189 protein-coding genes, 2 tRNA genes and 1 other RNA gene (2 of these 192 cut by a window edge) are annotated in these 230,686 nt (G+C 50.2%); 89 read left to right on the top strand and 103 right to left on the bottom strand.

The annotated features are described in order from the left end of the window. The 13 genes from IE117_RS06030 to IE117_RS05970 all read left to right on the top strand — a co-directional run. A protein-coding gene (locus IE117_RS06030) for a hypothetical protein (protein ID WP_189563406.1) crosses the window boundary here: on the top strand, positions 1 to 105 show its final stretch. Its footprint begins 348 nt before the window's first position; only the last 105 of its 453 coding nucleotides appear in the window; its start codon lies off the left edge, out of view; its stop codon occupies positions 103 to 105. Positions 106 to 130: 25 nt separating this feature from the next. After that, entirely contained in the window at positions 131 to 1,186 is a 1,056-nt protein-coding gene (locus IE117_RS06025) for a serine hydrolase domain-containing protein (RefSeq protein ID WP_189563405.1), read from the top strand. A 153-nt stretch (positions 1,187 to 1,339) separates the two neighbouring features. Continuing rightward, a complete protein-coding gene (locus tag IE117_RS06020) occupies positions 1,340 to 1,555 on the top strand; it encodes a DUF6364 family protein (RefSeq protein ID WP_189563404.1) in 216 nt (71 codons plus the stop codon). Between the two features lie 5 nt (positions 1,556 to 1,560). Then, complete coding sequence (locus IE117_RS26525) at positions 1,561 to 1,992, top strand: putative toxin-antitoxin system toxin component, PIN family (RefSeq protein ID WP_374757951.1); 432 nt, start codon at positions 1,561 to 1,563, stop codon at positions 1,990 to 1,992. 186 nt (positions 1,993 to 2,178) lie between these two features. Continuing rightward, positions 2,179 to 4,197 carry a M13 family metallopeptidase gene (locus IE117_RS06010; RefSeq protein WP_189563402.1) on the top strand — a complete coding sequence of 673 codons (2,019 nt, stop codon included), beginning with the start codon at positions 2,179 to 2,181 and terminating at the stop codon, positions 4,195 to 4,197. A 25-nt stretch (positions 4,198 to 4,222) separates the two neighbouring features. Continuing rightward, complete coding sequence (locus IE117_RS06005) at positions 4,223 to 4,615, top strand: hypothetical protein (protein WP_189563401.1); 393 nt, start codon at positions 4,223 to 4,225, stop codon at positions 4,613 to 4,615. A gap of 134 nt (positions 4,616 to 4,749) precedes the next feature. After that, entirely contained in the window at positions 4,750 to 7,314 is a 2,565-nt protein-coding gene (locus IE117_RS06000) for a TonB-dependent receptor (RefSeq protein ID WP_189563400.1), read from the top strand. A 187-nt stretch (positions 7,315 to 7,501) separates the two neighbouring features. Further along, entirely contained in the window at positions 7,502 to 8,500 is a 999-nt protein-coding gene (locus tag IE117_RS05995; protein ID WP_229580395.1) for a glycoside hydrolase family 43 protein, read from the top strand. Between the two features lie 46 nt (positions 8,501 to 8,546). Continuing rightward, complete coding sequence (locus IE117_RS05990) at positions 8,547 to 9,953, top strand: BNR-4 repeat-containing protein (protein ID WP_189563399.1); 1,407 nt, start codon at positions 8,547 to 8,549, stop codon at positions 9,951 to 9,953. Positions 9,954 to 10,181: 228 nt separating this feature from the next. Next, on the top strand, positions 10,182 to 11,165 hold the full coding sequence (locus IE117_RS05985) for a toll/interleukin-1 receptor domain-containing protein (RefSeq protein WP_189563398.1): 984 nt from the start codon (positions 10,182 to 10,184) through the stop codon (positions 11,163 to 11,165). 168 nt (positions 11,166 to 11,333) lie between these two features. Beyond that, on the top strand, positions 11,334 to 11,576 hold the full coding sequence (locus tag IE117_RS05980) for a UPF0175 family protein (RefSeq protein ID WP_189563397.1): 243 nt from the start codon (positions 11,334 to 11,336) through the stop codon (positions 11,574 to 11,576). Beyond that, the gene (locus IE117_RS05975; RefSeq protein WP_189563396.1) at positions 11,554 to 12,009 is read left to right on the top strand and encodes a PIN domain-containing protein; all 456 of its coding nucleotides are present in this window, start codon (positions 11,554 to 11,556) and stop codon (positions 12,007 to 12,009) included. Before IE117_RS05980 ends, IE117_RS05975 begins: the two co-directional genes overlap by 23 nt. 160 nt (positions 12,010 to 12,169) lie before the next feature. Beyond that, positions 12,170 to 13,012 carry an endonuclease/exonuclease/phosphatase family protein gene (locus IE117_RS05970; protein WP_189563395.1) on the top strand — a complete coding sequence of 281 codons (843 nt, stop codon included), beginning with the start codon at positions 12,170 to 12,172 and terminating at the stop codon, positions 13,010 to 13,012. A gap of 139 nt (positions 13,013 to 13,151) precedes the next feature. On the opposite strand, the gene IE117_RS05965 is transcribed toward IE117_RS05970, so the two are convergent. Then, complete coding sequence (locus IE117_RS05965) at positions 13,152 to 14,327, bottom strand: PepSY-associated TM helix domain-containing protein (RefSeq protein WP_189563394.1); 1,176 nt, start codon at positions 14,325 to 14,327, stop codon at positions 13,152 to 13,154. A 6-nt stretch (positions 14,328 to 14,333) separates the two neighbouring features. After that, positions 14,334 to 16,697 carry a TonB-dependent receptor gene (locus IE117_RS05960; protein WP_229580392.1) on the bottom strand — a complete coding sequence of 788 codons (2,364 nt, stop codon included), beginning with the start codon at positions 16,695 to 16,697 and terminating at the stop codon, positions 14,334 to 14,336. 617 nt (positions 16,698 to 17,314) lie between these two features. Here IE117_RS05960 and IE117_RS05955 point away from each other — a divergent pair. Continuing rightward, positions 17,315 to 17,500 carry a hypothetical protein gene (locus IE117_RS05955; RefSeq protein ID WP_189563393.1) on the top strand — a complete coding sequence of 62 codons (186 nt, stop codon included), beginning with the start codon at positions 17,315 to 17,317 and terminating at the stop codon, positions 17,498 to 17,500. 35 nt (positions 17,501 to 17,535) lie between these two features. Here IE117_RS05955 and IE117_RS05950 read toward each other — a convergent pair whose 3' ends face one another. From IE117_RS05950 to IE117_RS05925, 6 genes are all read right to left on the bottom strand, one after another. Beyond that, on the bottom strand, positions 17,536 to 18,324 hold the full coding sequence (locus IE117_RS05950; protein ID WP_189563392.1) for a PhzF family protein: 789 nt from the start codon (positions 18,322 to 18,324) through the stop codon (positions 17,536 to 17,538). Positions 18,325 to 18,330: 6 nt separating this feature from the next. After that, a complete protein-coding gene (hxpB, locus tag IE117_RS05945) occupies positions 18,331 to 18,999 on the bottom strand; it encodes a hexitol phosphatase HxpB (protein ID WP_189563391.1) in 669 nt (222 codons plus the stop codon). Between the two features lie 132 nt (positions 19,000 to 19,131). Beyond that, positions 19,132 to 19,419 (bottom strand): YciI family protein, encoded by a 288-nt coding sequence (locus IE117_RS05940; protein WP_189563390.1) that lies wholly within the window; start codon positions 19,417 to 19,419, stop codon positions 19,132 to 19,134. 56 nt (positions 19,420 to 19,475) lie between these two features. Next, positions 19,476 to 21,017 carry an alpha,alpha-trehalase TreF gene (treF, locus tag IE117_RS05935; RefSeq protein WP_189563389.1) on the bottom strand — a complete coding sequence of 514 codons (1,542 nt, stop codon included), beginning with the start codon at positions 21,015 to 21,017 and terminating at the stop codon, positions 19,476 to 19,478. Positions 21,018 to 21,104: 87 nt separating this feature from the next. Beyond that, a complete protein-coding gene (locus IE117_RS05930; RefSeq protein ID WP_189563388.1) occupies positions 21,105 to 22,430 on the bottom strand; it encodes an amidohydrolase in 1,326 nt (441 codons plus the stop codon). 61 nt (positions 22,431 to 22,491) lie between these two features. Next, positions 22,492 to 22,851, bottom strand: coding sequence for a cupin domain-containing protein (locus IE117_RS05925; RefSeq protein ID WP_189563387.1), 360 nt, complete (start codon positions 22,849 to 22,851; stop codon positions 22,492 to 22,494). Between the two features lie 58 nt (positions 22,852 to 22,909). On the opposite strand from IE117_RS05925, the gene IE117_RS05920 reads away from it, so the two are divergent. Continuing rightward, positions 22,910 to 23,365, top strand: a complete 456-nt coding sequence (locus IE117_RS05920) for a DUF6934 family protein (protein ID WP_189563386.1) — start codon at positions 22,910 to 22,912, stop codon at positions 23,363 to 23,365. A 5-nt stretch (positions 23,366 to 23,370) separates the two neighbouring features. Next, positions 23,371 to 23,544 (top strand): hypothetical protein, encoded by a 174-nt coding sequence (locus tag IE117_RS05915; protein ID WP_189563385.1) that lies wholly within the window; start codon positions 23,371 to 23,373, stop codon positions 23,542 to 23,544. Between the two features lie 74 nt (positions 23,545 to 23,618). Here IE117_RS05915 and IE117_RS05910 read toward each other — a convergent pair whose 3' ends face one another. The 4 genes from IE117_RS05910 to IE117_RS05895 all read right to left on the bottom strand — a co-directional run bounded on the left by IE117_RS05910 (position 23,619) and on the right by IE117_RS05895 (position 28,182). After that, positions 23,619 to 25,268: a DUF8832 domain-containing protein gene (locus IE117_RS05910; protein WP_189563384.1), complete on the bottom strand. Its 1,650-nt coding sequence runs from the start codon at positions 25,266 to 25,268 to the stop codon at positions 23,619 to 23,621. Then, complete coding sequence (locus tag IE117_RS05905; protein ID WP_189563383.1) at positions 25,265 to 26,491, bottom strand: hypothetical protein; 1,227 nt, start codon at positions 26,489 to 26,491, stop codon at positions 25,265 to 25,267. Before IE117_RS05905 ends, IE117_RS05910 begins: the two co-directional genes overlap by 4 nt. Positions 26,492 to 26,610: 119 nt before the next feature. Next, entirely contained in the window at positions 26,611 to 27,231 is a 621-nt protein-coding gene (locus tag IE117_RS05900) for a C40 family peptidase (RefSeq protein WP_189563382.1), read from the bottom strand. A 123-nt stretch (positions 27,232 to 27,354) separates the two neighbouring features. Further along, complete coding sequence (locus IE117_RS05895; protein ID WP_189563381.1) at positions 27,355 to 28,182, bottom strand: M48 family metallopeptidase; 828 nt, start codon at positions 28,180 to 28,182, stop codon at positions 27,355 to 27,357. Between the two features lie 194 nt (positions 28,183 to 28,376). Here IE117_RS05895 and IE117_RS05890 point away from each other — a divergent pair, with 194 nt between their 5' ends. The 8 genes from IE117_RS05890 to IE117_RS05855 all read left to right on the top strand — a co-directional run bounded on the left by IE117_RS05890 (position 28,377) and on the right by IE117_RS05855 (position 35,093). Next, a complete protein-coding gene (locus IE117_RS05890; protein WP_189563380.1) occupies positions 28,377 to 28,988 on the top strand; it encodes a fumarylacetoacetate hydrolase family protein in 612 nt (203 codons plus the stop codon). A 94-nt stretch (positions 28,989 to 29,082) separates the two neighbouring features. Beyond that, the gene (locus IE117_RS05885; protein ID WP_229580389.1) at positions 29,083 to 31,020 is read left to right on the top strand and encodes a M23 family metallopeptidase; all 1,938 of its coding nucleotides are present in this window, start codon (positions 29,083 to 29,085) and stop codon (positions 31,018 to 31,020) included. After that, positions 31,017 to 31,466 (top strand): thioredoxin-dependent thiol peroxidase, encoded by a 450-nt coding sequence (gene bcp, locus IE117_RS05880; RefSeq protein WP_189563379.1) that lies wholly within the window; start codon positions 31,017 to 31,019, stop codon positions 31,464 to 31,466. The genes IE117_RS05885 and bcp overlap by 4 nt, the downstream gene beginning before the upstream one ends. Before the next feature lie 98 nt (positions 31,467 to 31,564). Continuing rightward, positions 31,565 to 32,422, top strand: coding sequence for a transketolase (locus IE117_RS05875; RefSeq protein ID WP_189563378.1), 858 nt, complete (start codon positions 31,565 to 31,567; stop codon positions 32,420 to 32,422). A gap of 133 nt (positions 32,423 to 32,555) precedes the next feature. Beyond that, a complete protein-coding gene (locus IE117_RS05870) occupies positions 32,556 to 33,512 on the top strand; it encodes a transketolase family protein (protein ID WP_189563377.1) in 957 nt (318 codons plus the stop codon). A 74-nt stretch (positions 33,513 to 33,586) separates the two neighbouring features. Beyond that, positions 33,587 to 34,129, top strand: coding sequence for an RNA polymerase sigma factor (locus IE117_RS05865; protein ID WP_189563376.1), 543 nt, complete (start codon positions 33,587 to 33,589; stop codon positions 34,127 to 34,129). Positions 34,130 to 34,183: 54 nt separating this feature from the next. Beyond that, complete coding sequence (locus IE117_RS05860; protein ID WP_189563375.1) at positions 34,184 to 34,624, top strand: hypothetical protein; 441 nt, start codon at positions 34,184 to 34,186, stop codon at positions 34,622 to 34,624. Between the two features lie 22 nt (positions 34,625 to 34,646). After that, complete coding sequence (locus tag IE117_RS05855; RefSeq protein ID WP_229580380.1) at positions 34,647 to 35,093, top strand: hypothetical protein; 447 nt, start codon at positions 34,647 to 34,649, stop codon at positions 35,091 to 35,093. Positions 35,094 to 35,111: 18 nt separating this feature from the next. On the opposite strand, the gene IE117_RS05850 is transcribed toward IE117_RS05855, so the two are convergent. Together IE117_RS05850 and pgeF are read right to left on the bottom strand one after the other, a co-directional pair. Then, on the bottom strand, positions 35,112 to 35,777 hold the full coding sequence (locus IE117_RS05850; RefSeq protein ID WP_189563374.1) for a hypothetical protein: 666 nt from the start codon (positions 35,775 to 35,777) through the stop codon (positions 35,112 to 35,114). Between the two features lie 47 nt (positions 35,778 to 35,824). After that, positions 35,825 to 36,601 carry a peptidoglycan editing factor PgeF gene (gene pgeF, locus IE117_RS05845; RefSeq protein WP_189563373.1) on the bottom strand — a complete coding sequence of 259 codons (777 nt, stop codon included), beginning with the start codon at positions 36,599 to 36,601 and terminating at the stop codon, positions 35,825 to 35,827. Between the two features lie 150 nt (positions 36,602 to 36,751). On the opposite strand from pgeF, the gene IE117_RS05840 reads away from it, so the two are divergent. Further along, positions 36,752 to 38,407 carry a lectin-like domain-containing protein gene (locus IE117_RS05840; RefSeq protein ID WP_189563372.1) on the top strand — a complete coding sequence of 552 codons (1,656 nt, stop codon included), beginning with the start codon at positions 36,752 to 36,754 and terminating at the stop codon, positions 38,405 to 38,407. A gap of 32 nt (positions 38,408 to 38,439) precedes the next feature. On the opposite strand, the gene IE117_RS05835 is transcribed toward IE117_RS05840, so the two are convergent. Further along, entirely contained in the window at positions 38,440 to 39,492 is a 1,053-nt protein-coding gene (locus tag IE117_RS05835) for an endonuclease/exonuclease/phosphatase family protein (protein WP_189563371.1), read from the bottom strand. A 124-nt stretch (positions 39,493 to 39,616) separates the two neighbouring features. Here IE117_RS05835 and IE117_RS05830 point away from each other — a divergent pair, with 124 nt between their 5' ends. Beyond that, positions 39,617 to 40,867, top strand: a complete 1,251-nt coding sequence (locus IE117_RS05830) for a metallophosphoesterase family protein (protein WP_189563370.1) — start codon at positions 39,617 to 39,619, stop codon at positions 40,865 to 40,867. A 136-nt stretch (positions 40,868 to 41,003) separates the two neighbouring features. Further along, positions 41,004 to 42,164, top strand: coding sequence for a sigma-54-dependent transcriptional regulator (locus tag IE117_RS05825; protein WP_189563369.1), 1,161 nt, complete (start codon positions 41,004 to 41,006; stop codon positions 42,162 to 42,164). 90 nt (positions 42,165 to 42,254) lie between these two features. On the opposite strand, the gene IE117_RS05820 is transcribed toward IE117_RS05825, so the two are convergent. Continuing rightward, positions 42,255 to 43,322: a LuxE/PaaK family acyltransferase gene (locus IE117_RS05820; RefSeq protein ID WP_189563368.1), complete on the bottom strand. Its 1,068-nt coding sequence runs from the start codon at positions 43,320 to 43,322 to the stop codon at positions 42,255 to 42,257. A 38-nt stretch (positions 43,323 to 43,360) separates the two neighbouring features. On the opposite strand from IE117_RS05820, the gene IE117_RS05815 reads away from it, so the two are divergent. Beyond that, a complete protein-coding gene (locus IE117_RS05815; RefSeq protein ID WP_189563367.1) occupies positions 43,361 to 43,900 on the top strand; it encodes a hypothetical protein in 540 nt (179 codons plus the stop codon). Positions 43,901 to 43,977: 77 nt separating this feature from the next. Here the strand turns inward: IE117_RS05815 and IE117_RS05810 are convergent, their stop codons facing one another. Further along, entirely contained in the window at positions 43,978 to 45,252 is a 1,275-nt protein-coding gene (locus IE117_RS05810) for a sensor histidine kinase (protein WP_229580378.1), read from the bottom strand. A gap of 193 nt (positions 45,253 to 45,445) precedes the next feature. Here IE117_RS05810 and hemA point away from each other — a divergent pair, with 193 nt between their 5' ends. After that, positions 45,446 to 46,699: a glutamyl-tRNA reductase gene (hemA, locus tag IE117_RS05805; protein WP_189563366.1), complete on the top strand. Its 1,254-nt coding sequence runs from the start codon at positions 45,446 to 45,448 to the stop codon at positions 46,697 to 46,699. A 102-nt stretch (positions 46,700 to 46,801) separates the two neighbouring features. Here the strand turns inward: hemA and IE117_RS05800 are convergent, their stop codons facing one another. From IE117_RS05800 to bshA, 3 genes are all read right to left on the bottom strand, one after another. Further along, positions 46,802 to 47,716 carry a DMT family transporter gene (locus IE117_RS05800; RefSeq protein WP_189563365.1) on the bottom strand — a complete coding sequence of 305 codons (915 nt, stop codon included), beginning with the start codon at positions 47,714 to 47,716 and terminating at the stop codon, positions 46,802 to 46,804. 3 nt (positions 47,717 to 47,719) lie between these two features. Beyond that, positions 47,720 to 49,048 (bottom strand): NAD(P)/FAD-dependent oxidoreductase, encoded by a 1,329-nt coding sequence (locus IE117_RS05795; protein WP_189563364.1) that lies wholly within the window; start codon positions 49,046 to 49,048, stop codon positions 47,720 to 47,722. Between the two features lie 96 nt (positions 49,049 to 49,144). Beyond that, entirely contained in the window at positions 49,145 to 50,293 is a 1,149-nt protein-coding gene (gene bshA, locus IE117_RS05790; protein WP_189563363.1) for an N-acetyl-alpha-D-glucosaminyl L-malate synthase BshA, read from the bottom strand. 195 nt (positions 50,294 to 50,488) lie between these two features. Between bshA and IE117_RS05785 the strand changes: the two genes are divergently transcribed. After that, entirely contained in the window at positions 50,489 to 51,370 is an 882-nt protein-coding gene (locus IE117_RS05785) for a geranylgeranylglycerol-phosphate geranylgeranyltransferase (protein ID WP_374757962.1), read from the top strand. 253 nt (positions 51,371 to 51,623) lie between these two features. Continuing rightward, positions 51,624 to 52,319 carry a TapB family protein gene (locus IE117_RS05780; protein WP_189563361.1) on the top strand — a complete coding sequence of 232 codons (696 nt, stop codon included), beginning with the start codon at positions 51,624 to 51,626 and terminating at the stop codon, positions 52,317 to 52,319. Positions 52,320 to 52,383: 64 nt separating this feature from the next. On the opposite strand, the gene IE117_RS05775 is transcribed toward IE117_RS05780, so the two are convergent. The 3 genes from IE117_RS05775 to IE117_RS05765 all read right to left on the bottom strand — a co-directional run bounded on the left by IE117_RS05775 (position 52,384) and on the right by IE117_RS05765 (position 53,614). Continuing rightward, positions 52,384 to 52,472 (bottom strand) — tRNA-Leu (locus tag IE117_RS05775). Between the two features lie 77 nt (positions 52,473 to 52,549). After that, positions 52,550 to 52,622 (bottom strand) — tRNA-Gly (locus IE117_RS05770). 113 nt (positions 52,623 to 52,735) lie between these two features. Then, positions 52,736 to 53,614: a UbiA family prenyltransferase gene (locus IE117_RS05765; RefSeq protein WP_189563360.1), complete on the bottom strand. Its 879-nt coding sequence runs from the start codon at positions 53,612 to 53,614 to the stop codon at positions 52,736 to 52,738. Positions 53,615 to 53,778: 164 nt separating this feature from the next. Here IE117_RS05765 and IE117_RS05760 point away from each other — a divergent pair, with 164 nt between their 5' ends. From IE117_RS05760 to IE117_RS05745, 4 genes are all read left to right on the top strand, one after another. Further along, positions 53,779 to 54,897, top strand: a complete 1,119-nt coding sequence (locus tag IE117_RS05760) for a type III polyketide synthase (protein WP_229580375.1) — start codon at positions 53,779 to 53,781, stop codon at positions 54,895 to 54,897. Positions 54,898 to 55,035: 138 nt separating this feature from the next. Then, positions 55,036 to 59,061: an AAA domain-containing protein gene (locus IE117_RS05755; RefSeq protein ID WP_189563359.1), complete on the top strand. Its 4,026-nt coding sequence runs from the start codon at positions 55,036 to 55,038 to the stop codon at positions 59,059 to 59,061. 154 nt (positions 59,062 to 59,215) lie between these two features. Further along, positions 59,216 to 59,656 carry a YHS domain-containing (seleno)protein gene (locus IE117_RS05750; RefSeq protein WP_189563358.1) on the top strand — a complete coding sequence of 147 codons (441 nt, stop codon included), beginning with the start codon at positions 59,216 to 59,218 and terminating at the stop codon, positions 59,654 to 59,656. A 46-nt stretch (positions 59,657 to 59,702) separates the two neighbouring features. After that, positions 59,703 to 60,779 (top strand): ATP-grasp domain-containing protein, encoded by a 1,077-nt coding sequence (locus IE117_RS05745; RefSeq protein WP_189563357.1) that lies wholly within the window; start codon positions 59,703 to 59,705, stop codon positions 60,777 to 60,779. Positions 60,780 to 60,821: 42 nt separating this feature from the next. Here IE117_RS05745 and IE117_RS05740 read toward each other — a convergent pair whose 3' ends face one another. From IE117_RS05740 to IE117_RS05720, 5 genes are all read right to left on the bottom strand, one after another. Beyond that, on the bottom strand, positions 60,822 to 61,694 hold the full coding sequence (locus IE117_RS05740) for a hydroxypyruvate isomerase family protein (protein WP_189563356.1): 873 nt from the start codon (positions 61,692 to 61,694) through the stop codon (positions 60,822 to 60,824). Between the two features lie 164 nt (positions 61,695 to 61,858). Continuing rightward, entirely contained in the window at positions 61,859 to 62,557 is a 699-nt protein-coding gene (locus IE117_RS05735) for a 3-keto-disaccharide hydrolase (RefSeq protein WP_189563355.1), read from the bottom strand. 133 nt (positions 62,558 to 62,690) lie between these two features. Continuing rightward, positions 62,691 to 63,404, bottom strand: coding sequence for an NRDE family protein (locus tag IE117_RS05730; RefSeq protein ID WP_189563354.1), 714 nt, complete (start codon positions 63,402 to 63,404; stop codon positions 62,691 to 62,693). Continuing rightward, the gene (locus IE117_RS05725; protein ID WP_189563353.1) at positions 63,392 to 63,901 is read right to left on the bottom strand and encodes a DinB family protein; all 510 of its coding nucleotides are present in this window, start codon (positions 63,899 to 63,901) and stop codon (positions 63,392 to 63,394) included. Before IE117_RS05725 ends, IE117_RS05730 begins: the two co-directional genes overlap by 13 nt. Before the next feature lie 110 nt (positions 63,902 to 64,011). Next, entirely contained in the window at positions 64,012 to 64,728 is a 717-nt protein-coding gene (locus IE117_RS05720; RefSeq protein ID WP_189563352.1) for a hypothetical protein, read from the bottom strand. Positions 64,729 to 64,847: 119 nt separating this feature from the next. Here IE117_RS05720 and IE117_RS05715 point away from each other — a divergent pair, with 119 nt between their 5' ends. Both IE117_RS05715 and IE117_RS05710 read left to right on the top strand, forming a co-directional pair. Continuing rightward, entirely contained in the window at positions 64,848 to 65,495 is a 648-nt protein-coding gene (locus tag IE117_RS05715; RefSeq protein WP_189563351.1) for a LysE family translocator, read from the top strand. 46 nt (positions 65,496 to 65,541) lie between these two features. Continuing rightward, positions 65,542 to 65,940: an HIT family protein gene (locus tag IE117_RS05710; protein ID WP_189563350.1), complete on the top strand. Its 399-nt coding sequence runs from the start codon at positions 65,542 to 65,544 to the stop codon at positions 65,938 to 65,940. Positions 65,941 to 65,968: 28 nt separating this feature from the next. Here the strand turns inward: IE117_RS05710 and IE117_RS05705 are convergent, their stop codons facing one another. The 20 genes from IE117_RS05705 to aspS form a co-directional block, all read right to left on the bottom strand. Next, the gene (locus IE117_RS05705; protein WP_189563349.1) at positions 65,969 to 67,483 is read right to left on the bottom strand and encodes a capsule assembly Wzi family protein; all 1,515 of its coding nucleotides are present in this window, start codon (positions 67,481 to 67,483) and stop codon (positions 65,969 to 65,971) included. 115 nt (positions 67,484 to 67,598) lie between these two features. Next, positions 67,599 to 69,017 (bottom strand): capsule assembly Wzi family protein, encoded by a 1,419-nt coding sequence (locus tag IE117_RS05700; RefSeq protein WP_189563348.1) that lies wholly within the window; start codon positions 69,015 to 69,017, stop codon positions 67,599 to 67,601. A gap of 59 nt (positions 69,018 to 69,076) precedes the next feature. Further along, positions 69,077 to 70,096 (bottom strand): sugar transferase, encoded by a 1,020-nt coding sequence (locus tag IE117_RS05695; protein ID WP_189563347.1) that lies wholly within the window; start codon positions 70,094 to 70,096, stop codon positions 69,077 to 69,079. A gap of 116 nt (positions 70,097 to 70,212) precedes the next feature. Then, a complete protein-coding gene (locus tag IE117_RS05690) occupies positions 70,213 to 71,790 on the bottom strand; it encodes a capsule assembly Wzi family protein (RefSeq protein ID WP_189563346.1) in 1,578 nt (525 codons plus the stop codon). Between the two features lie 27 nt (positions 71,791 to 71,817). Next, positions 71,818 to 72,591: a glycosyltransferase gene (locus tag IE117_RS05685; RefSeq protein ID WP_229580372.1), complete on the bottom strand. Its 774-nt coding sequence runs from the start codon at positions 72,589 to 72,591 to the stop codon at positions 71,818 to 71,820. Between the two features lies 1 nt (position 72,592). Further along, positions 72,593 to 73,726 (bottom strand): glycosyltransferase, encoded by a 1,134-nt coding sequence (locus tag IE117_RS05680; RefSeq protein WP_189563345.1) that lies wholly within the window; start codon positions 73,724 to 73,726, stop codon positions 72,593 to 72,595. A gap of 42 nt (positions 73,727 to 73,768) precedes the next feature. Further along, positions 73,769 to 74,782 (bottom strand): hypothetical protein, encoded by a 1,014-nt coding sequence (locus IE117_RS05675; RefSeq protein WP_189563344.1) that lies wholly within the window; start codon positions 74,780 to 74,782, stop codon positions 73,769 to 73,771. A 381-nt stretch (positions 74,783 to 75,163) separates the two neighbouring features. Then, positions 75,164 to 75,985 carry a glycosyltransferase family 2 protein gene (locus IE117_RS05670; protein WP_189563343.1) on the bottom strand — a complete coding sequence of 274 codons (822 nt, stop codon included), beginning with the start codon at positions 75,983 to 75,985 and terminating at the stop codon, positions 75,164 to 75,166. Next, positions 75,955 to 76,935, bottom strand: a complete 981-nt coding sequence (locus IE117_RS05665; protein WP_189563342.1) for a glycosyltransferase — start codon at positions 76,933 to 76,935, stop codon at positions 75,955 to 75,957. Before IE117_RS05665 ends, IE117_RS05670 begins: the two co-directional genes overlap by 31 nt. Before the next feature lie 542 nt (positions 76,936 to 77,477). Next, the gene (locus IE117_RS05660) at positions 77,478 to 78,557 is read right to left on the bottom strand and encodes a glycosyltransferase (RefSeq protein ID WP_189563341.1); all 1,080 of its coding nucleotides are present in this window, start codon (positions 78,555 to 78,557) and stop codon (positions 77,478 to 77,480) included. A gap of 83 nt (positions 78,558 to 78,640) precedes the next feature. Continuing rightward, a complete protein-coding gene (locus IE117_RS05655) occupies positions 78,641 to 79,732 on the bottom strand; it encodes a glycosyltransferase family 4 protein (protein ID WP_189563340.1) in 1,092 nt (363 codons plus the stop codon). Positions 79,733 to 79,750: 18 nt separating this feature from the next. Next, the gene (locus tag IE117_RS05650) at positions 79,751 to 81,043 is read right to left on the bottom strand and encodes an O-antigen ligase family protein (protein WP_189563339.1); all 1,293 of its coding nucleotides are present in this window, start codon (positions 81,041 to 81,043) and stop codon (positions 79,751 to 79,753) included. Positions 81,044 to 81,046: 3 nt separating this feature from the next. After that, entirely contained in the window at positions 81,047 to 81,817 is a 771-nt protein-coding gene (locus IE117_RS05645) for a glycosyltransferase family 2 protein (protein WP_189563338.1), read from the bottom strand. Positions 81,818 to 81,849: 32 nt separating this feature from the next. Then, on the bottom strand, positions 81,850 to 82,563 hold the full coding sequence (locus IE117_RS05640) for an FkbM family methyltransferase (RefSeq protein ID WP_189563337.1): 714 nt from the start codon (positions 82,561 to 82,563) through the stop codon (positions 81,850 to 81,852). Between the two features lie 4 nt (positions 82,564 to 82,567). Beyond that, positions 82,568 to 83,989 carry a lipopolysaccharide biosynthesis protein gene (locus IE117_RS05635; RefSeq protein WP_189563336.1) on the bottom strand — a complete coding sequence of 474 codons (1,422 nt, stop codon included), beginning with the start codon at positions 83,987 to 83,989 and terminating at the stop codon, positions 82,568 to 82,570. Next, the gene (locus IE117_RS05630; RefSeq protein WP_189563335.1) at positions 83,989 to 84,834 is read right to left on the bottom strand and encodes an FkbM family methyltransferase; all 846 of its coding nucleotides are present in this window, start codon (positions 84,832 to 84,834) and stop codon (positions 83,989 to 83,991) included. The genes IE117_RS05635 and IE117_RS05630 overlap by 1 nt, the downstream gene beginning before the upstream one ends. Positions 84,835 to 84,979: 145 nt before the next feature. Next, entirely contained in the window at positions 84,980 to 86,656 is a 1,677-nt protein-coding gene (locus tag IE117_RS05625) for an autotransporter outer membrane beta-barrel domain-containing protein (RefSeq protein ID WP_189563334.1), read from the bottom strand. 154 nt (positions 86,657 to 86,810) lie between these two features. Beyond that, positions 86,811 to 87,824, bottom strand: a complete 1,014-nt coding sequence (locus IE117_RS05620) for a GumC domain-containing protein (RefSeq protein WP_189563333.1) — start codon at positions 87,822 to 87,824, stop codon at positions 86,811 to 86,813. 11 nt (positions 87,825 to 87,835) lie between these two features. Continuing rightward, positions 87,836 to 90,403 (bottom strand): SLBB domain-containing protein, encoded by a 2,568-nt coding sequence (locus IE117_RS05615; RefSeq protein ID WP_189563332.1) that lies wholly within the window; start codon positions 90,401 to 90,403, stop codon positions 87,836 to 87,838. Between the two features lie 33 nt (positions 90,404 to 90,436). After that, a complete protein-coding gene (gene aspS / locus IE117_RS05610; protein WP_189564248.1) occupies positions 90,437 to 92,215 on the bottom strand; it encodes an aspartate--tRNA ligase in 1,779 nt (592 codons plus the stop codon). 92 nt (positions 92,216 to 92,307) lie between these two features. Between aspS and IE117_RS05605 the strand changes: the two genes are divergently transcribed. After that, a complete protein-coding gene (locus tag IE117_RS05605; protein WP_189563331.1) occupies positions 92,308 to 93,216 on the top strand; it encodes a YjiK family protein in 909 nt (302 codons plus the stop codon). 28 nt (positions 93,217 to 93,244) lie between these two features. Here IE117_RS05605 and IE117_RS05600 read toward each other — a convergent pair whose 3' ends face one another. Then, positions 93,245 to 93,685 carry a redoxin domain-containing protein gene (locus IE117_RS05600; RefSeq protein WP_189563330.1) on the bottom strand — a complete coding sequence of 147 codons (441 nt, stop codon included), beginning with the start codon at positions 93,683 to 93,685 and terminating at the stop codon, positions 93,245 to 93,247. A gap of 286 nt (positions 93,686 to 93,971) precedes the next feature. Between IE117_RS05600 and IE117_RS05595 the strand changes: the two genes are divergently transcribed. From IE117_RS05595 to IE117_RS05565, 7 genes are all read left to right on the top strand, one after another. After that, positions 93,972 to 97,019, top strand: coding sequence for a SusC/RagA family TonB-linked outer membrane protein (locus tag IE117_RS05595; RefSeq protein ID WP_189563329.1), 3,048 nt, complete (start codon positions 93,972 to 93,974; stop codon positions 97,017 to 97,019). Positions 97,020 to 97,124: 105 nt separating this feature from the next. Then, on the top strand, positions 97,125 to 98,492 hold the full coding sequence (locus IE117_RS05590) for a RagB/SusD family nutrient uptake outer membrane protein (RefSeq protein ID WP_189563328.1): 1,368 nt from the start codon (positions 97,125 to 97,127) through the stop codon (positions 98,490 to 98,492). A gap of 308 nt (positions 98,493 to 98,800) precedes the next feature. Then, entirely contained in the window at positions 98,801 to 101,839 is a 3,039-nt protein-coding gene (locus tag IE117_RS05585; RefSeq protein ID WP_189563327.1) for a SusC/RagA family TonB-linked outer membrane protein, read from the top strand. Between the two features lie 29 nt (positions 101,840 to 101,868). Next, positions 101,869 to 103,275 (top strand): RagB/SusD family nutrient uptake outer membrane protein, encoded by a 1,407-nt coding sequence (locus tag IE117_RS05580; protein WP_189563326.1) that lies wholly within the window; start codon positions 101,869 to 101,871, stop codon positions 103,273 to 103,275. A 112-nt stretch (positions 103,276 to 103,387) separates the two neighbouring features. Further along, positions 103,388 to 104,209 carry a Calx-beta domain-containing protein gene (locus IE117_RS05575; protein ID WP_189563325.1) on the top strand — a complete coding sequence of 274 codons (822 nt, stop codon included), beginning with the start codon at positions 103,388 to 103,390 and terminating at the stop codon, positions 104,207 to 104,209. 79 nt (positions 104,210 to 104,288) lie between these two features. After that, positions 104,289 to 104,792: a hypothetical protein gene (locus tag IE117_RS05570; RefSeq protein WP_189563324.1), complete on the top strand. Its 504-nt coding sequence runs from the start codon at positions 104,289 to 104,291 to the stop codon at positions 104,790 to 104,792. 78 nt (positions 104,793 to 104,870) lie between these two features. Further along, positions 104,871 to 107,255: a M43 family zinc metalloprotease gene (locus IE117_RS05565; RefSeq protein WP_189563323.1), complete on the top strand. Its 2,385-nt coding sequence runs from the start codon at positions 104,871 to 104,873 to the stop codon at positions 107,253 to 107,255. 139 nt (positions 107,256 to 107,394) lie between these two features. Here IE117_RS05565 and IE117_RS05560 read toward each other — a convergent pair whose 3' ends face one another. The 4 genes from IE117_RS05560 to nirB form a co-directional block, all read right to left on the bottom strand. After that, the gene (locus tag IE117_RS05560) at positions 107,395 to 108,078 is read right to left on the bottom strand and encodes a response regulator transcription factor (protein WP_189563322.1); all 684 of its coding nucleotides are present in this window, start codon (positions 108,076 to 108,078) and stop codon (positions 107,395 to 107,397) included. A gap of 19 nt (positions 108,079 to 108,097) precedes the next feature. Next, positions 108,098 to 109,525 (bottom strand): ATP-binding protein, encoded by a 1,428-nt coding sequence (locus IE117_RS05555; RefSeq protein WP_189563321.1) that lies wholly within the window; start codon positions 109,523 to 109,525, stop codon positions 108,098 to 108,100. A 6-nt stretch (positions 109,526 to 109,531) separates the two neighbouring features. Beyond that, positions 109,532 to 109,885, bottom strand: coding sequence for a nitrite reductase small subunit NirD (gene nirD / locus IE117_RS05550; RefSeq protein WP_189563320.1), 354 nt, complete (start codon positions 109,883 to 109,885; stop codon positions 109,532 to 109,534). Positions 109,886 to 109,994: 109 nt separating this feature from the next. Beyond that, positions 109,995 to 112,526, bottom strand: coding sequence for a nitrite reductase large subunit NirB (gene nirB, locus IE117_RS05545; protein ID WP_189563319.1), 2,532 nt, complete (start codon positions 112,524 to 112,526; stop codon positions 109,995 to 109,997). 280 nt (positions 112,527 to 112,806) lie between these two features. On the opposite strand from nirB, the gene cobA reads away from it, so the two are divergent. The 6 genes from cobA (at position 112,807) to IE117_RS05515 (ending at position 122,322) form a co-directional block, all read left to right on the top strand. Then, complete coding sequence (gene cobA, locus IE117_RS05540) at positions 112,807 to 113,652, top strand: uroporphyrinogen-III C-methyltransferase (protein WP_189563318.1); 846 nt, start codon at positions 112,807 to 112,809, stop codon at positions 113,650 to 113,652. A gap of 237 nt (positions 113,653 to 113,889) precedes the next feature. Beyond that, entirely contained in the window at positions 113,890 to 115,248 is a 1,359-nt protein-coding gene (locus IE117_RS05535; RefSeq protein ID WP_189563317.1) for an alginate export family protein, read from the top strand. A 164-nt stretch (positions 115,249 to 115,412) separates the two neighbouring features. Beyond that, positions 115,413 to 116,696 (top strand): NarK family nitrate/nitrite MFS transporter, encoded by a 1,284-nt coding sequence (locus IE117_RS05530; RefSeq protein WP_189563316.1) that lies wholly within the window; start codon positions 115,413 to 115,415, stop codon positions 116,694 to 116,696. Positions 116,697 to 116,791: 95 nt separating this feature from the next. Next, a complete protein-coding gene (locus IE117_RS05525) occupies positions 116,792 to 120,331 on the top strand; it encodes a nitrate reductase (RefSeq protein WP_189563315.1) in 3,540 nt (1,179 codons plus the stop codon). Between the two features lie 38 nt (positions 120,332 to 120,369). Beyond that, positions 120,370 to 121,827, top strand: coding sequence for a rubredoxin (locus IE117_RS05520; RefSeq protein ID WP_189563314.1), 1,458 nt, complete (start codon positions 120,370 to 120,372; stop codon positions 121,825 to 121,827). Between the two features lie 24 nt (positions 121,828 to 121,851). Beyond that, positions 121,852 to 122,322, top strand: coding sequence for a nitrate reductase associated protein (locus tag IE117_RS05515; protein WP_189563313.1), 471 nt, complete (start codon positions 121,852 to 121,854; stop codon positions 122,320 to 122,322). Between the two features lie 64 nt (positions 122,323 to 122,386). Here IE117_RS05515 and IE117_RS05510 read toward each other — a convergent pair whose 3' ends face one another. Then, positions 122,387 to 122,971: a molybdenum cofactor guanylyltransferase gene (locus IE117_RS05510; protein ID WP_189563312.1), complete on the bottom strand. Its 585-nt coding sequence runs from the start codon at positions 122,969 to 122,971 to the stop codon at positions 122,387 to 122,389. Between the two features lie 86 nt (positions 122,972 to 123,057). After that, complete coding sequence (locus tag IE117_RS05505; RefSeq protein WP_189563311.1) at positions 123,058 to 123,669, bottom strand: precorrin-2 dehydrogenase/sirohydrochlorin ferrochelatase family protein; 612 nt, start codon at positions 123,667 to 123,669, stop codon at positions 123,058 to 123,060. A gap of 117 nt (positions 123,670 to 123,786) precedes the next feature. On the opposite strand from IE117_RS05505, the gene IE117_RS05500 reads away from it, so the two are divergent. Continuing rightward, a complete protein-coding gene (locus IE117_RS05500; RefSeq protein WP_189563310.1) occupies positions 123,787 to 125,733 on the top strand; it encodes an ABC-F family ATP-binding cassette domain-containing protein in 1,947 nt (648 codons plus the stop codon). A 10-nt stretch (positions 125,734 to 125,743) separates the two neighbouring features. On the opposite strand, the gene IE117_RS05495 is transcribed toward IE117_RS05500, so the two are convergent. Next, positions 125,744 to 126,337: a Uma2 family endonuclease gene (locus IE117_RS05495; protein ID WP_229580361.1), complete on the bottom strand. Its 594-nt coding sequence runs from the start codon at positions 126,335 to 126,337 to the stop codon at positions 125,744 to 125,746. A gap of 126 nt (positions 126,338 to 126,463) precedes the next feature. Here IE117_RS05495 and IE117_RS05490 point away from each other — a divergent pair, with 126 nt between their 5' ends. After that, complete coding sequence (locus IE117_RS05490; protein WP_189563309.1) at positions 126,464 to 127,762, top strand: type IX secretion system plug protein; 1,299 nt, start codon at positions 126,464 to 126,466, stop codon at positions 127,760 to 127,762. Positions 127,763 to 127,818: 56 nt separating this feature from the next. Further along, positions 127,819 to 128,241: a hypothetical protein gene (locus IE117_RS05485; protein WP_189563308.1), complete on the top strand. Its 423-nt coding sequence runs from the start codon at positions 127,819 to 127,821 to the stop codon at positions 128,239 to 128,241. A gap of 124 nt (positions 128,242 to 128,365) precedes the next feature. On the opposite strand, the gene ychF is transcribed toward IE117_RS05485, so the two are convergent. Together ychF and IE117_RS05475 are read right to left on the bottom strand one after the other, a co-directional pair. Then, positions 128,366 to 129,466, bottom strand: coding sequence for a redox-regulated ATPase YchF (gene ychF / locus IE117_RS05480; RefSeq protein WP_189563307.1), 1,101 nt, complete (start codon positions 129,464 to 129,466; stop codon positions 128,366 to 128,368). Between the two features lie 228 nt (positions 129,467 to 129,694). Next, complete coding sequence (locus IE117_RS05475) at positions 129,695 to 130,045, bottom strand: DUF3276 family protein (RefSeq protein ID WP_374757961.1); 351 nt, start codon at positions 130,043 to 130,045, stop codon at positions 129,695 to 129,697. Positions 130,046 to 130,300: 255 nt separating this feature from the next. Here IE117_RS05475 and IE117_RS05470 point away from each other — a divergent pair, with 255 nt between their 5' ends. Together IE117_RS05470 and IE117_RS05465 are read left to right on the top strand one after the other, a co-directional pair. Next, the gene (locus IE117_RS05470; RefSeq protein WP_189563305.1) at positions 130,301 to 130,783 is read left to right on the top strand and encodes a septal ring lytic transglycosylase RlpA family protein; all 483 of its coding nucleotides are present in this window, start codon (positions 130,301 to 130,303) and stop codon (positions 130,781 to 130,783) included. A gap of 59 nt (positions 130,784 to 130,842) precedes the next feature. Continuing rightward, positions 130,843 to 131,757: a DUF58 domain-containing protein gene (locus IE117_RS05465; protein ID WP_189563304.1), complete on the top strand. Its 915-nt coding sequence runs from the start codon at positions 130,843 to 130,845 to the stop codon at positions 131,755 to 131,757. A gap of 18 nt (positions 131,758 to 131,775) precedes the next feature. Here IE117_RS05465 and IE117_RS05460 read toward each other — a convergent pair whose 3' ends face one another. The 6 genes from IE117_RS05460 to porW form a co-directional block, all read right to left on the bottom strand. Beyond that, positions 131,776 to 132,543: a hypothetical protein gene (locus tag IE117_RS05460; RefSeq protein WP_229580359.1), complete on the bottom strand. Its 768-nt coding sequence runs from the start codon at positions 132,541 to 132,543 to the stop codon at positions 131,776 to 131,778. A 4-nt stretch (positions 132,544 to 132,547) separates the two neighbouring features. Continuing rightward, a complete protein-coding gene (locus IE117_RS05455; RefSeq protein WP_189563302.1) occupies positions 132,548 to 132,931 on the bottom strand; it encodes a hypothetical protein in 384 nt (127 codons plus the stop codon). 82 nt (positions 132,932 to 133,013) lie between these two features. Next, positions 133,014 to 134,825 carry an excinuclease ABC subunit UvrC gene (gene uvrC, locus IE117_RS05450; RefSeq protein WP_189563301.1) on the bottom strand — a complete coding sequence of 604 codons (1,812 nt, stop codon included), beginning with the start codon at positions 134,823 to 134,825 and terminating at the stop codon, positions 133,014 to 133,016. Between the two features lie 155 nt (positions 134,826 to 134,980). Further along, the gene (locus IE117_RS05445; RefSeq protein WP_189563300.1) at positions 134,981 to 136,114 is read right to left on the bottom strand and encodes a glycerate kinase; all 1,134 of its coding nucleotides are present in this window, start codon (positions 136,112 to 136,114) and stop codon (positions 134,981 to 134,983) included. Positions 136,115 to 136,163: 49 nt separating this feature from the next. Then, positions 136,164 to 138,461, bottom strand: a complete 2,298-nt coding sequence (locus tag IE117_RS05440) for a penicillin-binding protein 1A (RefSeq protein ID WP_189563299.1) — start codon at positions 138,459 to 138,461, stop codon at positions 136,164 to 136,166. A gap of 145 nt (positions 138,462 to 138,606) precedes the next feature. Next, entirely contained in the window at positions 138,607 to 140,853 is a 2,247-nt protein-coding gene (gene porW, locus IE117_RS05435) for a type IX secretion system periplasmic lipoprotein PorW/SprE (protein WP_189563298.1), read from the bottom strand. A 222-nt stretch (positions 140,854 to 141,075) separates the two neighbouring features. Here porW and IE117_RS05430 point away from each other — a divergent pair, with 222 nt between their 5' ends. From IE117_RS05430 to IE117_RS05400, 7 genes are all read left to right on the top strand, one after another. Further along, positions 141,076 to 141,273, top strand: coding sequence for an AtpZ/AtpI family protein (locus IE117_RS05430; protein ID WP_189563297.1), 198 nt, complete (start codon positions 141,076 to 141,078; stop codon positions 141,271 to 141,273). A 76-nt stretch (positions 141,274 to 141,349) separates the two neighbouring features. Next, positions 141,350 to 141,712 carry a hypothetical protein gene (locus IE117_RS05425; protein ID WP_189563296.1) on the top strand — a complete coding sequence of 121 codons (363 nt, stop codon included), beginning with the start codon at positions 141,350 to 141,352 and terminating at the stop codon, positions 141,710 to 141,712. Between the two features lie 22 nt (positions 141,713 to 141,734). After that, positions 141,735 to 142,820 (top strand): F0F1 ATP synthase subunit A, encoded by a 1,086-nt coding sequence (atpB, locus tag IE117_RS05420; protein ID WP_189563295.1) that lies wholly within the window; start codon positions 141,735 to 141,737, stop codon positions 142,818 to 142,820. Between the two features lie 100 nt (positions 142,821 to 142,920). After that, positions 142,921 to 143,184, top strand: a complete 264-nt coding sequence (atpE, locus tag IE117_RS05415; RefSeq protein WP_189563294.1) for an ATP synthase F0 subunit C — start codon at positions 142,921 to 142,923, stop codon at positions 143,182 to 143,184. Between the two features lie 193 nt (positions 143,185 to 143,377). Further along, positions 143,378 to 143,872: a F0F1 ATP synthase subunit B gene (gene atpF / locus IE117_RS05410; protein WP_189563293.1), complete on the top strand. Its 495-nt coding sequence runs from the start codon at positions 143,378 to 143,380 to the stop codon at positions 143,870 to 143,872. Positions 143,873 to 143,945: 73 nt separating this feature from the next. After that, positions 143,946 to 144,482: an ATP synthase F1 subunit delta gene (atpH, locus tag IE117_RS05405; RefSeq protein WP_189563292.1), complete on the top strand. Its 537-nt coding sequence runs from the start codon at positions 143,946 to 143,948 to the stop codon at positions 144,480 to 144,482. Positions 144,483 to 144,595: 113 nt separating this feature from the next. After that, complete coding sequence (locus IE117_RS05400) at positions 144,596 to 145,645, top strand: CHC2 zinc finger domain-containing protein (RefSeq protein ID WP_189563291.1); 1,050 nt, start codon at positions 144,596 to 144,598, stop codon at positions 145,643 to 145,645. 66 nt (positions 145,646 to 145,711) lie between these two features. On the opposite strand, the gene IE117_RS05395 is transcribed toward IE117_RS05400, so the two are convergent. From IE117_RS05395 to fabG, 12 genes are all read right to left on the bottom strand, one after another. Continuing rightward, the gene (locus IE117_RS05395) at positions 145,712 to 146,644 is read right to left on the bottom strand and encodes a serine hydrolase (RefSeq protein WP_189563290.1); all 933 of its coding nucleotides are present in this window, start codon (positions 146,642 to 146,644) and stop codon (positions 145,712 to 145,714) included. A 133-nt stretch (positions 146,645 to 146,777) separates the two neighbouring features. Beyond that, positions 146,778 to 148,106, bottom strand: a complete 1,329-nt coding sequence (locus tag IE117_RS05390; protein WP_189563289.1) for an SdrD B-like domain-containing protein — start codon at positions 148,104 to 148,106, stop codon at positions 146,778 to 146,780. 179 nt (positions 148,107 to 148,285) lie between these two features. Then, the gene (gene trmD / locus IE117_RS05385) at positions 148,286 to 148,966 is read right to left on the bottom strand and encodes a tRNA (guanosine(37)-N1)-methyltransferase TrmD (protein WP_189563288.1); all 681 of its coding nucleotides are present in this window, start codon (positions 148,964 to 148,966) and stop codon (positions 148,286 to 148,288) included. Beyond that, complete coding sequence (gene rimM / locus IE117_RS05380) at positions 148,956 to 149,519, bottom strand: ribosome maturation factor RimM (protein WP_189563287.1); 564 nt, start codon at positions 149,517 to 149,519, stop codon at positions 148,956 to 148,958. The genes trmD and rimM overlap by 11 nt, the downstream gene beginning before the upstream one ends. Before the next feature lie 110 nt (positions 149,520 to 149,629). Then, positions 149,630 to 150,532 carry a 30S ribosomal protein S16 gene (locus IE117_RS05375; RefSeq protein WP_189563286.1) on the bottom strand — a complete coding sequence of 301 codons (903 nt, stop codon included), beginning with the start codon at positions 150,530 to 150,532 and terminating at the stop codon, positions 149,630 to 149,632. A 151-nt stretch (positions 150,533 to 150,683) separates the two neighbouring features. Further along, positions 150,684 to 152,180 (bottom strand): OmpA family protein, encoded by a 1,497-nt coding sequence (locus IE117_RS05370; protein ID WP_189563285.1) that lies wholly within the window; start codon positions 152,178 to 152,180, stop codon positions 150,684 to 150,686. A gap of 69 nt (positions 152,181 to 152,249) precedes the next feature. Continuing rightward, positions 152,250 to 152,653: RNase P RNA component class A (rnpB, locus tag IE117_RS05365), an RNA gene on the bottom strand. Between the two features lie 113 nt (positions 152,654 to 152,766). After that, positions 152,767 to 154,077: a DUF4403 family protein gene (locus IE117_RS05360; protein ID WP_229580354.1), complete on the bottom strand. Its 1,311-nt coding sequence runs from the start codon at positions 154,075 to 154,077 to the stop codon at positions 152,767 to 152,769. A gap of 127 nt (positions 154,078 to 154,204) precedes the next feature. Next, entirely contained in the window at positions 154,205 to 155,212 is a 1,008-nt protein-coding gene (locus IE117_RS05355; protein ID WP_189563284.1) for a Smr/MutS family protein, read from the bottom strand. A gap of 74 nt (positions 155,213 to 155,286) precedes the next feature. Beyond that, positions 155,287 to 156,195: a DUF2279 domain-containing protein gene (locus IE117_RS05350; protein WP_189563283.1), complete on the bottom strand. Its 909-nt coding sequence runs from the start codon at positions 156,193 to 156,195 to the stop codon at positions 155,287 to 155,289. An 8-nt stretch (positions 156,196 to 156,203) separates the two neighbouring features. Continuing rightward, the gene (locus IE117_RS05345) at positions 156,204 to 158,282 is read right to left on the bottom strand and encodes a vWA domain-containing protein (RefSeq protein ID WP_189563282.1); all 2,079 of its coding nucleotides are present in this window, start codon (positions 158,280 to 158,282) and stop codon (positions 156,204 to 156,206) included. A 130-nt stretch (positions 158,283 to 158,412) separates the two neighbouring features. Then, positions 158,413 to 159,159: a 3-oxoacyl-[acyl-carrier-protein] reductase gene (gene fabG / locus IE117_RS05340; protein ID WP_189563281.1), complete on the bottom strand. Its 747-nt coding sequence runs from the start codon at positions 159,157 to 159,159 to the stop codon at positions 158,413 to 158,415. 177 nt (positions 159,160 to 159,336) lie between these two features. Between fabG and IE117_RS05335 the strand changes: the two genes are divergently transcribed. Continuing rightward, a complete protein-coding gene (locus tag IE117_RS05335) occupies positions 159,337 to 159,558 on the top strand; it encodes a hypothetical protein (protein WP_189563280.1) in 222 nt (73 codons plus the stop codon). Continuing rightward, a complete protein-coding gene (locus IE117_RS05330) occupies positions 159,555 to 160,493 on the top strand; it encodes a sterol desaturase family protein (RefSeq protein WP_189563279.1) in 939 nt (312 codons plus the stop codon). Before IE117_RS05335 ends, IE117_RS05330 begins: the two co-directional genes overlap by 4 nt. Here IE117_RS05330 and IE117_RS05325 read toward each other — a convergent pair. From IE117_RS05325 to IE117_RS05285, 9 genes are all read right to left on the bottom strand, one after another. Continuing rightward, positions 160,465 to 161,157 carry an SPOR domain-containing protein gene (locus tag IE117_RS05325; RefSeq protein WP_189563278.1) on the bottom strand — a complete coding sequence of 231 codons (693 nt, stop codon included), beginning with the start codon at positions 161,155 to 161,157 and terminating at the stop codon, positions 160,465 to 160,467. The genes IE117_RS05330 and IE117_RS05325 overlap by 29 nt on opposite strands. Before the next feature lie 217 nt (positions 161,158 to 161,374). After that, positions 161,375 to 163,909 (bottom strand): ATP-dependent Clp protease ATP-binding subunit, encoded by a 2,535-nt coding sequence (locus IE117_RS05320; protein ID WP_189563277.1) that lies wholly within the window; start codon positions 163,907 to 163,909, stop codon positions 161,375 to 161,377. Between the two features lie 67 nt (positions 163,910 to 163,976). Next, positions 163,977 to 164,645, bottom strand: a complete 669-nt coding sequence (locus IE117_RS05315; protein WP_189563276.1) for a WbqC family protein — start codon at positions 164,643 to 164,645, stop codon at positions 163,977 to 163,979. A 30-nt stretch (positions 164,646 to 164,675) separates the two neighbouring features. Beyond that, positions 164,676 to 165,302, bottom strand: a complete 627-nt coding sequence (locus IE117_RS05310; RefSeq protein WP_189563275.1) for an L-threonylcarbamoyladenylate synthase — start codon at positions 165,300 to 165,302, stop codon at positions 164,676 to 164,678. Positions 165,303 to 165,478: 176 nt separating this feature from the next. After that, the gene (locus tag IE117_RS05305; protein ID WP_308439265.1) at positions 165,479 to 166,477 is read right to left on the bottom strand and encodes a glycosyltransferase; all 999 of its coding nucleotides are present in this window, start codon (positions 166,475 to 166,477) and stop codon (positions 165,479 to 165,481) included. Positions 166,478 to 166,757: 280 nt separating this feature from the next. Next, a complete protein-coding gene (locus IE117_RS05300) occupies positions 166,758 to 167,702 on the bottom strand; it encodes a YihY/virulence factor BrkB family protein (protein WP_189563274.1) in 945 nt (314 codons plus the stop codon). Positions 167,703 to 167,788: 86 nt separating this feature from the next. Continuing rightward, positions 167,789 to 168,202, bottom strand: a complete 414-nt coding sequence (locus IE117_RS05295; protein ID WP_189563273.1) for an acyl-CoA thioesterase — start codon at positions 168,200 to 168,202, stop codon at positions 167,789 to 167,791. 14 nt (positions 168,203 to 168,216) lie between these two features. Beyond that, a complete protein-coding gene (gene scpA, locus IE117_RS05290) occupies positions 168,217 to 170,358 on the bottom strand; it encodes a methylmalonyl-CoA mutase (RefSeq protein ID WP_189563272.1) in 2,142 nt (713 codons plus the stop codon). Position 170,359: 1 nt separating this feature from the next. Then, positions 170,360 to 171,757 carry a methylmalonyl-CoA mutase family protein gene (locus tag IE117_RS05285; protein ID WP_189563271.1) on the bottom strand — a complete coding sequence of 466 codons (1,398 nt, stop codon included), beginning with the start codon at positions 171,755 to 171,757 and terminating at the stop codon, positions 170,360 to 170,362. Between the two features lie 241 nt (positions 171,758 to 171,998). Here IE117_RS05285 and dnaA point away from each other — a divergent pair, with 241 nt between their 5' ends. Together dnaA and IE117_RS05275 are read left to right on the top strand one after the other, a co-directional pair. After that, a complete protein-coding gene (gene dnaA / locus IE117_RS05280; RefSeq protein WP_189563270.1) occupies positions 171,999 to 173,450 on the top strand; it encodes a chromosomal replication initiator protein DnaA in 1,452 nt (483 codons plus the stop codon). Continuing rightward, a complete protein-coding gene (locus IE117_RS05275; protein ID WP_189563269.1) occupies positions 173,413 to 174,462 on the top strand; it encodes a GNAT family N-acetyltransferase in 1,050 nt (349 codons plus the stop codon). The genes dnaA and IE117_RS05275 overlap by 38 nt, the downstream gene beginning before the upstream one ends. A 17-nt stretch (positions 174,463 to 174,479) precedes the next feature. On the opposite strand, the gene IE117_RS05270 is transcribed toward IE117_RS05275, so the two are convergent. Next, positions 174,480 to 175,289 (bottom strand): DUF3108 domain-containing protein, encoded by an 810-nt coding sequence (locus tag IE117_RS05270; protein WP_189563268.1) that lies wholly within the window; start codon positions 175,287 to 175,289, stop codon positions 174,480 to 174,482. A 25-nt stretch (positions 175,290 to 175,314) separates the two neighbouring features. Continuing rightward, positions 175,315 to 176,388 (bottom strand): aminopeptidase, encoded by a 1,074-nt coding sequence (locus IE117_RS05265; RefSeq protein WP_189563267.1) that lies wholly within the window; start codon positions 176,386 to 176,388, stop codon positions 175,315 to 175,317. A gap of 266 nt (positions 176,389 to 176,654) precedes the next feature. On the opposite strand from IE117_RS05265, the gene recA reads away from it, so the two are divergent. Further along, complete coding sequence (gene recA / locus IE117_RS05260) at positions 176,655 to 177,737, top strand: recombinase RecA (RefSeq protein ID WP_189563266.1); 1,083 nt, start codon at positions 176,655 to 176,657, stop codon at positions 177,735 to 177,737. A 117-nt stretch (positions 177,738 to 177,854) separates the two neighbouring features. Here the strand turns inward: recA and IE117_RS05255 are convergent, their stop codons facing one another. From IE117_RS05255 to IE117_RS05225, 7 genes are all read right to left on the bottom strand, one after another. Beyond that, positions 177,855 to 179,399: a magnesium chelatase ATPase subunit I gene (locus IE117_RS05255; RefSeq protein WP_189563265.1), complete on the bottom strand. Its 1,545-nt coding sequence runs from the start codon at positions 179,397 to 179,399 to the stop codon at positions 177,855 to 177,857. 84 nt (positions 179,400 to 179,483) lie between these two features. After that, positions 179,484 to 180,293, bottom strand: coding sequence for an SDR family oxidoreductase (locus IE117_RS05250; protein WP_189563264.1), 810 nt, complete (start codon positions 180,291 to 180,293; stop codon positions 179,484 to 179,486). A gap of 98 nt (positions 180,294 to 180,391) precedes the next feature. After that, complete coding sequence (gene rny / locus IE117_RS05245; RefSeq protein WP_374757950.1) at positions 180,392 to 181,957, bottom strand: ribonuclease Y; 1,566 nt, start codon at positions 181,955 to 181,957, stop codon at positions 180,392 to 180,394. Between the two features lie 101 nt (positions 181,958 to 182,058). Next, positions 182,059 to 182,352 (bottom strand): cell division protein ZapA, encoded by a 294-nt coding sequence (locus tag IE117_RS05240; RefSeq protein WP_189563262.1) that lies wholly within the window; start codon positions 182,350 to 182,352, stop codon positions 182,059 to 182,061. After that, complete coding sequence (locus tag IE117_RS05235; RefSeq protein WP_189563261.1) at positions 182,352 to 182,696, bottom strand: hypothetical protein; 345 nt, start codon at positions 182,694 to 182,696, stop codon at positions 182,352 to 182,354. Before IE117_RS05235 ends, IE117_RS05240 begins: the two co-directional genes overlap by 1 nt. A gap of 72 nt (positions 182,697 to 182,768) precedes the next feature. Further along, positions 182,769 to 185,183 carry a phenylalanine--tRNA ligase subunit beta gene (gene pheT, locus IE117_RS05230; RefSeq protein ID WP_189563260.1) on the bottom strand — a complete coding sequence of 805 codons (2,415 nt, stop codon included), beginning with the start codon at positions 185,181 to 185,183 and terminating at the stop codon, positions 182,769 to 182,771. Positions 185,184 to 185,338: 155 nt separating this feature from the next. Further along, positions 185,339 to 185,995, bottom strand: a complete 657-nt coding sequence (locus IE117_RS05225) for a DUF1684 domain-containing protein (protein ID WP_189563259.1) — start codon at positions 185,993 to 185,995, stop codon at positions 185,339 to 185,341. 152 nt (positions 185,996 to 186,147) lie between these two features. Here IE117_RS05225 and IE117_RS05220 point away from each other — a divergent pair, with 152 nt between their 5' ends. The 4 genes from IE117_RS05220 to IE117_RS05205 all read left to right on the top strand — a co-directional run bounded on the left by IE117_RS05220 (position 186,148) and on the right by IE117_RS05205 (position 189,926). After that, positions 186,148 to 186,738, top strand: coding sequence for a riboflavin synthase (locus IE117_RS05220; protein WP_189563258.1), 591 nt, complete (start codon positions 186,148 to 186,150; stop codon positions 186,736 to 186,738). Positions 186,739 to 186,807: 69 nt separating this feature from the next. Beyond that, positions 186,808 to 187,611 (top strand): PASTA domain-containing protein, encoded by an 804-nt coding sequence (locus tag IE117_RS05215; protein WP_189563257.1) that lies wholly within the window; start codon positions 186,808 to 186,810, stop codon positions 187,609 to 187,611. Continuing rightward, positions 187,589 to 189,463: a T9SS type A sorting domain-containing protein gene (locus IE117_RS05210; RefSeq protein ID WP_189563256.1), complete on the top strand. Its 1,875-nt coding sequence runs from the start codon at positions 187,589 to 187,591 to the stop codon at positions 189,461 to 189,463. Before IE117_RS05215 ends, IE117_RS05210 begins: the two co-directional genes overlap by 23 nt. 148 nt (positions 189,464 to 189,611) lie before the next feature. Next, the gene (locus tag IE117_RS05205; protein ID WP_189563255.1) at positions 189,612 to 189,926 is read left to right on the top strand and encodes a rhodanese-like domain-containing protein; all 315 of its coding nucleotides are present in this window, start codon (positions 189,612 to 189,614) and stop codon (positions 189,924 to 189,926) included. Between the two features lie 93 nt (positions 189,927 to 190,019). On the opposite strand, the gene miaA is transcribed toward IE117_RS05205, so the two are convergent. After that, entirely contained in the window at positions 190,020 to 190,904 is an 885-nt protein-coding gene (gene miaA / locus IE117_RS05200) for a tRNA (adenosine(37)-N6)-dimethylallyltransferase MiaA (protein ID WP_308439279.1), read from the bottom strand. A 141-nt stretch (positions 190,905 to 191,045) separates the two neighbouring features. Here miaA and IE117_RS05195 point away from each other — a divergent pair, with 141 nt between their 5' ends. After that, entirely contained in the window at positions 191,046 to 191,720 is a 675-nt protein-coding gene (locus IE117_RS05195; RefSeq protein ID WP_189563254.1) for a DUF4230 domain-containing protein, read from the top strand. 98 nt (positions 191,721 to 191,818) lie between these two features. Here IE117_RS05195 and IE117_RS05190 read toward each other — a convergent pair whose 3' ends face one another. The 3 genes from IE117_RS05190 to IE117_RS05180 all read right to left on the bottom strand — a co-directional run bounded on the left by IE117_RS05190 (position 191,819) and on the right by IE117_RS05180 (position 194,628). Beyond that, positions 191,819 to 193,390 (bottom strand): NFACT RNA binding domain-containing protein, encoded by a 1,572-nt coding sequence (locus tag IE117_RS05190; RefSeq protein ID WP_189563253.1) that lies wholly within the window; start codon positions 193,388 to 193,390, stop codon positions 191,819 to 191,821. A gap of 61 nt (positions 193,391 to 193,451) precedes the next feature. Continuing rightward, a complete protein-coding gene (locus tag IE117_RS05185; protein WP_189563252.1) occupies positions 193,452 to 194,240 on the bottom strand; it encodes an MBL fold metallo-hydrolase in 789 nt (262 codons plus the stop codon). Between the two features lie 10 nt (positions 194,241 to 194,250). After that, positions 194,251 to 194,628, bottom strand: coding sequence for a response regulator (locus IE117_RS05180; protein WP_189563251.1), 378 nt, complete (start codon positions 194,626 to 194,628; stop codon positions 194,251 to 194,253). Positions 194,629 to 194,830: 202 nt separating this feature from the next. Between IE117_RS05180 and IE117_RS05175 the strand changes: the two genes are divergently transcribed. Next, on the top strand, positions 194,831 to 195,430 hold the full coding sequence (locus tag IE117_RS05175) for a DUF1684 domain-containing protein (protein ID WP_189563250.1): 600 nt from the start codon (positions 194,831 to 194,833) through the stop codon (positions 195,428 to 195,430). Between the two features lie 129 nt (positions 195,431 to 195,559). On the opposite strand, the gene IE117_RS05170 is transcribed toward IE117_RS05175, so the two are convergent. Further along, positions 195,560 to 199,945 carry an SdrD B-like domain-containing protein gene (locus tag IE117_RS05170; RefSeq protein WP_189563249.1) on the bottom strand — a complete coding sequence of 1,462 codons (4,386 nt, stop codon included), beginning with the start codon at positions 199,943 to 199,945 and terminating at the stop codon, positions 195,560 to 195,562. 462 nt (positions 199,946 to 200,407) lie between these two features. Between IE117_RS05170 and IE117_RS05165 the strand changes: the two genes are divergently transcribed. Beyond that, positions 200,408 to 203,377: a S9 family peptidase gene (locus IE117_RS05165; RefSeq protein ID WP_189563248.1), complete on the top strand. Its 2,970-nt coding sequence runs from the start codon at positions 200,408 to 200,410 to the stop codon at positions 203,375 to 203,377. A 149-nt stretch (positions 203,378 to 203,526) separates the two neighbouring features. Here the strand turns inward: IE117_RS05165 and IE117_RS05160 are convergent, their stop codons facing one another. Both IE117_RS05160 and IE117_RS05155 read right to left on the bottom strand, forming a co-directional pair. Further along, positions 203,527 to 209,187, bottom strand: coding sequence for an SdrD B-like domain-containing protein (locus tag IE117_RS05160; RefSeq protein ID WP_189563247.1), 5,661 nt, complete (start codon positions 209,185 to 209,187; stop codon positions 203,527 to 203,529). 307 nt (positions 209,188 to 209,494) lie between these two features. Continuing rightward, entirely contained in the window at positions 209,495 to 213,118 is a 3,624-nt protein-coding gene (locus IE117_RS05155) for a PAS domain S-box protein (RefSeq protein ID WP_189563246.1), read from the bottom strand. A gap of 233 nt (positions 213,119 to 213,351) precedes the next feature. On the opposite strand from IE117_RS05155, the gene rsmA reads away from it, so the two are divergent. Beyond that, positions 213,352 to 214,122, top strand: coding sequence for a 16S rRNA (adenine(1518)-N(6)/adenine(1519)-N(6))-dimethyltransferase RsmA (rsmA, locus tag IE117_RS05150; RefSeq protein ID WP_189563245.1), 771 nt, complete (start codon positions 213,352 to 213,354; stop codon positions 214,120 to 214,122). A 74-nt stretch (positions 214,123 to 214,196) separates the two neighbouring features. Here rsmA and IE117_RS05145 read toward each other — a convergent pair whose 3' ends face one another. Continuing rightward, a complete protein-coding gene (locus IE117_RS05145; RefSeq protein WP_189563244.1) occupies positions 214,197 to 215,207 on the bottom strand; it encodes a glycosyltransferase family 9 protein in 1,011 nt (336 codons plus the stop codon). A gap of 167 nt (positions 215,208 to 215,374) precedes the next feature. Between IE117_RS05145 and IE117_RS05140 the strand changes: the two genes are divergently transcribed. The 6 genes from IE117_RS05140 (at position 215,375) to IE117_RS05115 (ending at position 221,119) form a co-directional block, all read left to right on the top strand. Continuing rightward, positions 215,375 to 215,719, top strand: a complete 345-nt coding sequence (locus tag IE117_RS05140) for a hypothetical protein (protein ID WP_189563243.1) — start codon at positions 215,375 to 215,377, stop codon at positions 215,717 to 215,719. A gap of 310 nt (positions 215,720 to 216,029) precedes the next feature. Beyond that, positions 216,030 to 217,463, top strand: a complete 1,434-nt coding sequence (locus IE117_RS05135; protein WP_189563242.1) for an MBL fold metallo-hydrolase RNA specificity domain-containing protein — start codon at positions 216,030 to 216,032, stop codon at positions 217,461 to 217,463. A 222-nt stretch (positions 217,464 to 217,685) separates the two neighbouring features. Then, on the top strand, positions 217,686 to 218,639 hold the full coding sequence (locus IE117_RS05130) for an acetyl-CoA carboxylase carboxyltransferase subunit alpha (protein ID WP_189563241.1): 954 nt from the start codon (positions 217,686 to 217,688) through the stop codon (positions 218,637 to 218,639). A gap of 6 nt (positions 218,640 to 218,645) precedes the next feature. Next, the gene (locus IE117_RS05125; RefSeq protein ID WP_189563240.1) at positions 218,646 to 219,281 is read left to right on the top strand and encodes an HAD family hydrolase; all 636 of its coding nucleotides are present in this window, start codon (positions 218,646 to 218,648) and stop codon (positions 219,279 to 219,281) included. Then, positions 219,271 to 220,434 carry a site-2 protease family protein gene (locus IE117_RS05120; protein WP_189563239.1) on the top strand — a complete coding sequence of 388 codons (1,164 nt, stop codon included), beginning with the start codon at positions 219,271 to 219,273 and terminating at the stop codon, positions 220,432 to 220,434. Before IE117_RS05125 ends, IE117_RS05120 begins: the two co-directional genes overlap by 11 nt. A 124-nt stretch (positions 220,435 to 220,558) precedes the next feature. Beyond that, a complete protein-coding gene (locus tag IE117_RS05115) occupies positions 220,559 to 221,119 on the top strand; it encodes a type II toxin-antitoxin system HigB family toxin (protein ID WP_189563238.1) in 561 nt (186 codons plus the stop codon). A 249-nt stretch (positions 221,120 to 221,368) separates the two neighbouring features. On the opposite strand, the gene IE117_RS05110 is transcribed toward IE117_RS05115, so the two are convergent. After that, entirely contained in the window at positions 221,369 to 222,694 is a 1,326-nt protein-coding gene (locus IE117_RS05110) for an outer membrane protein assembly factor BamB family protein (RefSeq protein ID WP_189563237.1), read from the bottom strand. Positions 222,695 to 222,941: 247 nt separating this feature from the next. Here IE117_RS05110 and IE117_RS05105 point away from each other — a divergent pair, with 247 nt between their 5' ends. From IE117_RS05105 to IE117_RS05075, 7 genes are all read left to right on the top strand, one after another. Next, a complete protein-coding gene (locus IE117_RS05105; RefSeq protein ID WP_189563236.1) occupies positions 222,942 to 223,319 on the top strand; it encodes a helix-turn-helix domain-containing protein in 378 nt (125 codons plus the stop codon). A 140-nt stretch (positions 223,320 to 223,459) separates the two neighbouring features. After that, positions 223,460 to 224,890 carry a DEAD/DEAH box helicase gene (locus IE117_RS05100; RefSeq protein ID WP_229580349.1) on the top strand — a complete coding sequence of 477 codons (1,431 nt, stop codon included), beginning with the start codon at positions 223,460 to 223,462 and terminating at the stop codon, positions 224,888 to 224,890. After that, positions 224,862 to 225,563, top strand: coding sequence for a DUF1361 domain-containing protein (locus IE117_RS05095; protein WP_189563235.1), 702 nt, complete (start codon positions 224,862 to 224,864; stop codon positions 225,561 to 225,563). The genes IE117_RS05100 and IE117_RS05095 overlap by 29 nt, the downstream gene beginning before the upstream one ends. Before the next feature lie 28 nt (positions 225,564 to 225,591). Beyond that, positions 225,592 to 226,299 (top strand): DUF2490 domain-containing protein, encoded by a 708-nt coding sequence (locus IE117_RS05090; protein WP_189563234.1) that lies wholly within the window; start codon positions 225,592 to 225,594, stop codon positions 226,297 to 226,299. Positions 226,300 to 226,425: 126 nt separating this feature from the next. Further along, a complete protein-coding gene (locus IE117_RS05085; protein WP_189563233.1) occupies positions 226,426 to 226,869 on the top strand; it encodes a DUF2147 domain-containing protein in 444 nt (147 codons plus the stop codon). Positions 226,870 to 227,013: 144 nt separating this feature from the next. Beyond that, positions 227,014 to 227,907 carry an ABC transporter ATP-binding protein gene (locus tag IE117_RS05080; protein ID WP_189563232.1) on the top strand — a complete coding sequence of 298 codons (894 nt, stop codon included), beginning with the start codon at positions 227,014 to 227,016 and terminating at the stop codon, positions 227,905 to 227,907. Positions 227,908 to 227,997: 90 nt separating this feature from the next. Then, positions 227,998 to 230,686, top strand: the 5' portion of a protein-coding gene (locus tag IE117_RS05075; protein ID WP_189563231.1) for an ABC transporter permease/M1 family aminopeptidase. The gene runs 965 nt beyond the window's last position; 2,689 of the gene's 3,654 nt are visible here — the first part of the coding sequence; its start codon is at positions 227,998 to 228,000; its stop codon lies off the right edge, out of view.

The following is a 230,686-nucleotide window of genomic DNA, read 5'->3' as shown; positions in this document are numbered from 1 at the left end:
CGATCCATGGGTATAGCGCTGGGTATGTCCATCGGAATGGTACTTGGCTTAACGATTGGCGCCAGCATAGAATCAAAAGCTAAATCGGCAGGCAAGATCTTGTAGCTCATTGTATGTAAATAAATATATCATGATCACAAAGAAGCAGACAAAACAACTACTCAGAATACTATTTATTATTGCCAGCATCGGCTCCCTATATTTCGTACCGTGGATTCTGGTAAAGGCCTGGATTTTACCACTACCTGATACGGTTCAGGAACAAGTCGATGAGGCCATCGACCATGGGTTTGACGGAATGATCGTGTACGTAGATCAGGCAGGAAAACCACCGGAGTACTACGCCGCGGGTTGGCACGATCGAAAAAATAAAGTACCTGCCAACCCGCGCGCCTTATTCAAGATTGCCAGTATCAGCAAACTATATGTTGCGGTTGCGGTCGCAAAATTGGTCAAAGACGGACGTTTGTCCTTGGATAAAACACTCGCTGAATACTTACCGGAACTCGTGGGGAAAATTGAAAATGCGGATAAAATCACCTTACGAATGATGGTGCAGCATCGGAGCGGCATTCCCAATTATACCGATACCCCTGGCTATTGGGAGTCCCCGCCAAAAGCTAACAGAGATAATCTAGAATTGATATTGAATAAGTCTGCGGACTTTGAACCTGATGAAAAATATAGTTATTCAAATACGAATTATCTGTTGATAGGCGAAATCCTTGATAAGACATTGGAGCATAGCCATCATCGTTATATCAAGGAAGAAATCCTGATCCCACTTAAGTTGAATCATACGTATAGCTTGCTTAGTGAGGTAGATTTAGACGACGTAATGGGCGGGTATTATGTAGGGTATGACGACGATCTGAAGCAAAATGATTTTATAAGCCCGGCCGGCTCCATGGTAGCTACGGCAGAGGATGTGGGCCTGTTTCTGAGGGCATTAAACGATGGCTCCGTATTTAATGAAGGAGAACAGGAAATCTATTCCTCCATTTATGCGTACGAACATACGGGCCTGTTGCCTGGCTACCAGAGTATTGCCAAATACCACAAAGACATCGACACGGTAGTCATTCAGTTTAATAATACAACCAACTTTGCCGGATACGATTGGAGTTTGGCGGAAATCATATATAGCCGTATTGTAAAAATAGTGCGAAAGACAAAAAGCGCATGACGTGCTTGCTCGCGCCTCAACCCTAGCCGAGTTGCGCCTGCTATGTGATCGGGATGATTCGCCTCGTGACGGTTGCCCGTAGGCGCGGTCAGTCGCAGCCGTTTACTGGTTTCGGTATTACAAAAGCGTTCGCTATATTTATAAAAAAAAGCTATGAGTACACTAACGATTGAATTGGAAGACGAAATTCTGGCCCGCGTTCGTCAATATTCGAAGAAGAAGCAGGTAAAGGTCAGCGATATCCTTTCAGAATCTCTGAGGAGGTTTCTACTTATGGCCGAACTGTCCGAACTGCAAGATAAGCTGGATGGAAAAGCTGCTGAGTTTGGATTTGACAGTGAGGAGGATTTGTTCGATACCATCTCATAGAAGCTGTGGTCATTATATTGGATACCAACGTACTTCTATCTGCTCTATTCTTTAAATCTGGACTTTCAGCGGCTGTTCTCAATTATGCTATTCTAGGAAATGAACCAATTACCTCCGAATGGCTTCTGACAGAATTCCATACCAAGTTGAATAGTCCGGCTTTCAGAAAAAAGAATCGGAATTACCATTTTGACGAAGAGACGATCAGCCGGATAACGGATTTTACTCGACATGCTTTCAAGCTACTGACTCCAGATAATCCGTTGCCAACTCTATGTCGTGACCCCGATGATAACAACGTCCTTCAGTTGGCCGAGTATGGCCAAGCTCACTACCTTATCACTGGCGACAAAGATCTTCTCATTCTGAAAAATTTCGGTTCTTGTCAGATTGTCTCACCAAGAAGTTTTGCGCAATTAGTCGGAATAATTCAATAGTACTACCTCGTCGCAGGTTGTGTGTGATTCGGCAGATAAGTGAATATCTGCCAAAGACAAATAATCAGCAGGATGCTTGTCCCCCATGCTCCTTGTATCGCTTTTCTCCGCATAATTTTTATCTTTCCCAACGATTTCGATTGAATCCCTTGTACCCACTAATTCATATCAATAAACTACCAATTCATGAAGCAATTTTTACTTTTCGCACTTGCCCTGCTGTTGACCGGAACCGGTAGCCTTGTTTCTGCACAGAATACCAACCGCGTAGTTTTAACGGGCATCGATGCCACCAAGAAGCCCGGCGATGATTTCTTTACCTACGCCAACGGCATTTGGTACGATAGCATCAAAATCCCGGCGAGCCAGACGGGGGTAGGCTCGTACTCGTTTATGAACTACCCGCAGCGCGTGCGTTTGCAGGGGATTCTGGATAGTATTTCCGCCCGTCCCAACAAGCCCGGCAGTATCGAACAGAAGGTAGGTGATTTTTATGCATCAGGCATGGACATGGCGGCTATCAATAAACGCGGGTATGAGCCCATCAAACCCCTGCTCGCCCGCATTGATGCCGTAAAGGATGTGGCTTCGTTGTTGAAATTGGTGGTGGAAGAGCACAAAGTAGGCGATGGTTCCATCATTGGCTTGGGCATAGGTCCCGATAACAAGCAGAGTACCATTAATATCGCCCAGTTTTCCCAAACCGGGATCGGTCTGCCGGATCGGGATTATTATTTCAAGACCGATTCCTCAACCAGCAGGATTCAAAAAGCCTACAAAAACTACCTGACGACTCTATTTACATTGACAGGAACCGGAGCGACAGCGGCGGAGAAAAATGCGGCCGTGGCCTACGAGCTGGAAAAACAATTGGCTACCGCCCACAAAACGAATATCGAACGCCGGGATGTCAAGGCCAACTACAATAAAATGGCGGTCGCGGATCTGGCCCAAAAACAACCGGTCCTGAACTGGCCCACAGTATTGAACGATCTGGGGGTAAAGGTCGATTCGGTCAACGTTAGGCAACCGGCTTACTACGATAAGCTGAATACGATGTTAAAATCGGTTCCAATCTCGGACTGGAAAGTGTATATGAAAGCCAATGCACTGGCTCACTACGCCAGCTACCTGAGTCAGCCCTTTGTGGATGCATCATTTGCGTACGCCAAAATTCTGACCGGACAATCGGTGAAGCAAACGCGGGCCGAAGAAATGACGCAGGCGGTGGATCGTTCGATCGGCGATGCGCTGGCCCAGTTGTATGTAAAAAAGTACTTCCCCGAAGCAGCTAAGAAACGCATGGAAGTACTGGTAACCAATCTGGAAAAAGCCTTTGAGGCTCGCATCAACAACCTGGAATGGATGAGCGACTCTACCAAAACCAAGGCGAAAGAAAAACTGTATGCCTTCACGGAGAAAATCGGCTACCCCGATAAATGGCGGGATTATTCGAAGGTAGATGTGAAACGCGACGCGTACTTTGAGAACCGGTTGGCGGCTACGAAGAACGAGTATCTCTACAGCCTGGCAAAAGTGGGCCAGCCCGTCGATCGGACGGAGTGGCATACTACCCCGCCCACGGTAACGGCCTACAACAATCCTCCGCTCAATGAAATAGTCTTCCCGGCGGGCATCCTGCAACCTCCCTACTTCGATGTGAATGCCGATGATGCGCTGAACTACGGCGGCATCGGTATGGTGATTGGGCACGAAATAACGCATTCATTCGACGATCAAGGCGCCCAGTTTGATAAAGTAGGTAACGTGACTAACTGGTGGAAACCCGAAGATTATGCCAAGTTCAAAGCCAGGACCCAGCAGGTCATCGACCAGTACAACCAGTTTACCGTACTCGATTCCGTGCACGTGAAAGGAGCCTTGACCGTGGGCGAAAATACCGCCGACATTGCCGGCGTGGCCATCGCGTATGATGCCTTCAAGCTGACCGAGCAGGGTAAAAGCAATACAAAACTGGATGGCTTCACGCCCGATCAGCGGTTCTTTATCTCGATCGCCCGGATATGGCGGGTGAAAACCCGAGATGAGTTCATGCGCATGTACGTCAATACCAATTCGCACTCCCCGGCCAAATGGCGGGTGAACGGGCCGCTGATGAATTTTACGCCTTTTTACAAAGCCTTCAACGTGCAGCCGGGCGACAAAATGTACAAACCCGAAAGCGAGCGGATCATCGTTTGGTGAGATACCCGTTCCTATTCACGGCTTTATGAAGCTGAACGTCACTCAGAGCACTGCGACTAAGATCCTGATTGCCTTACTGATACCGGTTATTGTATTTCAATCCGGTATTATAGCCAAAGTCATTCCCTATGAAATTGTCGGAGGCGGCAGGCTGGAAAACGATGCCCAGATGTACCTCCTGAGCGGTATTTCCATAGCACTCAATAGCCTGCTGATCCTTGTTCTATTGGCAAAGGAGAATTTAATCAGAAACAGCCTGCCGGAAAAACCTTTACGGATAACCCTGTGGGCGTTTCTGTTCTTTTTTCTGCTGAATACGCTTGGTAACCTTCTTGCCAAAACTACTTTCGAAAAATTCCTGGCTTTTTACACTCTGCTGCTCGCTGTATTGCTTTACCTGATTCTACGGAAAGAGTAAGCCATTTCAGCCATTTCACCTTGATGAATAATAATAGTCTATAAAGTCTATAAATTTTATAGACTATTATTACATTTGTGCTTCTCATAGGTTCTACACAATCAATGTACCCACCACTTTTTTACAGCTAAATCATGAATAAGAAGCTACTGGTTCTGCTTTTGGGCCTTTTTGCAGTCCATTCTCCTCTTTTTGGCCAACAGGCACCGATCATCAATGCGACCATTTCGGGCACAGTGCTCGATGCCCGTACCAATGAAAAGCTCCCCGGCTGCTCGGTGGTTATTCAAGGCACTACCAATGGCGCCGTGACCGACGCCAATGGCGAGTTTACGCTCGTGACGGGTCAAAAACTACCTTTCACGCTGGTGGCCACCTACGTGGGGTATCAGAAAAAGGAGATCATAATCACAGGAAGTCCGGTGGAAGTAAGGCTGGAACAGGCTGCGGACCAGCTCGACGATGTGCTGATCACCTCGCGGCGACGTCCGGAATCATCGCAGGAAGTACCCATTCCTATTTCGGTCATCCGCGGTGCCACGGCGGAGGATGCCGGAGCTTTTAACGTGAACCGGCTTAAAGAACTGGTACCTACCGTGCAACTCTACTCGTCCAATCCCCGGAATACTACCCTGAATATCCGCGGCTTGGGCTCGACTTTCGGCCTCACCAACGACGGAATCGATCCGGGCGTTGGGTTCTACGTCGATGGCGTGTACTACGCCCGTCCCGCCGCCACAACGCTTGATTTCATCGACATCGAGCAGATCGAGGTACTTCGGGGGCCGCAGGGAACACTCTTCGGCAAGAATACCACGGCTGGCGCCTTCAACATTACCACCCGCGCTGCCAGCTTTCAGCCGGGGGCCAGCTTCGAGGTCAGCTACGGGAATTTTGGGTATATCCAGGCCAAAACCTCCCTGACGGGACCTTTGAGCAAGAAACTGGCGGGCCGGATTTCTTTCTCCGCTACGCAGCGCAACGGATTGCTCTACAATGTAGCTACCCAGAGTTCGGTCAATGACTTGAATAACCTGGGAGCCAGAGGACAGCTGCTCTACACACCCTCCGACAATGTCAAGATCACTCTGGCGGCCGATAATTCCCGCCAGAATCCCAACGGATATGCGCAGGTAATTGCCGGGGTAGTTACCACTAAACGAGCACCTTACCGGCAATTCAACAACATTATTGCCGACCTGAACTACGCCCTTCCCAGCACCAATCCTTTCGACCGGATCATCGACCACGACACGCCCTGGCGTTCCAAAAGTGAACTGGGCGGCGTTTCGCTCAACGTGGAGGCGAAGATTGGCCCGGGTACCCTCGCGGCCATTAGCGCCTGGCGGTACTGGAATTGGGCCCCTTCTAACGACCGTGACTTTACGGGTCTGCCGGTAATCACACTATCTCAGGCACCTTCCCGCCATCAGCAATGGACGCAGGAAATTCGTTACAGCGCAAACCTGAGCTCGCGGCTCAGTGGGGTGCTCGGCGTTTTTGCCATCTGGCAGGATTTGAAAAGTACCCCCTACCAGACCGAAGAATCCGGTGCCGCCCAGTGGCGGTTTGCCCAGAATTCCACCAGTCCGCTCTGGCGGACACCCGGCCTGCTCGATGGGTACGGCATCCAGACTACCTCGCGTCTGCAATCATTCGGAGGGGCCGCGTTCGGACAGCTGGACTGGTCTATTACCGACAAACTGCACCTTCTGTCGGGTCTGCGCTTTAATTATGACCAGAAGGAAGCCGCGTACAACCGCCAAACCTACGGCGGACTGCAGACCAGTGACCCGGCTTTGCTGGCGATAAAAAATACGGTTTATTCCAATCAGCAATTTGACGTGCAGGTGGACGAGAGCAACTTTTCCGGGCAATTGACTCTGGCTTATAGAGCTTCCAAAGCAGTAAATGCCTATGCTACCTATGCCAATAGCTACAAACCCGTCGGCGTCAACCTGGGGGGATTGCCCAGCGCCAACGGAAAGGTACTTACCGAGCTGGCCAAGATCAAGCCCGAGTACGTCACGCATTACGAAATGGGAATAAAGACCCGGCCGCTCCCGCAGGCGACGCTGAATTTTTCGGTGTACGACACCGACATTCAGGACTACCAGACCCAGGTGCAGACCGCCGAACCCGGTGTGAATAGGGGCTACCTGGCCAATGCGGAGCGCGTGAGGGTAATGGGCGCAGAACTGGACGGAAATATCCGGGTCAGTGAACACCTTACGGTTAATGGTGCGGGGGCTTACACGGATGGAAAGTACGTTTCGTTTACCAATGCGCCCGTGCCGCTGGAAGAAGTGGGCGGAGAGATTGCCTATAAGGACATATCGGGCGGCGCATTGCCCGGCATTTCCCGCTGGTCGGGCTCGCTTGGCGGGGAGTTTTCGGGCTCCGGGAAGCTGATCAGTTTAAAGGGTCGGTATTTCGTCGCGCTGGATACGTACTACCGTTCTTCGTTTTCGTCAAGCCCCTCCCCTTCCAGGTACCTCAACATTGATGGCTACGCGCTCCTGAATGGCCGGCTCGGATTTCGTGCCTCCAACGGCATATCGGTGCTGGTGTGGTCTCGTAACTTATTGGACAAAAACTACTTTGAACAACTGTTACCCGCTTCGGGTAGCGCCGGACAGTACGCGGCCGTTTTGGGCGACCAAAGGACATTCGGCGTTACGCTCCGCTATAATTTTTAATAATTCCTGGCTCTGATGCACGCAACCCAGCGATATCCGTCGCTGGGTTGCGCGTTTATTGGGTGCTCGGCCATGGGGAGGAATGAGAGGTTACAGACTTTTAGGCTATGGAATCAGCAAAGAAAATCCGAACGGCAGCACAAAGCTACTCGCTTGTTGCTCCCTGAAAAGTCTTATTTATCCTCTTATGATGAAGTCAAAAATTATGGCTTTCCGTATCAAGCCAGTTCTCCTGGTACTTTGCGTAATCGCATCCCTGGCACCCTCCTTCGCCCAAAAACCCACCCCTCATACTTCCTTCAAGCCCGGCGGCGAGTGGCTCGATACCGACGGCAAGCACATCGACTGCCACGGTGGCAATATCATTTATGTGGATTCCCTGAAAACCTATTACTGGTACGGCGAGCACCGCGGACAACCCCGCGGTGCTTCCTGCTATTCGTCGAAAGACCTGTACAACTGGAAAAACGAAGGGGTTGTGTTGGACAAAGGGGAAATCGAAATTTTTGAGCGTCCCAAGGTAGTGTACGATGCGGCAAAGCAGCAGTACGTGATGTGGTTTCATTATGACGGTAATCGCTACACCGTCGCCGAGCTGGGCGTGGCGACCAGCGATAAACCGACCGGGCCTTTCGTGGTGCAGCATCACGAGCGACCCAATGGCCACGAGTCGCGCGATATCGGGATGTACTTGGAACCCGATACCAAGAAGGCCTACATCGGCTACGCCGCCGACCACACCAACCGCACCATCCGCATGGTGGAGTTATCCGACGACTACCTAAGTACCACCACGAATGACGTGGACATCGAGGCCCACTGCGAAGGGCCCGGTATTTTGAAGAAAAACGGTACGTACTACCTCCTCACGAGTGGGTGCAGCGGCTGGACGCCCAATCCCGCGACCTACTATACCGCCAAAAATATCCTGGGACCTTATACCAAGCAGGGCAATCCTTTTGTGGGCGATGCGGGCAACAATTCTTTTAATTCCCAGCCCTGCTACATTTTTAAAATTCCGGGCTACAAGGATGCCTACCTCTACATGGGCGACCGCTGGAATGGCGGCGGACGGCCCGATTCCCAGTACGTTTTTCTGCCGATTACCATTACCGAAGACGGCAAGATGGAACTGCACTGGTACAAGGAATGGGATCTGAGTATGTTCACGCCGGTGAAAAAGTAAAAGAGCTGTGGACGCAGGTATAAAACATCATTCTAAAATTGGTTTCATGAAAATTCTTCTGGCGGCTACGGCCTTTCTCATTTCAATTCAATTATCATTTGCCCAAAAAACCGAAAACCCACCCAACCGCAACAACCAGCAGGTCGACGGCTACAAAGGGATCTGGTTTACGCTGGGGCAATTCTCCGAGTACGGCGACAAATACTCGGGCGGACTGGGTACTTACACCGCCAAACATATTCCGCTAGCCATCTACGCGCCAAAGGTGAACAAAACGTTCTTCGTATACGGGGGTACCACCGGCGAGAATGACCGCTACCTGCTGTGCATGATCGGTAGTTACGATCACAAAAAAAAGACCGTTTCGCGCCCCACGGTAGTGTACGACAAACAGGGCGTGGACGACCCGCACGATAATCCAAGCCTCGCTATGGACGAGCAGGGGTACTTGTGGGTATTTGTGAGTGGCCGGGGCAATGGCCGCCCCGGCTTCAAGTACCGCAGCAAACAGCCGTACAGCATCGACGGTTTCGATCAGATCACCGAAGAAACCATGACCTACCCCCAGCCCAAGTACATTCCGGGCAAAGGTTTTCTGCATTTGTTCACCAAGTACACCGGCGTGCGGGAGTTGTACTTCGAAACCAGTCCCGACGGCGTCACCTGGACTGAGGACCAGAAACTGGCGGGCATCAAACGTCCCGAAGACAAAAACGCCGGGCACTATCAGGTCAGTGGGCAATTGGGCGACAAGGTCGTGACTTTTTTCAACTGGCACCCCAACGGCGACGTAGACAAACGGACCAATCTGTACTACCTGCAAACTACCGACATGGGCAAAACCTGGACGACGGCCGACGGCAAAGAAATAGCCGTTCCGGTAACGGATGTCGCCTCGCCGACGCTGGTGAAGGAATTTTTCAGTCAGGGACAAAACGTCTATGTCAAGGATGTGAATTTTGACGAGCAAGGCAACCCCATCGCCCTGTACCTGTCCGGTCCCGGCCACCAGCCCGGCCCAAAAAATGGCCTGCGCCAGTGGGCCGTAGCGCACTGGAATGGCTCCGCCTGGGAAAACCACCCCGTCACGACTTCCGACCACAACTACGACATGGGTAGTTTGTTTGTAAAAGGCAATATCTGGATGGTGGTAGCGCCGACCGAGAACACGCCCCAACCCTGGGGCGGCGGCGGCGAGGTAGTACAATGGAAAAGCACCGACCAGGGAAAAACCTGGACGCGCGCCAAGCAAATCACCCACAACAGCCCCCGCAACCACAACTACATTCGGAAAGTGGTGGATGGCCACGATCCGTTCTACTACTTCTGGGCCGACGGCGATCCCGGCAAACTCAGCCCATCGCATATGTACTTTGGAGATAGCAAGGGTACCGTATGGGAATTGCCTTATACGATGACGAAAGAGGCGGCGAAGCCAAAGAAAGTAAAGTAGAGAGCCTTTCCTGGCAAGATTGCAGTCCTTCCGCGAGGGGTACAAAGGCGACCTACCGTTCGATAACATTTAGCGCCAGTTTGATGTGAGGAAGCGACGAAGGGAGTACCTTGTATTCTGGGTATTTTACTGAGTAGGTTAGTAGATGTACATTTTGTGAATAAATTCAAAAAGTATGACAAAACTTTCGCATATTTATAAGTTGTAAAAAATTTTGGAACAGATCTCATGAAAGAAGAATACGAATACGACTTTTTTATTAGCCATGCATCGGAAGACAAGGACGCATTTGTAAGACCATTTGCTGAAAGTCTAATTTCTAAGGGGTATAAAATATGGTACGATGAGATGTCCTTAGAAGTAGGTGATTCGCTCATTGAAAATATATCCTACGGAATAAAGAAATCATTATATGGGATAATTGTTTTAAGCAAAAGTTTTTTTATAAAAAAATGGACTAAAAAGGAGTTGGAAGCTCTGCTGAACAAAGAAATTATAACTGATAAGAATTTAATTTTACCAATTTGGCTCGACCTTACTGTTGAGGAAGTATTTAACTTTTCACCTCTAATGGTAGATAAACTTGCAATATCTACTAATTCAAAAAATATCAATTCTGCAATTGAAAAAATAGAAAAGAGATTTAAAATAGAAAATACATCATTTAATTTAATTCTGGAAAGAATACAATATCTAATCGATTGTAATGACGATAGACGAAACAAATACTATTTAGATTTAGAAAAAAGAATTAAAAGTATCTTCCTATATCAACAGGAGTATTATAACTGGTATGTATCAGACGAAATATTTAATGATAGAAACCCTTGGGATGAACTATTGGTTGCAAAAAAAGGCAAAGAATTTATGACTGAATATTCCATACCTCAAGGAGTCTGGACGAATCCTGAACCTTTTTCTTGGAATGAAATAGAACGCGCAACAAAATTATGCTCAAAATGGGTATTTAGAAAACTAACATATAAAGAAGCTCAGGAACTTTATTTCTTATTGGAAGAACTTCTTGATACGGATTTACATTATATCCTTTATGGATTCCCTCATTCGACGATTAGAGACAAAAATGCTTATGGTAAATCTGTTGACGGCATTTTTGAAGTAGGAATAAAAAATGCATCTAAACGAGCTGGAAGTGAAAAAATGTATTTGGAAGCGTTAAGTTCAATTTTTAACAAGTATTACGGAAAATAAAACACTCCGTTGTGCGCAGTCTTCCTTCGGAAGACTGCGCACAACGTGGGGACAACTAAAAATTTACGATATTGCTTACTCCTAATTAATACCACTTCTCGAAGCCTAAAAAACCGTTATCGACAAGTAGTTCACAGACCTTCCCTATAACTTTATTATCTTTAATAAATGAAAACACTCACATTGCAGATACCCGACACGCTAGATCTTGACAATCGTGAAGCAGCCATGTTATTGGCAGCCAAGCTTTATGAGCAGGGAAAACTTACCCTTGGAGAGGCTGCTGAGCTTGCTGGTTACAGCAAAAGAACGTTTATGGAACTCTTAGGCAGGTATGACGTATCTGTTTTCAATTATGACCCCAGTGAGATAGCAAATGACATAGAAAATGCCGGCAACTATCGTATCTGACACCAGTTGCCTGATTCTTCTGGATAAAATTGGCGAGCTACATCTGTTGGAAAAACTTTTTGGAGAAGTGATCACGACCCAAACTGTTGTAGAGGAATTTGGCAATGAGTTGCCAGCATGGATACGTGTGCAAAGCCCCACCGACAGCAAAAACCAGTTGGTACTTGAAGCCACTCTTGACAAAGGAGAAGCGAGTGCGATCGCTTTGGCATTGGAAAAAGAAGACTGCTTGCTGATTATCGACGAATTAAAAGGAAGAAAACTTGCGATGCGTTTGGGGCTGTCCATTACCGGAACATTGGGCGTACTTGCACAAGCCAAGCAGCAGGGATATATTTCATTGGTGAGACCTCTTTTAGAAAGAATAGAGGAAACTGACTTCCGATTGAGTGAACAACTAATTCAGGCAACGTTGAAGCAAGTAGGAGAATAATGTCAGTCTCTGATGTTGTAGCTAAAACCCGGCCTACCACATCGCTTACTTTGGTTCCATGCTTCTCCTCGCAACTTCAAACAAATTTAACACCCTTATCCCGCCCAAATTCCCTTAATTTGCGTGACACATTCCCCTATTTTAATCGCTAAACTCTTTCATGAAAACCAGTATTTTCTTCCTGTTCCTAATCCTCTGCGCCATGCAGACTACCTATTCCCAGAGTAACACGCCCATCAACGTAGCCAGCTACAACCTGCGCTACAATACCCCAAACGACGGTGTGAATGCCTGGCCCAACCGCAAGGAAATGGTGAAGTCGCTGATTCAGTACCATGAGTTTGACCTGTTCGGTACGCAGGAAGCGCTGCGCGGGCAGCTGGACGATGTGGCGGAGTTGAAAGAGTTTTCCTTTCTGGGAAAAGGCCGAGATGACGGCAAGCAGGCCGGTGAACACTCGGCGATTTTTTACCGCAAGGACCGTTTCAAGGTACTTGATTCCGGAGATTTCTGGCTGAGCGAAACCCCCGACGTGCCCGGCAAGGGCTGGGACGCTACCTGCTGCAACCGGATTTGCTCCTGGGCCAAATTTCAGGATTTGAAAACGAAGAAGCAGTTCTACTTTTTCAGCGTTCACTTTGATCATCAGGGCGTGAAGGCCCGGCAGGAATCCGGCAAACTGATGGTGAAGAAAATCAAGGAGATTGCGAAAAATGCCCCCGCCATCTGTGTGGGTGACTTCAACTCCACGCCCGAAACGGAACAGATTCAGGCCATGCAGACCATTCTACAAGATGCCCATAATGTGACCAAGCAACCACCCTACGGCCCAGAGGGTACTTTCAACAGCTTCAAGTTTGACGCCCCGATGACCAATCGCATCGACTACATTTTTGTGAGTAAAGATTTTGAGGTCCAGAAATACGGCGTGCTGACTGACGCCAAAGAGCAAAGGTACCCATCCGACCATCAGCCCGTAGTAGCGAAGGTAGTTTTGAAGTAAGAATCAAGGATAAATATGCAGGCAACCGGCTCGTGGCGCAAGATAGATTGAACATCAGCTGCATGGGGAAGCATTTTCAGCCAAACGACACCTGATTTTCTCCTCAATTCTTTTCAGTACGAGAAGGGTTCCAACTACCTTACGCCTCCACTTCTTTCCTCTTCTGCCCTGCCCTCTTTTTAGGTCGGGGTAGCCGTGCCTTTTTGCGGCGCCCCCACCAGATCAGGGTACCCGTGACGGGCAGGCTGGCGACAGTCAGGCTGATCAGGAAGGCCAGAATTTTGCCCGGTAATCCAAATATACTTCCCACGTGGATATCGTAATTCATCCGAATGGCTTTGTCGGCCAGCCGGGCATCTTTGAATCGACCATACACGTGATCGACGGGTAGTTCTTTGAGACTATACTGGTCAAAATAGCGATAATCGGTTTTCCAGAAGGTAGCGGCATCGGGATTGACGTTGGCCGCGATCACCGAGGTATCGCTTTCGGGTACGTGTACTTCCAGCCGCTGAGCATCGGGATGCTCTTTGTGTAGCAGCGCCCATACCCGGTCGATGGCGGGAGTTTGGTGGGTGCTCAAAATTGGAGAGGTAGTTTTTACCGAAAGAGGTTCTTCGTAAAGCAGCGACTTCTCACCGCCCAGACTCCAATAGGTACTTTTGGCTACCCACTGAAATCCCCACACCAGCCCCGTGAGGGTAACGACGATCGCAAACCAGGAAGAGTAAAAGCCCAGTACATTGTGCAGGTCGTAGTTTTTACGCTTCCATTTCAACCCGTCTTTCCAGCGCAGCCAGAATCGTTGCTTCGCAGCGGCCTTATTCTTAGGCCACCACAACACAATTCCGGAAACGAGCATGATGGCAAAAATCAACGTCGCTGACGCCACCAACGGCTGTCCGATCGCGGGAGGTAGCCAGAGGTAGTAGTGGCCCATGAGTACGATCCTAAAAAAATCGGCATCCATGTCTTTCACCTTCAATACCTCACCCGTGTAGGGGTTCAGGTATACGCTGTAATAGTATGAAGGCTCGAAATGGTAGAAGTACACCTGTGCGGCCTTGCCCGGCAGCCCGTATTCCACGGCGTGGAGGTGCTTGTCGGGAAGCTCCTTTTCGGCGATGCCTTTCAGCACCGAAGGCGGCAGGTAGTTGGCCAACTGGGGCTCCACGAAGCGGTAGGGCTGCGTAGCATCCTGAATTTCGGCCTGGAAAGCGTACAGACAACCGGTGATGGCGATGATAAACACCACCAGCCCGGTACCTAGACCGAGCCAGAGGTGAATTTTTCCGATGATTTTCTTAAACGTCATGCTGGATCAGAAACGGTAGTTGACAGTCATACGGGCATTGCGGCCGGCTTCGGTTTGCCAGTAGTACATGCCGCCGTAGGGCGAGCCCGAATAGAGGTACTTATCCAGCAGGTTGTTGACATTCAGGGTCACGCCAAAGGCCCCTGACTGGTAGGATACGCCGCCATCGAGCCGGAAGTAGTTGGGTAGGGAGCTCTCGGAATTGTCAAAAATGTACCACGACGAGCGTCCGGCCTGATACTGGTAGCCCATCGAAAATTTCAGACCTTTCAGCGCACTTTTGGGAAGGGTGTAGGAAAGCCAGGCATTCTGGATATGCTTGGTGGCGCCGGGCACCTGATTGCCCACCACCGACTCGTCGGAATCCTTGGTGACCTTGGCGTCGGTATAGGCGTAGTTTAGGATCAGGTCCAGGTGGGGCAGCAACTCGCCTTTAATATCTACCTCGACGCCTTCCACCTGCTGCTGACCCGTTTGCCGACTGTACACCAGCTGGCCGGTGACGGGATTGGGATGATCTACGTCGGTAGTGAGCACGTTGTTTTTTGTGATGCGGTATGCCGCCACCGTGGAGTTCCAACGGCCTCCCATCCAGTCCTTCTTGTAGCCTAGTTCCAGGTTGTTGCCCGTGATGGGGTCAAAACTTTTCCCCTGCCAGTCGCTGCCCGGATTGGCCACAAACGCCTGGTCGTATACGAAGTACGCCGCCGATTGCTTATTGATCGAGTAGCTGAGGCCCGCCCTCGGCGTGAACTTGCCGTCGTCGGTCGAGCCGCTGTACGGATTAATGTCTTTAAGGGTAGTATAGCGTCCGGCCAGGGTCAGGCGGAGTTTGTCCTGCCAGAATTTGAGTTCGTCCTGTACATAGAAAGAACTGTAGCTGGAATTATAGTTGACGCCCCGCTCCCGGATACTCCAGCTGCGGTCCCAGGTCGGGATTTCGGCAACGGGAATGGTACCGTACACGGGATTATAAATATTGAAAGTACTGTCGCCCAGCGCGGCGCCCTGGTTAAAGTACGCGAAGTAATCCTTTTTGGCCATATCGATTCCGCCCAGCAGATTATGCGTGATGCCGCCGGTCTGGGCGCTGCCATTCAGGAAAATCTGCCCCGTTTTATTCATTCCCAGCGCATCCCAGACACCGATACCCCGCTGCATGGATCGGTTATCTACCGACGAAATCCCCCAGGGCCACAGGCTTTGCCCCACCTGATCGTAGTTAAAGTAAGCCATCTGAGCGGTGAGTTTCCATTTCTCATTGAAGAAATGCTCAAAAATCCCCAGCACACTCTGGTCATGAATGATCGTCGGATCGAGGTTCGGCTCCGCCGTGGTGAAGTTGCGGGGCAGGTCGGCGTAGCCGTTGTTCGAGAAGGCGTAGTTGCTGCCGATGACGCTCATTTCCGAAAATTGATGGGTGTACTCTAACGTCAGCGAACTCTTATTATCAATCTGGTATTTAATCACGGGCACAATGGAGTACCGGTTGTTGTATTCATAATCCCGGTGCGAGCCTTTCAACTGGCCCATCACGTTCAGGCGATAGAGTAGCTTGCCGTCTTTGGAGAGTTTTCCGTCCAGGTCTAGTGTGGTGCGGTAAGTGTCAAAACTACCCAGACTAAATGAGGCCTCGCCCTTGGTAATGCCCGAAGGTTTCTTGGTCACGACGTTATAGAATCCACTTGGTTCGCCGTTGGCCAGCATAAATCCGGCGGGCCCTTTCACAAATTCGATCCGCTCCACCATACTCATATCTTCGGCCAGCGGTCCCCAGGGCATCTGCACATTCATACCATTACGGAAAGCCGTAATCTGCGATCCCCGCATGTTGAGGTAGGCGTAGTTGTCCCAATGTTCCAGTTTCTGTACCCCGCTCACGTTGCGCTGAATGCCTTCCAGCATATCGAACGCCTGCTGATCGGCGATAATCTGCTTGCCAATGACTTGAATATTCTGCGGCGTTTCCAGGATGGGCGACATCAACCGCAACGACTTGGAGGTGAAGTCGGCCTTATACTTGTTGGTATTGGCAAACACGATTACCTCCTGTAGCTGTCGGCTGTTTTCCTGAAGCGTGAAGTTGACGGTTTTCTTTTCGTCTTCGCCCAGCACTACCGTTTCGGACTGCGTCGTCAGCCCCACGAAACTGGCCACGACCGAATACCTACCCGGGTCAAGTTTTCCGAAGCTATATTCCCCCTCGGAATTGGTGGTGGTGCCTGTTCCCATCTCCTGCAGCAGAACATTGACGAATTGGGCCGGTTGGCCATCTTTGCTTAAAATAGTACCCCGAATCTGACTGGTTTGAGCCAAGAGAAGACTGCTAATCAGATAAAAGACAGTGAAAAGTGATATACGAAGCATCATAATTTTTATTTAGATTAAATATAAATAATGGTGCAAATGTATGTTCTGATGATGGATCATGCAAGGCTTAATTAGAACAAGTCTAAATAATTCATCACTTCGTTGATATTATCCAAAATCAGGGCTAACACCGAAAATTCGAATTGGCGGTTTGCTCAGGTACGCAGGAAATCGGGTGACCGGACAGATCGGATACTTGCTCGAGAAGGGCCTGCCCAAATTATTTTTCATAAAAAACCTAAAAATGGAAGTACCCATTCTTGGCAGATAAGGTCATCACAAGTACCCGTTTTGAAACGGGGAGGATCGATTCGAATCAGGGATGGTACTTTTAGTGGAGCATGGAGCCAGCATTGTGGCCGTTGCAGGAAGGGCCAGAGCGTGTTTGGGGTCCTCGGCCTCACTAATCAAGAAAGCAAAACTGGCAGGTACTTCAACCGGGGTATGGACGGGAGTACTGAGGGATACACCCACACGGAAGTACCACCCTGGCCGAAGCCTGCAAGGCCAAATTGTGGAATTCCGCGATGGGCAGATCGCAGATCATCGCTTTTGGTAAGAATCAAAAAAGCATTTAGCTTCGTGCGTCTAAAAACCACTACCACTAAAATTCCCCAATGAGCGCCAAACAAATCTTCGCCATCCTTCTGACTGTGCTGGGCATAGGAGGACTGATTTATACTGCGATGCAGTTACTCGACAATAATAAGGATCAGTTCATGACGCTGACCGTTGTCGGCATACTTGGGTTGATCTTCTTCTCGGCGGGCATAAAACTGCTGCAGTCCTCGCGGGACGTTTAGCCTTTCTCATTAAAACTGCAGGCGCGCTGCCGGTTCTATTGCAGCGAGATTTCTCCGGTCAGGTACAGTTTCACCTGGCCGGATATGAGCGTGCGGTCGTCGGCGAGTTCACAGCGCAGGTACCCTCCCCGGGCAGAAAGCTGCTTGGCCGTCATTACTTTTTTATCCAGTTTTTCGGCCCAGAAAGGTATGAGCGTCGTGTGCGCCGAGCCAGTGACGGGGTCTTCGTCGATACCCGACTGCGGTGCAAAGAAGCGGGAGACAAAATCTACCTCATCGCCGGGAGCTGTTACGATGATGCCGCGCGTAGGGACCGTGGAGAGAATGAAAATATCGGGTTTCAACTCTTTGACCTGCTCTTCTGTTTCCAGGACTACCATGTAGTCCGACTTGCCCTTATATACTTCAAAGGATTCGACCGACTTCATGCTTTCCGAAAGCGCAGGTGGCGCAACGGCGACCTGATAGGTATCGACGGGAAAGTCGAGCGTCAGCCATTCGTCCTGCCGGGTGACTTTAAGAGTGCCGCTTCTTGATTCAAACGAAATTTCGGACTGCCCGTAATTCTCAATTGAAAAAATAACATAAGCCGTCGCCAGAGTCGCGTGTCCGCATAGGTCCACCTCCACCGTGGGCGTGAACCAGCGAATGTGAAAGCCATGCTCGGTAGGCACATAAAAAGCGGTTTCGGCCAGATTGTTCTCGCAGGCGATCTGCTGCATCAGTTCGTCAGAGATCCATTCTTCCAAGGGGACTACGGCAGCAGGATTTCCGGCAAAGAGTTTATCGGTGAAAGCGTCAAGTTGATAAAGGCGGAGCTTCATGATTTTTCAAGGAGTAGTTTTCGACAAGGTATCAAAAATTCCTTCGTCGAAAGAAAGCAGGGATGGGATTTTTAAAGTAGCTACATCAAACTTAGAATCATCATACTCATAATCAGCCGGAACAGCTATGGTCTTCATTCCTGCTGACACCGCCGAGCGTAGTCCGTTACCCGAATCCTCAAATGCCAGGCAGCGCGACGGCTCCACTCCCAGCATTCGCGCCGCGCCCAAGTATACGTCAGGAAATGGTTTGTTCCGCGCCTCAAGTAAAGCCGAATGCCATAGCCTAAAGTACTGTTTGATGTCGAGCCTTTCCAGCACCGTTTCTATGATCTCCATCGGAGAGGCCGACGCCACAGCCAGTGGAATGCCGCGCTCATAAAAGAACTGAATCAGTTCGAGTGCCCCTGGCATGGCGTGCGCGTTGGCACCGATCCGCTCGTGGGCCATCAGGATAATCTCGTCCCCGATTTGAGTTTGCGACTTTCCCTCCCAGGGAAAGGTATCGAAAGCCAATTGCACAAATGGTACGGTGCCGAGGCCGGTAGTACTCCGGCAAAAGTCTTCGGTTAGTGCCACGCCTACGGTATCGAAAACTTCAATGGCCACCTGCCGCCAGATCGGCTCGGAATCGACCAGAAGGCCGTCCATATCGAAGATAGCTGCTTGTATCAAATTAATGTGTTTAGAGTTTGGGAGTAGTATCTGTGAGAGTTCTATGGGAGCGGGTCTATGAGTTTTCATTAAAAATAAACTCATGGACTCATCAACTGCCGAACTGCATAGTCGGCGCTGCCACCGACTCCTTTATACATCCGCCTGCCGGAATGGCTTGACGTCGATTTTTTCCCACACACGGCCCGTCACATAGGGATCAGTGTCGAGCCAGGCTTTGAGCTGGGTTTCGTCGTCGAAGTCTACCAGCATCATCGAACCGATCATCTCGCCCTCAGGGCTAAGCAAAGCACCGCCGACAATGAAATGATCATTTTCTTTGAGTGTTCTGGCCCGGTCGAAGTGCAGCGGGCGGGCGGTCAGACGGCGTTGCATCGCCTCTGGGTCCGTGTAGTCGTATGCGTGGATGACGTATTTCATTTTGCCGGTCGAGATTTGATATCAGACGATGGATAACCAGGGAAAATCGGCCATCATCATTCGTTTTTCATTGCCAAATATACGCCATTTGTCCAGCCAAAGCCTTCCTGAATTTCGTATTCGCCATCGTGGGCGTGCAGATTGGTATGAACGACGTTGTATTTTTCGAGTAACTTTCCTCCTGACTTGTACTGTTTTTCAACCACATAAAGCCAGTTTGTGCGCAGCCGGTCGGCGGTACGATTAAAACGGTAGTTGCGAAGCCCTTTGTAGGTCAGCCATTGCAGCGGAGCCCAGCCATTCGGCACGTCCCACTGCTGGCCTGAGTTGGTCAGGGTACTCAGCATCCCGCCCGAACGGAGGAAATTGAGCCGGAGGTACGATTTGACAAAGCGGGCCTGTTTGGTACTGGCCAGTTTGAAAAACAGGGGAAAAACAGCCGCCAAACTGAAAGTATTGGTGAATTTCTGTTGCCTGAAATCGTAATCCATGTAGAAATTCCGCGATTCGTCCCAGAAATAGGTATCTATTGCGGACTTGCGTTGACTGGCTTTCTGCTCGTATTGCCTGGCGATATCTGGGTAGTTTCCGCGTCGGTAGGCTTCAGCCAGGGTACTTTCCAGATGGTGCAGCAAACAATTCAGGTCCACGGGCAGCAGATTGGTGGTCTGAATGGTAGCAAAAGACTCACCGTCGGCCATCCAGCGGCTGCTGAAATCCCAACCCGACTCGGCGGCCGCCCGCAGGCAACGGTACACCGATTCGGCCTCGTGACCGTACTTTTCTTTGGCTTCCCTGGCCAGTTCCACGTCCTCAACGTAAGCCTCGGGACGCGGCGTCGCGCGATCGTCCCAGTAGCGGTTCAGCAGGGTACCGTCGGGCAGCCGCACCACCCGGCGGTAGGCCGGTTCTTCTGCATTCAGACGCTCGTGGCCATTCATCCAGAAATCGTATTCCTTCTGAAGCTGCGGCAGGAACTGAACCAATACTTCATCGCCTTTGATGCCACAGAAAAGCTCAATCATCAGCGAAAAAACGGGCGGCTGGGAGCGGCTCAGGTAGTAGGTCCGGTTTCCGGTGGGGATGTGGCCGAAATGATCGAGCAAATGGACAAAGTTTCCGATCATGCTTTCAATCAGATCAATGCGCCCGGACTCTTTCAACCCCAGCATCGTGAAATAGCTATCCCAATAGTAAATTTCCCGGAAGCGCCCGCCCGGCACCACGTAAGGATCGGGCAACACCAGCAACGAGCCACCCAGATGCTGGGCTTTCACGGGTCGCGACAGACGCGACCACAGCCATTCGATATGCTCTTCAATGGGTGGTATGCCCCTGTCGCCGCCGTGTTCTGTTTTCACCTCAGGCGGCATCTCGAAATGCGCCTCTACGAACGATTTCAAATCGAAATCCGCCTGCGATTTCTGGCGATTATACGCCAAAATTATCTCGGCGGCATCGTGATGAGGCACAGCATCGGCAAAAGCTTTGGAGTCTTTGAAAAGGCGGCGCAACTGCACCTCTTTGAACAACTCACCGTACAAATCATCGGGCGAGACGCGGACTTCATTGTACGTAGTTGGGAGGGATGAGAGCAAAGATTTTAAATTTTGAATGAGTGAATAATGGCAAATTGCCTTCGTCAACCTACGTCTATACTGCCATTTCAGTATTCACGCATTCCATCATTGGTTAAACAAATTCAACGCCGCTACGCTCATTGCTTTCACACCGGTTTTAATCGTAGGTTCGGGGACTGGCGCAAACTGAGACGAATGAAGCGAAGGCAGCTGTTCGCCTTTTTCTTTGGCCATCCGGATTGTTTCGGGCGCGAGCGTTCCCAACCAAAACATAAATATCGGGACGCTGTTGTCCGGCATCACGAAACGGCTGAAATCCTCGCCGACCATATACGGGTCAGTCTCTACAACCTTGCTTTCGCCGAAAGTGTTTCTAAATAGCCCCACTAACCGCGCCGTTAGATTCGCATCGTTAACGGTGGCAGGCGTCATCGGTTCGCGAATGCTGATCCTGGGCATTTTATCATCGGGAAGGCCCGCCGCTTTGGCGTAATGTTCGCTGATGCGGCGGATGGAGGCAATTACATTCTCGCGTACTTCGGGCTTATAAGAGCGCAACGTCAGTTGCATCTTCACATCGTCGGGGATGATGTTGTGCACCGTGCCGCCATGGATGGAGCCGACCGTCACCACCGCCGGATCGATGGGGTTAATCATGCGGCTGACGATGGTTTGGAAAGCCAGAATCATTTCGGCACTCAGCACTACCGGATCGATGGTCGTGTGCGGAGCCGCACCGTGCCCGCCCTGTCCGAAAACGGTGATATCCATCATGTCTACACTGGCCATGAACGGCCCTGAGCGGTACCCAATGGTTCCGGCGGGCAAATAGGAGTTGTCGTGCAGCGCGATGGCGTAGTCGGGCTTCGGAGCGAAGTTAAACAGGCCGTCTTTCAGCATATTATCAGCCCCCAGGCCATTTTCCTCGGCGGGCTGCGTCACCATTACCAGGGTGCCTTTCCAGTCATTTTTAGTTTTGACTAAGGCCTGAGCCGTACCCACAAACACAGTCATGTGGATGTCATGGCCGCAGGCGTGCATTACATTGACCTCGTTTCCTGCCGCGTTGATACCGCGGGCTTTGCTGGCGTAGGGTAGTCCGGTTTTTTCTTCCAGCGGCAGGGCATCCATGTCGGCACGAATGAGTACCGTCGGGCCGGGGCCGTTCTTAAGTACCCCAACTACCCCGTGACCGCCGATTTTTTCCTTTACCTGAAAGCCCAGCTTTTTGAGCTCGGAAGCCATGCGGGCTGCGCTTTTCTCTTCCTGCAAGGAAAGCTCAGGATTCTGGTGAAGGTGCTTGTACAGGGCATCCAGTTCAGGGTAGTTTTGCGCGGTGAGGGATTCAATTTGCTGGACGAGCTGGTTACTTTGGGCAAAGGCAAGATTTGCTACAAAGACAAGGGAGCAGAATAAAAAGTATTTTTTCACAGAAATCAGGTTGACGAAACAGAATTTCGCAAGCTACAAAATGACGGTTAATTACGTAGCCTTAAATCTTCTCCAACGCTTCCCGCGTCAGCTCGCCTTTCGTGTCACCCGTGTTTAAGGTCGAAGCAGGTTCAAAGAGCATCACCGATACCTCATCCACCGCCACGGGCCGATGTTCGACGCCCTTTGGAACAATCAGGAACTCGTTTTCCCGAAGCATAACTGTCTTGTCACGAAACTCCATCTTGAACTCACCCTGCAAAACGTAAAACATCTCATCTTCGTCGTCGTGCTTATGCCAGACGAATTCGCCCTTGAATTTGACCAGCTTCACATGCTGACCATTCAGTTCGCCCACAATGCGCGGATTCCAATGGTCGCGGAAGCAGGCTAGTTTTTCAGGAATGTTGACCTTGTTCATTGCACAAGTTTCTAATTGGGAGTATATTGCAAATAGCTTCAGTAGGTATAGATCCGATATGAATCAGCCAAAGTACCTGTACAAATCAGAGGAATTTTTAAGAACATTTGAATTTACGAGCGAAGGAAACAGAGGACGGATCAGGAAGATGGTTCAATACACTGACACCGGAACTGAAAATATCTACAATTTAGCTTTCGGTGATTATGATGAAGAAACCCAAGAAATAAATGATCTTTCTATCACTAATAATGGAGATAGCCTTAAGGTATTAGCAACAGTGGCTTCAACCATCTACGCATTTACTGAAAAGTACCCCGAGGCTTGGATTTTTGCGACGGGAAGCACCGCAGTAAGGACGCGGCTATACCGGATGGGAATAACCAACAACCTGGCAGAAATTTGCAAAGATTTTAAGGTGTTTGGATTAACTGTTTCTGAAAACAGCTGGGAACAATTCATCATTGGCGATGACTACGAAGCATTTTTAATCACTAGATTGGAAAACACCTAATCCTTATGAAAACGATAGAAGAATTGAATTCATCGAAAGTACCCGTAATTGTATTTGACAAAAGACTGGAAAAATTCAGAGACAGAGTTCTTTTTCCTAAAAAATTAGCTAGGGCAAAAGAAATCATTGCTAAAGTTGGGCTACCCAAAAAAGTGCAGGACAAAGCTCCTTCCCGTTAATATTCTTTGCAGTAGATTTGAATCAGTTGGTAGAAAAAAAGAAAATTACGCACTTTCCAGCCTTTTCCTGTCTTTCAAATCCCCTCCTCCTCTACTCTCGCGTCAAATATTCCCGTAAGTACCTGTCCATTGCGCTTGACTTGCAGGAAAATCCGGTACTGACCAGCCCGAGGAAAGGCGTAAGGAAAGGAAATACTGCTGCCGTGGTCCATCCCTTCGTGCGTGGTGGAATCTGCGGTGACTTCCATCCCCATTTCCTGCATCAAAAAATTCTCCCGTTCCGTGTCGGGCATTTTTTTCAGGGCGGCTACGTGGCGGTCGATACTGTCGCGAAAAATGCCGGGTGCTGCACGTTTAAAGACTCGGGCAGTGTCGGCGATTCGGTTTTTGAGTGATAGCTCAGAGGCCATCGCTACCGTTCCCACGGGATGCAAATGAACATACACCGAACCATCGGAACGCACTACGGCGGCGTGGCCCGCCATGCCCAGGTAGGGCTGCAAGCGGGCGGCGGTGCCGTCGGGAGCAAACACTTCGAATTTGAGCTGGTAAGGCTTCCCCGCCGCAAAAACCTGATTGGCCTGCCCTTCCCAAACTACATAAGAGCCATCGAGCAGGGCAGTGCGGGTACCGGGTTTGCCACAGACTACTACATTGGCATCCAGCGGAATGTTTTTGGGTTCGTTGAGGGGGTCAGTCACGACGTAGGTATCCTCCGGATCGGTGCGCCTGATCGCTTGTCCTTCGACAAGTTCAGGAATATCAATGGTATCGGTCAGCGTTTCAGTAAAGCCGGAATAGGAAAATATATCGCCGTACACCAGGTACTTACCCGCCGGAAGTTTGGGAAGATACGCCTGAAACGTAGTGGAATCTATGCGCTCAGGATGCAGGTGCGCAAAGGCATCCAGACCGGGGGTGCGCACCAGAAAAAGATGCATCATCTTGCCATGGTCAGGTACCAGGTAGCTGAGGTAGTTCGCGCCGCGCTTCGATTTGGAATCAGTGGTGTCAATTTTAAGCTGAAAAACCCGCTGTCCATCCTGGCGTACCACGGTTCCGGTAGCCGTGAGTGGCTTATACATATATTGCCGGTACTCCCTGGCCCAGCTATCCCACCAGCTGCTCCCGCCGTACAGAATCAGTACACAAGCCACAAAGGCTATGCCCATGTTCAGCCAGCGTTTGCGCTTTTGCTGGGGCGAAAGTACCTGTCCTGCCCGCAGCATGCCGTCGCTCACGCTCGCCCCGATAACGGTCACGAGCAGAATTACCAGTAGCAACCCCAATGCAGTGAGGGTCCAGCCCAGGCCGGCGGGCATATCGCGCTCGGCGGTGGACATGGCCACCAGTGGCACCACCATTTCGCCCTCGCCCTGAGCACCTTCAATTTTAATCTGAACGCTCGAAGAGCCATTTTCCATCAGCCAGACAATCCCCTGGAACTGTCCCAGTTGCCCGGAAACAGGTTCCAGCGCGTCGTAGTCCGGCGCACCTTCGTCGCCCGATCGGAAGTAGATGGGTCGGGCAAGTACCCGGCTGGCATCGCCACTTTCTACGTAGACCGTTACCTGCGCGGTGCCGGGAATTACATCGGGTGGCTGGACATCCACCAGAAGACGGTATGCGCCCGCTTGCCCCTGCAGCACCACACCGGAACTACCTACGTGAGCGAAGCCGGGGGAGGCGCTTACCAGGAGCAAAAAGAGCAACAGTTTTCTCATCGTTGAATGTTTTTCATCCATTTCCCCCAGGCCAGGCCGATACGGGTGGAGAGGATACTGAGTGCAAGGGCGATTCCCAGGCCCTTGATTAATTGACCGGTAGTTTGTGCAGACCAGGGTGCGTACTGATAACGGTACTGCCAGTCAGGGTTATTTCCAAAGTACAAATAGTGGCTGCCGAAAAACCAGTTGCGGGCCAGGGGCGATTCCAGCAAAAATGCGCCAAAGTACCACTGCACGACAAAAAATACGACCAGAAATACAGTTCCCAGCAGGATGGCCAATTTCCAGTCGTTCCAGTACGCGAAGCGATGCCGGAGGTAGTCGAGCGCCACGGCCGGCACGATCAGCAACAGCGGAAAATTGAAGCCATTGTAATGATCAAGGTGGTTGAGAATAGGACCCAACTTGGGTTCTGCCGGAAAAAGCGGAATAATCCAGAGCGTCAGCAAAAGTATCAGCGAGTACACCAGCGTGACCGCCGTGATCGTCCACCTGCCGGAAAATGCTCGTCCAAAAGCCATCAATAGAAAAGGAAAAGCCACGGCAGCAACCTGGTAGTACGAGGAATTGTGCGAAGCCCAGCGACCCAGCTCCTCAGAAAGCAACGTGTACCACATCGTCAGCAGAAAACCGGCGGATAACGTGAAGAGCAGAAAAAGTACCCGCTGGCGTTTTTTCTTAACAGCCGGATTACCGCCGAAAAGATATTCCGTTTGGTTTTTGATGGCCAGAACACTCACGATGGCTCCAAATTGCACACCGATAATGCCCAGCGCCAATACAGTGTGTGGAGGGGAGAGAATGGTCACATCAAGGCCGTAGGTATTGTGCCACCAGTCGTCGAAGGGGGCGGAAGTAAGCATGGCAATCGCCCCCCAAATGCAGAACAACGCACCCAGTGAACTATAAAAAACTCCCCAGACTCTCACCCGGCGGCTTTTTTCGGCAGCGGTTCCCGTAAATGTATTGCGCAGTACTTCATACCCGGAAAACAGCCCTGACACTACCGCTCCCAAATAAATGACGAGGTGAGGGGGTGAAAGCAGTCCGTCGCGCCCGATGCTGAGGTGCCAGCAGATATCCCAGATCAGGCCGGTAATCACGCAGAGCGAAGAAAATACGACTGCATACACATAGACGGGAATGCCCAGTGAGCCATCGCCCTGATTTACAACAGGCGGGCGTTCGGGAGTACGCGGTGGAGCGAGAATCTGATCCATGTGAGGTTGGCAGGGTTGGGATTTTGGACAAATTGGGGACAATTTATCAAACTAATACCCTCACGCCAAACTTCTCAGAAAAATAGATCGCACGAATCAGGTGAAGAAAAGTCGGCTTCTCAAAAAGGTCTTAAAGCCTTGACAAACCTGTTTTTAAAGTACTTGGAATAGAGGTTATCCTCAATTACCCCGCGCGAAGATGAAGCATGAATGAAGCGGATATCGTTCTTGCCCCGCACCTCGGTCACGATGCCGGCGTGCGACACATAGCCTTCTTCACCGGATTCCGGCACGAAGAAAATCCAGTCGCCGGGCTGAATGTCCTCCACGCGCTCCACATTCCGGCCAAACTCCGCCTGCTGCCACGAAATACGGGGTACTTTGTAGCCCAAATTGTTATACACCGTGCAAATCAGTCCCGAACAGTCGATGCCCAGGTTGTCGTTGCCACCCATCAGGTAAGGTGTGCCGGTATAGTTCCGCGCCCCCTTGATAACCTCCGCCACGTGGTGGGCGTAGGGGCCCGTCGGGCGGCTGACGGGCTTGGTGGTGACGCCATTCCTCACGGGCGGGCGGGCGGGCACTTTTGCTCGCCCTACAGTTTTGGTGCGTTGGTTGGGCGGAACATAGGGTGAACTTTTGAGGACAGCGCAGGATTGGAGAAAAGAAGAGGAAAGAATTACGGAAGAAAGAAATAGGATTGGCCCGACAACTCGGAAGGCAGAAACTGCTCTTTTCATGCGATTAAGGGTGGATTTGTTTTCCCAAATTTAACGATTCATCCAAAAATATTAGTCTGCTACGCAATAAAAAAGGCCAGTCCGCTTAAAGATTGGCCTTTTCAAATAACTGCTTTCCTACTTTTACATCGACTCTTTATACACCTTTTCCGCCTTCGACATCTGCGACTTTAAATCCCGGATGCGTTTGTCGTCTGCCGGGTGGGTGGACAAGAACTGGGGCGGCTTTTGTCCACCGGACTTGGCAGCCATGCGTGTCCAGAATTCTACCGCATTCTGGGGGTCGTAGCCTGCCTTGGCCATGAAAATCAGACCTAGTTGGTCGGCCTCCGACTCCTGCAGGCGGCTGTTGGGCAGCAAGTACCCGACCTGCGTTGCGGCCGGGGCCGCAACGCCGTAAATAGTATTGTATAGCTGTTGGGTTTCCTGGGGTTTGTTGGACATCGCTACGCCCAGCCCAACCTGCCCGGCAGTAAGCAATCCCTGCGAAAGCAGCCCCTGACTCATGCGTTCAGCGCCGTGGCTGGCGATGGCGTGGGCCACTTCGTGTCCCATAACTACTGCTACGCCCGCCTCATCTTTACAGATGGGTAATATGCCGGTATAAAAAACTACCTTTCCTCCCGGCATACAAAAAGCGTTCACATCTTTACTTTCCACGACATTGAACTCCCACTGAAAACCATTGAGAATTTCGCTTTTGCCTTGCTCACGGAGATAGTCCTCCACTGATTTCTGAATCCTGACACCCACCCGCTTGACCATCGCTACCTCGGGACCCGAACGATCCACTTTGTTGGTATCCAGGAATTCGCGGTAGCTCTTGAAGCTCATTGGGAGCAGTTCCTTGCTGTTTACCAGCATCAATTGGTTGCGGCCCGACAACGGCACCCGCTGACATGCCACCACAAAGAGGAACGACACCAGTGCGGCGATACTTAATTTTTTCATTGTTTACTATAAATTTGGGTTGTTCTAATCGAAATGAGTTGGCTGTTAACGAAATCAGCCAGCGGAAATTTGAAAAATAGTATGCCACAAAACGAATTGTAAGTAGTTTTGTCCGCATCAGGTACCCGCACTGATTCGCACACTGGTACCATGAAAAAAGCATTTTCCATTATCCATTGTCAATTCTCTGTTGAATGAAGGTAATCTGTGTTGGTCGCAACTACGTGGACCATATCGAAGAACTGAATAACGAACGCCCCGACGCGCCCGTCATTTTCATGAAGCCCGAAACCGCCGTGCCGCGCCAGGGTGAGGATTTTTACCATCCCGACTTCTCGGAGGACATCCACCATGAGGTAGAAGTCGTGGTCAAGATCAATAAAGTAGGCAAGAATATTGAGGAAAAATTTGCCCATAAATACTACGATGAAATCGGGGTAGGTATTGACTTCACTGCCCGCGACCTGCAATCGAAGCTGAAAAGCAAGGGTCTTCCCTGGGAGCTGGCCAAGGCGTTCAATGGCTCAGCCCCGGTTTCGGAATTTGTTCCCAAAAGCCAATTCCCTGATATACAGAATATATCGTTCAGTCTGGACGTTAATGGCGAAACCCGGCAGGAAGGCAATACATCGCTGATGCTTTATCAGATCGATTACCTGATCTCATTTGTCTCGCAATACTTCACCCTCAAAAAAGGCGACCTTATTTTTACGGGTACTCCCAAGGGCGTGGCCGCCGTCAAGATCGGCGATAAGTTGACCTTATCCCTCGAAGGCAAAGAAATGCTGACATTCAGCGTTAAGTAAATTTAATGAGAGAATTAGTGGTTGAGTGAATGAGTGAATAACTAACAAAAGCAATGTTCACTCATTCAATCAATCAAAATTCAAAATTGATCTTGTGTTGACTAGAATCGTGTGTTTGGCCTTATTGGCCCTGGTTTCGTTTGCCTCTTTCGCCCAGAAAGAATCTTATCCTAAAAACTACTTCCTATTTCCCATCACACCCGGTCAGTCCAATTCGCTGGCTGGCGTGCTGGGTGATTTGCGGACCAACCACTTTCACGGCGGGCTGGACATCCGCACCCAACAACGGGAGGGCTTGGCGGTGCACGCGGCGGCGGATGGCTACATCTACCGGATCGCTGTCCAGGGCGGCGGCTACGGCAACGTCATCTACCTCCGCCATCCCAATGGCCTGACGACCGTGTATGGTCATTTGCAGAAATTCTCGGAGCCACTGGCCAGTTACGTGCGCAACGCGCAGTACAAGCAGGAGGATTTCTACGTAAATCTGTATCCGGAACCTAATCAGTTTGTATTCAAGAAAGGCCAGGTTATGGCCCTTTCCGGTAACACGGGCGGTTCGGGTGGCCCTCACCTGCACTTCGAAATCCGGGATTCGCGCGACAACCACCTCAATCCGCTGTACTTTAATTTCAGTGAAATAAAAGACAGTACGCCACCCGCTTTTTGGAATGTTGCCCTGCGGCCTGCCACCATCGACTCGCGGGTCAACGCCCAGTTTGAGCGACAGGTTTTCAAAACTGTCAGGCAAAAAAACGATACTTACCGTATCACGCAGCCCATCCGGGCGACGGGGGAGGTTGGCATCGAATTGCAGGCCTACGACTACATGACCGGGACCGGCTTCCGCTACGGACTGCACTGCATCGAAATCAAGCTCGACGGCAAGGAGATATTCACCTATAACATGGAGAAATTCCCCAGCGACATCTTCCGCGACTACAACAACCTCATCGACTACCGCACCGACCAGGAATCCGGCGCGCGGTTCTACCGTTGCTACAATCCCGATGGGAATAATTTCGATTTGTACAAGACTGGTCCTTTCCAGGGAAGACTTTTTATTAAGGACACGCTGGAACATGAAGTAACGGTCAAGATTTTTGATGCGTTTGAGAATTCCTCATTGCTCACTTTTACTGTGCAGGGCGAACTGAATGCTCCCGAGCCAGTAAGCCGGGAAAGCGAATCTTCCAGCGGCATGCTTACGGCCGAAATGGAGAATAACGTACTGAAAGTAGTTGCCCCCGGCTACCACAGCGAAACGCCCTTTGCCACTTTCTTTTCCGAGCGCCTGCGTATTCAGAAAGATCTGGCGTACTACGACGGCAGAAACGCTACTTTCCTGGCTGACCTGCGCAACTTTCTGCCCGATTCGGTGCAGGTGGGGGATAAAGTACTTGAACTGAACTACCGGAAAAGCATTGCGCCCGGAAAAATCTCGGAATATGCCCGCGACGGTGTCGTGATTCGCTTCGACTCCACTACCCTCTTCGATACGCTGCACCTCACGGTACGGAAACGATTCAACATGTTAACCATCAACGAGCCGACAATTCCATTACGGCATTATATGGATGTGCGCTACAAGCCGGAAGGCGCGGTCGTAAGGCGCGAGCGCTCGGGCGTCTATCGATACGATGGCGGCGGCTACAACTACATAGGCGGCAACTGGCTGGGTGATGTCATCGCTTTCCGAACACGGGAATTAGGTACTTTCGTAGTCATGGCGGATACGATTCCGCCCAGCATCAACCTCATCGAACACAGCAAAGATCGCATCCGGGCCTACATTCGTGACGACCGTTCGGGCATCAGCAGCTTTCGTGCGCTTGTGAACGGGAAGTGGGTGTTGATGAATTACGAGTACAAGAGCCGCTATATCTGGTCGGAGAAACTGAACGATGATGTACCCTTCGAGGGAGAATTGGCCCTGGAAGTGACGGACAGGGCCGGAAATAATACTATATTGCGGGTCGAAATTGAAGAACCGAAACCCAAACCAGCCCCTCGCAAAAGCCGCCGAAGATGACCCTCCAACCAGGTGACCCCGCTCCCGACTTCAACGCCAAAGACCAGGATGGCAACGCCATTGCTCTGTCCGATTTTAAAGGCAAGAAGCTTGTGCTTTATTTCTATCCCAAAGACGACACCCCCGGCTGCACCGCCCAGGCCTGCGACCTGCGTGACAACTACCAGCATATGCTGGCTAAGGGCTACGCCGTAGTCGGCGTGAGCGTAGACGACGAAAAGTCGCACCGCAAGTTTATCGAAAAATACGAACTACCCTTCCCTCTCATCGCCGACACCGACCACGCTGTGGTGGATGCCTACGGCGTATGGGTGGAGAAAAACATGTATGGGCGCAAGTACATGGGCACGGCACGTACTACTTTTGTAATCGATGAGAGCGGCAAAATCGAAGAAGTGATTGGCAAAGTAAAAACCAAGGCCCACACCGAGCAGATATTGAAGTAAGAATCAAACTTTTTCCCCTCCCGCGGCTTGGTCCGCTCTTATCTCATTCCACTATCCTATTTATTTAGAAAAAGAAAAAATTCAAGCAAAAAGCTAACATGGAAATTAAAGAATTAGAAAAAATAGCCTCCCAAGTCCGCCGCGACATCGTGCGTATGGTTCATGCCTGCCAATCGGGACACCCCGGGGGCTCACTGGGCTGCACAGAATTACTTGTAGCCCTTTATTTTGACCAAATGCACCTGAAAGAGCAGGATGGCGAGGTAGTTTTCGACATGAACGGCGAAGGCGAAGACCTGTTTTTCCTTTCCAACGGACATATTTCCCCCGTCTGGTACAGCGTCCTTGCCCGCAAGGGGTACTTTCCCGTTAAAGAATTAGCCACTTTCCGCGACATCGACTCGCGGCTGCAGGGCCACCCTACTACGCACGAAGGGCTTCCCGGCATACGCATAGCCTCCGGCTCGCTGGGACAGGGCAATTCGGTAGCTATGGGTGCGGCACTCGCCAAGCGACTCAATAAGGACGATCATATGGTGTACGTTTTGATGGGCGACGGCGAGCAGCAGGAAGGTCAGGTTTGGGAAGCGGCCACCTTCGCCCCGCATCATCAGATCGGTCACCTCATTGCCTTCATCGACCTCAACGGCCAGCAGATTGACGGTCCCACAGTAGAAGTCATGAACAACCGCGACCTTGGCAAAAAATACGAAGCCTTTGGCTGGGAAGTAATGACCATCACGCAGGGCAACGACATGGCCGAGGTTGTAAAAGGCATTACCGAAGCCCGCAGTAAGGCCGGACACGGCAAGCCCGTCATGGTACTTCTTGAAACCGGCATGGGCTACGGTGTGGACTTCATGATGGGTAGCCACAAGTGGCACGGCGTCGCACCGAACGACGAGCAGTTGAAAGTGGCGCTGGATCAGTTGGAAGAAACCATGGGAGATTACTGATTTCCCTACAATAGGCCCACCTGTGGTTAGGTAGTCGACAGCTGAACGTTTTTCACTGAAGACCCAATAATCCTTATTACGAATTACACATTACTTGTCGAGTCCAAGCTGACAACCTTACATCCAAGAAATCATGAAAAAATACACCTATACCGAAAAGAAAGACACTCGCTCCGGCTTTGGCGCGGGGATGACTGAACTGGGCCAGGAAAATGATAACGTCGTGGCTCTCTGCGCCGATCTCGTGGGCTCCCTGAAACTGGCTCCATTCATTAAAGAAAACCCGGATCGCTTCTTTCAGTGCGGCATTTCGGAGGCCAATATGATTGGCCTGTCCGCCGGGTTGACCATCGGTGGTAAAATTCCATTCGCTACTACCTTTGCCAACTTTGCTACCGGACGCGTTTACGATCAAATCCGGCAGAGCGTAGCGTATTCCAACAAGAACGTGAAGATTTGTGCCTCCCACGCGGGCATTACGCTAGGCGAGGATGGGGCTACGCACCAGATTCTGGAAGACATCGGGATGATGCGGATGCTGCCCGGGATGACCGTCATCAATCCCTGCGACTATAACCAAACCAAAGCCGCGACCAAAGCCATCGCCGATTTTGAAGGTCCGGTTTATCTGCGCTTCGGTCGTCCGGTGGTGCCTATTTTTACTGATCCCGATCAAAAATTCGAGATCGGAAAGGCATGGATGGTGAATGAGGGCAAGGACGTGAGCATATTTGCTACTGGTCACCTGGTATGGGAGGCCATCCAGGCGGGCGAAATGCTGGAAAAGGAAGGAATCGATGCCGAAATAATCAATATTCACACGATTAAACCTCTGGATGAAGAGGCGATCTTGAAATCAGTGAGGAAAACAGGCTGCGCCGTATCGGCCGAAGAACATAACCGGCTCGGTGGTCTGGGTGACAGCATTGCGCAGGTACTGGTCAAAAACCAGCTTGTGCCACAGGAGTACGTGGCTGTGGATGACAGTTTTGGCGAAAGTGGCACTCCTGAGAAACTCATGGAAAAATATGGCCTCACCGCTAAGGATATTGTAGCCGCTGCTAAAAGGGCAATCGAGAGGAAATCATAATTGATAGTGGGGAGTTGGTGGTGGCTGAGCCAGGCTTTTTCACTATCGATTCCCCATTATCCACTCTCCGCTAAATGAACGACGAGGAACTACTAGAACTTTACCGTAACCCCGACACCCGGCGTAACGCTTTCAATCAGATCGTACGAACGTACCAACAGCGCGTATACTGGATGGTACGGAAGATCGTCATTGACCACGACGACGCCAACGACATTACACAGGAGGTATTCATCAAAGCCTGGAACGCGCTCGATAAATTTCGGGGTGACTCCAAGCTTTACACCTGGCTGTTCAGAATTGCACATAACGAATCCATCAATTTTTTAAAGAAAAAACGGCGGCGCTACTTTGTTCCGATCAACGATGTTGAGGGCGAACTGGCCGAAAAACTGGAAAGCGATCCCCTGATTGGCGGCGACGAAATCCAGCTGAAATTGCAGAAAGCTATCCTTACTTTGCCTGAAAAACAGCGTTTGGTGTTCAACTACCGCTATTTCGAGGAAATGCCTTATGAAGAGATGTCGGAGATAACGGGGACATCGGTTGGGGCACTGAAGGCGTCGTACCACTGGGCTACCAAGAAAATAGAGGATTTTTTGACCAGCACCGATTAAACCCTCCTTCCCTGTGCTTTGTCGTAGAAGAGGTTTTTAGCACATCACAGTATTATGAAAGACAAAAAGATACGCTTGGAAGATTTGGAGCGCAAAGTTCCTTTTGAAGTGCCCGACGGCTATTTCGATAAATTACCGTCTATCGTCATGTCCCGCCTGCCCGCCACGCCCGAGCCACAGCCGCTGATAAGTTGGTCGTGGCAGCGTTCGCTAGGTCTGGCTGCGGCATTGAGTTTGATCGTCGCGCTGGTGTGGTTTTCGTATCCTCAGCAACAAGGATCTTTGGGTAGCGAGCGTCTCAGTCAGGTAAGCGACGATGCTATCCTGGAATATCTGACCGAGGAGAACATCAGCTACTACGACCTGAGTGAAAACAACGCCGTGCAGGCTGCGTTTCAAACCGACTCGACGGTACTATACTATCTGGATGGTCTGGATGCCGATTTCCTGCGGAGCCAGGCCGAAGATGGAATCTTCACGGACGAAACAATTTAAAGAACAAAATAACCCCTTGCTCATGAACACAATTCACCGCAAAATTTGGCTTTTGGCCGGAATGTTGCTGGCCGTATTGTCTTTTTCAGCTTCCGACGTCCAGGCGCAACGCCGCAATGAGGAAGAAATCAAAAAGATACAGGATGCCAAAGTGGCCATTATCACCAATCGCCTCAACCTTACGTCCGAACAGTCCAAGGACTTCTGGCCTATTTACAACGAATTTTCCCAGAAAAAGCGGGAAATGAACCGCTCGATGCGTCAGCTCATTAAGGGCAAAGGCGTCGAGGCTTCGGACGACCAGGCCATGAATAGCCTGAAAGAAGTACAGGACCTGAAACAGAAACAGGTGGAACTGGAAAAGCAATACCAGGAACGCTTCCTGACGGTCATATCCGCCAAACAGCTTACCGAACTCTACAGCGCCGAACGGGATTTTAACGAAATGCTGCTTCAGCGACTGAAGTAGACCTAATCATAGTAAGCATTACCAAATCACTTTCGCAGGCGCGGAAGTGATTTTTCGTTGCAGCGTTGGGTACAGTTCCGGGTAACGGTGAGTTAGTTTCAGAGATTCAAGGCTTTCGTTCTCAATTACCTGCGGGAGCAACAAGCCATCATTGTCCAGAATAGGAATCAGAATTTCGTTTTCGATTGTCGGGCCGAAATCCGGGCCCGACGAAAGGCTCAGGGCATGGAGACATTCAATGTCCCCGATTTCGTGACGACCCACATAGGCAAGGATGGTCAGGGCGATGGGCAACTCGTCGTTCTGGGTAGAAATGGTGAGTTGCAAAAGTGAATTGAGCAAATAGTGCGCTTCACCATGGTAAATTTTCTTTAATGATTTTATGACTACTTTGCCATTGGGGCGAATGACCAGAATGTCTTTATGAACAAGATGGCGGTTCCGATCCAGCCAGAACCGCTCGTACTTTCCCTGCAAGTGGTCGATTTTAGGATCAGCATCCAGTAGCGTATCCGCGGTCACGCTACCCATTATCTTCTCCAAATCATCATAGGACGACTCTGTCTCGAAGTTTTCAAGCAGACTCCGTTGCCGGGCGTTTTTTTTAAGGAGCTTGATCTGGGGGTTATCCCCTATTCTTTCCGGTCCGATTGGGCCAATCGGGTTATTCGTAAATTCTGACATGCACGTTGAGTTTTTTGGTTAAAAAGAAAGCAAGAACCATGCCTTTTTTAACCATTCTCAACCATGGAAATGCAGGCCAGCATCCTGCCCGTTTTCCCTTTTTCCAGCCTGTGGGAAAAATAATCTGCAACGTCCAGAGCGGTGGAATGCAGCGAAAGCTGAATATTTGAATCAGCCAGTCCGGCGCCTTTCAGTTGATCGTAGTTAGCCTTTTTCAGGTCGACGTAAAATTTACCGGCCCTTTGGTTGAAGTACTTGTGTTGTTCTGAAAAATGTTCGGCTACTTCATCTCCCACTTCAAAGGAACATTCGTCGATGCACGTACCGATGTAGGCGAAACAATCGGTGGGATCGGTGCCGAATTCCCGGCTCATTTGCGCAACCGTTTTTGCCACAATTCCTCCAACCGTTCCGCGCCAACCCGCGTGAATGGCGCCGATCGCTTTCCGGGCAGAATCATAAATCAGCACGGGCGTACAGTCAGCGATAGTCACGGCCAGAGCTATGCCGGGCGTGCAGGTAATGAGCGCGTCGAAGCCTTGGTAGTCTCCCGGTTGGCAGACTGTGAGTACTTCGTTGCCGTGAATTTGGTAAGACGCCGCAACCCGGGTCGGGTCGATACTTAGTGCCTGCCAAAAACGGCGACGGTTCTCCGCCACATTTTCAGGAGTATCGTCCGTATTCAGGCCAAGGTTGAGCGAGTCGAAAGGAGCCGGGCTTACACCGCCGTGGCGGGTACTTTCGGCGGCTACCAAATGGGGAAAGTCCCTGAAAATGGAGGGAGTCCGGTAAAGTGGCCGGGCGGGTTGGGTAGATACACTCATGGTTGTAAGTTTATAATAAAAAACAATTCATCTCCTATATTTTCCTTACGATGAACTTAGCCACCTTAAATAGAATTGTTAATAAGCTGTTTTACAGTGCTATTAATTATCATTAAATTAGGGCCTCGTAATTTGACATGCACACACCTAATGAAACGCTTCACACCCCGGCTACGCCTTTGCCTTAGCCTCTTACCATGGCTGCTTACCAGCCACTTTGCCTTATCCCAGTATAATCTTCAGGGCACATCCGTCCGAGAGCTGGGCGATGACTGCTACGTACTTACGGAGGATGTAATCTGGCAAAAGGGTACAATATGGAGCAGCCAGGCAATTAGTCTTCAGACGTCGTTTAACCTGGAATTCACCATGAATTTTGGGAGCAAGGACATAAAGGGGGCGGATGGAATGGTGTTCGCATTCCAGGCTCAGGGCAACACCCTCATCGGGCAGACAGGCCAGGGTATTGGTTTTGGAGGCTTTTCCCCTGCGTTAGGCATTGAGTTTGACACCTATCAGAATTTAGACGAAAACGATCCGGACTTCGACCACATTGCCATCGTGCGCAACGGTGTCGTAAACCATCTACGAAGTACCAATCTGGCGGGACCGGTACGGGCGTTGGCCAACCAGGACAATATCGAGGACGGTGGGGATCATCTGGTTCGTATCAATTGGATTGCCCCGCAGAAAATACTGGAAGTGTATTTCGATTGCGAGAAGCGAATCAGCACCACCGTTGATATGATAGCCATTTTTGGCAAGACGGAGGTGTTCTGGGGATTCACCGCAGCTACGGGAGGCGACTCAAATAGACAGACCGTCTGTATTAAAAAAGATGCCGTTTGGCAAAGCGCCCTTCAAATCTGCCAGGGCGAATCCCGGCAGCTTCTGGCCCGAAATTCAATCGATGGGGTGTATCGGTGGAGTCCTGCTTCGGCAATAGTGGGGGCAGCCAATACCCGTACCGCTGTTGTGCGTCCTGACCGGGATCAGCTCTTTGTAGTAGAGTACCGAAACTCCTGCAACCAGCCTGTGCGTGACAGTGTCATGGTGAAAGTAGACTCGCCGCCGCTCCTGGAACTGGGGCCGGACCGGACAATATGCTCCGACGGATCAGGGGCCTTACTCGAATCCACAGTGGCCAACTCTGCCGCTGCCGTCCAATACGAATGGACGAATGGTGCAACGACCCCCTCGATCCGGATTGCCCGATCCGGTTTATATGGACTCACTATGCGGAAAGGCCAGTGCGTCAGCCGCGATTCTGTTTACATCACTATGGGCATGCTGCCGCGCCTGCCGGATTCCTACAAACCGCCTACGTTCAGGTCATGCCTGCGCGACGTGCCATTGACACTGTCTTCAATGGCATCCGGCAATGGACTTACCTACCAATGGCTCCATTCGGGCGAGCCGCAGGCGACCATCTCAGTAAATAAAGCGGGTACTTACGAAGTGGTGGTCACTGGTAGTTTCGGTTGCCAGATCACCGAGAGCATGAAGGTTATCGATACCTGTCCGCTGTCATTATGGATTCCTGATGCCTTTTCGCCCAATGCCGACGGGCAAAACGACCAACTGGTGATACTGACCTCACAACCGGCCGAGCTGCATTTCTGGGTGTATGACCGCTGGGGTAATGTCATCTATTTTTCCGAGGCAGCGGAGCTGGCCTGGGACGGGTACTACCAGGGGCAAGTGTGCCTGCCGGGTGCCTACACCTGGCGGGCGGAATATAAGGTGGCCGATCAGCCCGAAAGCCAGACATTCACCAAAAGAGGAGTAGTGTGGCTGATTCGCTGAATTGCCCATCCTGAATGCCATCCATTGCCCTGTCAGGTAGGCTTGGAAATTTTCTCATCAGCCAGCTCTTCATCTTCCGCATCGGCGTCGGGCGTCTCCTGTTCATTTGCTTCCACAGGTACATACGCCAGCTTAATCCACATCGGAAAATGATCGGAACCGATGGAAGGCAGTCTTTCGATTTCCATAAGCTGGAAATGGGTCGAGCAGAAAATATGGTCGAGCGGATAGCGGAAAAACGGATACTTGGCGTGAAAGGTGTTATAGAATCCTCTTCCCCGCCGCGGATCCAGCAGTCCGCTGGTGTTCTGAAAAAGCTGGTTGGTGTAGCTCCACGCCACATCGTTGAGGTCGCCGGAGACAATGACGGGCAGTGGCGATTTCTTAGCCAATTTCCCCACCATCAGTATCTCCTTGTCCCTCTCGGTGGAGCGGACGTTTTCGCCAGGGACGGGCGGAGTAGGATGAATGCAAAAGAGTTGAAACAGATTGCCGTCGGCAAGCTTGATCAGGGCAAAAATGGAAGGAATATCTTTTTCCACCAGATAACGCACTTCACTTTCGGTGATTTCCAGCCGAGAAAAGAGCATGATGCCGTAGGTATTATCAAGTACTTTGGACTCCCGGTAGGGGTAGTTCTCGTGTATCGCCTCCATAGCCTTTGCCCAGTCATGACCGGTTTCAGAGAGAACAATGATGTCAGGATTACGGCTATCTATGAGAGCCAATAGGCGGCCGTAGTCTTCATTGTATTGAAGGACATTCGAAATCATCAGGCTAAACCCATCTACTGCGTTTGGTCCGGCAGATTTCATTTGTAAGGAAGCGATGGGCAGGAAAGGGAAAATCTGATAAGTCAGATACGCCAGATTAGCTACCAAAGCGGCGAGAAAACCCCACTGGTAAATGGTCTGCAAATCGGTCAGCGCAATGAACAGTGCCAATATCAGGGTGGTGATAAACCACTTCTGAGCCCGAGGGTACTCGAATATTCTGAATACCCAGTAATCGCTGCGAATGAATGGAATCAGGGTGGCGAGAATGATTATGCCTCCCGTGAAATACAGGAAATTGGAAAGGTACATTCAGTTTGAAGGAAAGTCGTGTAAAACACAAAGCTACGGATTTCCCATTTTCTTCCTGAAAGCTACTCCCGACTAATCCTTATATTGCCCCGGAAAACGTACCTTTTTCCAATTCAGCTCACTAATGCCCACCCATTCCGCCGCCGAAAAACCAGAAAAGAAAGTCGAGAAATACCTGGATCTAGGTCACTCTGAGGTAGAAAACCACGCGAAGGCACAACAGAAGGTATTTGAAGAACACGTGTCCCGCACCTCTTCGGCCTCACGCATTATTTCCGAATTTTTCAGCACCAATATTTTTGGTTTCGTATACCATTACCTCCGTAGCCGCTTCGGGAAGCGCCACCCCTACCACGCCTATCCCAGCGAAGGTGACAGGGGCATTTACCAACTGACTTCTTCCGTTCCGAGTCGCGAGACGGTCACTTTGGCACTTTTGTCAGACTGGGGCAGCGACACCACCGAGTCTGACGCAGTAGCCCATTTAGTGGCACGCTACGCACCGGACTATACCATTCATCTGGGCGACATCTATTTTGTGGGGACTCCGCACGAGGTGGAAGAAAACTTCACTGCCCCTTACGCTTCCTGGTACTACGGCGCTTCCGGCAGTCTGGCACTTTGTGGCAATCACGAAATGTACTCCAATGGCGCGGCTTACTATCAGCGTCTTCTCCCGGCCATGTACGTCAATGTGGATGGTGTCAAAAAATCGCAGCGGGCGGCTTTCTTTTGCCTGGAAAACGAACATTGGAGAATCATCGGCCTGGACACAGGCTACACTTCCGTAGGACGGCCTTTTCTGGAAGTACTTTCACCACCGGACTGCCACCTGCGCGATGAACAGATGGCCTGGCTACGCGACGTGGTGAAACTGAATGACCCCAACGACAAGCGGGGACTGGTTTTCCTGAGCCATCATCCTTACATCTCAGCCTTCCGGGAGGATTACTTCAAACCGGGCGAGCAATTGTGTGAGTTGCTGGGCGAGGCCGCCCGGCCCGTGGTCTGGATATGGGGCCATGATCATCGTCTGGTCGGCTACCACCTGGGCCAGAATCGGAGTGAGCTGCAGGCTTACGGCCGATGCATTGGCCACGGCGGGATGCCCGTAGAGACAAAAATGCCGCATAACGACAAAGAAGCCGATAAACTGGCTTTTTACGACCGCCGCGTCCGCACCCGTATCAAACGACACGAGTTGGGATACAACGGGTTTTGTCATCTGCAACTGGAAGGGGCGCGCCTTACCGCTACGTACCGTGATCTGGAAGACACCACAGTCATGGAGGAGTGCTGGAAAATCAACCTGGAGAATGCAAACCTTGACTGGGAAATCAAGGAAAAACATAAGGACCTGACCTGCTTCGATTGACAGTTCGGGAGCTCCGCCACCGGCCGAAACAGAAATAGACAAGAGAAAAGAAAGTAAAGCACGAAACGGGTAGAACGCTTAATGTTTTCTATTTTTGAAAAAGTGATAATCAAAATCAATCCTGCATCCCTTACTTATGGTCAAAATAATCATCGTGGATGATGAAGACAATATACGCGAAGCCCTTCGCGATATTTTGGAGTACGAAGGCTACGAAGTGGACGAGGCCAAAGATGGTGAAGAAGGCCTTGCCAAAATAAAAAAGGAAGAGTACCACGTAGCGCTTTGCGACTTGAACATGCCCAAGATGACCGGACTGGAGCTGTTGAAGAAATCGGTGGAATCCGAAAGAAGCACCCAGTTTATCATGATAACGGCTCACGGCAGCACCGACACCGCGATGGAAGCAACGCGCCAGGGTGCCCACGATTTCGTCAACAAACCGCCTGATCTCAACCGCCTGCTGGTAAGCGTCCGGAATGCCATCGAAAAGTATGAGCTGAAATATGAATCCAACGAGCTGCGCAAGCGAATCTACAAGCTCAACGAAATGGTTGGGGATTCGGAGGCGATCCGGCGCGTCAAGCAGTCGGTTGAGCGCGTGGCGCCTACAGAAGCCCGTGTACTTGTAACGGGGCCGAATGGATCAGGTAAAGAACTCGTTGCCAAGCAGATCCATAACAAAAGTTCCCGTGCTCACATGTCGCTGGTGGAAGTCAACTGCGCGGCAATTCCCGGTGAACTGATCGAAAGTGAGTTATTTGGTCACGAAAAGGGATCGTTCACTTCGGCCATAAAGCAACGCATAGGCAAATTTGAGCAAGCCAGCGGTGGGACAATCTTCCTCGACGAAATCGGAGACATGAGCCTTTCGGCGCAGGCGAAGGTGTTGCGCGCTTTGCAGGAAAACAAAATTACCCGCGTAGGTGGCGAAAAGGAAGTAAAGGTCAATGTGCGGGTGATCGCGGCGACCAATAAGGATCTGCGAAAGGAAATTCAGGAAGGCAATTTCCGGGAAGACCTTTTCCATCGTCTGAGCGTGATCGTGATTCAGGTACCTTCTCTTGCCGAACGCCGGGAAGACATTCCTTTGCTGGTCAATAAATTTTTGCATGACGTGGCCGAGGAGTACCATGATTCGGCCAAACGCATCACCCCAGAGGGCATGGCTTATCTCCAGACCCTCCCCTGGACTGGAAATGTACGCGAACTGCGCAACGTAGTGGAACGCCTGGTAATCATGTGCGGTGATATCATTGACGTAGAAGACACGAAGATGCACGCAAGGCAAATGTAGTTTTTGCTTAGATGATTGGTTGTTTAGGCTTTGGCCGTCCGTTTGTCCTAGACTCAGCATGAACAGCTAAAAATCTCCGCGCCCGGATATCTAAACTACCATAAGACTGCACCCCCGTACGTCGGAGTTGTCGAAGCGTCCCATGATATAAAAGGTTTCGGCTTCCTCACCAAACCGTCCCAAATCCTGGGTTTCGATAAAGCTGCACGTGTCAAGATTGGCAAGATCCACGACATTGACCCCACCCGTACCGCTGAATTGCCCATGCGGGTGGATGTCAAACGGGTCATTGGGGTCGCGCAGTAAAACACGCATCGTGGCGCCGGGGTGGAAAAGACCTTCACCGGGTGAGTAAGCCTGGGAAAGGAGTTCGGTCATGCCATATTCGGAATGGATGACGGGTAAGTTCAGATTTTGGATCAGAATATCGTGTACTTCTTCACGCAGCATTTCGCGGCGGCGGCCCTTCATTCCGCCCGTTTCCATGACGATGAACTCGGGGATCTCTCGTAAGTAGGAAAAATCCTCACCGCTTTCCGCCCAATCCAGTAAGGCAAAGGTGACGCCCAGAACAAGTACTTTTCTTTTACCCGCTTTGCTTATCCCCTCATTTCCAGCAATTTTTCGTAGTTGGTCGGTCAGAGCCCCAATGTCGTGCAGGTAGAATCCAGAAAAAATTGAATCAGATTGCTCAATAAAATGCCGAACCATATATACCAAAGACGAGTTGTTTCGTTCAAGGTACGAAGGTAGCAGGGCTAAGATGTGGAAATGACTGAGAGGCCCGTACTGCTGCTCGAAAATGCACTGACTGAGGGATTGATAGAGGGAAGCATCGTAGAGTGTATGGGCGCTGGTCGTTATGCCGGTAGTGCCGCTGCTTTCGAATTTGACCGCCGGACGGGGCGGCTGGCCGGTTCGGATAGTGTGGTGCTTGAAGAATTGTATGGGGAGATGAGGGACCTCTGCCAGCCGTTCCAGGCGGTCAATATTTAGGTTTAAGTGAGAAAGGTAAGCCCGGTAAACAGGGTTATGTTCGGCCTGATAGCGAAAAACCCGCAATGCCACTTCCTCAAAGTCGCCGGGCGTCACCGCCAGAATCTGCCGCCGGAGTTCCTGCCTGATTTCTTCCAGGGAATTGTTGTCTGACGATTCCAATCCAGTTATTTTCGTGAATCAATCTTCAAATATAACACATGCGTAATCTTCTCGGCGTAGGATTTTTTCTTGTTATCGGCATCGGCCTAACGCTCAGTGGCTGTGTCGATACACCTAATTTCGATAACACGCCCAGTATTCGCTTCAACAGTGTGGACACATTAACTATTTTCGACAGCTTTTCTCAAACATACGCCGATTCCATTGTCATCACAGTCGATTTCGAAGATGGTGACGGTGACTTGGGCATCTCACCTGAAGATCGCAGCGATACCACCAAGCTCAATACGATCTACAAAGAATGGGGGAATTATGAGATTACGGTTTTGGAAAAACAGAAAGACGGCACTTTCAAAGTACGGCCAGTATCCGTTTTTGATAAATTATTCTTCGACATCTTAAAGCGCGACGGCAAGCCCGGCCCCATTAAAGGAAAGCTTGACTTCCGCCAAACGCTTCCCGCGTCGCGCTTCGCCAAACTGACTACCGTCAAGTTCCGCGTTCGCATCCGCGATCGTGCCTTCAACGTCAGTAATACCATAGAGACAGATACCATTTCGGTACATTTGGAGCAATAGCAAGAAACCACAAAGTCAAAATATCTTCAGCAATCGGCGTCCTAACGTGACCTGCACTTCAATCAGAACTCTGAACGTCAGGCTATTTTCATCACAATCCGGAAAGTTGTTCCCTTTCCCGGTTCGGAATTTTTGACGAATAGTTTTCCGCTGTGGTAGATTTCAATGATTCGCTTGGCCAGCGTCAGGCCTAGCCCCCATCCCCGTTTCTTAGTACTGAATCCTGGTCGAAATATCTTGGCGGCATTGGTTTTACTCATCCCTTTGCCATTATCCTGAATGTCGATAATCACCTCGTTTTGAGCAAGCATGGGTTTGAGCGTAATTCGTATTTCGCCCACACCCTTCATAGCGTCCACCGCATTTTTGCAGATATTCTCCACTACCCATTCGAAAAGATTCTTGTTGAGAAGTACCATCTGCCCTTCGGGGAGTTCGTCGTTGATAAAAAAAGCAACCTTGGACGAAACCCGCTTTTGCAAATAACTGATGAAGTTCGAGACTACTTTGGCAACCTCCTCTTCCTTTAACGTGGGCACGGAACCAATGTTGGAAAAGCGCGTAGTAATCATTTCCAGCCGCTGTACGTCCTTCTCTATTTCCTCGGCGATGGAAGGGTCCATGTCAGGATCAGCGCGAAAATATTCCGTCCAGGCCATTAGCGACGATAGCGGCGTGCCCAGCTGATGGGCTGTTTCCTTCGCCAAGCCCACCCACACCTGATTCTGCTCGGCCTTCCGCGCCGAACTGAACGCCAGATAGGCCAAAAAGCCGACGATAAAAATTCCCGATAGCTGTATGTAGGGGTAGTATCGGAGTTGCGTAAGCAAGAAAGAGTTAGAGTAGTAGACATAGCCCTGCCGCCCTTCGCCGATCTCGACCGGAATGGGAGCATGTTCCTCTTTCATGGTGGCCAGGTTCTCCGTGATGATTCTCTCTTGTGTTTCGGGCGAGGGGTTTTTAGGGAAAGAAAGGTTATTGTGGGCCGCCGGCATATTGTTCTCGTCGAGATAAATGGCCGGGATTTCGTAAAAAGTGTTGGCTTCGCGGATCATCTCCATAATACCGTTCAGGTCTTCATCGTAATCGCTGTTGATGGCATAGCGCAGCGACTCGGCGAAGAGTTTGACCTGCCGCAATTCTCGTTCTTCCAGCTTGCCCACCAGATCGTTAGTGTAAAAGAGCGATCCCAGGCTGATTAAAAAGAGGTTGATTCCGATTGCAATTTTGTAGGTGTTCTTGCGTCCGTACGAATCCAGCAGCGAACGTTTCAGCCGCAGGCTATTGAGCCATGCCATTGGCTGCGAGCCTTCCTTACTGGGTTTGGGTTTTGCTTGGGTGGCTTGTTTCATAAATAAGTTTTACCGCGACAATCAGGGTAAAACATGATGATGGTCATGTTTTACAGGCAGATTTCCTGTGAAATTAGCAGAAATTTATAAGAACAATTTATATGCCTTCTAAATAAACTTATACGCTGCGACTCCCGTTTCCTATTGTAAGGATTGTAACGTAAATTTGTTCCCGCAATTCAGATTGACCCCAATGTACCAACAGTTCAAGTCCATAAGTATCTCATACCGAACCGCTCCTCTGGAAATCAGAGAGCAGATTGCCCTGAATGAAGAAGAAGCCAAGGCCCTGATGTTGAGGCTGAAAGACTTCTTCGAGTTGTCCGACGTCCTGGTCGTGTCCACGTGCAATCGTACCGAGATCTACTATACTTCCCCGCAGGACCTGAATAGTGAGTTGGTCAAACTGTTGCTCATCCAAAAAGGTATTGCCGATCCCGCATCTTTCCACGAATACTTCGAGCATTACCGAATAGGTAAAGCCGCCGTTCGACACTTGTTCGAGGTGGCCACTGGCCTGCACTCTCAGGTGGTAGGCGACATGCAGATCCCCAATCAGATCAAACAAGCGTACCAGTGGTCGGCGGATTTGCACATGGCAGGGCCGTTCCTGCACCGGTTGTTGCATACGATTTTCTTTGCCAACAAGCGTGTGGCCCAGGAAACCTCTTTCCGCGACGGTGCGGCTTCGGTTTCGTACGCTGCCGTCGAGCTGGTGGAAACCCTGGCCATTGCGCCCAAAGTTCTTGTCGTCGGCCTGGGCGAGATCGGAGCGGATGTATGTAAGAATTTAGCCCAGAAAGGCGACGCAGATATTACGCTCATCAACCGCACCCGTGCCAAGGCTGAGGCGCTGGCAGCCACCGGGCAGTTCCGGGTGGCTGATTTTGCTGACCTTGACGCAGAACTTTCCCGCGCCGACATCATCATCACTTCCATTCAGAGCGGCCAGCCATTTTTCACCAAGCAAATGGTGCAGGCACTAAACGGACTTACCTACAAGTACTTCATTGACCTGGCGGTACCACGGAGCGTGGAGCCGGAAGTGGAGCAACTACCCGGTGTGATGCTCTACAACATAGACACCGTTCGCAGTCGCGCCAACGCTGCTTTGGCCCGCCGTATGGAAGCTGTGCCGACGGTGGAAGCCATCATCGACGAATCAGTGACTGAGTTCAACGATTGGTCGAAGGAAATGGTTGTTTCGCCGACGATCAATAAACTCAAAAATGCGCTGGAACAAATTCGGCAGGAGGAGATGGCCCGCTTCACTAAACAACTCTCGGAAGAGGAAGCCGCCAAAATGGACAAAATCACGTCCAGCATGATGCAGAAAATCATCAAACTACCTGTGCTGCAACTCAAAGCTGCCTGCAAACGCGGCGAAGCCGAAACGCTGATCGACGTACTGAACGATCTGTTTAATCTGGAAGCGGTACGGAGTTAGTTTGTCGTACCAAGTTCAGCGTTCAAAGTACTCTTTTGTTTGATAGGGTTAAAGTCATGATCTGTCATAAATCGTGGCTTGTAGCCTTTAAACAAACTCTCTCTACAGCCCCAACTCCTGATAGGAGATTAGCACGATCGCCAATACAGCTAATCCCAATCCCCAGCGATTCAATCCATTTAACTTTTCCCGAAAGAACAACCAGGCTGCCGCCGCAGAGGCCATCATAGTCAGGATATTGTAAATGGGAAAAACAAAGGCCGCGCTGTTGCCAAATGTCCCTAAGGCTTTTATTAGGAAATAGAAAGAAAGAAAATTGGGCACGCCTAAAATCAATCCGCCTACCAGGCTGCGCCAAGACACTTTTTCTTGCCAATACATCACCCGAAACAGCAGCACCAAAGTACCGACAATCACCGCCCCGATGCAGGAAATGACGGTGAAAAAAGCTTCTTCTCCCGACTTGTAGAAACTCATGCTCAGGTAGTTGATGAGCGTATTGTTAGTACCCGCCGCCAAAAAAGTCAGCAGCGGCAGGGCCAGGACAAACCACGGCAAAGGCTGGCCGGGCGACGTTACTTCCGGTGTTTTTGATTTGCGCTGAATGCCTCCCAAAGCCAGGGCTACCAAAGCCAGCAGCAGTCCGAGGTAGTTTAGAAACGTGTAGTCTTTATTGGCGTTCTTGAAAACGAACAAGCCGAACAGCACGGGTACTACCAGCGACATATTGGCGGCCAGCGAGGTGGCCGTCACGCTCACTTTCTGGGTAGTTTGGCCAATGAGGACAAAGGCCGTGACGAACATGGTTCCCAGCGCCAGCGTGAGCAGCGTAGGCGTCGATGTCCACTCAATTGCGCGGTACTTACCGATATCCGGCGAAAGTACCAGTCCCGTAATTACGCAAGCGTAATAATTAAAGGCGATAGCGTGAAAGGAATGCACTCCGTAGCGCGGAAAAGCGCGCATGATCAGATACAGAGCCACTGTAAAGACTACAGCCAGGAGGAAATACAGCATGGTTTATTGCACTTTCTCCAGATCGACCTGATTCTCGGTTTCGGAAATGCCGGCAGGCAACGGTTTGGGCTTGATGATAAGCCGTAAGGACTGATCGTAGGTGATGTAATTCCAAACCCAGTTGATGAATACCATCAGGCGGTTCTTGACGCCTACGATGGACATCAAATGCACAAACATCCAAACCAGCCAGGCAAAGAATCCCTGAAACTTCCAGAACGTCAAATCCACTACAGCCAGGTTACGACCAACGGTGGCCATTGTTCCCAGATCACGGTATTGGAACGGTTCGTAGGCTTCTCCTTTTTGCTTTCGGATGATATTTTTTGCCAATTGTTTGGCTTGTTGAATGGCGGCCTGCGCCAGTTGCGGATGGCCGTTGGGATATTTTTCGTCACCACTCATGATCGCTACGTCGCCCAGAGCGTAAACGGTCTCGTACCCTTCCACCTGATTGAAGGCATTTACTTTCAGGCGACCACCCCTGCCCAATTTTTCTTCGCTAAATCCGCCAATCGGACAGGCACGGATGCCCGCAGCCCATACCAGATTTTTGGTCGGTAGTTTCAACCCGTCTTTAGTCGTGACCCGCTGACCATCGAAGCCATTTACCTGCTGGTTGGCCACCACAGTTACACCGAGTTGGTCAAGGTACTCGCGCGCTTTGGCTGATGCTTCGTCCGACATGGCATCCAGCACTTCGCCTCCCCCCTCCACCAGATAGATATGCATGGCGTCGAAATTCAGGTCGGGATAGTCCTTGGGCAAAATAAAGCGTTTCATTTCGGCCAATGTACCGGACAATTCCACGCCCGTCGGTCCGCCCCCCACTACCACGACATTCATCAGCGCCTCGCGTTCTAAGGCAGTTTCGGCGGACACAGCGTCTTCGAAATTCTGCAGGATGCGATTTCGCAAAGCCAGGGCCTCCCCCACCGACTTCATGGGAATGGCCCGCTCCTCAATTTCCTTCATTCCGTAGTAGTTGGTATCGGCGCCGGTGGCGATGACCAGCTCATCGAAAGTAATGGCCCCCAGTCCTGTCTCGATCGTCTTGCCATCAGGCAGAATCCGATGGACATCCGTCACCCGGATGTGGACATTTTTACAGGACTGGAATATTTTCCGCAATGGGAAAGAAATGGAGCTGGGTTCCAGGCCGGCCATAGCCACCTGGTAAAACAGAGGCTGAAACTGGTGGTAGTTATTTCGATCGATGAGGACTACTTGAAAGTCTTTCTTAGAAAGCCGCTGCGCGATTTCCAACCCGGCAAAGCCGGCACCAATGATCACAATTCTCTTCTTATCGGTAACGGGGATATTTGGCTTCACTTTTTTGATGGCTAGTTGATAAGGGATACTGAATAATTTTTATACCCGAAATCAATGGTTGAAGATTATAGGCCAATACATAGCAGACCGTCTTCGTTATCCATTGTCCATGGTCAATTGCCCACTCTCTTCCAGAACCCGCTCGTAGTACTTTTCGTACATGGGCAAGATGCGGGTAATGTCAAATTCCTTGGCGCGGGCGAGAGCATTTTCTTTAAATACCGGCAGATTCTCGTCTTTCAGGATCGTAACGGCGTTCTTAACCATGTCTTCCACGTCGCCTAAGTTGCTGAGAAAACCCGTAACGCCCTGAAGGTTCAGTTCGGGCAGGCCACCAACATTGGTGGTGATAAGCGGCACCTCACAAGCCAGGGCTTCCAACGCAGCCAGACCGAAGCTTTCGCTTTCAGAAGGCATGAGAAAGAGGTCGGCCACGGAAAGTACCTCCTCAATGGCGTCGAGCTTGCCCAGAAAACGAACATCGGGGTATAGCTCCAGTTCCATGCACAGCTTTTCTATCCGGGCACGGTCGGGGCCGTCGCCCACTAGTAGTAGTTTACTGGGTACTTGCTGGCGCAGTTTGTGGAAAATCATAATCACATCGTCGATACGCTTCACCTTCCGGAAGTTGGAGGTATGCACGACCAGCTTCTCGCCATTTGGGCAAATCGCCAGCTTGAAGTGATCCTTTTTCTGTCGTTTGAAGCGTTCGAGGTCTATAAAATTGGGAATGACCTCGATGTCTTTGGTTACGGCAAAATGCCGGTAAGTGTCACTTTTAAGAAACTCTGACACCGCCGTGATACCATCGGACTGATTGATGCTGAACGTCACCACGGGTTCGTAAGAGGAATCTTTACCTACCAGCGTGATGTCGGTGCCATGCAGCGTAGTGATGACGGGGATGTGAATACCCTGCGTCGCCAGAATCTGCTTGGCCAGATAAGCCGAAGAAGCGTGCGGGATGGCGTAATGCACGTGAAGCAGGTCCAGCTTCATGTACTTGGCCACGTGGACCATCTCACTCGACAGGGCCGATTCGTAAGGCGGGTACTGAAACAGCGGATAGGCCGGAATATTTACTTCGTGGTAATAGAGGTTCTCATTAAAAAAATCCAGCCGCTGCGGCTGGGAATACGTTATGAAGTGAACCTGATGGCCAACTTTTGTGAGTGCTTTACCGAGTTCGGTGGCTACCACGCCACTGCCTCCGAAGGTAGGATAACAAACTATGCCTATTTTCATATCAAGTTAAAGAAGGATGGGACACCTGCGGAAAGGCGAACTTTTCGTTCAATGTCAGAACTCGTTGGGATTGATTTGGCTTACTAACAACAAAACCCACTAATTTTATTCCAAACCGCCGGATAAAGATTTTGTTAAGCCCCAGCCAGGGGCTTTTCTGATGGTCCATTGCTACCTTCGGCCCTTTAAATTTCCATACCCGTGGCCCGTGCCCATAAATTTACATTCCGACAGTATCTGGCTGGTTTCCTGAGGCTGATCAGGCTACCCAACCTGCTGATACTTGTACTGACCCAGTACCTTACCCGGGTACTGCTGGTAGGACCGCGCGGCGAGTGGCGCCAGATCGTGACCGACCCAAAAATGCTGATTCTGAGCCTGACGACGGCGTGTATCGCGGCAGCCGGCTATATCATCAATGACTACTTCGACGTCAAGATCGATATTGTCAATAAGCCCGAGCGGGTCGTGATCGGGCGCTACCTGAAAAGACGCGTAGCGATGGGGACCCACCAATTCCTCAACGTAGCGGGTGTGTTGCTGGGCCTGCTTGTCAGTAAATGGATTTTCCTGATCAACGTAGTTTGCGTCACCTTGCTGTGGTTTTATTCCGAACGCTTTAAGCGCACGATGCTGGTGGGCAACCTGGTCGTGTCGCTGCTTACTGCCCTGAGCGTAGTTATAGTCACGGTAGTTTATCCCGAAAACCGGAACCTGGTTTTCATCTACGCCATTTTTTCTTTCTTCATTTCGCTCGTACGCGAAATCATTAAAGACATGGAGGACGTGCGGGGCGACGTCTCTCATGGCTGCCGTACGCTGCCCATCGTTTGGGGACTCCGGCGTACAAAAATTGTCGTCTATTTTCTGGTAGCCATTTTCATCACAACCCTGTACCTGATGGCCCATTCCCTAAACAACCTCACCCTCGCCTGGCTGTTCACCGCCTTGCTCCTGCCCATCGCCTGGCTGGTCTACCGGCTGGTATTTGCGGACACCCGCCGCGAATTTGCCCGACTCAGCACGCTCTGCAAGATGATTATGCTACTGGGGCTCGCCACCATGATTTGGGCGTAACATTCAATTTTGACGGGGTAGCCCGAGCGATGAGAGTATCAGAGAATGATGGAGTACCACTCTCGCCAACCCCAACCTGCAACTTTTCGCTCATTCGCTCACCGTGCGGGCGGTCCCGTTTCTCATTCACGGCTGGGATGGGCTCGTTCAAAGGTACCGTTTACTGGATTTCGGTTGCCTGGCTTTGCCGGACTGGGTATATTTGGGATGGAAACGTCATTTTATTTTAAACACAACCCAAGCTTCCTGAAAAATGAAAAATACATTCACACTCTTTCTTGCCTTTCTTTTACTTTCTCCATTGGCTCTCCGTGCCCAGGAATGTATGGGCGTTACGCTCAAAGAGGGAAGCGGCTACGAATTGCTGAGCTACGACGCCAAGGGTAAGGAAAATGGCCGGATGGTCTATAAAGTCAAAAAGGTGAGCAAAGAAGGCCCGGACACGGTGATAGAAATGGACTTCGAGACGTTTGACAAAAAGGACAAGTCTCAAATGATTAATACCTTCAAGATGCGTTGCAACGGAAATGAGATGCGCCTGGACGCCAGCTCGATGATGCCCCAGGGGCAAGAAAAGCAGTTCGAGAGCTTCGATATGACTTTCACCTCAAAAGACATCGTCTATCCTGCCAACCTGTCGGTAGGTCAAACCCTACCCGATGGCTCCCTGCATGGCGAAGGCTCGGCCGGTCCCATGTCGATGACCATGGATACCGAATTTGTCAACCGCAAAGTAGAAGGACGTGAGAAAATCACCGTTCCCGCGGGTACTTTCGACACCTTCAAAATCACTTCCGATATGAACGTGAATATGAAGACCGTGATGAAGATGAATATGGAATTCAGCACTGTTTCATATCGTTCTCCCAAAGTATTGTGGGATGTCAAAACCGAAAATTACCGAAAGGGCAAGCTGATGGGAACTACCGTGCTGAGCAAGATTTTGTAATTAGCGGACAGCAGATCGCTTCGTGTAAAAAAAGGCCGCACAACTTGTGCGGCCTTTTTTGATTTGGTACCGGGAACGGGGGTCGAACCCGTACGAGCGTTTCGGCTCACAGGATTTTAAGTCCTGCGTGTCTACCAATTCCACCATCCCGGCCCGAAGGCAAGCAACATGTGAGTTGTCCTGCCGACTATGAACAAGAAAAGCACCCTTTGAAGGTGCTTGCTTGTCTGAGCAGAAGACGAGGTTCGAACTCGCGACCTCAACCTTGGCAAGGTTGCGCTCTACCAGCTGAGCTACTTCTGCGTGGCCTTTTTCTGAAAAGGTGTTGCAAAAGTATAGCTTTGATCCATTGTACGCAAGTCTTGGCCGGATATTTTTTCTGAAAAAATCCCGATAAAAAAATAACGAATTGGTAATCAGACACCATAAAAACAAAGAATGCCGAAAAATAAATTGAGACCCACGCTTGCCAGCACATTCATGCGCATCGTATGGTGAAAATTAGCCGCGGCGGCATTCTGCCGGACCAGCCACCACCAGTAGCCGAAGTACCCCAGTACAGGCCCCATGCAGAGCGTAAGGGCAATCAGGCTGCTGCCCATTCCGAAATTCAAAAAATAATAAAGAAACCCGGCGAATGACAGGGTGAAGAAAACGGCTGCGTTCAAAAATGTGCCCTCGATACCAACCAGGCGGCTGTACGTCAGGTCGCCGCGCCGGGCATCTTCCTCATGCTGATAGACCTGCGTGAGCGGGTACACCGCCCATAAGTTAGAGGTGCAGATTAGCGCTGGCAGAAGATTTTCCACCGTAAAAAGACTGGCGATTTCCGCCTGACTAATCGCCTGTACCGTAGCCAGATACGTAAAAGCCCCCTGAAACAAACCCACCACCAGCCAGCTCAATAGGGGGAATTTTTTGAGCCGAACGGCCGGGTGGCTGTAGACTTTTGAAATTATCCCATAAATTAGGAGGTACCATACGAACGACCATCCCAAACCCACCCACCACGCAACACTAATGGCGGCAAGATCCAGCACCCAGGCAGTAACCAGAAGTCCGGTACTGACCGGTGGCGGCTTTTCAAGCATCCCGATGCTGCCTTCATCTTTATCGTAGTAGCTGTTGTAAGCATTGCTGGCCGGATATAGAAATAAATGAATCAATATGAATGCCCACCACGCCCGATGGGTTGCGCCGACGCTCCCCAACCCGGTCTGGCTTAGCGCGAACAGAAAAACGGGCAGCAGAAAAACCGAAAAAGGGATGCGAAGGTGTAAAAGTATATTCCTCATCGGGAGTTGGAACGGAATTTTAAAGCAACTGATCGATTATCTGAGGCGTACATTGAGCAAGCAATCGGCTATTTGCCCCATATCCCGAACCTATTGAGCCGGAAGTGGTTTAACTGACATAATCTTCGGGTGAAATTAGCTACTTTTCGATAAAAAAGAATCGCGTGACCACACAACCGGGCGCCCGCGCCTACATTACTTCGTTAGGAACTTCCGTTCCCAAACACCGCTTCGACCAGAATCGCATCGCCGATTTTATGGCCAGAGCCATGAATCTGGATACCGATGGTGAGCGTCGGCTCCGCGCGCTCTACCGCAGCACCCGCATCAAACAACGCTATTCTGTCCTGGCCGACTACGGAGCCTCTCCTGGCGAATTTACTTTCTACCCCAATTCGCCTGATCTGGAGCCCTTCCCTACCGTGCAACAACGCATGATGGCATACCGGCAGCATGCCGTGCCATTAGCAGAAGAAGCATTGTCAGTTTGTCTGGAAGAAAGTACCGTGAAAGCCGCCGAAGTTACGCACCTGATTACGGTCAGCTGCACAGGAATGTACGCGCCCGGACCTGATATCGAACTGATCGAAAGACTTGGCCTACGTAGTTCAGTTCACCGGATTGCCGTCAACTTTATGGGATGCTACGGCGCGTTTAATGGCTTGAAAGCAGCTACTGCACTCGTAAAAGCCGATCCGAAAGCCAAAGTACTCATGGTTTGCGTGGAATTGTGCACCTTGCATTTCCAGAAAAAAAACGAAGAAGACCACCTGCTCGCCAATGCTCTTTTCGCCGATGGTGCGGCAGCGGTTTTACTGGAGGGGCAAATCCCTGAACATGGTTTTGCCCTGGAAATGGTTGATTTTGCCTGCGAAGTACTTCCCGAAGGTAAGGACGATATGGCCTGGCACATCAACGACTTCGGTTTTGAAATGAAACTCACCTCCCGGGTACCTGATGTGCTCAAAACGGGGCTACCCGCCGTTCTGAAACGGATCACCCGCGCGCAGGGCATTCAGCCGGAAGACGTGAACCTGTTTGCCATCCATCCGGGCGGGCGGCGTATACTGGAAGTAGTGGAGCAAGTGCTGGGCCTGACCCACGAGGACAACGCCGCCGCCTACGAAACGCTGCGCGACTACGGCAATATGTCTTCCGGAACCATCCTTTTCGTTCTTAAGAAGCTTTGGGAGCTCAACCACCAGTCCGCTGGTTCTCTGATTTTTGCCAGCGCCTTTGGTCCGGGTCTGACGGCGGAGACGGCGTTGTTGAAGATAGCGTAGGGCCATCGGCTCCCGGCGGTCGGCATTTTGCACTATGCCATAAGGAATGTTCGTATCCTGCTGTTGAACCTGGTTTGATACTAAAATACCGATTGTCCCCTGATTCGGGTCGAAGAGACCGATCGTCAAATGTCAAAAATGGAAGAGGAAAGTAATGCAAATGCCAAAAGCCGACCGCCGATAGCCATCTTAAAAACCTACCTCAAACGCCTCACCAACCTCAGCAGCCGCAATAAGTCGCTATTGTTGAGCCGCTTGGCAGCGGAGCAATTTTTGGATTTGCACGAGGCCGATTTTTTGTTGAGTAAATCCTCCTTCGAAATTCTCAACCAACTTATCCAGCGAAAAAACCGGATTCCGCTTTGCGATGTACAGGATCCGCGCTTTGATAAAGTCAATGAGGTCAGTAAAAGACTCCGGCGGATTGCACGAACCGAACGATTCATCGAAGAAGAGCGCGGCGCGCGTGATTTGTACGTGGGGTACCCGTTCGTGCGCGGCAAGTTCGCCGACGGCTCGGTAGTTCACGCGCCCTTGCTTTTCTTCCCGGTCACGCTGCGGCTGGACCGGGAGCAATGGTGCCTTGTCGGTCGTGACGACGCCGAAATTTCCTTGAACCGTAGTTTTGCCCTGGCCTATGCCCAGTTCAACGAGGCTCAGGTACCCGATGAAATTCTGGAAAAAAACTTTGAAGACTTCCCCAAAGAGGCGTTGGAATTCCGTACTGCCCTTTACGAGTGGCTGAAAGAATCGCCCTTCCGGCTGAATTTCAACCAACAGCTTTTTGAAAATGTTCTGCAACCGTTCGAGGCGCTCAAAAGCAGCGATTTGCAATCATTGGAAAAGAACGGCGAATTGAAGTTGTACCCCGAAATGGTACTGGGAATTTTTCCACAGGCAGGCTCATTTCTCGTGCCCGACTACAACTACCTGCTCCATGAAGCCGATCAGGAGGATTTCTCGATGCCTCTTTTCAATTTTGAAACAGAATCCGGAGAGGATGCTGAATCAATAAATGTTTCTGTTCAAAACCAGCCCCTGCGTGAAGAGCAAATCCTGACGCCGCTGCCCGTGGATTTATCGCAGGAAAACGTCATTCGACTCGTGAAGCAGGGCGAATCCGTGGTGGTGCAGGGGCCACCCGGCACGGGTAAGTCGCAGTTGATCTGCAACCTGATGGCCGACTTTGCCGCGCAGGGCAAACGCGTGCTGCTGGTATGCCAGAAGCGAGCCGCTCTCGACGTAGTGCATCAACGCTTGCAAACGCTGGGCCTTGGTTTGTCCACTGCTCTCATTCACGACTTTCGCAATGACCGCGCCGAACTTTACCGCCAAATTGCCATCCAAATCGACAAAGTCGAGGAATACCAGGCACTCAATCAGAGCCTGGATGCCGTTTTCCTGGATCGGGAGTTTACCAGGAACAGCCGTTTGATCGACCAGACGGTAAAAGAACTGGAAGAATTCCGAACCGCTCTTTTTGACGAAGCCGAGAGCGGACTTTCCGTAAAAGAGCTTTACCTGTCCTCCGATCCGGCTGCCCCGCACGTCAACTTGCAGGCATACTACCGCAATTTCCTGCTCAGCGAAACTGAAAACTACCGTCGCCGCCTGACCAGCTATGCGACGTACAACAAAAAAATCACTCCGCCACACGCTTGGCACGATCGGCAGAATTTTGCCGACTACGGTCTTGGCGATCTGCGCCGCATGGAAGAAGCGCTGATTGCCTGGCCATCTTTTTTTCAAGCCCAAAAAGAACAATTTGAAGAAATTACCCGCACAACATTCTCCCTGGACTTTATTGCAGACAAAGCGGAAACCTCAGAGCGCATAAAGGATCTGGCCCTCACGATTACTGATGCTAAAACCTTGCAACTATTCCAGCGCTACCTTACTGATCAGCAGCCCGCAACCAGCCGTTTGGCGTTTGTGCGGCAGGTGACGGATACGTTCGAAGGCTGGCGGACAGATGGCAGCGGAATTGAAAGTACATTGGCTGAATCAGAATTAGCCCCGTTTCGTAAACAGCTTGCCCGGGCCATTGCGGCCAAAGCGTCGGCAGTAAAGGGACAATGGTGGGAGTGGTTTGGAAAAGAAAAAGCCGCCGTCGCGCAGGTAGCTCAGGCGAACGGACTAAGTACCCGGCTTGATGATTTGAAAAAGTTGGAAGTCAGGCTGAACAATCGGTTGGAACTGGAGCAATGGCTGGCGAGCATGTTTTTAAGCTTTCGTCCAGATGATCTTGAATCAAACCTACCTTTTGAAGAAGGATATTTGCTGTTTTTCCAGAAGGCGGAGCAAGCAGCGGATGCCGTGGTGCGCGTTCGCCGGCCCCCTTGGGAAGGGGTACTTACCCAACTGGCATTGGGTACGGCTTCCATCAGCGCTTTTCGAAAAATAGTGCAGGAACTTCTCGTTTGGTTGAGCAAGTGGCAAAGCCAGGAAGAGGCGATGCTGGATTTTTTGACTGAAAACCAGTGGCAGGAAGTGTTGTCGGAGCCTGAAAACTACCCGCGTCAGCTCCGGGATGGCCTGCGTGCAGACTTCGATGTGTTGGTGGAAATGGATAAGATTGCCAACGGCTTTTCTGCCGTTGAAGCTGACGTCACTAATTTGGTTCTGAATAAATCAGAAGGTGAGAATTCTTCGGAAAACACAGCGGTTACCATCTTCGATAACAGCCTGCACCTGGCCTGGATCGAGCACATTGAAGGTAAATATCCGACGTTACGGGCCGTTTCATCTTTGAAAATGAGCGAATGGGAGCAGCAACTGCAGGCGTCCATTGAGCGCAAACAAAGCCTTAGCCGTGATATCACGCTAATGAAACTCCGTGAATTGATCTACGAAAACGTCGAGAAAAACCGCCTGGGAAACCGCACGACCTACCGCGAACTTGCCCATCAAACTACCAAAAAGCGCAACATCTGGCCGATTCGCAAGGTGGTGGAAGCATTTTCTGACGAAGTTTTTCGGCTTATTCCCTGTTGGATGGCTTCGCCCGAGGCGGTTTCTACCCTTTTTCCAATGAAAGCCGGGCTTTTTGATCTTGTGATATTCGACGAAGCCTCCCAATGCTACGCCGAATACGGATTGCCCGCTGCGTACCGGGGCAAACAAGTCGTCATCACGGGCGACAGCAAGCAACTACCCCCCAGTGATTTGTACCGGGTTCGATACGAGGAGAATTCAGATGAGGAAGTACCCGTAGCTATTGAAATAGATTCCCTCCTGGACTTGGCGGCCCAAACCCTCACACAACGACAATTGACGGGGCACTACCGGAGCAGTTCGCTGGACCTGATCGATTTTTCAAACCAGCATTTTTACAAAAATACATTGCGGCTCTTACCCGACTTCACGCGCGTCAACGACGCCGAGCCGGGAATCCATTACATGCACGTGGACGGAATATGGGAGAAAAACACCAATCCCGTCGAAGCGCAACGCGTTCTGGAACTGGTGCGGGAATTGTCGGAAAGCAAGCTGAGCATTGGGGTAGTTACGTTCAATTTCCACCAACAGCAATTGGTTCAGGATCTCCTGGAAAAAGAGAAAGTAACAGCCGAAGGACTTTTTGTCAAAAACATTGAGAACGTGCAGGGCGACGAGCGCGACGTCATTATTTTCTCCATCGGCTACGCTCCCGACGATCGTGGCAAGCTGGCGATGCAATTTGGTACGTTGAATACACAGGGTGGTGAGAATCGCCTGAACGTAGCGGTAACCAGGGCGAGGCAGCGGGTGTACGTCGTCACTAGCCTGTTCCCACCCCAACTACGTACCGAACAAACGGCAAATGAGGGCCCAAAGCTTCTGAAAGCTTACTTGCAATACGCTCTTGACGTGTCGGAAGGTCGGTATCGTCCGCAGCCTGTTCCTAATTCAGGATATCGTGGCGCGTGGCTGCTGAAAGACCGAATCTCCAGACAATTTCCGGATTACCGGCAAGAACTACCCTTCGCCGACCTGACCCGACGATCTGCCGAAGGCACCTACGAAGGCTTGCTGCTCACCGATGACGATATTTATTTCGGTAGTCTCTCAGTCAAAGAGCCGCACGCTTACCTCCCTATGGTTTTGAGGATGAAGCATTGGCCGTTTCAGCGTATGTACAGCCGGGATTACTGGCTTCGAAGGGGATCGGTTTATGGAGGCTGACTACTTGCCGGAAACCTGTTTCCGTGGCAGACGAAATTGTGCCTGAACAGGAGTAGTTTAACAGAAAGATGGAAGTTATGCCAAAGCATCCGTACCATATACCCAGCAACCCTTCCGCAAAAGTTTCCGTATATCATAAAAAGGCGCCATGGTAATGAAATTGATCACAACTACCCTCCTGCTTATCCTGTTCACTTTCGTACCTTGTTCAGCCCAGAACCTCAATCTCAAAGGCGGTCTGGCTATTGAGGGTTACGATCCGGTCAGCTATTTCAAAGGAAAGCCGGTGGAAGGCACAAAAGAATTTAACAAACAATACCAGGGAGGGACTTACCGATTTGCCAGCGCGCAAAACCAGGATGAATTTGCAAAGAATCCTGATAAATACGTGCCCAAATACGGTGGATGGTGTGCCTACGCAATGGCGGACGGCAATAAAGTAAGCATTGATCCCGAAACGTATAAAATTATCGACGGGAGGCTGTATTTATTTTACCATACGATTCTCAGCAATACCCTGAGAAAGTGGAACGAAGACGAACAAAACCTGCACCAGAAAGCAGATGCCGCCTGGCAAAAAATAGATCATAATTAACTCATCGGTGGTACTCCAACCAGTTCATCACTCATCATTAAAAACCGTGTCCCGTTTCCTCACAAAAATCTTCCGCTACGAATTCTGGCCGTTCGTACTCTTTTACACCCCGCCACTGGTGTACTGGGCTTTGCTGTCCATAAAAAAGCGCTCTTTCATGCACTTTACGGCGGCCAATCCGGCCATCCCGGCCAGTGGGTTTTTCGGCGAATCCAAGAAAGATATTTTCGCCTTAATTGATGAAAAGTACCTGCCTGTTACTCAGTTTATCCCGGCAGGGACAACCTACGAAGGAGTGATCGAACTGCTCGACGGAAACAGTATTACAGCGCCTTTTATCATGAAACCTAATATCGGCGAGCGAGGCGACCAGGTAATCAAAATCACTAGCGTAGAAGATTTGCGGCAGTACGTAGGGAAATGCCTGGCCGAAGATTGCATAGTGCAGGAATACGTCGAGTCGTTGCTGGAATTTGGTGTATTGTACGCGAGAAGGCCCAGTGAAGCCAAGGGGCGCGTGACTTCCGTGACCCAAAAAGAGTTTCTGCATGTGCGGGGCGACGGATATGCCACAGTGAGAGAATTGCTGGAAAAAAATCTTCGCGCCCGGATGGCCCGCGAAGCCCTTGAAGTCCGTATGGCAAACCTGCTGAACAAAGTGTTGCCGCGAGGTACTTACGAATGCGTTCAGCCCATCGGCAATCATTGCCTGGGGACGGCTTTTTTGAACGCCAACCACCTTATCAACGAGCGCCTGAACGATGTCTTCGATGAAATCGCCACAGGCATTCCCGGCTTTTACTACGGGAGGTTCGACCTGCGCGTCAATTCGCTGAACGACTTGTACGCTGGCAAGATCAAGATTCTGGAACTGAATGGCGTCAGCTCCGAAGCGGGGCATATTTATGACCCGAAGTACAATCTATTCAAAGCGTACCGCGATGTCTTCCGGCACATGCGGATGATATCTGATATCGGGCAGGAGAACGTAGCACGTGGGGTACAACCGTTGTCTTTCAAAGCCCTACTGAAAACTACCAGAGAACATTTTTCCGGCATACGTCCTGAGGCAATGCAGCAGACATCTGACTTAGCCCAAAAAAAGTCTGCACCGAACCCCTGAGTGGGAGTGAATGCAGACTTTTTAGAGAATTGGGACTAATGCCTATACGTCGCAAATAACTACTCCTTCCCGCAACGAGGTAAGCGGGTCGCGTACGGGAATAAATTCCTGCCCCAAATAGCCTTTGTAGCCCGTGGCTAGAATGGCTTTCATGATAGCCGGGTAATACAATTCCTGCGAGTCGTCTATTTCGTGCCTGCCCGGTACACCACCCGTGTGGTAATGGTTGATGTACTGATGGTTGTCGTTGATTGTTCGAATCACGTCGCCTTCCATAATCTGCATGTGGTAGATGTCATAGAGCAGCTTGAAATTCTCGCTTCCCACCCGCTTGCACAGTTCCACTCCCCAATTGGTACGATCACACATGTAGTCGGGGTGGTTGACCTTGCTGTTCAGCAATTCCATGCTCATGGTTACCTTGTGCTTCTCAGCGGATTTCATGAGGCGCTTCAGACCGATAGCGCAGTTTTCCAGACCTTGCTCATCGCTCATACCGTGCCGGTTGCCCGAAAAACAAATGATTTTATCCAGTCCGGCGGCTGCTACTTTCGGGAAAATCGCTTCGTAGCTCGCTACCAGTTCATCGTGTAGTTTCAGGTCGTTAAACCCTTCTACAATGCCTTTACCAGCCCCCCAGGGCATGGCCGAAGTAAGGCCGTACTTTTTCAGAATCGGCCATTCTTCCGGACCGGTCAGTTCAATCGATTGCAGGCCTATCTCTTTGGCTGCTTTACACAAGTCCTCAAACTCGATTTTACTGTAACACCAGCGACACACCGAATGGTTGACATTTCCTTTTAAACCAACTGCTTTGTCAGAGGCATCAAGTCGCTCCTTGAGCGAGTCCGCCACGGGTAGACCCACGGCCAATCCGGCCATTTTCTTTACCATCTCCCTGCGATTTGTGTTCATTTTGTTTATTCGTTTGGTTGGTTGTTGGTTTAGGCGGGTAGTTGCTTGGAGTGCAGTTTATCAACGTGAGGTACCGTGTCTGAATAGGAAGAATCCTGTAGCTGCTCCCATTCAGAATTTTATCAGAGGTTCCGAAATTTTCAACAACTAAACACCTAAGCAAACTATAGTTCTCTTATGCGAATATTCCGGTACCATACTTTATCGCCGTGATCCTGCAAGGCGATGGATCCTTTGTCGAACGTACCGAAATCCTTCCACTGCTTGAATTTGCTATTGGCGACCATCTTCTCCCATTCCGCCCCTTTGGTGGGAAAATCCACCAGTTTCTTACCGTTGAGCCAGCTTTCCCCTTTACCGTCCTTCACAATGATTCGAGCCTTGTTCCATTCTCCGGCGGGTTTCACGACGGTCGTGTCGTTAGGTGGCAGCAGATCGTAAAGCGACCCGGCCTTGTGATTGCCTGTTTTGCCAGCGAAGGAGTCGGGATGTCGCTTGTCATCAAGTACCTGGATTTCCGGTCCGGTGGTATAGGGGCAGCAGTAGCCGGCTCCTTCCTTCACGTGGTACATAATACCGCTGTTGCCTTTTTCGCTGATTTTCCATTCCAGTTCCAACTCAAAGTCGCCGTACTCTTTTTCAGTGAGCAGATCCCCCCCCTTTTTTTCCATCAGCACCATTGCGCCATCTTCCACTTTCCAGCCTGTGATTGGGCCGCCTTTCCATTTTTTCCAGCCGTCGAAGTTTTTGCCGTTAAACAGCGTTTCCCACTTCCCCTTTTTGAAATTCGGGGTAAAGGAAGCCATCAACCCCATCAGACATAGGGCAATGATGGCAGCAAAATAGGACTTTGTTGATTTCATAAAAATTAAAAAAATACGATTAGATGATTACACAGGACGAAACGCCAACGGGCCGTGGCTATTGTCGCTCTGTTTATAGGAAAAGGCAGTTACCTGACCGATATACCCAAAAGCGTAGATCGGGAAGTTTTTTTCAGGATACTTGAAAGTGATGCGTGCCTTCGTGCAGAAAATCTTGATAAAAAACGCTCACCTCATTATGCTGCGCCTGAATCTGCGTGATCGAAACCGTTTTCAGGCTTCCCCGATCTACCAGCAGGTCGTTGGCGGGATCACCTTTTCCGGCGGATGTATGAAACGCAATAATTTCAGCAGCCAGCTTGGTATGCGGCGCGGTCAACCAATTTTGAAACCAACCCTCGCGTTCCCGAACTATATCTTCAGAATAAAGCGTCACCGAAGACCAGATGCGCGGTGTGTCGGCCGGGAGACACTTGAAATGCGGCTTTGTGCCATCCCAACGCAATTCGTGCAGCGTTGCGAACGCATCGACCCTATCCACCATGATTAGGGTAAATGGCTCGATGCCTGTGAAGTCGTAGTCTCTGGCAAAAGCATGAGGCGAATCGTAGGAAAAAGCATCCAGTACCACAAGGCCCCGGCTGCGTCGATACGGAGGACGGTGGGAATGGTTCTGAAAAGCACCATTGAGCAGGCACAGCGTACGATTTTCCGTCGTGGCGACCCAGGTCCCTCCGGCTTTGGGATCTTTCGGGAATGTGATAAGCTGTTCGTCGATCAAATAGCGTCGAGGTGGAATGGCCGCCTGCCGCCGGATGCTCTCATCCCGATTGGAAGTCAAGATAAAGCCGCCACTGGCAGCTGGAATATACGTTACGACGCACATGCGGTCTTTTGGTGTTGACGGGTCGAATGGGCCACGCCGAACGACGAGGGTAAGACAATATGGGGCAAGTGGTGGGCGACAGCTATCTTTACAACAGCCATGTGATGCACGGCGTGTTCGATCAAATAGACCAGTTCCCGGGCCAATGAAGTGGGAACAAGCGTGCCGGCCGTATCGCCGTAAATAGCGCGAAGTTGCAACGGCTTGTCGGTATGCCATTCCGCCACCTCATTACTGAGCTCGCTCAAAATCCGGCACGTATATCCGAGATCATTTTCCAGTTGGTGATTGCGCTCCCGATCGTCATAGCTGATGATCCCCTCCTTCATTTGCCGACTCAGGCAGCCATAGAATTCGATCACGTGGCGGAGATGCTGCCCCACACTACTTCCCTGTAAAATGGGCAGGCACTCTGAGTAGGAATTCGCATCAATTTGGTTCAGGAAGAGTTGGAGCTGAGCTATTATTTCGCGGGTAGTTGCGTGTAGTTGAATCATGAGGGAGGTATACTGGTCGCCCCGGGCTGTCCCGATTTACTGGTGGTCTTTTTGAACTCAGTTGTTTTTAAAGTCGATTTTATAACAAAGTGTTCATTTGTCGTCCTTTCTTATTTTGCAAAAGGAGTGAATGACACCGCTACCATGGGCAGAAGCGATTTATAACGAAAGCGGTCGTTGTCAAAAGTCAGCTTCTGATCGGTAGTGTACTCGACAAAATTGAAGCTCAGTCCCGCACGCACAGCCATCCGGTCGCTGACCCAATATCGGGCATAAAGTTCGGAGTTGAGGTTGCCCCGATCATTGTCACTTATCAACAGCAGATTGAAAGTGGTTGGTTTTGCTGTCTGCACCGTATTATCAAGTGCTGCGGACTCAGAGGCTGAGTGGAACCGTCCCATTTGCTGCGCTCCAAAAGAAAGACCGATGGCATCGATGTTGAAGCCGACTTCGAAGCGGTTGGAAAGGGAAAATTGAAGATTAATAACCGCGTTGAGTGCATTGGACTGTACTTTATTTAGCGTAAGCGTATCAAAATTAGACAGAATATTTTCTGAAAATAATACACTGGGGTCCGTTTTCCCGGAAGTTAGAGCTGCCGGCGCAGTCACTAATTCGGTACTTTTGCCAAAATAGCCTGTGTAGCGCACCCCCCAACCGATTTTGAATCGTCCGCCGTAAAGGCTCTGGAAAGATAACGCCGGAGAGAAGCCCTTCCCAGCCGCAAGGGCAGCATCCAGGTTTTTCTGACGGCGCGGGCCTTGGTACTGAGCAAATGCGCTCCCCGAAAGCAACGCGGCAAGAATAAGGATCGAAAAAACACGCACGGCGAATAAAGTTTGAATGACAGTTTTTAAAAAAAGTCGAGGGTTCAATTATTGATTTACGGTTTAAGTACGAGAGAAACCAAGAATCGGGTTGCTTTCCCCCTGGCAAAAAAGATTAGATGGAAGTACTGAAGCCGATGTTACTTTTCGGTGTTACACTGGTCGTTAGTTTCGTCGGGTCTCTGCAGTTGGGGCCCGCCAACCTGGCCGTGATCCACACTGGCCTGACCAATGGACTAGCGGCCTCCCGGCGGACGGCACTGGGTGGAGCCTTGCCCGAACTACTATACGCCGGCTTAGCCGCCTACACGGTAGTTGGTTTGAAAGAGGTAATGGAATGGCCCTATTTGCGTTGGATTGTCAACTTTGCGTTATTGGGAGTGGGAGGGTATTGGCTGCTCCAAAAGAACGCATCGGTCAAGTATGAGCCACCGTATGGCAAAAACACCCATCGGGCTGCCCTGCTGCGCGGGCTGGTAGCGGGAGTTTTGAATCCTCAGCTCTATCCTTTCTGGGTACTGGTCCTCGCGGGGTATCACAATTATCCGTTGTTGTCAGTGCAGACTCCCATCGATGCGGTAGTTTTTGCAATGGGGTCGGCAGCAGGCGCCTTGGGGCTTCTGGTGATGGTCGCCTGGCTCACGGCCCGCCACCGCGAAAATATCCTTCGTAAACTAACCAAATGGCCTGTTCAACGCATTCTGGGCGGCCTGCTGGTCTTTTTGGCCCTAATCGGATTGATCAGATCAGGGGCACTCAGCCGTTGACCGGGCCTCTTATTTCATTCGTCAATTTTAACTTATCCTTCTTTCCATGTCCTCCATCTTCTCAAAAATAGTTGCGGGCGAGATCCCCTGCCACAAAATAGCCGAGACAAATGAGTTTCTGGCATTCCTGGATGTCAACCCTATCGCCAGGGGCCATACGCTTGTCATACCCAAAAAGGAAGTCGATTATATCTTCGATTTGGATGACGACCTATACCTGGGGCTGATGAATTTCGCAAAAAGGATTGCACCCGCTATCGAGACAGTTGTACCCTGCAAGCGCATCGGTGTTAGCATCATCGGTCTGGAAGTACCGCACGCCCACGTCCATCTCGTTCCACTGAATAGCATGGGAGACATAGATTTCGGGAAGAAGATAAAAATGTCAACAGAGGAATTGGCTCAACTGGCGGAGCAGATCCGGGAGAAAGTGAAGATTAGCTAAAATACTGCTATCTCCAATTATCGTTGTGCTATCTCCCTGGCCCAAATTCTTTACGTATGGATAGCATTCCACCTGTAGTATTGGGATAAAGCCCACCTTGGTCGGTTGCCAACGAGCCTTTTATGATCATCCCCCCCAGCCAGGACATTTTAGCCTGTAAGGACAATAATCCAGAGAACTGATAGGCTGCTGTTTCAAACGGCAGGTCATAAACTCCGTAATTGCCCGAATAAGACACCTTTGTCTGCCATTGCACATTTCTGAAAACGTTACCTTGTAGTCCCAGATGCAACACCCAAACGCGATTGTTACTGGTAAAGAAATCGGCAAAATTGGGAAACTTCTGGATTGTTTCGGAGGTAGGAGGGATAAATGGCGTGCCTATTGCGCGGTCAAAATACGACCAACCATCGCGTACCTGTACGTGATTTAAGTAGTTATCCCTACCAAAAATTCGCCCGTCAAAGTCGAACACGCTCCCGCCCTGACTGCGAGTATACAAGCCCTCGAAAACAAACTCGTTGACAGAAAAACCGCTGGCAGGATCAATCTGCTTACGGCGGATTCTCACACCATTTAATCCATCGGCAATGTTGGTCAATCGCGCCAGTGAGCCGTCTTCATATATATTCTGACGGTAAAAAAACAGATTCGCATTTTCAGTATCTACTTCAAATGCTAAATCTACTGTACCCAAATGATTGCCTACCCGGTTGGTACTGTCGAAAAAAGTAAGATTGGGCGCATACCTACCTTTTCCTATAATGACGTATAAATAGTTCTCCAGGCCTTTGGGCATTTGACCGTTGACCGTTTCATATGGTGATTTCCCTCCCCATTGCACCTGGTGATTAATACCCGCATAGATTTTAACTCTACCGCCGGGCCGCCCCAAACGCCCGTACAATTGTTTCTGGTGAAGTTTTAGCTCACTTGTAACGGGGCGGCTGCCCTCGAACCACCCATCAGAGTAAGTAGCCAATACTGATAACCAGCCACTAGTGAAGGGCACTGCTGTAAAGCGTGTCAATCCGAACTGAATCCTAGGGATAGGCAAAGCGTTACCCGACCATACGTATGATCCGGTACCCAGCGTTGAATCGGCCAAGCCAAACCATTGCTTGCGGCGTCCCGCAAAAAGCTCCCAATTTCCGTAACGAATGGCGCCATAAGCCTGGGGCAAAAGTAGATGCGTAGTAGGGCCAAGATTAGCCACGACTTCGGCCCCGACCTCAGCTTGCCAGCCGGGCACAAGCTTATGAGAGGAAGAGTGCTGCCGACGCCACTCTTTGATAGAATCACGTTTACCCAATGTCCAGCTCTTCGCCCCACCGCCCCGGATAGTTAGAGCAGAACCCGAACGGGGTACCGTGCCGAATTGGTTGGACTGCAGCCAAAAGGGAGTACGGTCCGACGACGAATACAAGCCCCCTACTTCGAGATAATTGGGGTTTGTTGAACGAGCGGTTGTGTCAGGTTGGGAAAAAGCTATAATTGGAATTATGCCGAAAAGTAAGAAAAGGGCCTTGCGCAGGTAAATCATGAAAGAAACGACAGGCGGGAAGATTTCAAAATATAGGCCGCAGGGGAGGGACGGCACAAAAGTATGGATATAAAAGAACTGTTCCTGAGAAATTGGGTATTATCCTTTTTTCACCTCAGAGTATTCCCTCCTTGCGCCAACCCAGCATCAAGGCAAAGGAGTTGGGATACAAACCGCCAAGATCAGTGGCGAGTTTTAAACTGACAATGCTGGTGTTAGCAAAAGGGATCGACTTTTCGGCTTGCATCAACATGGAAAATTGTGTCCTTGGTGGTTCTATTATGTAATCGTAGGTCCCAAAGTGACGGCTAATGCTGGCCCTTGCCAAAAATCTAAATTCCTGAAATCGACCAGTTATACCTGCATTGACCATTAAAATCCGATTATCAGTCGTGAAAAGAGAGTCATTTCTTGGCAAATCGGGTCTGAGTAAGTCTTGTGAAGGGACAGCAGGCGACCCCAAACTACGCCCCCGGTAGGACCAACCCTGTTTGTACACATAGTGATTGTAATAATTGTCTCTACCGAAGTTTTTTGAGGTTATGTCAAATATATTCCCCCCCTGGCTTTTAGTATTGATAAATTCCAGAAGGAATGTCCTGATTTGTAACCTTTCTGGATAATATAGTGCATAGTGATTAATCCGTAAACCATTTAGTCCGTCCGTAACATTAGTCAGTTTTGCTAAGGAGCCATCCTCATATATATTCTGTCGATAGGCGAAAAAAGTCCAATCTCTGGCGCGCCATTCTGCTCCAAGATCAATTGTGCCAAAGTGATTTCCCACCCTGCTATTCGCCCAGCTTTTTCCCAATACAACATATTCGTAAGCCATTTTGTCGGTTAGTCCGCCAGAGTATATTAATTCGTCGCCCCCCCACATAGCCTGGTGGTTGAATCCACCATAAATATGAACGTTGTGCGCGGGCTTTCCCAAGCGGACATATAAAGATTTGTGATGTAGGAAAGTGTAGGGGACATCATCGGTGTTTGCACTTTTTACAGCCGAACTACCCAATAAGCCATCAGAATAAGAACCCTTAAAAGCCACAAAGTTTCCCGTAAATCCCAGGGACAGGAAACGGGGTATGGACAATTGCACCCTGGGGTACGGGCGGCTGTTGCCCGAAATAGCAAATGAACCGGAAGTCAACGTAGTATCTACCAACCCTACGATCTCTTTACGCTGTCCGGCACTCACCTCCACAGGGCCAATCCAACCGGCCACATAAGCATCGGTCAGAAATACAGCTGACTGGGGTCCCGCATATGCTGCCAACTCGATCCCCGCCGAATACGTAAAAAATTTTTGTTTATTACCTGGTCGGGCAGATAACTTGGATAGTCCGACCTGCCCAGCCACAAAAGATCCCTGAACGGGAATCGTCCCAAATTGATTAGCGTGAAGCCAAAACGGCGTTTGGGCTGTGGACAGAGCAGTTTCTATCCTGGCATGATAGGAAAGAGTTGAATCCTGGGCATTAGAAACTCCGTAAAAAAGAAGTCCGAAGATTCCAATCAGTAAGTAACGCATTCATTGCAGGGGGCTACACCAGAGTAATGTCATTTTGAAAGAGAGGTCACAACAAGTCTTTATCGCCCCTTGCGGGTGAAAACAACCACGGCCGTGCGGATAATGATTTGCATTTCAAGGGCCAGGCTCCAATGCTTAATATAATACAGGTCGAACATCAGTTTGTGCCGGGCATCGTACACACCCGTACCATAAGGATACATTACCTGAGCGTAACCGGTGATGCCTGGCTTTACACCGTGACGCAGGTTATAATACGGAATCACTTCTTCGAATGACTCTATAAACACAGGCCGCTCCGGACGAGGACCGATCAGCGAGATTTCACCACGAAATATATTGAGCAATTGCGGGAGCTCGTCGATACGCGTCAACCGCATCAGGGCACCATATTTGAAAACACGACTGTCTTTCTTTTTTGAAAAAACTGCTCCGTTAGCTTCGGCATCCGTACGCATCGACCGAAATTTAATACAATTAAAAGTTGCTCGGTTAAGTCCTGTTCGTACTTGCTGATAAAAAACAGGCCCTGATGATTCCTGTCGAATCCGCAGAGCGCTGATTACCCATAAAGGCAAACTTCCTAAAAGTAAAATAATGGAAATGACAAAATCGATAATTTTTTTCAGCAAACGGACATTGCCATCAAACGACAAGTGTAGGGGTAAGTAAGGGTTCTCTTCCTCCAGATCATCAGGTACATAAATTTTCTTTAACGTATTTTCGCAAAAATCATAGACGGTACTGATGCGGATGGATTTGTTATTTTTAACAACTAACTCATAAATAACATGGTATCGGGAGTCATACTGCGGATTGGTAACCAAATGGATTTTATCGTACTGTTCAATCAAAGGTTTCACCGTCTGATTCATCAGGTAATCATCATCAACAGTTCTGGGTACCAAAATAATTTCCTGATAGCGGCCTAACAGTAAAGCGAGTCCCTTTTTTTCCAGAAAATAGTCGTAACTGGTAACTATTAGCACCTCTTTCGAGATAGCAGTCTTACTTCTCAGGCGATGTGCGTACGACTTGGGAGCAGCAACATTATAAGAAAACGTCTTGTTTTTGCTCATACGATTTATCCTTTCACAAAATGTTATCGTTGGTAAAGCTAGGTAATATCCAGCATATTGCAAAAATTAAATGAGTGAGCGATTAGCTTTCCTTTTAATTGTTTCACTAAAAAAAGTCATTTCTTGGATAATTCACTCCTGATACCTAAATATCCTCCTATTGACGTCGGTAGTATTCCACCCTTATCGTAAGCAACTTGTGCTTTCAGACGAGTACTGCCCCAATTCAATAATGGCATTTCTAAGGATATTAAGGAAGAGAATTGACGATGGCTCGGCTCAGAAACAGGAGTGTCGGATCTAATATAATGGAGTCGATAAGAGGCCTTAGCCATAAGGTTGAACCTTTGGGCTATAATACCCTCTATCCCCATGTAGTAGAGAATGACCCGATTGGTTGGAAAATAAAGTGCGCTCAAAGCTGCCCCTTCTAGCACCTCATGCTTGGTAGGTATAAAAGGGGTTCCGATCCCAAGACCCTGGTACGACCAGCCTTCTTTATATTGTCCATGGTTAAAATAATTGTCTGCTCCTGTAAAGCGGCTACCAGGAATTGTGAAGTCATCCCCTGTTTGGTTTTTAGTATAGAGATACTCCAGCAAAAAACCCTTTAGGTTGAAAAATGAATACCCACCCTCGTTCCTGCGAATATTTAGGCCATACAAACCGTCAGGCCAATTTTGAAATTGGAAGCCAGACGCATCCTCGAATGGATGCTGGTGATAGAGTAAGAAAGTGGTTTCCTTCGATTTGAAGTCAATGGATAAGTCGAAATGCCCAAGTTGGTTGCCAATGCGATTGATGCCGTCGAAAGTGGTTATACGGCTGCTGTGCCCATCTTCAGGAATCTGGGCCAACACTACGCCTAGCACATAATCTTTGAATGTGCTAGGTAGCTTTCCATCTACCGCTACAGGGTTGCCTACCAAGTAACTAGCCTCTCCGCCCCACATCACCTGATGAACAAGGCCAGCCTGTAAATGCAATCTGCCTTCGGGTTTGCCAATGCGTCCATATAAGGATTTTTGATGAAGATATGACTTTTGAATATAAGAGTTGACAAACCATCCGTGTGCATACGTTCCTTTAATTGAAAAATAATTTCCGAGAAAACCAAAAGGCAAATATTCAGATAGCCCTACCCGGATCATAGGAACTGGCAAGGAATTACCCGACCATGAGTAGGAACCTGAAGAGAGCAAAGTGTCTACAATACCAACTATCCGCTTTTCACGTCCGACCATCATTTCCCATTGCTTAAATTGAAGCCTAGCATAGGCTTCAGGAAGCAATAAATTACCTGTAGAAGCGGCATTAGCAACAGCTTCGGCACCTAATTCCCAGTGGAAAGCGGCTTTGCCCTTGGAAGAGTCTGTGTAAGCTGGGGAGGATTGTATAAGTGTTGATAAACGTAACGTGCCAGAAGGTGACGATAGAGGAACACGACCCCATTGGTTGGCTCGTAACCAAAAGGGGGTTTGGTTAGAGCTGGAAATAAAGCCCCCCAGCTCGGCATTTGCAGAATAAAAAGCTGAATTCTGTGCTGAAGAATTATGCCAAAAAAGGATTGATAAAAAAAAAATAGGGAAGTAAAAATTTTTCCAAAAGCGGACAATAAAATTATCCAGATATAAAATGATTTTCGATAGTCTTGGATGAAAAAAAATAATTGAGTGACTAGTAATTACTTTCATAAGTTCATGAACTGTAAAATTGAGTTATTATAATTTCCATCCCCATTTATTAAAATATACCACAGCACCATGAATATTGTACAACATGAGCTTAAAGTTTTTGTATGATCCTTTTTCATAATTGTGATAGATGTAAGCCTCTGAATAATATATAGTATGACTATGTTTCAATGTTCTTAGCGTAATGTCAGCATCTTCCATATACATGAATATATCTTCGTCAAAACCATTTACTTTACTTAAGGTATTTACTCTAAAAAACATAAAACAGCCAGATAAATAAGGAACATCGATTATATTAGTATCATAATTATGATCCCTATACTCATATTTATCAAGTTTATTTTTGAACATCTTTTGAATAAAAAATGGCATAAATCTACGGAGTATTAGGATAGATATAGATGGGGATTTTTTACATAAAAATTGTAATTTTCCGTCAGGATAAAGAACCTTAGGCATCAAAAGCCCAAATTCTTTATTTGCATCCATAAAATTTACAATTTTATCGAACTCTGTTCTGGCAAAGTAAACATCAGGATTTAGAATTAGATGATAATCGGCATTTAATCTTTTGGCTTCGGAAATTCCTATGTTATGAGCTTTTCCAAAACCAAGATTTTTATTATTAAAAATGTATTTTATTCTTGAATCTAATACTAAAGTCCTTAAAACATCTTTGGGTGAATTATCAATAATGAATAATTTTACATCAATGGTAGTATCTAAAAAACTGTTAATGGCTTTTTGTAATAGTATAGTATCATTGTTATACACAACAATTGCAGCAGTGATTAGCATTTCAATTCTTTAAAATAAGTCTAAACATTTCTTTCCAAGAGTTTGAAAAAGGTGGAGCAGGAGGGTTAATCTGAGAAATATCCCAAACCGAATTTGCACCATACTTAATAATTGATTCCATCAAACTTACAAGTTCATTGTGATCATCAGGATCAAAAAAGTGAGCTTTATCGAAATTCCCCAATGTTTCATTAGCATAAGGAAGCTGCGAAAGTAATATGGTTTTATCCAATCTTTTGAATTCTGATATAGGCAAGCCCCATGTTTCAAGCTTGGAAGGGAATATTAAAACATCTGATTTTGAATACTCAATTTCTAATTCATTTTTTTGTAGTAAGCCAAGAAACTTAATCTGTTCTATTCCTTCACTCAGTTTTTTTATCTTTTTTGAATATAAATTTTCGTAACCACTCAAAGTTAACTTTACTTCAAAATCGTAAATACCACGCTCAACAAGAACTTTACATGCTCTGACAATTATCTCAAAGTTTTTAAATATTCTCGGGAATGCTGCATAAATAAATATCGTTTTATTTTCTTTCTGTTGAATAAATCGAGAGCTTATGAAAGATTTATCAAAATTGTAAGAGTGTGGATAAGCAACGAGTATTCTAGTTAAAGGAATATTATAAGTACTATGGAATATTTGTCGGATCCAATCTTGCTGGACGATAACTAATGAGTTTCTCTTTATGTTAATTCTATATAAGTATTTATAAAATAGTGAAAACAACACCAGAGTTTTGTCATACACTAGATCTGATAAAGTAGCTTTGTAAAATATACCTGGATTGTGACAGTATACGAATTGTTTTACAGATTGGGGAAGAGTAGGCGATGTATCATGTAAGGATAGCCAAAAACTAACTTTTTCAATTTTAGCAAATCTATTGAAATAAAAATACTCATAATAAATCCTAAAAAGCCAACTCTTTCTGGATTTAGGGAATTCTAAGATCTGAATGTTGTTGAATTCATTTCTGCTAAATAGCTGTCTGTTATGAGCTAATAACAAAATTTTGTAATCTTCACTGAATGATGAATTTAACGTGTTTAAACATTCTTTTAGAATAGTAAGTGGGCCACCTTCAAAAATATTTATTGCTGAAACTACAATTACTGGTTTAGAATACATTTACGATTTCAGAAATATGTTCTAGATGATCGATTTTTTTATTTAGTCGATGACTTTTGGCTTGGAAGCTGAATCGACGGAATAAAAGGGAAAAGGGAAAACTGATTTAGAAGGATTATTGAAAATTGCTGAATAATAATAGAGGAAGAAAAAAAATGGCAAGCCATAAATGAAATAATGCCCACTCCGCAACAGTGCAGCTAAAATCACCACTAATGATGCGTGATTGGCGAGTAATAGATCCGGTGGTCCATTTTTAAGATAATATCTAAAAAGGAATAAAGCGATTCCACCCAAGCCTAGAATACCTAACTCTGATAGTAGACGGTTGAAAAGTGAACATCCATCATTTGCATTGAGAGCAATTCCTCCAGGACCATATCCAGTAAACCAGGTCTGGAGCCGGTTGTATCTCTCGAAGGCTAAATGATGAGAACCAACACCGGTTCCAAAAGGGTGATTCCGAAAGTTTTCAGCGGCTATCAAGAAATGGTTAAAAAGGATGATGGCAGAGCCATTTGCACTTTCTTGATCTTGTGCGTAAGTATCGACAACAATGTTGCCTAAAATCAAACCAAGCGATGTGTCTAATCTCTCCTTGAACTTGGGTACGAATTCGTAAAGAGAAAATAAGGAAAAGCTTGATAAAATAAAGAACAGAACAATTCTTTTGAAATTAATCTTATTAACGTAATGCAACAATAGTGAGATGAAGATAATTACATAACCAGTCGAAGAGAAGGATAACAGAAAAGCCAGCAAGATAATCGATGCCTGTATCTTGGTACCCAATTTAAGGCTCCCGGTATTCAAAAGCGTTCCAAGTGCTATATGCATGGCTGCAGCTTCAACGAAAGCGAAACCAGCGGGTTCGTCAGTTATGGAGTGCACGGGATACACCAATATACTGCCTAGGGTTGTAGGATTCATTACCCGTAAGCCGAGCCATGAAAGATCATAAATTGGCTGTAAACCAACGAGGAAAGCAAAGAACTGGATAAGACCAATGACTGCTGCAACTAATGCAAAATAATAATATAATTTTAGCATTTTCATAAAGTCAAAGTTATTTGCCTTTATGATATAATAAAAGAATAAGGAACTCATTACAATCCCCAAAAAAACCTTTAAAAAAGAAAAGGTGTCATTATTATTTAACAATATATTAACTGTACCATTCAAAAAAATGATGAAAATGCTAATAGCGAATCCAAGATCAATGCTTTGAAACTTAATAAAAAAATATGGAAGTAAAATAATTATTAAGAAATAGTAATAATATAAATCAACAAATCCTAAATGAATAGAACTCAACGGCAAAAAAATACTTACTATAAAAGAAAAATTTATAAATGCCCTCATTTAAATCTATATCGAGATACTTATTGCAATAACTCTTTACTCAATTAGAAAGGAAATCGATTTGTTCGGATAAAATTAGGGAAGTCTTTTCGAAAAGGAATGGTTATAGATTTTAAATTTGTCTAAATAGAACCGAGCGCCCATTTTTACTACATCGATTAGATACCTTATCTTTGCTCTGAATTTAGCCATTCCACCGGTCGATACTCTTAATCTGAAATCTTCTTCTAATATTTTATAGCCTTGGCTAACCCCTCCGTATAGCATATTAACTGTTAATTCGGGTATATAGTGGGCTATTAGCTTATCTTTTGAACGCATCAAAAATTCGTAGTCTCCGGCTATCTTATAAGTTATATCAAAGTAGCCATTTTCTTCGAAAAGCTTTCTCGAATGAAAGGAGCCAACATGTGCAATACCCATTGAGTTCAGGAATAGTGGCCATTTCCAAGGTAGACCCATTTTGTATAGTACGGTACCATTTTGGGCCACTACATTTACAATCGACGAAACGAATTCGGGCGTTGTGTCGAGTTGCTGGACGAATTCTATGTATCTCATCAGCGCACCATTAATTAAAGTATCACCTGATCCCAAAAAAGATATCCATTTACCCTTTGACAGACGTATGCCCTTATTCCAAGCATCATAAATACCATTGTCTGGCTCTGAGACCCATGTTACATTCATTCCGTGGAAGTTTTCCACAATCGCACGGGTTTTGTCAGTAGAGCAGGCATCTATAACTATCACTTCTACATTATCATAACTTTGAGTCAGGATACTTTCCATCGTCCTTCCGATTCCTTCTTCGGCATTTAAAGTAGCAATGATGATGCTTATTGTTGGACTATTTGAATCGTTCTTCATTCCATCACTTTCAACATCTGATGCCATCTGTTTTCCCAGGTGTGCTGTTCAACAATGGCTTTGTAGTTCTTCTCAATCAATGGAAAATAACTGCTATAATTAATGAGAATATTTTCTAAATGAAGCGCTGGATCCTTTTGATCTAGCGTTACAACAGGCTCATAGCCAAACAGTTGTTTCATCTCTTCGGGCATTGTGCCTACCACCAGACACTTCGATGCCATAGATTGCAAATAGCGATTGGTCATGGTACTTATAGGCCCTGCTAATTGCGGATGAGTTTCGCTTTTGGGAAAGCATATTGAAATCTTGCTTCTGGCCATTCCTTGAATCATTTTCCCTTGATCAGAGAAAATGATTTTTCCTTTAATTTTTTCGTAAATGTGCTTTCTGCCATGTAAATTTAGATGATTCTTTATCTTTTCGTGGATCGTCTGATGTTTTCTTCCCAGTTCTAAAACATCAATATCTTTATTTTCGTACGCCAAATATCTGTAAGATTCGGAATTGACTCCTTCTGGAATCCACGAAACGTTATCGTATCCCTTACTTTTCAATTTTTCTGCAAGCACAGAAGACGAGACAAAAACATGAGTAATCCCACTTTTTTTCAAAAACTTTTCCATAACACCGAAGAACTGGGGCCAGATATCAAAAAAATAAGCATATGTAGCCGAATTTTTAGAGCAGTATGGAAGTATTTTTCCGAAATCCGGCCCCATTTGAACACTACAAAACCTAGCTGATCTCTTATTTTGTGGAATTATGTTTGGTAGTGAAACATTGAGCTTAATTAACGCACTTTTATATAGTAATGGTACAAATCTACTGTTGTTATATATAGTATTAACATGGGCGCCTTGATTTTCGATCGTATCTTCAAATTCTCTCAAAACATCAAATGAGGTAGGATAGCCATATAGTTTGGCATCGCGTTTGACTAATACATATTTCAATTCTTTGAAATTTTCTTCCATCTGTGCTGCGCAATCTGCCGTTTGATTGCAGTGAACAAAAATGCTGTTTTCTATTTGATCTCACACATCTTGACCCTGCTCTATTCTATCGTTTATAGGATGTATTTTTGTGAAACGGAAATACTATGTTGCTTAATTGTAAGGGCATAAATTCTGACGCATTGTATATTTTAACATGCAAAAAAATAGAGGTTTATCAGGCTGCTTCTATGTCAAGATGCGACTGGAATTTAGCCGTCCTACGCCAATCATCATATTTATAATGATTCCTTGTGTCATTGTTGATTGTGCAGAGTCGCTAATCGAATGTAGCAAATAAAATACCATATTGAGGTAGATCACCGTAATACACGTTGGCGGTAACAATGAATAGATTCATACTTTCATCAATATTGACGGCCAAGGGGGCGTTTTTTCGAATGACTGTCCTCTTCTTTACCATTGACTTATATTTATCGACGCCTCGTCTACCAAGTCCATGCCTAGTGCTAAGAAGCCTTACACTCTGCAAAAGTAAGCAAACTATTAGAAAAGGGCGGGGGCTAAGACCGGCTTCTGAGTATAGATTCGTAGAGGGCGAGATATGATCTGTACATCCTGTTAACGGTGAAATGACTTAAAAATGAGAGCCTCGCTTCATTGCCTGCGCTTTTGTGGATAGCCTTTTTGGTCTTATAGTATAATATTACTTGTCGGAAGGCTTCTACGTCGTTTTTTAGAGAAAAACCGTTCTTACCGTTCAGTATTTCGGGTACGCCGCCAACATCCGAAGCAATTACCGGAACTCCGTAGCATAGGGACTCGAGAATTGATATGGGAAGCCCTTCGTAATGAGAGGGTAAGAAAAATAGATCTGAGTATGGTATAAGTTGATGGGCATTTGGGATTTCTCCTAGGCAATGTACGTTCTCCGGCAGGTTTCCTGGTACTTCCTTATTTCCAATCCAGTAAAAATCAATATCTTGCTCGATAAGTGATTGGGCCACTTCGCAAAACAAGTCAAATTTTTTCTGAGGTGAAATGCGGGCAATACATATTACTGCGAAGGATTTGCCTGCTTCAATCCTCTTGCCATAGGATTCAATGGTTGCCGGTAATGGCTGGCTGAGAATTGATTGGTAATCCTCAATTCCATTGTAAATGTAGGTGACACTGCGACTGATTCCTTCGGCAATGAGATTCATGTAGTCGTACCGGCTCACTGCCACGATATGGGCACAACTGCGTTGCAGGATCTTTTCAAGAGGAAGAAAGCGGCGGTAAGCAATTCTGATTGAATCGAAACCATGTACGGTATAGATTATTTTGTCTCTGGGGAACGCTATTCGGCCTAGTACACCAATCTTAGAGGAATGTAAATGGATGACATCGGGGCAAAATTTTCGATAGATTTTTTTTAGCTTGCGGTAGGTTTTGAAGTCACAGAACGGATTGATTTCGCGCGTAAGAGTATCAATAGGCCACTGCTGTACCTCTTGTGGGAGAATCTCCCACAAGCCTCCACCAGATGAGGCAACCACCATCACCTTATGCCCATCAGCCACTGCTGCTACCGATAGGCTGATAATGACGGATTGAGAGCCGCCCAATTCAGAGAGTGTAACGACATGGAGTATTTTCACTCAGGAGGAATTACTGGATTGTCAAACAAATAAATTGTATGTGTACTTCAAAGCGATTCAGTCATTGGCATTGCAAGCCCACGTCAAATTGCATCTAGACATGTTACCAAAGTGTCAGCGTAAGTTTCTGCCTCCTTAAAATTGTGGTAACACGACTTGGAAATTGCCTCGTACAGAAGCGGGTTTTTTACCACGTTTTCGAGCTTTCGCAATGATTCTTCCCAGTCATCTGGCGACCCAATGTTTATAAAAATTGCTGAGTCGAGATCCATCGAATAGTTGGGGATCTCGCCAACCGGCGTCACTACGCATACCAGCCCATGCTGCATGGCTTCAGCCACACTCATGGCCATACCCTCGGCCCGACTAAGTTGGATTAGGAAGCTGTACTGCTGAAATATAGTGAATCTCAATGCCGGATCAAGTCCATCTTTAAGTTGTACGACCTCCTGCAAGCGGCGGTGAGCAATGTGATTTACTACTGCTTCCCACCCGCCGTCATCAGTACCATAGATGTCCAAAGTGGCGGTTAAGCCTCGATCTCGCAGGTATCGGATTGCATCGATGGCTAGGGGGATGTTTTTGGTTTCGTTCACTCTCCCCAAAAATAAAAATCTTATTTCTTGATTCGGTCGAGGTGGGGTCATGGTTCTGTGGTCGGGTGAAGGGTGAGTAAGCAGTGACACTACCATTACGTTGGGGGCAGCGCAAGCAAAATTTGACATGACGAAACGGCGCGTAGCTTGCGAGTCGGTTAGTATGAAATCAGCATTCCTGATAGCAATTCCGGTGAAAAGCCGGTCAAGCGGATGAAAAAAGGTAGTGTTGTGAACAAAGGCAAAAAAACGAATTTTTTTCCTCAGTTTCTTGACAACAAATCCAACCGCAGAGGCCCGCCAAAGCGAGCATACCATCAGCTCAGGATTGAAATGAAGCAATAATCTGACTGCAGATGCAACCGTCAAGGCTAACCTGGCAGGATGGTAGGGTACCGAAACCAAAACCGCTCTTTCAGCCGGCGACAGCTGATGCACCAAAGATGGATCGATTGGCCCTAAGCAGATTACCCTAAGTTCGAATTCTCGGAACAACCGGGGAATAGCCGAAACCAACGCCACCTCAACCCCGCCAAGCGATATGTCGTGCAGCACGTAAGCCAGCTTTCGTTTTGTCATATTGGCAATTGGTTACGGTCAAGCGTTTTGCAGCTGATAAGCCCGGACTTGTCCATTGATTCGATCCATTCTATAATTCGCCTGAATGATAATAGCCAGAATCCAAAACCAGGGATACCAGTAGTTGGAAATGATCAAAAAATGAAGAAATGAACTGCAAAGTGCGAACAGGAGGACAAACCGGAGTTGCGGATTTTGCAGCTTCATGGCTTTGTAAAAAAGTAAGGCACAGAAAATCAGAAAAAAACTCAGCCCCAACAGCCCGCTTTCCAGAATGATGGTTAGATAAAGCAGTATGGTCCCTCCCCGATGGAACTGGAGCGTATCGTAAACGGCTGGTCCGTTACCAAATGAAAGCCGGAGTAAATCGGAATGCGCTAAAGCATTAACTCCTTCGAGATAGCGGGCTGTTCGGTCTTCTGCCGAATTTGATCGGCCAATCTTGTATACAACCACCTCTTTTAAGGCAGAAGAAACATAGGTGACCAAGTTATAATTCGAGGCAAAGATCGATACTACAATCCCGACACCAAGCAGATACCTGAATATTTTACGATAATTAACAATGGTATTTTCGCGCTGCTTCCAAAACTCAGCATACCAGATGGTCAGTATCAGGTAAGTAAATGCAGAAATCAACCAGCCCGCCGTACTGAAAGTCAGCAGAAAGCATGCACTGATAACGGCAACCAATGGGTAAAAAAGATATTTTTTTTTCCTGGAAAAATAAATTGCGATGGGGGCAAAAACTTCGATATAGTAAGCTAAGTGACCAGACTCTTCTACAAAAGACCGCAATCGAATGAAATCAGTCAGAGCCAGGGGTTCATATTCAGAAACTGCCGGACGAGGGATGTAGCTATCGACATCGATACCCTTAATATTTTTAAGCCAAAATTCCGCAATGCCAAACGCACAAGTAATGAAAATACCAAAGTAAATGGCTGCATAAGACTTACTGATGAATCCAGCACCGAACTTTTTGCAAAGATGATAATAGGCATTCTTAATAAGATAATAGTTAATTAGTACGACATAAGAATAGGCTATTACGTGGTTGAAGGGCTTGCCACTTTTGAAGTGGTTCTGATTTAGGAAAAAACCTAAGTAAACAGATAATAAAAATAAGAAAAGAACTAGGTCTTCTACCTCGATACTTAGGTAATGATCCCTATAAATAATTGCATTTATTACAAAGATGACGACGCAAAGAAGCGACAAAAACAACGGCACAGTAATCGTGGAAGTAAGGGCAAAAGCACTCGTCAAAGAAAGGCAGCTTAGGTAAACCAAAAACAGAGCTCTTTCCATTGTTCACCGTTTGTTAGCGATATAATTGAGGATCTTATACCTTGACCAAATCAATAGGTAGAGCAGCGACTTTAACCATTGAGGATGATCTTTTTGGTATTTCCCCAATATGGCCAGGCGTTCTTGGTCGAGTTTTCCGCTTGCCGAAATGCTGTCTGGGTGGATTCTGAATATCGACACAAAGAGTCTCATATGCTTGACTGGACCACTTTCCAAAAGTCTTAAAATGTAGTCAAAATCGGAAGCATAGCGATACGACAAGTCATATACTCCCACTAATTCCAACGACTTCATCCGATCCACAAAAAGCGCCGGATGGGGAATTAGCGTACAATGCTGGGTATGAAGAAGATTCTGCTTACTAATCTGGAATACTTTGCGTTTAGTTAACTTACGGCCTTCTCTTTTAAAAATATCACCATAGTATGCCAAATAGTTAGGGTAGCGGGCTACATAATCAGCGACCTTTTTGATTGTTTTATTATCAGCCAAACAGTCATCTGAGTTAAGTACTAGCAAGTAATCCCCCGAAGCTATGGCAATTCCCCGGTTAATAGCTTCGTACATTGACCTGTCTCGCTCAACGATCACTTTGGCGATTTTTTCCCTGTATTTGTTTATGATATCAAGCGTATTGTCTTCGGAAACCCCGTCCACAACAATATGTTCGATATTGGCATAGGTCTGGTTGAGGACACTTTGTATGGTTTCTTCCAAATACCTTTCGCCATTATACACGGGGGTAATAATGGATATTCTAATAGAATCAGCCATTTGCCAGTACTAACATTTGATAGTGTTAGGTGCTATTTTTTGTAAAAAATCCCGTCTACCTGAAAAAGCTCCATAGTGCGTTGGTCGTAAAAACCAAGCTCAATCCCTTTTAGATCAAACCCCAGACTAGAAAGCCTGTTCAGCATTGGTAGAAAAAGGGTTTCTCCATTGTATAACTCGACCAATGACATCTCAATTTGTAGTCCTTTGACAAATTCCAGGCAATTGGCGGCACCATCTAAAATTTTACTTTCGTAACCCTGGGCATCTATTTTTAGAAAAATTGTGTCAACTTCGGGATTGAAATATTTTTCAAAAATGGAATCCAGCGTTTTCACAGTTATAGACTCTGTTCCAGTATAAAAAATCTCGTTCTTGTATGAATCTATTTTGCCATCCTTCATTCCAAGCAAAGAACTGCTTGCAATATTGTTTGAAATATTTATCGTAGCTTTCTCATCTCTATCACCAAGAGCAATATTTACAGATTTCCAAGAATTATCTTTGTCCGATAGCTTTTTTAGTTCATTAAATACATGGCCTATTGGTTCGAACGATACAATTTTTCCCTGGTACCCATCTCGTCTGATTTCGGTTGCATATTGACCGAAATTTGCTCCCACATCGATTACAGTGTTTATTTTATTTATTTCAAATAATTTTGACCTTCTTCGCTGGCTTTCATCAGGGTATCTCCCTAATTTATAACCAAATCTATTCAAGGTATTTTGAATTTGATTTTTCATAAAGTCAAATATTTCTGTAATTTTTGATAAAAGTAAATATTAAAAATAATGAAATGATTGAAAAGAGAATTAGCTTAGATACTAGGGTTAAATCTAGCAGAAAAACCGATACTACAAACAGGCTCAATAAAATTAAGGGCTTAGCCACATAGAAAATCCAGGATTTCATATCACCATAAATACTTTTCATTCCGTCGTACAGAAGTTTCAAAATCAGCAGATAAACTGCGTTTCCTAGCACCACCCCAAGGAGTCCAATATAAGAACCGAGTATATACACAGAAGCCAAAACACCTATCCCGCTCATAATAGTCACCCGCATCACTTTTACACTATTCCCCTGGCCCATCAATATGTAGTACCCCGTGACTGCTAGGCTATATATTCCGTATATCCCGGCAAGAATGGAGAAATAGGAAACAAAAATGGGCTGAAAATCCTGCTTCAAGAAATACTGTAATATTTCCTCAGAAAACACAATCAACGTGGTTGCACCGATTAAAGCAAGATGAATATTAACGAGAAACATCTGGCTTACGGATGATATCACCTTTGAAAGGTCAGTTTCGGATTCGCGATATGAAGAGCTGACTATTGGAAACAAAGGGTGAACTACGTGAGCTACAATCTGATTCAATTGAATACATATGCTGGTAAACACAACGTAAACCCCAAGTGTCACTGGCCCAAGTATGCTGGCAACAATGAGTTTGTCTCCCTGAGTAAAAACTGCCGAACCAACGCTACTTCCCCAAGCTGCCAGGTTGTAATTGAAAAATAGTTTCAAGTTAGGCCCTTCATAAACCCAACGGTATCGCTTGAAAGTTTGAATAGTGCAGAGGAATAAAGAAACGGTTATGATCGAGCTTATCAACAAACTTCCGTAAATGTAATGGGGGAGATATTTGGTATTGGCATACGCTAAACCTATCCATGTAAAGTTAGTGGCTACTATTTGAGTAGTATTCAAAAGATTGTATAGCTCATACCTGCCTTCTGCTTGTAAAATAGCCCAGAAAAGGCTCTGCACGATTCGTTGGGCCACAAGCACGATCCCAACGTTGAGTACGATTGACAGCTCTTCGCGAAGATTAATGGATACTTCACTGATCGAATCTATCAAATAAGGAGAAAAAATGAATATTACGAAGCAGACAATGATTGTCGAACCCAATAAGAGAATCAAACTCGAGGTGAGGTGTGCATCGAACATCTTTTCAGACGCTCTCTCTTTAGAATAAAAATATAATAGTCCTGCACTCAAGCCACCTTCCGAAAGCTGAATGACAGCCAATATGGTGATTGACCAACTCCACAGACCGTACAACTCCAAGCCCATATAAGTGATTAATACTGGGATGCAAATCAGGGAGGTCAGTACTCTAACGATTTGTCCAAGAAGATTGACGAAACCCCAGCGTAGCATTAATTCAAAACGTATTCATTGGGGAAGCACACGTAATCTCCAATATAGGGTTCCTTGGCTGCTCTAAGGGAATGATTTAATATTTTGTAGTTTCGCTGCTGGAAATAATTCGAGTAAAACGGGCTTATTCTCTCGGACAATGAGGCAAAATCATTTATTTCTAAAAGAATAATAGGTCTGTATCTATCGATAGTCAATGACGCTCCATTCAGCACTTCCCGCTCACCTCCTTCAACATCAATTTTAATAAAGCCAGGTTGTAACCCATGCTTATCTACCAAGTTGTCGAGTGTATCGCCTTCTACCTTTGAATGCGAAATTGTCTCGTTCATTACCGCAGGATGAACGATTTCGCTCGTACTTGAATATTCCGACATCCCTTCTATGAAGTTGAAGTCATAGTTCTTTGGCTCGTCGGTTGCAATGCCCTCATACACAATTACATTTTTCTTTTGTGGGACGTTGACTGACAAATTTTCGTGTAAAAAGCCAAGTGCCTGACTATTAGGCTCTATGGAAAGAACTCGACTTCCCGTAATAGAGGCAATATTTGAGAACAATACTGAAAACAGGCCAATATTTGCCCCTACATCAATCAAATCACGACGATTGGCATATTTCCGAGTCAATGCCACGGTGGTTGGCTCAAAACAGTTATCTATAATAACACGCTTGAAAATATGGGATTTTGCACTCATTTTGAACCTCCCCTTGAATTCTGGCAAGTTCAGGGTAACAACCCCTTCTTCAACCCTATTCATGCTTTTTGTAACGAACGGCCTCGCGATACGCGCAACCACTTTGTTTGCGTAATAATTCAATACTCCCATAGATCTGGCATTCAAGTTTTTTACGAACAATTGAAATGCAAATTTAAATCGTTCTGCTGAACATAGACTACCTCGCCAGTGAATTGGTCGAAAAAAATGAAGCGCCGGGGTAGGTCTAGACCCACCCCGGCGCTCTGAAACTCATTTGGGAGATGCACCGTCAGCGTTTTTCTAAATCAAGTACTTTCTTGGAAAGGCTCTGGATGACATTTTGTTGCGCTTCACTTTCAGACTTTAATCGGGCATTTTCCTTTTTGAGGTCAATTACGTAGAGCATGATTTCTTCTATCTTTTCCAACAAAACAGCGTCAGTCTTTTGCAGGTCATTGCCTTTCTCAACCATCTCCTGGGCTGAAGGCACACCGGGTAAATGTTTATTCTCTTTTATAAACTTCTCAACCTCTTCGATAGAACGCAGATTGTAGTCTGCCTGTAACACATTATCCCGCCATTCACTAGTATTCTTTACAGCTACTTTGACGCGTTCAGTCAGAATGCCTTCCGAAACGTACAGTTTATAGCCTGTCGGAGTGCTGTTCAAGCCCGTACCGATCACAATACCTCCGGCGTTATTGTTGATCAAATGTGAGTCAGCGGTTAGCATCCAGTTGCGGTCAAGGGACTCGGCTGCTTCGCGAGCTCCGGCTGTAGAACTTTTCATGACATTACCGCTGCCGTCCACGTATAGGGGATAAACGGTACCAGACGCATTAACAAGACCCTCTAAACGAACTCCTGTGGCGACTGTACCGCCTCCAGAAACATGGAAACGTGCTGTCGGAGCAGAATTGCCAACTCCTACCGACGACGTAGGGTTGCCTAAAGCAATAGAGTTATTCTGGCTGACGATTGCCCCTGCACCAATAGCCGTAGCATTACTTAAACCATTGGAACCAAAATCCGCACCTGAGCCAATTGCTGTATTATTAAAGCCTGTGACGTTGACGGAGCCCGAATTTGATCCGATAAAGGTATTGTCGCTACCAATTGTAGTATTGAAACCAGATTGATAACCTAAAAACGAATTACTGCTAGCAACAGTATTCTTACGTCCAGCAGCATATCCGAGCAAAAGATTGAAATTACCTGAGGTGTTATCATACCCGGTGCTTACTCCAATAAACATGTTTTTTTCCCCCAAAGCATTGCTATATCCAGCGAGGGGACCAATAAAAGTATTATAATTAGAGCCTGTATTTGAAAAGCCTGCTCCGGGACCCATGAACGTATTATAAAACCCTGTTGTATTAGATTTGCCAGCAGTCCAACCTATGAAAGTATTGCTACTGGCATTCGTGTTCGAAGTTCCTGCCTCAGTACCAATAAAAATATTATTGGCACCAACGGTGCTACTGGTACCAGCAGAAGGGCCAAGAAATACGTTATTATCACCACTCGTAATGGCTGTACCAGTATTACTTCCTATAAGTATATTTCCAGTACCAGAAGACCGCAAAAAAGGCACATTCCCGAAACGTATCCCATTAGTAGCTGGCAGATTTATATCCCCATTTACGTCCAACCGCTGTAGCGGGCTACTGGTACCAATGCCCACATTACCATCGGTAAACGAAATGTTGGAACCTGAGGTAGTCCAGGGGCTGGAGCCACCGCCCCCTCCGCTAGCCGGGGCGAGAAATATCAATCCGGTCGCATCCACCGAAAGCACCTTACCATTGGCAGTACCCGTTGCGGAACCGCTGTTAAGGTTGGCAAGTTTGACGCCCTGGTTGCCGATAACCAGAGGCTGTCCGCTGGGCGTAGTGATTTGGTTTTGGGCCTCGCTGACCAAGGCAGCGGCTAACAAGCACAGGACGAAAGTAAATCTCTTTTTCATATTGCGAATTGGTAGGTATATTTCACACTGAATCAAAACAACGCTTCTAAGGTAAGTATTTAATACCAAAAAGTTAAAATGAAAATTATCTAACGGTGCTTTTTGGGTAAAAAAGCAACCGATAAACGTTTTCGGAAATGTCTGAATAAGTTGACTAAAGTCTGCGGTGAATTTTTTCTCTTTGAAACAAAATGAATAAAAGGGCCACTAATCCACCAAAAACAGCAAATCCCAGCGCATAGAGACTACGCTTGGGGGTACTTTTCCAATTGGGTACCATTGGGGGCTCAAGTACCTTTATAACGGGAGAGTCTTCCAAAGCCTGCAGTCGGGCCGCCTCTAATTGCCTGGATAATTCACCATAAAGGGTTTGAGCCTGAAGGTAATCGTTCTGCAAACGCTGTTCTTCGATTTTTGCCACATTGGTGTATGCATTCCGATTGCGATCTCTATAAGCGTTCAAGACCACTTCAGCGCGGCGGTATTTTTCCTTAGCTTCAGCCATTTGCTGACGTAAAAAAGCTACTTTTTCCGTTTTTTTTCCGCCACGATACTCAGTTACAAAATCTTTTAAATAATTAAGACTGAACGTGGCACAGGCAGCTGCCAGTGTAGGGTCAGGCATTTTCACCTCTACAGTGAGAACCCCACTCATTTTGTCGATTCCAGCAGACACGCGAGATCTAACGTTCTTTAAGGCACGTTCTTGATCCGTACTTAGTATAATCAACGTGTCACTCTGGGCTAGCTGAATAGGTGTAAGGGGTTTGGCCTTTTTGTCAAGATAAGTCACCAGGTCAACTTTTTTTCCATCACTGGTCGGTAGCGGAGTCGAAAGCAATTCCAACAGAAAAGGCATACTAGCTAAAATGCTGGGGTAAAGATCTGGCCGTATTGCTTCCGAATTATTTTTTCCTAACGAAATGCCCGCCAGGCTGGCCAAATCGCTTAATCCTCCAGCTCCACCAAGACCTGTACCGTACTCAGGCAATATTTTAGCAGTGGACTCAAATTCGAGCGGTACCATCCACGAAAGCCCATAACCAATGCCCCCCGAGAGCAAGCCTGCCAGAAAGAGTATTAGCCAATATCGCTTGAAGAAACTAAATATATCAGCCAGGCTTACCTCGACAATACCACTGGGTGAGACGGATAAATTTTCAGGCATAATTATAGAAATTAAAAAAGTCGGATAACCGTAATAGCCAGTGTACTTAACAAGGATAGGATTGCGATACGCTCACCAGGAGTAGTTTCGCGACCCGTTTTGACCAGTTTTGCCGGCACATTGATCGTCGTGCCGGGAGTAATTTTTGGCCGGATAGGAAAAAATAAGAATCGCTTACTCCGATCAAGGCGGCCATTGGCATAGGATACAAAAGCTTTGTTTTGACGGGCATTATCGGAGTACCCACCTGCTTGGGAAATATAGTCGCTGAAACTGAACGATGGATCGTAGTTGACCATCGACGGATTGAGTACTTCGCCCATAATGCGTACGGTCTCTACGCGCCGGGGAATCATAATTGAATCACCCTCTTGGAGCAGAATATTGGCAGGCTGGTCAGGGTTGTTCAGAATAGAAACCATATCAATCCCAACCAGTTGCCGCTCTATAACCTGCGTGTTGACTTTTGCCAGAGAATCGGCTTTGAGATCTCTTTCGCGGATAGTCAAAGGGGAAACACCGTTACTATTGAACAAATCTCTATCGAAAGCGGCCTTTTCCAAAACCCGGCTGTCTCTTTCCTCCATTTCGGTGATCTCCCGAGTTAATCGTGCCCCGGCGAGGTAGGCGTTGGGTTTGAGGCCCCCGGCGCGCTGAATGACATCGGAAATACGTTCGGCATTGTTAAGAATGGCGTAGCGTCCCGGATACATGACTTCCCCTTCGAGAACAATGGTCTTTTGCTCTTCGTAATTCGGTGCTTTCCGAACGAAGACGATATCGAAGGGCATCAATTCAAACTGGCGATTCTCCGGCAAAATTTGTAGTTCATTCCCTATATTGAAAGTTAGGATTTTGATCGTTTCGGTGGCATCGTTTGTAGCCGAGTCATTCTTGACGCGGCGGGCCACTTCAATACGGTACGGAGTGGCACCTTCTGAATAGCCCCCTGCCATATAGATCAGGTCTGATACCGTCATCCCTTCGGCATATGGAAAGGATGTGGTGTTGTTTACGGCTCCCTGAATAGATACAGTTTCCTCTGACTTCAAATCTTTGACCGACTTAATGACTACCTCGTCTTCACTCTTAAGAGGGATATCAGCGATTTCGCCGCGAATTAGCTTACCTAAATCAAAGGAGAGTACCTGAGGCTGGAGAAGGTCATTCTTACGATTGATAATAGCCCGGTTTAGAAAAGCATCTTTCTGTAGACCTTCAGCTTTACTAATGATGTCTTTGACCGTCATACTGCCCTCTTCTAAAGCATAAAGACCGGGACGATATACGGCACCCTCGATCGACACGCTGTTTTCGTAACGATCCAGAATTTCCCCCACTTCGTACAAATCTCCATCTTTGGGAATGAAGCCTTCGGCTTGTCCAGCGCTAATCAGACCGACCTTGAATTCTTTCCCGGTATTGCGCTGATACCGGATGGCGGCAGTATAGGCCATGCTGGTGTACCCGCCCGCGTAACGGATCAAATCCTGAAAGGTATCACTTTGGCTGGCTTCGAAGATTCCTTCACGCTTCACTTCACCCACTATTTCCACCCTGGCCTGGTAGGGATACACCATAATGATGTCCTGATCCTGTAACGTAATATTGTTTTTCAGGTTCGCATCTACGATGAATTCGTAAAGATCGAATTTGGCTACCACGTTGTTGTTACGAATTACCTCAATTTTGCGAAAGGAGCCATTTTCGGTGGGGCCACCAGAAGCATACAGTGCATTGAAAGCGGTAGACAGAGACGAAATCGAATAAGAACCAGGCCGGGTTACCTCTCCAGTCACGATGACGTTGATCGTACGGATATTACCCAACGTGATATTGGCGTAAGTACCACTGCCGGGGCGGTTCAGGGAGGAAAAAGCTTGTCGCAAACGGCTCACAATGCGTTCAGATGCCGCTTCAATGCTCAGTCCACTCACGAAAACCGGCGCGAGGTTCAACATTTTTACCGTTCCTTCGGGGCTTACTTTCAGCCGAAAATTTTCTACGGAATTGCCATAAATGTCGACAATCAGCTCATCATCAGGGCCTAAGATATAGTTTTTGGGCGTAGCTAAGCGGAGATTTGGAGCAAAATCCAGGTAGGCATTCTGGAATATCGGTGCTCCGAAAATACGCTTTTGCTTTTCGGAAAGCTGCGGCCTTTCATTTTCCCTGAGTCGATCCTGGTTTTTGTCTCCAAAACGATCATCAGGACTATCCTGAAACTGTTGCTGGGAATCTTGCGTGGGGCGCGTACGAATTCGGGAACGGGTTACGCCCAGCGTGTCGCGTTTGCTGCCCACACGATTTCCGCCGTCATTCTGAACCCCCTCCAGCTGTTGCCGTAATTTAGCGATGTCGTCCAATGTAAACCCTCTGGCCAGAGCGGCCTGTTCAATTTCCATATCGGACATACCGCTGGCCTTGGCCTGCTGATAATATCTGAGCATTTGGGAAGTTGACATTTGGGAAGGAAGCGGCGTCTGCGCAAAGGTGGGAGCCACCAGCATCAGACCCATGAAAAGCAGCGCCGATAAACAGCGCAGCAGGTTCCTTTTTCGGTTGAGTGTCGTTATCAAGATAGGTAAAGTTGAGATTGTAAGGTGAGCAGATTAGACACCTGACACTTTAATATTTAATTCTTTCAATTGCTGAGCTGCAATGGGAGAAGGAGAGTCGATCATTACATCGCGCCCAGAGTTATTCTTAGGGAAGGCAATGAAATCTCGGATGGAGTCAGCACCGCCAAAGAGAGAGCAAAGGCGGTCGAAGCCAAATGCAATGCCCGCGTGCGGCGGCGCACCGAATTCGAACGCATTTAGCAGAAAGCCAAACTGCGCCTGTGCTTCTTCGGCGGTAAAGCCCAGAATTTCGAACATCTTCTTTTGGAGTTCTTTCTGAAATATTCGTACAGACCCGCCGCCTACTTCCACACCATTGATGACCATATCGTAGGCATTGGCTCTCACCTTTCCCGGGTCGGTGGCCAGCAGCGGAATATCCTCCGGCTTGGGGCTGGTGAACGGGTGGTGCATGGCGTACCATCGCCCATGAGACGCATCATGTTCGTCTTCACCGTATTCCAGTAACGGAAAATCCACTACCCACAATACGCGATACTCGTCGGCGGGACGTAGACCCAGCCGGTTTCCCATTTCCAGACGCAACTCGCTAAGTTGCTTGCGAGTCTGGTCGGCCTCGCCTGAAATCAACAGCAGCAAATCGCCTGGCTGGGCATCGAATGCCGCGGCCCATTGCTGCAGGCTGGATTCGTCGTAGAATTTATCCACTGAGGATTTCAAAGTACCATCCTCGTTATATCGCATGTAAATCAACCCCTTGGCTCCTATCTGAGGGCGGCGCATCCATTCGGTGAGTTCGTCCAACTGTTTGCGGGTGTAGATGGCCGCACCGGGAACACGAATTCCAGCTACAAGCTCGGCGGCATCGAATACGTTGAAACTCTTACCGGAAGTCAGGTCGCGGGAGGCCCCTTTCAATTCCACGAACTCCATACCAAAACGGATGTCGGGTTTGTCGGAACCATAGCGCTGCATCGCTTCCGCATAGGTCATGCGCGGCACCTCGGGCAGATCGATATTTTTTACATTTTTGAATAAATTCCGAATCAGCCCTTCGAAAGTGTTCAGCACGTCTTCCTGAGTGACAAAAGCCATTTCGCAGTCAATCTGCGTGAATTCCGGCTGGCGGTCTGCCCGCAGATCCTCGTCACGGAAGCACTTGACAATCTGATAGTATCGGTCAAACCCCGATACCATGAGCAGCTGCTTGAACGTTTGGGGCGATTGCGGCAGCGCGTAGAATTCGCCGGGATTCATGCGGCTGGGTACCACGAAGTCACGCGCCCCCTCGGGCGTGGACTTGATCAGAACGGGCGTTTCAACTTCTATGAACTCCAAGTCGTCAAGATAGCGGCGGGTATGCCGTGCCACCTGGTGGCGCAGCATGAGATTTTGGCGGATCGGTGAGCGACGCAGGTCGAGGTACCGGTACTTCATGCGCAAGTCCTCCCCTCCGTCGGTTTCGTCTTCGATCAGGAAGGGCGGTAGTTTAGCCGGATTCAGCACTACCAGCTCGTGGACCCGTACTTCGATATCGCCCGTGGGCATCTTATCGTTCTTGGAGTAGCGCTCGATAACCTCGCCCTTGGCGGCCACTACGAACTCCCGACCTAAGGTACGGGCGTTGTTCAGCAACTCTTTACTGGCGTCACTTTCCTCGAAAAGCAGTTGGGTAATTCCGTAGCGGTCTCTTAGATCAATCCAAAGCATACCGCCTTTGTCACGAGATCTTTGCACCCATCCACAGAGGGTAACTTCTTGATTTTTATGTTCTAAGCGTAATTCTCCGCAGTTGTGCGTTCTGAGCATGGTCAAAAATAAATTCAATTTTTACCGGAGGTCCGGGCAGTTGCGGGGCAAAAGTACGTAATTTTACCAAATCTACCGTGAATCGTTAAGCTATGAAATCATCCGTCCCCGTTACACTCTCCCTCCTTTTTATCCTCAGTTCAATTACCGCTTGCTGGGAAAAAGAACCTGTTTCACCCGACAGTAAGTCAGATGAATTCCAGACTGTGCCCGACCGCTTTCCGGTGGCTCCCGGCCTGGTCGATGAAGCCTCGGGTCTGGCTGACAGCCGGACCATCACTGGCTATCTATGGACCCACGAGGACGCAGGCAGCGAGGCCGAGCTGTTTTTGATCAGTCATGACGGCAAAGATATCCGTCGCTACAGTCCGCCAGGCATCAATAACATCGATTGGGAGGATATCGCAGTGGGTGGCGGTCCGGAAAATGATGTCAGCTACATCTACGTCGCTGATATTGGCAACAACGACGCAAATCCGGCCTTCAGCACACACACCATCTACCGAATCCCCGAATTGAAGAATCTGGACGAGAGTTTTGTACCGGACAAAATCGCCCGGTTCAAATTTCGCTACCCCGATAGCTCGCCTGATGCCGAAACCCTCCTCTTTGATCCTGTCACAAAAGATTTGTTTATCGTTACCAAAGAACTGGAAAGTGCCCGGCTTTACCGAATCCCATATCCTCAATCGACGGAGGGGACCATCACCGCCGAATTCATCGGCAAAGTACCCGGCCTGTTGCTGGCTACGGGTGGGGATATCTCGGCTGACGGGCAGGAAATTCTAATTCGTAACTACACCAATGTCTATTTTTGGAAGAGAAATGCGGGCGAAACCATCGGACAAACGCTTGTACGTGAAGCCACCAAACCTGTTCCCTATGCACTCGAGCCGCAGGGAGAAGCTGTCTGTTTCGATCGGGAAATGAAGGGTTACTACACATTTAGCGAAAAGCGGACCGCCTCGGGGGTGGCGCTGCAGTACTTCAGGAGAAAGTAACGTTCTGATTTCGGCATCGCCTTTTCCCCTACCGATTTATCAGGCAACCTATCGCTTCCGTTCTTCTTTTTGGAATGGGCGTCCCCGCCAGGATTGCATCCAACACATTTTTCAGGTAGTTTTCGGTAGGTTCCGGGCGATTCTTGCCCAAGGCATAATACCAATTGTCGATAGCGCCACGATAAAGTACCTCCCCGATGGGACTAGTTACGACTACCTCGGGGGTGACCGTGGCATCCCAGCGGTTGGCGAGGGTATAATTTTTATCGATTTCGCCTGGAAAAGGCAGTTTGTATTTTTTATGGAACGCTTTGATTTCGCTTTTCTTGATGACAGGCGAAGTATATATCCCCCGGAATACCACACCCCGACCAGCGTATTCTTCGTGCATTTCCCGCAAGGGTAAGGTGTAGTTCTGACAGATCGGACATTCCGGGTCCAGGAACAGCCAAACGGTGTATTCGGTCAACGCAGCTGGGTTTGCTGTTATTTTCTTTGCCGGCAAAACAGCGAATAAAAAGCTCAGCGACAGGACATACAGAGGAAAACGAGGCTTCAAGGATCACAGAGTTTCGTACTAATAAAATATTCAGTTTGGCAAAACAATATTCTGCACAAATCACTTTGTCTTTGACAAGTTAGCTTAATTATGTAATTATTTGAATTATTTAGCTAACCTTCCAGAGGTTAATTTGAAGGTACGTATTTTTGCTTATACTTAGATTTTATCATCAACCAAACCTAATCTTCATCTCATGATAAGAACCAGTTTACTCTCATTTTTATGTTGTCTTGTCTTTTGCACAGCCGTGTTGGCTCAAGAGGCCAGGGTGACAGGCACAGTGACCTCGGCTGAAGACGGTTCTTCGCTGCCGGGTGTCAGCGTCCAGGTCAAAGGTACTCAGCGGGGGACGCAAACCGACGCCACTGGTGGCTATAGCATAGAAGCCGCCCCAAACGCAGTACTTATTTTTAGTTTTGTAGGTTTTATTCCGCAGGAAATCGCCGTAGGTAGTTCCAGCACCATTAATGTGCAACTCGCGGGTGACATCCGCTCGCTGAGCGAGGTAGTGGTGACAGGCTACGGTACGCAGTCAAAGCGTAACCTGACGGGTAACATTGCCAAGGTGAGCGGGGCTGAGATCGCCAACACTCCCGTTACCACCTTTGAGCAGGCCTTGCAGGGCCGGGCCGCCGGGGTGCAGGTTACCTCTCTCAATGGTAAATTGGGCCAGGGAATGCAAATGCGCATTCGGGGCTCGTCGTCGGTGACGGCCAGCAATGAGCCGCTCTACGTGCTGGACGGCATTCCACTTACGAGCCGCGACCAGGGTACGAGTACGGCACCGCAGAATCCGCTGGCCGACATTAATTTCAATGACATCGAGTCCATCGACATTTTAAAGGATGCTTCTGCCGCCGCAATTTATGGGGCACGCGCGTCCAATGGCGTGGTACTGATTACGACCAAGAAAGGAAAATCGGGCAAGACGAAATTCAACGTCAGCTACCAGATGGGCAGCAGCAAGCCTACGCGCCTGCGGCAGTGGCTCAACACCGCTCAGTATGTTGAGTTGTTTTCAGAAGCCGTTCAGAACGGGATCGACGCAGGGTACCTGCCAGAATCGTATTTGACGGGCAGCACCTACAGTCGCTTCACGCGATACGCCGCAGGCGATCAGGCAGGCTGGGAAAATGGCACCATCGATACCGACTGGCAGGCGGAAGCTTTCCAAAAGGCCCCGATGGGGCAATTCGACATCAGCGCCAGCGGCGGGGATGACAAGACCCGTTTCTTTGTTTCGGCGCAGGCTCTTGACCAAAAAGGGATTTTGATCAAAAACTCGTTCAAACGCCTGAGTGGTCGCGTCAACCTCGACCATAAAGCCACCGACCGCCTCACGCTGGGGGTGAACGTAAACCTGGCCCGCACGGTGAATGGCCGCCTGTCGAATGACAACGCCTTCTCGACCCCCTTGCAAATTATAGCCCTGCCACCCATTACCCCAGTCATCGACCCGCGTACGAACGAGCTGAGCGGCAACTATACCTTATATTTCAATCCGCTCCTCAACCGCGACTTTTCGTCCAACGTTTCCACCTCTTACCGTACCATCGGTAATATTTTTGCTGAATACAGGTTTGCCAACTGGCTCAAATTCCGCTCCGAGGTAGGTACCGATATTTACAACCTGAACGAGGATCAGTACTTTGGTAAAGAGACTTCCCGTAACACCGGAGCACCCAACGGCCTTGGGTTCAGTTCCTGGGCACAGGTTACCAACTACACTTCCAACAACTTTTTTACGCTCGGTCACACGTTTGCCGACCGGCATGATGTGGACGCCACCCTAGGTATGACATTCCAGAAGTCAGAGGCCTCCTTCAATTCCGTCACGGGGCAGGAGTTCCCCTCCAATGCCTACACCAAAATAATCTCGTCGGCCAACATCACAGCGGGTAGTTCGTCGGGCAGTAATTTCAGCTTCCTCTCCTACTTTGCCCGGGCCAACTACCGTTTTGAAAACAAGTACCTGCTTTCGGTCAGCGGCCGCGTGGATGGCTCGTCGCGCTTCGGGGCCAACAACCGCTACGGATTTTTTCCGGCAGCATCAGTCGGCTGGATTATCACGGAAGAGTCGTTTATGGAAGGCATCCCCACGCTCAGCTTGCTCAAACTCAGGGGCAGCTACGGTCTTACGGGCAACGCCGAAATCGGCAACTTCGACTCCTACGGGTTGTACCGGGGCGATGCGGGCTACGCAGGCGTTCCCGGCCAACGGCCGGAGCAAATCGAGAATCCCGACCTCCGTTGGGAACAAACTACCCAGACAGATATCGGGCTGGAATTCGGCCTGTTCTCGGGAAGGCTTTCAGGTGAAGTCGATTATTATATCAAGAATACGCGCGATCTGTTGCTCAACGTCAATGTACCGGGTACTTCGGGCTTCCGTACTCAGCTTCGTAACATCGGAAACCTTGAAAACAAGGGCTGGGAGTTTGTGTTGCGGTCTGACAACACCACCGGGGCATTCAAGTGGAATACCTCGCTGAACTTGTCGGCCAACCGCAACAAAATCGTGAATCTTGACGGCCAGGTCATCACGGGAGGGTTCATCAACCGCGCGGTGGAAGGCCAGCCCATCGGCTCGTTTTTCAGCATTGAGTATGCCGGTGTAGACCCCGACAACGGCGACGCCCTGTATTATAGAAACGACGAGCGACCCGACGGTACTTTCGATCGTACGACGACGAACAACCCCAACGAAGCGCAGCGCGTTATAATCGGGAACCCCAATCCGAAGCTTATCGGCGGCATAAGCAACAGCTTTGCTTACAAAGGACTTGAATTCAACATATTGTTTCAAGGACAGACGGGCAACGACATATACAACGGTGGCGGCAAATTCCAGTCGGCCAACGGCGATTTCTTTGACAACCAGACGGTTGATCAACTTGACCGCTGGCAGAAACCGGGTGACATTACCAATGTACCGCAAGCCCGGCTCTTCGGGGCCAATGGTACGGCAGAATCCTCGCGTTATTTACAGCGTGGCGATTACCTGCGCCTGAAAAACGCCACGCTATCGTACAACCTGCCGTCAGCAATCACGAATCGTGTCAAATTGGACCGTGTGCGGGTGTATGTGACAGGTCAGAACCTACTCACTTTTACCAAATACACAGGTTGGGACCCCGAAGTGAACGCCGATTATCTGGCGGGTAACATCGGACTGGGCAACGATTTTTACTCCGCGCCACAGGCAAAGACCATTATCGTCGGAATCAACTTAGGATTTTAGTTTTAAAAAAAATGGATAATCCCATCCGTTCCGAACACAGGTTTTCATTTCATCATTCCACGGGTTGTTCCGGCGCACCGGACCCCGTCATAATTTACTATTCAAATGGCTTATTTATTTAAAAATATTCTTCCCTACGCACTGACGGGCAGCCTGTTGCTGCTTGGTGGCTGCGCGAGTCAACTCGACGTGAAGCCCGTCAATACCATCGATGCCGGGGCGGCAGTTGCTACCTCCGGTGACGTAGCAGCGCTTCTTGTGGGCGCTTACGATGCCCTTGGCGACCTGGATGTATACGGCGGCAACATTCAGCGGGATGCTGACTTGCTGGGCGACAACGGCGAGATTTTCTTTGATGGTACTTTTGTGGCACCGGATGAGATATTTCGTAAAAGTATGCTCGTCAACAACGGCCAGGCCGAGGTCACCTGGCTGGATTCTTACCGCGCGATCAATATCGCCAACAATGTACTGGCCAACCTCGACGTGGTCACTGAGGGCGACCGGGCCCGCGTGGAGGGTGAGGCCAAGTTCATACGGGGTACCCTTTATTTCGAGCTGGTGCGCAATTACGCCAAAGCCTGGACCGACGGCACACCTTCGGCCAATCCCGGCGTACCGCTGGTGCTGGAACCCACGGTTGAAATCACAGAGCAGGCCAAAGTAAGCCGTAATTCGGTGAGCGAAGTTTATGCCCAGGTGATCAAAGACCTGACCGAAGCAGAAACCAAGCTGCCCGAAAGCAACGGTTTCTTTGCTACCAAGTACGCAGCAGCGGGTATGTTGTCGCGGGTGTACATGATGCAGCAAAAGTACCCTGAGGCAGCAAACGCCGCTACGCGGGTCATCGATTCAAAAAAGTATTCACTGGTCAATACGGCGGAGGTCTTCGACCTGCGCGTCAACCAGAATGGCTTCAATACGGCCGAGGATATTTTCGCCATCCAACTCACCTCTCAGGACGGCCTTAACGCCCTGAATACCTTTTACGGAGCGCCCGAATATGGCGGACGCGGCGATATTCTCATCGAGGACGCCCATTTGGCCCTATACGAAAATGGTGACCGCCGGGCTGAACTTTTTTACGTGGCAGAAAATGGAAATACGTACACTTCAAAATGGATAAACCAGTACGGCAATATCAAGATCCTGCGTCTGGCCGAGATGTATCTTACCCGCGCCGAGGCTAACTTCCGCAACGACAGTAGCATTGGGGCTTCCCCGGCAAGTGATATCAACCTGATCCGCGCCCGCGCCGGACTTTCGGCTATTCCGGCAACCTCACTTACGATCGGCGCTATCATGAAAGAACGGCACCTGGAATTGGCTTTCGAGGGACACCTGATTCACGACATCAAGCGTACTAAGGGAACAGTGGGAGGACTGGCTTTTGACTCCCCCAAATTGGTGTACCCCATTCCACTACGCGAAACTGACGCCAACGCCAATCTTACCCAGAATCCCGGATATTGATAGTCAGAAATCATTATAACTGTTTACTGACAATCTCCTTACTGTAAAACCAAAGAAGCGCTCATTCAAAAAATAGAGCGCTTCTTTGGTTTTATACCGATGCCACAACCAGTGAATGAATCGGGCTTCATTATTATTTCAATAAATCCTTTTATCTGTCGTTATTTAGCCCACGATTGCCTTCTGGCACTAAATATTCTTTTGTCCGCAACTGAAAAGGGCCTATTTTGCGTAGTTATGTAAAATGAACTATCACAACGGTCCCAGAGCTAACTCATAACCTATCGCCTGCTATCTTTACTAACTACATGATGAAATACTACGGTCGAATTTGGCTGCTTTGTCTTCTCCTTACTGGTATCTCCTTTGGTGTGCTGGCGCAGCGGGTTATCACAGGTAAGGTGACTTCGGTGGCCGACGGCTCCCCCCTACCCGGTGTCAGCGTACTTGTGAAAGGTACCACCAATGGTACCAGTGCCGATGCCGAAGGCCAATATCGCCTTTCTATTCCAACATCCGGTACAGTCACGTTGGCCTTTTCCTTCATCGGACTCGAACCCCAGGAAATCACGGTCGGTACTAATCGCTCAGTCGTTAACGTCGAGATGGCTGAAAGCGCCACCGAGCTGAATCAGGTGGTGGTGACTGGCTACAATCAAACTCAGCGCAAAGATGTCATCGGTTCGATTGCTTCCATTAAAAGCGATGTTTACAAAGATGTACCCGTGGTGGGTGTCGATCAGGCCCTGCAGGGCCGGGCCGCGGGAGTGCAGGTGTCGCAGTCGTCGGGTACGCCCGGCGGCGGGATTTCCATCCGAATCCGGGGCAACACTTCCATCTCGGCTTCCAACTCACCGCTTTTCATCGTGGACGGCGTGCCGGTCCAGGTGGGGGCAGTCTCGGGACGGGATTTTGGTGGCCAGCGCGACAATACACTAGCCATCATCAACCCCAATGATATCGAGTCCCTGGAAGTTTTGAAAGATGCTTCGGCCAAGGCGATTTATGGGTCCCGAGGGGCCAACGGTGTGGTCATTATCACCACCAAGCGCGGCCGGAATAATAAAACCACTATCACGGCTGATGTACAGCGGGGTGTCACCCAGATTATCAAGCGTCCGCAACTCCTCAATTCTTCCCAACTCGTCGAACTGCAGCGGGAGGCCATTACCAACGCTGGCCAGGATCCGGACAAGCAGGGTATTATTGCGGGCGTGACTGACGGCGTGGACACCGACTGGGTCGATGCGGTACTTCGGCAAGGTATATTGCAACAGTATCAGATCTCAGCCGCCGGGGGTAATGACCGCACCCGGTTCTACCTGAGCGGCAGCGTACGTGACGAAGAAGGAGTACAGCTCAACAACCGCTTTACGCGGTATAGCGGGGCACTCAACCTCGACCATAAAGCTACCTCCAAGCTAAGCTTCGGTGCCAACATCAACATGGCCATCAGTAAAAACAACCGCGTGAAAGGCGACAACTTTCTGGACGGTGTCTATTCCGGAGCCATCAAGAGTCTGCCATTCTATGCCCCATTCAATGAGCAGGGGCAATTGTACGGCCCCAACAGCATAGGATACGCGGGCTTCCCTAACTTCAACCCCGTAGCCCAGGCGGTACTGCCGCGCTTCGTGACCCACGGTCTGAAAATGATTGTCGGTGTGAATGCTGATTACGAAATCATCAAGAACCTGCGCTTCCGTACGAAGTTTAGCATGGATTACAACAACGCAGAAGAAGACCAGTACGAGTCGTCAGGCACGGCCATTGGCGGCTTTCTGCAGGGCGTCGGTGGAAAAGGGTACGGGGTGTACATCACCAGTACTTCCTACACGCTCATCAACTCCAACGTACTGACCTACTACCTCTCGCTCAACGAAAATCATCACTTCAATGTACTGCTGGGTAACGAAATCATCCACTCACAGGGGCGTTCTTCCGACGTAACGGGGCGTCTTTTCCCAAGCGACGACTTTACCTATATCAATTCTGCGGGTATCGTGGACGCCGGTGGTTCATTCTTCGGCCAAAACGGTTTGCTTTCATTTTTTGGGGAAGTAAAGTACGACTACAAGGATCGCTACCTGCTGGGCTTCACCTCCCGCTACGATGGCTCTTCGCGCTTCGGCCAAAACCGCCGTTTCGGACTTTTCCCCTCGGCCTCGGCGGGTTGGCGGATCTCGCAGGAGAAGTTCATGGAAAATGCACGCTTTATCAGCGACCTAAAACTGCGTGGTAGTTTTGGATTCACGGGTAACGAGCGCATTGGTAATTTTCAGTACCTGGGTACCTGGGCTAGTGCCACCTACAACGGCGCTACGGGCGTTGGGCCTAACAACCTCAGCAACCCTAACTTACAGTGGGAACGCACCCGCGAAGCCAATGTAGGCTTCGACGCTTCTTTCTGGAACGGCCGCTTTTCGGTCACTGCCGATGCGTATAGCAACTTAACCGACAATCTGCTCTTCGCCGAGCCGATTCCCCTCACGACTGGTTTTGGTAGTATCCAGGGTAACATTGGTCAGATATCCAACAGAGGAGTTGAACTTACCCTCTCTTCCGTCAATGTGGACCGTGAAGTGCGTTGGAGTACCGACCTGAACCTTACCCATAATGTCAATAACGTGGCTATGCTGGCCAACCAGGACACTTTGTTCCGGGGCTATTCGGGCAACGGCGTAGGCGGAACCAATGCCGTATTGCAGGGACAACCATTGGGTACTTTCTGGGGACTGAAATTCATGGGGGTTGACCCCGCCACGGGCGACGCTATTTATGAGGATGTCAATGGCGACGGACGCATCTCCCCTGAAGATGGACAGGTGATCGGCAATGCTCAACCCAAATTATTTGGCGGATTCACCAATAGCGTTTCTTACAAAGGTTTCGACCTGAGCGTGTTTTTTCAGTTCATGTACGGTAATAAGATTCTCAACTTTACCAATACCTCACTCCTTAACACCGGATCGGATATTCAGGACAACCAAAGCATCGCGGCCCTGCGGCGGTGGCAGCAGGAAGGCGACGTGACGGATATTCCGCGGTACGTGCTGGGCAACACCTATAACAGTTTTCACAGCAGCCGCTTTCTGGAAGACGGCTCCTACCTGCGCTTGAAAAACATTTCGCTCGGCTACAACCTGCCCGCTCGCTGGGTCACTAGGGCCAAGATGGGGAGTGTACGGGTCTTTGCCTCGGCCACCAACCTCTGGACGCTCACCGCCTACTCCGGCCCCGACCCCGAAGTAAGTACGCTGGACGGCTCGACCACTGCGCAGGGAATCGATTTCTTCACTCTTCCGCAGGTCAAAACAATTATGGGTGGCGTGACAGTTAAGTTTTAATTCAGTATCCTCTTGTTTTTATTCAAAATATGAATAGCTCCTTATTTTTTAATAGAAGTACCCTGCTACGCTTATTGAGTGTGACGCTGGCTTTCATGGCTACGCTCAGTTCGTGCCGCGAAATTCTCGAACCGCCACCCGTGGATCTTTTGGTGGACGAACTGGTGCTGAACGAAGCCTCCGATGTCGAAGCCGTACGACTGGGTTTGTACAATGCATTCCGGGGGATTGGAGCGCCGTTGGTGATCGCCGGATCTTTCACCGCCGATTTTATCCAGCATAACGGCACGTTCACCGTCTATAACGAGCTGGGCAATAAGCAGATTACCGCCACCAATGCCGCCGCCGAGAGGTACTGGGGGTCGATTTACAGTACGATTTACATTGCCAACTTCATTGAGGAGCGCATTGCCACCGTGCCCGGCGTTACCGAGGCTACTAAAAAACAGGTACTGGCCGAAGCGCGTTTCCTTCGCGGATTCGTCAATTTTCTGGGTGCTCACACATTCGGGGGCATTCCGAGAGTAACAACGACGACAATCGCTACCAACCGCAATATTCCACGGGCTACACGCGAGGATATTTTGAATTCGGTGCTGGCTGACTACAACGCCGCGCTACCGGATTTACCAAATACCAACGCCAACAAAACCCTGGCCAAAACATTTGCCACCAAGAACGCAGTCCGGGCGGCTCTGGCCCGCTACTATCTCTACCAGAAGGACTGGGTGCAAGCCGAGAAGCTGGCATCAGAGATTATTGCTACCGGATTGCAAACAATGCCTACAGACATCGCTACCGTGTTTTTTCAGGAAGTCGATGACGAGACAATATTTGAGGTAGCTTACGCCAATAATTCAAGTGACGACCCCGGCACCAGTACTTTTAGCCTGAACGATGTGTTGCGCGGCCGTCGCGAGGTTATTCCGGCTAACACCTTTATACTTACCATGCTTGAACCCAACGCGGGGGAGCGCCGCCAGACGATTTCCTTTGATCCCACCCGGCAGCGTGGTCGTGATAACGGCTGGTCGGTGGTAAAGTACGGTTCTCCCGACGAAGCGAATAACAACATCACGATTTTCCGTCTGGCCGAACAGTACCTTATCCGGGCCGAAGCCCGTGCCCAGCAGGGGCGAATTGTGGGTACCAACGGCGCTCAGGCCGACATCAACGTGCTGCGCCAGCGTGCCAAAGCTCCCAACGCCAGCCTCACGACCCAGGCCGATGCACTGCTAACTATCGAAAAGGAGCGGGTGTACGAACTCTCTTTCGAGGGACATCGCTGGTATGATTTGAAGCGGACAAACCGTATTCAAACCGTGATGGCAGCTTTCTCGCCTAACTGGAACGAAAAGTTCACTCTTTGGCCGATTCCTCAAAGCGAAATCCAGCGAAACGACGCTCTGAAAGGATCGCAAAATCCGGGGTATTAAAGGCGCTGTTGGCCTTAAGCTCTGGGTTATATTCATCGCCTGTATTGTTACTAAAAATCTCATTATTTTTTTTGGCGTAAAGCTTATAGCTTAGAGCCTAAAGCTGACAACAATGAAACTCACCCACAAAATATTCTCGCTGGGCTTCGTACTGGCAATGCTGGCACTGGCCTCCTGTGAGGAGCAGCAGATCACCTTTGAAGGGCCGGATTACGTGCGGTTTTCGGATTCCTCTGTGGTTATGAAAGAAAGCCTCGGCCAGCCCATTGAAGTAAAAGTACATGTGGTGGGTAAGCCGCTTGCCCAGGCTGTATCGGTCAATTACACCGTAGGTGGCGACGCCCGTGAAGGTCGCGACTACGTCATTGAAGGCACAAAGGGAGTCGTGACCATACCGGCGGGTCAGTACTTTGGCACTATTGTCGTACGACTGATTAATAATGCCAACAATATTCTGGGTTCACAGGATATCGTGCTGACCCTTACCGATGTCAGCTCCAGTCAGGATCTTCAGGTTGGTTTCGGCAAAGGCAATATGGGCAAGACTTTCCGCCTGACCATTCAGGACGATTGCCTGCTGAGCGGGTTCTACACGGGCAGTCGCCGGGTCCAGAATGGATCAATTCAGGTTGAAAATATTGAAATCAGCAGCCTTGACTGTAAGACCTACACCGTTGCAAACTGGAACCTGGGCTTGTTTGACTTCAATGCCAGGAAAGTACCCATTAATTTTATCGATAATGGCGACAATACGCTGACTATTCCTCCCCAGGTTAGTGCCGCGCTGGCCACTCCCTACGACACCTTACGCGGCAATGGCCTCTGGAATCCACAGACCCGCGCCATCACGCTGAACATCAGGATAAAGCTTCCAGTCAGCGAAACTAGGGACACAGTACTTTCAGTACCCTTTACTTACGTACCCAGGAATTAAAGAGAAGGCTAAATTGAAGGAGTTAATCCGTACGCTTGAGGACGACCGATCTAAACTCTAAATCCCTAAACAAACCACCATGATACTCAACCGTTTACTCATAGTAGCTTCCGGGCTGTTTATCCTGATTCTGTCGGGCTGCTCAGAAACGACCGACCCCAAGCCTCTCACCTACACCCAACTGCTTACGGGTACTGAGAAGAAAACCTGGTCACTTACTTCTTTCGAGGTCATTGACGATGGCGAGGAGTCGGGTCCGGTGCCGGCCAGCCAGCTTTTCAACAACACATGTGAAGCCGACGACCAGTTTGTGTTCTACGCTAATGCCGAGCGGAAGTATGAGTACATCAATGGCCCAACCAAATGCTCCAGCAGCGAACCCGACGTACTTTTGGCTGACACATGGAGTTTCGTCAATGCCACGGCCACACTGGAATTTGCTTTTCCGCTACTCAGCTCGGGCAGACTGCCCTACATTGTGAAATCGCTCACCGAAACCAGCATGACTCTGGAGATCTACCTGGACGAGCTCGACAATGTCAACGCGAGTTACCGTTTCGTATTTACCTCGGCAAACAAATAGGCAACGCTCTTGTTACTGCCGCTGAATCGACATTATTTCTATTTCCCCATTCTGATCCACAGCCCGGCCTACTGAACAATGAACCGTCTTTACCTGCTTCTTCTGTTTTTACTGAATTTTCTGTGTGGTTTTGAGGCACAAGCGCAGCTGAATGCGGCCCAGCCCGAACTATGCGCTACTATGCAGATGGACAGCCTTTTGCGGTCCAAGTACCCCGGCATGGGCTCATTACAGGACTTTGAAATACTGCTGCAAAAGAAGATTCAGCAACGGGAGGAATTGCAGAAAAGTGGGCGCGTAGCACTCGAAACGCTTACAATTCCGATCATTGTTCACATTGTGCACAATGGCGAAGCCGTGGGTGCGGGTCGCAATTTGAGTCAGGCGCAGGTACAGGCGCAAATCGAAACGCTCAATGAGGATTTTCGCCGTAAGGCCGGCACGCCCGGTTTCAACGACGATCCGAGGGGAGCCGATATCGAAATCGAATTCTGTCTGGCACGCCTGAATCAGCAGGGAAATACAATGGCTGAGCCGGGAATCGATCGCTATAATGGCAACCGGGCAACCTGGACCAGAAACGATATTGAAAATGTCCTCAAACCAAGCACGATTTGGGATCCCGATAAGTACTTCAATATATGGGTACTCGACTTCGACGCCAGTGCCCAGTTGCTGGGATACGCCCAGTTCCCGAGTGCGTCTACCCTGGCAGGTATCCCGGACAACAGTCCCAGAAATACCGACGGTGTAGTGATTGCCTACCGTAGTTTTGGCAATGCCTTGAAAGGCAACTTCCCGGTGATGCAGGCTCCTTACAACCAAGGCCGAACGCTCACTCACGAAGTAGGCCACTGGCTGGGATTACGGCACATCTGGGGCGACGCCAACTGCGGCAACGACTTCGTGGACGATACGCCTCCCCAGGCCAGTGAAAGTCGGGGCTGTCAGGTGGGACGCACCTCCTGCGGAGCGGTCAATATGGTGCAAAACTACATGGACTATTCCGATGACGCTTGTTTCAATATCTTTACCAAAGGCCAGAAGACCCGGATGCGCACCGTGATGGACATCAGCCCGCGCCGCAACAGCCTTACCACGTCAAACCTGTGCGGCACCACAATTGCCGGGCCTCCCCGCGCCAATTTCCGGGCTGAAACCCAGCAAGTGCTATTAGGCGCGGAGGTGAAGTTCTTCGACCTTTCCAGCAATTTTCCCAACCGCTGGTACTGGACGTTCGAGGGAGGCACTCCCGCCAATTCCACCCAGCAAAACCCGACTGTCACTTACAACCGGGCAGGAAAATTCCTGGTTACGCTGGTGGCTGCCAATAGTCTGGGTGTGTCGGATACCTTGAAACGCGAGGCGTATATCGAGGTACTCAGCTCGGGCCTGTGCACCGAGAAGACCAACTTCAACGGCACGCGAACCCTTATTCGCGACACAACCCGTGTGGGCTATGTTTCGGGCCACAACGGGCGGAAAGTGATGGCTATCTCCGAGCAATTTGACAACCCGCTGGGTTACAGCAATCTGGGCGGCGTGACATTGCGATTTGGACGGGCGTTTGCCAAAGACGGAGCTGATTCCGAAAATACAGTACTTGTTACCGTTTGGAATGCCCGGGGTTTTCAGGGCGGACCAGGGGCTATCCTTGAAGAGAAGCAGGTGCCGCTTCGCCGGATTGTGAGCGATGTGGCTAACAACCGGGCGACCGACATCACCTTCGACCGTCAGGTTCCGCTGTTCGGGCAAGGCTACCACGTCGGTCTGCAACTAGTGTACAACGGCGATTCAGTGGCGCTGTTCACCACCAAAAACGGTGAGTCGGTAAAGGGTACTTCCTGGGAGCAAAACGCCCAGGGCGAGTGGGATCTGTTTTTGCGTCGTACGGGGCTGAATATTGCCCATGACATCACAGTGAGGCCTGGTATGAAGCCGTCCGTTCTGGTGTCAGCTTCGGCGCAGTTTATTAACCCCGGCGAGGCCGTAACCTTACAGGCCAATGGCGCGAGTATCTATACCTGGACACCGGGCACGAATCTGAACACTACCCTGGGACCACAGGTGATTGCCCGCCCGAGCCAGACGATTACCTATTCGGTGCGGGGCTCGGGGGTCGATGTTTGCGGCGATAGCACTGCCTCGGCCAATATCTATGTGCGGAATATCCAGGTGCTTGGCAATGAGCCAGCCCGTCAGGCGCTCCTTGAAAACACCGTGCAGCTCTCGCCTAATCCTAATACGGGCCTTGTAGAAGTAAGTCTGGATAACGACTTACGCGGCCCGGTGCAGGCAACGGTCTATAACCTCAATGGCGTGGCTGTCCGGCAGGAGAGTTTCCAAAAGCAGGCCGATCAGGTCAGCCACACTCTGGACATCCGGCGAGTAGCAGCAGGACTTTATGTGGTAGAGGTGGTAGTTGGAGAGTTCAGGGTACGAAAGAAGGTTTTAAAGAATTAGAGCGGGTCAAAGGCACAAAGGGTTTAAGTGTGGGACTAGGTACCAGCATAGCGACAAAGGGTTTTGAGTATCGGTGAGCATGCAAAACAGAAGGTCCCTATTTCATTCTGTTGCCTTGTCGCTTCATTATATAACATAATCAAACTCTCTCCCGCAGGGCCAAACTTACCAGTTCAGCTGTGTTTTTCACTCTTGCTTTACGGATGATACTCGCCCGTTGGTTGGCAACGGTGTGCGGGCTGACGTCGAAGCGACGTGCAATATCCTTACTACTCATACCTTCGGTCAGGCATTGGAGGATTTGATGTTCCCGACTGGTAATCCGGTGCCATATCGAGGTAGGAGTGTTCGTGATAAGACCGTTATCGCTGCTTCGGTTGATGGACCGCTGCACTACCAGATTCCTGATTATCACCGATGATGCATTGGGTGGGTAGTACAGATCGCCGCCGTTCACGGTTCTGATCGCTTTCAGGATTTCCTCCTGGCCAGTGTCTTTCAGGAGGTACCCTGCCGCTCCATTCTGCACGGCATTCAGGATATAGTCGGGATTATTGTGCATGCTGAATATCAAAATCCGCACCGTCGGATAAGAGCGGGTCGCCTCCCGGGTCACCTCGATACCCGACATACGCGGCATGGTTATATCCAGCAGAACCACATCCGGTAAGCGGATCGGAATCATATCAAGGGCCTCATCGCCGTCGGTAGCTTCACCTACGATTTCAATATCTTTTTCGTCTTCCAGCAAATTCAGTAGTCCTTTTCGAACCACCGAATGATCATCCACAACTAAAATACGTATCGGTTTGTCATTCAACATAGCTTTGATTCATAATGGATTATAAAAAAATCTTAACCTCGACTTTACTGCCTTTATTACCTCTTGAACTAATTTTCAAACTACCATTGAGCAGCCGTGCCCTTGTTCTCATGTTGCCAATACCGTTGTGCGTTAGAGAATAGGTTTCCGGCTTCGGAATGTCCGCAACTCTGAAACCTTTGCCGTTATCTTTTATGGATAAGCTTACTTCGGAGGCATTTTTCTTAAAAACCACATCGATCCGTTCGGCTTCCGAATACTTCACCGCATTGTTCAGTCCTTCCTGGGCAATGCGATACAGTCCGATCTCCTGCACGGGAGTCAACCGTGCGGGTTCTTTTGTCCCCTTAAACTCAACTACCATTCCTGACGATCTGGCGGTCTGCTCTGTCAGCAGTTTTAGTGCTGCTTCCAGCCCAAAGTCACCCAGCACAGAAGGCATCAGATTGAAAGCCACTTCACGGGTGTTTTGAATCGTTTCCTGCAACAAATCACGCAGGTCTTCCACACGCTGCCGCTGTTTTTCATTTGCCGCAGGCATTTGCCTGATTTTTTCAACGTGTAGTTTCAGGCCTGTCAACATCTGCCCGATTCCATCATGCAGTTCGCGGGCAAAGCGCCTCCGCTCCTCCTCCTGCCCTTCCAGCAATGCCGCCGAACGCACCGTTTCCTCGGCCAACTGCAACTCGTATTTCTCCTTTGTGGCCCGAACCAGCTTTTCCTGAGCACTTACCAATTGCTGGTTGGTTTCTTCCAGACGTTGGTTGATGTATTTCAGCTCTCCTTTTGATTCGGTCAATTGGCGAACTACCTGCTTGGTATGGCTCACCACAGGTCGAAATACAAACAGTCCTTCCAAAAACAGAACAACAAGCGTGGCCATGGTGAGCAACCATTCCACACGCTCGAGGTATTGCACCCGTTCCAGGCTTTCGGCGTCGAAGCGGAAGACGATGGCGTCCATCTGCCGCAGGAATATTGGCTCTTTCGCCAAAACCACACGCAACGCTTCCTTCTTTGTGTCAGCTGAAGGCTTTTCCGAGGCGATGACTTTTAGATGTCCGTACATGGATTCAAAAACGGGCTGCACTTTCGCGAACATACTGTCTAACAACAGACTTTTTCGCACTACATATTCCTTCTCCATCTGTAACCTTCCCTCTCGTAACTGTTCCTGGCTCTCGCGCCACAGCGTCAACGACTGATCGAAGTCACCAGGATCAGCATAGGGTATTCCCTGAGTGCGCAGCACCGCCAGCTTGGTCAGCCGCTGGCTGAGCATTCGCTGTCTTCCTGCTACATTCACCACCCGTCCATCGTCATCAAGTTCACGAAGCGTTCTTTCTACAAAGAGCAACTCACTGATGGTCAATACAGCCACCAGCAACAACGCCAGTACATAGTACTGCGTAAGCCGCTGCGCTACCTGATGGTCGAGGGGATTCATAGTCCGTTACAATGCCACATACACGAGGCCGTTTTCCACCTTTACGGCATAGGTGTTTATCCCGTACTCCTCATCGCTCAGGCATTTTCCCGTTTGCAGTGAAAACGTTTTTTTGTGAAAAGGACAGGCTACCTTCGGCTCCCCCCCCTGACTGCCGATCATACCACGCGACAGAGCCATTTGCTGACGGTGCGGGCATTCGTTATCAGTAGCGTACCATTCAACCCGGCGGGCAAAATTAAAAATCGCAACCTGCCGGCCTTCGATCAGCGCGCAAACGCCGCCGTCCTCGGGGACATCCGAGGCCTGGCAGGCCAGGTGCCAGGTAAGGGTATCGTTTTGTTCTATAGTGAGATTCATATTCTTAAGTATTTAAAGTTTAAAACCGGACGACGTTGCACTTCAAAGTTCAGGAGTTCAGTAGTGAGCAAAACTTATCAGCCCCTGGACTCGTGAACCTTAAACTCTGTTACGCCCATTCCTTAGCCCTCTTCTGCCCGCGCAACTCCTCGAAGGCGATCGTGGGGTCTTTTTTTGCCGGAGCGTTCACGAAATGGGTGAATTGCTTACGGAGTTCGGGAGTTTCAACCACTTTTTTCCACTCGCACTCATATACATTAATCAAGGCCTGTATCTCGCGTTCCAATTCTTCGGCGATACCCAATACATCGCCTACCACCACGGCTTTGAGGTAGGTGATGCCCCCCTCCATTTTGTTGAGCCAGGGCGCGGTGCGCATCAGGGGCTCGGCTGTTTTGATATAAAACATGAGGAAACGGTCGATCAGCTTGATGCAGGTTTCGTCGTCCACGTCCGTAGCGAGCAATTGAGCGTGCTGCGGCTTGGTACCTCCATTGCCGCAGACGTACAAGTTCCAGCCTTTTTCGGTGGCAATGATGCCGAAGTCTTTACTCTGGGCCTCGGCGCACTCGCGGGTGCAGCCCGATACGGCAGATTTCAGCTTATGCGGAGAGCGGAGTCCCTTGTAGCGGTTCTCCACGCGGACGGCAAAACTCACGGCATCCTGTACGCCGTACCGGCACCAGGTAGTACCCACGCAGCTTTTCACCGTCCGGAGGGCTTTGCCATAGGCGTGGCCGCTCTCAAAACCCGCTGCAATCAACTCCTCCCAAATGGCGGGTAAATCGCCCAGGTGCGCCCCAAACATATCGATTCGTTGCCCCCCCGTGATTTTCGTATATAGTCCGTACTTCTGAGCCACGGCACCGATCACGATCAGCTTCTCAGGGGTGATTTCGCCGCCCGGAATCCGGGGAACTACCGAGTAGGTACCGCCTTTTTGCAGGTTGGCCAGGAAGCGGTCGTTAGAATCTTGCACCGGAGCGCGGCCTTTTTCCAGAACGTTCTCGTTCCACAGGCTAGCCAGCAATGAAGCCACCACGGGCTTGCAGGTTTCACATCCATCCCCCGTGCCGAACTTATCCAGCACGGTGTTGTAAGTGCGCAGGTCATTCATCTTGACCAAGTCAAGTAATTCCTGTCTGCTGTAGTCAAAGTGTTCGCAGATAATATTCCGCACATAAAGGCCCTGAGCCTTCATCACACCCTGAATCAAGTCCTTCACCAAAGGTGTGCAGCCGCCGCAACCCGTACAGGCTTTGGTTGATTTTTTCAGGGTCTCGATGGTCGTCTGACCATTGACTTCTACTTCGTGGCAGAGCATTTGTTTCGTAATCGCCTCGCAAGAGCATATGAGAGCCTCATCGGGCAGGCTCATTACGCCCGCTCCGGCTTCTTCACCGCCACGCAAACCCAGGATGAGGTCTTCGGCATCGGGCGGCAGGATTGTTTTGTTCTTACAGGCTTGGAGCAGCATATTGTACTGCTCCGCGTCGCCGATCAGTATGCCACCCAGCAGATGCTTGCCATCTTCGGAAATATTGATGCGTTTATACACGCCTTTCGCCTTATTTTCGTAGCGAATGGTGCGACAAGCGGGTTCTTCAATGAATGGATCGCCAAAACTAGCCACATCCACGCCAATCAGTTTCAGCTTGGTGGACATATCGTAGGGTTTGAAATCCTTTTCGCCGCCCATTAGCTGAGTCACGACCACATCGGCCATTTCGTAGCCGGGTGCCACCAATCCGTAAATCATATGGTGGGCCAGGGCGCATTCGCCGATGGCGTAGATGGCCGGGTCGGTAGTTTGCAGCCGCTCATTGACTACGATACCACCGCGCGGGTGGGTTTCAAGTCCGGCGTGCCTGGCGAGCTCGTCGCGCGGCCGAATGCCCGCCGATATCACAAGCATATCCACGTCGAGTTTTTCGCCGTCTTCAAATTGTAGCCCGTCGATACAGTCTTCGCCCGTGATCTCGCGCGTACTTTTAGAAAGATGCACATGCAGCCCCAGTTCTTCGAGTTGATTTTTCAGCAAATCGGAACCCGCCGCGTCGATCTGCCTGGGCATTAGCCGCGGGGCAAACTCGACTACGTGGGCTTCGAACATCCCTAAATCGAGCAAAGCCTTCGCCGCTTCCAACCCCAGCAATCCGCCGCCGATCACAGCACCTTTCCTGGCTCGTTTGGCGTACAAATCCATCATCTCCAGATCCTCGATGGTACGATAAACGAACACCCCTTCTTTCTCCACACCTGAAATGGGCGGGACGAAGGCGCCGGAGCCTGTTGCCAATACCAGATAGTCATAATCAACTACGTGGCCGTGATGTGAGCGGACGGTCCTGGCTTCGCGGTCTATAGCTACTACCGGGTCGGATAAATAAAGTGAAATTGCATTTTCCTCATACCAGCTTACGGGAGCCAGCAGGAGGTCGTCTGCAGATTTCCCCTCGAAGTAAGAACTCAGATGTACGCGATCGTAAGCCGCACGGGGTTCTTCCCCGAAAACCGTGACCTGATAGTCGAAGTGACTTTCGGCTTGGGATTCTATTCGGCTTAAAAGTTTCTCGCAAAACTTGTAGCCTACCATGCCGTTGCCTACCACGACTATGCGCTTTGTTTTGTTTGTGTTCATAGTTAATACTAACTAGTTTATTTGTAAAACCCTGTATTTTATTTGTACTTTTTAAAGAAACCCCCGTTTCTATGCTTAAAAAGTACAGATCAAAATTAAGAGGTCATTTTATGAAATCCTAACTTTTTATTTCCTAACTGATTATTATTTCGATCTTTTTTTTGGAGAAATCGTTGTTTTTAAAAATTAATGACCTAAATTTGATTCATCATTTATGGTAATTATAATTAACTATTGATAGTACAATTCTAATATCTGAACACTCTTTCACCATAATATTATGAAACCGAAGCTGACACTCGTGGGGGCGGGACCGGGCGACGAAGAACTGATCACCTTAAAAGGCATCAGAACGCTCGAAAAAGCCGACGTAGTTTTATACGATGACCTGGCCAACCGCCGACTTCTGGACTACTGCCCATCGCGTACTTTGAAGATGTATGTGGGCAAACGTGCCGGACGAAGTTCGTTCCGGCAGGAGGAAATTAACGCGCTTATCGTGCGGCTTGCCCGTAAAAGAGGGCACGTGGTGCGGCTCAAAGGCGGCGACCCGTTCGTATTCGGGCGGGGTCACGAAGAAATCGAATTTGCGCAGGCGCGGGGCATCACTTGTGAAGTGGTGCCGGGTGTCACAAGTTGCGTGGCGGTTCCCGCTTCGCAGGGCATTCCGGTCACCCGGCGGGGTATCAGTGAGAGTTTCTGGGTCATCACTGCCACTACGCGTTCGGGCGCACTGTCCAACGACCTTCACCTGGCCGCGCAGTCGAACGCCACGGTGGTAGTACTGATGGGAATGAAAAAGTTAAGCGAGATCTGCGACCTGTATTCACGAATCGGGCGGGGCGACCTGCCGATGGCCGTAATACAAAACGGTACGCGCACCAACGAAACGTGCGTGGTGGGCCGGGTGTGGGATATGCCGCATCTGGTAGAAGAATTTCGACAGCAAAAGCAGGAGGTGGGGGCTTCTTGCGACGATTCCAGGCCGGCCGACACCGGAATGGAGAACCCCGGGGTGGACGCTCCGGCGGTGTTGGTAATCGGGGAGGTAGTTGCGGTGCATCCGGCATATGTACGGGCGCAATTGCAAAACCTCTCTATATTATCTGACCCGGTCATGGCCTAACAAAAAGGCCGATCAGGTATGGGGGTACCTTTTGATCGGCCTATACAGGGTTTGTCTATGTTTAACACAAACAATTCAAAGAAAATGAAAAAAATCCGATAACCCAAAATCACTTCCGTTTGCTTCGGACTGCCGCGAGTCCCTGAAAGCCCGATCTGCTTTTACGATAGTCTTCGGTATGAAGACTTTACAGGAATTTTACGCGCCTTACTTTTCATTTTTTTGAATAAATACTTCATGAAAAAATTTATAAAGACGCTTGGCCTGTTCGTGGCCTTGCTGGGGATAATGCCCGCGCGGGTCAAAGCCCAAATGGTATTATCAGGGCAGGTGCGCACCCGTACCGAACTTCGCGATGGCTTTGCCCGCCCACTCACCGAATCGCAGGATGCAGCTCTTTTCACCTCTCAGCGTACGCGGCTCAATGTGGATTACGAGAAAGACCGCATCAAGTTTTTCGTGACCGTGCAGGATGTACGGGTCTGGGGACAGGATGCATCTACCAATAACGGCGTCACCAACCCTACCCTTGACGGCCTGATGGTGCATCAGGCCTGGGCCGAAATTGGTCTGCTCGATACGGCGAATACCACCACCGGCCGTAACCTTTCGCTCAAAATAGGGCGGCAGGAACTACTCTACGACGACAGCCGCTTGCTGGGTAACCTTGACTGGCTGCAACAGGCCCGCCGCCACGATGCCGTCGTTTTAAAGTACGAACGGAACGGTTTTTCCGCCCACCTGGGTGCTGCGTATAACCAGAACCGTGAGTCGCTGACCGGGCAGATTTACAATGGAGTTCCGACGGGCTATGCGGCTGGTACGAACGGAATCGGTACGTCTTACAAATCGCTGCAATTTCTGCATCTGGGCAAAAAACTGAAACAGGGAATGGCGTCTTTCCTGATTGTGAAGGACGATTTCAATCGATACTCGCCCGACAGCCTTGGTGCCAAAGTGTGGCAAAAGGGTACTTGGAACCGGGTGACACTGGGGCCTTATGTAAGTACCAAAATTGGTAAAAACCTTTCCCTGGCGGCAAGCGCCTATCTCCAAACCGGAAAGAATAAGGATGGCAATGTCCTCAATGCTTCCACGGCTTCGGTAAGTGCCATTTATGAAGTAAGCCGGAACTTCGCGTTCGGGCCCGGCGCAGACTACCTTTCAGGCAATGCCCCAGGTGACAGTCGCTCCCACCGCTTTGACCCACTCTATGGAACACCGCACAAGTTTTGGGGACAAATGGACTACTTCTACGTAGCCGACGGCTTTGGGCCGGGCGGGCTGCTGAACTACTACCTGAAATCGGCCTTTACGCTCACTCCAAAGCTCAGCGGCACGGCGGACTACCACGTTTTTCAAAGTCCCAACGAAATACAGGTAGGCGACAAGTCGCTCGCCAGCAAATCGTTCGGCAGCGAGTTTGACCTCATTCTGAATTACAAAATGATGCCCGACGTGGCGATTCAGCTCGGCTACGCGCACTATTTCAGCCGCCCCACGCTGGCCGCCGTCAAGGGCGTAGCTAACGCCCGCGAAGGTGCCAACTGGGCTTACCTAATGATCAACATCACGCCGCAGTTTTTGACGAAGTAGTTTCGTCACCAAACGGTCGGCTCCTTCGGAGGAAAAATTATGCGCAAATAATATTTCCATTAACCGTCGACCGCGTGGGCGGACCTGCGGCATGAACCCAGGCAGTTCGATTACAACAAATTCCTACGGAATCCACTATTCACTCATTCAAAATCAAAATTGACATGGAGCCTCTAAAAAAACTTAATGTATTCAGCTTCAAAGGTGTGCAGATGCGCACGTTTCACCTTTCCTGGATGGCCTTTTTCATGTGCTTCTTTGGCTGGTTCGGCCTGGCACCCCTGATGAAAGTGATCAAGGACGACCTTGGCCTGGACAAAGAGCAAATTGGCAACATCATCATTGCCTCCGTGGCGGCCACGGTGATTGCACGCGTGCTGATCGGCCGGATTTGCGATACCTGGGGGCCCCGCAAAACCTATACGGCACTGCTGACGATTTGTGCCATTCCCGTCATGGCGGTGGGCTTGTCCTACAATTACGAGACGTTTCTGCTATTTCGCCTGGCGATCGGCGTCATCGGGGCATCTTTCGTCATCACGCAGTACCACACTTCGGTAATGTTCGATAAGAAGATCGTCGGCACGGCCAATGCCGTGACAGGCGGCTGGGGTAATTTGGGCGGTGGCGTCACCAACATGGTGATGCCGTTGGTTTTCGCCGGATTCATCGGTCTGGGCTACCTGCCAAGTGCGGCCTGGCGGCTGGCGATGATCGTGCCGGGGGTACTTTTACTCATCATTGCGGCGCTATACTGGTTTCACACCAAAGATACTCCCGCTGGCAACTTTGACGAACTGCCCGACCGCGTTGTGAACAAAAAAGAAAGCTCCCTTGGCGAGGCCGCAAAGGACTACCGTACCTGGATTCTCTTCCTCGCCTACGGTGCCTGCTTCGGCATCGAGGTCACCTTCGACAATGTGGCGGCCTTGTATTTTGCCGAAAAATACGGCACAAGCCTCACAATGGCTGGTATTCTGGCGGGTTCTTTCGGTTTCATGAATCTTTTCGCCCGCGCCATGGGAGGGTATGTGGCCGATAAAGTCGGCAATCGCTTCGGTATGTCCGGCAAGGGCCTTCTGCTGGCCGGACTGTTGGTGTTGGAAGGGCTGGGAATCGTTTATTTCGGCTTGACCGACAACCTTACGTTGGCGATTATCGCCATGATTACCTTCGCCATGTTCCTTAAAATGGCCAATGGTACTACCTACGCGATGGTTCCCTTCATCAATCGCAAGGCGCTGGGTTCGGTCAGCGGCATTGTCGGCGCGGGTGGTAATGTCGGGGCAGTCATGGCTGGTTTTCTGTTCAAGTCGCCTTCCATCACTTACTCACAAGCATTTATGTACATCGGTATTGCCGTAGCAGTGGTCGGCGGTGTGGTGGCCCTCACTCGCTTCTCACTTCGCAATGTTCCCGTGAGCGAAGGCGAACTCGTAGCCGCATGAAATTGAAGGAGGAGGAAAGAAAGAAAGCTGGCGCACGCTAACCTAACCCTTTCCTCCTTTCCTCCTTTCCTCCTTTCCTCCTAAATTTAAAAACTATGCATCAAGCAACCAACCGTCATAAAACGACCTGCTGCTACTGCGGGGTCGGCTGCGGCATTGTGGTGCAGCAGGAAAGCAACGGGCAACTGACGGTAGAAGGCGACAAAAGCCACCCGTCGAGCAGGGGAATGCTGTGTTCCAAGGGCATGAATCTGCACTATACCGTTATGGATCAAAGCGACCGCCTGCTGTATCCGCAAATGCGCATGAACCGTTCCATGCCCTTGCAGCGGGTAAGTTGGGATGCGGCCCTGGAACGCACGGCGGCAGTTTTTAAGACCTTGGTTGAGAAGCACGGCCCGGATTCGGTAGCCTTTTACGTATCGGGGCAATGCCTGACGGAGGAGTACTATCTGGTCAATAAATTAATCAAAGGCTTCATTGGCTCCAACAACATTGATACCAACTCACGGCTCTGCATGAGCTCGGCGGTGGTGGGATACAAACTTTCGCTGGGGGAGGATGCGGTGCCGGTCTGTTATGATGACATTGAGGAGGCGGACGTTTTCTTCGTGCAGGGCGCTAACCCTGCCTGGTGCCACCCGATCATCTGGCGACGGATTGAGGCACGGAAGGAAGCGAACCCAAATGTAAAGATCATTTCCGTGGACCCCCGCCTGACTGACACCGGACGGGCTTCGGATCTGCACCTGCCCATCCGACCCGGCACTGACATTACACTCAATTATGCCATCGGTCGGGTCTTGATTGAGGAAAAATATCTGGACGAAGAATTTATCATTGATCACACTGACGGCTTCACCGAGTACCGTGAGCAAGTCATGGCCCGGACGGTGGAAGAGGCAGCCGACCTTTGCGGAATAACCGCTGCCGACATCCGGCAAGCCGCCGAATGGATCGGACGTTCGAAAGGATTCCTGTCGCTCTGGACGATGGGCATGAACCAATCGGTGGTGGGCGTGAGCAAAAATCTTTCCCTCATCAATCTGCACCTCATCACGGGTCGCATAGGAACGCCCGGCAACGGGCCGTTTTCGCTCACCGGCCAACCCAACGCGATGGGCGGCCGCGAGGTGGGAGGCTTGGCCAATATTCTGCCCGCGCACCGTGACGTAACCAACGCCGCCCACCGCACCGAGATGGAGAAGTTTTGGCAAGGCCCCGTAAAAATCGCCGAGAAGCCTGGCCTGACGGCCACCGAAATGTTTCAGGCGATGGATGACGACAAGCTAAAAGCCATCTGGATCATCAACACCAACCCGCTGGTAAGTATGCCCGACGTAAATTCGGTGGAGCGTGCCCTGAAAAAAGGGCGGTTCGTGGTGGTGCAGGATGTTTCGAGTCGAGCTGACACCGTGGCGATGGCCGACGTGGTGCTGCCCGCCGCTGCATGGCTCGAAAAAGAAGGTACAATGACTAATGCCGAGCGGCGCATCACCTATCTACCCAAAATCCTTGAAGCCCCCGGCGAAGCCCTACCCGACGCAGAAATCATCTGGCGTTTCGCGCAAAAAATGGGTTTCGGAGATAGATTCAATTATAAAAACGCCGCCGAAGTGTACGATGAATACGTGCAAACGACTACCGATACCACCCTCGACATCACCGGACTGAGTCACGAAATCCTGCGCAGGCAGCGTAGCGTACAATGGCCGCAGCGCATGGATGCTGCCGTCGGAAAAGCCTCCGTTGCCACACCGCGCCTGTTTGCCGACCGTAAGTTTTTCACTCCTAATCAAAGAGCACAAATCCGTACCGCCCCCGATGGGAATGCCTCAGAACCGACGGATACCGATTTTCCGCTTGTGCTGACGACAGGCCGCGTCCGCGATCAATGGCATACCATGACCAAGACCGGTCGTGTGGCGAAATTGAATCAGCACATTCCCGAGCCCTTTCTGCAAATCAATCCTCAGGACGCTGCCGAACGCGATATTAACACCGGCCAGCTTGTAACTGTGCAGGGGCGACGCGGCGAAGTACGGGTAAAGGCGCAGCTTTCGGATGACGTACGACAGGGCGTGTGTTTCTTACCAATGCATTGGGGCAAAATTCTGCATAGTACTTTGGGCAGAACCAACAATCTGACCAACAGTCTGGTAGATCCACGCTCAAAGGAGCCGGACTACAAATTTACCGCCGTGCAGGTGGAGCTTTACCAAAAACCAGTTGAAAAAATCATCGTTATCGGCGCGGGTTCGGCAGGTTTAGGTTTTGTCAATGCCCATCGGACCCTTAACTGCCAGGATGAGATTACGGTCTTTTCTCAGGAAATTTACCCCTTTTACAACCGTGTGCTGTTGCCTGACTACATCAGCGGGTCGCAAAGTTGGGAGCAACTCGTGAAGCTGCGCGAAGCCCAGTTTGCCGAGAAAAACATCGCCGTTCATAAAGGAGTGGGAATTGCACGTATCGATCGGGAAAACAAAACCGTGACCGATACCCAAGGCTTGGCGCACAGCTACGATAGGTTGATCCTGGCTACCGGAAGCCGGGCATTCATGCCCGATGGCGTCCCCCAACTACCGGGTATTTTCAATATGCGCTCGCGGCTGGATGCCGACGCGCTGCTTCCTTGTCTCGAGTACCCCGATCCGCATGCCGTGATCGTGGGGGGAGGTTTGCTGGGTCTGGAGCTGGCGGCTTCGTTGCGGGAAATGAATGTTCGGGTGTCCATCGTGCAACGCGGCGGACGTTTCATGGAGCGGCAACTCGACCCGCTGGCGGGTGAACTGCTTTACCAGGAAATTCGCGACCGGGGCATCGAGGTGTACTTCAACGACGAGGTGCAGACTTACCACGGCAAGGGTACTTTGCAAGCCGTCCGTCTGAAATCGGGCCGTCAATTGGAGTGTCAGGTGGCCGTTTTGACCATAGGTACTACGCCGAATATCGAACTGGCCCGCGCCGCCGGACTGGAATGCAAGCGGGGCGTGGTGGTCAACGACTACCTGCAAACCTCCGATCCCCATATTTTTGCGGCGGGTGAAATCGCCCAATGGCGCGGACAGATGTGGGGTATCACGCTGGCCGCCGAGCAGCAGGCGGAAGCAATCGCCACCTACCTCAACGGCAATGTGACACAACCGTATACGGGCAGTCTCTCCATGAATATTCTGAAAATGGAAGGACTCCACCTATGCAGCATTGGCCTGGCCGAAAGTCCGGAGAATGACCCCACCTACGAGGAAATAATCTTCATTGACAAAGCCAAACGATACTATAAGAAATGCATCGTCCACCGGGATAAGCTGGTAGGGGCCATTTTGATCGGCGATAAAAATGAATTCAACGAATTCCGTGACCTGATTTCCCGTGGCACCGAACTATCCGAAAAGCGGCTGGAATTGCTGCGCTCAAACTCCAAAGCCGAGGCGCTGGAAGGAAAACTGGTGTGTTCGTGCAATACGGTTGGCCGGGGTAACATTGAAAAAGCCATTCAGGGCGGCTGCACCGATTTCAAGCAACTTTGCCAGAAGACGGGAGCAGGTACAGGCTGCGGCTCCTGCCGGCCCGAAGTCAGATCCATTTTGGAAGAAGCAGTCAGCCAGACTCAGGTTGCTTTCGCCCACTAATCGCGTCATCCCTCTCCCCCAACTTGCCACTCAAAAAAATGCACGATATTCAGACTATCAAGATCAATCTCCCCGGCGGCATCGTGTCGCCCGGAAGCTTGCGTGAAATTCTCACCGTGGCTCACAATGCCAAAGTCCGGCATGTGCATTTCGGGTCGCGCGGGCAATTGATTTTTCGAGTGAACGGCGAGAAGGTGCGCTTTCTGGAAAGGGATTTGAAAATAAAGCAGATTCGCTACGAGCTCAATGCGGACCAATATCCCAACATTGTCACTTCGTACTGCGCCGAGGAGGTCTTTCGAACCGGGCTTTGGCTCCACGAAAGTGAGTACCATACCGTCCTGGATGGCTTCGATTATGTCCCCAAACTTAAAATAAACATCTCCGATGCCAACCAGAGCTTCACGCCGTTTTTTACGGGGAACCTTAATTTCATCGCTTCGCCCGAGCCGCATTTCTGGTACCTATACGTGCGTCCTAAACAATCGAATGCTTTGTTTCGGTGGCGCGATCTGATCTATACCAATGACGTGGCCCGCATCGCCTACGCGCTGGAACAAGTGCTGCTGGATCCGCAAAGTACCGGTCAATCGGAGGCTGAACTCTACCGGGAAATTTCCAGAAACAATTCTTTTATCACTCAACCCGCCGTTCAGGAGGTCGAACTACCCGATTTCACGCTGCCTTACTACGAAGGTTTCAACCGATACGGACAGCGCTCGTGGCTGGGCCTGTACCGCCGCGATGAGCAGTTCCCCATTCCCTTTCTGCTCGATGTGTGCGAGCTTTGCCTGGAAACGCGCGTGGGGGAAATTTGCACTACCCCCTGGAAATCATTGATTGTCAAAGGGATTGAGGAAAAAGACCGTCCGGAATGGAGCCGCATTTTGAGTCGCCACAACATCAACGTCCGTCACGCTGCCAACGAACTCGCCTGGCAGACCGAAGATCACAATGCGGAAGGGGTGGATTTGAAAAAGTACATCCTCCGCTATTTCGAAAAGCACGACACGCGCACCTTTGGACTATGCTTCGGTGTACAGACGCGCGACAAGTCGGAGGTGTTTGGGTCCATTTTGATTCGTAAAAGACCCACTGTAAAACTCGGGAAGCTGGAATTACTACCCGTCTACGATCTGTATTTTACCGAAAACTACAACCCAAACAGCCGCAGGTACTTTCCTTATGAAAAAGGTTTAATGAAAAATCACCTGCCTAACCAGCTGGATCGGCTTTGTCGAAAATTCAATGCTTCACGCCAAACACCCAAGGCGGCACCAATTCAGGCAGCTGAAAAAACAGCTGATTGTGCCCAGCACGAGCAATACCAATGCCCGCATTGCTTCACAATCTATGATGAACGATACGGCGATGAGCGGGCGGAGATCGCACCCGGCCAATCCTTCGCATCGCTGCCCGACGAGTACCTCTGCCCGACCTGCGATGCGGCCAAGTCGGAATTTGTAAAGCAGGAAACCGGGGAAGTTATGGCCTGATTTCACTAAATTCGCCTTATTACCATGCATACCATACTTGTGAAACCCGTCTATTTTGATTTCGAGAATGATTTTGTGGATACGCTCCGCTGTATCCCCATGATCGTGCGCTACAAACTGGACACAGCGAACAAAAAGCTTCAGCTGGCCGAGTGGAGCCGCCTGACTTCCGACGAAAAGCAAACGTTGGCCGAACTACCCTGCGAGTCACCCGCCGAAGTTGAAGCGTACCGAAAGTACCTCGATGCGCGGGTTTGGGAGCGGAGCAAGAAGGCAGTGAAAGACCTGGGCGGCGTCGATGCCACTTGGGAAAACCTCGGCAAAGTACCTTTGGAGGTGATTGCGAAAGCACACGAATGGCACTGTACTCCACCTACTCTGTCGCAATGGATGGGCTTGGGTTTGCTGCAGCGCTTCGCCCTGGTAAAGTTGAGCCGTTCGGGACACGAAGGAGAGAATTTCCCGAAAGCCCTGGTGGAGTTCGGGATCGGGTGATTTCGCCAAGGCGCACAGAACACTCGTATAATTAGAGCCGGATGAACGGTCTGAGCCGAGGGTACTAAAAATCGTGTGGACTGTTGAAATTTCGGAAGCTCGTCTCATCCACGCTGACCAGATGCGCTGTTTTTGAAGAATTCAACAAGCGGGTAAGCCCATGTCCCGCCAAACGTCCTTTTTCTATTTTCACCCGAACAGCAGCCAACAGCTGCGCAGAAAATATTCCGGGAAACGGCTGTAATACTTTCTGATGTTCATATACCCAAGCCTCATACTCTGGGTTTTTGAGATAAAAAGCAATCAACGCTTCAGGTACTTCAACCGCCAGTTTCGGCATGTCGCAGGGAAGTACCAGCACGTCGCTCTGCGGATAGAGGCGGTGAAAACTCAGCAAACCTCTCAACGGCCCGCCTACAGGTAAAGGATGGTCGGCTATCAGCTCAAATTCGGAAAGTACCTCTGCAGAGTAAGCCGACTTCTGTTCTTCCCGAATCATTACGGCTACGGGCAAACCAATGTGTTGCAAAAGCTTCCCCGCCCGATTTACCCATGCTACCGAACCGGTTGAAATCAACCCTTTATCCTGTCCCATACGGCGGCTTTCGCCGCCGCTAAGTACCAGGCCGTGTAGTTTGTCCGGTGCCATTGCCTAGTTTTTTCTGCTTCGTCAACCGGAAGCAAAGGCATCCGGCAATTGATCATCAAATGCCCATCTGTGTCAGTGCGTCGGTGTCACTCTGTGGCTTTGCCGCTTTGGGACCTGGTAGCTTCTTTAATCAACACCTCCGTAATCCTATTTAGCTCCTGCACCTTATACTCGAAGTCGCCGCGCAATTGGTCCCGGACGGCTTTTAGCTGTTCCATGGCCGTTTCCAGGTCGTCGGGCAAGGCTTCGGTAAGTACCTCGCGAAGGCGTTTGGCAAGAGTGGGCGACATGCCGTTGGTGGAGATGGCTACCTTTAGATTCCCTTTTTTTACAATGGAAGAAAGATAAAAATCACATTCATCAGGCGTATCAGCCACGTTGCAGAGCAGATGCCGGGCGCGGGCCACGCGCTTAATGCGTTTGTTTTCCTCCCGGTTATTGGTCGCCACAATAACTAAATCCTTATGATCGAGGTCGGAATCCTCGAAAGGGCGAAAAACCAGATTGACGTTCGGCTTTTGGGCGGCAATGCCCCTAATCTCATCCCGGATTTCCGGGGCCACAAGCGTGATGGTGGCTTCTGGCGAATTACCAAGCACAGCCTCGATTTTTTCCAGCCCCACGTAGCCGCCCCCTACGATGAGCAAATGCAGGTCATCGTTGTCTAGTTTCAGAAAAATGGGAAACAGGTTATTCAAAATATGAGGATTTGTTTTTCGGGGGATATACTACCAAGAACTCAAATTTAACGGATTATAGCGGATTCGACCCATTCCCGGCTACCGAATTTCGCGCTTTCGCCGTACCTTTGCGGCATGATTGCGATAACAAACCTTAGCTACTACCTCGGCGACCGCGCGCTCTACGACGGCGCATCGCTGCATATTAAGCCCAAGCAAAAAATTGGCCTCATCGGTCTGAATGGCACCGGGAAATCCACCCTGCTGCGCATGATCGACGGTGAATACCAGCCGGACGAGGGGAGTATTTCCAAATCCGGCGACTGCACCATCGGTTTTTTGAACCAGGATTTGCTTTCTTACCAGAGCGACGAGTCCATTCTCTCGGTGGCCATGCAGGCATTTGAGCGACAGAACGAACTGCAGGCCCAGATCGATAAAGTGTTGCACGAGATGGAAACCAACTACCGCGACGAGTTGGTGGACAAGCTCGCCCGCGCTCAGGATGAATTCGAGGCGCTGGATGGCTATTCCATTCAGGCCAAGGCAGAGGCCATTTTGGAGGGATTGGGTTTCTCAACAGAAGATCTTTCCCAGCCTTTACGCCAATTTTCGGGAGGCTGGCGGATGCGGGTGATGCTCGCGAAGCTATTGCTGCAAAAGCCCGCCCTGCTCATGCTTGACGAGCCGACCAACCACCTGGACCTTCCCTCCATCCAGTGGGTAGAGAAGTATGTCCAAAACTACGAGGGTGCGGTGATCGTGGTTTCACACGACCGCGAATTCCTTGATAATGTAGTAGATACAATCGTAGAAGTCTCGGGCGGGAAGTTGAATCTCTATTCGGGCAACTACTCTTATTATGAGGAAGAGAAAGAGCTGCGCAACGAAATACAGCGCGGCGCTTACGAAAATCAGCAGGCGAAAATACGTCAGACCGAGCGCTTTATCGAACGGTTTAAGGCTAAAGCCACGAAGGCCCGGCAGGTGCAGAGCCGCGTGAAGGCACTTGACCGCATGGATGTCGTGGACGAGGTGATCGATGAAAATGCCAAGGTTCATTTTCGCTTCCAGTTCACTACTCAGCCGGGGCGCCACGTGTTTCAGCTGGAGGACGCCTCAAAGGCCTACGGCGAAAAGCTCATCCTCGACCACACCAATATCAGCATGGAGCGCGGCGACAAAATCGCGCTCATCGGAGCCAACGGGCGCGGCAAATCAACGGTGTTGCGTATCGTAGCGGGTACCGAAAAGCACAAAGGTGTCCGTCGGTTGGGCCATAATGTGTCGTTCACGTTCTACGCCCAGCACCAGCTGGAGTCACTGAATGTGGCGCACAACCTGATCGAAGAACTGAAGTACGCCAACCCCAATAAGACCGAGACCGAGCTACGGACGGTGCTGGGCTGCTTCCTGTTCACCAATGACGATGTGTTCAAGAAGATAAAAGTACTTTCCGGCGGCGAAAAGTCGCGGGTAGCCTTAGCCAAAGTGCTTTTATCCCAGGCTAATTTCCTGCTGCTTGACGAGCCGACCAACCACCTCGATATGCAGTCGGTGAATATTCTCATTCAGGCATTGCAGCAGTATGAAGGTAGTTATATCGTGGTGAGCCACGACCGCTATTTTGTCGAGAATATTGCCACTAAAATCTGGTATATCGAGGACCACCAAATCAAAGAATACCCCGGTACTTACGAAGAGTACGAGCTGTGGCTCGAAGAGCGTGGCCTTGAATCGGCGGTGAGCGACAAGGCGATCGTCAGCAGTGCCCCGCCTCCCAAAAGCACAGCCGCCCCGGCTCCTTCCAATGGCCAGAAAAAAGAACCGTCGCCCAAGCCGGAAAACCAGCGGGCTTTGAAACAAGCCCAAAAGCAGGTGGAAGAATTGGAAGCTACCATCACCGATCTGGAATCGCAGAAGAAAAAACTGGAAACCCAACTAGCCGATCCGGCTTCCTATTCGGAAAAGGACACGCTCGACGAGCTCAACGAGAAATACGCCAATACCCGCCAGAAAATCGCTGACGCGACTAAAGCATGGGAGGTAGCGATGCTGGAAGCGGAGGAGCTGGAGGGGTAAGGGGTTTCAGTTAATCCCACCCAAACCTTATGCCCTCGGTGTTATTGTATACGTCGTGTAACGAGAGTGTAAAATCTATACTTTTCAGTTCGAGGTTTGACTCGAGGTCGTTAGTCTCGATGGCTAGCAGCCACGTCCCTTCTTCTTTTCTCCACACCTCGGCTTTGACACGGCGAGAGTCGACCAAAACGTATTCCATGAGTGTGGGAATGCTCCGATACATTTCGAATTTATCGCCACGGTCGTAGCTTCCAGTACTCTTGGAAAGTACTTCAATAATGATTTTTGGGTTGAGTAGCGTGTCAGTTTCATCATCCAGGTATTCCTCCTGCCCGCACGCCACCAGCAAGTCCGGGTAAGTGTAAAGCCCATTGGCAGGAACGTGCACCCTCATGTCGCTGGGATAGAAATTACAGGGTTTAGCCAGTAAAAAATTATAGAACAGCCCGTTTAGATTTCCTACGATCCGGTTGTGATTGCGGCTGGCTCCGGCCATCGCGAATATTTCGCCTCGATAGTATTCGCTTTTGTATTCGGCCGCGCGTTCCAGTTGCAGGTATTCTTCGGGCGAGTACTTTTGCTTAGGTTGGGCGGTCATGGTCATGGCTTCTTTTTTTTCAAAAATAGCGATTTCCTGAGGCAATCCCGATAAATCCACTGACAATTAGGCGATGCTGGTATACTTTTCGTTTGTTTTGGAAAAACCGATTCGTTCCTATCTCTTCAAAATATGCGTCACTACTGCCTGCCAATACTGCTCCTGCTCATCTATTCTTTTCCAGAAACCTTTGCTCAACCGCGGGCAGAAGATGTTCGACTGGAAGACTATATCTATCAGGAAAATATAAAAACCGTGCTGCTCTACCCCGCCGCTTATAATCCCGACGATCCCCGGCGGTTGATTGGCCCGGCGGTGATTCCGCTCGATGGCGACCGGCCGCTCACGCTGGAATTCGACGATATGACTGCCGACTACCGTGGCTTCCGCGCCAAGCTGATTCACTGCAATGCCGATTGGAACAAATCTGCGCTGAACGATATTGAGTTTACCTATGAGTACAACGACTACCCTATCACGGAATTCAAGCAGTCGTTCAGCACCAAAGTCCCCTACTACCACTATCGTTTTCAGATCCCGCGCCTGAAAGTCTCGGGCAACTATGTGCTGGTGGTGTACTCCGAGCGGCAACGGCGGGTAGTTTTCACGCGGCGGTTCATGGTCTATGAAAACAAAGTACGCATTGCGGCGCAGGCGCGCTTCTCGCAAGGTATCCGCGAGCAGCGCACCGATCAGCAAATCGATTTCAGCCTTGATTACAAAGGGTATCAGGTAGTGGCGCCGCAGAGCGATCTGAAGGTCGTGATGCGGCAAAATTTCCGTTGGGACAAGGCCAAGAGCGATTTCAAACCCACCAATGTGCGCCCCTTCGATTCGGTTCTGGAGTATCAGTTTTTCAACCTGGAAAATACTTTCCCCGGAGGCAACGAATTCCGCTACTTCGACAGCCGGACGCTGTCGGCGCGGGGCTACGGCGTATACGAACTGGAAAGGCTCAGCGAGTTCACCCGTCTGGTACTTTCGCCCGATAAGCCCAGAGCCTTCGGAGCCTATATTCAAATGGACGATCTAAACGGCCAGTACATCGTGGATCAGCGCGAGTCGGGCATGGGCAGCGACGAGGCTGACTATACGCCGGTTGTTTTTACATTGAAGATGCCTGAGATAGCCGGTGCGTCAGTGTATGTGAACGGAAGCTTTAACCTGTGGCTGCTCAACGAACTCAACCGCATGACTTACAACGTCGATCTTCAGGCTTACCAGGCGGTAATTTTACTCAAACAGGGCGTAATCAATTACGACTACACCGCAGTTCAGGGCGATGCCAATAAGTCAGACGAGGCTGTGATAGAAGGGAATTTCGCAGCGACAGAAAACGATTATGACATTCTGGTGTACAACCGCCCGCCCGCTGCCCGCGCCGATAAGTTGGTCGGCTACCGGACGGTAGAGTGGAACCGGCGCCGTTGATTTTGCGGGATTTTTGACTTAAATTGTCTTAAGCCAAACCTAAAACAGTGATATCCATGTCTCACCGTCCGGAAAGTTTTAATATCTCGCCCGATCTGCTGGTCACCCGCCGCGAAACCGAGATTATCGATCTGCTGGTCGACCATAAAGAAATGCCCGAGGATTTTGACAAAGACCACGTCCGCAGTTTTTTCAACGGCAACGATTTTCACCTGGTGATCTATTTTCACCAGGAGGAAGATCGCGGATTTCAGATGTTCGTCGTGAATGACTTCTCAGTCCACGTCGATGAGCTGCACTTACTACGTGAATTGTTTGTGCAGCTCATCAAGCAGGGTTACAGCCCGGCGACGTTGAGCAAAGCTCATTATCGCGTAGACGACCTCATCCATATGGCCCGTACCCTGCGAGCGGTGATGCATGGGCCCGGTTCTCTCCCCAACGACCATTTTCCGCCGGGATCATTCCTGAACTCCTGACCAATACAATAGCCTGTCGGGAAAATATCCAGGCAGGCCATGCAGCTGTAATCTATTTTATTTCAGCCTGATGGAGCGTTGCTCAGGCCCTGTGCTTGCTAAGAGAAAACGCAAATTTCCGTGGTCAGACGTTGAAGCGGAAGTGCATCACGTCGCCATCCTGCACCACATACTCTTTTCCTTCCACAGCCATTTTTCCTACTTCCTTCACACCCGCTTCGGTTTTGTATTGCTGGTAATCGGGAATCTTGATCACCTCGGCCCGAATAAAGCCCTTCTCGAAGTCGGAGTGAATGACGCCCGCTGCCTGTGGTGCCTTCCAGCCGCGCCGGATAGTCCAGGCCCGCACTTCTTTTACTCCCGCTGTGAAGTAAGTGATCAGGTCCAGTAACGAGTATGAAGCTCTTATGAGCCGATCCAGTCCGGCTTCCTTCAATCCATACTCCGTCAGAAACATTTCGTGCTCCTCGGGATCTTCTATTTCGGCAATCTGGGATTCAATGGCGGCGCAAAGTACCACGACTTCGGCGTTCTCGTCCTTAACTGCCTCACGGAGCTTTTCGGAATATTCATTGCCAGAGAGCATCGACTCCTCATTGACATTGGCAACGTACAGCACGGGCTTTACGGTGAGCAATTGAAGGTCGCCAATGGCGCTTTCCCTTTCTTCTTTTGTATAAGCCAGCGTCCGGGCACTGCGTCCTGCTTCCAGAGCGGCTTTGTAATCTTGCAGGATTTGCAGCTCGGCTTTGGCTTTGGCGTCGCCGGTACGAACGGCTTTTTCGACTTTCTGAATCTTCTTGTTGACCGATTCAAGGTCTTTGAGCTGCAATTCGATGTCTATAATTTCCTTATCAAACACCGGATCGACCCTGCCCTCGACGTGAACGACATTCTCGTCCTCGAAGCAGCGGATGACGTGTACAATGGCATCCACTTCGCGGATATTGGCCAAAAACTTATTGCCCAGCCCTGCTCCCTGACTTGCCCCTTTCACCAGCCCAGCAATATCCACGAACTCGATGATCGTCGGCAATACCTTCTGGGGCTTAACCAATCCGGTCAGCACTTCCAGTCGCTCGTCGGGGACAGTAACGACCCCTACATTGGGTTCAATAGTACAGAATGGGTAGTTGGCTGCTTCGGCCTTACCCGTCGATATGGCGTTAAAAAGTGTGGATTTCCCGACGTTGGGCAATCCGACAATTCCGCATTGTAAACTCATTTATTCAGTGGATAATTGACAATGGATGATGGGTAATTAATATTCTTTCTGTAAGTATCTATGCACCAAATACCTAAGCTTGATATCAATTAAACCGCAAAAGTACAGATTACCTGCCTAAAAACTAAATAGCCTTCGGAATGAATCCCGAAGGCCGGTAAAGTACATCGTATAAGAAGGAATCTCAGAAGCGCAATTCCGGGCAAAGGTCACCCTCAACTCAAACAACTATTCCCATTTCAAATCTGACCCTTCGCCTAATTTAAAATCGGTTTTGTCGGCCTGGCCATTAAGCTCCTCCTCCTTTGGTTCGTATTGAGTGAAGTCAACATCGGGCAGGAGTTCCTCCTTTACATGATCGACCGTATCCTGCAAGGCTTCGATAAATTTATCGAAATCCTCTTTGTACAGAAACAGTTTGTGTTTTTCGTAGCTGAACCCTTCTCCATCGGTGTGGCGGCGGCTTTCGGTGATTGTGAGGTAGTAATCGTTAGCGCGGGTGGCCCGGACATCAAAAAAGTACGTGCGTTTCCCGGCCCTGACCCGGTTGGAGTAGATCTGCTCTCTGTCTTCCACTATTTAGTAGTTAAAAGTTAAATCGAACGCTAAAATAGAAAGTTTATTGCTCTGAACAAACATTCCAGCCAGTCGTAACGCGCTTGAACCCCCTAAAATATAACATTACTACTAATTAATTATACTAATTAAATGACTTGTATTTGTACTAATAATCATTCCGTTACCTTTGTCGAAAATTACCAGTAGCGGCTCGTTTCCCTTCCGATTCAATTAAGATAATGAAGCGGGCCAGATGTTTCATCTAAAACCTTTGGTATGAATTTACAAGCGTTCTACATTTTCCTGATGGTCAGCCTGTCCGACCCCTCCCCCCAAATGCAGGAGTACATGGGAAAAATCGAAACCGGGATGGCCTCCTACTACTCTCCCAAGTTCAACGGCCGTCAAACCTCCTACGGTGAACTGTTCAGCAACAAAGAATTAACCGCCGCCCACCCCACCCTTCCCTACAATACCTTAATTGAGGTTACAAACCTCAAAAACAACCGCAAGGTCAATGTCCGCGTGACTGACCGGGGACCATTCTCCAAAACTCGAATAATCGACATTAGTAAATCTGCCGCCCACCAGATAGGGATGATCCAGAGCGGCATAGCCAAAGTGCGTCTGAAAGTCATCGGGGCCGATGGTTTGGTGATGAATCTTCCCAAAAAACGGCTCCTGCGCAAAAACTTGCCCACCGATTATCAGGCGCGCGAAACGCTGGTAGCCGAAGAGGACGAAGGTTTCCTGTACTGAGCATCACTTACCGATTTGCTTCGTATATTCGTGGGAGTTAGATTTTGATAAAAAAAGCAATGAACAAACGCCCACTGGATTTAGCGAAGGTAAGAGAGTTCGGGAATCTGGAATTTCTGGCCCGGCAGATGGTCGAAGGCTTCATCACGGGGTTGCACAAATCCCCGTTTCACGGCTTTTCCGTAGAGTTTGCCGAGCACCGGCTGTATAATACGGGTGAAAGTACCCGCCATATGGATTGGAAGGTATTTGCCAAGACCGACCGCCTCTTCGTAAAACGTTACGAGGAAGAAACCAACCTGCGCTGCCATTTGCTGCTCGATACGTCGTCCTCGATGTACTACCCCGAGGAAAACTACGGCAAAATCACGTTCAGTATTATGGCGGCAGCCTGTTTGGCGCACCTGCTGCAACGCCAGAAGGACGCCGTGAGCCTGACGACTTTTTCGGAAGAAATCGAAACGCAGACGCAGGTAAAATCCACGCCCTCGCACATCCACAAAATTCTGCTGGAACTGGAAGGACTACTCCAAAAGCCACGCCCGCTGCGCAAAACTTCGGTGGCCGATGTCATTCACCTGATTGCCCAGAAAATTCACAAGCGTTCGCTGGTGGTACTTTTCAGCGATATGTTCGAGGATCTGGAGCATAGCGAAGAGCTTTTCTCGGCCCTGCAGCACCTGCGCCATAATATGCACGAAGTACTTCTCTTCCACGTCACCGACCGCCGCACGGAGGAAGAGTTTGCCTTTGAGGATCGACCCTACGAGTTTGTGGACCTGGAATCGGGCGAGCGCGTGAAGGTGCAGCCGCACCAGGTACGCGATCAGTACCAAGAGTTTGTCAAGAAATTCTACCAGGATCTAAAGCTCAAATGCGGGCAATACAAAATCGACTTCATCGAGGCCGATATCGCGCAGGGCTTCGATCCGATTTTGACGGCTTATCTGGTGAAGCATTCGAAAATGAGATGAGTTTGGACCAGTAGTTTTTTAACACCCACTAAAAATAAATACGCCGAAAAGCGTTACTAAATAGCCGGGAAAGGCCCATAGCAGATTACTCACAACGATGGCAATGATAAGCCGTTTCGATGATTCAGACACCTGCTCACTGTAACGGTAGGTTTCCAGGGCCGCGGTCAGCAGAAGTATGGCGTAGATGAACATACTTGATCGTTCAATGCCTTCTCCATGACTTCCACCAAAGGAAAAGTTGAGCGAAACGAGAAAACAGATGGCAAAAATACCGTTCAATATTAAAAAATCCTTATAAATACGCCCGAAGCGACGCCTAACGATCAATAGAAGTGGCAATCCTTTGATAATATAGGTAAATAGGAAAATAACTAAAAGCAGCCGAATCCACCTCATTATTTTGTATGAGTAGTCGCGGCTAACTTTCAAATCTTCCGGGCTCATCACCAACGAGAAAGCGGAGCATCGCCCACCATAACTTAACGGCCCGGTATCGAATTCGCGATAATCAGTTTGGATAATGATTTTTTGGTAGGCCTTGAACATACTATTTGGCCCTCCTGCCATGATCATTCCTCGCGAAAACTCCCCTATAGTCCTCAGTGTATCAAAAGTCGCAAAGGAAGAATCATCGGATTGGAGGACAAGCAGCGAAAGTATACGGCCGTCGGTGCGATTCGCAATTGTGAAATGAATTTTGGCAATAGCAGGTGTGAACGCCAAGCCTTCCGCTATCGGCAGAAGGAGTAGACAGCACGCCGGTAGCAGAAATCTGAATCTCATCCATTCAATAGCAAAAACATTGACATTTCATTTCTGCACTTCCCGGATTCAGCACAAAAACGTTTTCCTGGGAATTTACGGCGTACTTCAAAGTTAGCGTCGTATCATTCGGAGCCAGATTACCCGTTATTTCTATTGGTATATCCGTATAGCCTGCTCCGGTGAAGGAATGATAACTACCCTTTACTTTGAAAGTACGCTTTTTATTGGTTTCAATGGCTGGCAGCAAAACGTACTCGCAGCACACACCCGTCAGGCGGTACGCACCTTCGAAAGGGGCCAACTCGACGCAGTCAGAAGACCAGACTTCCGCCGGAAGGGGATCTTTGGACTTGCAACCTAAAATTAAGATGCATAGTGAACAGAGAAAGAAGGGCAGTTTTTTCATTCAATTTTCGCTTTTTAAGTATCCAGCTTCTTCCGTGAGATTACTTTGATCGGGAAAAGGTTGGAATCTTTCCCAAAAAAAATCACTCCACCAACATCTTCTCAAAGTACGCCTTCACCTTCTTCGCCTTGTCCGGCCCAACTACCTCGGCTAATTGCTCGGGGGTACTTTCGCGGATGGCCTTGATGCCCCGGAAATGTTTCAAAAGTACCGAGGCGGTTTTCTTGCCGATGCCCTCCACGTTTTCCAGTTCGCTCACCAAACTACCCCGGCTGCGTTTGTCGCGGTGATAAGAAATGGCGAAGCGGTGGGCTTCGTCGCGGGCCTGCTGAATGAGCTTCAATGATTCCGATTTTTTGTCGATGTAAAGCGGCAGCGAGTCACCGGGGAAATAAATTTCTTCCAACCGCTTCGCGATGCCGATAATGGGTACTTTGCCGTAGATCCCCAATTCCTTGAGAGCATCCACGGCGGCGCTGAGTTGCCCCTTACCGCCATCCACCACGATGAGGTCGGGGAGCGGCGATTCTTCGTTGAGCAGCCGGGCGTAGCGGCGGCCTACTACTTCCTTCATGGAGGCGAAGTCGTTGGCACCCGTCACAGTTTTAATTGTATAATGTCGGTAGTCTTTTTTGGAAGGCTTGGCGTCTTTAAAACACACCATCGCCGCCACGGGATTAGTACCCTGAATGTTGGAGTTGTCAAAACACTCGATGTGGCGGGGCAGGGATTTGAGTTGCAAATCGGCTTTAAGCTTGATCAGGACACGGTCTTTCTTGGATGTCGCGGCGGAGGCTTCGACGGCCCGGCGTTCCGCCTTTTCGCGGCGGAAGAACATGACGTTTTTCATCGACATGTCCAGCAGCTTTTTCTTATCGCCGATCTGCGGTACCACAATATTAATCTTCATATCAAGATCGGGCGTGACGTTGGAAATGAGTTCTTTGGCGTCGGAGCCGTATTTCTCATGCATTTCCAGGATAATCAGGGCCAGAATCTCTTCATCCTTTTCTTCGAGTTGTTTCTTGATGTCGAATGTCTGCGTAGCGACCACGTAGCCATTCTTGACTTTCATGTAGTTTAAGTAAGCGGCTTCTTCGTCCGAAATGACAGTCAGCACGTCCACATCACCGACGCGCGGGTTGACGACCGTGGCTTTGCTCTGAAAATTGTCCAGCAACTGAATTTTCGTCTTCCACTCATGCGCCTGTTCGAAGGCCATTTTCTCGGCAGCTTCCAGCATTTGATCTTTAAAGTACTGCTGCGGCACGGCCAGGTTTCCTTTCAGGATGTGGTTGATCTGGTCGATTTCAGCATCGTAATCCGCCATCGGCTGGCGACCTTCACAAGGGCCTTTGCAGTTGCCGAGGTGAAATTCCAGGCACACCTTGAACTTACCCGCCTCGATGTTCTCGGGCGTCAGATTAAGGTGACAGGAGCGGATCGTGTACAACTCTTTGAACATATCCAGCAGCGCGTACATGGCCCGCGAATTGGCGAAAGGGCCGAAGTAAGTACCCAGCCGACGGTCTACCCGCCGGACGGTAATCACGCGGGGGAACGGTTCGTGGGTGATGCAGATGAAGGGATACGTCTTATCGTCGCGCAGCAGGATATTGTACTTGGGTTGAAAACGCTTGATCAGCTGATTTTCCAGCAGCAGCGCATCCCATTCGGTGGGAACGATGGTGAATTCCAGCCGCCTGATCTGGCTCACGAGCCGCTTGGTTTTGCGGTCGTGCTGGTTGGTTTTGGCAAAATAACTCCCGACGCGGTTGCGCAGATCTTTGGCTTTACCTACATAAATCACCTCATCCTTCTCGTCGAAGTAGCGGTATACCCCCGGCTCATGCGGCACGCGGGCCAGTTCAGTTTTTGAATCAAATTTACTCAATGGGTATTGGACAGTGCGGGGTGCCCCGCAGCGATAATGAATAGGAACAGATTCGGCAAAATCCCTACGTACTTATTTTAACATAATATACAATAGTTCAATAGCTTGAAGCTTCAATAAGCCGGAAGGAAAACGAAACAGAGGGTTGTTTTTCTCTATTTACCGTAGAAAAACAACCGTACCAGATGAAAGGTTGCCTGCTCTACCAGCGCGAAGGCATTGCGCTGGGCGTCTTCGAGGGAGAGCGGACGGTCGATGACCGATACGGCGTATGTGATGCCCGTTTCTTTGATTTCTTCGGGCGAAAGGGCCAGCGTCCCACAGACTGCCGCTACGGGAACATTGTACCGCGCACACATATCGGCCACCCCAAGTACCAGCTTGCCGCTAAGCGTCTGACGATCCATTTTCCCTTCTCCCGTGATCACCAGGTCGGCATCACGAATCTGGCTTTCCAGCTGGGTTTGTTCAAAGACGATGGCCGCCCCCGATCTTAGCACCGCATTCAAAAACCACAGCACCCCTGCCCCCACTCCACCCGCCGCCCCTGCGCCAGGCATCTGACTAGTGTCGCGCCCGAAAGTTCTAGTAGCTATCTCAGACAGGTGGCAGAGGCCATTGTCCAACTTTTCAACTTGTTGTGGCGACGCACCTTTCTGCGGTCCGTAGATATACGCTGCGCCGTTTGCTCCGTACAAAGGGTTTGTCACGTCACAGGCGACAGTGATTCTCGTATCGGGTAGTTTGGGATGAATGCCGGAAGAATCAATGGATTGTATTTCGGCCAAACTACCACCCTGGGGAAATATTTCTTTTTTGTTTTTATCAAAAAAACGAAATCCCAATGCCGCTGCCATACCCGTGCCGGCATCGTTGGTTGCACTTCCTCCAATACCAAGGATAATGCTCTCGACTCCATGCTCTAGGGCATCAGCAATTAACTGCCCGGTGCCATAAGAAGTAGCCACCATTGGGTCACGCTCAGTTTCGTTGAGTAACCCCAGCCCCGATGCGGCAGCCATTTCGATGAAGGCGGTTCGCTTATCAGCAGAAAGTCCGTAGGCAGCCTCAATAGGACGTCTCAGTGGGTCCTGTGCCACAAGAGAAATATATTCTCCCCCGGAATTAAGTGTAAGAGCTTTGGCAAAACCCTCGCCGCCATCCGCCAGCGGAACCGACACCACTTCGGCCTCAGGAAAAGCCAGCCGGACACCGGAAGCCATCGCCGTACAGACCTCGTCCGTTTCCAGCGAGCCACGGAATTTGTCGGGAGCGAGGAGAATTTTCAAAAGCTATTGTCGGAATGTCGCGGGGCGGTTCGTGCCGACCGATTCAAAATTAAAACAATACCCCCTCGTCGTCAGACAGGGAAGGCGGGGTATAGGTATTGCTGCTATCAGTATATACGCCACCGCAATCGAGCCGGAAATTAACGGGTTTTTCAAATTTACTCTTGCGGTATTGTACCAGGGTGGGGTCAGCGTACACTTTTTGCATGTATAATCCCCAGGCAGGTAGTGCAATGCGACCGCCCTGTCCGTAAGCCATTGTGCGAAAGTGGGTGCTGCGGTCTTCACCACCCACCCAGATACCTGTCACCAGGTTGGACGTCATGCCCATGAACCAACCATCGGAGTAGTTGGAGGTAGTTCCTGTTTTTGCCGCGATTTCGTTGCCATCCGTCACACCGTAGCTGCGCAGCCGTCCGGCCGTTCCGCCGGGATCTTCCACGGCACCGCGCATAAGGTACAGCATGGTGTAGGCCATGTTTTCGCTCAATTCCTGGTTGGCTTTGGGGAAAAACTCCTGCAACAAATTACCAAAGCGATCTTCAATCCTCAAGATTGTCATGGGTTCAGTGCGGTGGCCGTTATTGGCGAAAGTACAGTAGGCACCCACCATTTCATACACCGATACGTCACTAATGCCCAGGCACAATGATGGCTTAGCATCCAGCTTGCTGGTGATGCCCAGCTTGTGGGCGTAGTCCACCACGGTAGTTGGCTTAACCTGTTTCATCAGATAAGCGCTCACCGAATTAACCGACTTTCCGATAGCCTGCCGCAACGAGAGTGAAGCGTAGGAATAACGCCCGTTGGCGTTCTTGGGCGTCCAGCCACCCGGTACACCGTCGGCCAGTGTGAATGTGACGGGGCGATCCACGACATGGTCGCAGGGCGTGAGGAAATTGCGATCGAGGGCCGAGACGTACACGAAAGGCTTAAAGGTCGAGCCCGGCTGCCGCGCGCTTTGCTTCACGTGGTCGTATTTGAAGTACCGAAAATCCACACCGCCCACCCAGGCTTTTACGTGGCCGTTGCGCGGGTCGGTGGAAACCATACCCGTATGCAGGAAGTGCTTGTAGTACTTAATGCTATCGATGGGGCTCATGGTCATCGTTTTCTCCCCGTCGTAGCTGAACACCTTCATTTTATAAGGCGTCCGCATGATTTTCCAGGCCTCTTCCTCCCCTACTTCTTTCTTCAGACTAATGAAACGCTGCGATACCCGCACGGCCCTTTCTACAAATCCTTGAATTTCCTTACCGTTCTGATCAATCCAGGGGTTGCGCCCCTTCCAATGCTCCATAAACAGCGCCTGCTGGGTTTTCATGTGCTCCCGTATCGCCTCTTCCATGTAGGTTTGCATCCGGGAATCTATTGTGGTGTAAATCCGCAAACCACTGGTGTACAGATCGTAATCCGTACCGTTGTCGTCGTTGTATTGGTTAACCCACTCTTTCAGGTACCCACGCATGGATTCCCGGAAGTAGGGTGCCGTACCCGTATTGTGGCTTTCGATGGTGAAGTTCAGGCTCAGGGGCTTTTCCTTAGCGATCGCGTATTTTTCCGCAGAAATAAATTCGTACTTCTGCATTTGGTCCAGGACTGTGTTACGGCGATTGAGGACGTTTTGCGGAAAACGGCGGGGATTGTACAGTGAAGGGTTTTGCAACATTCCAACCAGCAGGGCTGCTTCGTGAATATCGAGATCCCAGGTGTCTTTATTAAAATACGTGCGCGCTGCTACTTTCAGCCCGTAGGTGTTGTTACCGAACGACACCGTGTTCAGGTACATCATCATGATTTCCCGCTTGGTGTATTTCCTTTCCAGAATGACGGAAAGGATCCACTCCTTAGTCTTTACGATAACTGTGCGTACCAGCGGCACCTGGCCCAGTATGCCCGAGTACTTCTCAGAGCGAGTTTCAAAAAGGTTTTTGGCCACCTGCTGCGTCAGGGTACTTCCCCCACCTGAACCGGAATTACCCGTGACCACACCCTTCGCTACCCGAAATAAGGAACGCAGATCGATGCCGGAGTGCTTGACAAAGCGGGCATCCTCAGTGGCCAGCAGGGCTTTGACCAGATTGGGCGAAACCTGATCAAATTCCACGGGAGCGCGGTTCTCGAAAAAGTACTTGCCGATGGACTTGCCATCCTCCGAAATCAGTTCGGAGGCTACCTCGCTTTTCGGGTTTTCCAACGTTTTCAGGTCGGGCATTGGCCCGAACAACCAGAAAAAATTGAAGCTGACCGCCACGATATACAATATGAATAATCCCACGCCCAGCGCAGCAAACCGCCACAGCCGGATAATGGCCTTTTTATATTTACCTGAGTTTAATTCAAACATTAATGAATTCTGAAATTTATGAGTTAGGGGGAGATTCGTGCAATGTTGAGCCGGAATTTACCTGGCATTTCTGATTTGATTGTATTCCTTGTCTTTTCAGGCTGTTTGGCTCACAAAAACAAAGATACCGCTTTCCCAAAAAACATCACCGCCGGATCGAGGCACGACCCGTTACTTCAAGCATTTCCTGCACCCGTGGGAGGAGGGAACTATCGGGGTATAAGCGGATGAACTCGTTGATGGCTTGCAGGTAGTCGTCGCGGCCCCGGACTTTGCCTACCAGGAAAATCCGCAACAGCGCGAACTTATCCACCAGTGGGCTGTCCCGGTAGAGGGCCAGGGCGTTCTCGGTCTGGGCGAGGGCTTCGGTATAATTACCCGCCGAGTAAAGCCCGAACAACTTATCATATGCTTCATTCGCTGAACTGCCGGGAACACCGCCGCTTTTCCCGGCTGTTAACTCCTGATTCAGCAGCCTGGCGTAGGTTGAGTTCGGGAATTCGGCCAGAAGTTTTTCTTTCCAGAGCGGCCGATTTTTATCCCCCTCTTCCAGAGACAAATAGATCAGGTAATAAATTTCTTCGCGATAAGCGCTCTTGGGAAAATCCTTCAACAGCCGCGTGAAAGTTGATACTGCTTTTTCCGACTCTTTTAAATCAAAACGGTAAATCTTGCCTAAGTTGTACAACGCATCCTCTTCGCGCCGCTCGGAGGCAGTGAAATCCGCCCCGCTGATCGGCACATTTTTGCGCAGTTCATCACGCCGCGCCAGCCAGGCTACCGATCCATTCACCATGCCGGTTTCGGGAGTCAGTCCCGACGGCACTCCGGGTGGTGTCGTAGTGGCGGTAACCTCCGTACCGGGCGGCTTATTGCCCACGATCTGGGTACCCGTATTGAATGAGGCGTTTTCCTTGGTGGCCCGTCGCCAGTCGTCTTCCAGCGGTCGGCTACCCCACAAGCGACGGAACTCGACCTTTCCCTGATTAACCAGCAAGGGGTCGTACAACTCCCAGCGACGTTCGTTGCCGTTGATGAAAGGCGTCCCGATATCAGCAGCCGATGGGCGGCTGGATGCCTCCAATGCTTTCTGAGCTTCGGCCAGTAGTCGCTTTTTTTCATCTTCCTCAGCCTGTATGATCACATCCAGTTTACGATCAAGCGCTGCCGGGTTCATCTGCGCCAGGGCTTGCAGGCTGTCTTCAGTACGGACAATGGTCATTTGGGCAACAAACTCATCGAGGGCTTTTTTCCGGTCCGAGATGGTCTTAAATTGTTCGGTCTGTGGCGGCAGCGAAACGAGTGCACTGTCATAATACGCCTGAGCATTTTCATAGTTTTCCAGGCGGTCATAATTTATGCGGGCCAATTCCAGATAAGTATAAGGAATTCGCTCGACGTTAGCCCCCGCAGTCGTTACGGATTTTTGCAAATATTCAACAGCCTCGGGATAGCGGCCCCGGCGCTCAGCCAATAAACCCATCGTGTAGTAAATCCGATCCTGAAGGTCATTATTTTTACGGTCACGCAGCATCTTATCGAAACCCACGCTCGACAAGTCAACGTTTGGGTTGAGCAGCACCCGGTTTTGCAGCGAACTCATGTCGGCGTAGAAAGACAGGTCGTAGTCGGGCCGATTTTTACCCACCGCGCGATAGTGGTCTGCCGCCAGCGCATACTGATTGATGCGGTCATACAGCTGTCCGGCGGCAAAGTGCAGTCTGGCCTTTTCAGCTCCGCGTTTCAATAAAGGAAAAGCCTGCTCGAGAATGGCAACGGCTGTGAGGTACTCGCCCTGCCGCTGGTGAACGTAGGCTTTGGCCAAATAAAAATCGCGGGTCGCCTCTTTGTTGAGCGGCTGCTGACTGAGGTACTCAGCCACGTTGAGGGCGTTGGAATAATCCTGCTTCTGGGTATACGCCCGCATCAGCCATATGAGCGCTTTGTTCTTATCGTCTTCATCCCGACCATTGGTAAAAACATAACGCAACGCCTCCACGCCGTCGTCGAACTGGCCCAAATAAAGGCGATTCTTACCAATGAGAGTATAGCTGTCGTCCAGCCACTTACTATTCTGGTGGCGCTCGGCGACAATAGACGCTTTTTCAATGGCATTTTCCAGCTGCGGCCTGACGCTCATCGCCAGCGTGGAATCCAAAGGCAGCAGTATGGGCAGAATCTGATTGTAGTTTTCCTGATAAGCTTTCCGCATGGCCCGCTCGGCGATTTCAGTCTCGGTGCGGGCGATGTAGTAGGCGTTGTATTTGGCGGTGAGGTTGTTGAAAGCAACGCTACCGGGATTAGTACTATATTGCGAGCACCCCCACAGCACAACCACGGGCAACAGCAGAAAACTTCCGCGAGCTAAGTATGAATATAGTGTTTTCGGCACAAAGGAGGTCTTACTTAACAATAAACAGGGGTCAATTTTAGTGATAAAACGTCAAAGTTTCGTTATCCGTATTGAAAAGATGGGACAAAGGCGGTTCGCTGCTGCTTTTCAGAGTGATGAATGCACAAAGCGAGAAACATGTTCCGAGCATTATTCCACTTTCACAGGTTCTTTCCCTGCTTTGTCACGTTGTATCCTCATCGCTTTGCCTTTTCCTCAAAAATGAAAAACACCAATAATTACGCCAAATACTCAGGCCTTGCCTTTCAAATGTTGGGCACTATTGTCTTGTTCACGTACGGAGGCTATAAACTTGACGAGTGGCAGCAAAACAAAATTCCCGTCTGGACGCTGGTGTTGTCGCTCCTCTCCATTGCCGGGTCGTTATACCTATTTATAAAGTCGGCCACGAAAGAGTGAACACTACCTGGCCCATTTGCCGGGAAAGCCGTACCTTTGCCCTCGCAAAAAACGGGCGGGCGCGTCTGCTTACTCCATGCTTCGCAGTATACTACTAACTTTAGTTCTTGGAATTGCATTTTTCTTAGTCGAGCATTATGGCTACGGCTTCTATGTTCATCCCTGGGCTAAGTACATGATTCTGTTCTTCCTCGCGATTTCATTTCTGATTCATCGCCTGATGGAGTTCGGTTTCAGGAATAAAAGGGACAAATTCGTTGAATTTTACCTTTCGACGGTCGTGGCGAGGCTTTTGCTGTGCATCGCGTTTGTGGCAGTCGCCTTCTACTTTGGCGTCAATAACGCACCGATCTTTATCGCCAACTTTTTTGCACTCTATTTATTTTACACGATTTTTGAAATATACGGTTTATATCGTACCTTGCGCCGCGATTCGTGACCCCTGCGTACCTATGCTATTTATGTCGACACCCATTCGCCGTTTTTTATCCTACGTCTTCGTTGCTGCTTTATTGATTTCCAGCCCATTACGAAGCTTTGCCCAAGCCGACCACGATAGCGTGGCCGAAGAAGTCAACGCCGCCGAGCATGAACTAGAACACCGGCTGGAAGAGAACGAAGAAGACTTCAACATCGGTGAGATGATTATGCACCACATCGCCGATTCCCACGAATGGGAATTTGCTCACGGTGTCGTGCTGCCTTTGCCCGTCATTCTGTACTCACCCGACCGCGGTCTGGAAGTATTTATGTCTTCCAAATTCCATAACAACGACCACGAGTATCAGGGTTACCACCTTATTCACGGTGATTCGGAAGAAATCGTCCCAGCTGACGAAAGCCGTACCGTTTACGACCTTTCAATTACCAAGAATGTAGCGTCCATGCTGCTGAGTGCCATTATTCTGGTGCTGATCTTTGGTAGTGTAGCCAGCGCCTACAACAATCGCAAAGGCAAAGCACCGCGCGGTTTCCAGTCGGCCATGGAAGTACTGATACTTTTTATCCGTGACGAAGTAGTGAAGCCCAACATCGGCCCAAACTACCAGAAGTACCTTCCGTACATGTTGACGCTGTTCTTCTTCATCCTGGTCAATAACCTGCTGGGTCTGCTGCCCGGCGCTGCCAACGTGACGGGCAATATCGCCATCACCATGACGCTGGCTGTGATCACTTTTCTGATCGTCCACTTCAATTCCAACAAGCACTACTGGATGCACCTGGTGAAGCCTACCGGTGTGCCCCTGGCACTATTGCCGATCATGATTCCGGTCGAGATAGTCGGTGTGTTCATGAAACCTTTCTCGCTGATGATCCGGCTCTTCGCCAACATGACGGCGGGCCACATCATACTGCTGAGCTTATTTGGTCTGATCTTTATTTTTAAAAGCATTTTCGTAGCACCCGTTGTGTCGGCCTTTGCGCTGTTCATGAACTTTATCGAGATCATGGTAGCCTTCATTCAGGCATTCATTTTCACGCTGCTTTCGGCAATGTACATTGGTAGCGCCATCGAGGACAACCATGAGGCGGATCACGGCATGTGATTCCATAGTGTGATGGCCAATCAGTTATAATCACTATAATCTCAGTATCCGGTTTTTGCAATTCTTTTTTTCAATTCTATATATCTAAACAATCCAAATTATGTTACTCCAAATTTTGCTTCAAGCTGCTGAACAGAGTGGTGCAGGTCTAGCTGTTATGGGTGCCGGTATCGGTGCTGGTCTGGCGGCTATCGGTGCCGGTATGGGCATTGGTCGCATTGGTGGCAGCGCGATGGAAGGTATCGCCCGTCAGCCTGAGGCGGCTGGTCGTATCCAGACTGCGATGCTGATCATCGCGGCACTGATTGAGGCTGTGGCCCTGTTCGCCGCTGTAATTTGTCTGCTGATCTCTTTCAAGCTGTAAAAGATTAGCAAAGCACAATCCCGAACTGCTCACTTCCCCACGCATTAGGCTGCCGGAACAGGTTCAAAGTACTACCCCGCGGGAGCGATAGGCTCCCGCGGATTTTTGAAAAAAAGTAATTGAACATTTGAGTTGAATCGAAGATCGGAAGTAAGCGATACTCATTCATCAATCATCATTCATCATTTAAGAAATGTCACTACTTACCCCCGCCATCGGCCTGATTTTCTGGATGCTAGTCGTATTTTTACTTCTAGTGTGGATACTCCGTGCTTTTGCCTGGAAACCTATCATCAACGGTCTGAACGATCGTGAGCGCGAAATCCAGGGTGCACTGGACCTGGCCGAGCAAACCAAGGCTGAAATGGCCAAACTGAAGGCTGATAACGCCAACATGGTCGCTGAAGCCAACGCTGCCCGCGACAAAATCATTCGTGAAGCGAAGGAAGCCTCCGAGCGCATGGTGCAGGAAGCTAAGGATAAAGCTATTGCAGAAGGTCAGAAAATGATCGACAGTGCCCGCGAAACCATTCACAATGAACAGCAGGCTGCTATTTCCAAAATGAAGGAAGAAGTGGCTACTCTTTCGCTTCAGATCGCCGAAAAGGTGTTGCACCGCGAATTACAAGATAAGACCGCGCAGGAAAAACTAATTGCCGACCTGGCCTCGAGTGCCCGTTTGAACTAAGCAATCCACATTGGTTTGCCCGGCAAACACGCCTGCACTATCAACTGTCAACCATCAATTTTCCACTAAATAAATGTCAGTAGGAACCGTAGCCACCCGATACGCCAAGTCGCTCATCGAACTGGCCGAGGAAAGAAAAGTGGTAGAAACCGTATATCAGGACATGTTGTTGTTCCGGGATACGGCGAAGGCTAACCGTGGCCTGATGCTGGCTCTGAAAAGCCCGGTTGTTCGCCACGAAAAGAAATTGGGAATCCTGAATGCCATTTTCAAGGATAGGGTAGATCCTGTTTCATACTCTATTTTCGAGATCATCACTCGCAAAAATCGGGAATCTATTCTCGACGAAATTGCTACAGAATTCATTACCCAGTATAATTCATACAAAGGCATTCAGAAAGCCACGATTACGACCACAATTCCACTGAACACGGAGCTTCGGGAACAATTCAATAAGATTGTTGCGGATGCTACGGGCAAAACGGTGGAACTGGAAGAAAGAGTGGAGGAAAAACTCATCGGCGGCTATATATTACGTGTGGGTGATCGCCAGATTGATGCTTCCCTGAAAAGCCGCCTGAACGAGCTTAAACTCGAACTAATCGATTAAAGACTTTACTTTTTATCTTAATAGTTTGAAAGACTTTGCTGCATTGCGGCGAAGTCTTTTTTATTTGGTAGTTTGTTAAGCGATAGTTGTTTTGTAAGCTTAGAGTACCCGCGATGAACATTCTGGAAGAAACGCGTAAGGTCGATATTTTACAGGTCGTGCAGGGTTTGGGATTAAAAATTCATGAACACCGAAGAATTCTTTGTCCGTTTCACACGGAGAAAACTCCTTCACTTTATCTTTATCCCAACACAAATACGTACTACTGCTTTGGTTGCGGGCAGCACGGAGACGTAATTCATTTCTACGCAGGGTTCTGTCAATTGGAATACACGAAGGCCATGCACGAGTTGGCGTTTCACTACGTGCCGGGCTATGAGAGACGGGCTGTCCCTCCTCCACGAGAGTTCGCATCAAGACCCGAAATTTCTGCTGACCGCTTGCCCGATACGAAGGAGTATGAGTACCACGAAGTTCACACGGAAATTTATGAGACTTTTAAGGAATACTGCGATTCGCAGGCTGAGTCGGAGGTTTCGCAGCAATGCAGTGCGTACCTAAAAGAGCGGGGTTTTGCGGACTACACGCTTCGCAACTTCGGGATTTTTGTGGTGAAAGACTACCACAATGTCAACCACTACATGCGGACACGTTTTGCAGCGGCGGATTTGCGCGAGAGCGGACTTTACAACGAGAAAGACAACCTCGTGTTTTACAAACACCCGATTATCATTCCCTACTATCAAAAGGAGCGGATCGTATTCCTTCAAGGCCGTATTGTGGGTACTCCCACGGACCGGACGCCCCGGTACCAGTTTTTGGGCGGAGTACCCATTCCACTTTTCAACAGTGACCTTTTACCCAAAATAAAGACCGGGAAGATTGTGTACCTCACCGAAGGTGCTTTTGACTGCATCACGCTGGTACAGCAGGGAATGCCCGCTGTGAGCCTGGGTAGCGTGACGATGTTCAAAAAACAATGGGCCAAACTCTTTCGGCGGTTTGAAGTTTGCTTTTGGTTCGATAATGACGACGCCGGGCAAGCCGCCAAAAAGGCCTACCACGAAATATTTCACCAGGCGGGCCTCAGCACCCACGAGCGGGATGTTAAAGAGGGGTACAAAGATGTGAATGAGTATTTCACGAAGCGGGAGAAAAAGTAATGATGAGAGATGATTGATCAGTGATGAATTGCTCCACATCCGTATCAATCAACACGTTTCATTGAGTCAATACTGCCACCTAGACGAACCTTCCAGAGGTTGCCAGCTGTATTTGGGTTCGTAATGGTTCCAGATCAGGCGGGAGACGGTGCGCAGGAGCACGCGACCTTCGTTATCGGGCTGCCACCGGTCGTCAATCTGATTTTTTGTGGTAATGCAGAAGACGTAATCGCCGTGCGGAGCGTGAACCAACACCACCTCCGACTTGGCCTGATTGACGGCTCCATTTTTTGCGATCACCTGAATGGTTGGCGGGATTTGGGATAAACCATCTCCGTCCCAGAATTGCCGCCCCAGCAGGCGGTACATCCGCTCGCTTACGGCAGGGCTGATAATCTTACCGGCACGGATCATAGCAACGAGTTCGGCCATCTCCCGAGGGGTAGTTTGGCCCCAGCCGTAGGTTTTTTGCGCCTCCTGTCGGCCGGGCGTACGGGAATTGACGCGAGTATTTTCAAAACCGTAGGAGGCGAGCCATTCGTTGATCTTTTGCCCACCGCCCGCCAGGGACTGCATCCACAGGCTGCCTGTATTATCCGAGAGCGTTTCCATAAGCATCAGTACGTAAGGGAGCGGGATCTGCGCACTGTCACGCAACGACCCAACTACGCCGTCGTCATAATGCAGCGAATCACGGTACGTCAGAACTTGGTCATATTGGAGTTCCCCTTTGGATAACTTGTCAAATACGCCGCACAGAATAGGTACTTTCACCATGCTGGCGGTAGGGAAAATAGTATCGGCCCTGATCTCCACGATGCGGTTGGTACGCAAGTTCCGAACATAAACCCCAACCTCACCATGAAAGCCTTTCAAAGCGTCAGCTATTTTTTGGGTCAGGGCTTTGTCGGTGCGAGTACCTTCAATATTCAGGGGCTGAGCACGAAAATTGCCCATGTTTATGAGGCTAAAGATTAGCAGAAAAGCGTACTTTCTCATTGTTTAATTTGATGGGCAGAGCGCCTTGAAAAATAGTGTAAAGCTCAATATCCGTCTTGCATAGAAGAAAAGCGCGAACTACTATCAGAAACGATAACAGTCCGCGCTTTTTTACAGATTCAGCTTTTGTTTATTACTTGCCAGAACGGGTCCTGTGAATGACAAGGGGCACACAAATACCCACCGGGCAGCAATCGATGATTGCCGTGTCAGAGACCGTACAAGTTTTCTCACCTTTGGTTACCGAATAGGTGACTTCGTAATCACCGGCTGCCGTCACCAATGGATTTTGGGAATCGCTGGTAAAACCGGCAGGTCCCGTCCAGGCATAGGAAGAAACGACGCCTGCTTCCGGAGTGCCGGTTGCTGTTAACTGCGCCGATGTAATCGGGCATGAGAACGAGCCTCCCATCGCCCTAACTTTCGGCTTAAGAACGTCTACCTGGTACTTGACAAAGCCCTTGCAGTATGGTGAGGCATATTTAAAACAGGCATAAACGTAGTAAGTTTTAACGCTACCGGCTACTGCTGGAAAATCATTGGAGGCAACTGAGGCGAAGCCCCCCGATGGCTTTGCCGAACCCAGATAAGTTTTTCCATTGCCTTCGGCTGTATACGGATCGTCCACTTCGGAATCGAACCGCACCCAACCAATCTCCACTGGGGGCGGAGGATCGGTTTTTACAGAAAAATTGACACTTTCTCCTTCACAAATGGCTTTTAGGTCAGTGGGGGCAGGATCCGAGATCGTGAGACAGCACTCGGTCTCGTCTCTCGTAACAGTGACGCTATTCGATGCAATGCAATCGTTGAGGCTGTACTTTACCGTAACGGTATACACCCCGGCAATTGAAGCAAAAAAAGAGTCTGTGTCCCCGGGGTCATCCGCACCATTCGGAATAACCCAGTCGTAGTTAGCCCCTTCACTAGGCGTGGCTGATGCTGTAATTTTTATTGCATTTTGGTCGCAGCTGAGATCGCCTTCTTTATTCACCGAAACCACAGGAGCCTCTCCACAGCTGGTCGATGTGCAGATGACTTTAATATGGGCGGCTGACAATGACGATAAGTCGGTTGCCAGGTACGTGGCATTTTGGTAAACTACCTTGACGTCTATATCAGTGTTATCGGGTACAGATTCAGTTATGTACTTCCCCGTGTGATCAGTGGTAGTGGATGTGATCAGTTCGTCGGAGTTCTTCCTGAAAAATTTAACTTCCAAACCAGGCACCTGCAAGCCTTCACCTATATCGTAACTGCCATTTTGATTTTTGTCGCAATAAACATAGCCGCCTACACTAGCGGCCAAAGCTTGAAAATGGACCATTGTTACCAATCCCAGAGCCGCAAAAATGACTCTTGATAATCGACGCTGATAAAGCCCAAATTTTGAAAGCTTCATCCTTCCGCTCATCGACTCAGCATTGCTATCAGAGAAAATCGGAGTAGTGGTAGTTTCCATACTTAGCGCGTGATAGTAGTGTATCAGGTAGCCATCCTGGGTTTGAGGCTGTCCATGAGTTTTGTGTTGACAGTCCAATTTAAGGAAAATCCTCATATGAACCGACTGCAATGGCTCTTCTCGCTCTGTCACATACACAAAAGGGTAGTTTTAGCCATTAGTGCTACCGTCGCAAGCAATCATTCTTCACCCAGAAGATCAGGCCTTTTTGTTCGGGTGTTCGCCAGTGATTGCTGCATCCGCCACTTTTCGATGTTGGCTTCATGGCCCGACAGCAGCACCTCAGGGACGCCAACCCCTTCGAATTCAGCGGGTCGGGTATAAACGGGGGGCGCCAGAAGATCGTCCTGAAAAGAATCGGTAAGAGCGGATGTTTCATCGTTGAGAACACCGGGAATCAGCCTGATAATGGCATCAGCCAGAACCGCTGCCGCCAGCTCTCCCCCGGAAAGGACATAATCGCCGATGCTTATTTCCTTGGTCACAAAAAGATCGCGCACGCGTTGATCCACCCCCTTGTAATGTCCGCAAAGCAGGATCAGATTTTTTTTGAGTGAAAGGGAATTGACGGCTTTTTGGGCTAAACGCTCACCATCGGGAGTCAGGTAGATAACTTCGTCGTACGCCCGTTCTGCCAGCAGCGACCGAAGGCAACGGGCTATGGGTTCAACTTGAAGAACCATTCCCGCCCCACCACCAAACGCGTAATCGTCCACCTGCCTATTCTTTCCAGAGGCATAGTCGCGAATGTCATGCAGATGTACTTCTACAAGACCTTTGTCACTCGCCCTTTTCAGGATCGAATGGGCGAAAAAACTGTCCATCAACCGGGGGACAACCGATACGATATCAATCCTCATCGTCCCCGTCTTTCTCGTCGTCAGCCCCTCCGGTATAAACTTCCAGAAGCCCTTCAGGAAGGCTCACCAGTACTTGTTTTTTCTTCCGATCGGCTTTCAATACGATACCATCCACAATGGGTATCAATACTTCGCTCCCCTGGTAATCGAGCGCGATGAGGTTTTGGGTGGCTACCGAGTACACTTCCCTCACGGTACCTAATGCACCCAAATTTTCATCCAAAACTTCAAATCCCTGAATTTCATGGTAATAAAATCCTTCGTCATCCAGCTCTTCGAGGGTCTCGAGTGGCATGAACAATGACGTGCCAACCAGAGCCAGGGCTTTCTCCATCGTATCCACTCCTTCCAATTGAACGATGGACCGCCCCTTTTTCTGCAGATTGAAACTCTCAACAAAGTAAGGAATCAGGTCTCCCTTTATTTCTAAGAAAACGGATTCCAATTCTTCGTATTCCTCGGGATAGTCCACATCAAGGTGAAACACGAGTTGGCCCTTGGTACCGTGACTCTTCACGATATAGCCCAGTAAGTAGCAGTCGTCCTGTGTCAATTCGTTAATTTTTTTGACTATGAAACACTATCGTAAAACACCACGAGCCTGCGCGGAATACCGACAGGCTCGTGGAAATGGTCTTAATTTTGTTCGCTTTCGGAGAGGCCTCAGGCTTTCTTTTCTTCCTCGGAACCGTCTTCTTTGGCAGAGTCCTCTTCTTTGGAAGCCTCCAGTTTGTTTGCAGTTTCTTCAGCACTTTCGCTAACATCCTCCGTAACTTCCGCTACCTTCTCTGCTACCGCAATAGCGGCATCGGTGGCAGTTTCTTTCACTGAGTCAACTACGCCACTTGCTGCTTCGGATATTTTGTCGATGATAGACTCTGACTCCTTCGGAGCAGAATCTTCCTCTTTCTTATCCTCAGCCTTTGCAGCAGGTTCTTCAGCGGCCGGAGCAGCTTCTTCGGCTTTCGCGGCAGGCTCTTCAGCTACCGGAGCAGGAGCTTCCTCTGCCTTGGCAGCGGGCTCTTCCGCAACCGGGGTAGTTTCTTCAGCCTCGGCAACAACTTCTTCCGTGGCAGGAGTTTCTTCCTCAGCGGGTTCAGGAGCAGGTGGGGTATTCTTCTTAACAATCGCTTCGACACGAGCCTGATTTACTTTACGCTCTGCATCAAGCTTCTGGGCTTTTTCTGAAGATTTCTTCGTGCTGAGAGACTCAACCTTAGCGGCAGTTTTCTCGGCCTTCATATTTTTCCATTCTTCAAAACGTGCGTCAGCATCTTCCTGCGTCACCGCTCCTTTGATTACACCGACCTGCAAGTGCTTGCGAAGCATTACGCCTTCATGGTGCAATATCGAGCGGGCAGTGTCGGTAGGTTGAGCGCCTTTCAGCAACCAATCCACCGCCCGATCCGTTTGTAAATCTACTGATGCCGGATTCTTATTAGGATCGTAGGTACCAATCTTCTCGATAAAACGTCCGTCACGGGGAGCCCGGGCGTCCGCTATCACGATGTCGTACATCGCTAACTTTTTGCGTCCTCGACGCGCTAATCTAATTTTTACTGCCATTACAGTTGTATGGTTTTAAGTGAGGGATCTCGTCCCTGCGTTTCAAATAGGGTGCAAACTTAGCAATTTTTTATGGAGAAATATTTCATTTAACCAAAAAAAGAGCGAAACCAATCTGGTTTCGCTCTTTTCTATGAAAATATTTAAGAGATTACCTTCTGAACCCAGCTGGATAGGTTGACCGCAGGGTGTTGTTTGGCATAATCTTGATCTCAACACGACGGTTGGCCTGAAGCCCTTCGGGCGTTGTGTTCTCTGCCAGCGGGCGATACTCACCAAAGTACTCTACGAGCAGGCGGCTCGGATCAGACAAACCGGCCCGTAAAATGAAACGCTTGGCGGACTCCACGCGACGACGCGACAGGTTCATGTTGTAGCCATAAGATGCCCGGGCATCTGCATGTCCCACCAGTACGATGCGGCAGTTGGGACGCATGTTGAGCAGTTCGACCACTTTACGGAGCGTCTCTTCCGAGGCATTGCGGATCGTTGCCTTGTCGGTATCAAACTCAATGTTACTGAATAGGGCTTCGCACTCGTCCTTTGGAAGGTTGTTCTTGATGGCATCCATGATGTACTTATCGATGTCCATGGCTACGCCTCCGCCCGACACTACACTACCGGCAGGAGTGTTTGGCTCCTTATCGAAGAGGTCGGCTACGCCGTCACCATCGGAGTCGGTATAAAGGCGTGGATCGACGGGCTTAGGCATGTTTGCTTTTGCGATCGAGTCCGCATCATCCATCGTTGGATTATAAGGCAGCGGAATGAGTGATTTGGGATCAGCCCAACGCAAGTGGTAGCGACCGCTCGAAGCGTCATACTTACCGTCTTTTGACATTACAGCGTTCTTACCCAACTTATAGGTCAGTGCGATGGCACCGTATCCCCATTTGTCCAGCTCAGAATCGCCTTTGATGAACGTAAAGATGCCCGTAGAGGTTGCGTGGTTAGTCAGGCTACTGGCCGTAAGGTCGAGCTTCTCAGTCAATACATGGTTAATGGCAAAAGATAGTCCCAGGTCAATGCGGGGAGAAACCTCATAATGGATGTCCATGCCCAGGGGCACCACCCATTCACGGGTATAGATGGAGCCGTTGCGCTCCCAGGTTCCCGCCGTTTTGGAACTACCCTCAGTGTTGGAAGAAAGCAGAAGGGCACCGCTATTAAGATCGAAAACCTCAGTGTGATAATAGATGATACCAAAACCACCACGTGCGTCAAATTTCCAACGGCGCAGTTTATCCTGCCCAAACAGCAGACGGTTAATGTTCATGGTTCCATCCAGCGTTACCTGCACGAACGAGGGGCTCTCGAAGCGAAGATCACGCACATCACCCGTGATCTGGCTTTGGTAACCCAGCTTGGAGCCCTGCAACCAGCCATTCCAGGCCGTGATCTGAGTACCAAAAATAGGAGTTAACTGCTTATTGAGAGAAAGACCGAAACCACCGGTAAGTGACTCTCCTGGGCCACGCTTGAAATCATACTGCTTGAGGTCACCAAAGAAACGGGTAATACCACCGTAACCGGTAATGGACCAGGTGTTCATTTTGTTGGGGCCTTCGTAGCTGCGGTTCTGGGCAGAAGCAGACGAAAAGCACAACGCCGATAAGATTAGAGAAATGTAAAGGTTTTTCTTATTCATGGGAAACACCAGTTGATGTGATTCTAATAAAAGCCAAATTTTATAAAATTCTTTTTAAATAAAAAACCGAAAAAAAGCAAGCCTGTAAGCCGGGTTCTGTTTTCCGGCACGTGGCCGAAACTCCTATCATTTATCTCGAACTACGGTCACCCGCAGCCTCTAACGACCTACCCATGCCGACGTTCCGAACTAGCCGGAACCGAAGCGGGCCGCTTCTGGCCGGCACCTATTTGGTCTTTCAGTCCGTAAGGTTTACCTCGCTCCCCCTGTCACCAGCGGGACGGTGGGCCCTTACCCCACCTTTTCACCCTTACCCGAACATAAAAATTATGCCAGGCGGTATCTTTTCTGTGGCACTGGCTGTCGGCAGACCGTCACCCGTCTGCCGCCTTCCCGTTAGGAAGTACGGTGCCCTGCACTGCCCGGACTTTCCTCCCCGGTACTTCTACCGGAGCGATAGGACGGCTTACCCTGTTTCGGTTGGCGCAAAGCTAAGAAATACTTTGCATTGAAAGGCAGCCGGTCTGGCATTAATAGCAAAATTTAACGCCTGGATTCTCCGTAAAAAAGCCATTCCCGGCATTATTTAAAGTAATCCTTCCACTTTTAAAGCAACGCGCCCTTTGGCAAACACGACAGCGTATATGTTTTCGGGCGTGAGGTACACCCGGTCGGGTGCAATTTCCGATATCGTACCGTTCAACGTCACGCCTTTGGCCAACACATTGTTTTGCAGGGTTTTCTGAATACTCTGTCTTGCTTCTTCAATTTGCCCTCCTACCGGGAACACAAACTGTTTCTCCAGCATCTTGCTAAATTTGCTCTGCAAGAGCCAACCAGCGGTTTTGAAAATTACGTTTCGGGTATCCAGGTCATAATCCAGGTCTTTCAGGGAAAGGTTTTTAGTTTCAGGGTCATAGTGGGGAATTCCTCTCAGATAAATTATTCCGTTCAGACTACCTTTCAATCCCGCTTTGATAATCAGAAATTCATCCTGACCGTACATTTCGAGATTAGTGACCTCTACAGAGTAACTGCCATTGTTGAAGGAATACTTCTCTCCAATGAACTTAGCCTTTGCCAGCCGGGTAGCTTCCTTATAAGGAATCACACTGATGAGCCCCACCTTGAACTCCTGCGGCATTTTATCCACAACCAGCAGGTTGGGCAGTTGGCTATTTTCCCTGATTTCGGGTTCCTCTGCCGAAGTCACGGTCTGCGTGTAGCCTCTGATCCCGATGCTCGTTCGCAGAATATTGTTTTTAACTACCAGCGGCGTCATCATTGCCGAGGTAGGGACTATCACCAGCCAAGTATCATATTCTCTGGACATTAATACTGGCCTCCGGGCCAGCTCCCATGCCTGGCGGACGTACTTTCTGAGTTCAATCGTCCCGGCTACCTGCTCGTCGATGGCCTTCGTTATCTTTTCAAAATTCCGCCCCAGCATCCGGCTGACCATCGACTTTATGGGGATATTCAGCCCCACTACCCGAATACTAGGTTCAGTGATCCAGTCATAGCTATCCACACGAGTGTGGGTTGTCACCTGCCAGTCGGGCGATACGCCGATGTCAGAAAGGAAGCGCAGACGAATGGCAAACTCAGTATCTTTTGTGCCAGATATTTTGAATCCAAGCGGACTGCTCTCATAGCGTACGCTTACCCAGATTTTCAGCGGCACCTCAAACAAAAAGGTGGAATCGACGGCCTGCACTTTGATCGGGCTCATCTTCCACACCTTTGCCTTCAGATTGTCAGTATCGAAGTCGTCGTAGCTGTTGTCCTCATAGATCAACCCATTCAATTGGGCATTGATCTGCCGTTCCATCTCGATAAGAGGCATTTCAACCGGAATATTTATCGAGGAAAGATGTTTTTCGTCCTGTAGCTGCATATCGGAGTAAAGGTATTTTTCTATGGGGGCAGCGGGTTGGTCCGGTGCGGAGGGCCTGCATTGACCCAACACTAAACTTAAAAGTAAGTACAGTACCGGACGTAAGGGCAAAAATCGTTTCACGAATTTACTTTATCTTGGCAAAAGTGGCACCGTAACCAAATTTCTCCTTCTGGGCGTCCTCGAAGAACTGCACGTTTTTGTGCTGACTCAAACGACGGTGAATCTCCTGCCGCAGCACGCCACTTCCAGCTCCGTGGATGAACGTGATTTCGTCCAGGCCCGCCGCGATAGCATTTTCCAGCTGCCGTTCAAAAGTCGCGAGCTGCAACTTAAGCTTGTCGGCATTTGACACGGCATCAGGTATTGGACTTAATTTTTCCAGGTGTAAATCTACCACGGCTTGGGGCGTTTCTACTTTATGCGACGTAGTTGATTCCGGCGAGAGCATCCGCTCCCGTAACTCCGATGCTGTGACGCTCGATGGTTTGGGCGGCACATCCGGTGTAACGGGACCGGCTACGTTTTCTTCATCAAGCTGATAGACGTAGCCTTCCTTTGCCAGCACGGGTACCTGTTGCTTTTTTTTATAAAAAGACTGCACCCGACAACGAAGCCGCTTGTGGAACGGCGGCTTGATGTCGCTGCTTCCCTCCCGGAAGTACAGCGCCTGCACTTCAAAAATCGGCCACTGCTCGATGTCTTTTGTCAGCAGGTCGGTCAGTCGCTGGTTGGTGCGTGGGCTAAGTACCCCCGACGCAAGCCCCGCCTGCCTTCCGGCCGAATCCTGATACACTGTGAATGGCAGGGCCCAATCTGAATTGTTGATCAGGTGTACCGTGAGCTCCAGATCGTTGACAGGTACAAACGCCATATAAATGCCTTTTTCAGCAAAAGGGGCCTTCCGGCTGAACGTCGGAAACTCTTCCTGTTTCCTGGCAAAACTACCACCTGCCGATTCGGCAGGCTTCAAACGCTGGCTTTCCATCGGTGACACTGAAACTACCTCCGAGCGAAGAACGGGGATGCGAAAGCCTTCTTCTATTTCTATTTCTACAATATTGCCGGGCAGGAACGCGTAAACGATTCCTTCTTCTTTGTCGCGCAACAGTCTTACTTTATCGCCTATGTTCATTTTTCTGGGGATTTGTTGAGTTGTGGATGTGTTAAATTGATAAAATTTTGGCGCCGAGGACACCTAATCAATGACTAAAAATACAACGGCTTGAACGCTACTCCTTTTTTGGACAACGCAATCGCAGGCGCCGGGATTTTCAACGAGTTGAGCAAAAACGCAAGCGATTTGACGAGTCGGCTACGGGTCTTTATTTTGGTAAAATCTATATCAACCGAAAGGTAGTATTGACGGTAAGGCCGATATCCCAAGTCTGTACTTTGATCGATTTCGGCAGCAACCATATCCTGGATGCCGTAACCAACCGAGAAACACAACCAGGCCGGCCAGCCGGAACCCGGCGCAAAAGAGCGCGGGCTGGCCGAAAACCAATAGGTTTGCCCATTGTAGTCTTTGAGCCACTGTTCTGTTTTCTTCCGTCCCAGCAACTCGGGCCGCACCGCTGCCAGGGGTGTGAAATGAAAAGAATATTTCGGCACGATCCTGACTTCGTCCCACATCGCGTATTGCCCCGCAAATAATGCAGGCCCTACCAGATTAGCGGCCATATCGCCCGGAGAAAAACCGTAGTCGGGTGAAAATCCGTCGAGAATTTCTATTGGGGTTTGAAAAAAAAAGCCGGAAATGGCTCCGTAAATGACTGCCTGCTTTTTGGTGATACCGGTCTTCTTGTAAAGCTCCGTCGTGTGGCGGCATATCTGGTAGGAGGAGAACACATGCCCTACTTTGTCTATTTGCATCCATTCGTGTGAGTCGTCAGCAATCCGAAAATCGGTGAGCGGATCGTTGTACCAGGCTTTACTCAGGCCGTAGATTGTCCCGGCATACAAGGCGGTTTGGGCCGCAAACATTCCATGCAGCAGGCGGTAGTTGGGTTTCTGAAAAGTGGCACTGTCCGATTCAGCATTTTGAGCGGAACCAAGGTTTGCATAAAGGACCGTAAGGTACAGAGCGATGCATGTAGAGAGTACAAACCTCTTCATTGCCAGGCTCAATAGCTTCCGCTGTACTTCCGCAGTCCCCACTCAATCGACGCAAGAAGCAAAAGCAGGAAGAACAACCATTTCAGTTGAATCAATTCGGCCATTTGTTCCGAACTGTCCAATCGATCCGGCGGCCGGTTATTGGTCAAAATCTGCACCAGGCTTGCCACCGTACTGGGTTGCACAAAACGCCCGCCCGTGCGCTCCGAAAGTTCGCGCAACAGCCCAAAGTCCGCCGTGGTGTTCTGGGCTTCCAGATCGGTGTCTGTCACCACAAACTGCCCGCTGACTTGCTCCAGCCCCGAACGGAGTGTAGCGGAAGCGCGGTACTTATAAACGCCTTCGGGCAAACCGCTGATCTCGAAACGGGGATTCTCAGCGGTGTAGGTATAGGTGTAATTTTGTATTTTTCCTTTCTCGTCAGTTATATCAAGCCGCACGTCCTGCCCGTAAATTTTCTCATAGATATCGTTATAAATCTCCGTTTGAAAAGTGACCCGATCGCCGGCATCAAATTCAGCACTAACGGGATATACGCGAAATTTCCGCTTATCCTCTTTGACCGAAAGCAGTTGAATGACTTTCTGAAACAATTCATCCACTACGTCCTGCTTTTCCGTCAGCGCAAATTCTTCCTGCCGCCACTGCCAGATTCCTTCACCCGTGAGCACAGCCACTTTTCGCTCGCCTTCCGTCGATATGGCCAATAATGGCTTGGTAGTAGCAACACTGCCCACGCGCTGGTAGAGGACAACTTCGCTGCCCGGTGAAAGGCGGTACTCGCCGAACGGGACCGACAGCGGCGGTAGTTTTGCGAGTATGTCCAGTCGCTGGTTGTCCAGATTCAGGAGTTGAAAGGAACCATTGAACAGGCCGGTAACTTTATCAAACTGGCCTGGATTAGCCGCAATCTGCACGGTGCGGTTCAGAGGATTCACCGCACCAATGGCCGACTGATTTCCCAGAATAAAAAACATAGGAGTGTTTTTGGCCATCAGCCGCTGCACGAATTGGTTGCCAGAACCTGATGCATCGGGTATCTGGTGAAAAATAACAAGATCGTAGGCCTTGTCGGTCAGTTCATTGAGGTTGTTGGCCGTTGTGAGCAACTTTACATCGAGTTCGTAATTTTCGTTCTGCTCGATGATGCTGCGCAGGGCTTTTATGTCGGGATGCGGGGCCAGTCCCAGCAATAAAATTTTTTCGCGACCGTCGATGATGTCTATGTAGACTTCGCGACGGTTGTTTTGGGTACTTGACTCGCCGGAAACACCTCCCACTTCAACCGTATAATGCTGGACGCCTTTCTGGTTGGAAGATGTGGTGAAGGTAAACGACTGAAAGTAATCATCGCGATTCAGCACCACGTTTTGAGTAGCAACTACCCTCCCGCCCTGCCTAAGCGTGAGCGTAGTGCTGCGCCCGGCCAGGCCATTGGCCACCACATCGACCTGAATCGGAAACTCATTGCCCATGTAGGCTACGCGGTTGGCCGAGACGTTTCGCAGCAGGATGTCGCGCTTTGGAATGGTATCGCCGATGGCTACTGTGTGTACCCGAAACGGATAACTACCGTAAGCCGGCGAAAGCCCCTGATTGACTATGCCATCCGAAAGCAAAATAACATCCGTCAGATTTTGTCCCTCAAAATTACTGCGTACGGTACTCAGCATGGATGCCAGGTCGGTCTGAGTGCTGTTGAATTTTACTGAATCGAGTTCCGTTAGCGGCGTGTCGGCGTTCAGTGTTTCGATGCTTACCTCGTACCCCTCGGCAGTCAGTTGCCGGCGTGCTTCTTCCAGTGCCGGAATGGCCTTTACTCCGGCCTCCGCCGTGGACTGCGAATTATCGACCGCCAGCACTACCTTGGCTTTATCGGTAGTCGTCTGCACGGTACGTACCAAAGGGGCCAGCAGCAAAAAACATAGCACCGATACCAAAGTACCACGGAGAATAGCCAGAACGGCGTTAAGCCGTTTGCCCCAGGACGGCTCGGGCTGGTACAGAAAAAAGGCATAAGCCGATCCCGCCAACAGGCAAAGTAAGATGAACCAGGGGGAAGTCTGCAGGAAAAGTTCGGATCGCATGGGCGAAGCGTGAGTCTCGGATAGTGGGTTCAGGGGACCGGAAGCGGTCAAGATACAACCATAACGCCGAAAACCCTATGAATGGTTTAGCGTAGACCAAAATCCTGCCCGATCCCCCCTATCGAAGTTTTTAGGTGAGCATTCCCCCATCAACCTGCAGTACCTGGCCAGTGATGTAGCGCGACATATCTGATCCCAGGAATACACAGGCATCGGCCACTTCTTCCGGCTTGCCGCCACGCTTCAGGGGAATGGACTGTTTCCACTCTTCCAGCGCTTTGGCTTCGATTGCATCAGTCATTTCGGTTTCGATAAAGCCCGGTGCCACGGCATTGGAGCGGATATTTCGCGAACCCAGTTCCAGCGCCACCGACTTGGAGAAACCGATGATCCCCGCTTTGGAAGCCGCGTAGTTGGCTTGTCCGGCATTACCCATTATACCCACCACGGAAGTTATATTGATAATCGAGCCGCTTTTGGCCCGCATCATGGTTTTGATGGCAGCCTTGGTCAGGTTGAAAACCGATTTCAAGTTGATGTTCATCACCGTGTCCCACTGTTCCTCGCTCATGCGCATCAGCAAGGCGTCGCGCGTTACTCCTGCGTTGTTGACCAGCACATCCAGCTTGCCAAAATCTGCCACCACATCGGTGATCAGTTGATCTGCTGCCTGAAAGTCTGACGCATCCGAGCGGTAACCTTTGGCCCTTACACCGAACGCTTCCAGTTCAGCGACCAGCGCCTGACCTTTTTCCACGCTTGACAAGAAGGTGAAGGCCACGTCGGCACCTTCCTGGGCAAATTTGATGGCAATGGCGCGGCCAATACCCCGTGAGGCACCCGTGACCAGAGCCGTTTTATTTTCCAAAAGTTTCATTGAGGGAAATACTAGGTTCTATGGTTATAATTTTGGGCGAAGGTACGGGTTTGGAGATTTGGGAGCAAAAGTAGGATCAACAGAACCTCTCACAAATTATGATCGGCCTAAGTTCAATTCGGATTTTGAACTATTCAAAGCGCAAATCGTATTCTTACAGAAACAAACCACCGAGGCATGCCAAGAATCATTCTGGGAATCATCGTTTTTTGCATCGTGGCCTATACCATCGGGTACTTTAAAGTCCGATTTCAGAACCCGACCAAATCCGATGGGACACCCCGTACTTTTCTGGAAGAGGGTTCGCGCATCCTGGTGCTGATGCTGGGGATCGGGCTCATCGTGTTCGCGCTATTCGTGGCCTACCAGTTCGGCAGCTATCTTTTTGAGAAAAAATGATCAAGTACCTGCACATCATCGGCGGCGCTTATTCGGGCTATTGGGATTACCTCAAAAATGAAATACTGAACCCGAGTTGGCATAACTACTTCTATTGGCTTTTTGGCGCATCGCTGGTGATCTGGCTTCTGGAAGTACTTTTTCCCTGGCGTAAGAATCAGCCGCTTGTCAGGCAGGATTTCTGGATGGACGCCTTTTATATGTTCTGGAATTACTTCCTATTCTCCCTCATTGCCTACAATGCGTTGTCGATGGTGGGGGTAGAACTCTTTAACGATTTTCTGGGCGTTTTCGGCATCACCAACACGGTGGCCATAGAAGTGGCATCCTTACCCGGCTGGCTGCAGCTGGTTCTGATTTTTGTGCTGCGCGACTTCATGCAGTGGAACATCCACCGCCTGCTGCATCATGTACCCTGGATGTGGGAATTCCATAAAGTACACCATAGTGTGGATGAAATGGGGTTTGGGGCGCTGCTACGCTACCATTTTGTCGAAAACATCATCTACCGCACGCTGGAGTATCTGCCCTTGGCGATGATCGGTTTTGGGATCAAAGACTTTTTCATCGTTCATATCTTCACGCTCGTGACCGGACAACTGGGCCACGCCAATTTGTACATTCCATTGGGAAAGGTAAAGTACTTTCTGAACGGCCCACAAATGCACCTGTGGCATCACGCCAAAGAAATGCCCGAGTCGCACCCGACGGGTTTTAATTACGGCATCACGCTCAGTGTCTGGGATTATCTTTTCAAGACCGATTACTGGCCGGGCAACGATGAATACCTGCCCGTCGGCCTGCCGGAGGAAGAAGCTTTCCCAAAAGATTTTGTGGGGCAGATGGTCAGACCTTTTCAGAATTTGCAGTACAAAAGAAAGGCAACTGCGGATATTCCAACCTCGATTACCGCTTCTCCTCCACCGAAGCTCTGATTTCCAGAATAAAGCTCATGGACTGCGCCACGCTTTTCGCGGTACTTTCATTTTTGTACTCCCCCACGACGACTTTGTACATGCCATCCGGCGAGGAAGGCTCAATAAGCCGGGCGGCATAGTTTCCCTGACGAAGTTCGCCGATGCGAAACTGTGCCGATCCTTTGGTCTTGAATTCTCCCGCATTTATAACGTAGACAGTTCCTTCGCTTACCGCGGGAGTGGTGGGAGCAGTAACAGGGCGTGCAGGTGGAGGCGCTACGGGTGTCGCAATACTTTCAGGAGCAGGGGTATTGCCGGCAGTAAACTCATCGTCCAAAGTTGATGCGGTGGTGGTTGGGCTGGTTTCTGCCCATTCGTCACCAAGACCTGCCCCAATCGAGTCAGCTCCGAAGAGGGCGTCAATCTCGTCCGCGGTAGCAACCGATGGATCTGAACGTACTTCGGTTAACTTGGGCCCTACCAGGTAAGCCCAAAAGCTCTGGTACTCGTTGGCCGCCGGGGAGTTGAGCCATTTAATGTAAAAAAGAAACCCCGCCAGTACAACAACGATCACAGCCACCAGCCACCATGGCTTGTTTGACGCGTAGCCTTTTTTGCTCTTGCTTTGATTTCTCTGCCTTACCGGCTTCGAATTTTCCTTGTTTCTCGTGGGTTGCTCCATTCGGTTGCCAATTTTCAAAAAACCCTGTTCCTCTAATCTCAGTATCAACGATCCTCTGATCTGATTCGGTCCCGAACCCGGGGTAAAATGTTCGTTTGTCGGGAAAAGAGTGGCAATAATTATTCCAAAAACACAGAAAAGACCGCTCATTGAAGCGGTCTTTTCCATAAATATGAATCAGGCTCGGAAATCGATCAAATTTTTCAACGATCAGCCCCTAATTGTTAGTGACTTCTTCCGCCTTCTTCCGAACAGTAATGCTGAGTTGCTCAGCTTCACCGTCGTGGTCGGCAACCAATACGTCACCATCACGTAAATCTCCTTTCAGGATTTCTTCGGCGACTGGGTCTTCAAGGTACTTCTGAATCGCCCGGTTGAGCGGACGAGCTCCGTACTGCGGATCGTAACCTTTCTCAGAAAGGAAGTCTTTGGCAGGAACCGTCAATTCGATTTCATACCCCAGGCCTTTCACTCGGCTGAATAACTTGTCAAGCGAGATGTCGATAATGCGGTGCAAATCTTCGCGCTGCAAAGAGCTAAACACAATGACATCGTCCAGACGGTTCAGGAACTCGGGTGAGAATGCCTTACGCAATGCACTTTGGATGGTGCTGCGCATAACCTCGTCCTGGTTTTCGCTTCTCTTCGTAGCAAAACCGATGCCGCTACCAAAATCTTTCAAGTCACGCGCTCCGATGTTGGAGGTCATGATAATGATGGTGTTACGGAAGTCTACGCGACGCCCCAAGCCATCGGTCAGGATGCCGTCATCCAGTACTTGCAGCAGGATATTGAATACATCCGGGTGTGCCTTTTCAATTTCGTCCAAAAGGACTACACTGTAAGGCTTCCGACGGATTTTCTCCGTCAGCTGACCGCCTTCCTCATAACCTACGTAGCCGGGAGGGGCACCTACCAGCCGCGAGACGCTGAATTTCTCCATGTACTCGCTCATATCGATACGCACGAGTGCGTCGTCTTTATCGAAGAGGTAGGTAGCCAGTACCTTGGCCAGTTCGGTTTTACCTACACCCGTCGGGCCGAGGAAAATGAAGGAACCAATCGGCTTCTTGGGGTCTTTCAGACCAACGCGTGTCCGCTGAATGGCTTTCACCAGTTTTTCGATAGGCGGATCCTGGCCAATGACTTTGGCTTTCAGCTCATCAGCCATGTGCAGCAGTTTCTTGCCTTCATCCAGCGACACATTGGTCAGCGGGATGCCGGTCATCATGGCAACTACCTCGGCTACGTTCTGCTCAGTAACTGTGTATCGCTTCTGCTTGGTTTCTTCCTCCCAAAGCTGCTTGGCACGGTCGAGCTGGTCGATAAGTTTTTTCTCACGGTCACGAAGCTGGGCGGCTTCTTCGTACTTCTGACTCTTAACCACCCGATTTTTCTCCTGCTTGATATTCTCGATTTGCTCTTCGAGTTGCAGAATATCCTCCGGGACAGTGATGTTGCTGATGTGCACACGAGCTCCCACCTCATCCATTACGTCGATAGCCTTGTCGGGAAGGAAGCGGTCGGTAATGTACCGTTCCGAAAGCTTCACCGCCGATTCCAGTGCGTCAGACGTATAGTTGACGTGGTGGTGTTCTTCGTATTTATCCTTAATGTTTTCCAGAATTTGTATCGTTTCTTCAACGGAGGTAGCATCCACCATCACCATCTGGAAACGACGGGCCAAAGCACCGTCCTTCTCGATGTACTGGCGATATTCGTCCAGCGTTGTGGCTCCGATGCACTGGATTTCGCCGCGCGCTAGGGCAGGCTTAAACATGTTGGATGCATCCAGTGAACCGGAAGCGCCACCAGCTCCAACAATCGTGTGCAGTTCGTCAATGAACAGAATGACGTCGGGAGATTTTTCCAATTCGTTCATCACAGCTTTCATCCGCTCCTCAAACTGACCACGGTACTTGGTACCGGCCACCAATGAAGCCAAATCGAGCGTGACAACACGCTTGCCAAATAGTACTCGCGACACTTTCTTCTGCACGATGCGTAAAGCCAGTCCCTCAGCGATGGCAGTCTTACCGACGCCGGGTTCACCGATCAGAATCGGGTTGTTTTTCTTGCGTCGGCTCAGGATTTGGGCCACGCGCTCAATTTCTTTCTCCCGACCCACGATCGGATCCAGCTTGCCCACTTCGGCCAGTTTAGTCAAATCGCGACCGAAGTTATCCAGCACCGGGGTGCGGGATTTTTCACCGCCTTTGGATTCTTTGCTTGATGAGCCACCACTGCCGAACATGCCGGAGCGTGGGTCGTCGTCGCCGTCGTCGGTATCGGAGCCCATACGAGGCGGAGTACCTGATGATTGGTATTCTAACATTTCTTTAATGACTTCGTAGTTGACATTGAACCGGTGCAGAATCTGAGTCGCCACATTGTCTTCGTCGCGCAGAATCGAGAGCAGGAGGTGCTCCGTCCCAATAAGCGGACTCTTGAAAATCTTGGCTTCCAGATAAGTAATTTTCAATACCTTTTCCGATTGACGGGTCAGCGGTATATTCTGCAGGTTTTTTACATTATTAGTGGCCGATCCCTTGGTGGCCTGCTCGATGGTGAGCCGAACCTCTTCCAGGGACACGCCCAGCTTCTTCAAAAGGCCAATGGCCACACCATCGCCTTCGCGGATCATCCCCAAGAGCAAATGCTCCGCGCCGATAAAGTCGTGGCCCAGTCGTAGGGCCTCTTCCCGGCTAAGGGTGATCACTTCTTTTACTCGATTTGAGAATTTGGCTTCCATATATAGTCTGAATAGTAGAGTATCTTCTGATATTTTTTACAACGAATCTTCGTCAGGCTTTGTTCATTCAGGCCATTTCGGGCAAGATAGACGATTGTCTGATAATGAGGGGAGATTCGGGACCTTTGTTAAACAGCAGGTCAATAATACTTAAATTTGATACAAAATCATTGCCAAAGGTCTGGTAATACGGCACACTTTGGTAAAAAAGTCCCGTTTCTGCACTTTTCCGGGGGTTTATCAATGATCTGGCATCATATACCGTTTTCTCAACGTCAGTTTGGTATGACAAAGTGTACGCAATCTCTGTCTTTGCTCCCAGAAATCTAAGACATAATGTCAGAAGGTCCAGGTTAAAATCGAAGAGAAAGGCATGCGCCCGCTGGTAAATGGCTTGAAAGTCGGCTGCGTAGTATTCAAAGTAGGGCGATTTTCCGTAAGCCGATTGCAAACATCCCCAATGCCTGCGCCCCCAGGGCTGCCCATAATCTATTTTGACATCCCGAACCGGTATTGCCCGGCGACTATCCAGGAGAGGGACCGTGAGGGTGTCGATCTTGTTGGCGGTCAGGACACGACAACGGTTTCGAGGACTACGGCGTGGTAGATTCTCGCAGGCTTCCAGTCGAAGCGTGTCGTACTGCAGCAAGCAGGCAAAATATTCCAGGCAGGGCAGAAACTGCAGGTCCAGTAAAACTTCCGAAACCGCTGATTCCTGTACGCGATCGTCAACCATTACCCAATATGGTAAAGGCACGGCAGAATGTCAAAGAAATTGCGACAAATCCCCCAGGCCCTCGCGCATAATTTCAAAATTATCCGTAGTAGCATCTACGATGGTAGATCCGACATTGCCGCCGTAGCCTCCGTCCACGACAATGTCGACCAGATGCTGAAATTTTTCGAAGATTAACTCAGGATCAGTGGAATACTCGATGATTTCGTCATCATCCTTGATGGAAGTCGTGATGATGGGGTTGTTCAGTTCCCGAACGAAGTTACGCGGGATGTCATTGTCCGGTACCCGGATTCCCACGGTTTTCTTATTGGTATTAAGAAGCTTGGGAACATTGGTAGTCGCTTCCAAAATAAATGTAAATGGACCGGGAAGTGCCTTTTTCATCAACTTGAAGGCAGCGTTGCTCACCCGGGCGTAGTCGGCGATGTGGCTCAGGTCATAGCAAATAAACGAAAAATCGTTTTTCTGGGGCTTGATGCCTTTGATGCGCGCCACCCGCTCGACCGAGCGGGCGTTGTGGATGTCGCAGCCTAAGCCATAGACGGTATCGGTCGGGTAAATCACCAGGCCGCCGCCGCGCAGGCAATCGGCCACTTGCCGGATACGGCGAGGGTCGGGGTTTTCGGGATAGATACGGAGTAGTTCGGCAGGCACTTTGTTGGTCGTAGATAGTTGACAGTACTTTTGGGGTTACCGTTTCTTGTGAACAATGCTCACAAAAACCCAAATTTAGCCTTCGGTTTCTAATTTTCAAGCTTTGAGTCTAAGGGTTTTGGTCTTTGAGCACTATCGCATGGTAGGTTCCCCTGGCAAAACATGAAAGTACAAATCTACCGCTCGGTCACCCCGGTTGCCACCGCTTCTCTCTGGCGCAATGGCGCCCTTATTTTCCAGTCATAGTAAACCCGATACAGCCAATTAAATGGCAGGCGCAGCCGACAAAGCAGGACGATGAATTCGGTAGCCGGGCCGGGATCTTCGATGTAGTTGAGTAGCTGGCGAAAGCGCCCGGCCAGTTCGAATTCCTGAGTGAAGAAGCACTTACGAATGTACCCACGAATGCGAAGTGCCAGGGCATCAAATTCGGCCTGATTGCGGTTGAGATCGTAGGCTTTATTGCAAACTACGTACGTCGACTCCAGCATCCCGCTGCCGGGTTCGTAACTACGGGTGGAAAGCGACCGGCGCAGAATTCGCTTCTGGGTAAGTACCTCATCCTGATAGCTGTACTTGCAGATGACGGCTGACCGTACCCAGAAATCAAAATCCTCGTAGGTGAGGGATTCGTCGTACCCCCCCAGCCGGTCCAACAGCGAGCGACGCATCATCATGGTAGGCGTACAGATAAAGTACTTTTTCAGCACAGCAAGGTACACATCGCCGTCAGGGATGTTTTCGGTAGCCTTACCTTCTTTGTCCGTAACGTAATGACAATGTAATGAAGTACTCTGCGCGTCGAGATACTGAGCGTTCGAATAAATGACCCCATATTCTTCGGGCAGGCTTTCAAAGTGTGCCACCTGCCGCGCGATGCGGTCTGGCAGCAACACGTCATCGGCAGAGAGGTCGATAATATACTTGCCGCTGGCAAAGCGCAGACCCTGATTGAAAGCGGTGCAGAGCCCCTTATTCCAGGCATTGGAAATAAAACGGATGCCTGAATTGTGGCTGCAGAATTTCCGGATTTTCTCCGCCGTACCGTCGGTACTGGCGTTGTCGATCACGATCAATTCCACTTCACGGTAGGTTTGCTCCATCACTGAACGCAAGGCTTCCTCCACAAAATCTTCATGGTTGTAAGCAGTACAGATGACAGAAACTTTGATCAATGCAGGGTGGATAATTGATTATGCAGTTTTGATATTCACAAATATAGTATAGCCTGAGGGTGAAGGCTAACCGATTACGAAATGACCGCTAAAAAGTGAGTAACTCATAACCGAAAATAGTTTTTCTCGCTCTACACCGCATAGTTTCAGTTTCTAAATAGAAATATGGCACGGTATTCGATATGATAGAGTCGATCAGTATTCAATACGGAGAATATTGGATACTGATTTTTATGGGTTAGGGTAATGTATATAATGCCGACTCACTGCGGGTCGGCATTTATTGTATGCCCACATCCTCGCTGAGGTCACCTTCCGTTTCTTCGCCGCGCGCCATAATAATGCTGGCGTTGATTTCAAAGCCGAAAATCAAGAGCAAAGCGATCAGGTAGATCCAGATCATAAAGGCGATCATGGTACCAATGGAACCATAGAGCTTATTGTAGGTGCCGAAATTGGAGAGATAAAAAGAAAAACCGTAGGTGGCCAATACAATAAGAGCCGAGGCAATGAATGCCCCCACGTTGAAGAATGACATCCGCACCTCGCGGTCTGGTGCGAATCGGTAGATCAGAGAGACCCCGATGGTGAGCGCAGCCAGGGTAATAAGGTACCGCAGAAAATTGACCAGGCCGATGACCCAGGCATCCCGGACGATTTGCCACTCGCTGAGGATTTCCATGACGTGATCGCCGACAATGAGCAAAACTACCGACAAAAAAATGACTAGCGCCAGTAATAATGTAAGCATAAGGGCAATACCCCGCGTCTTGAAAAATCCGCGCGTGTCCTCGTCCCGATAGACAATATTGAATGAGCGCATGAGCGAAACCATACCGTTGGTAGAGGTCACGATTGTCAGGATGAAACCCACGGACAGAATACCCCGGCGCGGACGACTGATAATGTCCATGATGGTAGTTTGGGCCTCGGCGTAAATACTGGTAGGCATGATTTCGCGCAGAAAGTCCATGATCTGCGGTTGCAGGTTGTCGACCGGGATGTACGGAATCAAAGTGAAAAAAGAAATGATCGCCGGGAAAGCCGATAATGTCAGACTGAAAGCCACCGCGGTGGCGCGCTGGTCGATGTCATAAACAATGAGCTTGTCGATGAGGTTCACCAGCACGTCGTACAATGACACCGACCCCCGGAACAGGGTAGTTCCCCTCAGCCAGTGGCCGAACCGTTGCAATCGGGGATGTTCCAGGAGCTTTTCGAGCATTTACTCAGCGGAGAATGGAAAGTTCAAAATTCTCTTTAAGAAGATGTAAATTAATTAATCTTTACTGGGAGAAATTCATTCAGACCTTAGCTCTGATAGTGGGGTCGCAGTTTTTCGAGCAAGCCTTCCGGAGCCTGACAGAGCCTACCGGTGTCGCGGCGCTGAAAAACCAGGGTAGTTTCGCCCGTATTCAGCAGTTCACCCGTTTGATTTCGAATCTCATATTCAAAAACAACGCGAGCGGTCGGTAGTTTGGGCAGACGGACCAGAATCGTCAACAGGTCATCGTAGCGGGCAGGCTGGTGATAACGCGAACGGTTTTCATAGACGGGCATCATTACCCCCGCATCTTCCATCGCTTTATAGTGAAACCCCAAACTACGCAGAGCTTCCACTCTCCCGATTTCGTAGTAACGCGCGTAATTGCCGTAATAGACATAACCCATCTGGTCGGTATCGGCGTAACGAACCCGGATTCCTTTCACTTCGTGGTAGAACATTTTTACAATATCTTTTACTCCTCCATCAATTCGCCCAAAATCTTTTGCGCCGCCACGGAAATGACAGTACCGGGCCCGAAAATTCCTTTCACACCCGCGTCCCGTAAAAACTGGTAGTCCTGCGCCGGGATAACGCCCCCTGCAATGACCATGATGTCATCTCGCCCCAGTTTTTTCAGTTCCTCAATGAGTTGTGGCACAAGTGTCTTATGCCCGGCGGCCAGGCTGGATGCCCCCACCACGTGCACGTCGTTCTCAGTGGCCTGACGGGCCACTTCCCCGGGTGTCTGAAAAAGCGGGCCGATATCCACATCAAAACCCAGGTCGGCAAAGCTGGTAGCAATAACTTTTGCACCCCGATCGTGGCCATCCTGACCCATTTTGGCGACCAGGATTCGGGGCCGACGCCCGTCGAGTTCGGCAAACCGGTCGGCCATCTGCCGGGCTAGCTGAAAATTTTCGTCGTCAGATACTTCGGATTTATACACGCCGGATATGGATCTAATGGTGGCCTTATAACGCCCGAAGACGGCTTCCATCGCGTCAGAAATTTCGCCCAAAGTGGCCCGTTCACGCGCAGCGTCTACGGCCAGAGCCAGTAAATTGGTGCTCATATCGGTGCCGCCCGCTTCATTACAGGCTGCAGTGAGCGTTTCCAAAGCGGTTTTCACCCGTTCGGAATTACGGGTACTTCTGATTTTGTTCAGGCGATTGATCTGCGATTCCCGCACGGCCTGGTTGTCAATATCCAGGACGTCGATCTCTTCTTCCTCATCGGTACGGAAACGGTTCACGCCTACTATGACATTCTTACCAGAGTCGATGCGGGCCTGCTTGCGGGCAGCAGCTTCTTCAATGCGCATTTTGGGTAAGCCCGTTTCAATGGCCTTTGCCATGCCGCCCAGGTTTTCGACTTCCTCGATTAACGCCCAGGCTTTGTCGATCAATTCCTTTGTCAGGTACTCCACGTAATAGGAACCGCCCCAGGGGTCCACGGCGGCGCAGATATCGGTTTCATGCTGTAGAAAAAGTTGTGTGTTGCGGGCGATGCGGGCCGAAAAATCGGTTGGCAGCGCCATTGCCTCGTCCAGCGAGTTGGTGTGCAGCGACTGTGTGTGCCCCAGCACCGCAGCCGTGGCCTCTACCACTGTGCGGGCAATGTTGTTGAACGGATCTTGCTCGGTAAGGCTGTAGCCGCTGGTTTGGCAGTGCGTTCGCAAGGCCATCGACTTGGCATCTTTGGCGCCTAGTGCTTTCACGATTTTAGCCCAAAGTACCCGTCCGGCCCGTAGCTTGGCAATTTCCATAAAGTGATTCATGCCGATGCCCCAGAAAAAAGAAAGTCGGGGTGCAAAGCCGTCGATGTCCAGCCCCGCCCCAAGTCCGGTACGCAGGTACTCCCAGCCATCGGCCAGGGTATAAGCCAGTTCGAGCTGTGCCGGGGCGCCGGCCTCGTGCATGTGGTAGCCGCTAATGCTGATAGAGTTAAACTTCGGCATGTGCTGCGCGGTATAGGCGAAAATGTCTCCGATAATGCGCATGGAAGGCAGCGGCGGATAAATATAGGTGTTCCTGACCATGAATTCTTTCAGGATGTCATTCTGGATTGTTCCCGCCAGAGCTTCCGGCGCAACGCCCTGCTCTTCGGCAGCCACGATGTAGAATGCCATCACCGGGATCACCGCTCCGTTCATGGTCATCGACACCGACATCTCGTCCAGCGGAATCTGGTCGAACAGGATTTTCATATCCTCCACCGAGTCGATGGCGACGCCCGCCTTACCGACATCGCCCACTACCCGCGGATGGTCGGAGTCGTAGCCCCGGTGCGTAGCCAGATCAAAGGCAACCGACAGCCCCTTTTGTCCGGCAGCGAGGTTGCGGCGGTAAAAAGCGTTGGAATCTTCAGCGGTCGAAAAGCCTGCGTACTGCCGGATGGTCCAGGGCCGCTGTGTGTACATGCTGGCGTAGGGGCCGCGCAGGTAAGGAGGAATGCCTGCCGCATAGCCTACCTGCCCGGCGTCGGTGATGTTTTCCGGCCTGTAGCGGGCACTCAACTTGATCCCTTCGGAAGTCGGGTAGGGTTTAGAGTTGTGTATTGAACCCTGCCCAGGCCCTCCTTCGATCGTTTTTATTATGGCAAAATCAGGTTTCATATCAATGTTTCATTGGGGCGATTTCTTCAAGCGATCTTTTTGTCAAGAGGGTATATTCCCAATTTGGAAAAACGGCAGCAGATTCAACGCGTCCTTCAAAAATGGGCTTCTCTTCATTTTCCCGGTACTTATTCACCCCCACCATTATTTTTCCATTCTGATATTCCGCGATTTTCGCATTCCAGGAGTGTTCGAGACTATTCTGGATGATGCTTTCTTTAAAAGCCCGGGGCAAACCTCCCTCCCGCTCTATCACTAAAAAAAGATCCCAGGCAGCTTCCACCAGTTTCGACGTGAGCATCTCCAAATGATACGAACCCGCCGCCGGGTCAGTTACTTTGTCGAGGTAGCTTTCATTTTTCAAGACCAAAGAAATATTGCGCGCCACCCGTTCAGAGAATTCATCACTTTCTGATCCCACAAACTCCGCGCTGTAAGGGAGTGTACTCAGCGCGTCGCAACCACCCATCACTGCGCTCATAGCTTCGGACGTATGGCGCACAATGTTGTTGTGCGGAGAGTGGGCCGATTGATACAACCGCGAACTTTGCGCCTGAATGAAGGGCTGGCATAGCTCGTCGGGTAGCCCGTATGAACGGGTGACTTTTCTGTAGAGGTACCGCAATGCCCGAAGTTTGGCAATTTCCGTCAGATAATGGGTACCGATCGAGATAGAAAACACCAAGCGACCCGCCGCCATCAGTGGGGAAACGCCGCGTCCGGTCAGCTCGTCCATGTAGGTCACGAAGGATGCTAGCGTGTAAGCAAGTTCCTGCACAACATCGCCCCCCGCTTCGTGAAACAGATGGCTCTCTACTTTGTAGGAGTGAAATTCGCGCATGGCTTTGGTCAGGGCCATCCCCTCGGCAATAGAGTCGAGGGCAGGACCATAGTCCTGTCCTGTCCGCATCCAGTCCGCCAATGGATCGTGGACAATCCCACCTTTCAGATAATAGCTTGACCCCTGAGTGAGTTCTTTTAGTATATGCGGGGCTGGTTCAGGCGTGTCCAGAAAAACGGGCGTATCGGTCAGCCGGATAGTATGTAGCGTTTTTACCAGCTCCAGGTGGGCGGTCGGTGTATCTCCGCATTCCAACCATACCGCATCGGCACCACGCTCAAGGTGGCGCAGGATTCGCTGATTGGTTCCGGATGGCGTCCTGAAAGCAATGGGTGGGATGGTCAGCCAGCCGGGAGTTTGCTTCTGAGCTTTCTGGATTTCAAGATAATGCGTATTGCTTTCCAGGTCTTCCGCCACGTAGTAGGGCTGCATCACCACAGAGTCCGCTACCTGGTGCAGGACATCTTCGTAAGAGCGTCCATTCAATTCCTTTTCCAACTGGCGACGCCAATTCATCTTATCGGTTTTGGAAAATTCGGCAAAAAATGAGGACTCCATACAAAAAAAAATTAATAAAAAACAGGTCGTTTTTTTCGAATCAAACAAAGCTACGAATTTGATATTACATTTTTTTTATCGCTGAATAGGCCAATTTCCGTTTGTCCTTTTGGGGCATTGTACTTTTCCACTAGATTACGCGGGCGGTTTGATTAAGGAAAATTTTGGTGGTAATTTCAGGAGCAATTTTCAAGGTACAGCCCAAGCATTTTGCTACCTTTGCCTCCCCCGAAAATCGACGATGACACCAAATCAACTAAACTTCACCTTGGAAAGAGTGCCCCCTCCGCGCGAAGTGGACATTGTATGGGAAAAGTGCCTTCGGATTATCCGGGAGAGCATTCCTGCGCAAAGTTTTCAGACGTGGTTTGAGCCTATACGTCCTTTCAGGCTGAATGACAAGGTGTTGACAATACAAGTACCCAGCCAGTTTTTTTACGAGTGGCTGGAAGACAATTACGTGCACTTGCTGCGGCAGGCACTGGACTACTCGCTGGGGCGCGACGGAATGCTGGAATATTCGATCATCGTGGATCCAGGCACTGAGCGCCACCAGCCGCTGACGGTTAGTATGCCGACGGTCAAAACGCCGCAAAATTCCCGCCCCGATAATTTTCAGAACGATCCCCGGCTCAACTCGACCCCTCCTAAGGATCAGGATTCGCTCCAGCTCGACACCTACCTGAATCAGGGCTATTCTTTTGATAATTTCATTGAGGGCGACTGCAACCGCCTGGCCCGCTCGGCGGGTTTTGCCGTGGCACAACGGCCCGGTCTTACGTCCTTCAATCCGCTGATGGTGTACGGCAGCGTGGGCCTGGGGAAGACGCACCTCGTGCAGGCCATCGGCAACTACATCCGTAACCACTTTGACGACAAGGTGGTGATGTACGTGTCGTCGGAGAAGTTTACGAATCAGTTCATCAATTCAATCCGGAACAACGTGCTGCAGGAGTTTAACGACTTCTATATGAAAGTGGACGTGCTGGTGATCGACGATGTACAGTTTTTATCAGGTAAAGAGAAAACGCAGGATACTTTCTTCCATATTTTCAACCACCTGCACCAGCTGGGCAAGCAAATAATCATGACCAGTGACCGCCCGCCACGTGAGTTGGAAGGCTTGCAGGATCGTCTTCTCTCTCGCTTCAAGTGGGGACTTACGGCGGACTTGCAGACGCCGGATTTTGAGACGCGCATCGCCATTATCCAGAAAAAACTGCAGGCCGAGGGAATTTTCATTGACAGTGAGGTAATCGAGTACGTGGCGCACAGCGTCAATTCCAACGTGCGGGAATTAGAGGGTGTGCTGGTATCGCTCATGGCGCAGGCATCTCTCACGCGGCGCACCATCGACGTGGAGCTGGCCAAGAACACTCTCAAGAATATCGTGATGAACGAGGAAAAGGAAGTGACCATCGACACGATTCAGGAAATCGTGGCGGATCATTTCGAGATTGCCATCGCCGATATGAAGAGTAAAAGCCGCAAGAAGGAGAACGTCTATCCGCGCCAACTGGCAATGTTCCTGGCCAAGGAATACACTGACCTGCCGCTCAAGTCCATCGGTTATCACTTCGGTGGCCGGGACCATAGCACGGTAATTCACTCCATCCAGAGTATCAACGAACTGATGGGCAGCGACCCTGACGTGGATGAAACCGTACAGAAACTCCGCAGCTACTTCAAGTAAAGTGCAACCGCCCGCTTTACTAAAACGTCACCAAATCGACGACCAAGCTTGGAATGCCCTGATCGAACGTTCGGAGTACCCGGTCATCTATCCCTATACGTGGTACCTGGATTGCGTTTCGCCCGGATGGCAATGTCTGGTTTGGCCTTCGGCTCAGAACTATGAGATCGTGATGCCGCTGCCCGTAAAGAAAAGATGGGGTCTGGCGGTCGTGCAACAGCCACTCTTCTGTCAATACCTGGGCCTGTTCTCGGAATCTGAACTTTCTGAGGAAGCAATGGCTGTTTTTTTGGAAAGCCTCAGTCGACATTTCATCTACATTTCCAGCTATGATTTCCATCCCCGGCACACGCCACTTCTCCGGAAACTAACTACCTTCCATCCAGAGTTTGAAACAACGAACAAAAGCACTCACTGGCTAAACCTGAAAAAGCCCTACACCCAACTTGCTTACGGCTACAAAAAGGACCGTAAGAATAATCTGAAAAAATCTAAAAAGTACCGCTGGGATTGGATTGAATCACAGGATGCCGGGCCCTTGATTACGCTTTTCCGAAAAAATCATGCTCCCAAAATCAAGAATGTAAAGGAAAGCGCTTACCAGCTATTAAGCGACCTGGCTTCTCTGGTGCTGGAAAAGAATTCAGGAATTATTCGTTACGCGAGAATTGGCCCGGAAATTCACGCGGGAGTTATGGTTTTGGAAGAAAACGGTATGGGGATCTACATTTTCAATGCCGCTGACGCAGTCGGAAGGAAGGGAAATGCCCGCACTTTTCTGCTGGACCAGTATTTCAGGGAAGCCGCCGGGCAATTACGCACCTTTGATTTTGAAAGTCCCGAAGTAGATAGCATTTCTGCTTTCTACGAAAGTTTTGGGGCGGAGAAGCGGGCATTCTTTTCCATCAAAAAAAATGAGCTGCCGTTTCCATTACGACAACTCCAGAATTTCAGAAGAGGGCTAATGATCTGGCGCGAAACGAGCCTATACGCTCGTTCAGCGAAACCATGAAAGCCACCGGCAGGACCCTACATCCACTTCATCTCACTCTGCAGACCTTTAAAACTCTTGAGATCCATATCCAGCGAGCCGATCCACAAGTCCACTTCCACCTTCACGGGTACTTTGTTGGCATCATCCGATACCCAGATATTGATGGATTCTTCGCCCTTGAAAAATTTATTGTTAGGCATAATCGGATTCAGTTTCAGGACTTTGATGCGGCCAAACTTAGTCTTGATTTCGTCTTTCCCCCGATACCTTACTTTCATCGGGAAAACTTCACCGCCAAAAAACGTCGGCACCTCGATCATCTGCCCCACGCTCATACGGTCGAAATTCAAGGTACGCAGGTAATAATATCCGCTGATAACGTCGTGGATATTATTAGGTACTTTGAAGGACTTTTTCTCATCTTTTACGCTGGAATAGACCACATTGCTGCCGTGGTTAAACAGAACGGTCTCTTCCTTTCGGTACTTGCCTTCTTCTATTTCCTGCTTGAACATTTGCGGCAGGATAGCCGAGGTGTCAATGTAAGAACGCCACTGATCGCGTACCCGCGAAACGAGGTCGAAAGCCCCGACGGTGCGGCCAAAAACGTTGACGCGGTAGCAGGGGCGATTGTTTACATTCACAATGGAATTGCTGACATCAACCCGCGCTTCGGCGGCGTTGATAAAACCGTAATGGACACGGTACTCTAGTCTTTCGCCCTTGCCAAAACTATCATTCGGGACTTGGCGGTAGCGGTCGTTGGCCTGGAAAGCGGTGATTCCCAATGCAACGGTAAAAACTGTGACTAACGGTATGACTACTTTTTTGAGGTTGTGTTTCATCTTTTCTTGGCTAATGAGAGGCCCTTTACAAAGAGGGGTACTTCTCTTTCAGATAGGCCATGTATTTCTTAAAATCGCCGCCAAACTTATTTACAAACTCTTGGCGAAATTCATTCTGTTTGGATTTATAGGTCTTGTACCCAACAAAATACGCGTTATTCGGCAATTTGGTTTCCGGCTTCTCAACAGGCCGGCGGGTGGTATCGGCCCGACTCGTGCTGTCCCTGCTAGTAGTGAACGACACCTTTCCGCCGAGTAATGTATCGGCAGAATTGACGATTCGCCGGATCAGGTTTCTTTTCAAGGTGTCTTTCCGTACTTCCTTTTTCTGATCGGCGAAGGTCGCATACAGGCTGTCGAGTTGGGTGGCGCCGCGCAGCACGTGCTGTGCGTAAGCATCATTGTATTTCTTTGAAAACTCGTACCTCCTGAGTTGCTCAGAGTCCGCCCCGTACTTTTGAGTCAGGAATCGAACTGCGCCCCAGTCACCGACGAAGCTGGCCAGGTTCTCATTCAGTTCAAGATTTCCCTTGACAAAAAGTGTACCGTGTGTCAATTCATGCAGGATCAGGTTGGCCAGACTACCCTCCGAACGGTAGAGCATGCTCGACAGAATCGGGTCTTTCAAATAACCTAAGGTAGACCAGGCCGATACCTGGTTGATATCGGTGTCGTAACCTGCTTTCACTAACGTACTTTCCTCGACTTTGGCCTTATCTTCGTCGAAAAATCCTTTGTACGGAAACGCGCCGATGATGGGGAACTTCCACTCCCGGGCTTCCAACTTGTAGCGCGGCGCGGCGGTTATGACCCACAGAATGGGCTTTCCGTGCTGATCGTAAAAGGTAGTATAGTTGTCCGACGGATTCAGTCCCAGCGAATCCACACCGTACTGCTTGATTTCCTCAATCAGCCGGATTCTATCTTTTAGCGAATCGGGCATTGTGGGGCTTTCCAGCACATCTTCCACGTCAGCCACTTTCATCAGGATACTTATCTGCCCCGAGGCCTGCATCCAGCCATATTGGAGTTCGTCACGATAAAATAGCGCAACGAGCAGGACTATAAATAATGCCCAGAGGGCTAGTTTTTTGAGCATGATATTTTGATTGACCTTTCCCGTTGCTTGTCTGCTCACGGTTATTCGAGGCACTTCGTGCGCCTGGGTTTAACAACGCGAAACAACTAAAAATTACCGGGATGCCCACAAGATTAAAAAACTATTGACTATGATATAAAAATCAATTGCCTATGTCAATAATTAAACATATATTTACACCATAATTCAATTACAAGGAAAAGGCGGTTAAAGCGTATCTTTCGCCGCCTTTATTCTGTTCTTAACAAACTTCTCAAATATTCCTTATGGCACAAGCAAGTGATGCAGATAGCAAAATGAAAGCGCTGCAGACTACCCTGGAAAAATTAGACAAAACCTACGGCAAAGGCACCGTCATGCGCCTGAGTGACAGCAAGGTGCTGGACGTCCCGACGATATCAACGGGCTCGCTCGGCCTGGACTTGGCGCTGGGAATCGGCGGTATGCCCCGAGGCCGTGTGGTCGAAATATACGGCCCCGAAGCCTCGGGTAAAACTACCCTGGCCATGCACTGTATTGCCGAAGCTCAGAAAAAAGGGGGTTTGGCGGCCATTGTGGACGCCGAACACGCCTTCGACCGTTCCTACGCCGAGAAACTGGGCATCGATACCAAAAACCTGCTCATCTCGCAGCCCGACAGCGGTGAACAGGCTCTCGAAATCACCGAACATCTTATCAGCAGCGGCGCCCTTGACATCATCGTCATCGACTCCGTGGCGGCACTCGTTCCACGGGCTGAACTCGAAGGCGAAATGGGCGACAGCAAGATGGGCTTACAAGCTCGCCTGATGTCACAGGCTCTGCGGAAGCTGACGGGCGTCATCAATAAGACGGGTTGCTGCTGTATCTTTATCAATCAGCTGCGGGAGAAAATCGGCGTTATGTTCGGTAACCCTGAAACGACGACGGGCGGTAATGCCTTGAAATACTATTGTTCCGTACGACTGGATATCCGGCGTGTGGGTGCCATCAAAGAGAGCGCCGATAACATTCTTGGTAACCGGACCCGTGTGAAAGTCGTAAAAAACAAACTCGCGCCGCCTTTCAAGGTTATCGAGTTCGACATCATGTACGGTGAAGGCATTTCCAAAGCAGGCGAAATCATTGACCTGGCCGTAGAATTGGATATCGTCAAAAAGTCAGGTTCATGGTTTAGCTACGACGGAAACCGTTTGGGTCAGGGCCGCGACGCGGTCAAGTCGCTTATTAAAGACAACCCCGAACTGATGGAGGAGCTTGAAAATAAAATCAAGGCCAAGGTAAGTGGTGATCCCGAAGCTTTGGAAGATATGAGTGAACCTAATGAAAACGCCAAGGAATCAGCCAAAGTGGTCGATAAGGTAGTTTAAGTTTCACAATGTTCTTATTGGCTAGAAATGATAAGGCCCCGCCAGATTGGCGGGGCCTTATTTTATGCAAAAACTCGAAATTACGATAGGTTGATGGCCGCAAGGCAACTACAAATCCTAGAAGGGCTTCCCGTCGTCGTCGTCAAAATCAAAGCCGAAATCTTCACCCCCCCCTTCATCCGGTCCGGAGAACATACTACTGACCAGATCCTTGAAATGGGTTCCCTTGTCGAGTGCTTGCTTTCCGATGAGTGAGTACTCCGCCATGCCGTGCAGGGCGAACTCCATCATGAACAGTTTTTCCTCTTTAGGTAATCGCTGCGTAAATTCATCCACAAAATCGTCAAGGCCATCGATGGTACGAAGTCGGGCTTCGTACTCACGGTTGGTCATGTCTGTCATCAGGTCCATTTCGTTGTTGGCACCGAACCAGTCCACGATCTTGGCGAAAGGATTTCGCTTGGTCTTTTTTGCTTTTTCAGGGTCGGGAAAATAATTAAGGAATTGCGTACGGATGGCTTTACCGATGAGGTTTTGAGCCACAATGACGGGACCTTCCACTTCACCCTCGTACACCAACTCCACCTTACCACAAATGGCGGGTACCACGCCGTACAAATCCGATATGCGGATGTAGGTATCCTTCTCGCTATTCATTAACGCCCGACGTTCGGCAGCACTCAACAGGCTTTCATAAGCCGAAATCGTCATTCGGGCCGAAACGCCGCTTTTGCTATCCACATACTCACTCTCCCGGGCTTCGAAGGCAATTTGCTCGATCAGGGTCTTCACCAGACTGTTTAACTTCACCATTCCTTTCTGCTCAGGCTTCACAATGGCCTCCTGCTCCGTAATCCTTTGGCCAATTTCCAGCGTTTTCGGATAGTGTGTTACGATTTGGCTGTCGATCCTGTCTTTAAGGGGTGTCACGATACTACCCCGGTTGGTGTAGTCCTCGGGATTAGCCGTGAAGACAAACAGAATATCGAGCGGCAGCCGCAGCTTAAAGCCGCGAATCTGAATGTCGCCTTCCTGCAAAATATTAAACAAAGCTACCTGGATACGCGCCTGTAAATCGGGCAATTCATTGATAACGAAAATACCGCGGTGTGAGCGTGGAATCAGACCAAAGTGAATTACCCGTTCATCAGAATAAGGTAGTTTCATGGTTGCCGCTTTGATGGGATCCACATCGCCGATGAGATCAGCCACCGATACATCAGGCGTGGCAAGTTTTTCGGTGTAGCGGTCGGACCGATGCATCCAGGCCACCGGCGTGTCGTCGCCGTGCTCGGCCACAAGGTCCTTAGCCACGCGTGAAAGTGGATCGAGAGGGTCATCGTTCAGATCGGTGCCCGCCACATAAGGAATGTACTCATCAAGCAGGTTGACCATCATGCGGGCAATCCGGGTTTTGGCCTGACCACGCAAACCCAGAAGGTTAATATTGTGCATGGAAAGAATAGCGCGTTCCACATCGGGGATAACAGTATCCTCATAGCCCCAAATTCCGGGAAACACTTCTTCTTTTCTGCGGATTCTGGCGATCAGATTGTCGCGGAGTTCTTGTTTGATGGTTTTTGGGCGGTAGCCCGCGGCCTTCAGTTCACCGAGAGTATTGATATTCAGCAATTGCTTTTTATTGAGATCGACGTAATTCATGTAATATTTTAATAGAAAGAATAAGTACAAGGCACGCGGTTGACCGCCCTAGCCTAACAAGGCCGGATAATAAATGGTTTGCCGCTATATGCCGTAAAACCACATTAGCAGCCGCTCAAATGCGCGCTGCGGCAGAATGCGGCGCAACAGGATGGCAGACTTTTGAATAAATGGCCCTACGGTATAATGTAGTTCTGGATTTTTCTTCCCGATAATACGGGCCACGGCCTTTGCAATGACGATTGGTTGAGCCGCCTGACTGACTTCTTCGTTGATCTGATGGTGAATTTTGGCAAAACGATCCGCGTATACCGAGTTTTCCCGCAGGTTGACGACCAGTCGGTTTTGATTGATACTTGTCGCTATGTCTCCGGGCAGCAGGCTGCACACCCGAATATTGAATTCCTTTAACTCCATGCTCAAAGACTCGGTTAGAATTTCCAGCGATGCCTTCGAAGCGCTGTAAATCCCCCGGAATGGCAGGCCCATTTCGGCAGCGATGGAACTGATATTGAGGATCATACCGCTTTGTTGCGACCGGAGAATGGGGATGATGGCGCGACAAACACGCAACGTCCCCATCACGTTGGTGTTGAATACCGTGTGAATGAGTTCATCCGTAGTTTCTTCCAGTGGTCCCACGATACCCAACCCGGCGTTGTTGATGAGCACGTCTATACGCCCGGCTATTTCTAACACCTGACTCACGGCCTGCCCAACTGACTCCTCACTTGTAACGTCCATACAAACCCACTCAAAACCAACGTTTTTTTCAGGTTCGCTGCGACTGGCTCCAAATACCCGGTACCCTTTTTTGACCAGATACTCTGCCGTACTCCTGCCAATGCCCGATGAGGCACCTGTAATGAGTATGACTTGAGAAGTAAAGGACATTGGAAAGGATAAAGACAACGGCAATATTAGCGAATGAAAAAACCTACGGCCTTCGCTGCGAAAGCCGTAGGTTTTTTTCTAAAAAAATCAATCCTGCATTAACGGGCATAAGCTACAGAGCGCATCTCCCGTATCACCGTCACCTTGATTTGGCCGGGATATTGCATTTCTTTTTCAATTTTCTGTGAAATATCGAAGGACAGCAGACTCGCTTTCTCGTCGCTGACATTCTCTGCATCCACGATCACACGGATTTCGCGCCCTGCCTGAATAGCGTAGCACTTATCCACGCCATCAAATGCAGTAGCCAGATTTTCCAGATCCCGCAACCGCTTGATATACGATTCCATCATCTCGCGTCGTGCCCCTGGTCGCGAGCCGGAGATGGCGTCACAAACCTGAATAATGGGTGAAATAAGGCTGGTTTTCTCTATTTCGTCGTGGTGAGCGCCAATCGCGTTGAGTACTTCGGGATGTTCTTTGTACTTCTTGGCCAAATCCATACCCAACAACGCGTGCGGCATATCAGATTCTTCTGGATACACCTTGCCGATATCGTGCAGCAGCCCGGCTCGCTTGGCTAGCTTGGCATTCAGTCCTAGTTCAGAAGCCATCGTAGCGCAAAGTTTTGCCACTTCCCGCGAGTGCTGAAGAAGGTTCTGCCCGTAGGAGGACCGGAAACGCATCCGCCCGATCATTTTTACTAATTCGGGGTGCAGGCCGTGCACTCCCATATCAATCACGGTGCGCTCGCCGATTTCAACGATCTCGTCCTCGATGTTCTTGCGGGTTTTGGCGACTACCTCCTCAATGCGGGCCGGGTGAATACGACCGTCCTGTACAAGGCGGTGAAGCGACAGCCGGGCAATCTCGCGGCGAACGGGGTCGAAGCCCGAGATGACTATAGCCTCCGGTGTATCGTCTACAATGATTTCTACGCCCGTAGCGGCTTCGAGCGCTCGTATGTTCCGGCCTTCCCGCCCAATGATTTTGCCCTTGATGTCGTCGTTTTCAATGTTAAACACTGACACGCAGTTCTCGATGGCATGCTCGGCCGCGGTACGCTGAATGGTTTCGATAACGATCTTTTTGGCCTCTTTCGTGGCCGTTAGCCGCGATTCTTCTATCACATTTTTGATGTGCGAAGCAGCCTTGGTCTCGGCCTCGGCTTTGAGCGCGTCTACGAGTTGGTCGCGGGCTTCGGCGGCAGTAAGATTGGCGATTTTTTCCAACTGCGATACCTGTTGCTGTAGCATCTTCTCCGCCTCCTCACGCCTTTTAGTAGCGGCTTCGGTTTGTTGGGCCAGGTTGGCCTTCTGGCTTTCGAGATCATTTTCCCGGCGCTTATTCTGCTCCATCATCTGGGAAATGGACTGCTCTCGCTGCTTTAGCTTCTGCTCGTTGGTTTGTAGCAGGCTCTTTTTACGGTTGGACTCTTCCTCAAATTCCTCTTTAAGGCGCAGGTACTTTTCCTTGGCTTCAAGGATACGGTCTTTCTTGATGTTCTCGGCGCTGACTTCGGCGTTGCGCAGTATTTCAGCGGCTCGGGCATTCGCCTCCGCTTCTTTCTTTTCGGAAGCTTTTTGGTAAAGTGATTTTCCGAAGTAAAATCCAAGGCCGCCCGTAACGACTGCCGTGAATATTAACACTATAAGGTCTGACATATTCATTTCCTGTTAGGTGGTTTACGATACTGACCACCCACACGCAATTAAATACCGAACTGTAGTGTCGAAACAAATATTTTGAGTTTGAAACCAAAAATCTATAAAGCCTCCAAAAGAGTGGCATCCAGGTCATCCATCTGTATTTCGAGGGCAGCTATCATATCTCTTAGGTTATTCTGAGATTTCTGAAGAGCAACTATGCAGTCAATGGCAGCCAGGGCCACGGCCTCTTCCGGAAAGTGGGTCTTCCTGTGGTGTTCCACCTTTTTTATAAACGTATCGTATCCTTCTTTATAGAACGACTCTTGACTGGCAGGCACACTAAGGTTAAAGCCCTTGTCAAAAATTTTTATAAATACGCTTTTTTGCGGTTCAGGCCGATTCTTATCCATTACATGGTGTCTTCGAGCATCTCAATGCACCGATCTATCTCAATTATATATTGTTCGACTGATTCTTTCAGTTCGGCTAAACCGTCTGTGGGTGTCAGCTTATCTCTGACAATTGTAGCAAAATTTTTAGATTTATTAAAATCTTTCTGTATTATAATATTCTCTTTCCGGATTCGCCTGATCTTTTCTTCGAGTTGGCGATTCGCCGCTTTTAGTTCGGTGTTTTCACGCTCGAGCTTCACCAGGTCCCATTTCTGCTTGCTATTAATCGCAATCAAATGCCCCAACTTCTCCTTAATGTCGTTTATCTTCTTGTTTATGTGATCGAGCGGAAAAACAGCCATCTTCGTTTATTGGAGTGTTGATAGTGGAGAGTTGAAATTGCGCGGCATCCAAACTGCCTCTGCGGGCCGCCCCTACTTCCGAATCACTGCGCCCAAATCCTTTTCAAACGAAGTCATCAAACGTTGCATGGTTTTGTCGATGACTTTGTCGGTCAGGGTCTGTTGTTCGTCTTGCAGGATAAAACTCAGTGCGTAAGCTTTTTTGCCTCCAAGCGACTCACCCTCAAATACGTCAAACACGTTGACTTCCCGTAACAGTTTTCTCTCCGTTCGGTGGGCGATTTGCTTCAGCTGATCAAAGCTGACCGACTTCTCCAAAACCAGTGACAGGTCCCGGCGCACTTCGGGGAAGCGGGTCACTTCCTCGTACTGCACCACCGGACTATACTGCTTTAAAAGGTAGTCCCAGTCAAGGTCAGCGTACCAAACGGGTTTTTTCAAACCCGCTTTCTTGGTCAAAGCGGACTGCACGAGTCCCAGACTGACCAATGTTTTCTTATTCAGAGTCAATTCCAGCCCCGACTGAAAAATCTTATTGTTTATCTTTCCCGTTTCGGTGCCTTTCACTTTCATAGCGGTCAAAACCCGCTGCACGGCTCCGGCCAAATCGTGGAACGCCACGTCCCGGCTTTTTTCAAACCAGCTCTCGGCGGCAACATCGCCCGTGATGAAAACGCAGAGATGTCCCTTTTCTACGTACTTCCCGTCCTTTTTGTGATAAGTTTTTCCAAACTCAAAGAGTTTCAAGTCAGCCTGCCGGCGATTGACGTTGTAAGCCAGCGTCTCCAATCCCCCGAAAAGCATGGTCTGACGCAATTCTGACAAGTCCTCACTCAAATAATTCAGAATCTTCACCGGCTCTCCCGGCAGTTCATCCGCCAGGGTAGTCTGTCCCTCGGGTTTGGTCAACGAATTGTTTATTATCTCAAAAAAACCGTTGGCCGCCAGCGTTTCCGAACAGCGTAGCCGCAGCTTGTCAGGATCATTAAGCGGAAAATCCGACAGATAATCTGAGCCCAGAGCTGGCGAAAGCTCCACGTTGTCGAAGCCATAAATCCGCAATATCTCTTCAATTATGTCAGCCTCGCGCTGCACGTCAACCCGATAAGGCGGTACAATGGCCCTAAATCCCTTTTCATTTTCGCCTTCAATCCTGATATCCAGCTTTTCCAGGATAGATTTAATCAAAGACCGTTCCAGTTCTTTCCCGATCAGGCGATTGATATTGCTATATTTCACCGCTACCACAAAATCGGCGATCGGCTCGGGATAAAGATCGACTACATCGGAAGAAACTACCCCGCCCGCGATTTCTTTCAGCAGCAAGGCCGCTCTTTTCAACGCGAACAGCGGCATATTCGGATCAGTGCCACGTTCGTAGCGGAATGAAGCGTCGGTCTTCAGGCTGTGCCGCTGGGCCGTCCGCCGGATCCAGTCCGGCGAGAAATAGGCCGATTCCAGAAAAATAGCCGTAGTGCCGAACGTAACGCCAGACCTGGTCCCGCCGAACACGCCCGCGATGCACATGGGTTCTTCGGCGTTGCAGATCATCAGGTCGTCCGCCGCCAGCTTGCGCTCGACGCCGTCCAAAGTCGTGAAAGGGGTACTTTCCGGCAACGTCTTTACGATAATCTGGTTTCCAGTCACCGCGGCCGCATCGAAGGCATGCATCGGCTGGCCCAGTTCGTGGCATACGTAGTTGGTAATGTCCACCACGTTGTTGATGGGCCGCACTCCGATGGCCGTCAGGCGTTGCCGAAGCCATTCCGGCGATTCCTTAACTGTCAGGTTACTCACCGTCAGGCCGCAGTAACGAGGTGCGGCGGCAGCATTTTCCACAACTACCCCCATCGGCAGGTCATGGTTGTTTACTGCAAACTCATCCACCACAGGCAGCGCGATGTCCCGATCCAGCACGGCTTTCAGGTCGCGGGCTACGCCAAAATGCGAGGCAGCATCGGCGCGGTTGGGCGTCAGGCCAATTTCGAAAACGTGGTCAGATTCTACGCCAAAGTACCCGGCAGCGGGAGTGCCGTTGGGTACATCTGTATCAAGTACCAGAATTCCGGCATGGGAAGTACCCGTACCCAGTTCGTCCTCGGCACAAATCATGCCTTCCGACACCGCGCCCCGGATTTTGGCTTTCTTGATAACCAGCGGCTGATCACTACCCAGCGGATGCAGCGTCGCCCCAACGGTCGCGACGACTACTTTCTGCCCTACAGCCACATTAGGTGCCCCGCAGACAATATCGAGGGGGTTTTCTCTTCCTACATCGACTGTTGTAATGCTCAGTTTGTCGGCATCGGGGTGCTTTGCACACGTCAGCACCTCGCCGATGACAACGTCACGCAAGCCGCCTTTAATGGTTTCGACTTCCTCAATGCCTTCTACCTCCAGGCCCGTGCCCGTCAGCAATTTTCCGATTTCCTCGGGACTTTCGTTTATAGGTAGTAGCGTCTTTAGCCACTTGTAGGATGTTTTCAACGTTCTTGGTTCTTGGTTCTTCGCTCAGTGTTCTCTCTACCTGGGGCTGTCAGCACTCCACTCACAGTAGTTGCTATAATCTGGGTATGCTACAATTCCCGAAATACGGACACCTCGGGTGGCCCGGCAAGAACACTGGTGCTAAAAAAACAAAATTAGTGCTTTTCTGCGTCAAATTTTTCACCGGCTTCGATAGCAGCTGTCATTGTGTTCTCGGGCGGGGGAAGGGGACAGGCGTAGTCGGGGGCATAGGCACAATACGGATTGTACGCTTCGTTGAAGTCGATGATGAGCGAATTGCCCTGTACCTTTTCGGCGGGCAGGTCGATGTACCGCCCGCCGCCGTAGCTTTCCAGGCCGGAAGTTGCGTCGCGAAAAAGTATAGAAATCGTACCCTCATTCTTGAGTAGAAGCAGTCTTTGTGGTACTCCTTTTACGGTGAAATCGGCATAGGCCATTCGCTCATAGGTGGCAGTGGTGCCATCGGTGTAAGGTAATTTCAGTTCTTTGTCGGGGCCATCGTAAGGCGTAAGCTTGGCCAGTACCCGGTAATCCTGATCGGGCTCGTAGTATTCCAGGCCACTGAAAAGCTTCACATCCTCAATCGGCGACTCCTCCGAAGTACGGAACAACTGGTCTTTTTGCTTTCTTTGCTGCGCCAACCCTGCGGCGTACTGCTCCTCGGGAATTTCCTCCATGGTCACCAGCCCCTGAACTTCGGCCGGCTTTTGGAATGTTTCAAGCAGAAAATAGGCGACGATGGCCAGAAACATGACCAGGGTGCTGTATCGGATTATTTTGTTTTTAAACATTGTTTCGGTTTTTGAGCTGCAAAATTCCGATGTTCAGCGGGGAATAGCAAATCCGGCAGGTGTGATTTGAGTGAACATCGGGTGGCTACCCTGCGATAGCAGCGTTACTTTGTCGTTGTCGCATTTCTAATTTAAAACGCTTTATTAAAAAAATGTTTACCGGAATCATAGAATCCCTTGGACAGGTCACAGACATTCGGCAGGAAGGCTCGAACCTGACTTTTCACCTGAATTCCCCGCTGGCGGGTGAATTAAAAGTAGATCAAAGCCTGAGCCATAATGGCGTGTGCCTGACCGTCACGGCAGTAATGGGCGATTCGTACAGCGTCACCGCTGTGCAGGAAACACTTTCCAAAACCAATCTGGGACAATTAAAAATCGGCAGCCGGGTTAATCTGGAACGTTGCATGGTGGCTAATGGCCGCTTCGACGGCCACATCGTGCAGGGCCACGTGGATCAGACTGGCGTTTGCACCGAAGTACAGGAACTGGACGGCAGTTGGTTGTTCGACTTCTCATTTGATGCGTTTCTTGGGAACATTTTGGTGGAAAAAGGCTCGATCTGCATCAATGGCGTGAGTTTGACGGTTTTTGACGTTACGGACGACACTTTTCGGGTTACCATTATTCCCTATACTTACGAAAACACCAACTTTCACGAGTTGCGGGCGGGTAGTATAATAAATCTGGAATTCGATGTTTTAGGCAAATACGTGCAGCGCATTCTGGGACGGTCAGCTTAACTGTTGTTGGCGGGGCGAAATATTAATTTTACTTTTACCGTTCAAAAAACGAAATGCCCCCGCTGCTACATGGCTAAGATAAGTACCAACTCCCGAACCGACCTAATTATCCATATCGGGATTATCCTTTCCCTCGTCACTGTTCTTTTTCTCGCTTTCTTCTTCCTGTACCTGCCTATGCGCACCAACCACGGGGAGTCGATCACCGTGCCGGACCTGCGCAAGATGAACGCCGAGGAACTGGAAGATTTTCTGGATGAGCGCGACTTGCGCTATGAGGTGAGCGACTGTACGTTTGTGCCCAAAGTACCACCGCTAACGGTTATCTCGCAGTACCCGCAGCCGGGTTCCAAAGTGAAGGAGGGCCGGAAAATATACGTAACGGTGGTCTACCGCACCGCTCCGCTGGTGAAGATGCCCAAACTGACCGATATGACGCAACGCAGCGCGCAGATGCTGCTCAAAAGTTCTGGACTGGAAATCGGGAACCTGCGCTATGTCCCTGATCTGGCGCAGGGCGCGGTGCTGAAGCAGATGTTCAAGGGAGAAGAAATTTTGCCCGGGCAGCCCATTCCGAAGGGATCAAAAATAGATTTGGAGGTAGGTGATGGCTTGGGCGAAACGCGCTTCGACATGCCGGAGGTAGTCGGCATGACACTCGACGAGGCAAAATTCCAGATTGTGGGCGCGGGCTTGAAAGTTGGCCAGATTATGGTAGTGGAACCCGATGACGCCAAGTATGGCGACGCCGCTCCCGGAACCGTGGCGCGACAAAATCCCGATGCGAACAATAATGTACGCATCGGCGACGTAATTGACCTGTGGGTTATCCGCCCGTCCGACGACTTGAATGAACCTCAGACTAACTTTTAGCCACCTATCCCGTTTCATTGCGCTTTCGCTTGGCCTGATCCTGGGTCTGGCGACCGCCGTCCGGGCGCAGCTCGAGCTAGTCCCTTTGGGACCTAATTTGGAGGTTTCCGGTAACGTTAGCCATGATAACGTAGCCCCGAACGCACGCTTACAGGCCATAGCGCTTCCCTTTTTCGACGATTTTTCGACCGCTGCTTCCACCCGACCCGACCCGCAGCTTTGGGTGCCGGGGAGCGGGGTGTATATCAACAACACTCTCACCACCAACCATCCCTCGATTAACATCGCGACCTTCGACGGGCTGAAGGCCGATGGCGTTCCCTACAATTTCATAAGCGAGCAGGCACAGGGCGACTCCGATACCCTGACCTCGCAACCGATCAATCTGGCGGGACTGGTGGCGGGCGATTCGCTGTATCTCAGTTTTTACACCCAACCCAAAGGGCTCGGCGAACTACCCGACCGCGCGGATACTTTCCGGCTGGAATTCCTGAATCAGAAGGGCGATTGGATTGCGGTCTGGAAACGCGGCGGCGGCGACCCGGACACTACCTTCCAACGAACGTTTCTGCCCATCAGCGACCCGGGTTTCCTGCACGCCAATTTTCAGTTTCGTTTCCGGGCCTTTGGCCGCTCCTCGGGGGCATTCGATACCTGGCACCTCGATTACATTTATCTGAATAAAAACCGCTCGATCTCTGATCGTTTCATTAAGGACATCGCCGTCAGGAAGCCCCTTACACCGCTTTTCAAGCGTTATACCGCGATGCCCTTCAAGCATTATTTTGCCAATCCCGCCGCTGAAACGGCTGATAGTGTTCGCACCGACATTGTCAACCTGTTCAATAATTTCAACTTTACGTCTTTTACTTTTACCATCACCAATCTCCTGAGCGGGAAAGAAATCCAGCGCTACCAGGAGCCCGTTTCGCAGATCATTGCCGCGCAACAAACCCAATTGAAAAGCGTCCCGGTCAAGCCCCTTACAAAACCCGACACCGGGCAACGCATGTTGCTTCGCTACAAGTTTGACCTGCTCACAACCGATGATCAGAACCCGACCATCCCAACGGTAAACTTACGCCGTAACGATACCATCAGCGCCACCACCGAACTGAGTGACTACTACGCCTATGATGATGGCAGCGCGGAATTTGGGGTCAGGATGAACCAGCGGCTGGGACGAACCGTCGTGCGGTTCATCACCAAAACCCCCGACACGCTGGGCGGCATGCGTATGGCTCTGGTACCTATCCGCAAGGACGTGAGCGATCAGGGCTTTACCATTCAGGTGTACAGCAACCGCAACGGCCGACCCGACCAGGTACTTTACCAGAAGTCGGTGCCGGTGCAGTACGGCACCGCCCGCAATGAGTATACGACCTATGAGTTCAATGAAGGTGTTGCAGTGACGGACACCTTTTATGTCGGCTGGCTGCAAATCAGCGCGGAGGGCCTTGCGGTGGGTTTCGACCGGAATTCCAGCCTGGGTACTTCTGAGCTTTTCTCTAACCTCTCGACCGAATGGGCCTTGAACACCGACCTGCAGGGCAGCGTGATGGTGCGGCCCTTTTTCGGAGGCAAAGCGACTGGCATAATCACCAGTGCCGAGCCACTACCGACGCTGCAAGTCCAGGTTTTCCCGAATCCGACGAATGGTTTGATCCGCTGGGACAACTCAGCCATTCGGCAAATCGACGTTATATCACTCCAAGGCAACAAAGTAAAAACCATTCAACCTGCCGATGGTCAGCATGAAGCCTCTATCGCCGAACTACCTGACGGGCTGTACATTTTACGCCTTACAGACGGTGTCCGGGTAGTTAGTCAAAAGATTTTATTGAAAAAGTGAAAGGGCCGTCGGCAGTTGGCTATCGGCTTTGTGCCATCGCATGAACACCCGGTACTTTTTCTTTTCGAATAAATTTACAATCAATTAGAAACAGTAAGTTTCGGGCTTATTGCATACAGCAAATCAAATGTCATCATCCCCGACAAATATGGATATCACCGTACAAGAACTGAAGGAGCGCCTGGACAACGGCGAAAAAATGAATTTTTACGACGTTCGCGAAGAACACGAGTACGAAGACGACAATCTGGGGGCCACGCTGATTCCGTTAGGAAGCCTCCCCGATAAACTGGAAGATTTGAAAGCGAAAAAAGACGAAGAAATTATTGTCCACTGTCGCTCAGGAGCCCGGAGTGGAAACGCCCAGAAGTACCTGGTGGCTAATGGCTTTTCCAATGTCCGTAACGTAACGGGTGGGATTCTCGCTTATCGGCGAATGGAGGAAGAAGAGGAAGAGGACTGAGAATTAGTTGCGGGAGGTTCAGGTAAGTAAAGGGCCAGAACACAAATGGTTTTTTAAAGTCTTGAAACGACTGAAAGTACCCTGTCCAAAAAATTAAAGCCCCATTTTGGTGGTCACCCACTCCTTTACCCCCGCATAATCCTCTGCCTGGAACCAGGTGAAATTTCCCTGGTGGCGAAACCACGTCAATTGCCGCTTGGCGTAGCGGCGGGTGTTCTGTTTGAGCAGGCGGATCATTTCCGCCTCATCGTAGCTACCATCCAGAAATCCGTACACTTCCTTGTAGCCCACCGTTTTGAGGGCGTGTTGGTCGCGGTAGAAAATGACGCCTCTGGCTTCATCGATCAGCCCATCGGCCAGCATTTGGTCTACCCTGCTTTCTATGCGTTCGTAAAGTTCGCCGCGCTCGCGTTCGAGGGCGATAGGAATAATATTGAAGGGGCGCTCGGCGGGTTTTTCTTTTTGAAAAGAAGAAATCGGCCGGCCCGAACTGTAAAAAATCTCCAGAGCCCGCACGACGCGCTGCGGATTATGGAACTCGTCCGTGGCTGAAAACACCGGATCGACGTGTTGCACATCAGCCTGCAGGTACTCCAACCCATCTTCCCGTAATTGCCGCATCAGCTCCTCGCGAAGCCCCGGCGTGGGACGGGGCAGATCGTCAAGCCCCTGGCAAACGGCTTTTACATACAAGCCTGAGCCTCCCGTCATAATGACGCAGTCCTTCTCCTGGAACAGTTTGTTTAACAAAGCCAATACATCCCCCTCAAATTCGCCCGCACTGTACGTTTCGGCCACAGAATGCGAGTTGATGAAGTGGTGCGGTACCTGACTTAATTCAGCCACACCAGGCTTGGCGGTACCAATGGTCAATTCCCGGAAAAACTGCCGCGAATCCGCCGAGATAATCTCGGTATCCAATTCTTTGGCTAATTTTAGGCAAAGTTCGGTCTTGCCCACGGCGGTAGGACCTACGATGACGATGAGGCTCTTTGGTGATTTGCTGAACTGTGTAATTGTCTGAATGTTGTTGACTTGTTGAAAATCGTTACCCTGTTTCGAATTACTACCTGGTCAAGAATTGTGGCTTTGGAATACTATTTCTTATAAAAAATAAATATGGAATTTTCCACGCTGCTATCGTTTATTCTGCTACTTGGCCTGGGAGCAGGAGGCGGAATCTGGTTTTACAATAATTTTGGCAGTGGTAGTCGCCAAAAGCCTGAACCTACCAAGGAAGCCTCCGTCCTGATCGACCGCATCGAAAAGGTATTCAAAGTAGTGATGGCTGAGGGGTACTTCACAGAAATATACAACTACCAGCACGACCTTGACATTTGGCACCTTTTCAAAGATAAAAAAAAGGCGCTCATCATTGCCAAAGCCAAAGTACTGGTCGGCTTCGATTTTTCCAAGGTACGCTGGCGCGTCGAGGGTGAGAGCCGTCAGTTGGTGGTGGAGTATTTTCCCGCCCCGGAAATTCTGTCGATGGATACCGAGTACAAATTCTACGACATCGAGTCAGGCTGGATCAACCGCTTCAAAACCGACGATCTGACCAATATCCTGTCGGAGGCCAAGGAGGTCATGAATGAAAAGGCAATGGAGAGTGATCTGCCCCGCATTGCCAATAACCAGATTCAACTGATGATGTACCAACTCGCCGCCAGCATGAACTGGAAGGTAGAGATGCAGCTCAGTGAGTCGAATCAGAAAATGCTGGAACTGTATTCGGCTTACCGGGATCTGGATGTGGAGGTAGAGTCTTTACCGCCTTTGAAAGAAAAAGGTTAATCGGCAAAAGGTTAATGTCTTGTTACCAATGACTTATAGGATTTGAAAGCGTAGAGTACCGTTTAACCTTTCACCGTTTGACCCACTAAAGGTTTTTTCTATTCTCCCAGAGGCTGCACCATTATCACCTCTTCTTTTTCCACCACCACCGCACCCGCCGGTAACCCTTTGGGTTTTCTCACAAATTTTTTGGGCGTTACGATCACCGGGCAAAGGCTGTCGGTGCGGCGCTTGGAGTACCAGGCGGCCAGTTCGGCGGCGCGTTCGATGACGGGAGCCGGAAATTTCCTGCCCGCCTGGTACTTGATCAGGACGTGAGAACCCGTGACGTCGCGGGCGTGAAGCCAAAGATCTTCTTTATGAGCGTATTGCTGAGTAAGCAGGTCGTTATTTTTAGCGTTTCTGCCCACCAGAATAGTGTAGTTCTGAAACTCGACCCGGCGAAAAAGCTGCCCCTGATCTTCGGTAGCTTTTCCGGGCGCAAGGCCGTTTTTCTTGACGTAATTCCGCAGGTCACGCAGCAGGTCAATATTTTCCAGGGCTGCGTAATGCTCGCGTAGTTGGATTAACTCCCCTTCGCGCGAGTCCAGATTCTCCTGAATTTTATCCGTTTCTATTTTCTCATTTTTGGCCTTCCGATAGTATACCTCTGCATTTTTTTGGGGCGAAAGGTCTTTTTTTAATTTTATGGAAACGGGCTGGTCACGGTAAAAATCGTGCAGTTCCACCCTTTCGGCGCGCTCCGGAACCAGATGCAAATTGGCCATCAGAATGTGCCCCAGTTCCTCATTTTTACCACCTTCTTCCAGTTCCACGAGCTTCTGAAACGAATTGGCGAGGTAGTTTTCCGTTTGTTTAATGCGCTTTTGCAGCAACCGTAGCCATTCGGCCTTCTCCTTTTCCAGGTTGCCGATGCGGGCGTAGGCATAATAAAAGCGGTTGAGGGCTTCCAGCGGATCGTCGAATGTCTCCGTGATGTCGCCCACGGGCAGCAGCGAGAGCGTGGGCAGGTGATCTAGCTGGGTGAAGTAAAAAGTCGGGTGAAGTAATTCCTGCAAAGTACCCTGAATGATTTCCCACTTCCCAGCAAGGGTTCCGGCGGATTCCAGCTTTGGTTGGAGGTAGGTTTTCACCACTTTTCCAAAAGTCGGGAACAACATGCCAAGCTTTCCGTCCTGTGCCACGAACGCTTCAAAAGATTGATCCAAATCGCGATCTAGTTCGGGTAGTTTCAGGGCGTGGTCGCCCGTGAGTTTATTATTGAACACTTCGACAACCTCGCCTTTCTCATCAAAGCGCACGATGTTGGATCGATTGCCGAACAATTTGAAGACAAGTACCTCGCCATTTTCCAGGTAGATTCCCAAAGCCCGCTCGTTGTCGAACACCCGCACTTGACTGACTGTTTGTTCGTACAAATCAGTGAACAAATCCACGCTGTTGCGGCGGGCGCGATCAAACTGTTCGGGAAAACTCAGGCTGGCAAAATCGGGTCGTAAAGAGGCTTTGATGAAGAAGGGCTTGTAGAAATTATGCTTCCCCCGTCCCTCGGCAAACACCAGGATGATTTCGTCACGCTCCTGGCTGAATGCTTCCAAAAACCGTTTCCCTCCAATTTCCCGGTCGAGCGCCGGCGCCAGTTGGCGGAGAAAGTAGTGGTTTTGATGCATAATCGGGAAAAGAAAGCGAAAGGGTAAAAAGGAGAGTTGTGACAGGTGAGAAAGCTTTATGCTACACTTTATGACTCCTCCCTTCACCATCCAAATGCAACACCAACCCATCATACGCCAGCTTCACTCCATCGGGTAGTTCTTTTTCTACCTCCTCATGCCTTCCCATACGGTGGCTAAGGTGCGTGAGATAGGTCGTTGGAATGTCCAGGCGTTCAATGAGGGCAAGTGCCTGAGCGAGGGTGAAATGTGAAAGGTGGCCTTCGCGCTGCAGGGCGTCCAGGACGAGTACTTTGGCACCTTTCAGTTTCGCGAGTTCGGGTTCGGCGATGTAGTTGGCGTCGGTAATGTAAGCGAAGTCGCCGATGCGAAAGCCAAAAACAGGCAACAGATGGTGCATTACCTGAATGGGCGTGACCATCACCCCCTCTACCTCGAAGGGTAGGTTCTGGATCGGATGCAGTTGCAGGCGCGGAACGCCGGGATAGGGTTTCTCTACGAAAACGTAGGCAAATTCGGTTTTAAGCTGGTCGAGCACTTGCTGGCGCCCGTAAAGCGGCATGTCCTTTTTTTGGGAGAAATTGAAGCCCCGCACATCGTCCAGTCCGGCGGTATGGTCCTTATGCTCATGGGTAAAGAGCACGGCATCGAGTTGGTGAATACGCGCGCGGAGCACCTGTTGACGGAAGTCAGGGCCAGTGTCAATGACGAAAGACTTCCCCTGTACCTCAATCCATACTGACACACGCAGCCGCTTGTCACGATAATCAAGGGAACGGCAAACGGCACAGTCGCAGTTGATCACCGGGACACCCTGCGACGTGCCGGTACCGAGAAGCGTAACCTTCATGTGGACTAATCTAATCCGTCAGATTGGCCACCACTTCCACCAGACGGTCGAAGTTGAGGGGTTTCATCAGGGCATCGTTGAAGCCGGCCTCCTTGAAATCTTCGTCGGTATAGTTTTTAGCATTGCCCGTAATGGCCACAATAGGTGTCTTGGCCTTTTCGGCATCTTTCAGGCTACGGATGCTGCGGGCGCATTCCATACCGTCCATGATGGGCATATTGATGTCGAGCAGGATAATGTCAAACTTCTCTTTTTCGAGCAATTGGAGCACCTGCTCGCCGTTTTTAACAGCCGTGATTTCGTAATTTTGGAATTCCAGTATTTTGCGGGCAAGGTTTTGAATGACCGAGCTGTCTTCGGCGATCAGGACACGTTTGGTGTACGACATGGGGAGTTGTTGGTGTTTTGTTAAGTTTGGCTTGGTGAATTTAGGGATAATTATGGCAAGAAAGCAAAAATTTGGAATCATGAGTGATGAGTGATGAATGTTGACGTAACGGACAACGGTCAATAGTCGTCGGTTGCGGATTCATTCATTGCTGTGTATGCTTTTGTTTTTCAGTATTTTAGCCAAAAACAACTATTAAAAAATGAAATACGTACTTCTTTTCGGCCTAACTTTTATTCTTGCTGCAGCGAGGGCGCAGGATTTTGAAAAAAGGATCGCATCACACCGGCAAGAATATAAGGAGGAGTTTTTAAAAACCCCTAATTCGCCCCTCAAAGAGGGGGATTTGACCTATCTGCGATTTTTTGAGCCTGATTCCACTTACCGTCTGCGGGCGAAATTCGTGGCTACGCCCGGTAGCGAGCCATTCGCTATGCTGACTTATAGCGGCATGCGTAAGCAGTACGTCAAATACGGTGAACTACACTTTGAATTGGCGGGAAAGGAACAGACGCTGAATGTGTACCAAAGTCTGGATCTGCGCAAGATGCCGCAGTACCGTGACTACCTGTTCGTCCCGTTCAAAGACCTTACGAACGCTCAGAAAACCTATGGCGGCGGGCGTTACCTCGATTTCAGGATGAAAGATATTGAAGGGGATAACTGCGTGCTGGATTTCAATAAAGCTTATAATCCCTACTGCGCCTATTCAGAAGGCTACAATTGCCCGATTCCGCCAAGGGAAAATCACCTGGAAGCGAAAGTCGAGGCAGGAGAGATGAATTTTGGAAAAGAGCATTGATTCAAATGTTGAGGTAGCCTTAATATTTGCTGGCGCGAGCTTTCCCCAAACCTAAAACGGGCGATCAGAATTTTCTGATCGCCCGTTTATTTTATCCGATCTCCAGCTTACTGGACACGGCAAGAAGTACTACTTCTTTCTTTTCGTAATTACGAACGGTACGCATACATCGACCGGGCAGCAGTCCTCGACCACGATGATCGTTGGGCAGCAGCCTTCCGCCGGGCAACTCCCCGACGATGATGTGAAGGTGTATTCGTAACTACCCAGTTCTGTTTCAGTGGCGATGAAGGTGTTGCCCTGAGCTACCTGTACGGGCTGGCCATTTTGTGTCTTGCGGAACCACACTACGCCCGTGTACTCGTCTGGTACTGCCAACTCTACGGCCGTCCCCTGACCACGGCAAACCTGAACGGGCACCGTGAAGCATTCACGGTCAATATCATCTTCACCATTTTCACCGTCGCCGGGCGTACTGTCCACGTCCTCCTCGTTCATTTTAGTAATCTCGGCAGTGTTGAACCACACGCCCTGAGCTACTACCTTCACAGCCACGGTGAGCGTCACTGTATCTCCGACGTTCAGGATGTCAATCGTCCAGATTTTGGTGACAGGATCATAATCACCTGCCGCCGTGGCGTGGCTGATGTACTGAACGCCTGCGTTCAACGAGTCTGTCACTTCCACACCCGTCGCGTTGCCCTGGCCTTCGTTCCAGACGCGGATTGTGTAGTTAACAGTTTCGCCCAGCATAACTAGTTTCTTATCGATCGATTTGTCCAAAGCCAAATCATAGTCAGGGTCGCAGTTTTGCCGAGTGACAGTGATGGTATCGCTACACTCCCCGTTGCTGATGATAAAATTATAGCTTGTATCCTTAGCATTCATTCCAGTAATGTACCCCTCCGGCGTAATGCTTGCTGAATTGCCGGCAGCAGCCTGATAGAGCGCACCCGAAACCGAAGGAAGCGTCAGCGTATCGAAACAGGTCGTTTGGTCGGGTAGGTCAAGCACGCCCCGGTAAATGAACACCGTGTCGGCGCAAGTGCTGGCCAAAGCCGTATCGAGCAGGATGAATGAATATACTCCGCTAGCTGTCAAACCGCTGACCACGCCCGTAGATGGGTCGATGGTGCCAGCCACCGGGCCCTGCGGACCAGCCACCCATTTCTGGTAGCTGAGTGCATCGGGCAGATCAGCAGTAGTGGAAGGCTTGCAAATAAACAGATCTTCTCCCGCATCAGGCGTTACACAGACACTGCTGCAGTCTCGGTAAGGAATTACGACAGTGGTGTCGCGGTAGCAGGTACTGTCACCGTTGAACACCCTCACGTAGTATGTCTGCCCGCCGGGATCAACGGGATTGGGAAGACTGGCCATCGTTATAGTGCCATTGGCCAGAATTGTGGCCAAGGCGTACGAACCTATCGAATCATTGCCAAGTACAGTACTAATGTTATACCTGTCACCACCACCGATATTTGTCAGTGTGAAGGAAGCATCGGAATTAGCATCTTTACCGTTGCAGGTCGCGGTAGAGACAGCAATGTTACCTATGGTTGGGGGGTAGCAAGGAGTTACCAGCGCCGCGTCGATCGTCGGATTGTCTTTATTTATTCCGCCTAGCGTAGGATCCAAGCTTACCACGCCGCTCAGTCCGTCGGCCCCAAAGTCGCTGTCCAGGCTGTCGGGTACGCCCGCCGCATTCGGCTTAGACGAGATCGTGCAGCTATCGGGTAAGGTAGTTAGGTCGAGCTGCACGACGTAATCCCCTTTCAGTAGCCCCGTGAAGCTGTACGCTCCGTTGCCCGACGTCAGCGTCGAGTCCAGCTTGGCCGAAGAGCTGCCGCCCACCGCGCTCCACAGAACTACCTTCACATTGTTGACACCCGGCTCGCCCGCGTCTTGCCGGCCGTTGTCGTTCAGATCCTTCCACACGAAATCGCCCAGGCTGCCTAAGGGTGCAAGCAAACCTGCGTCGATTGCAAGATTGTTTGTCTTGATGGAATCAAGGGCCGTCGAGGTTGGTCCCAATACCACCGGGTCAAGACTTACCACCCCCGTGAAGCCGGAATTTGTATCGGCATCGCTGTCGATCGTGTCGTCGATTCCATCGATGCCCGTGGTGTCCTGAGCAGTGAAAGCATTGCAATCGGCGGGCAAGGTCGATTTGACGAACTCCACTACGTAGTCGCCTTTCGTCAGGCTATCGAAGAGATACCTGCCCACGCTATTGGTAAGCATGGAGTCGAGCTTAGTGCCGGGAACACCCAGGCTATCTGACGCGTAAAGTATCACTTTCACACCAGCTACGCCAATCTCGGAAGTATCCTGCTTGCCATTTCGGTTGGCATCCTTGAATACATAGTCGCCGATACTGCCTAGTGGTAGGATGGTCAAAAACCCAATATCGTAAGTGTGGTTGTTTTGGCCATAGTCACCTGTTGCTACATTGATCGTGGGCAGCCCGCCATCCAGTGCGGCGTCGTTGTTTGCCAGAGAATTTCCGTCATTGAGCTCCAACGAGCCTCCGACCGTCAGCGAAGCCAGGGTGAGCGAATCGACTGAAGTATTCGTGCCCAGATCTGTAACCCTGATCTTGTATGTCTGATTGGGAAGCACGTCAGTATCATTAGCGGAAGAGAAGTAATAATGCCCCATCGCGTCAGTCGTAGTAGTATCGACCGGAATATCGTTTTCATCGTAAAGTACCAGCGTTACACCTACCAGGGGAGGCTCGCCGGCATCCTGTACACCATCCTTATTGACATCTTTCCACACCCGGTTGCCAATTTCGATGGGAGCAAGATCGCACAGCAGTTCGATGTCGCCCAGTCCATTAGCTTTTCCGTAAGTGAAAGCGCCCCCGGTGTAGAGCACTGCTCCGCCATTATCTTCCCCACCCCCATCTTTACTGCCATCGCTGTTGACCAGCCTCTTTATTCCTCCCTGATTGAATTTATCAATAGGATCGACGGCGGTCATTATTACCCGACCACTACCAGCATACAAAGCCAGCCCTCCCATAGAGCTGGTACCATGGTTGGCACCGCTCTGAACCTGGTCGCCAAAGTAATATTTTCCGCCACCCGGACCTACTTGTGCCTGTTGGTCAGCCGATGAAGGTTCGTCACATACAGCCCCGTTGCTTTCTAAAGTCCAGACATCGGCTGGGCCGCATTTACCAGCGCGCATGATAGCACCGGGGCTAATGGCGCTAATTAGGCTGGTGTTCGTTTCAAATGGAATATAATTTTGATAGCCAATCTGGTCGCCAAAGCGGTCACGGATACCCAGGATCATATCCCCGTCTACATCGAACTCGATGTCCGTCAGCCAAGGTTGAGGATAGCTTACTACCGCTTCGTTCCGGTCAGGATCGTAAGTATCAGACCAGGGGCGCCAGTATTCTGCCCTTGCGATCCCCGTTTTGTCTGCGTTGGTAGGTTGCTTCTTAAAGGTAAGAGGAAAAGAAAGAACGGGCGTAAAAGTACCCGCATCAGGATCAAACTGATACACCGTAGCACCAAGCCCCGTCGTGTCTGTTTTCGAAATGGCATCTTCACGGGTAGCCACAACGCCGACATACACCTTGCCGCGGTAATATTTCACTGCAAAGGGGCGATAGCTCCCCCCACCGATGGCAGGATTCGGGATAGCATAACCAATAGTGTCTTTGGTGGAAATATCTATCGAATAAAGTGATCGATTGGCCAAATTGACTACAAAGAGCGTCTTTTCGTCGTCCGATATATCGATGTCGCCCAAACCTATCTTGCCCACGGCATCGTACGCTCCATTGTCCCGACTGGCCAGGGGTGTCTGGGTAGGAAGATCTGCATCGTGCGGGTCGGCCCCGGCCGTTGCGCCGAAATCAAAAAATACGCCATTGGAAATTGAGGACGTTCGGTTGGCGGAAAATTCGGAAACGTGTACCGCACCCGGACCGCCGGGACCATAGCCCACATGACGTTTGGTAAAAGCAGCCGAATACATTTTGTTTCCTGCCCTCTGGTAGGCCAATCCCATCACGGCCCCCAGCTCTTCTGCCTTGGATACATTGTTGTGCGGCGCCTCACCGGTAGCATTGAAAGCCAGGCTCACCAGCACCTCGCGTCCGCCCGTTGTGGTTCCGGGCTGAGGGTCGCCTGAAACAAAACATGAGGTCGTAACTAACGGATCGGCCTGACAGTACTGATTGGGGTATTGGATTCCAAAATTTACTCCTGTGGCACCATCGCTGACAAACTGCACGGAAGTGTTATTGTCAGAGCCATGACCAGATGCGAAATCACCCGTCAGGAAATCGGAGAACTCGATTCGATACTTGCCCGGCGAGGTAGCCAATGTATAGCTGCCACTGGCATCCGTGCGGGTAGAGTCTGCTACAGATCCATTAGCGGCATAGGCGGTCACTTTCACCATTGGAACGCCTACATCGCCCGCGTCAACAGGATTGGCGGCGGTTCCATCAATGATCCCGTTGGAATTGAAGTCCCGAAATACTTTTCCCATAATCTGAGCATAACCCGGGGAGGCGGACATCAAAAAAAAACACAGGCCACACAAAGCCAGCCTGCGGGAACGATCGTACAAAAGACCCATGGTGTGAGAGGTTGATTAGGGAAAACAGGTAAGAATTTGAGCGAGAGAAAGACCTATAAAGGCCAGTTCTTTGTTTTCCCCGCACTGGCGCAATAAAAATGCCAATTTTGCAACTTGGGCAAAAAATTAGCCTCAAACTGGGCCATCCGGTTTTTGCATGAATTGTTTTCCAACTTGAAGAGCTTATCGGAAGGAATCCAAATGATAAGCGAAGCCCTTAGAAGGCTGTCAGTCCCAGAATCAATAACTATACCAGAAAATCGAAAGGAGCCTTTTTGGTGACGCATTTGTAGAATAATGATCCGAATTATCTTCAACTATTGGTTAAATTGTCGCTCGGTCCGAACCTGTCACTACACAAATGCTCACTGCATGAAACATCTCAAGCACTCCCTTTCGATCCTGTTTTTCTTCCTGCTCCCGCTGGCTCTGCTTGCCCAGAAAACCGCATCAGATAGTCAGAGTAAAACCACCCTTACCTGGCCGGGCATTGCTTCCTGGAAAGCCATTCCGTCATCGTCGAGCACCAAGATTTCGCCCGACGGCAAGTGGTTTGCTTATCTGCTGGCGCGCGCTGACGAGGGCGACGCCGAGCTTATCGTTCAAAGTACTGCCGACTCGATCAAGAAAACTTTTAAACTAGGCGCCACGACCAGCGCTGATATGGCTTTTTCGGACGACGGGCGCTTTTTAGCGTATAAAGTTTCGCCCACCGAAAAAGAAAAGAAGGCCAAAAAGAAAGATGATAATCTGGTATTGATTAGTCTGGCGGACTCTACCAAAAGCAAAGAATTCACGCAGGTGAAATCCTATGCCTTCAACGGTAAGAAATCCTCCCATCTCGCGGTACTTCTGGCGCCGGAGGAAGGCACTAAGCCGACCGATCCCAAGGGTACCAACCTGCTGCTTTACGACCTGGCGAACCAACGTACCCAGAATATTGGCAATGTGGCCGAGTATGCGTTCAATAAACCTGGTACTTGGCTAGCCCTGACACTAGACGCACGCAATCAGGCCGGTAACGGTCTGTTGATTCAGAACGTAACCTCGGGTATGATGCTTCCGATGGATACGGACGAAGCCAGTTACGAAGCGCTGAAATGGACGGAAGAAGGCGACGGGCTGGCTTTGGTCAAGGGTAAAAAAGACAAGAAGTACAAAGAAAAAATGTACTCCGTGCTGGGTGTCAAAAATTTCGCGGGAACACCGGCACTAACTACCTATGACCCAAAAAAAGACAGCCTGAATTTTCCTGAAAACATGACGATCAGCCCAGATCGTGACCCAACCTGGACCGATGACCTGACGCGGCTGCTTTTTGGCATTCGTAAAACTACCCTGGCCGACACCACAAAAAAGAAGGATAATCAGGACGAAAATCCCAACGGCATTTCCGAAACCGAGCAGCTGGCCCGCATCAAAGCCGATACTACGCTGAAAACCGTAGAGCAAATGACTAAGGCCATTGCCAAAATAAAAGGTGACGGCAAAGACAAGGATAAACCTGAAAAACCAGACATGACGATCTGGAACTGGCAGGATAAGCGGCTACAGTCGCGGCAGCAGGTGCAGGAGTCGCAGGATAAGAAATTCAGCTTCCTGGCCATGTACGACCCGGCCATGCAAAAATTCACCCAGCTGGCCGACAGCATATTACGACTGGTGTCGCCCGCGCCGAAGCAGCGCTACGCCCTGGGAACGGACATTCAGCCTTACGAGCTAAGTACCAATCTTGACGGACAAGACTACGCCGACATCTACCTCACCGATCTGAAAACAGGGGAACGGACGCGCATTATGGAGAATTTTTACTTGCCCAACCGTAACGCCCGCCCACAACCCTCGCCCGACGGGACGAAATTTTTGTACTGGAAAGAGGGTAGTTTCATGGTGTTCGATATGGAAAATAAAACTTCCCGTAACATCACCGAAAATGTGCCAACCTCTTTCGTAGACACCGAAGATGACCATAATGTACAAAAGCCACCTTACGATGTCATGGGATGGAGCAGCGATAGTAAGTACGTGCTGCTGAGCGACGGCTGGGATATCTGGCAAGTGGCCGCCGAAGATATGCCCGCAGTCAAGTCGCGCAAGAAAAGTACCCCTGCCCTCCCCTACCGCAATCTGACTCAGAACGGTAAGCGCGACAAAATCCGCTACCAGGATCGCTACCAGCTCGACCCCGACGAAAAGGGAATCGACCTGAGCCAGCCGCTTTACGTGCGTACATATGGTGAGTGGAACAAAAAAAGTGGCGTGACGCGCTTCGACCCCAAAACGAATGAAGCCAAAATTCTGCTTTGGGACGATGCCGCCGTGCGCAGTCTGACCAAAGCAAAGAACGCCGATTATTTTGTGTACAGCAGCGAAACTTTTGCTAAGCCCACGCAGTACTTCGGTACCCTTTCCAAGGACCTGACGAATGCCCATCAGATTTCGGAAAACGCACCGGACTTCAAAAAGTACGCCTGGTCGGCGGGAGCGAGGCTGGTGGACTATGTGAGCGACAAGGGCGATACGTTACAGGGAGCTTTGTTTTTGCCCGCTGGCTACGAGCCCGGCAAAAAGTACCCCACGGTGGTGTATTACTATGAAAAGCTTTCGCAAACGCTGCACAATTTCTCCAACCCCAGCTACGGCCGTACGGGCTGGAACCCCGGCATGTACACGGCCAACGGCTACGCAGTGTTCATTCCCGACATCGTGTACCGCTACAATGATCCCGGTATGTCGGCGGTGTGGTGCGTGCTACCGGGTGTGAAGGCGGCCATTGCCACAGACATCGTGGATAGCAGTAAAATGGGCATCCACGGCCACTCGTGGGGCGGCTACCAGACGGCTTTCCTTATCACGCAAACCAATATGTTTAAAGCCGCCGCCGCCGGAGCGCCACTGACGGATATGATCTCGATGTACAACCTGATCTACTGGAACAGCGGCGGAGCCAACGGTTCTATTTTTGAAGCCTCGCAGGGTCGCCTCGAAGCCCCGTGGAACAACTGGGAAGCCTACCAGCGCAACTCGCCGATCTACCACGCCAAAAACGTCCAGACGCCACTACTGATGCTGCACAATGACAAGGATGGCGCGGTGGATTTCACGCAGGGAATCGAGTACTTCAACGCCCTGCGCCGCCTGAAAAAGCCCGTGGCGCTCATCCAGTACAAGGGTGAAAACCACGGCCTGGCCAAACTACCCAACCGCAAGGACTATTCGGTACGAATGATGGAATTTTTCGACCACTATCTGAAAGGGATGCCCGCGCCGCTTTGGTGGAGCGAAGGAGTACCGAAACTGGAACTGGACGAACATTTGGAGGAGAAGGCGTTTTCTCATTGAAAATGCACAATGGATAAAAATCCTAAAATTGCTCAATCCTCTTAGGTAGTTGGGTAAACAGCAAATAGTTTAAGTTTTCCTGACAATCAAGATATACAAAAAAGGGGCTTTCTGACGAAAGCCCCTTTTTTTGTTATAAAATACTGAACCTATTTCTTCCTCTTCGTTACCGTGAAAGGCACGCAGACCTCGGCGGGACAGCAGTCTTCGACCACAACGAGAATCGGGCAGCAGCCATCCGCCGGGCAAGTCCCCGAGCTTGAAGTGAAGGTGTATTCGTAACTACCTAGCTCCGTTTCGGCGGCAACATAAGTGTTGCCCGTCGCCACTTGCTCCGGTTGTCCACCCTGTACCTGACGGAACCACACTACGCCCGTGTATTGCGCCGGAACGCTCAACTGCACGCCCTGGCCCTGCCCACGGCACACCAGAATAGGTACGGTGAAGCACTCGCGGTCGATGTCGTCTTCCCCTTCGGTACCGTTGCCCGGCTCACTATCTACGTCTTGCTCGTTCGCAGCACTGATTTCAGCGGTGTTAAACCACACGCCCTGTGCCACCACCCTGACACTTATGGTAAGACTTACGGTGTCACCAGCAGCCAGGCTGTCAATTGTCCATAAGCTTGAAACGGGATCGTAACTTCCTGCGCCGGTCGCAGAACTTAAATATTGGACGCCAGCACTCAAAGAATCAGTAACAGTCACGCCAGTAGCACCGTCTTTTCCATCATTCGATACACGTATTGTGTACATCAGTGTATCTCCCAACATGGCCAGCTTCTTACTGATAGATTTATTCAAAGACAGATCTATCGATTTATTGCAATCCTCTACACTGATCGTCAGCTGCGTAGTATCCAGACAACCCAGAAAGTTGGAAGCCGTTACGGTCAGCGTCACCGTGCTGTCGGCAACGAAGGCAGTCGGGTTGACCACGGCAATGCCGCCCAGATCGAAGCCCACGTTCAGCAGCGTGTCGAAGCCCGGCACAAGCGTGGTCAGGTCGATCACCGAGCCCGCGCACACCAGCGTGTCGCTCGCGGCGATGTCCAGCAAGTTTACATTGACCGTCAGCTGCGTCGTGTCCGAGCAGCCCAGCAGGTTGGAGGCCGTGATAGTTAAAGTCGTCGTGCTGTCAGCCACGAAGGCAGTCGGGTTGACCACGGCAATGCCGCCCAGATCGAAGCCCACGTTCAGCAGTGTGTCGAAGCCCGGCACCAGCGCGGTCAGGTCGATCACCGAGCCCGCGCACACCAAAGTGTCGCTCGCTGCGATGTCCAGCAAGTTTACATTGATGGTCAGCTGAGTCGTGTCCGAGCAGCCCAGCAGATTGGAGGCCGTGATAGTTAAAGTCGTCGTGCTGTCGGCAACGAAGGCAGTCGGGTTGGCCACCGCGATGCCACCCAGATCGAAGCCCACGTTCAGCAGTGTGTCGAAGCCCGGCACCAGCGCGGTCAGGTCGATCACCGAGCCCGCGCAAACCAGTGTGTCACTGACCGACGAGCCAAGGTTCAACAATGGGCTGACGTTGACCGTCAGCTGAGTCGTGTCCGAGCAGCCCAGCAGGTTGGAGGCTGATATTGTCAAGGTAGTTGTGCTGTCAGCCACGAAGGCAGTCGGATTGCCGATGGCGATGCCGCCCAGATCGAAGCCCACGTTCAGCAGCGTGTCGAAGCCCGGCACCAGCGCGGTCAGGTCGATCACCGAGCCCGCGCAAACCAAAGTGTCGCTCGCGGCAATGTCCAGCAAGTTTACATTGACCGTCAGCTGCGTCGTGTCAGAGCAGCCCAGCAGATTGGAGGCTGATATCGTCAAGGTAGTTGTGCTGTCAGCCACGAAGGCAGTCGGGTTGACCACGGCAATGCCGCCCAGATCGAAGCCCACGTTCAGCAGTGTGTCGAAGCCCGGCACCAGCGCGGTCAGGTCGATCACAGAGCCCGCGCACACCAGCGTGTCGCTCGCGGCGATGTCCAGCAAGTTTACATTGATGGTCAGCTGCGTCGTGTCCGAGCAACCCAGCGCGGTGGAGGCAGTTACGGTTAGCGTCACCGTACTGTCGGCCACGAAAGCCGAAGCGTCGCCTACCGCTATGCCACCCAGATCAAAGCCTACATTCAGCAGTGTATCGAAGCCCGAGACCAGTGAAGTCAGGTCCAGCACTGAACCCGCGCACACCAAAGTGTCGCTCACCGACGGCGCAAGATCCAATAGCGGACCGACTTTGACCGTCAGCTGAGTCGTGTCAGAGCAGCCCAGAAGGTTGAGAGTAGATATGGCTAATGTCGTTGTGGTATCGACCACGAATGCAGTCGGGTTACCGATAGCGATGCCACCCAGATCGAAGCCTACGTTCAGCAATGTGTCGAATCCAGCAACCAGCGATGTAAGATCAATTACCGAACCCACGCACACCAACGTGTCGCTCACCGATAGCACGGGAGTTGGGTTCACCGCAACACCGAAAAACACCGTATCCGCGCACGACAGCAGGTTATTTGTTACTACCAGAGCAAAAAATGCCGTATCACCAGCAGTTGGTAACAGATTTGCGTCAAGTGTCAGGCTCAGACCGGTGTTGATAGGAGCACCCGAAATAGCCGTAGTATCAGAAAACGGCCCGTAAAAGCTGCTCCCAGTGATTGCCCCTGCAACCGTAGCCTCCAGAGCCAGAGGTAATGTGCCTTCGCAGATGGTTTGTATTCCGGGGATCGTGGCAGTCAGTATTGGGGGAATGCAGAAATTCTGACAATCAGGCACAACCACCCTTACCGTATCGGAGCAGCTACCCACGGTATAGACAAAATTGTAAGTGCCAGCACTCAGATTACCCGCCAACGTCACGGCAATATTGGGAGTGAATGTAGCCACAGTGGGATTACCTGTAGCATTGGACCAGGTACCACCAAGTGGAGCACCTGACAGTACAGTACTCGATGGTGAAATAATTCCGTTACAAACCAGAGTCTGATCAGATCCGGCGTTGGGTTGCGGGTTCACTGTCACGGTAAGCTGTCTTGTGTCCTGGCAGCCCTGAGAAGTGATCGCTTGCACGAATAGTACCGTTGTCGATGCGGGCAAAAATGAAGCCGGCGAAGTTACGGCTGGACCAGCCACGCTGCCCTGGGTGAAGATTACACTTTGCAAAGTGTCATAACCTGAGACTAACCCAGTTAAATCTATACTCTGGCCCGCACAGATTGCTGCATTGCTCACGCTGAGGACGGGTTTCGGGTTAATCTTCAAGCTTACAAACACCGTGTCAGAGCACAGGGCTTGCCCCCCCTGCACTACAAGGGCGAAGTAAGCCGTGGCGCCCGGAGTAGGCAATTGCGCGCTGCCGGCTGGGGTCAACGTCAGCCCGGTGCCGATAGAAGCACCCAGCGAGCTGGTCGTGTCAGCAAGAGGCCCAAAGAAATTACTGGTGCTGACCGTACCGCTGACAACCGTGGCGACAAAAGGCTGGACAACGCTTCCTTCACACACTACTTGCGCCTTCGTATTGAAGGACACGACAGGCGGGATGCATGATAAGGCCAAATCATAGGTATGGTTATTCTGACCTGCCGCACCAGTTCTGAAAACAACTGTAGGCTGGCCACCGACCAGTTTGGCGTCGTTGTTATTGATTGTCGCTCCCGTGTTGGTAGTGCCGGTTTCACCGGGTGTAACGGGCGACACACCCGTGAGCGTTAAGCCTGTAACTGAGGCATCGCTACCAAGAGCCGTGATTTTTACCTGGTACTTGGTAAGCGGCGTGATTGGCAAATTGAACCTGGTGTTGGCATTGCTTGTACCGGTAGCAGATGAGAAAACGTACCGTCCCTGGGCATCGGTAACAACCGTAGCATTAGGGATCAACACTCCGGTAGAATCGTACAAGGCTACGGTTACGCCCACGAGCGCAGGCTCATTCGGATCCTGGATACCATTTTTATTCTGATCGTTCCATACCCGGTTTCCGATTTCGATCGGAGCCGGGTCGCAGCCCGGCGCGACGCCCCCCAAACCGTTGGCCTTACCAAAAGTCTGGTTGTTGACGGAAGTAGAAGAGTACACCTCATAAGATCTATTGGTAGTTCCGTTCGTATTGGAAAACCACTTGAAGCCCCCTGTAAATACTCCGGTAGGGTCCATCACAATGGCGCCGATTTCCGTTTGCCCGGGAATGAAGACTGAACTACCCATGTAGGTTTCTTCGTGGACCGCTGTGCTATTTTGAATATATACTTCCTGGGAATAGAACTCACCTCCTCCGGGCCCCTGATTATTGGTGGTGTTACCCGTAAGACCGCTTACCTGGCCTCCAGATTCCAGAGTCCAGGCAGAAGCCCCGGTTTTGCTCAGCCGCAGGATATCACCTCCTATGTAGCCGTTGTATAAATTGTTGCCCGACGTTCCCCGGTTATTGTAGCCTAATTGATGGCCGGCCCGGTCTGTAAAACCAAGTACCATGTCGCCGTTGTCCAGAAAGTCGATGTCCGTCAGCATGGGCTGAGGCTGCATGGCTCTTGGAAGTGGTGGAGGCCCCACAGTGCCCAGGTATAGGCCGCTGAACTGGCTGATCCAGGGCATCCACCTGTCGGGAGTTTCAGAGGTGTGTACTTTTCCTTTGGGGTAGTTGAGCGAAAAATTGACTACCGGGGTAGAGTTAAAGGTGTTCGCGACGGGATCAAAAACGTAGACATAGGCGCGCAGGTTACTCTGGGTGCCGCTTGTTTCTGCACTGCATATTACCCCAACATATACCTTACCTCTGTAATAGTTTACCGCAAATGGACGGGCCACGCCATTGGTGCAGCCTGGGTCGGGAATCGTATAGCTTGTCACATCCGCCGCCGCAAGGGAAGGTTTCAACGGACTGCCGACATTCATCTTAATTAGTTTCTTCTCAAATAAATTGATGGTAAAAAGGGTCGTTTCGTCCTCCGATAAGGACAGCCCCCCAAGCCCGAGCTTACCTACTCCATCGAAGGCAGTGGCATCATTGCTACTGGTAGATGCACTGGCAGGCAATGTTCTGGTACCCAGCACACTTTGACCGAGGTTGATGCTATAAGGAGCATTTTCGAGATCCACATAAAGGGACGACGTCTGGGTAGCGGGGTTTGTACTGTAAATTCCCCCGAGCCCGGCGGCAAGCAGCCCCACATGCCGTTTGAGGAAAGCAGCGGTCATTACCCGCTTAGATGTGCGGTGATAGGCCATTCCCCATACTGACCCCACTGCGGATGCAGGCGCAATTTTGGTTGGGCTGGGCGAGGTGCCGCTGGCCGTGGAAGGCACGCTGACGAGCGCATCCAGGCTCCCCGCTGTGCCGCCACCCGTGGGATCACCATTGACATAACAGGGAACAAACAATGGGGGAACCGCCTGGCAATAATCCGACGGGTAGTTTATGCCATAGTTGACTGCCGTCGAAGCAGCCGTAACGAACTGCACACTCGTCCCGCTGCCGCTACCCTGTGCACCGGGAAAGTCGCCTGCCGCTAAACCCGAGAACTCCACCCGAACGGGCAGAGTCAGGCCCGTAAAGGAATAGGCTCCGTTGGCATCAGTAACCTTATCGCCACCCACCTGCGCGCCGGCGGTGTTATATGCTTTGACGGTGACGCCCTGCACTCCGGTTTCCCTAAAACTGGTAGTGTTGTTCTGGACGCCGTTGGCATTGAAGTCTCGGAAAACGGTGCCGGAAACCTGGGCATAACTGGCGGCGCTGGCCAGCATTAAATACATAAAGGCGAGAAAAACCCGCAGGCCGATGGCCTGTGAGGGATTGATCTCCACCAACGAGGTAGATTTAACTTCCATACATCAATAGTTGTAATAAAAACTAATAAAAAAGGTAAATAGACAATGGTCTGGACCGCTGAGCCCGGAGTTTGGTTCTGTCAATCTATTAGTGTGTGCAGGCACCTGCATGGGCAGGCAGTTATTGTTGAAACAGTGAGGAGCAAGGACTATGCCAAAAAGTTACTAGGGCCCGTTGAATGGTCGGGAGAGGTCAAAAAAACAAAAAGACGAGTCGCCCGGAAGCGACTCGTCTTTCATTATCGGTACTTACAAAATTTATGGTTGGGCCGTTAGCAACTAGCGTGCCATGTTTGTGCGCAAAGCCTTACAACCACTCATCAAGCCAGACCTTGTAGTTTTCTAAAAACTTCCCGTAAGCAAGTTGCAACTCCGGCAGAGCTTTGGCCAGGGTGCTGGTATCATTGGTCTTGAGGCGCCCTTCGGCGTCGCGGGCAATATCGGCAACCTGCATTACCCCCACGGTCCCCGCGCTGCCTTTCAGGGTATGAAGATGACTTTTTACGGTCGGGATATCATTTTGCTCGTAGGCAGTCAGGGCTTCCCCCACCAATTCGTTGGATTCGTTGACAAAGTCATCATACACCGACAGCACCAGTTCTTTACCTCCGATTTGCTTGAGCTGGTTCACGATTTCCCGATCCAGCACGGGCAGGGCTATCTCCTTGGCCAGAGCGAGCTGCTTATCCGTCATCTGCCGATCAGGTACTTTGCCGATGAGTTCCTGCACCTTGGCAATCAGTTTCTGGGCGCGGATGGGCTTGGCCACGTAGTCGTCCATCCCCTGGCTCAGGAAGCGCTCGCGGTCTTCCTTCATGGAGTAGGCCGTCATGGCCACTACGGGCGGGAAGGGGTTATCGGGCGTTCCCTTGCCGTACTTTTCCCGAAGTTTCTGGGTAGTTTCGACACCATCCATATCGGGCATTTGAATGTCCATAAACACGATATCGTAGTATTCGTCGGGCGAGGCCATCACGCGCTCCATCTTCTCCATGGCCTCGAAACCACTCTCGGCGGTATCAACCACGCAGCCTGATTTTTTCAGAATTTCGCTGGCCACCTTTCGGTTGACCATATTGTCATCCACCAGCAGAATCGTAGGATGGTAGCTCTCAAAAATATCGTCGATGAAAGCCTCTTCCTCTTTCTCGATTACCGACGAAGGAGCAATGGCCGTTTCTTTGGCTTCAAAAGTGAACCAGAACATACTGCCTTCGTCTGTTTCGGACACCACGCCAATGTCTCCATTCATGAGTTGGCAAAGCTGCTTCGAAATAGCCAGGCCCAGGCCCGTACCGCCGTACGATTTTTGCGAGGAATTGTCGAGCTGTGTAAAAGAAGTGAAGAGCATTTGCTGATCCTCTTCCGAAATACCAATTCCGGAGTCGTACACTTCCACTTTGATCAGGTTGGTCTTGCCGGTTTTCTTTTCCAGTTTGACGTTAATCCGCACCTCACCGTTTTCTGTAAACTTCAGGGCATTGGAGGTCAGATTCGACAAAATCTGAAGCAGCCGTGTTTGATCGGCAATCACGTATTTCGGCAGCTTCGGGCCAAGCTTATAGGTCAATGTGTTGCCTTTGTTGCGGGCGGTTTGGGCGAAGAGCGACACCAGCTTCTCCATTAACTCTTCGAGCGAAAGCGGCAGTTCGTGCAGGGCCATCTTGCCCGCCTCGATCTTGGACAGATCGAGGATGTCGTTCAGGATATGCAGTAAGGTCTCGGAGGAGCGCTTGACGGTCTGAATATAGTCGCGCTGCTCGTCATCAAGCTTCGTATTGATCAGTAGATCCACCATCCCGATCACGCCGTTCATGGGCGTGCGGATTTCGTGGCTCATGTTGGCCAGGAAGCCTTCTTTTACTTTGAGCGAGTGTTCGGCCTGCTCTTTGGCTTTGAGGAGTTCCAGTTCGTTGCGTTTGAGGGCCGTGATGTCCCGGGCCAGCACGGCGATTTCAGAGGGCCGCCCGTGTTCATCGTTGAACATCAGCATATTGAACATGAACTGCCTGATGTTGCCGCCCTTCACGCGCAGATTTCCCTCAATGTTGCGCAGGCTGCCGTCGCGGCGCAGTTTCATCAGGGCGCGGTGAATGAGCTGCCGGTCGTCGAAGAAATCGGTAATCGGCCGACCCAGCACTTCCTCTGCCGTGTAGCCTGTGCGCTTAAGTACCGACGGGCTGATCATCGTGATGATGCCCTGACGGTCCATGCGGCAGTAGATGTCCTGCAGATTGACGAATATCCCCCGGAAGACCTCCTCACTTTGGCGGAGTGACAGCTCGGCGTTCTTGCGCCTTGTCACGTCGCGGGCAATCCCTGACACTTCCTCAATCACGCCTCCCTCGAACAAAATCGGGTTGAGATAAAACTCGAACCAGAGTTCCGTGGCCTCCCGGGTGTGGATCTTCATTTCGAAGTACTGCAGCTTCCCACGGAAGGCATCGCGGTAGCGCCGCTCCAACTCCCGCCGGTTGTCGGGGCTCATCATCCGCCAGCCCAGTTTTTCGGTACTTACGTATAAGGCGGGTGCCGTGTTGAGCTGACTCTCGATAAGATTGGAGTAGTTTTTGTTGAATGAGGTGAGCTGCAAACTTTTGTTTACCGACCAGATCAGGTGCGAACTACTGTCGAAAATGGCGTTGAGCCGGGCGGCGTACTTGGCCAGTTCTTCCTCGCTTTGTTTCCGGGCAATGGCCAGGGCCACCTGCCCCGAGATAAATTCCAGTAGTTCGAGGTCGCGGGCGTCATAGTTGTTGGGGTTGTCGTACGACTTCACCCCAATGATCCCCGTCACACGGTCGCCGATGCGGAGCGGAACGGTAAGAAGTACCTCCGGCGTCGTTCCGTATAGGTAGAGGCTATTGGTTCGGGCCAGTTGCTCGATGTCTTCGTGATACAGAAACAGCGGGCGGTTAGATGCGATGGCGTACTCCGTGAGACCGTTGCCCAACCGACGCTTGGTGAAGCGCAGTCCCTGAAAGTACTCATCTACATAGTACGGAAAGTAGAGAAAACTCTTGGACTGGTCGTAGAGGGCAATGAAAAAATTGCGGACGTCGATAATCTTACCCAGCTCCTCATGAATATTGCCGTACAGTTCTTCGAGGTTATCGGTGCTGATGGTCCAGTTGGCGATACTGTAGTAAAGCTTCTGCGCCCGTTCTGCCCGTATTTTTTCGGTAAAATCATGAAGGATGCAGCGGTAAGCCGTGGGCTTACCGTGGTCGTAGCGGCAAGTAACGCTGCCCGTCAGGAAGAGTTTGCGACCGCCTTTGCTGAGGAACACCGTCTCGAAATCCGGTACCGGCTCCCCGCGCTGGATGCGGGCCAGCTGGTCGAGGGTACTTTGTTTGTAATCAGGGTGCAAAATATCGTACAGTGTGATCGCCGAAATTTCGTCCTGCGTGTAGCCTACTACTTCGCGCCACGCCCGGTTGACAAAAATGAACTTACCATCCAGGGTGATGAGCTGAATGACGTCGCTGGTATTGTCCACCAGATCCTGCAACTGGCCGTTGGAGCGCGACAGGGCTGATTCCATGCGTAGTCGCCGCGTGATGTCGTCGCCGACGATCGTGAACGACACGGGGAAACCTTCCTCTTTCCTGACCAGAAAGGAATTGATGGTCACGGTGCGCAGGGAGCCCGTCTTGGTGCGTAACGGAATTTCGCGGCGGTCGATCCTGACGTCGCGATATACGCCGTCTTCCAGCAGGTCTTTCACTTCGTCTCGGCTGGCTTCAGGAATCAGCGTGTCCAGCAGGTTTTTGCCCAGCAGGTCAGCCTCTTCCCAACCCGTTTTTCGCAAAAGGTAAGGACTGACGGACTGAATTACCAGATCCAGATCCAGCGTGATGCCAATCAGCCGCAGGTGTTCCAGTGTAGTATTGACCGATTTCCAGTCGACGGAAGAAGTTAGCGTTTCCAATTTTTCAATGGATTATGAACAGTAGACAATAGACAGTCAGATTCCCCAAAATCAACCGTGAGTTAAAAAAAATACAAGGTTGTCAGAAATTGCCTAACGATCAGAAAACGGCTTTTCAAATCTAGTCGCAAATGGTCTGACGAGTTAATACTACGAAATTAGCCGTAATTTTAGCGCAAGTTGTCTGATAACCTGAAAAGTTCCACCTGCCGCTTCGTGCCTAAACTGAACCAATGAAAATTCGCCCTAAAAAATCCCTCGGCCAACATTTTCTTCGCGACCTGAGCATTGCCCGGCGCATCGTGGACAGCCTGGTACCCCATCAGGGCTTCCAGACGGTACTGGAGATTGGCCCCGGCATGGGGGTTTTGACGCAGTATTTACTACAAAACGACGCCTACGAAACCCACGTCATCGAAATCGACCGCGATTCGGTACCCTATCTCAAGCAGCACTACCCTGCCCTCGCGCCCCGCGTGATCGAGGGCGACTTCCTGCGCTGGAATCTTTCCCGGCTCACGGAGGCAAAAGTCGCCATTATTGGAAATCTCCCCTACAATATTTCTTCGCAGATTTTCTTTCGGATCATCGACCAGCGCGATCAGGTGCCTGAGATCGTGTGTATGCTGCAAAAAGAAGTGGCCCGGCGCCTTGCCTCGCCTCCCGGCAACAAAGAGTACGGTATCCTGAGCGTGTACCTGCAGGCATTTTACGACATCGAATATCTTTTCAGCGTGCCGCCGGGCGCTTTCGATCCTCCCCCCAAAGTACAGTCAGGCGTGATTCGGCTTTTGCGCAATGAGACGATGCAGCTGGCCTGCGATGAGCAGCTCTTTTTCCGGGTGATCAAGACGGGCTTCAACCAGCGTCGCAAGACCCTGCGCAACGCCCTGAAACCCCTGGGCGTCGAACTGGACTCGCCCTACCTCGACCAACGTGCCGAACAATTGAGTGTTGCGGATTTTGTGGCGCTCACGCAGTTGGTGCAAGAGGCCATGGAATAAACGGATGTGGTACGGGCGGCTCGCCCGTCTCCCCAACTACGCCTTGAATGTGGACGAAAATGGCACGGCAAAAACTAGTTCCGCGCCCGAAGCTCCTTGATCTCAAAATCGAATGAGAGTTCATTCATGCACTTAAAGTGGCCTTTCGGACATTTTGCGTAACCGATCTTGGAGCAGGGACGGCAGGAGAGGCTGTTGTTTTCCAATATGACGTGCGGAGTCTGGTAAGGGTACATCCCGAAAAGCGGCGTGGTGTTGCCCCAGATCGAATAGACTTTTTTCTTGAATGCCGCCGCGACGTGCATCAGGCCGGTATCGTGCGTAAAGACGAACTCCGACTGCCGCACCAGCGAGGCCGACTGGTTGAGGTTGCACTTTCCGCAGGCATTAAAAATAAGCGTATCGCCCAGCGTCTGCCTGATGGCTTCGCCCGTTTCGAAGTCTTCTTTTCCGCCCAGTAGTATGGTCGGGTAGTTAATCTTTTGGCAAAGTTCGATCATGCGCGCCAGGGGCAGCCGTTTGGTGGCATGCTGGCCGCCGATGGCGTACGCCACGAAGCCTGCGCGGTGTGTGGCAGGCAACCAGTCGCGTTCCACCTCGTCGCGGTAAGGGATGAAGTAGTCCAGCCCCTGATCGTCGTTGGACACACTCAGCGGGGTGACCGTCGCCATGTAGCGATCCACAATATGGACCAATGGCATGACGTTGAATTTCAGATTCGTCAGCAGCCATTTCTGCGTATTCAACTTCGGAAAGCTGAACGAGCGCACGCCCAGCGAAAGTTTGATCCGCAACGTGCGCAGGTTGGTGTGCAGGTCGATAATGTAGTCGAATTGCTCACCGCGCAGCCGGGGAAGTAGTTCGCCCAGGTTGCCATCCAGGTACCACGCCTTGTCAATGTACGGGTTCTCTTCCAGCAACGATCGGTACTGAATTTTGGTAAAGTAATGAACCTCCGCATCAGGATACTGTTGCTTCAGGCACCGCACGACGGGAGTCGTCAAGACGATGTCGCCGATGGACGAGAAGCGCAGAATCAAGAACTTGGTAGGCTTTTGGGACACGGGGTGGGATAGATTATTCATTTTTCATGGCGCGACCTCGCAAAAATAAAGGAAATCCGCCAGCGTTGGGGGATTGTTGGAGATGTTTACGAAGATTGCTAACTTCACCTGTTTTTGTGGTATGCTGAAACAGCTTGTGCCACGACTTGCCTAGTCGGGCAAGACGCAACAAAATAAGCGTTACTACCATGCTCGAAGAAATCCTGGACATAAAAAACGACCGGCGGCTCAGTGTATTTCTTTACCGGGCGGGTTTTGGCTGCTGGCTGCTTTACCTCGCGCTCGGTGCCCCGGCCCTGCACCTCTACCACCACTACCGGCAGGATGCGGGAGTTTTCTGTATCCTTTTGATGGTGACGGGTTTTTCGGCCTCGATGGTGTATGAGTACTACCACAACCGTCCACAATACGAGCAAAAGAAAAAGTGGCTGGCTATCAGCTACCTGGTTTTGGCGGGAGCAGTTTATCTTCTTGAGTTCAGGGACAAAGGCATTACGCTGGACTGGACTCTGGTGCTGCGGTGGTTTTCCTGAACGTGACCGATGCGTATCATTGCAGACGTTGCTGTTCTGCCTGAATACCAGCAGAGCTAGTCGGTTCGCAGAAACACCTGAGCGGGAGGATTTCAGAAGGCACCGCAGAACGATTCTGGCCCGGCAGCCCTGCAAGAACATCTAATCGCTTCGTAACAAAGGATTTAAAAAATAATTCAGAGTGCTGTGACGGGATAGTTGCCATTATTCTCGAAATTTGTAAAAGAAAACAAAGTATAAAACAAGTATCTGTTTGATTAACAGTATACCAAGGCATATAGCATGGTGCTTGTAGCCTAAAGCTATTTCTATGAAATTAACATTTTGGGGAGCCACACAACAGGTGACGGGCAGTATGTATTTGCTCGAAGTGGACGATTACCGAATCCTGATCGAGTGCGGCCTAAATTTTGACTTGAACGAAAAGCAGAAAAAAGCCCTTTACGACAAACAAAAAAGCGTTTTCCCCTTTGATCCCACCCTCATAAACACGGTGCTGCTCACGCACGCCCACATCGACCACTCCGGCAATATCCCTAATCTGTACAAAGAAGGCTTTGAAGGCCAGGTAGTTTGTACCGAAGCCACCTATTCGCTGACGGGCATTCTGCTGGAAAACTCGGCCATGCTGCACCAGAAGCGGCTGAACACGGCCAACGGCAAGGCTTCCAATAAGAAGAAAAAGGGATCGCTTGTCAAAGATTTCCCCCGCGATCTGTACCTGCAGAAGCACGTCAAGCAGGCGATGGAAAACTTTTTTCCGGTGGCCTTCAACCAGCGGTACCGCATTTCCGACCGAGTCAATGTGACCTATATCCCGGCGGGACACTTGCTGGGCGCGGCGCATATCCTGGTGGAAGTACACGATGTGGACGGCGAGAAGAAATCACTCTGCTTCTCGGGCGATGTGGGCCGCAAAAACTACCCGCTGCTCGTGGACCCTCAGCCTGTCCCCCAGGTAGACTACCTGATTTGCGAAACTACCTATGGTAACCGCATGCATGAAGACATGCGGCCACCCGGCGAGGCACTCATGGACGTCATCCAGCGCACCTGCGTGGAAATTCCGGGGCGGCTCATCATCCCCACCTTCAGTGTGGGACGTACCCAGGCGCTGCTCTACACGCTCAATAAGCTCTATCTCGACCATCAGTTGCCGCCCTTGAAAGTCTTCACCGACAGTCCGCTCAGCTTCGGAAGTACCCGGATTCACCAGAAGTACTCGCGGCTACTGAATAAGGAAGCGCGCGAATTCAAGGAAGACAACGAGATGCTGTTCGACTTTGAGAACCTGGTGTACATCGAAGGCAACGACGCCAGCAAGGCGGTCTCCAACTACGCCGAGCCGTGCATCATTATTTCGTCGTCGGGCATGGTGCAGGGCGGGCGCATCGAGCACCACATCGCGGCCAATATTGAGAATCCTTATGCCACCATCCTGATGATCGGTTACGCCTCCGAAGGTACTTTGGGCTGGCGCTTGCTGAACGGACAAGACAGCATCACGATCCAGGGTAAGCAGAAGAAGGTCTTGGCGAATATTGAAAAAATTGACGTATTTAGCGGCCATGGCGATCGCGATGATCTCCTGGATTTTGTAAGAAACCAGGACGCCAACCAACTGAAAAATATTTTCCTCATCCACGGCGAAGCCCAAAGTATGCGGGACTTTCGCGATACACTGGCGGTGAAGGGATACGAAAAGGTAACGATCCCTGAGCGGGGCCATGAGTATGTCTTGTAGGGCTTTTATTTAAGTGTTTAGTCGTTTAGAAGACCATGTTGACAACCAAACTGAACAGAGTTTTTTAATTTTGCTTTGTGTTTCCTGAAATCACCAGGCCTGACAAAAAACCTCTCCTCTTCTAAGGGTGGATAAAAATCGATTAATCTTCCCCGCTAAACAACTGACTCCCTACGCTTTCCAACAATTCCAAAATTAAACTGATCAACAATTCCACAATAAATGCGGACTTATCTAGATTTTGAAAAACCCATCGCCGAGCTGGACAACAAACTGGCGGATATGCGGCGGTTGGCCGAAGAAAGCACCATCGATGTATCGGCAGCAACTGCGGCGCTGGAAAGCGGAATTGCCAAACTACGGCAGGAGATATTTGACAACCTCACCCGCTGGCAGCGTGTACAACTGTCGCGCCACCCCGACCGCCCCTATACTTACGAGTACATCCAGCTCATGTGCGACGAGTTCATCGAGCTCCACGGTGACCGGCAGGTACGCGACGACCCGGCGATGATCGGAGGCTTTGCCAACCTCAACGGGCAGGGAATAATGATTATCGGGCAGCAGAAAGGACGTAATACCAAGCAGCGGCAGCACCGCAATTTCGGAATGCCCAACCCCGAAGGCTACCGCAAAGCCCTGCGGCTGATGAAACTGGCCGAGAAATTCAATAAACCTATCATTACGCTCATCGACACACCGGGTGCGTTTCCCGGTCTGGAAGCCGAGGAGCGCGGGCAGGGCGAAGCCATCGCCCGCAATTTGAAGGAAATGTTTATGCTCAAAGTACCGGTGATTTGTATCGTCATCGGTGAGGGTGCCTCGGGTGGAGCGTTGGGTATCGCCATCGGCGACCGCGTGATGATGCTCGAAAACACCTGGTACTCCGTGATTTCTCCCGAAAACTGCTCTACCATTCTGTGGCGTAGCTGGGATTACAAAGAGCAGGCCGCCGACGCCATGAAACTCACCGCCCGCGACATGAAAGCCAATAAGCTCATCGACGAGATCGTGCCGGAACCCTTAGGTGGGGCGCACCTTGATCATGTAGGCATGGCCGCCATTCTGAAAGGGGTCATTCTCGACCATCTGGGTCAATTATCTCAACTTTCTCCCGAGGAGCGTATCAATCAGCGCATCGACAAATTCTGCGACATGGGTGTCGTGGTTGAATAATTTTTTGTGAAAGACAATCCGATTAAAAACATCGTTTTCGACCTCGGCAATGTCATTATCGACATCGACGTGCCGCGCGCCGCGCATTCCTTTGCCAAGCTGAGCGGGCGTAATCCTGAAGACGTGGTGGAGATGTTTGGAACCGCCGGGCTTTTTGGCCAGTTCGAGACGGGCCAACTGGACGCCGCCGGTTTCCGGAACTACGTTCGTGAACTACTGCAAAATCCCGACTGGGAAGATGCCGTAGTGGACACGGCCTGGAACTCGCTGCTGCTGGATATCCCGCCCGCCCGCATCGAGATGATTCAGAAACTGGGCGAAAACTACCGCCTCTTCCTGCTCAGCAACACCAGCAGCATCCACATCGAGGCGGTTAATACGATTCTGGAAAAAGCTACGGGCGTGCCGCGACTGGACGATCTTTTTGAAAAACTTTTTCTCTCTTACGAAATGGGCGTGATGAAGCCCGACCCGGCCATTTACGAGCAAGTACTGCGGGAAGCGGGTCTCGAAGCGGGCGAAACGCTTTTTCTGGACGATAACGAAAACAACATCATCGCCGCCCGCGCCCTGGGCATCCAAACCTTCCATGTGCAGCCGCCGTTAACTATGCTGGACTTCCTGCAAGACTATGTCGCCTAGCGCCCGCACCACCCTGATTCAGGTTTTACTTTTTGTCGTTACCCTCATAACTACCACGCTCTCCGGGGCGGAGTGGATTTATGGGAAATCGTTTTTTTCTTTCGGCATCCTTCCGGCGGACCAGCTGATGAGCTGGCCTGAGTTGTGGCAAGGCCTCAACTTCTCGCTGCCCTTCCTGTTCATCCTCACCGTCCACGAATTCGGGCATTACTTTGTCGCCAAAATCCATCAGGTGGAGGTGACGCTGCCCTACTATATTCCGCTGTGGTTTGGCTTCACGCAAAGCATCGGCACGATGGGTGCGTTCATCCGTATCAAGTCGGTCATCCGGTCGCGGGTCAAGTTTTTTGACATCGGCATCGCCGGACCGCTGGCTGGTTTTGTGGCCGCATTAGGGGTACTTTGGTACGGCTTCACGCACCTGCCACCGCCGGAGTATATTTTCACCATCCACCCTGAGTACGCTCGCTACGGGCTGGACTACGCGCAATTCGTGTACGAAGATCAGGAAGGGATGCTGGTCCTGGGTGATAATATCCTGTTCTGGTGGTTTAAAGAATTTGTAGCCGATCCGGCGCGGCTCCCCCACCCTTACGAGATGATTCACTACCCTTACCTGCTGGCGGGTTTCATTTCGCTGTTTTTCACGGCCCTCAACCTGATTCCCATCGGGCAGCTGGACGGCGGCCACATCATGTACGGGCTCCTCGGCAAAAAGCGCTTTAATGTAGTAGCTCCAACGCTGTTTATCCTTTTCGCCTTTTACGCCGGACTGGGTCTTTTTAAGGCTGAGGAGTTCGCCACGCTGTCCAGCGACGATCAGTACTATACGCTGCTGGGCTACCTGGCGCTGTACGTTTACTTCCTCTACATTTGCCTGAAGCGCATCACCGATAGCCCAAGTACAGGCCTGATACTAAGCCTCGGTATCGTGGTCGCGCAATTCGCGGTCTCTTACCTGCGTCCCGACTGGGAAGGGTACTCGGGCTTCCTGTTTTTTGTCTTCCTGTTGGGCCGCTTCCTGGGCGTCTATCACCCCGAAACTGCCGACGACGGCCCGCTGGGTACCAGGCGCATTCTGCTGGGTTGGCTGGCGGTGGTAGTTTTTATCCTTTGCGCTAGTCCGAAGCCGTTTATTCTGGTGGGGATGTGAAGGGAAAAATAAAGTTTTTTGTAGGAAAATAAGTAGCTGCTTATTGTCGCTTTCACTGTTTTTGATGCTCTTGATGTTCCACTTTCTGGAATAAAAATACTAGTTTTGAAACAAAATTCCTTTCATGGTCATTGTTGCTAAGGCTGCACTGACAGGCTTCGCTGAGAAACATCTCGATGCGCTTGTCGCTCTGCTTAATTGGTATGAGGTCTCATTGCAAGCACAGTGGAACTCATTAGCTGCGATGAAGAATACTTTCAATTCAGTAGATTATATCGGCAACGATCGCTATGTGTTCAACATCAAGGGTAATAAATACCGACTGGTAGCCATGATAAAAAACAAAAAAGAATACCGTCAGGCATTTGAGAAGATAGACGTTCTGCTTTCTGAAATGGGGGATGATCTTGAAAAACAAAAAGAGGCCAGATCACTAGCCGAGGAGATTCAGGAATATGAGAAAGATAATATTTCATTTCCAGCTCCAACTACTTTACTTGGTATGATCGAGTTGAAGATGTATGAGATGAAGCTTAAACGTAAAGATCTGGCTGTAATTCTGGGCGTGGAAGCCTCCCGTGTTTCGGAAATGATGAATGGCAAACGAAGGATTAGCGTAGAAGTTGCTAAGGGACTTCATGAGAAGTTAGGAATCGACGGAAATTTCATTCTTGAGAAAATTTGACGGTTTGGCTGTCTGGTATCGAATTACTTCGAAGTAAAACCAGGATCTGACGTACTGGACAACACGGCAGATTTGTCTTCGGATGCCAAAGCCTTGCTACCGTTGGAATTTAGGAAGGCAGTAGGGAAAATGAAAACGCATGACGCGGATTATTTTTTTGAGTCATAAGAAGAAAGGCCGCTCCCAATACTGGAAGCGGCCTTTCTTCAATCTAATTCTTTTCAAAAAGAGGTCATTCACCCTGCTTCCTCATTGCGCGGCCTCGAAACAGTACACATTCAGGTTTGTACTCACGAAAATGCGCCCCTTTTTGCCATTCTTACCCGGTATGCCCGTCACGAAGCCCGTGATCCATGAATCGGTGCGGTTCTCGGTGTAGGCATCGGGGCATTCCAGCGCCCAAAGTACCTTGCCGTCCGAAACGCGCGTGGCGATCAGAAGCTTGGTTTCAATATAGTACACCACCCCGTCCTGATAGTGCAGCGCACTGCTGAAACCGCTCGAACGTTGCACCCAGGGCACGCTGCCCGTCTCGGGGTCGATGGCGTAGAGTTTGGCGTTCTGGCCGTTGGCCAGCAGCTTGCCCTCGGCCACAATCATATCACTAAACAGGCTCGATGGCGTCACGCGCAGGAACCACACGCGCTTGCCCGTCATTAGTTCATAGCAGCCTACCCACATCCCAACGGCAAAATATACCTTGTCATTGATGATGTTGGGCCAATTTCCTACACCAACTTCGGATTTTTCGCCCGTCCTCACCTCACTAAGCATCGGCATCCGCTCGTACACCCACTTGCGCTGCGTGAGATTGTAGAGACTCATATATCCAGTAGTTGCCGTGTTCTGGTAGTAAGGCCGACTGACCGGCAGGTCGTAGCTGACCAGCAGCAGCGTGTCAGAACCCCGCACGAAGGGCTTGATGCTACGCCCCCGGGCGATCCACTCGAAGCCACTGGGGTCATGCCAGACGCTGTCGGGGAAGGTTTTCAGCTTGGCGACTTCCCTGACTTCACCTGTGGCCATATCGCCCTGGTAAATGCTCTCCTCCCAACGATTCTTAGCATAAAGCTCGGGCGACGTGCCGGGAAAATAATAATGAGGCCCAATACCTGCTAATCCAATTGACCCTCCAAAGTTGCCTCCCCCTTTTTTCCGCCATACTGTCTGACCAGTCTTCTGGTTGATACAGTAGAAACGAGAGGCGTTTTTATAGAGTAGTAGATTTTGATAAGCATATACATGATAGTTGGCAGTATAATCTACCTCTGTCTGATCGAAACGGTCATTCCAAACCCAAGAATCTTTGCCATCTTCCAAACTTTTCAGGACCAAACTGTTGGCAAGTCTGCCCTGATCGGGTTGTGGAGGCCTCTGGGCGGCAAGGACATATTGCCCGTTGTAGGTATGCTGAGCTTGCATACCCGACACACGGCCACCATCCAGTGAAGTAGAAGACTTCCAGAGATGGGGTAGCCGAGTGACTACCCCATTCTCATCCTTCAGTACATCATCGTCTGGCCCTTTGCAGGAAAGCACGCTAACCAGTAGAAAAAATGCTATTACCTCCTTCATTGATTGCCAATTATGAGTAAATTTTGTTCCTCTAATTTGTCATTGATTATTGGAGAAGGGCATTTTGGGGCATAGGCTGCAAATTTGTCTGAAAGACCCGGAATATAAGCTACGATTTTCCGATAATTTTTATAGGGAAAACCGATTTTATTCTATTACTTCTTCTGGGATTGGTTGGGTTTTTATGTAAACCTTATTGCTAGAATGTCACAGCCCAAAAGAACTCAACTCAAAAATTGCCCTCACCATGACCTTAGGAGAAAAACTTCGGAAACTTCGTTCCGACAAAAAGATTACCCAAACTCAGGCAGCCGAATGGCTCAAAGTAGCACAAAGTACTTACTTCGATTGGGAGAATGATAAAAACTACCCCACTGCCAAAAACTTTGCCCGGCTCATCGAGGTGTTCGGAATCAGTGCCGCCGAATTGGTGGATCCTGACTGGATGGTGACCTTACACCAGCCTGCTCCCGAAGAAGGACAAACCGGAGAAACCGTGATGCAGGGCAACGCCCTGCGAATGTTTGAAATCCTGCAGGAGAACCAGCAGAAGCAGCATAAGCGACTGGAAGATAAGATCGAGCAGTTGGAAGAAAAGATAAAACTACTGGAAAAACGCGCATAGTACCTGCGCCGGAATCAGGTTCGTAATCGTGCATGTACCACCTTATTTCCCCAAATAATTCCCTATCTTTGCTCTCAATCAAAGCGGTTTACTGGCCGGGGAAACAAGGTCGGTATCTTTTTATTTTAATTTACTGAACCTTGTTATTTAAAGACCTCGCCCTCCACGGCGACATTCTCAATGCCGTGGACGCCATGAATTTCAGCCAGACTACCCCCATTCAGGAACTGGCCATCCCCCCGATTTTAGAAGGAAAAGACCTCATTGGCTGCGCCCAGACCGGCACCGGCAAAACGGCCGCGTTCCTGATCCCGACGCTCGACTACATCACGCAACATCCGCAGGACAAGGTCACGGCGCTCATCATCGTACCCACCCGCGAGCTGGCTACCCAGATCGACGGACAAGTGCAGGGATTAGGCTATTTCTGTAACGCCACCAGCATTGCCATTTACGGCGGCACCAAGGGCCCCGAGTGGGACCAGCAACGGAAGGCGCTCGAACAGGGAGCCGACATCATTATTGCCACGCCGGGCCGCCTGATGGCGCACATGCAACTGGGTTACGTAGATTTCAGCCACATCAAGTTCCTGATCCTCGACGAGGCCGACCGGATGCTGGATATGGGTTTTGTGGGCGATATTCTCGCTATCCTGAAATCGGTGCCCGACGACCGGCAAACGCTGATGTTCTCGGCCACGATGCCGCCCAAGATTTCGGACTTTGCCAAGAAAATTCTGCGCGATCCCGTGCAGGTGCAACTATCGGTTTCAAAGCCTGCCGCCGGCATCGACCAGCAGTTTTACATGGCCGGGGAAAATCAAAAACTACCCCTGCTGGTTCATCTGCTCAAAGCGGCCGACGATCCCAGCATGGTACTGTTCACTTCTCGGCGGTCTTCGGTCGATTCCATCGTGCGGGCGCTACGCCGCAAGGGTTTTAAAGCCGAGGGTATTTCGTCGGATTCGGAGCAGGCGCAGCGCGAAGTCGTCCTGCGCGATTTCAAGAACCGTACTTTTCCGATCCTGGTTGCTACCGACGTGCTGTCGCGCGGCATCGACATAGACAACCTCAGCCACGTGGTCAATTACGATCTGCCCCGCGACCCTGAGGACTACGTGCACCGCATTGGTCGCACGGCCCGCGCCGAGTCGAAAGGCACGGCGATTACCTTCCTGGGGGAGGCCGACAAGCGCGGCGTGCAGGGCATCGAGCGGTTGCTGGAACGCAGCGTCAATATCATCAGCATGACCGAAGAACTGGGTCTGGGTCCGGCGCCCGTTTTCGGGGATCGCAGCAGTGGCAATGACCGCTCGCGGGGACGGGGTAGTTCCAACCAGCGATCACGGGGCGGCAATGCCCGACGCGGCTCAGACTCACGACGACGCGAAGGTTCTAAATCTGCTTCGTCAGGTACTTCGGGCGATGGTGCACCAACTGCCGCCGCTACGTCGGACGTCACTACACCGACGGGCGGTACTTCTGATTCCACTGGTGAAAAAAAACGGCGCCGCAAGCCCCGCAACAAAAGAAAATCGCCGCGTGCCGACCAGAGCCCAGCCACCGAATAAGCCATTTCTTTCGCTCGCAAACTTCCTGCCGCTGCTACTTCTGGCGGGGCTGAGTCTGCTGGCGTTGGTCTTTCATTGGATCCGTATTCAGTTTAACGAAGCCGTCGATTTTTCGCTCGACTGGAACCTCTTCCTGAGCTGGATTCCCCTGCTGATCGCCTTCCTGGCCCGAGCGGTTTCGAAGCGATTCGGCCGGCTGCCATTGGTGATTGCGCTGCTCAGTGTGTGTTGGCTGGCATTTTTTCCCAATGCCCCCTACATGATCACCGACCTGGTGCACCTGTCGGTAGACTACAACCGTGACCTTACCTGGCACGACGCCATCATGCTTTTTTATTACGCCCAGATCAGCCTCATTAACGGGCTGGTTTCGCTTTACTGGATGCACGGTTCCTGGCGACGCACCTATTCCAAAAGCATCGGGCTGGTCCTGCTGCTAATCAGCTTCCCGTTGGGTGGCTTTGGCGTTTTTCTGGGCCGCATCGTGCGGTTGAATAGTTGGGATATTTTACACGATACCCAATCGTTTTTCGACGACATCTGGAACAGTGTCTACGACCGCACGGCCCTGCTGTTGAGCGTGGAGTTTGGGTTACTGCTCGGAACGCTTTACTTTGTCCTCTGGGTATTGCTGCGCTACCGTACCCGCTGGCTGGAACGGTCGGCCCGGTAGCATTTTCCAACGTCGGTTTGTTTTTCTGATGAAAAGAATAGTACTGGCTTTGCTGAGCCTGGTTGCCTCTCCCCTGCTGGCACAGCCGGAGATCGTTCACCAGAATCTGTACTGGATACGCTACTACAATATTTTGAATTTCAACCAGAAATGGAGCCTTCATTCGGAAGCCGACACCCGCCATTTTTTCTCCAACAGCGCCCAGCACCAGTTCATCTCTCACCTGCATTTTGTTTACAAACCCAGCAACACCTGGTACTTTGGCGGCGGACTCACCTACTCACTGCAGCGCCCGCAGTTTCCAGAAACCAGGCCTCGCCCGACCACACCCGAATTCCGAATCTGGCAGGAAGCAGCCTACAGCCGGCTACTTTCGGCGCGGTTCGCTCTGAGCGGACGGATTCGTACGGAAGAACGCTTTTTGTCAAATCACACGGGTCGTTTCGATGACGATTACCGCTTCGTTTTCCGACACCGTTACCGGGCGCAGCTGACCTACGCCCTAAAAGGTAAAAACCTGGCCTTCCGGGTATCGGACGAAGCCTTTCTGAATACTTTTCATCAGAATCTGTTCGATCAGAACAGGATATTTCTATCGGTAGAAAAACGCTTCTCACCCGCCCTGGCCATAGAGTTGGGCTACATGAATATCCATCAACTCGGCCGGAAAGCCCAACGCCTCTACCGTCGGGACAATCTTCGTTTCACGCTGACGCATACCCTGCGGCCATTGTAGTTTTTCCCAAAAAACTTTCAGCCCATTTTTTTTGTTTTCTGGCGGGACAAATAGCCTACATTTGCCGCAATTTCCGGCGGGCTTTCCCGTTTTCTGACCTACAACACGACTTACCAAATACAAGCCTTGAAATTTCTCGCCTTTTTATCAGTACTATTCTTCATTCGCTCCGCCGAGGTCAACCCTACCTCCGATCAAATCATTGGCCGCTGGATGTCAGAGCAAAAGGATTTGGCGGTGGAAGTATACAAAGTCAACGACCATTACGCCGGCAAGGTAGTGTGGTTCGATTGCAGCAGGCCCGGTACTCCACCGATGGCGAAACACTTCGATACCGAAAACCCTAATCCAAAACTACGTAACCGACCCTGGCTGGGCATGAATGTGCTGAACGACCTGCGGTTTAACGGCTCGGATGAGTGGAACAGCGGGACGGTTTATGACCCGAACTCCGGCCGTACCTACCGCACTGTAGTCAGAATGGCGTCGCCCAAGTCCATTATTGTGCGTGGCTATTGGGGAGTCGAGTTTTTGGGTAAGAATATGCGCTTCAATAAAGTAAGCAACTAGGTCTTCACAGAGCTTTCCTTCCGAACCTAAGGTAGTTTCGTCGCTGATTATTTCGATTTCACCCCGTCAACTTGGGGTTTGTTTGGCAGTTGTGTATGTTTGGTAAGTAGTATATCACTTATCCAAACCCTCGACCGTCCTTTCATGCAACTCGTTATCGAAAACCTCGACAAGGTGTACCCCAATGGCGTGCACGCCCTCAACGACGTTAATCTCACCATCAATCAGGGCATGTTCGGGCTGCTTGGCCCCAACGGCGCGGGCAAATCCTCGCTCATGCGCACCATCGCCACCTTACAGGAACCCGACAGCGGTTCAATTCGTCTCGGTGACATTGATGTACTGATTCAGAAGGACGAAGTTCGCAAAACGCTTGGTTACTTACCGCAGGAATTCGGCGTGTATCCCAAAGTCGATGCTGAAACGCTGCTCGATCACCTGGCGGTACTCAAAGGTATCACCAATCGCAGTGAGCGGAAAGAAACAGTAAAAGCGCTTTTGCAAAAAACCAACCTCTACGATGCCCGCAAGAAAAATCTGGGCGGTTATTCGGGCGGTATGAAGCAGCGGTTCGGCATCGCGCAGGCGCTGCTGGCCAATCCTCAACTCATCATCGTGGACGAACCCACGGCGGGCCTCGATCCCGCCGAACGCAACCGTTTCCTGAACCTACTGAGCGAACTGGGCGAAAATACCATCGTAATCCTGTCGACCCACATCGTGGACGACGTAAAAGAACTTTGCTCCGACATGGCCATTTTCAATCAGGGACAAGTACTTTACCACGGAAGTCCGCAAAAAGCCCTCGGGGCCATCGTCGGAAAAATCTGGGAAAAGCGCGTGCCGAAGGCTGATTTGGAAACGTTGCGCACGACTCACACCGTCATTTCCGAAAAACTTGTTGGTGGTATGCCCGTCGTTCATGTTCTGTCCGATACTAACCCCGGCGAAGGTTTTGAAGCCATTGAGGGTGATCTGGAAGATGTCTATTTTTCTTACATTTTTAGTAGCAAAGGAGCAGAATACCAAAGTACCTGAGTGGATTGAAACTGCCTTTCAATTTGTATATACTGAAAACGACACTCTGGAACTCTGTCTCTTTGGAACTTTGAAACTACCTACCCTCCCATGCTACTAGAAATCATCCGCTTCGAGCTAAACTACCGCAAGAAACGCCCGGCGACCTACATCTACTTCGCCATCATTTTCCTGCTTTGCTTCTTTTACGCCACCTCCAAGTACGTCGTCATTGGGGGCGGAGCGGGCGGGCAGTTAAAAGAAAATTCGCCCTATAACATCGCCCAGGTCATGGCTATCATGACTTACGCCATGACCTTCATCACCTCGGCGATGATGGGCGTGCCGATCCTGCGCGACTTTGAGCACAAGACCGAGTCGCTCATGTTCAGCACGCCGGTTTCCAAGTTCGATTATCTGTTCGGGCGGTTCATTGGTTCGTTTATCGTGACGGTACTTATTTTCTGCGCCGTCTGGCTGGCGCTGATGCTGGGCTTTGCGGTCGGGAAACATCTGCCCTGGGAGCCATCCTGGTACGCTAAGGAATTGTTGCCGTTCAATTTTTGGCACTATATACAACCATTCCTGACCCTCGCCCTTACCAATATTTTTATTCAGGCGGCTATTTACTTCGCTGCCGGCACGCTCAGTCGCCAGACGATCGTCATTTACTTACAGGGTATCGTGCTGCTGGTACTTTACCAAATCGCCGGCACCATTCTCGGCGACATCGAGAACAAGCCCCTGGCGGCCATGCTCGATCCCTTCGGTTTCCAGGCGTTCGACAATTACACGGAATACTGGACGCCCGCCCAGAAAAATACGCAACTGGTACCTTTACAGGGTGTACTACTCTGGAATCGCCTGGTTTGGATGGGCGTTGCGGTATTGATTCTGGCAGGAACATACTTCGGGTTCAGCTTCAGCGTGGTGCGCAAGAGCTGGCGCAAGACCAAAGCCGTGGTGGCCGAGAAAGCGCGCTTCAACCCCGAGAGCATCCGCATTCCGCTGGTACAGCAGATTCTCACTTCGGGTAGTTACCTGAAAATGATGTGGAAGCAGGCGATTTTCTACGCCAAAACTACCATGAAAGACGTGCCCTTCATCGGCATCGTGGGCGTGGGTTTGATCAACCTGATTGTCAGTGCGTTTTATTTTGGCAAAATGTACGGCACGAGTTCGTACCCGATCACGGCCAACGTGTTGGGCTTACTCGGCGAGTTCGATATTTTCTTCTTTGTCATCATCGTTTTTTACTCCGGTGAACTCATCTGGCGCGAGCGGGCCGTCAGCATGAACCTCATCATGGATGCGCTGCCCATTCCCGATTGGGTCAATCTCGCGGCCAAGTTCATCGCCATGTTGCTGCTGTACACGGGCATTCTGTTGGTACTTATTCTGATGGGCATGGCCGTCCAAACCGCCATGGGGTACTACAACTATGAGGTGGGGTTGTACTTCAAAAGTCTTTTCACTTCCACGATGTCGTTCCTGGTGGCCTACACCCTGCTGGCCTTTTTCGTGCAGGTGATGGCCAACAGTAAGTTTGTTGGCTACGCGCTGATGTTCCTGTTTTTTATTGTCATGATCACGATGGGCGCCATGGGTATACGCCATCCGCTCGTCGTTTTCAACAGCGGTGGCCTGGGAGACTATTCCGATATGAATCGATTCGGTCACTTCTTCGCCCGTTTTTCCTGGTTGAAACTTTACTGGTTCGGTTTCGTGGCAGTGCTGTTTGTGCTGGCGGTCGTTTTCGCGGTGCGTGGTACCGATAGCATCCTGCAAACCCGGCTGCGTTTGGGCCGTAACCGACTGACCCGCCCCATTCTGGTCACGGCCTTCGCGGCGCTGATTCTGACGATCGGGACGGGCTTCTTTGTGTATTACAACACCAACAAACTCAACGACTACTACACTTCGGAGGAGCGAGAACAGCGGCAGGTAGACTACGAAAAAACGTTGAAGCAATACGAGCGCGTCCCGCAACCCAAAATCGTGGAGTCTAATCTGAAAGTGGAGATTTACCCCTCGACCCGCGACTTTACCGCTGAGGGTTTTTATTGGTTAAAAAACAAAACGGCCAAGTCCCTCGCCGATGTACATATTCAGGAAGCCATCCAGAACGATGTAGAAACCGACTATCTGCGCTTTGGAAATGGTGGGGCAAAGGTGAACAAAGAGTGGAAGAAGTTTGGCTACACGATCTACCGACTGGCCAAGCCGCTGGCTCCCGGCGACTCGGTGAAGATGGAGTTCAAGGTCAATTTCACCACCAAAGGGTTTACCTCCGGCGGCGGCAATACCGACATCGTCAACAATGGTACTTTTTTTAACAACGGCTATTTCCCGTCGCTAGGCTACGAAGAAGGTGGCGAACTGAGCAGTGACGATTTGCGCCGCAAGTACAAACTACCCGAAAAAGAGCGCATGATGGAGCAGGACGACCCACGCGGTCTGAGCCAGAACCTCTTCGGCGACGACGCTGACTACATCCGTTTCAAGATGGTAATTGGTACTGCCCCAGACCAAACCGCCATTGCACCCGGCTACCTGAAAAAAGAATGGACGGAAAACGGACGAAGGTACTTCGACTACGAAATGGATGTGCCGATGGTCAATTTTTATTCTATCGTCTCGGCCCGTTATGAGGTAAAGCGCGATGTTTGGAAAAACTCCAACGGTCAGCCCGTGAAGCTGGAAATCTATTACAACAAGGGCCACGAGTACAACCTCGACAAGATGATGACGTCGATGAAGAAGGCGCTGACCTATTATTCCAAAAACTATGCGCCCTTCC

The sequence above is a fragment of the Persicitalea jodogahamensis genome (genome assembly GCF_014651615.1).
Classification (GTDB): Bacteria; Bacteroidota; Bacteroidia; order Cytophagales; family Spirosomataceae; genus Persicitalea; species Persicitalea jodogahamensis.
This window is presented reverse-complemented; position numbering and strand designations above follow the sequence as displayed.

Excerpts from the sequence above, each read along its gene's own strand:
- IE117_RS06025 (WP_189563405.1), top strand. The coding sequence starts at position 131 with ATGATCACAAAGAAGCAGACAAAACAACTACTCAGAATACTATTTATT.
- IE117_RS06020 (WP_189563404.1), top strand. The coding sequence starts at position 1,340 with ATGAGTACACTAACGATTGAATTGGAAGACGAAATTCTGGCCCGCGTT.
- IE117_RS06010 (WP_189563402.1), top strand. The coding sequence starts at position 2,179 with ATGAAGCAATTTTTACTTTTCGCACTTGCCCTGCTGTTGACCGGAACC.
- IE117_RS06005 (WP_189563401.1), top strand. The coding sequence starts at position 4,223 with ATGAAGCTGAACGTCACTCAGAGCACTGCGACTAAGATCCTGATTGCC.
- IE117_RS06000 (WP_189563400.1), top strand. The coding sequence starts at position 4,750 with ATGAATAAGAAGCTACTGGTTCTGCTTTTGGGCCTTTTTGCAGTCCAT.
- IE117_RS05995 (WP_229580395.1), top strand. The coding sequence starts at position 7,502 with ATGATGAAGTCAAAAATTATGGCTTTCCGTATCAAGCCAGTTCTCCTG.
- IE117_RS05990 (WP_189563399.1), top strand. The coding sequence starts at position 8,547 with ATGAAAATTCTTCTGGCGGCTACGGCCTTTCTCATTTCAATTCAATTA.
- IE117_RS05985 (WP_189563398.1), top strand. The coding sequence starts at position 10,182 with ATGAAAGAAGAATACGAATACGACTTTTTTATTAGCCATGCATCGGAA.
- IE117_RS05980 (WP_189563397.1), top strand. The coding sequence starts at position 11,334 with ATGAAAACACTCACATTGCAGATACCCGACACGCTAGATCTTGACAAT.
- IE117_RS05975 (WP_189563396.1), top strand. The coding sequence starts at position 11,554 with ATGCCGGCAACTATCGTATCTGACACCAGTTGCCTGATTCTTCTGGAT.
- IE117_RS05970 (WP_189563395.1), top strand. The coding sequence starts at position 12,170 with ATGAAAACCAGTATTTTCTTCCTGTTCCTAATCCTCTGCGCCATGCAG.
- IE117_RS05965 (WP_189563394.1), bottom strand. The coding sequence starts at position 14,327 with ATGACGTTTAAGAAAATCATCGGAAAAATTCACCTCTGGCTCGGTCTA.
- IE117_RS05960 (WP_229580392.1), bottom strand. The coding sequence starts at position 16,697 with ATGATGCTTCGTATATCACTTTTCACTGTCTTTTATCTGATTAGCAGT.
- IE117_RS05955 (WP_189563393.1), top strand. The coding sequence starts at position 17,315 with ATGAGCGCCAAACAAATCTTCGCCATCCTTCTGACTGTGCTGGGCATA.
- IE117_RS05950 (WP_189563392.1), bottom strand. The coding sequence starts at position 18,324 with ATGAAGCTCCGCCTTTATCAACTTGACGCTTTCACCGATAAACTCTTT.
- IE117_RS05940 (WP_189563390.1), bottom strand. The coding sequence starts at position 19,419 with ATGAAATACGTCATCCACGCATACGACTACACGGACCCAGAGGCGATG.
- IE117_RS05925 (WP_189563387.1), bottom strand. The coding sequence starts at position 22,851 with ATGAACAAGGTCAACATTCCTGAAAAACTAGCCTGCTTCCGCGACCAT.
- IE117_RS05920 (WP_189563386.1), top strand. The coding sequence starts at position 22,910 with ATGAATCAGCCAAAGTACCTGTACAAATCAGAGGAATTTTTAAGAACA.
- IE117_RS05915 (WP_189563385.1), top strand. The coding sequence starts at position 23,371 with ATGAAAACGATAGAAGAATTGAATTCATCGAAAGTACCCGTAATTGTA.
- IE117_RS05910 (WP_189563384.1), bottom strand. The coding sequence starts at position 25,268 with ATGAGAAAACTGTTGCTCTTTTTGCTCCTGGTAAGCGCCTCCCCCGGC.
- IE117_RS05905 (WP_189563383.1), bottom strand. The coding sequence starts at position 26,491 with ATGGATCAGATTCTCGCTCCACCGCGTACTCCCGAACGCCCGCCTGTT.
- IE117_RS05900 (WP_189563382.1), bottom strand. The coding sequence starts at position 27,231 with ATGAAAAGAGCAGTTTCTGCCTTCCGAGTTGTCGGGCCAATCCTATTT.
- IE117_RS05895 (WP_189563381.1), bottom strand. The coding sequence starts at position 28,182 with ATGAAAAAATTAAGTATCGCCGCACTGGTGTCGTTCCTCTTTGTGGTG.
- IE117_RS05890 (WP_189563380.1), top strand. The coding sequence starts at position 28,377 with ATGAAGGTAATCTGTGTTGGTCGCAACTACGTGGACCATATCGAAGAA.
- bcp (WP_189563379.1), top strand. The coding sequence starts at position 31,017 with ATGACCCTCCAACCAGGTGACCCCGCTCCCGACTTCAACGCCAAAGAC.
- IE117_RS05875 (WP_189563378.1), top strand. The coding sequence starts at position 31,565 with ATGGAAATTAAAGAATTAGAAAAAATAGCCTCCCAAGTCCGCCGCGAC.
- IE117_RS05870 (WP_189563377.1), top strand. The coding sequence starts at position 32,556 with ATGAAAAAATACACCTATACCGAAAAGAAAGACACTCGCTCCGGCTTT.
- IE117_RS05865 (WP_189563376.1), top strand. The coding sequence starts at position 33,587 with ATGAACGACGAGGAACTACTAGAACTTTACCGTAACCCCGACACCCGG.
- IE117_RS05860 (WP_189563375.1), top strand. The coding sequence starts at position 34,184 with ATGAAAGACAAAAAGATACGCTTGGAAGATTTGGAGCGCAAAGTTCCT.
- IE117_RS05855 (WP_229580380.1), top strand. The coding sequence starts at position 34,647 with ATGAACACAATTCACCGCAAAATTTGGCTTTTGGCCGGAATGTTGCTG.
- IE117_RS05850 (WP_189563374.1), bottom strand. The coding sequence starts at position 35,777 with ATGTCAGAATTTACGAATAACCCGATTGGCCCAATCGGACCGGAAAGA.
- pgeF (WP_189563373.1), bottom strand. The coding sequence starts at position 36,601 with ATGAGTGTATCTACCCAACCCGCCCGGCCACTTTACCGGACTCCCTCC.
- IE117_RS05840 (WP_189563372.1), top strand. The coding sequence starts at position 36,752 with ATGAAACGCTTCACACCCCGGCTACGCCTTTGCCTTAGCCTCTTACCA.
- IE117_RS05835 (WP_189563371.1), bottom strand. The coding sequence starts at position 39,492 with ATGTACCTTTCCAATTTCCTGTATTTCACGGGAGGCATAATCATTCTC.
- IE117_RS05830 (WP_189563370.1), top strand. The coding sequence starts at position 39,617 with ATGCCCACCCATTCCGCCGCCGAAAAACCAGAAAAGAAAGTCGAGAAA.
- IE117_RS05825 (WP_189563369.1), top strand. The coding sequence starts at position 41,004 with ATGGTCAAAATAATCATCGTGGATGATGAAGACAATATACGCGAAGCC.
- IE117_RS05815 (WP_189563367.1), top strand. The coding sequence starts at position 43,361 with ATGCGTAATCTTCTCGGCGTAGGATTTTTTCTTGTTATCGGCATCGGC.
- IE117_RS05810 (WP_229580378.1), bottom strand. The coding sequence starts at position 45,252 with ATGAAACAAGCCACCCAAGCAAAACCCAAACCCAGTAAGGAAGGCTCG.
- hemA (WP_189563366.1), top strand. The coding sequence starts at position 45,446 with ATGTACCAACAGTTCAAGTCCATAAGTATCTCATACCGAACCGCTCCT.
- IE117_RS05800 (WP_189563365.1), bottom strand. The coding sequence starts at position 47,716 with ATGCTGTATTTCCTCCTGGCTGTAGTCTTTACAGTGGCTCTGTATCTG.
- bshA (WP_189563363.1), bottom strand. The coding sequence starts at position 50,293 with ATGAAAATAGGCATAGTTTGTTATCCTACCTTCGGAGGCAGTGGCGTG.
- IE117_RS05780 (WP_189563361.1), top strand. The coding sequence starts at position 51,624 with ATGAAAAATACATTCACACTCTTTCTTGCCTTTCTTTTACTTTCTCCA.
- IE117_RS05765 (WP_189563360.1), bottom strand. The coding sequence starts at position 53,614 with ATGAGGAATATACTTTTACACCTTCGCATCCCTTTTTCGGTTTTTCTG.
- IE117_RS05755 (WP_189563359.1), top strand. The coding sequence starts at position 55,036 with ATGGAAGAGGAAAGTAATGCAAATGCCAAAAGCCGACCGCCGATAGCC.
- IE117_RS05750 (WP_189563358.1), top strand. The coding sequence starts at position 59,216 with ATGAAATTGATCACAACTACCCTCCTGCTTATCCTGTTCACTTTCGTA.
- IE117_RS05740 (WP_189563356.1), bottom strand. The coding sequence starts at position 61,694 with ATGAACACAAATCGCAGGGAGATGGTAAAGAAAATGGCCGGATTGGCC.
- IE117_RS05735 (WP_189563355.1), bottom strand. The coding sequence starts at position 62,557 with ATGAAATCAACAAAGTCCTATTTTGCTGCCATCATTGCCCTATGTCTG.
- IE117_RS05730 (WP_189563354.1), bottom strand. The coding sequence starts at position 63,404 with ATGTGCGTCGTAACGTATATTCCAGCTGCCAGTGGCGGCTTTATCTTG.
- IE117_RS05725 (WP_189563353.1), bottom strand. The coding sequence starts at position 63,901 with ATGATTCAACTACACGCAACTACCCGCGAAATAATAGCTCAGCTCCAA.
- IE117_RS05715 (WP_189563351.1), top strand. The coding sequence starts at position 64,848 with ATGGAAGTACTGAAGCCGATGTTACTTTTCGGTGTTACACTGGTCGTT.
- IE117_RS05710 (WP_189563350.1), top strand. The coding sequence starts at position 65,542 with ATGTCCTCCATCTTCTCAAAAATAGTTGCGGGCGAGATCCCCTGCCAC.
- IE117_RS05705 (WP_189563349.1), bottom strand. The coding sequence starts at position 67,483 with ATGATTTACCTGCGCAAGGCCCTTTTCTTACTTTTCGGCATAATTCCA.
- IE117_RS05700 (WP_189563348.1), bottom strand. The coding sequence starts at position 69,017 with ATGCGTTACTTACTGATTGGAATCTTCGGACTTCTTTTTTACGGAGTT.
- IE117_RS05695 (WP_189563347.1), bottom strand. The coding sequence starts at position 70,096 with ATGAGCAAAAACAAGACGTTTTCTTATAATGTTGCTGCTCCCAAGTCG.
- IE117_RS05690 (WP_189563346.1), bottom strand. The coding sequence starts at position 71,790 with ATGAAAGTAATTACTAGTCACTCAATTATTTTTTTTCATCCAAGACTA.
- IE117_RS05685 (WP_229580372.1), bottom strand. The coding sequence starts at position 72,591 with ATGCTAATCACTGCTGCAATTGTTGTGTATAACAATGATACTATACTA.
- IE117_RS05680 (WP_189563345.1), bottom strand. The coding sequence starts at position 73,726 with ATGTATTCTAAACCAGTAATTGTAGTTTCAGCAATAAATATTTTTGAA.
- IE117_RS05675 (WP_189563344.1), bottom strand. The coding sequence starts at position 74,782 with ATGAAAATGCTAAAATTATATTATTATTTTGCATTAGTTGCAGCAGTC.
- IE117_RS05670 (WP_189563343.1), bottom strand. The coding sequence starts at position 75,985 with ATGGCATCAGATGTTGAAAGTGATGGAATGAAGAACGATTCAAATAGT.
- IE117_RS05665 (WP_189563342.1), bottom strand. The coding sequence starts at position 76,935 with ATGGAAGAAAATTTCAAAGAATTGAAATATGTATTAGTCAAACGCGAT.
- IE117_RS05655 (WP_189563340.1), bottom strand. The coding sequence starts at position 79,732 with ATGACAAAACGAAAGCTGGCTTACGTGCTGCACGACATATCGCTTGGC.
- IE117_RS05650 (WP_189563339.1), bottom strand. The coding sequence starts at position 81,043 with ATGGAAAGAGCTCTGTTTTTGGTTTACCTAAGCTGCCTTTCTTTGACG.
- IE117_RS05645 (WP_189563338.1), bottom strand. The coding sequence starts at position 81,817 with ATGGCTGATTCTATTAGAATATCCATTATTACCCCCGTGTATAATGGC.
- IE117_RS05640 (WP_189563337.1), bottom strand. The coding sequence starts at position 82,563 with ATGAAAAATCAAATTCAAAATACCTTGAATAGATTTGGTTATAAATTA.
- IE117_RS05635 (WP_189563336.1), bottom strand. The coding sequence starts at position 83,989 with ATGCTACGCTGGGGTTTCGTCAATCTTCTTGGACAAATCGTTAGAGTA.
- IE117_RS05625 (WP_189563334.1), bottom strand. The coding sequence starts at position 86,656 with ATGAAAAAGAGATTTACTTTCGTCCTGTGCTTGTTAGCCGCTGCCTTG.
- IE117_RS05620 (WP_189563333.1), bottom strand. The coding sequence starts at position 87,824 with ATGCCTGAAAATTTATCCGTCTCACCCAGTGGTATTGTCGAGGTAAGC.
- aspS (WP_189564248.1), bottom strand. The coding sequence starts at position 92,215 with ATGCTCAGAACGCACAACTGCGGAGAATTACGCTTAGAACATAAAAAT.
- IE117_RS05605 (WP_189563331.1), top strand. The coding sequence starts at position 92,308 with ATGAAATCATCCGTCCCCGTTACACTCTCCCTCCTTTTTATCCTCAGT.
- IE117_RS05595 (WP_189563329.1), top strand. The coding sequence starts at position 93,972 with ATGATAAGAACCAGTTTACTCTCATTTTTATGTTGTCTTGTCTTTTGC.
- IE117_RS05590 (WP_189563328.1), top strand. The coding sequence starts at position 97,125 with ATGGCTTATTTATTTAAAAATATTCTTCCCTACGCACTGACGGGCAGC.
- IE117_RS05585 (WP_189563327.1), top strand. The coding sequence starts at position 98,801 with ATGATGAAATACTACGGTCGAATTTGGCTGCTTTGTCTTCTCCTTACT.
- IE117_RS05580 (WP_189563326.1), top strand. The coding sequence starts at position 101,869 with ATGAATAGCTCCTTATTTTTTAATAGAAGTACCCTGCTACGCTTATTG.
- IE117_RS05575 (WP_189563325.1), top strand. The coding sequence starts at position 103,388 with ATGAAACTCACCCACAAAATATTCTCGCTGGGCTTCGTACTGGCAATG.
- IE117_RS05570 (WP_189563324.1), top strand. The coding sequence starts at position 104,289 with ATGATACTCAACCGTTTACTCATAGTAGCTTCCGGGCTGTTTATCCTG.
- IE117_RS05565 (WP_189563323.1), top strand. The coding sequence starts at position 104,871 with ATGAACCGTCTTTACCTGCTTCTTCTGTTTTTACTGAATTTTCTGTGT.
- IE117_RS05560 (WP_189563322.1), bottom strand. The coding sequence starts at position 108,078 with ATGTTGAATGACAAACCGATACGTATTTTAGTTGTGGATGATCATTCG.
- IE117_RS05555 (WP_189563321.1), bottom strand. The coding sequence starts at position 109,525 with ATGAATCCCCTCGACCATCAGGTAGCGCAGCGGCTTACGCAGTACTAT.
- nirD (WP_189563320.1), bottom strand. The coding sequence starts at position 109,885 with ATGAATCTCACTATAGAACAAAACGATACCCTTACCTGGCACCTGGCC.
- nirB (WP_189563319.1), bottom strand. The coding sequence starts at position 112,526 with ATGAACACAAACAAAACAAAGCGCATAGTCGTGGTAGGCAACGGCATG.
- cobA (WP_189563318.1), top strand. The coding sequence starts at position 112,807 with ATGAAACCGAAGCTGACACTCGTGGGGGCGGGACCGGGCGACGAAGAA.
- IE117_RS05535 (WP_189563317.1), top strand. The coding sequence starts at position 113,890 with ATGAAAAAATTTATAAAGACGCTTGGCCTGTTCGTGGCCTTGCTGGGG.
- IE117_RS05530 (WP_189563316.1), top strand. The coding sequence starts at position 115,413 with ATGGAGCCTCTAAAAAAACTTAATGTATTCAGCTTCAAAGGTGTGCAG.
- IE117_RS05525 (WP_189563315.1), top strand. The coding sequence starts at position 116,792 with ATGCATCAAGCAACCAACCGTCATAAAACGACCTGCTGCTACTGCGGG.
- IE117_RS05520 (WP_189563314.1), top strand. The coding sequence starts at position 120,370 with ATGCACGATATTCAGACTATCAAGATCAATCTCCCCGGCGGCATCGTG.
- IE117_RS05515 (WP_189563313.1), top strand. The coding sequence starts at position 121,852 with ATGCATACCATACTTGTGAAACCCGTCTATTTTGATTTCGAGAATGAT.
- IE117_RS05510 (WP_189563312.1), bottom strand. The coding sequence starts at position 122,971 with ATGGCACCGGACAAACTACACGGCCTGGTACTTAGCGGCGGCGAAAGC.
- IE117_RS05500 (WP_189563310.1), top strand. The coding sequence starts at position 123,787 with ATGATTGCGATAACAAACCTTAGCTACTACCTCGGCGACCGCGCGCTC.
- IE117_RS05495 (WP_229580361.1), bottom strand. The coding sequence starts at position 126,337 with ATGACCATGACCGCCCAACCTAAGCAAAAGTACTCGCCCGAAGAATAC.
- IE117_RS05490 (WP_189563309.1), top strand. The coding sequence starts at position 126,464 with ATGCGTCACTACTGCCTGCCAATACTGCTCCTGCTCATCTATTCTTTT.
- IE117_RS05485 (WP_189563308.1), top strand. The coding sequence starts at position 127,819 with ATGTCTCACCGTCCGGAAAGTTTTAATATCTCGCCCGATCTGCTGGTC.
- ychF (WP_189563307.1), bottom strand. The coding sequence starts at position 129,466 with ATGAGTTTACAATGCGGAATTGTCGGATTGCCCAACGTCGGGAAATCC.
- IE117_RS05470 (WP_189563305.1), top strand. The coding sequence starts at position 130,301 with ATGAATTTACAAGCGTTCTACATTTTCCTGATGGTCAGCCTGTCCGAC.
- IE117_RS05465 (WP_189563304.1), top strand. The coding sequence starts at position 130,843 with ATGAACAAACGCCCACTGGATTTAGCGAAGGTAAGAGAGTTCGGGAAT.
- IE117_RS05460 (WP_229580359.1), bottom strand. The coding sequence starts at position 132,543 with ATGAGATTCAGATTTCTGCTACCGGCGTGCTGTCTACTCCTTCTGCCG.
- IE117_RS05455 (WP_189563302.1), bottom strand. The coding sequence starts at position 132,931 with ATGAAAAAACTGCCCTTCTTTCTCTGTTCACTATGCATCTTAATTTTA.
- IE117_RS05440 (WP_189563299.1), bottom strand. The coding sequence starts at position 138,461 with ATGTTTGAATTAAACTCAGGTAAATATAAAAAGGCCATTATCCGGCTG.
- IE117_RS05430 (WP_189563297.1), top strand. The coding sequence starts at position 141,076 with ATGAAAAACACCAATAATTACGCCAAATACTCAGGCCTTGCCTTTCAA.
- IE117_RS05425 (WP_189563296.1), top strand. The coding sequence starts at position 141,350 with ATGCTTCGCAGTATACTACTAACTTTAGTTCTTGGAATTGCATTTTTC.
- atpB (WP_189563295.1), top strand. The coding sequence starts at position 141,735 with ATGTCGACACCCATTCGCCGTTTTTTATCCTACGTCTTCGTTGCTGCT.
- atpE (WP_189563294.1), top strand. The coding sequence starts at position 142,921 with ATGTTACTCCAAATTTTGCTTCAAGCTGCTGAACAGAGTGGTGCAGGT.
- atpF (WP_189563293.1), top strand. The coding sequence starts at position 143,378 with ATGTCACTACTTACCCCCGCCATCGGCCTGATTTTCTGGATGCTAGTC.
- atpH (WP_189563292.1), top strand. The coding sequence starts at position 143,946 with ATGTCAGTAGGAACCGTAGCCACCCGATACGCCAAGTCGCTCATCGAA.
- IE117_RS05400 (WP_189563291.1), top strand. The coding sequence starts at position 144,596 with ATGAACATTCTGGAAGAAACGCGTAAGGTCGATATTTTACAGGTCGTG.
- IE117_RS05395 (WP_189563290.1), bottom strand. The coding sequence starts at position 146,644 with ATGAGAAAGTACGCTTTTCTGCTAATCTTTAGCCTCATAAACATGGGC.
- IE117_RS05390 (WP_189563289.1), bottom strand. The coding sequence starts at position 148,106 with ATGGAAACTACCACTACTCCGATTTTCTCTGATAGCAATGCTGAGTCG.
- trmD (WP_189563288.1), bottom strand. The coding sequence starts at position 148,966 with ATGAGGATTGATATCGTATCGGTTGTCCCCCGGTTGATGGACAGTTTT.
- IE117_RS05375 (WP_189563286.1), bottom strand. The coding sequence starts at position 150,532 with ATGGCAGTAAAAATTAGATTAGCGCGTCGAGGACGCAAAAAGTTAGCG.
- IE117_RS05370 (WP_189563285.1), bottom strand. The coding sequence starts at position 152,180 with ATGAATAAGAAAAACCTTTACATTTCTCTAATCTTATCGGCGTTGTGC.
- IE117_RS05360 (WP_229580354.1), bottom strand. The coding sequence starts at position 154,077 with ATGCAGCTACAGGACGAAAAACATCTTTCCTCGATAAATATTCCGGTT.
- IE117_RS05355 (WP_189563284.1), bottom strand. The coding sequence starts at position 155,212 with ATGAACATAGGCGATAAAGTAAGACTGTTGCGCGACAAAGAAGAAGGA.
- IE117_RS05350 (WP_189563283.1), bottom strand. The coding sequence starts at position 156,195 with ATGAAGAGGTTTGTACTCTCTACATGCATCGCTCTGTACCTTACGGTC.
- IE117_RS05345 (WP_189563282.1), bottom strand. The coding sequence starts at position 158,282 with ATGCGATCCGAACTTTTCCTGCAGACTTCCCCCTGGTTCATCTTACTT.
- fabG (WP_189563281.1), bottom strand. The coding sequence starts at position 159,159 with ATGAAACTTTTGGAAAATAAAACGGCTCTGGTCACGGGTGCCTCACGG.
- IE117_RS05335 (WP_189563280.1), top strand. The coding sequence starts at position 159,337 with ATGCCAAGAATCATTCTGGGAATCATCGTTTTTTGCATCGTGGCCTAT.
- IE117_RS05330 (WP_189563279.1), top strand. The coding sequence starts at position 159,555 with ATGATCAAGTACCTGCACATCATCGGCGGCGCTTATTCGGGCTATTGG.
- IE117_RS05325 (WP_189563278.1), bottom strand. The coding sequence starts at position 161,157 with ATGGAGCAACCCACGAGAAACAAGGAAAATTCGAAGCCGGTAAGGCAG.
- IE117_RS05320 (WP_189563277.1), bottom strand. The coding sequence starts at position 163,909 with ATGGAAGCCAAATTCTCAAATCGAGTAAAAGAAGTGATCACCCTTAGC.
- IE117_RS05315 (WP_189563276.1), bottom strand. The coding sequence starts at position 164,645 with ATGGTTGACGATCGCGTACAGGAATCAGCGGTTTCGGAAGTTTTACTG.
- IE117_RS05300 (WP_189563274.1), bottom strand. The coding sequence starts at position 167,702 with ATGCTCGAAAAGCTCCTGGAACATCCCCGATTGCAACGGTTCGGCCAC.
- IE117_RS05295 (WP_189563273.1), bottom strand. The coding sequence starts at position 168,202 with ATGTTCTACCACGAAGTGAAAGGAATCCGGGTTCGTTACGCCGATACC.
- scpA (WP_189563272.1), bottom strand. The coding sequence starts at position 170,358 with ATGAAACCTGATTTTGCCATAATAAAAACGATCGAAGGAGGGCCTGGG.
- IE117_RS05285 (WP_189563271.1), bottom strand. The coding sequence starts at position 171,757 with ATGGAGTCCTCATTTTTTGCCGAATTTTCCAAAACCGATAAGATGAAT.
- dnaA (WP_189563270.1), top strand. The coding sequence starts at position 171,999 with ATGACACCAAATCAACTAAACTTCACCTTGGAAAGAGTGCCCCCTCCG.
- IE117_RS05275 (WP_189563269.1), top strand. The coding sequence starts at position 173,413 with ATGAAACCGTACAGAAACTCCGCAGCTACTTCAAGTAAAGTGCAACCG.
- IE117_RS05270 (WP_189563268.1), bottom strand. The coding sequence starts at position 175,289 with ATGAAACACAACCTCAAAAAAGTAGTCATACCGTTAGTCACAGTTTTT.
- IE117_RS05265 (WP_189563267.1), bottom strand. The coding sequence starts at position 176,388 with ATGCTCAAAAAACTAGCCCTCTGGGCATTATTTATAGTCCTGCTCGTT.
- recA (WP_189563266.1), top strand. The coding sequence starts at position 176,655 with ATGGCACAAGCAAGTGATGCAGATAGCAAAATGAAAGCGCTGCAGACT.
- IE117_RS05255 (WP_189563265.1), bottom strand. The coding sequence starts at position 179,399 with ATGAATTACGTCGATCTCAATAAAAAGCAATTGCTGAATATCAATACT.
- IE117_RS05250 (WP_189563264.1), bottom strand. The coding sequence starts at position 180,293 with ATGTCCTTTACTTCTCAAGTCATACTCATTACAGGTGCCTCATCGGGC.
- rny (WP_374757950.1), bottom strand. The coding sequence starts at position 181,957 with ATGTCAGACCTTATAGTGTTAATATTCACGGCAGTCGTTACGGGCGGC.
- IE117_RS05240 (WP_189563262.1), bottom strand. The coding sequence starts at position 182,352 with ATGGATAAGAATCGGCCTGAACCGCAAAAAAGCGTATTTATAAAAATT.
- IE117_RS05235 (WP_189563261.1), bottom strand. The coding sequence starts at position 182,696 with ATGGCTGTTTTTCCGCTCGATCACATAAACAAGAAGATAAACGACATT.
- IE117_RS05225 (WP_189563259.1), bottom strand. The coding sequence starts at position 185,995 with ATGTTTAAAAACAAAATAATCCGATACAGCACCCTGGTCATGTTTCTG.
- IE117_RS05220 (WP_189563258.1), top strand. The coding sequence starts at position 186,148 with ATGTTTACCGGAATCATAGAATCCCTTGGACAGGTCACAGACATTCGG.
- IE117_RS05215 (WP_189563257.1), top strand. The coding sequence starts at position 186,808 with ATGGCTAAGATAAGTACCAACTCCCGAACCGACCTAATTATCCATATC.
- IE117_RS05210 (WP_189563256.1), top strand. The coding sequence starts at position 187,589 with ATGAACCTCAGACTAACTTTTAGCCACCTATCCCGTTTCATTGCGCTT.
- IE117_RS05205 (WP_189563255.1), top strand. The coding sequence starts at position 189,612 with ATGGATATCACCGTACAAGAACTGAAGGAGCGCCTGGACAACGGCGAA.
- IE117_RS05195 (WP_189563254.1), top strand. The coding sequence starts at position 191,046 with ATGGAATTTTCCACGCTGCTATCGTTTATTCTGCTACTTGGCCTGGGA.
- IE117_RS05190 (WP_189563253.1), bottom strand. The coding sequence starts at position 193,390 with ATGCATCAAAACCACTACTTTCTCCGCCAACTGGCGCCGGCGCTCGAC.
- IE117_RS05185 (WP_189563252.1), bottom strand. The coding sequence starts at position 194,240 with ATGAAGGTTACGCTTCTCGGTACCGGCACGTCGCAGGGTGTCCCGGTG.
- IE117_RS05180 (WP_189563251.1), bottom strand. The coding sequence starts at position 194,628 with ATGTCGTACACCAAACGTGTCCTGATCGCCGAAGACAGCTCGGTCATT.
- IE117_RS05175 (WP_189563250.1), top strand. The coding sequence starts at position 194,831 with ATGAAATACGTACTTCTTTTCGGCCTAACTTTTATTCTTGCTGCAGCG.
- IE117_RS05170 (WP_189563249.1), bottom strand. The coding sequence starts at position 199,945 with ATGGGAAAAGTATTTCGGGACTTCAATTCCAACGGGATCATTGATGGA.
- IE117_RS05165 (WP_189563248.1), top strand. The coding sequence starts at position 200,408 with ATGAAACATCTCAAGCACTCCCTTTCGATCCTGTTTTTCTTCCTGCTC.
- IE117_RS05160 (WP_189563247.1), bottom strand. The coding sequence starts at position 209,187 with ATGGAAGTTAAATCTACCTCGTTGGTGGAGATCAATCCCTCACAGGCC.
- rsmA (WP_189563245.1), top strand. The coding sequence starts at position 213,352 with ATGAAAATTCGCCCTAAAAAATCCCTCGGCCAACATTTTCTTCGCGAC.
- IE117_RS05145 (WP_189563244.1), bottom strand. The coding sequence starts at position 215,207 with ATGAATAATCTATCCCACCCCGTGTCCCAAAAGCCTACCAAGTTCTTG.
- IE117_RS05140 (WP_189563243.1), top strand. The coding sequence starts at position 215,375 with ATGCTCGAAGAAATCCTGGACATAAAAAACGACCGGCGGCTCAGTGTA.
- IE117_RS05135 (WP_189563242.1), top strand. The coding sequence starts at position 216,030 with ATGAAATTAACATTTTGGGGAGCCACACAACAGGTGACGGGCAGTATG.
- IE117_RS05130 (WP_189563241.1), top strand. The coding sequence starts at position 217,686 with ATGCGGACTTATCTAGATTTTGAAAAACCCATCGCCGAGCTGGACAAC.
- IE117_RS05120 (WP_189563239.1), top strand. The coding sequence starts at position 219,271 with ATGTCGCCTAGCGCCCGCACCACCCTGATTCAGGTTTTACTTTTTGTC.
- IE117_RS05115 (WP_189563238.1), top strand. The coding sequence starts at position 220,559 with ATGGTCATTGTTGCTAAGGCTGCACTGACAGGCTTCGCTGAGAAACAT.
- IE117_RS05110 (WP_189563237.1), bottom strand. The coding sequence starts at position 222,694 with ATGAAGGAGGTAATAGCATTTTTTCTACTGGTTAGCGTGCTTTCCTGC.
- IE117_RS05105 (WP_189563236.1), top strand. The coding sequence starts at position 222,942 with ATGACCTTAGGAGAAAAACTTCGGAAACTTCGTTCCGACAAAAAGATT.
- IE117_RS05090 (WP_189563234.1), top strand. The coding sequence starts at position 225,592 with ATGAAAAGAATAGTACTGGCTTTGCTGAGCCTGGTTGCCTCTCCCCTG.
- IE117_RS05080 (WP_189563232.1), top strand. The coding sequence starts at position 227,014 with ATGCAACTCGTTATCGAAAACCTCGACAAGGTGTACCCCAATGGCGTG.